Annotated in this window: 221 protein-coding genes, 5 tRNA genes and 1 pseudogene (1 of these 227 running past the window's edge); 106 read left to right on the top strand and 121 right to left on the bottom strand. The window is 64.9% G+C overall.

The genetic code is table 11. The annotated features are described in order from the left end of the window. From ABIC94_RS19705 to ABIC94_RS19660, 10 genes and pseudogenes are all read right to left on the bottom strand, one after another. A protein-coding gene (locus ABIC94_RS19705) for a two-partner secretion domain-containing protein (RefSeq protein ID WP_354374665.1) crosses the window boundary here: on the bottom strand, positions 1-9,400 show its 5' portion. The gene continues 410 nt to the left of window position 1, outside the view; 9,400 of the gene's 9,810 nt are visible here — the first part of the coding sequence; the start codon lies at positions 9,398-9,400; its stop codon lies off the left edge, out of view. A gap of 625 nt (positions 9,401-10,025) precedes the next feature. Next, entirely contained in the window at positions 10,026-10,703 is a 678-nt protein-coding gene (locus ABIC94_RS19700) for a tetratricopeptide repeat protein (RefSeq protein WP_354374664.1), read from the bottom strand. 15 nt (positions 10,704-10,718) lie between these two features. Further along, positions 10,719-13,040: an RHS repeat-associated core domain-containing protein gene (locus tag ABIC94_RS19695; RefSeq protein WP_354374663.1), complete on the bottom strand. Its 2,322-nt coding sequence runs from the start codon at positions 13,038-13,040 to the stop codon at positions 10,719-10,721. Positions 13,041-13,085: 45 nt separating this feature from the next. Next, positions 13,086-13,343 (bottom strand): annotated as a pseudogene (locus ABIC94_RS19690) (helix-turn-helix domain-containing protein); the annotation flags it as partial. Between the two features lie 303 nt (positions 13,344-13,646). Beyond that, positions 13,647-13,734 (bottom strand) — tRNA-Ser (locus ABIC94_RS19685). 32 nt (positions 13,735-13,766) lie between these two features. Then, positions 13,767-15,026, bottom strand: a complete 1,260-nt coding sequence (gene hemW, locus ABIC94_RS19680) for a radical SAM family heme chaperone HemW (protein WP_354374662.1) — start codon at positions 15,024-15,026, stop codon at positions 13,767-13,769. Between the two features lie 14 nt (positions 15,027-15,040). Beyond that, positions 15,041-15,640: an RdgB/HAM1 family non-canonical purine NTP pyrophosphatase gene (rdgB, locus tag ABIC94_RS19675; protein ID WP_354374661.1), complete on the bottom strand. Its 600-nt coding sequence runs from the start codon at positions 15,638-15,640 to the stop codon at positions 15,041-15,043. 12 nt (positions 15,641-15,652) lie between these two features. Beyond that, a complete protein-coding gene (gene rph / locus ABIC94_RS19670) occupies positions 15,653-16,384 on the bottom strand; it encodes a ribonuclease PH (protein WP_354374660.1) in 732 nt (243 codons plus the stop codon). A 61-nt stretch (positions 16,385-16,445) separates the two neighbouring features. After that, positions 16,446-17,351, bottom strand: a complete 906-nt coding sequence (locus ABIC94_RS19665) for a PP2C family protein-serine/threonine phosphatase (protein WP_354374659.1) — start codon at positions 17,349-17,351, stop codon at positions 16,446-16,448. Next, the gene (locus tag ABIC94_RS19660) at positions 17,348-18,355 is read right to left on the bottom strand and encodes a serine/threonine protein kinase (protein ID WP_354374658.1); all 1,008 of its coding nucleotides are present in this window, start codon (positions 18,353-18,355) and stop codon (positions 17,348-17,350) included. Before ABIC94_RS19660 ends, ABIC94_RS19665 begins: the two co-directional genes overlap by 4 nt. A gap of 91 nt (positions 18,356-18,446) precedes the next feature. Between ABIC94_RS19660 and ABIC94_RS19655 the strand changes: the two genes are divergently transcribed. The 4 genes from ABIC94_RS19655 to ABIC94_RS19640 all read left to right on the top strand — a co-directional run bounded on the left by ABIC94_RS19655 (position 18,447) and on the right by ABIC94_RS19640 (position 22,574). Next, positions 18,447-19,361 (top strand): YicC/YloC family endoribonuclease, encoded by a 915-nt coding sequence (locus ABIC94_RS19655; protein WP_354374657.1) that lies wholly within the window; start codon positions 18,447-18,449, stop codon positions 19,359-19,361. 8 nt (positions 19,362-19,369) lie between these two features. Then, entirely contained in the window at positions 19,370-19,990 is a 621-nt protein-coding gene (gmk, locus tag ABIC94_RS19650; RefSeq protein ID WP_309951665.1) for a guanylate kinase, read from the top strand. Positions 19,991-20,021: 31 nt separating this feature from the next. Then, positions 20,022-20,225 (top strand): DNA-directed RNA polymerase subunit omega, encoded by a 204-nt coding sequence (gene rpoZ, locus ABIC94_RS19645; RefSeq protein WP_021009011.1) that lies wholly within the window; start codon positions 20,022-20,024, stop codon positions 20,223-20,225. Positions 20,226-20,318: 93 nt separating this feature from the next. After that, complete coding sequence (locus ABIC94_RS19640) at positions 20,319-22,574, top strand: RelA/SpoT family protein (RefSeq protein ID WP_354374656.1); 2,256 nt, start codon at positions 20,319-20,321, stop codon at positions 22,572-22,574. Positions 22,575-22,607: 33 nt separating this feature from the next. Here ABIC94_RS19640 and greB read toward each other — a convergent pair whose 3' ends face one another. Both greB and ABIC94_RS19630 read right to left on the bottom strand, forming a co-directional pair. Then, positions 22,608-23,186 carry a transcription elongation factor GreB gene (gene greB, locus ABIC94_RS19635; protein WP_354374655.1) on the bottom strand — a complete coding sequence of 193 codons (579 nt, stop codon included), beginning with the start codon at positions 23,184-23,186 and terminating at the stop codon, positions 22,608-22,610. Positions 23,187-23,396: 210 nt separating this feature from the next. Further along, on the bottom strand, positions 23,397-23,843 hold the full coding sequence (locus ABIC94_RS19630) for a hypothetical protein (RefSeq protein ID WP_354374654.1): 447 nt from the start codon (positions 23,841-23,843) through the stop codon (positions 23,397-23,399). A gap of 225 nt (positions 23,844-24,068) precedes the next feature. Between ABIC94_RS19630 and ABIC94_RS19625 the strand changes: the two genes are divergently transcribed. Then, positions 24,069-24,341 carry a hypothetical protein gene (locus tag ABIC94_RS19625; protein ID WP_354374653.1) on the top strand — a complete coding sequence of 91 codons (273 nt, stop codon included), beginning with the start codon at positions 24,069-24,071 and terminating at the stop codon, positions 24,339-24,341. A 119-nt stretch (positions 24,342-24,460) separates the two neighbouring features. Here ABIC94_RS19625 and ABIC94_RS19620 read toward each other — a convergent pair. The 5 genes from ABIC94_RS19620 to ABIC94_RS19600 form a co-directional block, all read right to left on the bottom strand. Then, positions 24,461-24,537: transfer RNA gene (locus tag ABIC94_RS19620), tRNA-Arg, on the bottom strand. Positions 24,538-24,609: 72 nt separating this feature from the next. Continuing rightward, a tRNA-Ile gene (locus ABIC94_RS19615) sits at positions 24,610-24,686 on the bottom strand. Between the two features lie 36 nt (positions 24,687-24,722). Next, positions 24,723-25,730, bottom strand: coding sequence for a heat-inducible transcriptional repressor HrcA (gene hrcA, locus ABIC94_RS19610; RefSeq protein ID WP_354374652.1), 1,008 nt, complete (start codon positions 25,728-25,730; stop codon positions 24,723-24,725). Positions 25,731-25,769: 39 nt separating this feature from the next. Next, positions 25,770-26,819, bottom strand: a complete 1,050-nt coding sequence (locus ABIC94_RS19605) for a tetratricopeptide repeat protein (protein ID WP_354374651.1) — start codon at positions 26,817-26,819, stop codon at positions 25,770-25,772. A 65-nt stretch (positions 26,820-26,884) separates the two neighbouring features. Continuing rightward, positions 26,885-27,415 (bottom strand): recombinase family protein, encoded by a 531-nt coding sequence (locus tag ABIC94_RS19600; RefSeq protein WP_436318060.1) that lies wholly within the window; start codon positions 27,413-27,415, stop codon positions 26,885-26,887. A gap of 119 nt (positions 27,416-27,534) precedes the next feature. Between ABIC94_RS19600 and ABIC94_RS19595 the strand changes: the two genes are divergently transcribed. Further along, positions 27,535-27,762, top strand: a complete 228-nt coding sequence (locus ABIC94_RS19595; RefSeq protein WP_354374649.1) for a hypothetical protein — start codon at positions 27,535-27,537, stop codon at positions 27,760-27,762. 161 nt (positions 27,763-27,923) lie between these two features. Here the strand turns inward: ABIC94_RS19595 and ABIC94_RS19590 are convergent, their stop codons facing one another. The 10 genes from ABIC94_RS19590 to ABIC94_RS19545 all read right to left on the bottom strand — a co-directional run bounded on the left by ABIC94_RS19590 (position 27,924) and on the right by ABIC94_RS19545 (position 33,376). Further along, positions 27,924-28,814: a zonular occludens toxin domain-containing protein gene (locus ABIC94_RS19590; RefSeq protein ID WP_354374648.1), complete on the bottom strand. Its 891-nt coding sequence runs from the start codon at positions 28,812-28,814 to the stop codon at positions 27,924-27,926. Then, the gene (locus ABIC94_RS19585; RefSeq protein ID WP_354374647.1) at positions 28,811-29,164 is read right to left on the bottom strand and encodes a hypothetical protein; all 354 of its coding nucleotides are present in this window, start codon (positions 29,162-29,164) and stop codon (positions 28,811-28,813) included. Before ABIC94_RS19585 ends, ABIC94_RS19590 begins: the two co-directional genes overlap by 4 nt. Then, a complete protein-coding gene (locus ABIC94_RS19580; RefSeq protein WP_354374646.1) occupies positions 29,164-30,546 on the bottom strand; it encodes a hypothetical protein in 1,383 nt (460 codons plus the stop codon). Before ABIC94_RS19580 ends, ABIC94_RS19585 begins: the two co-directional genes overlap by 1 nt. Then, on the bottom strand, positions 30,540-30,677 hold the full coding sequence (locus tag ABIC94_RS19575; protein ID WP_354374645.1) for a hypothetical protein: 138 nt from the start codon (positions 30,675-30,677) through the stop codon (positions 30,540-30,542). The genes ABIC94_RS19580 and ABIC94_RS19575 overlap by 7 nt, the downstream gene beginning before the upstream one ends. Positions 30,678-30,739: 62 nt before the next feature. After that, the gene (locus tag ABIC94_RS19570; RefSeq protein WP_354374644.1) at positions 30,740-30,970 is read right to left on the bottom strand and encodes a hypothetical protein; all 231 of its coding nucleotides are present in this window, start codon (positions 30,968-30,970) and stop codon (positions 30,740-30,742) included. A 423-nt stretch (positions 30,971-31,393) separates the two neighbouring features. Beyond that, positions 31,394-32,311 carry a rolling circle replication-associated protein gene (locus ABIC94_RS19565; protein WP_354374643.1) on the bottom strand — a complete coding sequence of 306 codons (918 nt, stop codon included), beginning with the start codon at positions 32,309-32,311 and terminating at the stop codon, positions 31,394-31,396. Positions 32,312-32,438: 127 nt separating this feature from the next. Beyond that, positions 32,439-32,588 (bottom strand): hypothetical protein, encoded by a 150-nt coding sequence (locus ABIC94_RS19560; protein ID WP_354374642.1) that lies wholly within the window; start codon positions 32,586-32,588, stop codon positions 32,439-32,441. Positions 32,589-32,736: 148 nt separating this feature from the next. Continuing rightward, a complete protein-coding gene (locus tag ABIC94_RS19555) occupies positions 32,737-32,880 on the bottom strand; it encodes a hypothetical protein (RefSeq protein ID WP_354374641.1) in 144 nt (47 codons plus the stop codon). Continuing rightward, positions 32,877-33,071, bottom strand: a complete 195-nt coding sequence (locus ABIC94_RS19550; protein ID WP_354374640.1) for a hypothetical protein — start codon at positions 33,069-33,071, stop codon at positions 32,877-32,879. Before ABIC94_RS19550 ends, ABIC94_RS19555 begins: the two co-directional genes overlap by 4 nt. 11 nt (positions 33,072-33,082) lie before the next feature. Then, a complete protein-coding gene (locus ABIC94_RS19545) occupies positions 33,083-33,376 on the bottom strand; it encodes a single-stranded DNA-binding protein (protein ID WP_354374639.1) in 294 nt (97 codons plus the stop codon). Positions 33,377-33,509: 133 nt separating this feature from the next. On the opposite strand from ABIC94_RS19545, the gene ABIC94_RS19540 reads away from it, so the two are divergent. Genes ABIC94_RS19540 through rapZ form a run of 4 tightly spaced genes read left to right on the top strand, consistent with a single transcriptional unit; the run spans position 33,510 to position 37,248 of the window. Further along, positions 33,510-33,773, top strand: a complete 264-nt coding sequence (locus tag ABIC94_RS19540; protein ID WP_307595906.1) for a hypothetical protein — start codon at positions 33,510-33,512, stop codon at positions 33,771-33,773. Positions 33,774-33,780: 7 nt separating this feature from the next. Continuing rightward, a complete protein-coding gene (locus ABIC94_RS19535; protein ID WP_354374638.1) occupies positions 33,781-34,692 on the top strand; it encodes an NAD kinase in 912 nt (303 codons plus the stop codon). A 1-nt stretch (position 34,693) separates the two neighbouring features. Then, a complete protein-coding gene (recN, locus tag ABIC94_RS19530) occupies positions 34,694-36,373 on the top strand; it encodes a DNA repair protein RecN (protein WP_354374637.1) in 1,680 nt (559 codons plus the stop codon). After that, positions 36,373-37,248 carry an RNase adapter RapZ gene (rapZ, locus tag ABIC94_RS19525; RefSeq protein WP_354374636.1) on the top strand — a complete coding sequence of 292 codons (876 nt, stop codon included), beginning with the start codon at positions 36,373-36,375 and terminating at the stop codon, positions 37,246-37,248. Before recN ends, rapZ begins: the two co-directional genes overlap by 1 nt. 22 nt (positions 37,249-37,270) lie before the next feature. On the opposite strand, the gene mutY is transcribed toward rapZ, so the two are convergent. From mutY to mutM, 3 genes are all read right to left on the bottom strand, one after another. Beyond that, the gene (mutY, locus tag ABIC94_RS19520; RefSeq protein WP_354374635.1) at positions 37,271-38,332 is read right to left on the bottom strand and encodes an A/G-specific adenine glycosylase; all 1,062 of its coding nucleotides are present in this window, start codon (positions 38,330-38,332) and stop codon (positions 37,271-37,273) included. Positions 38,333-38,339: 7 nt separating this feature from the next. Further along, positions 38,340-40,301, bottom strand: coding sequence for a dynamin family protein (locus ABIC94_RS19515; protein WP_354374634.1), 1,962 nt, complete (start codon positions 40,299-40,301; stop codon positions 38,340-38,342). Between the two features lie 89 nt (positions 40,302-40,390). Next, a complete protein-coding gene (mutM, locus tag ABIC94_RS19510) occupies positions 40,391-41,203 on the bottom strand; it encodes a bifunctional DNA-formamidopyrimidine glycosylase/DNA-(apurinic or apyrimidinic site) lyase (RefSeq protein ID WP_354374706.1) in 813 nt (270 codons plus the stop codon). Between the two features lie 71 nt (positions 41,204-41,274). Between mutM and ABIC94_RS19505 the strand changes: the two genes are divergently transcribed. The 8 genes from ABIC94_RS19505 (at position 41,275) to ABIC94_RS19470 (ending at position 47,877) form a co-directional block, all read left to right on the top strand. Then, the gene (locus tag ABIC94_RS19505; protein ID WP_354374633.1) at positions 41,275-43,140 is read left to right on the top strand and encodes a tetratricopeptide repeat protein; all 1,866 of its coding nucleotides are present in this window, start codon (positions 41,275-41,277) and stop codon (positions 43,138-43,140) included. Beyond that, positions 43,137-43,661 (top strand): lipoprotein insertase outer membrane protein LolB, encoded by a 525-nt coding sequence (locus tag ABIC94_RS19500; RefSeq protein WP_354374632.1) that lies wholly within the window; start codon positions 43,137-43,139, stop codon positions 43,659-43,661. Before ABIC94_RS19505 ends, ABIC94_RS19500 begins: the two co-directional genes overlap by 4 nt. Next, a complete protein-coding gene (gene ispE / locus ABIC94_RS19495) occupies positions 43,658-44,548 on the top strand; it encodes a 4-(cytidine 5'-diphospho)-2-C-methyl-D-erythritol kinase (protein ID WP_354374631.1) in 891 nt (296 codons plus the stop codon). The genes ABIC94_RS19500 and ispE overlap by 4 nt, the downstream gene beginning before the upstream one ends. Positions 44,549-44,615: 67 nt before the next feature. After that, positions 44,616-44,692: transfer RNA gene (locus ABIC94_RS19490), tRNA-Gln, on the top strand. A gap of 170 nt (positions 44,693-44,862) precedes the next feature. Then, positions 44,863-45,834 (top strand): ribose-phosphate pyrophosphokinase, encoded by a 972-nt coding sequence (locus ABIC94_RS19485; protein ID WP_126747032.1) that lies wholly within the window; start codon positions 44,863-44,865, stop codon positions 45,832-45,834. Positions 45,835-45,931: 97 nt separating this feature from the next. Next, positions 45,932-46,600: a 50S ribosomal protein L25/general stress protein Ctc gene (locus ABIC94_RS19480; protein WP_354374630.1), complete on the top strand. Its 669-nt coding sequence runs from the start codon at positions 45,932-45,934 to the stop codon at positions 46,598-46,600. Between the two features lie 72 nt (positions 46,601-46,672). Continuing rightward, positions 46,673-47,305 carry an aminoacyl-tRNA hydrolase gene (gene pth / locus ABIC94_RS19475; RefSeq protein WP_126747034.1) on the top strand — a complete coding sequence of 211 codons (633 nt, stop codon included), beginning with the start codon at positions 46,673-46,675 and terminating at the stop codon, positions 47,303-47,305. A gap of 140 nt (positions 47,306-47,445) precedes the next feature. Further along, positions 47,446-47,877 carry a hypothetical protein gene (locus tag ABIC94_RS19470; protein ID WP_354374629.1) on the top strand — a complete coding sequence of 144 codons (432 nt, stop codon included), beginning with the start codon at positions 47,446-47,448 and terminating at the stop codon, positions 47,875-47,877. Here ABIC94_RS19470 and ABIC94_RS19465 read toward each other — a convergent pair. Continuing rightward, the gene (locus tag ABIC94_RS19465; protein WP_354374628.1) at positions 47,863-48,168 is read right to left on the bottom strand and encodes a YfhL family 4Fe-4S dicluster ferredoxin; all 306 of its coding nucleotides are present in this window, start codon (positions 48,166-48,168) and stop codon (positions 47,863-47,865) included. The two genes, ABIC94_RS19470 and ABIC94_RS19465, sit on opposite strands and share 15 nt — an antisense overlap. A 62-nt stretch (positions 48,169-48,230) precedes the next feature. Between ABIC94_RS19465 and ABIC94_RS19460 the strand changes: the two genes are divergently transcribed. From ABIC94_RS19460 to ABIC94_RS19435, 6 genes are all read left to right on the top strand, one after another. Next, the gene (locus tag ABIC94_RS19460; protein ID WP_354374627.1) at positions 48,231-49,181 is read left to right on the top strand and encodes an ABC transporter permease; all 951 of its coding nucleotides are present in this window, start codon (positions 48,231-48,233) and stop codon (positions 49,179-49,181) included. Further along, positions 49,178-50,053, top strand: a complete 876-nt coding sequence (locus tag ABIC94_RS19455; RefSeq protein ID WP_354374626.1) for an ABC transporter permease — start codon at positions 49,178-49,180, stop codon at positions 50,051-50,053. The genes ABIC94_RS19460 and ABIC94_RS19455 overlap by 4 nt, the downstream gene beginning before the upstream one ends. A gap of 3 nt (positions 50,054-50,056) precedes the next feature. Next, positions 50,057-51,046 carry an ABC transporter ATP-binding protein gene (locus ABIC94_RS19450; RefSeq protein ID WP_354374625.1) on the top strand — a complete coding sequence of 330 codons (990 nt, stop codon included), beginning with the start codon at positions 50,057-50,059 and terminating at the stop codon, positions 51,044-51,046. Further along, positions 51,043-51,873, top strand: coding sequence for an ATP-binding cassette domain-containing protein (locus ABIC94_RS19445; protein ID WP_354374624.1), 831 nt, complete (start codon positions 51,043-51,045; stop codon positions 51,871-51,873). Before ABIC94_RS19450 ends, ABIC94_RS19445 begins: the two co-directional genes overlap by 4 nt. Positions 51,874-52,134: 261 nt before the next feature. Continuing rightward, the gene (locus ABIC94_RS19440; protein WP_354374623.1) at positions 52,135-53,622 is read left to right on the top strand and encodes an ABC transporter substrate-binding protein; all 1,488 of its coding nucleotides are present in this window, start codon (positions 52,135-52,137) and stop codon (positions 53,620-53,622) included. Beyond that, the gene (locus tag ABIC94_RS19435; RefSeq protein ID WP_354374622.1) at positions 53,619-55,040 is read left to right on the top strand and encodes an amidase; all 1,422 of its coding nucleotides are present in this window, start codon (positions 53,619-53,621) and stop codon (positions 55,038-55,040) included. Before ABIC94_RS19440 ends, ABIC94_RS19435 begins: the two co-directional genes overlap by 4 nt. Positions 55,041-55,341: 301 nt before the next feature. Here ABIC94_RS19435 and ABIC94_RS19430 read toward each other — a convergent pair whose 3' ends face one another. Continuing rightward, positions 55,342-55,968 carry a YitT family protein gene (locus ABIC94_RS19430; protein ID WP_258502230.1) on the bottom strand — a complete coding sequence of 209 codons (627 nt, stop codon included), beginning with the start codon at positions 55,966-55,968 and terminating at the stop codon, positions 55,342-55,344. 43 nt (positions 55,969-56,011) lie between these two features. Next, a complete protein-coding gene (locus ABIC94_RS19425; RefSeq protein WP_354374621.1) occupies positions 56,012-56,881 on the bottom strand; it encodes a LysR family transcriptional regulator in 870 nt (289 codons plus the stop codon). A gap of 108 nt (positions 56,882-56,989) precedes the next feature. On the opposite strand from ABIC94_RS19425, the gene ABIC94_RS19420 reads away from it, so the two are divergent. Beyond that, positions 56,990-57,388, top strand: a complete 399-nt coding sequence (locus ABIC94_RS19420) for a tautomerase family protein (RefSeq protein ID WP_354374620.1) — start codon at positions 56,990-56,992, stop codon at positions 57,386-57,388. Positions 57,389-57,419: 31 nt separating this feature from the next. Then, positions 57,420-58,778 (top strand): tetratricopeptide repeat protein, encoded by a 1,359-nt coding sequence (locus tag ABIC94_RS19415; RefSeq protein WP_354374619.1) that lies wholly within the window; start codon positions 57,420-57,422, stop codon positions 58,776-58,778. Between the two features lie 53 nt (positions 58,779-58,831). On the opposite strand, the gene ABIC94_RS19410 is transcribed toward ABIC94_RS19415, so the two are convergent. After that, the gene (locus tag ABIC94_RS19410; RefSeq protein ID WP_354374618.1) at positions 58,832-59,524 is read right to left on the bottom strand and encodes a histidine phosphatase family protein; all 693 of its coding nucleotides are present in this window, start codon (positions 59,522-59,524) and stop codon (positions 58,832-58,834) included. Between the two features lie 32 nt (positions 59,525-59,556). After that, positions 59,557-60,198: a Yip1 family protein gene (locus tag ABIC94_RS19405; RefSeq protein ID WP_354374617.1), complete on the bottom strand. Its 642-nt coding sequence runs from the start codon at positions 60,196-60,198 to the stop codon at positions 59,557-59,559. Between the two features lie 143 nt (positions 60,199-60,341). On the opposite strand from ABIC94_RS19405, the gene ABIC94_RS19400 reads away from it, so the two are divergent. Next, a complete protein-coding gene (locus ABIC94_RS19400; RefSeq protein WP_436318056.1) occupies positions 60,342-61,043 on the top strand; it encodes an alpha/beta fold hydrolase in 702 nt (233 codons plus the stop codon). Here the strand turns inward: ABIC94_RS19400 and pcp are convergent. The 7 genes from pcp to ABIC94_RS19365 all read right to left on the bottom strand — a co-directional run bounded on the left by pcp (position 61,031) and on the right by ABIC94_RS19365 (position 66,048). After that, positions 61,031-61,684 (bottom strand): pyroglutamyl-peptidase I, encoded by a 654-nt coding sequence (gene pcp, locus ABIC94_RS19395; protein WP_354374705.1) that lies wholly within the window; start codon positions 61,682-61,684, stop codon positions 61,031-61,033. The genes ABIC94_RS19400 and pcp overlap by 13 nt on opposite strands. A gap of 22 nt (positions 61,685-61,706) precedes the next feature. Continuing rightward, a complete protein-coding gene (pxpA, locus tag ABIC94_RS19390; RefSeq protein WP_354374615.1) occupies positions 61,707-62,447 on the bottom strand; it encodes a 5-oxoprolinase subunit PxpA in 741 nt (246 codons plus the stop codon). Positions 62,448-62,516: 69 nt separating this feature from the next. Further along, entirely contained in the window at positions 62,517-63,515 is a 999-nt protein-coding gene (locus ABIC94_RS19385) for a biotin-dependent carboxyltransferase family protein (RefSeq protein WP_354374614.1), read from the bottom strand. After that, a complete protein-coding gene (pxpB, locus tag ABIC94_RS19380; protein ID WP_354374704.1) occupies positions 63,512-64,159 on the bottom strand; it encodes a 5-oxoprolinase subunit PxpB in 648 nt (215 codons plus the stop codon). Before pxpB ends, ABIC94_RS19385 begins: the two co-directional genes overlap by 4 nt. A 10-nt stretch (positions 64,160-64,169) precedes the next feature. Then, on the bottom strand, positions 64,170-64,673 hold the full coding sequence (coaD, locus tag ABIC94_RS19375) for a pantetheine-phosphate adenylyltransferase (RefSeq protein WP_354374613.1): 504 nt from the start codon (positions 64,671-64,673) through the stop codon (positions 64,170-64,172). A gap of 43 nt (positions 64,674-64,716) precedes the next feature. Next, positions 64,717-65,382, bottom strand: a complete 666-nt coding sequence (locus tag ABIC94_RS19370; protein ID WP_354374612.1) for an RsmD family RNA methyltransferase — start codon at positions 65,380-65,382, stop codon at positions 64,717-64,719. Between the two features lie 30 nt (positions 65,383-65,412). Further along, positions 65,413-66,048 (bottom strand): LysE/ArgO family amino acid transporter, encoded by a 636-nt coding sequence (locus ABIC94_RS19365; RefSeq protein WP_126747054.1) that lies wholly within the window; start codon positions 66,046-66,048, stop codon positions 65,413-65,415. 81 nt (positions 66,049-66,129) lie between these two features. Between ABIC94_RS19365 and ABIC94_RS19360 the strand changes: the two genes are divergently transcribed. Then, positions 66,130-67,047 (top strand): LysR family transcriptional regulator ArgP, encoded by a 918-nt coding sequence (locus ABIC94_RS19360; RefSeq protein ID WP_354374611.1) that lies wholly within the window; start codon positions 66,130-66,132, stop codon positions 67,045-67,047. A gap of 16 nt (positions 67,048-67,063) precedes the next feature. On the opposite strand, the gene ABIC94_RS19355 is transcribed toward ABIC94_RS19360, so the two are convergent. Both ABIC94_RS19355 and ABIC94_RS19350 read right to left on the bottom strand, forming a co-directional pair. Further along, positions 67,064-68,404, bottom strand: a complete 1,341-nt coding sequence (locus ABIC94_RS19355; protein WP_354374610.1) for a M16 family metallopeptidase — start codon at positions 68,402-68,404, stop codon at positions 67,064-67,066. Positions 68,405-68,419: 15 nt separating this feature from the next. Next, a complete protein-coding gene (locus ABIC94_RS19350; protein ID WP_436318055.1) occupies positions 68,420-69,886 on the bottom strand; it encodes a M16 family metallopeptidase in 1,467 nt (488 codons plus the stop codon). Positions 69,887-69,915: 29 nt separating this feature from the next. On the opposite strand from ABIC94_RS19350, the gene ftsY reads away from it, so the two are divergent. Beyond that, positions 69,916-71,181 (top strand): signal recognition particle-docking protein FtsY, encoded by a 1,266-nt coding sequence (gene ftsY, locus ABIC94_RS19345; protein WP_354374609.1) that lies wholly within the window; start codon positions 69,916-69,918, stop codon positions 71,179-71,181. Between the two features lie 49 nt (positions 71,182-71,230). Here the strand turns inward: ftsY and ABIC94_RS19340 are convergent, their stop codons facing one another. The 3 genes from ABIC94_RS19340 to ABIC94_RS19330 all read right to left on the bottom strand — a co-directional run bounded on the left by ABIC94_RS19340 (position 71,231) and on the right by ABIC94_RS19330 (position 74,818). Next, complete coding sequence (locus ABIC94_RS19340; RefSeq protein WP_354374608.1) at positions 71,231-72,253, bottom strand: hypothetical protein; 1,023 nt, start codon at positions 72,251-72,253, stop codon at positions 71,231-71,233. A gap of 79 nt (positions 72,254-72,332) precedes the next feature. Then, positions 72,333-74,096, bottom strand: a complete 1,764-nt coding sequence (locus ABIC94_RS19335; protein ID WP_354374607.1) for an ATP-binding response regulator — start codon at positions 74,094-74,096, stop codon at positions 72,333-72,335. Between the two features lie 11 nt (positions 74,097-74,107). After that, positions 74,108-74,818: a response regulator transcription factor gene (locus ABIC94_RS19330; RefSeq protein ID WP_354374606.1), complete on the bottom strand. Its 711-nt coding sequence runs from the start codon at positions 74,816-74,818 to the stop codon at positions 74,108-74,110. Positions 74,819-74,985: 167 nt separating this feature from the next. On the opposite strand from ABIC94_RS19330, the gene ABIC94_RS19325 reads away from it, so the two are divergent. Together ABIC94_RS19325 and rpoH are read left to right on the top strand one after the other, a co-directional pair. Continuing rightward, positions 74,986-75,450, top strand: coding sequence for a DUF962 domain-containing protein (locus ABIC94_RS19325; RefSeq protein ID WP_354374605.1), 465 nt, complete (start codon positions 74,986-74,988; stop codon positions 75,448-75,450). 147 nt (positions 75,451-75,597) lie between these two features. Further along, on the top strand, positions 75,598-76,539 hold the full coding sequence (rpoH, locus tag ABIC94_RS19320; RefSeq protein WP_354374604.1) for an RNA polymerase sigma factor RpoH: 942 nt from the start codon (positions 75,598-75,600) through the stop codon (positions 76,537-76,539). Between the two features lie 48 nt (positions 76,540-76,587). On the opposite strand, the gene ABIC94_RS19315 is transcribed toward rpoH, so the two are convergent. Genes ABIC94_RS19315 through ABIC94_RS19290 form a run of 6 tightly spaced genes read right to left on the bottom strand, consistent with a single transcriptional unit; the run spans position 76,588 to position 81,702 of the window. Next, on the bottom strand, positions 76,588-77,427 hold the full coding sequence (locus ABIC94_RS19315; protein WP_354374603.1) for a DNA alkylation repair protein: 840 nt from the start codon (positions 77,425-77,427) through the stop codon (positions 76,588-76,590). A 25-nt stretch (positions 77,428-77,452) separates the two neighbouring features. Next, complete coding sequence (locus ABIC94_RS19310; protein ID WP_354374602.1) at positions 77,453-78,070, bottom strand: SCO family protein; 618 nt, start codon at positions 78,068-78,070, stop codon at positions 77,453-77,455. A gap of 28 nt (positions 78,071-78,098) precedes the next feature. Then, entirely contained in the window at positions 78,099-79,004 is a 906-nt protein-coding gene (gene cyoE / locus ABIC94_RS19305) for a heme o synthase (RefSeq protein ID WP_354374601.1), read from the bottom strand. Next, a complete protein-coding gene (locus ABIC94_RS19300; protein WP_354374600.1) occupies positions 79,001-80,218 on the bottom strand; it encodes a COX15/CtaA family protein in 1,218 nt (405 codons plus the stop codon). Before ABIC94_RS19300 ends, cyoE begins: the two co-directional genes overlap by 4 nt. Before the next feature lie 10 nt (positions 80,219-80,228). Further along, the gene (locus tag ABIC94_RS19295) at positions 80,229-80,912 is read right to left on the bottom strand and encodes an SCO family protein (RefSeq protein ID WP_354374599.1); all 684 of its coding nucleotides are present in this window, start codon (positions 80,910-80,912) and stop codon (positions 80,229-80,231) included. After that, on the bottom strand, positions 80,896-81,702 hold the full coding sequence (locus ABIC94_RS19290) for an SURF1 family protein (protein ID WP_354374598.1): 807 nt from the start codon (positions 81,700-81,702) through the stop codon (positions 80,896-80,898). Before ABIC94_RS19290 ends, ABIC94_RS19295 begins: the two co-directional genes overlap by 17 nt. Positions 81,703-81,738: 36 nt before the next feature. On the opposite strand from ABIC94_RS19290, the gene ABIC94_RS19285 reads away from it, so the two are divergent. Next, the gene (locus tag ABIC94_RS19285; RefSeq protein ID WP_354374597.1) at positions 81,739-81,960 is read left to right on the top strand and encodes a twin transmembrane helix small protein; all 222 of its coding nucleotides are present in this window, start codon (positions 81,739-81,741) and stop codon (positions 81,958-81,960) included. Positions 81,961-82,034: 74 nt separating this feature from the next. Here the strand turns inward: ABIC94_RS19285 and ABIC94_RS19280 are convergent, their stop codons facing one another. The 8 genes from ABIC94_RS19280 to ABIC94_RS19245 all read right to left on the bottom strand — a co-directional run bounded on the left by ABIC94_RS19280 (position 82,035) and on the right by ABIC94_RS19245 (position 88,478). After that, on the bottom strand, positions 82,035-82,916 hold the full coding sequence (locus ABIC94_RS19280; RefSeq protein ID WP_354374596.1) for a cytochrome c oxidase subunit 3: 882 nt from the start codon (positions 82,914-82,916) through the stop codon (positions 82,035-82,037). 70 nt (positions 82,917-82,986) lie between these two features. After that, positions 82,987-83,196: a DUF2970 domain-containing protein gene (locus ABIC94_RS19275; RefSeq protein WP_354374595.1), complete on the bottom strand. Its 210-nt coding sequence runs from the start codon at positions 83,194-83,196 to the stop codon at positions 82,987-82,989. After that, positions 83,193-83,819, bottom strand: a complete 627-nt coding sequence (locus tag ABIC94_RS19270; protein ID WP_354374594.1) for a cytochrome c oxidase assembly protein — start codon at positions 83,817-83,819, stop codon at positions 83,193-83,195. The genes ABIC94_RS19275 and ABIC94_RS19270 overlap by 4 nt, the downstream gene beginning before the upstream one ends. Positions 83,820-83,844: 25 nt before the next feature. Continuing rightward, positions 83,845-83,970, bottom strand: a complete 126-nt coding sequence (locus ABIC94_RS19265) for a cytochrome oxidase small assembly protein (protein ID WP_436318054.1) — start codon at positions 83,968-83,970, stop codon at positions 83,845-83,847. A gap of 22 nt (positions 83,971-83,992) precedes the next feature. Then, positions 83,993-85,624 carry a cytochrome c oxidase subunit I gene (gene ctaD, locus ABIC94_RS19260; protein ID WP_354374593.1) on the bottom strand — a complete coding sequence of 544 codons (1,632 nt, stop codon included), beginning with the start codon at positions 85,622-85,624 and terminating at the stop codon, positions 83,993-83,995. A 55-nt stretch (positions 85,625-85,679) separates the two neighbouring features. Continuing rightward, entirely contained in the window at positions 85,680-86,858 is a 1,179-nt protein-coding gene (gene coxB, locus ABIC94_RS19255; protein WP_354374592.1) for a cytochrome c oxidase subunit II, read from the bottom strand. A gap of 59 nt (positions 86,859-86,917) precedes the next feature. Continuing rightward, positions 86,918-87,394 (bottom strand): DUF2244 domain-containing protein, encoded by a 477-nt coding sequence (locus ABIC94_RS19250; RefSeq protein ID WP_354374702.1) that lies wholly within the window; start codon positions 87,392-87,394, stop codon positions 86,918-86,920. 169 nt (positions 87,395-87,563) lie between these two features. Next, a complete protein-coding gene (locus tag ABIC94_RS19245) occupies positions 87,564-88,478 on the bottom strand; it encodes a class I SAM-dependent methyltransferase (RefSeq protein WP_354374591.1) in 915 nt (304 codons plus the stop codon). Positions 88,479-88,501: 23 nt separating this feature from the next. Between ABIC94_RS19245 and ABIC94_RS19240 the strand changes: the two genes are divergently transcribed. Then, positions 88,502-89,218: a ComF family protein gene (locus ABIC94_RS19240; RefSeq protein ID WP_354374590.1), complete on the top strand. Its 717-nt coding sequence runs from the start codon at positions 88,502-88,504 to the stop codon at positions 89,216-89,218. Between the two features lie 53 nt (positions 89,219-89,271). Next, positions 89,272-89,733, top strand: a complete 462-nt coding sequence (trmL, locus tag ABIC94_RS19235) for a tRNA (uridine(34)/cytosine(34)/5-carboxymethylaminomethyluridine(34)-2'-O)-methyltransferase TrmL (RefSeq protein ID WP_354374589.1) — start codon at positions 89,272-89,274, stop codon at positions 89,731-89,733. Positions 89,734-89,769: 36 nt separating this feature from the next. Here the strand turns inward: trmL and ABIC94_RS19230 are convergent, their stop codons facing one another. Both ABIC94_RS19230 and ABIC94_RS19225 read right to left on the bottom strand, forming a co-directional pair. Beyond that, positions 89,770-90,240, bottom strand: a complete 471-nt coding sequence (locus ABIC94_RS19230; RefSeq protein ID WP_354374588.1) for a MaoC family dehydratase — start codon at positions 90,238-90,240, stop codon at positions 89,770-89,772. Positions 90,241-90,291: 51 nt separating this feature from the next. Then, on the bottom strand, positions 90,292-90,912 hold the full coding sequence (locus ABIC94_RS19225) for a ParA family protein (protein ID WP_354374587.1): 621 nt from the start codon (positions 90,910-90,912) through the stop codon (positions 90,292-90,294). Positions 90,913-91,003: 91 nt separating this feature from the next. Here ABIC94_RS19225 and ABIC94_RS19220 point away from each other — a divergent pair, with 91 nt between their 5' ends. Both ABIC94_RS19220 and kefC read left to right on the top strand, forming a co-directional pair. Continuing rightward, a complete protein-coding gene (locus ABIC94_RS19220; protein ID WP_354374701.1) occupies positions 91,004-91,762 on the top strand; it encodes an NAD(P)H-dependent oxidoreductase in 759 nt (252 codons plus the stop codon). Between the two features lie 2 nt (positions 91,763-91,764). Further along, positions 91,765-93,615 carry a glutathione-regulated potassium-efflux system protein KefC gene (gene kefC / locus ABIC94_RS19215; protein ID WP_354374586.1) on the top strand — a complete coding sequence of 617 codons (1,851 nt, stop codon included), beginning with the start codon at positions 91,765-91,767 and terminating at the stop codon, positions 93,613-93,615. A gap of 16 nt (positions 93,616-93,631) precedes the next feature. Here kefC and ABIC94_RS19210 read toward each other — a convergent pair whose 3' ends face one another. Beyond that, positions 93,632-94,498, bottom strand: coding sequence for an amidohydrolase family protein (locus ABIC94_RS19210; protein ID WP_354374585.1), 867 nt, complete (start codon positions 94,496-94,498; stop codon positions 93,632-93,634). Positions 94,499-94,602: 104 nt separating this feature from the next. Here ABIC94_RS19210 and ABIC94_RS19205 point away from each other — a divergent pair, with 104 nt between their 5' ends. The 6 genes from ABIC94_RS19205 to ABIC94_RS19180 are packed head-to-tail and all read left to right on the top strand — an operon-like array spanning position 94,603 to position 101,335. Continuing rightward, positions 94,603-95,376, top strand: a complete 774-nt coding sequence (locus tag ABIC94_RS19205; RefSeq protein ID WP_354374584.1) for a crotonase/enoyl-CoA hydratase family protein — start codon at positions 94,603-94,605, stop codon at positions 95,374-95,376. Beyond that, a complete protein-coding gene (locus ABIC94_RS19200) occupies positions 95,373-97,226 on the top strand; it encodes a feruloyl-CoA synthase (RefSeq protein ID WP_354374583.1) in 1,854 nt (617 codons plus the stop codon). The genes ABIC94_RS19205 and ABIC94_RS19200 overlap by 4 nt, the downstream gene beginning before the upstream one ends. 22 nt (positions 97,227-97,248) lie before the next feature. After that, positions 97,249-98,013 (top strand): SDR family NAD(P)-dependent oxidoreductase, encoded by a 765-nt coding sequence (locus tag ABIC94_RS19195; RefSeq protein WP_354374582.1) that lies wholly within the window; start codon positions 97,249-97,251, stop codon positions 98,011-98,013. A gap of 35 nt (positions 98,014-98,048) precedes the next feature. After that, entirely contained in the window at positions 98,049-99,038 is a 990-nt protein-coding gene (locus ABIC94_RS19190; RefSeq protein ID WP_354374581.1) for a Bug family tripartite tricarboxylate transporter substrate binding protein, read from the top strand. Positions 99,039-99,045: 7 nt separating this feature from the next. Beyond that, positions 99,046-100,803, top strand: a complete 1,758-nt coding sequence (locus ABIC94_RS19185; protein ID WP_354374580.1) for an acyl-CoA dehydrogenase family protein — start codon at positions 99,046-99,048, stop codon at positions 100,801-100,803. Between the two features lie 40 nt (positions 100,804-100,843). After that, the gene (locus ABIC94_RS19180) at positions 100,844-101,335 is read left to right on the top strand and encodes a MarR family winged helix-turn-helix transcriptional regulator (protein ID WP_354374579.1); all 492 of its coding nucleotides are present in this window, start codon (positions 100,844-100,846) and stop codon (positions 101,333-101,335) included. Between the two features lie 24 nt (positions 101,336-101,359). Here ABIC94_RS19180 and ABIC94_RS19175 read toward each other — a convergent pair whose 3' ends face one another. Further along, a complete protein-coding gene (locus ABIC94_RS19175) occupies positions 101,360-102,022 on the bottom strand; it encodes a TetR/AcrR family transcriptional regulator (RefSeq protein WP_354374578.1) in 663 nt (220 codons plus the stop codon). 127 nt (positions 102,023-102,149) lie between these two features. Here ABIC94_RS19175 and ABIC94_RS19170 point away from each other — a divergent pair, with 127 nt between their 5' ends. From ABIC94_RS19170 to ABIC94_RS19150, 5 genes are all read left to right on the top strand, one after another. Then, entirely contained in the window at positions 102,150-102,584 is a 435-nt protein-coding gene (locus ABIC94_RS19170; protein ID WP_354374577.1) for a VOC family protein, read from the top strand. 45 nt (positions 102,585-102,629) lie between these two features. Beyond that, positions 102,630-103,157, top strand: coding sequence for an SRPBCC family protein (locus tag ABIC94_RS19165; protein WP_354374576.1), 528 nt, complete (start codon positions 102,630-102,632; stop codon positions 103,155-103,157). 18 nt (positions 103,158-103,175) lie between these two features. Then, positions 103,176-103,595 carry a VOC family protein gene (locus ABIC94_RS19160; RefSeq protein WP_093016673.1) on the top strand — a complete coding sequence of 140 codons (420 nt, stop codon included), beginning with the start codon at positions 103,176-103,178 and terminating at the stop codon, positions 103,593-103,595. Positions 103,596-103,632: 37 nt separating this feature from the next. Continuing rightward, positions 103,633-105,126 carry a DHA2 family efflux MFS transporter permease subunit gene (locus ABIC94_RS19155; RefSeq protein WP_354374575.1) on the top strand — a complete coding sequence of 498 codons (1,494 nt, stop codon included), beginning with the start codon at positions 103,633-103,635 and terminating at the stop codon, positions 105,124-105,126. A 64-nt stretch (positions 105,127-105,190) separates the two neighbouring features. Next, positions 105,191-105,550, top strand: coding sequence for a DUF1428 domain-containing protein (locus ABIC94_RS19150; protein WP_354374574.1), 360 nt, complete (start codon positions 105,191-105,193; stop codon positions 105,548-105,550). 15 nt (positions 105,551-105,565) lie between these two features. Here ABIC94_RS19150 and ABIC94_RS19145 read toward each other — a convergent pair whose 3' ends face one another. Further along, complete coding sequence (locus tag ABIC94_RS19145) at positions 105,566-106,324, bottom strand: sulfite exporter TauE/SafE family protein (protein WP_354374573.1); 759 nt, start codon at positions 106,322-106,324, stop codon at positions 105,566-105,568. 215 nt (positions 106,325-106,539) lie between these two features. Between ABIC94_RS19145 and ABIC94_RS19140 the strand changes: the two genes are divergently transcribed. After that, positions 106,540-107,013: a DoxX family protein gene (locus tag ABIC94_RS19140; RefSeq protein ID WP_354374572.1), complete on the top strand. Its 474-nt coding sequence runs from the start codon at positions 106,540-106,542 to the stop codon at positions 107,011-107,013. Positions 107,014-107,037: 24 nt separating this feature from the next. Here the strand turns inward: ABIC94_RS19140 and ABIC94_RS19135 are convergent, their stop codons facing one another. Continuing rightward, positions 107,038-107,763 (bottom strand): Crp/Fnr family transcriptional regulator, encoded by a 726-nt coding sequence (locus ABIC94_RS19135; protein WP_354374571.1) that lies wholly within the window; start codon positions 107,761-107,763, stop codon positions 107,038-107,040. 53 nt (positions 107,764-107,816) lie between these two features. On the opposite strand from ABIC94_RS19135, the gene ABIC94_RS19130 reads away from it, so the two are divergent. Then, positions 107,817-109,478, top strand: a complete 1,662-nt coding sequence (locus tag ABIC94_RS19130) for an adenylate/guanylate cyclase domain-containing protein (protein WP_354374570.1) — start codon at positions 107,817-107,819, stop codon at positions 109,476-109,478. Between the two features lie 134 nt (positions 109,479-109,612). Further along, on the top strand, positions 109,613-109,969 hold the full coding sequence (locus ABIC94_RS19125; protein WP_354374569.1) for an alpha/beta hydrolase: 357 nt from the start codon (positions 109,613-109,615) through the stop codon (positions 109,967-109,969). A gap of 9 nt (positions 109,970-109,978) precedes the next feature. Here the strand turns inward: ABIC94_RS19125 and rtcA are convergent, their stop codons facing one another. From rtcA to ABIC94_RS19090, 7 genes are all read right to left on the bottom strand, one after another. Then, positions 109,979-111,016, bottom strand: a complete 1,038-nt coding sequence (gene rtcA / locus ABIC94_RS19120) for an RNA 3'-terminal phosphate cyclase (protein WP_354374568.1) — start codon at positions 111,014-111,016, stop codon at positions 109,979-109,981. Continuing rightward, on the bottom strand, positions 111,013-111,867 hold the full coding sequence (locus tag ABIC94_RS19115; protein ID WP_354374567.1) for a nucleotidyltransferase domain-containing protein: 855 nt from the start codon (positions 111,865-111,867) through the stop codon (positions 111,013-111,015). Before ABIC94_RS19115 ends, rtcA begins: the two co-directional genes overlap by 4 nt. 32 nt (positions 111,868-111,899) lie before the next feature. Next, complete coding sequence (locus ABIC94_RS19110) at positions 111,900-112,868, bottom strand: ribonuclease Z (RefSeq protein WP_354374566.1); 969 nt, start codon at positions 112,866-112,868, stop codon at positions 111,900-111,902. Further along, positions 112,862-113,551 carry a zinc-ribbon domain containing protein gene (locus ABIC94_RS19105; protein WP_354374565.1) on the bottom strand — a complete coding sequence of 230 codons (690 nt, stop codon included), beginning with the start codon at positions 113,549-113,551 and terminating at the stop codon, positions 112,862-112,864. The genes ABIC94_RS19110 and ABIC94_RS19105 overlap by 7 nt, the downstream gene beginning before the upstream one ends. 35 nt (positions 113,552-113,586) lie before the next feature. Continuing rightward, the gene (locus ABIC94_RS19100; RefSeq protein WP_354374564.1) at positions 113,587-114,816 is read right to left on the bottom strand and encodes an RtcB family protein; all 1,230 of its coding nucleotides are present in this window, start codon (positions 114,814-114,816) and stop codon (positions 113,587-113,589) included. A gap of 9 nt (positions 114,817-114,825) precedes the next feature. Next, positions 114,826-115,827, bottom strand: coding sequence for a hypothetical protein (locus ABIC94_RS19095; protein ID WP_354374563.1), 1,002 nt, complete (start codon positions 115,825-115,827; stop codon positions 114,826-114,828). 276 nt (positions 115,828-116,103) lie between these two features. Further along, positions 116,104-117,255 carry a slipin family protein gene (locus ABIC94_RS19090; protein ID WP_354374562.1) on the bottom strand — a complete coding sequence of 384 codons (1,152 nt, stop codon included), beginning with the start codon at positions 117,253-117,255 and terminating at the stop codon, positions 116,104-116,106. Between the two features lie 711 nt (positions 117,256-117,966). Here ABIC94_RS19090 and rtcR point away from each other — a divergent pair. The 5 genes from rtcR to ABIC94_RS19065 all read left to right on the top strand — a co-directional run bounded on the left by rtcR (position 117,967) and on the right by ABIC94_RS19065 (position 122,199). Continuing rightward, positions 117,967-119,577 carry an RNA repair transcriptional activator RtcR gene (gene rtcR / locus ABIC94_RS19085; protein ID WP_354374561.1) on the top strand — a complete coding sequence of 537 codons (1,611 nt, stop codon included), beginning with the start codon at positions 117,967-117,969 and terminating at the stop codon, positions 119,575-119,577. Positions 119,578-119,629: 52 nt separating this feature from the next. Next, positions 119,630-119,968, top strand: coding sequence for a VOC family protein (locus ABIC94_RS19080; RefSeq protein ID WP_354374560.1), 339 nt, complete (start codon positions 119,630-119,632; stop codon positions 119,966-119,968). A gap of 54 nt (positions 119,969-120,022) precedes the next feature. Next, positions 120,023-120,856, top strand: coding sequence for an alpha/beta hydrolase (locus ABIC94_RS19075; protein ID WP_354374559.1), 834 nt, complete (start codon positions 120,023-120,025; stop codon positions 120,854-120,856). Continuing rightward, complete coding sequence (locus ABIC94_RS19070; protein ID WP_354374558.1) at positions 120,853-121,800, top strand: ornithine cyclodeaminase family protein; 948 nt, start codon at positions 120,853-120,855, stop codon at positions 121,798-121,800. Before ABIC94_RS19075 ends, ABIC94_RS19070 begins: the two co-directional genes overlap by 4 nt. Before the next feature lie 147 nt (positions 121,801-121,947). Further along, positions 121,948-122,199, top strand: a complete 252-nt coding sequence (locus tag ABIC94_RS19065) for a hypothetical protein (RefSeq protein ID WP_354374557.1) — start codon at positions 121,948-121,950, stop codon at positions 122,197-122,199. A 40-nt stretch (positions 122,200-122,239) separates the two neighbouring features. Here ABIC94_RS19065 and ABIC94_RS19060 read toward each other — a convergent pair whose 3' ends face one another. The 3 genes from ABIC94_RS19060 to ABIC94_RS19050 form a co-directional block, all read right to left on the bottom strand. Further along, positions 122,240-124,030 carry a cytochrome c biogenesis protein DipZ gene (locus tag ABIC94_RS19060; protein WP_354374556.1) on the bottom strand — a complete coding sequence of 597 codons (1,791 nt, stop codon included), beginning with the start codon at positions 124,028-124,030 and terminating at the stop codon, positions 122,240-122,242. 122 nt (positions 124,031-124,152) lie between these two features. Continuing rightward, complete coding sequence (locus ABIC94_RS19055) at positions 124,153-125,544, bottom strand: ATP-binding protein (protein WP_354374555.1); 1,392 nt, start codon at positions 125,542-125,544, stop codon at positions 124,153-124,155. Between the two features lie 29 nt (positions 125,545-125,573). After that, positions 125,574-125,993 (bottom strand): organic hydroperoxide resistance protein, encoded by a 420-nt coding sequence (locus ABIC94_RS19050; protein ID WP_354374554.1) that lies wholly within the window; start codon positions 125,991-125,993, stop codon positions 125,574-125,576. 220 nt (positions 125,994-126,213) lie between these two features. Between ABIC94_RS19050 and ABIC94_RS19045 the strand changes: the two genes are divergently transcribed. Beyond that, complete coding sequence (locus ABIC94_RS19045; protein WP_354374553.1) at positions 126,214-126,954, top strand: response regulator; 741 nt, start codon at positions 126,214-126,216, stop codon at positions 126,952-126,954. Between the two features lie 87 nt (positions 126,955-127,041). Here the strand turns inward: ABIC94_RS19045 and ABIC94_RS19040 are convergent, their stop codons facing one another. From ABIC94_RS19040 to ABIC94_RS19025, 4 genes are all read right to left on the bottom strand, one after another. Continuing rightward, complete coding sequence (locus ABIC94_RS19040; protein WP_354374552.1) at positions 127,042-127,629, bottom strand: thioredoxin family protein; 588 nt, start codon at positions 127,627-127,629, stop codon at positions 127,042-127,044. A gap of 202 nt (positions 127,630-127,831) precedes the next feature. After that, the gene (gene pcaF, locus ABIC94_RS19035) at positions 127,832-129,037 is read right to left on the bottom strand and encodes a 3-oxoadipyl-CoA thiolase (protein WP_354374551.1); all 1,206 of its coding nucleotides are present in this window, start codon (positions 129,035-129,037) and stop codon (positions 127,832-127,834) included. Between the two features lie 31 nt (positions 129,038-129,068). Continuing rightward, complete coding sequence (locus ABIC94_RS19030; RefSeq protein WP_354374550.1) at positions 129,069-129,716, bottom strand: 3-oxoacid CoA-transferase subunit B; 648 nt, start codon at positions 129,714-129,716, stop codon at positions 129,069-129,071. Then, positions 129,713-130,414 (bottom strand): 3-oxoacid CoA-transferase subunit A, encoded by a 702-nt coding sequence (locus tag ABIC94_RS19025; RefSeq protein ID WP_119552256.1) that lies wholly within the window; start codon positions 130,412-130,414, stop codon positions 129,713-129,715. Before ABIC94_RS19025 ends, ABIC94_RS19030 begins: the two co-directional genes overlap by 4 nt. 208 nt (positions 130,415-130,622) lie before the next feature. Between ABIC94_RS19025 and ABIC94_RS19015 the strand changes: the two genes are divergently transcribed. Continuing rightward, complete coding sequence (locus tag ABIC94_RS19015; protein ID WP_354374549.1) at positions 130,623-131,417, top strand: IclR family transcriptional regulator domain-containing protein; 795 nt, start codon at positions 130,623-130,625, stop codon at positions 131,415-131,417. A gap of 102 nt (positions 131,418-131,519) precedes the next feature. On the opposite strand, the gene ABIC94_RS19010 is transcribed toward ABIC94_RS19015, so the two are convergent. Then, positions 131,520-132,533: a Bug family tripartite tricarboxylate transporter substrate binding protein gene (locus ABIC94_RS19010; protein ID WP_354374548.1), complete on the bottom strand. Its 1,014-nt coding sequence runs from the start codon at positions 132,531-132,533 to the stop codon at positions 131,520-131,522. A 240-nt stretch (positions 132,534-132,773) separates the two neighbouring features. On the opposite strand from ABIC94_RS19010, the gene ABIC94_RS19005 reads away from it, so the two are divergent. The 16 genes from ABIC94_RS19005 (at position 132,774) to ABIC94_RS18930 (ending at position 149,312) form a co-directional block, all read left to right on the top strand. Then, the gene (locus tag ABIC94_RS19005; RefSeq protein WP_354374547.1) at positions 132,774-133,952 is read left to right on the top strand and encodes a tetratricopeptide repeat protein; all 1,179 of its coding nucleotides are present in this window, start codon (positions 132,774-132,776) and stop codon (positions 133,950-133,952) included. Further along, positions 133,919-135,355, top strand: a complete 1,437-nt coding sequence (locus ABIC94_RS19000; RefSeq protein ID WP_436318052.1) for a L,D-transpeptidase family protein — start codon at positions 133,919-133,921, stop codon at positions 135,353-135,355. The genes ABIC94_RS19005 and ABIC94_RS19000 overlap by 34 nt, the downstream gene beginning before the upstream one ends. A 421-nt stretch (positions 135,356-135,776) precedes the next feature. After that, positions 135,777-135,962: a Flp family type IVb pilin gene (locus tag ABIC94_RS18995; protein WP_354374545.1), complete on the top strand. Its 186-nt coding sequence runs from the start codon at positions 135,777-135,779 to the stop codon at positions 135,960-135,962. Positions 135,963-136,001: 39 nt separating this feature from the next. After that, entirely contained in the window at positions 136,002-136,478 is a 477-nt protein-coding gene (locus ABIC94_RS18990; RefSeq protein WP_354374544.1) for an A24 family peptidase, read from the top strand. Between the two features lie 65 nt (positions 136,479-136,543). Further along, positions 136,544-137,539 carry a Flp pilus assembly protein CpaB gene (gene cpaB / locus ABIC94_RS18985; protein ID WP_354374543.1) on the top strand — a complete coding sequence of 332 codons (996 nt, stop codon included), beginning with the start codon at positions 136,544-136,546 and terminating at the stop codon, positions 137,537-137,539. Between the two features lie 48 nt (positions 137,540-137,587). Next, positions 137,588-138,955, top strand: coding sequence for a type II and III secretion system protein family protein (locus ABIC94_RS18980; protein ID WP_354374542.1), 1,368 nt, complete (start codon positions 137,588-137,590; stop codon positions 138,953-138,955). A gap of 35 nt (positions 138,956-138,990) precedes the next feature. After that, on the top strand, positions 138,991-140,277 hold the full coding sequence (locus ABIC94_RS18975; protein WP_354374541.1) for an AAA family ATPase: 1,287 nt from the start codon (positions 138,991-138,993) through the stop codon (positions 140,275-140,277). A gap of 9 nt (positions 140,278-140,286) precedes the next feature. Beyond that, positions 140,287-141,606 carry a CpaF family protein gene (locus tag ABIC94_RS18970; protein WP_354374540.1) on the top strand — a complete coding sequence of 440 codons (1,320 nt, stop codon included), beginning with the start codon at positions 140,287-140,289 and terminating at the stop codon, positions 141,604-141,606. 1 nt (position 141,607) lies between these two features. Then, on the top strand, positions 141,608-142,597 hold the full coding sequence (locus ABIC94_RS18965) for a type II secretion system F family protein (RefSeq protein ID WP_354374700.1): 990 nt from the start codon (positions 141,608-141,610) through the stop codon (positions 142,595-142,597). Beyond that, entirely contained in the window at positions 142,594-143,562 is a 969-nt protein-coding gene (locus tag ABIC94_RS18960) for a type II secretion system F family protein (protein WP_354374539.1), read from the top strand. The genes ABIC94_RS18965 and ABIC94_RS18960 overlap by 4 nt, the downstream gene beginning before the upstream one ends. Then, positions 143,559-144,494, top strand: coding sequence for a hypothetical protein (locus ABIC94_RS18955; RefSeq protein WP_354374538.1), 936 nt, complete (start codon positions 143,559-143,561; stop codon positions 144,492-144,494). Before ABIC94_RS18960 ends, ABIC94_RS18955 begins: the two co-directional genes overlap by 4 nt. Then, positions 144,491-144,847 (top strand): DUF3613 domain-containing protein, encoded by a 357-nt coding sequence (locus tag ABIC94_RS18950; protein ID WP_354374537.1) that lies wholly within the window; start codon positions 144,491-144,493, stop codon positions 144,845-144,847. The genes ABIC94_RS18955 and ABIC94_RS18950 overlap by 4 nt, the downstream gene beginning before the upstream one ends. A gap of 37 nt (positions 144,848-144,884) precedes the next feature. Next, entirely contained in the window at positions 144,885-145,370 is a 486-nt protein-coding gene (locus tag ABIC94_RS18945) for a TadE/TadG family type IV pilus assembly protein (RefSeq protein ID WP_354374536.1), read from the top strand. Next, positions 145,367-145,861 carry a TadE/TadG family type IV pilus assembly protein gene (locus tag ABIC94_RS18940; protein ID WP_354374535.1) on the top strand — a complete coding sequence of 165 codons (495 nt, stop codon included), beginning with the start codon at positions 145,367-145,369 and terminating at the stop codon, positions 145,859-145,861. Before ABIC94_RS18945 ends, ABIC94_RS18940 begins: the two co-directional genes overlap by 4 nt. A gap of 13 nt (positions 145,862-145,874) precedes the next feature. Beyond that, on the top strand, positions 145,875-147,863 hold the full coding sequence (locus ABIC94_RS18935) for a TadG family pilus assembly protein (RefSeq protein WP_354374534.1): 1,989 nt from the start codon (positions 145,875-145,877) through the stop codon (positions 147,861-147,863). An 18-nt stretch (positions 147,864-147,881) separates the two neighbouring features. After that, positions 147,882-149,312 carry a sigma 54-interacting transcriptional regulator gene (locus tag ABIC94_RS18930; protein ID WP_354374533.1) on the top strand — a complete coding sequence of 477 codons (1,431 nt, stop codon included), beginning with the start codon at positions 147,882-147,884 and terminating at the stop codon, positions 149,310-149,312. Between the two features lie 12 nt (positions 149,313-149,324). Here the strand turns inward: ABIC94_RS18930 and ABIC94_RS18925 are convergent, their stop codons facing one another. The 7 genes from ABIC94_RS18925 to ABIC94_RS18895 form a co-directional block, all read right to left on the bottom strand. Further along, complete coding sequence (locus tag ABIC94_RS18925; protein ID WP_354374532.1) at positions 149,325-150,887, bottom strand: TolC family protein; 1,563 nt, start codon at positions 150,885-150,887, stop codon at positions 149,325-149,327. Beyond that, positions 150,884-152,200 carry an HlyD family type I secretion periplasmic adaptor subunit gene (locus ABIC94_RS18920; protein ID WP_354374531.1) on the bottom strand — a complete coding sequence of 439 codons (1,317 nt, stop codon included), beginning with the start codon at positions 152,198-152,200 and terminating at the stop codon, positions 150,884-150,886. The genes ABIC94_RS18925 and ABIC94_RS18920 overlap by 4 nt, the downstream gene beginning before the upstream one ends. Before the next feature lie 34 nt (positions 152,201-152,234). Then, a complete protein-coding gene (locus tag ABIC94_RS18915; protein ID WP_354374530.1) occupies positions 152,235-154,079 on the bottom strand; it encodes a peptidase domain-containing ABC transporter in 1,845 nt (614 codons plus the stop codon). 79 nt (positions 154,080-154,158) lie between these two features. Beyond that, positions 154,159-154,458 (bottom strand): hypothetical protein, encoded by a 300-nt coding sequence (locus ABIC94_RS18910; protein WP_354374529.1) that lies wholly within the window; start codon positions 154,456-154,458, stop codon positions 154,159-154,161. Next, positions 154,455-157,532, bottom strand: coding sequence for a glutamate ligase domain-containing protein (locus tag ABIC94_RS18905; RefSeq protein ID WP_354374528.1), 3,078 nt, complete (start codon positions 157,530-157,532; stop codon positions 154,455-154,457). The genes ABIC94_RS18910 and ABIC94_RS18905 overlap by 4 nt, the downstream gene beginning before the upstream one ends. Before the next feature lie 107 nt (positions 157,533-157,639). Next, positions 157,640-158,134 carry a peptidoglycan-associated lipoprotein Pal gene (pal, locus tag ABIC94_RS18900; RefSeq protein ID WP_354374527.1) on the bottom strand — a complete coding sequence of 165 codons (495 nt, stop codon included), beginning with the start codon at positions 158,132-158,134 and terminating at the stop codon, positions 157,640-157,642. An 81-nt stretch (positions 158,135-158,215) separates the two neighbouring features. Next, the gene (locus tag ABIC94_RS18895) at positions 158,216-161,236 is read right to left on the bottom strand and encodes a hypothetical protein (RefSeq protein ID WP_354374526.1); all 3,021 of its coding nucleotides are present in this window, start codon (positions 161,234-161,236) and stop codon (positions 158,216-158,218) included. Between the two features lie 287 nt (positions 161,237-161,523). On the opposite strand from ABIC94_RS18895, the gene ABIC94_RS18890 reads away from it, so the two are divergent. Further along, positions 161,524-161,958 (top strand): DUF1841 family protein, encoded by a 435-nt coding sequence (locus ABIC94_RS18890; protein ID WP_354374525.1) that lies wholly within the window; start codon positions 161,524-161,526, stop codon positions 161,956-161,958. Here the strand turns inward: ABIC94_RS18890 and ABIC94_RS18885 are convergent. Continuing rightward, positions 161,955-162,941, bottom strand: coding sequence for a LysR substrate-binding domain-containing protein (locus ABIC94_RS18885; protein WP_354374524.1), 987 nt, complete (start codon positions 162,939-162,941; stop codon positions 161,955-161,957). The genes ABIC94_RS18890 and ABIC94_RS18885 overlap by 4 nt on opposite strands. A 107-nt stretch (positions 162,942-163,048) precedes the next feature. Here ABIC94_RS18885 and pcaH point away from each other — a divergent pair, with 107 nt between their 5' ends. Next, positions 163,049-163,792 (top strand): protocatechuate 3,4-dioxygenase subunit beta, encoded by a 744-nt coding sequence (gene pcaH, locus ABIC94_RS18880; RefSeq protein ID WP_354374523.1) that lies wholly within the window; start codon positions 163,049-163,051, stop codon positions 163,790-163,792. A gap of 20 nt (positions 163,793-163,812) precedes the next feature. Beyond that, positions 163,813-164,421: a protocatechuate 3,4-dioxygenase subunit alpha gene (gene pcaG, locus ABIC94_RS18875; protein ID WP_354374522.1), complete on the top strand. Its 609-nt coding sequence runs from the start codon at positions 163,813-163,815 to the stop codon at positions 164,419-164,421. A gap of 67 nt (positions 164,422-164,488) precedes the next feature. On the opposite strand, the gene ABIC94_RS18870 is transcribed toward pcaG, so the two are convergent. After that, positions 164,489-165,181 carry a c-type cytochrome gene (locus ABIC94_RS18870; RefSeq protein WP_354374521.1) on the bottom strand — a complete coding sequence of 231 codons (693 nt, stop codon included), beginning with the start codon at positions 165,179-165,181 and terminating at the stop codon, positions 164,489-164,491. A 160-nt stretch (positions 165,182-165,341) separates the two neighbouring features. Between ABIC94_RS18870 and ABIC94_RS18865 the strand changes: the two genes are divergently transcribed. The 7 genes from ABIC94_RS18865 to ABIC94_RS18835 all read left to right on the top strand — a co-directional run bounded on the left by ABIC94_RS18865 (position 165,342) and on the right by ABIC94_RS18835 (position 174,789). Beyond that, positions 165,342-166,196, top strand: coding sequence for an AAA family ATPase (locus tag ABIC94_RS18865; RefSeq protein WP_354374520.1), 855 nt, complete (start codon positions 165,342-165,344; stop codon positions 166,194-166,196). Further along, on the top strand, positions 166,193-166,444 hold the full coding sequence (locus tag ABIC94_RS18860) for a hypothetical protein (RefSeq protein ID WP_337314044.1): 252 nt from the start codon (positions 166,193-166,195) through the stop codon (positions 166,442-166,444). Before ABIC94_RS18865 ends, ABIC94_RS18860 begins: the two co-directional genes overlap by 4 nt. Before the next feature lie 18 nt (positions 166,445-166,462). Further along, on the top strand, positions 166,463-167,059 hold the full coding sequence (locus ABIC94_RS18855; RefSeq protein ID WP_354374519.1) for a GNAT family N-acetyltransferase: 597 nt from the start codon (positions 166,463-166,465) through the stop codon (positions 167,057-167,059). 24 nt (positions 167,060-167,083) lie between these two features. Beyond that, the gene (locus tag ABIC94_RS18850) at positions 167,084-168,271 is read left to right on the top strand and encodes a vWA domain-containing protein (protein ID WP_354374518.1); all 1,188 of its coding nucleotides are present in this window, start codon (positions 167,084-167,086) and stop codon (positions 168,269-168,271) included. A 72-nt stretch (positions 168,272-168,343) separates the two neighbouring features. Next, positions 168,344-170,281 carry an autotransporter assembly complex protein TamA gene (locus ABIC94_RS18845; RefSeq protein WP_354374517.1) on the top strand — a complete coding sequence of 646 codons (1,938 nt, stop codon included), beginning with the start codon at positions 168,344-168,346 and terminating at the stop codon, positions 170,279-170,281. Positions 170,282-170,296: 15 nt separating this feature from the next. Continuing rightward, a complete protein-coding gene (locus ABIC94_RS18840; RefSeq protein WP_354374516.1) occupies positions 170,297-174,406 on the top strand; it encodes a translocation/assembly module TamB domain-containing protein in 4,110 nt (1,369 codons plus the stop codon). 161 nt (positions 174,407-174,567) lie between these two features. Next, entirely contained in the window at positions 174,568-174,789 is a 222-nt protein-coding gene (locus ABIC94_RS18835; RefSeq protein WP_354374515.1) for a hypothetical protein, read from the top strand. Here the strand turns inward: ABIC94_RS18835 and ABIC94_RS18830 are convergent. After that, positions 174,786-175,646: a LysR family transcriptional regulator gene (locus tag ABIC94_RS18830; protein ID WP_354374514.1), complete on the bottom strand. Its 861-nt coding sequence runs from the start codon at positions 175,644-175,646 to the stop codon at positions 174,786-174,788. The two genes, ABIC94_RS18835 and ABIC94_RS18830, sit on opposite strands and share 4 nt — an antisense overlap. 120 nt (positions 175,647-175,766) lie before the next feature. On the opposite strand from ABIC94_RS18830, the gene ABIC94_RS18825 reads away from it, so the two are divergent. Further along, positions 175,767-176,003, top strand: coding sequence for a hypothetical protein (locus ABIC94_RS18825; protein WP_354374513.1), 237 nt, complete (start codon positions 175,767-175,769; stop codon positions 176,001-176,003). Between the two features lie 18 nt (positions 176,004-176,021). On the opposite strand, the gene ABIC94_RS18820 is transcribed toward ABIC94_RS18825, so the two are convergent. The 11 genes from ABIC94_RS18820 to oxc all read right to left on the bottom strand — a co-directional run bounded on the left by ABIC94_RS18820 (position 176,022) and on the right by oxc (position 188,230). Continuing rightward, positions 176,022-176,969, bottom strand: coding sequence for a LysR family transcriptional regulator (locus ABIC94_RS18820; protein ID WP_354374512.1), 948 nt, complete (start codon positions 176,967-176,969; stop codon positions 176,022-176,024). A gap of 71 nt (positions 176,970-177,040) precedes the next feature. Further along, positions 177,041-178,456 carry a pyruvate kinase gene (pyk, locus tag ABIC94_RS18815; RefSeq protein ID WP_354374699.1) on the bottom strand — a complete coding sequence of 472 codons (1,416 nt, stop codon included), beginning with the start codon at positions 178,454-178,456 and terminating at the stop codon, positions 177,041-177,043. 64 nt (positions 178,457-178,520) lie between these two features. Further along, on the bottom strand, positions 178,521-179,534 hold the full coding sequence (locus tag ABIC94_RS18810) for a 2-dehydropantoate 2-reductase (protein WP_354374511.1): 1,014 nt from the start codon (positions 179,532-179,534) through the stop codon (positions 178,521-178,523). A gap of 39 nt (positions 179,535-179,573) precedes the next feature. Continuing rightward, positions 179,574-180,359 carry a fumarylacetoacetate hydrolase family protein gene (locus ABIC94_RS18805; protein WP_354374510.1) on the bottom strand — a complete coding sequence of 262 codons (786 nt, stop codon included), beginning with the start codon at positions 180,357-180,359 and terminating at the stop codon, positions 179,574-179,576. A 40-nt stretch (positions 180,360-180,399) separates the two neighbouring features. After that, positions 180,400-181,299 (bottom strand): succinate--CoA ligase subunit alpha, encoded by a 900-nt coding sequence (gene sucD, locus ABIC94_RS18800; protein WP_354374509.1) that lies wholly within the window; start codon positions 181,297-181,299, stop codon positions 180,400-180,402. Between the two features lie 331 nt (positions 181,300-181,630). Beyond that, positions 181,631-182,803 (bottom strand): ADP-forming succinate--CoA ligase subunit beta, encoded by a 1,173-nt coding sequence (gene sucC / locus ABIC94_RS18795; RefSeq protein WP_354374508.1) that lies wholly within the window; start codon positions 182,801-182,803, stop codon positions 181,631-181,633. Positions 182,804-182,810: 7 nt separating this feature from the next. Further along, entirely contained in the window at positions 182,811-183,194 is a 384-nt protein-coding gene (locus ABIC94_RS18790; RefSeq protein ID WP_354374507.1) for a hypothetical protein, read from the bottom strand. 150 nt (positions 183,195-183,344) lie between these two features. Continuing rightward, positions 183,345-184,592, bottom strand: coding sequence for a formyl-CoA transferase (frc, locus tag ABIC94_RS18785; RefSeq protein WP_354374506.1), 1,248 nt, complete (start codon positions 184,590-184,592; stop codon positions 183,345-183,347). Continuing rightward, positions 184,592-185,029, bottom strand: coding sequence for a PAS domain-containing protein (locus ABIC94_RS18780; protein WP_354374505.1), 438 nt, complete (start codon positions 185,027-185,029; stop codon positions 184,592-184,594). The genes frc (ABIC94_RS18785) and ABIC94_RS18780 overlap by 1 nt, the downstream gene beginning before the upstream one ends. Before the next feature lie 71 nt (positions 185,030-185,100). Next, on the bottom strand, positions 185,101-186,372 hold the full coding sequence (gene frc / locus ABIC94_RS18775; RefSeq protein WP_354374504.1) for a formyl-CoA transferase: 1,272 nt from the start codon (positions 186,370-186,372) through the stop codon (positions 185,101-185,103). Between the two features lie 37 nt (positions 186,373-186,409). Continuing rightward, positions 186,410-188,230 (bottom strand): oxalyl-CoA decarboxylase, encoded by a 1,821-nt coding sequence (oxc, locus tag ABIC94_RS18770; RefSeq protein ID WP_354374503.1) that lies wholly within the window; start codon positions 188,228-188,230, stop codon positions 186,410-186,412. A 156-nt stretch (positions 188,231-188,386) separates the two neighbouring features. Between oxc and ABIC94_RS18765 the strand changes: the two genes are divergently transcribed. Next, the gene (locus tag ABIC94_RS18765) at positions 188,387-188,995 is read left to right on the top strand and encodes a Crp/Fnr family transcriptional regulator (protein WP_354374502.1); all 609 of its coding nucleotides are present in this window, start codon (positions 188,387-188,389) and stop codon (positions 188,993-188,995) included. 31 nt (positions 188,996-189,026) lie between these two features. On the opposite strand, the gene ABIC94_RS18760 is transcribed toward ABIC94_RS18765, so the two are convergent. The 4 genes from ABIC94_RS18760 to ABIC94_RS18745 form a co-directional block, all read right to left on the bottom strand. Continuing rightward, on the bottom strand, positions 189,027-189,863 hold the full coding sequence (locus ABIC94_RS18760; RefSeq protein WP_354374501.1) for a cytidylate kinase family protein: 837 nt from the start codon (positions 189,861-189,863) through the stop codon (positions 189,027-189,029). A gap of 16 nt (positions 189,864-189,879) precedes the next feature. Beyond that, the gene (locus ABIC94_RS18755) at positions 189,880-191,409 is read right to left on the bottom strand and encodes a tripartite tricarboxylate transporter permease (protein WP_354374500.1); all 1,530 of its coding nucleotides are present in this window, start codon (positions 191,407-191,409) and stop codon (positions 189,880-189,882) included. A 21-nt stretch (positions 191,410-191,430) separates the two neighbouring features. Then, a complete protein-coding gene (locus tag ABIC94_RS18750; protein WP_354374698.1) occupies positions 191,431-191,952 on the bottom strand; it encodes a tripartite tricarboxylate transporter TctB family protein in 522 nt (173 codons plus the stop codon). A 116-nt stretch (positions 191,953-192,068) separates the two neighbouring features. Next, positions 192,069-193,091, bottom strand: a complete 1,023-nt coding sequence (locus tag ABIC94_RS18745; RefSeq protein ID WP_436318049.1) for a Bug family tripartite tricarboxylate transporter substrate binding protein — start codon at positions 193,089-193,091, stop codon at positions 192,069-192,071. Between the two features lie 318 nt (positions 193,092-193,409). On the opposite strand from ABIC94_RS18745, the gene ABIC94_RS18740 reads away from it, so the two are divergent. The 7 genes from ABIC94_RS18740 to ABIC94_RS18710 all read left to right on the top strand — a co-directional run bounded on the left by ABIC94_RS18740 (position 193,410) and on the right by ABIC94_RS18710 (position 198,907). Next, on the top strand, positions 193,410-193,649 hold the full coding sequence (locus ABIC94_RS18740; protein WP_354374498.1) for a hypothetical protein: 240 nt from the start codon (positions 193,410-193,412) through the stop codon (positions 193,647-193,649). A 66-nt stretch (positions 193,650-193,715) separates the two neighbouring features. Then, a tRNA-Arg gene (locus ABIC94_RS18735) sits at positions 193,716-193,790 on the top strand. Between the two features lie 186 nt (positions 193,791-193,976). Next, entirely contained in the window at positions 193,977-195,200 is a 1,224-nt protein-coding gene (locus ABIC94_RS18730) for a tyrosine-type recombinase/integrase (RefSeq protein ID WP_354374497.1), read from the top strand. Positions 195,201-195,468: 268 nt separating this feature from the next. Next, a complete protein-coding gene (locus ABIC94_RS18725) occupies positions 195,469-196,098 on the top strand; it encodes a hypothetical protein (RefSeq protein ID WP_354374496.1) in 630 nt (209 codons plus the stop codon). 173 nt (positions 196,099-196,271) lie between these two features. Beyond that, positions 196,272-196,460 (top strand): helix-turn-helix transcriptional regulator, encoded by a 189-nt coding sequence (locus tag ABIC94_RS18720; RefSeq protein ID WP_354337956.1) that lies wholly within the window; start codon positions 196,272-196,274, stop codon positions 196,458-196,460. Between the two features lie 27 nt (positions 196,461-196,487). Next, complete coding sequence (locus tag ABIC94_RS18715) at positions 196,488-197,324, top strand: hypothetical protein (RefSeq protein ID WP_354374495.1); 837 nt, start codon at positions 196,488-196,490, stop codon at positions 197,322-197,324. Then, positions 197,321-198,907 carry a YfjI family protein gene (locus ABIC94_RS18710; protein WP_354374494.1) on the top strand — a complete coding sequence of 529 codons (1,587 nt, stop codon included), beginning with the start codon at positions 197,321-197,323 and terminating at the stop codon, positions 198,905-198,907. The genes ABIC94_RS18715 and ABIC94_RS18710 overlap by 4 nt, the downstream gene beginning before the upstream one ends. A 347-nt stretch (positions 198,908-199,254) precedes the next feature. Here ABIC94_RS18710 and ABIC94_RS18705 read toward each other — a convergent pair whose 3' ends face one another. Beyond that, positions 199,255-199,746 (bottom strand): HNH endonuclease, encoded by a 492-nt coding sequence (locus ABIC94_RS18705; protein WP_354374493.1) that lies wholly within the window; start codon positions 199,744-199,746, stop codon positions 199,255-199,257. Positions 199,747-199,840: 94 nt separating this feature from the next. After that, complete coding sequence (locus tag ABIC94_RS18700; protein ID WP_337295338.1) at positions 199,841-200,299, bottom strand: SRPBCC family protein; 459 nt, start codon at positions 200,297-200,299, stop codon at positions 199,841-199,843. 63 nt (positions 200,300-200,362) lie between these two features. On the opposite strand from ABIC94_RS18700, the gene ABIC94_RS18695 reads away from it, so the two are divergent. Beyond that, positions 200,363-200,731 carry a MerR family transcriptional regulator gene (locus ABIC94_RS18695; RefSeq protein WP_337295337.1) on the top strand — a complete coding sequence of 123 codons (369 nt, stop codon included), beginning with the start codon at positions 200,363-200,365 and terminating at the stop codon, positions 200,729-200,731. 208 nt (positions 200,732-200,939) lie between these two features. On the opposite strand, the gene ABIC94_RS18690 is transcribed toward ABIC94_RS18695, so the two are convergent. The 5 genes from ABIC94_RS18690 to ABIC94_RS18670 form a co-directional block, all read right to left on the bottom strand. After that, entirely contained in the window at positions 200,940-201,239 is a 300-nt protein-coding gene (locus tag ABIC94_RS18690) for a hypothetical protein (RefSeq protein WP_354374492.1), read from the bottom strand. Between the two features lie 178 nt (positions 201,240-201,417). Next, on the bottom strand, positions 201,418-201,828 hold the full coding sequence (locus ABIC94_RS18685) for a DUF6678 family protein (protein ID WP_354374491.1): 411 nt from the start codon (positions 201,826-201,828) through the stop codon (positions 201,418-201,420). A 92-nt stretch (positions 201,829-201,920) separates the two neighbouring features. Continuing rightward, positions 201,921-202,172 carry a hypothetical protein gene (locus ABIC94_RS18680; protein WP_354374490.1) on the bottom strand — a complete coding sequence of 84 codons (252 nt, stop codon included), beginning with the start codon at positions 202,170-202,172 and terminating at the stop codon, positions 201,921-201,923. Between the two features lie 640 nt (positions 202,173-202,812). Next, positions 202,813-203,190 (bottom strand): hypothetical protein, encoded by a 378-nt coding sequence (locus ABIC94_RS18675; protein WP_354374489.1) that lies wholly within the window; start codon positions 203,188-203,190, stop codon positions 202,813-202,815. A 677-nt stretch (positions 203,191-203,867) separates the two neighbouring features. Next, on the bottom strand, positions 203,868-204,098 hold the full coding sequence (locus tag ABIC94_RS18670; RefSeq protein WP_354374488.1) for a hypothetical protein: 231 nt from the start codon (positions 204,096-204,098) through the stop codon (positions 203,868-203,870). Positions 204,099-204,190: 92 nt separating this feature from the next. On the opposite strand from ABIC94_RS18670, the gene ABIC94_RS18665 reads away from it, so the two are divergent. The 9 genes from ABIC94_RS18665 (at position 204,191) to ABIC94_RS18625 (ending at position 210,111) form a co-directional block, all read left to right on the top strand. Beyond that, positions 204,191-204,511, top strand: coding sequence for a DUF3658 domain-containing protein (locus ABIC94_RS18665; protein ID WP_354374697.1), 321 nt, complete (start codon positions 204,191-204,193; stop codon positions 204,509-204,511). A 396-nt stretch (positions 204,512-204,907) separates the two neighbouring features. Continuing rightward, entirely contained in the window at positions 204,908-205,159 is a 252-nt protein-coding gene (locus ABIC94_RS18660) for a hypothetical protein (protein ID WP_354374487.1), read from the top strand. Between the two features lie 100 nt (positions 205,160-205,259). Continuing rightward, positions 205,260-205,736, top strand: a complete 477-nt coding sequence (locus ABIC94_RS18655; protein WP_354374486.1) for a hypothetical protein — start codon at positions 205,260-205,262, stop codon at positions 205,734-205,736. A 77-nt stretch (positions 205,737-205,813) separates the two neighbouring features. Further along, a complete protein-coding gene (locus ABIC94_RS18650; RefSeq protein WP_354374485.1) occupies positions 205,814-206,227 on the top strand; it encodes a hypothetical protein in 414 nt (137 codons plus the stop codon). Positions 206,228-206,677: 450 nt separating this feature from the next. After that, a complete protein-coding gene (locus ABIC94_RS18645; RefSeq protein ID WP_354374484.1) occupies positions 206,678-207,160 on the top strand; it encodes a hypothetical protein in 483 nt (160 codons plus the stop codon). Between the two features lie 69 nt (positions 207,161-207,229). Next, the gene (locus tag ABIC94_RS18640; RefSeq protein ID WP_354374483.1) at positions 207,230-207,568 is read left to right on the top strand and encodes a hypothetical protein; all 339 of its coding nucleotides are present in this window, start codon (positions 207,230-207,232) and stop codon (positions 207,566-207,568) included. Positions 207,569-207,801: 233 nt separating this feature from the next. Beyond that, entirely contained in the window at positions 207,802-208,323 is a 522-nt protein-coding gene (locus ABIC94_RS18635) for a hypothetical protein (RefSeq protein WP_354374482.1), read from the top strand. Between the two features lie 959 nt (positions 208,324-209,282). Beyond that, positions 209,283-209,648: a hypothetical protein gene (locus tag ABIC94_RS18630; protein WP_354374481.1), complete on the top strand. Its 366-nt coding sequence runs from the start codon at positions 209,283-209,285 to the stop codon at positions 209,646-209,648. Positions 209,649-209,727: 79 nt separating this feature from the next. Further along, positions 209,728-210,111, top strand: coding sequence for a hypothetical protein (locus tag ABIC94_RS18625; protein ID WP_354374480.1), 384 nt, complete (start codon positions 209,728-209,730; stop codon positions 210,109-210,111). 136 nt (positions 210,112-210,247) lie between these two features. Here ABIC94_RS18625 and ABIC94_RS18620 read toward each other — a convergent pair whose 3' ends face one another. Then, the gene (locus ABIC94_RS18620; RefSeq protein ID WP_354374479.1) at positions 210,248-210,994 is read right to left on the bottom strand and encodes an SDR family NAD(P)-dependent oxidoreductase; all 747 of its coding nucleotides are present in this window, start codon (positions 210,992-210,994) and stop codon (positions 210,248-210,250) included. Between the two features lie 10 nt (positions 210,995-211,004). Beyond that, positions 211,005-211,415, bottom strand: coding sequence for a DoxX family protein (locus ABIC94_RS18615; protein ID WP_354374478.1), 411 nt, complete (start codon positions 211,413-211,415; stop codon positions 211,005-211,007). Between the two features lie 88 nt (positions 211,416-211,503). Between ABIC94_RS18615 and ABIC94_RS18610 the strand changes: the two genes are divergently transcribed. After that, positions 211,504-211,899: a winged helix-turn-helix transcriptional regulator gene (locus ABIC94_RS18610; protein WP_354374477.1), complete on the top strand. Its 396-nt coding sequence runs from the start codon at positions 211,504-211,506 to the stop codon at positions 211,897-211,899. 262 nt (positions 211,900-212,161) lie between these two features. Next, on the top strand, positions 212,162-212,305 hold the full coding sequence (locus ABIC94_RS18605; RefSeq protein ID WP_354374476.1) for a hypothetical protein: 144 nt from the start codon (positions 212,162-212,164) through the stop codon (positions 212,303-212,305). A gap of 27 nt (positions 212,306-212,332) precedes the next feature. On the opposite strand, the gene ABIC94_RS18600 is transcribed toward ABIC94_RS18605, so the two are convergent. From ABIC94_RS18600 to ABIC94_RS18580, 5 genes are all read right to left on the bottom strand, one after another. After that, positions 212,333-213,403, bottom strand: a complete 1,071-nt coding sequence (locus ABIC94_RS18600; protein WP_354374475.1) for a hypothetical protein — start codon at positions 213,401-213,403, stop codon at positions 212,333-212,335. 269 nt (positions 213,404-213,672) lie between these two features. Continuing rightward, complete coding sequence (locus tag ABIC94_RS18595; protein ID WP_354374474.1) at positions 213,673-214,122, bottom strand: hypothetical protein; 450 nt, start codon at positions 214,120-214,122, stop codon at positions 213,673-213,675. A gap of 840 nt (positions 214,123-214,962) precedes the next feature. Then, on the bottom strand, positions 214,963-215,523 hold the full coding sequence (locus ABIC94_RS18590; RefSeq protein WP_354374473.1) for a hypothetical protein: 561 nt from the start codon (positions 215,521-215,523) through the stop codon (positions 214,963-214,965). Positions 215,524-216,634: 1,111 nt separating this feature from the next. Further along, positions 216,635-217,021, bottom strand: a complete 387-nt coding sequence (locus ABIC94_RS18585; protein ID WP_354374472.1) for a hypothetical protein — start codon at positions 217,019-217,021, stop codon at positions 216,635-216,637. A 95-nt stretch (positions 217,022-217,116) separates the two neighbouring features. Beyond that, positions 217,117-218,406, bottom strand: coding sequence for a phospholipase D-like domain-containing protein (locus ABIC94_RS18580; protein WP_281148694.1), 1,290 nt, complete (start codon positions 218,404-218,406; stop codon positions 217,117-217,119). A gap of 698 nt (positions 218,407-219,104) precedes the next feature. Between ABIC94_RS18580 and ABIC94_RS18575 the strand changes: the two genes are divergently transcribed. Both ABIC94_RS18575 and ABIC94_RS18570 read left to right on the top strand, forming a co-directional pair. Beyond that, a complete protein-coding gene (locus tag ABIC94_RS18575; RefSeq protein ID WP_354374471.1) occupies positions 219,105-220,574 on the top strand; it encodes a sensor domain-containing diguanylate cyclase in 1,470 nt (489 codons plus the stop codon). A gap of 469 nt (positions 220,575-221,043) precedes the next feature. Further along, positions 221,044-222,923: type IV pilus secretin family protein (locus tag ABIC94_RS18570; RefSeq protein ID WP_354374470.1), on the top strand; the 1,880-nt coding region annotated here is incomplete at its 3' end.

Below are 222,923 nucleotides of genomic sequence, written 5' to 3'. Positions count from 1 at the left end.
GGGCGGACGCCTCAAGATTTTTGCCGGTTTCTCTGAAGTTCGAATCTCTGACGTACGCGTACTTCGTATCGGCAGCGTACGTAGGAATCAGATTTCCATCGAAATCCGCCACAGCTGCGACGGGCTGCAGCATCGGCCGCTGCACCAACCCCGTCCAGCCCATGGCCTTCAGCAGCGTGGTTGTACCGATCGCGCCCAACGCTCCGTCCAGCAGCAGCTGGGTTCGAATCTCTGTCGCCCGCGTGGTGTTGCCTCGCGCCTCGGCGGCATCCGCTTCGTTGAGCTTGGTCTGCACCGCGGCCGGCAGATCGGTGATCGTGACGGCGGTCTGAACAACCAGATTCTTCAATGCGTCCTGCGCCGCTTCGTCTCCCAATGCGGCGCTGGCCGCCAGACCGGACAACATGATGGGCGCCCCCATGAGCCCTTCAACGGTGTTGACGCCCGCAGTCAGTGCGCCGTAGGTCTTGGGATAGGCTTGCGCGAACGCGTACTCGCGCAAGTCGGCACGGATGCTCTCTCCCTCCGCTCTTACAGAGGTCGCCAGGGGCCAGATGTCCTTGTAGGTCGCCCCGGCCGCTTGCAGGTCCGCATACAGAACGCCGCACTGAGCTTGGGCTGCCGGATTTGTGCAGGCGTTCTTCAGCTGCCGGTCACGCCAACGATCGACGGTGTTGAGCGTGTCGATCTGAGACTGCTTTTCGTCTCTGCACGCCTGCGTCTGGCACGCGGTTTTTTCTTCCTTGAGGCGATCACGCTCCTGGGCCTCGGCGTGATTCAGATAATTGTTCGCAGCCGCATTGCTGCCCGCTTGGCTTCCAAGATTGATTTGCGCCGCATCTCCTCCAGTGATTGCCACGGCAAGCGCACTCATCATGGCGGCGAACTGCACGGTGTCAGCTTGCCGTCCATAGGCTTCCGCCGCAATCTCGCCGATGGCGGCACCCAGCGCCCCAGCACCGCACCCACTCGCGCTGTCCGCTCGTGCGGCACCAACCATGCACCCGGCAATCGCATGCGCGACCTTGTTGCTCAAGCCCTCGAAGTTGTCCCCAATCGCATTGGCGCCCTGCGCCGCGATGGTGTCCAGAATGGCATTCTTCAGCCCGTTCTTCAGGTTTTCTTCAAAACTGCCGCCGTTGATCGCGGTATCGATCAACGCACGGGCCGCGCCTGCCTGCAAGTTCTGCCCCAACTGGTTCAAGAACCGCTCGCTACCTCCCCCGGCCGTCGGCAACCCGGTTGGGTTCAGGTTCATCCCGCCGAGCACGCCACCGGTGATGACCGCCGTCAGCAGGTTCTTGACGCTCGCGCTGCTGCCCAGGTCATGCAACGCGCCCCCGATGTCGCCCTGGTTGTTGATCAGGGCAACGGCTGCTTGACTTGCAAGCGCAGTGAGGCCCGCTGTGACAGCCCCGCCCACCACGCCGGAAACGGTCATCCCTCCGGCCGCTATAAAACCGCCCTCGCCCAGGGCGGTGACGCCGCCGGTCACCGCCGTGCCTGCCGCCTCACCGGCAACAGCACCGATCTCGGAAGCCGCCCCTGCCGTGAAGTACGCCACCACGATCGTCACGATGGCCGCCCCCTCCGGCGTCAAGCCCTGCTGGTCGTGGTCCCACTTCTTGTGCGCCTCTTCGACCCGCTGCCAGTCGATCTTGCCGCTGAGCTTCGGATCGTTGGTGATCTGCTCCACCCAGCCCATGCCCGGCTGCTTGGCGAGCGCCTCGACGCTGTCGAGCGCCCCCAACCCAGCCTGCACCCGGTTCGCATTCACCGCGAGATTGCCCACATTGAACTGGTTGTAGTTCGTGGTCTGGTCGCTCTGCCCCTGGTCCTTGAACTTTTGATAGGCGAGGTCGCGGCCCTGGCTGGTGGTCTGCTCGCTGTGCTCGGTGGTCTGGGTGCCGAGGATGAGGTTGTCGGCGCTCAGGGTCAGGGTGCCGGGAGTGTTGACCGTGGTGGCGGCCATCGCCAGCGTCTCGACGGCTTCGATCGACACATTCGCCCCGTTGAGGGTGGTGCGCGTCAGCGTGCTGTCTTCGACCTTGGTCTCGGTGGTCTTGCGCGCGTTGATGCCCGTGCTCGGGTCGTGCCATAGGATCTGGCCCGGCTCGATGCCCTTGGTGCGGAAACCGGTCGATCCCGTGACCGAACTGCTGTTGGTCGCGGCCTGGATGACGACATTGCCGCCCTTGATCTTGATGTCCTTGGCCGCGTCGACTTGCACGCCCTGGAGGAAGACGCTGTTGCCTCCCTGCAGCAACACGCCGCCCTGGCTGCTGCTGATCTTGCTGGCCGAGGCCGTGTCCGAGTGGATCTCGGCGCCGATGGTGCTGCTCTTGCCGTAGGGCAGTATGGGCATGGGTGGGGTGCCGAACAGCGCCGTGCCGAATGCCACTCCGATGCCGCCAATGCCCCGCTTTTCTTTGTCGAACTCGGCGCTGGCGTTCGAGGTGTTGCGCCCCTCGACCACGATCAGGTCTCTGCCTGCGCTGATCGCAACCCCCTGGGTGCCGCTGACGCTCGAGCCCTCGATGAGGATGTCTCTCGCGGCGCCCATGAGCACGGTTCCTCCGGAGAAGCTGCTGCCCACGCTCGTGCTGCTGTCGAAGCTTCCCGAGAACTTGTTGTCGGTGCGGCTGAAGGTGCCCTTGTCGGTCCATTGCGCAGAGTAGTTGCCGGCCACGGTGGCCTGTCCCGACGCGATGTTGATGTCGCGGTTGGCTCGCACGCTGAGCAGGCCCTCGCCCGCATCCACGGTGGCTTGGCGCGCATTGACGTCGCGCCCCGCCGACAGCAGCGTGGTGCCGTTGGTGACAATCGTGCTGCCCAGCTCCCAGGAGCTTGCCGTCGCCAGGGACGTGGTCGTGCTGATGCCGATGGATCCCCGCCGCTCGGTGACGGTTCCGAGGTTGATGTCGTTCTTGGCCGAGATGGAGGTGTAGCCGCCCGCGCCTTGGTTGGAGATGATCCCGCCGATCAAGTTGACATCGCGCCCGGCGCTGGCCACCAGCGTGCCTCCGGGGTTCGTCACATAGAGACCCGCGACGCGATCTACGTTCGTGTTGAATCCGTTGGTCTGCGTGGTGGTGCGAATGTTGATGTCGCGCCCGGCATCGATCTTCAGGCTGTCGCGCGCGTCGATGGTCCCGCCGATGTTGTTCAGATCGGTCCTGGCATTCAGTGCGACGCTGCCGCCGCTGATGCGGCCACCCAGGTTGTTGATGTTGTCGGCATCGATCTTGACCAGGTTGCGTCCTGCGATGGTGCCGGTATTGACGAGATCGCCGCTGCCCTTGATGTTGAGCGTGTCGGCACTGAGCACGGCGCCGTTGCCGTTGATGTCTCCGGGGCGTACACGAACGTAGACCTGCGGCACCAGCACGCGCTGCGTCGAGCCGTCGGGCATCGTCACCGTCTGCTCCACCAGCCACACGATGTCGCTGGTGAGTTGCGCCATCTGCGCCGGCGTCAGGGCGATGCCGGGGCGCAGGCCGTATTCCTTCGCGAAGGTGGCGCCGGCGTTCATCAGCGCGGTGTACTGGTCTTCGTCGTTGTTGAACCCGTCGAGGTAGCGGTAGCCCGTGAGCTTTGCCACCTGTTCGCGGATGAGCTTCTGCTCGTAGAAACCGTCGCCCAGGCGCTTGAGGATGTTGTTCGGGTCCTGGCCGAGGCTGTTCAGCAGGCAGTCGCTGCTGAGCCACTGGCGATAATTCGCGAACCGTGGATCGGTCTCGATCAGGTAGCGGCCAGGGCCGGCATGAATGTTGAACAGGCTGGCATTGGGAATGCTCGTGTTCGGTACGCTGGTGCGAACGACCATGGGTACGGTCTGACTTCCGGCGCTGCCAGCCCCGTCGGCACCAGCCGCCGCACCCGCGCTCGACCCGCTGGTCTTGACGACGCCTCCCACATTGGAGGGAACCTCGACAATGGCTTCCTGGCGCCCGCCTCCAGCAACATTGCCTGTGCCGCCCGCTGCATTGCCGACGGTGGTACGCCCGGCAACGCCAGCGTTGTAGCCCTTGGTGGCATTCAGATGCTCTTGAGGTTCGTAATCCGTGAGCTTGTAGGTCTCGGTCGTCGTTGTCGGCGGGAAATAGAGCGGGGCCTCCGGCGCCTCTCCAGGGCGATTGGGGTTGTAACCGATCCATATGGCGCTCACGGTGGTGTCGCGCTTGCCTGGCGTGGCTTGGTTGTCGACGTCTGGCGCGTTCAACTCGCCGCCCGCCATGACCTGGCTGTCGCGGTTGTAGAGATGCCCGTCCAGGGTCATGTCGCCGCCAGAGACGATGCGCGACGGATCGTCCGTCCCGGGAACTACCGAGTCTTCGGTGACTGTGACAGTGGTGACAGCATTGGTCCAACCTTTGCCTATGACGCTGACGGTGCCGTCAGCGGCCTTGTGGTAGACCAACCGTGTACTGGGATCGCCCCACGTGATGAGATTGCCCTGGGCGTCGTAAGGAGCCCACGATTTTCCATCCATCGTGATGATGCTGGGAGTCAGCACCGTGCTGCTGTTGGTCGCAACCTTCAGGTGCGTGTCGACGTTGTTGATGTTGCCCATGGCGATGGACATAGCACCCAGTGATTCGATGCTGGCGCTCTCGTTGTTGAGCGTGCCGCCTTTGCCAGTGACAAATCGGTCGGCATCCAGCGCCCCACCGATGAGCATGTCGCCGGCGCTGAAGAGCAATGCGTGCTCGCGGTTATTGATGGTGCCGGCGCCGATGTCCAAGGTGTCGCGTGCGGCAATGGTGCCCGCCTTGGTGACACCATCGACAGTCTCGGTGTCGTTGTCCAGCGTCCCTGCAGCTATCGACACCGCATCACCATAGATGCGGCCGGTTCCGAGATTTTGGACAGTGCCGGTTCCGGTCGTGATGCCAGCCACGACAGTAGCACCCGCATTGATCTGTGTTTGTCCTTGACTGTCGATCAGGCCGCGGTTGGTCAGCACGCCGCTGGCGTTGACGATGGTGTTCGTCCCCGAGATCTCCGCGTTGGCCTTGTTGTCGACATTGGCGCCGCTGGCCGTGACCGTGCCGCCCGCAAGCAGCTTGCCGTTGTTGGTCAACTTCCCGGTGGTCGCGTAGGTCAGGTTGCCGCCCGCCTTCACTTCGACGTTGTTCGTCACGTCTTGCGCGAGTGCAATGCTCAGGTCGTTGACGCCGACGGTCGTGCCGTCGCCGCTGAAGCCCTTGGCGTCGATCTCGAGCTTGCCGAAAGCTGCGGTCTGGACCTTGCCGTCCGGCCCGAGCACCGCGGCCGTGCCAGCGACGAGCGTGCCGCCCGTGTTGACGACGTTCAATGTCTTGGCTGCGGGGTTCGCGTGGTTCGGGTCGACGATACGCAGCGTGTGGCCAGCAGAGATCAAGCCATTCTTGTTGGTCAGCGTGCCGCCACTGGTGATGGTGGCATTGACGGCGGCCCGGATGGCTCCCGAGGTGTTGTCCAGGCCACCGGTGCTCAAGGCGACGTTCCGGCCTTCGATGCCCTTGTCAGCGCCCAGCGTGCTGGCATTGAGGATGGTCGCGGCATTCAGTGCCGTGGTTTCGATCGAGCGAATGAGACCGCCGGTGTTGTCGATCTCGCCCGCGTTGATGCTGAGGTTGCCCACTGCCTGGGTCTGGCCGCCGGCGTTGTCGTATTTGGCGCCATGGGTGTCGAGCGTGACCGTGGACTGCCCGATCACCTGGCCTTTGCCCGTGTTGGAGAAGGCCTGCGTATTGGCCACCAGCGCATTCTTCGCGCCGATGAAGCCGGCCGCGTTGTCCACATCGCCCACGTTCTTCAGCGTCAGCGTGTCCGCGCTCGTGATGCCACCTGCCGCGTCTTCTGGCGTGGTGCGGTAGTCGTTGGCATCGGTATTGGTCAGCTTCTTGCCATCCGTATCGATGGTCATGGCGCCACCGGACTGGATCAGGCCCGCATCGTTGTTCAGCGCACCTGAGTTCACATCCACGGTGGTGGTCGCTGCCAACGTGCCCTTCGCGCTGTTGTCCAACGCATTGCCGCGCGTGTTCACGGACAGGCTGTTGCCGAAGACCTTGCCGCCGGCATTGTTCAGGCCGCTGTTCTGCAGCGTGGTCGTGGCGCCGGCCTGCAGAATGCCGCCGTTGTTTGTCGTCACGCCGGTGGTCGTGACGCTCAGTTTGCCATTGACAGCCGCCGTCGTGCCACCGCTGTTGTCCAGACTGGCGGCCGTCAGCGTCGTGTTGCCGTTCGCAGCCAGGGTGCCGCCCACATTGGTCGCCGCCCCGCCGATGGTGGCGGTCAGGTCGCCGACCGCGGTCACGCTGCCGGCGTTATTGTTCAGGCTGTCGGCCACGAGGATGGTGCTACCGCCTGCGCCGATCACGCCCTTGTTGCTGTTGTCGAGCAAGCCGCCCACGGTCAAGCCGAGGTCGGAGGTCTCGGCAGCCCGAATGGTGCCGCCCTGATTGGCCAGGCTGCCGGCCGCAATGTTCGTGTTGCCGTTGCTCGCGATGGTTCCAGAGGTGTTGTCGACCGCGCCGACCACCGTGATGCGCGTGGCATTGGCGCCGGTCTGGATGATCTGGCCACCGCGATTGCTCAGGGAACCGGCGTCGACTGTGATGTGCTCGGCACTGGTCTTGGCCTTCTGGCCGTCCTGGTTGAAGGCGCCCGACAAGGCAACCACCAGCGCACCGTTGGTGGTGATCTGACCGTCGGTGCCGTTGAAGCTGCCGCCAGTGATGTTCAGCGTGCCGGTGCCGGCATGTTCGATCTTGCCGGCGTTGCTGGTAATGGACGCGGCCTGCAGAGTCAGGTCCTGGCCATTGGTGGCGATGCGGCCGCCGTCGTTGTTCAGCGTGCCGGTGGTGGCGATGATCGTTGCGCCGGTGCCGGTCTGCACGATCTCGCCGCCGTTCGTGTTGGCAATGTTCGAGACGTTCAGGTCCAGCTGGCCGGCATTGAGCGTGCCCGCATCGTTGACCAGCGTCTGGCCGGGCTGCGCGTTGGCGGTGATGCGCAAGGTGCCCGGCGTCACGATCTTGGCCTGGTTGCCGGTGACCACATGGCCCTGCGTGGCCGTGACCGCGACGTCGGCCGCGCTGGTCTGGCTGCCCGAGAGGTCGATGCTTGTGCCTTGGAGCGTCGCACTGCCAGCGGCGATGTTGGTTCCGTGCGCCGTCAAAACGCCGGTGCTGGTCACATGCAAATCACCCGCGCTGCCGAGCGCACCGTCGCTTTGGACGCCGGCGCCGAGTACCCCGTTGCTGCCGCTCTGCACGCTTGCAGCCGTGATCGTGGTGTTGCGGCCTGCCGTGATGCTGCCGTCGTTTGAGAGCGCACCGCCGACCGCGACACTGACATTGTTCGCACCGCGCAACGTGCTGCCGTTCGTGAGCGCGCCTGCATTCAGGGCCAGGTCGGTGACCGCGTTGATGGAGCCGCCACTGCCGTTGACCAGTTGATTGGTCACTGCCACCTGCACGTCCGCCTGTGCCGACTGAACACTGCCCTTGGTGTTGTCCAGCGAGCTGGCGCTGAGCATCAGGCGCTGGTTCGAGGCGAGCGTGCCGCCGGTGTTGTTCGTGGCGCCCGTGATGCTGGCCGTCAGGGCGCCATTCGCGGAGATCGTCCCGCGCGTGTTGTCGGCCTGTCCGCCCACCGCCAGCGTGGCGTCGGTCGCACTGGTCAGCTTGCCGTCGACATTGACCAGGTCGCCGGTCGTGGTGATGTTCAGGCTGCCCGCATTCAGCGTGCCGCCGGTGTTGTCGAACCGCTCGACATTGGCGCTGAAGCCGTTGCTGACATTCAGCGTGCCGCCGTGGTTGTCGAAGGTCGGCTGGCTCACGGCCATGCTGGCGACGCTCAGCATGCCGCCGTTGTTGTTGATGTTCGCGCTTTGCAGGCTGATGGGCCCGCCGGCGTAGATCTTGCCGCCGTCGTTGCGGATCGTGCCGGTGGCGGTGATCGCACCCGGCGACGGTGGCACGTATGGGGCGGGCGTGATGGTGCCGCCGGAGCCGTTCTCCGCGCCGGTGCCCGCCGTGGGCGCGGTCGGACTGGTGGTGCCTCCCCTCCCTGTTCCGGTGCCGCCGCCCGTTCCGGTGTCGGGCGTAGACGGCGCAGGCGCCACAGGCTCCAGCCCGATGACACCACCGGTGGTGTTGCTCAAGGCCGGCGCGCTCAGCGCGAGGCCGGTGCTGCTGGTCTGGCGGATGGTGCCGCCGCGGTTGTCGAGGTCGCCCGTTGTGCTGCTCAACTCGATGCGCGCGCCTTCGAGCGTGCCGCCTTTACCGTTAAGAGAATTGGCCAGCGTGTCTTGCGAAACGACCTTCAGATTGCCGCCGCTGCTGATGCTGCCGCTGTTGGCGACACCCGTTGCCGCGAAGCTCGCGTCGGCCGTGCCCTGGATCGTTCCGATGTTCTCGAGACGTCCGGCGCTCGTGACCACAAGCTGACCTGGCCCCGCCAATGCGGTCGCGCCGGTTGCAGCTTGGATGGTGCCGGCGTTGCGCACGCCCAGGCCGGCCTCAGTGCCGATCAGGACAATTTTTCCGGCATACATACCGCCGAGCGCGGCCACGTCCAAAGCAAAGGTGGGGGCCGTCCCGGTGCCGCTGGTTGGCGTGATCTCGCTGTGGTCGGCGCTGACGGTGTTCGTACCTGTCACGACCTTCAGTTCGCTGGCCCAGATGCCGGCGTTGGCTTCCACGGCGCGGGCTAAAATTGCTGCGTAGTCTGTTTTGCTGGCATCGAGGCCCGCGCCGTTGATCGTGATGGTGCCGCCCCTCACGAGGAAGCTGTCCAGGCCGCCGAATGCATTCATCTGCGGCACGCCGGTCGTCAGTGTGGTCCGCGATGCGTTGATAAAGCCGGCGCCATCGACATGAATGCCGGCCGGGTTGGCGATGATCACCTCGGCCCGCTGCCCCGCCACCTCCATGTAGCCGCGAAGCTGGCTCGGATTGCCGCCGTTGACCTCGTTCAGGATGATGCGTGCGGGGCCGGTCGCGAGATAAGGATTGCCCTGTACGATTCCGCCGAGTTGGGTGGCTACATTGACACGGCTGTTGTTGAAGATGGCCCCATTCGGAGCCACGTTGAATTGGTTATAGACATTGCGAGAGACACCCGCGGCGCTCGGGGTTTGCACGTTGATCAGCGGCACGCCGTTGGGCGCGACCATCACAGTGGGCCGCAGGTTGCCGGGCACATTGGGGGCGCCGACGATCTGAGCCTCTCCAGGAACCGCGATCAGTGCGCCGAAGAGCGCGACAGCCGTCACCGCCGCACCCGCGCCACCGGACCCGCCCGTGGCCTTGGACTTGCCCTTCCCAGTGCTGCTGGCTGTTTCTTGCACCACCATCCGCATGCCTCTGGCGGCGTTGAAGATGATGCGATGCAAATGGCGATTCATGTTTTAGCGCTCCCTGATTGTTGTCTGCTTGCAACGTCTTTTGTGACAAGACGAACCAAGCGGGGGAGCGATTATGCGGAACGGGTGCGCGAGGACGCACGGTACTAATTCACAGATCCGAGCTGCTCACGAAACTGCGCGCCGAATGTAATTAGTACGGGCTACATTTCGTCGGAATCATGTGGGTCCAATGCGACGAAATGGCGATTCCAAGCCCCCTGCTGAAGGCTCGTGTTTGCACAGGCCAACTGTCGATGCGAGCCAAGCACTGCGGCTGAGTTAAAAGGTTGCGGTGATGCGTCAAGTGGCTTTGGCCGCTGCCCGTCTGAATTCGGATAGGCGGACATCTCGCCTCGGGGGCCGCCATCAAACTATCCGACGATGACCGCTTTCACGCACGACGAATGTCGCCTCGGGGCCGAGGCTGTGTGAAAACGTCGATCCGTCGCCTATACCCGTTTGAGCGAGGTGTAGAGTGAGCCCCTTACCTGGGTGAGATGATCTGATACGCTGGTTCGACCTTGGCTGCATCGCCGATGCATCCCATCAAATAGTCCCATTGTTTCCTCTGAGTTCATTTAACTCGACTCACCTCTTGCGTCAGAAGGCGAGCCGCGTTGGAAGGCTATAGGCACGCCTCTTCGAGGCGCTGAGCGATCGCATCATGCACGGCAACTTTTTCTGGATCTGCGGGATACCCATAGATCCCGTGGCGATAGAAATTCGCTAGATATCTGTGAGCCATCGGCAAGCCGCCCTCTGCAGCTGAAGCAATCCACCTCGCTCCAGAGAGTTGAACCTCTGGATCATCACTCAGCGTGAGCTGAGCGCCGATAAGACACTGACTGAGCGGATCACCAGTCTGTGCGGGCACCAAAAGCAGGTCGAACGCCGCATCCTCATCCTTTGGAAGGAATTCGGAGTGCCCACTCATCATGAGTACCCCGAGAGAAACCATTGCTGGAACATGCCCCGCTTCAACGAGTTCGCGAAGCAACGCTATTCCTCGTTGCGGCTGGTGCTCCACATACCTGCCGCTTATCAGGTGTGAAGCCAATGCGGATTTCGCGTCTTGTGAACCATTGTTGGCGGCGATTTCACACCACTCGAATGCCAACTTTTCGTCTCTTTGTCCCGTGAGTCCAACGGAAAAGAGGACCGACAAAACACACTGCGCAACAACGTCGCCTTCTTGCGCAAGGCGCAGACACCAAGCGTGCGCGTCAGCGGACTGTTCAGGCAGAGAAAACCCTTGCCCGCGTAGATACGAGGCAGCGTGCTTTCGCGACATCACATCTTTCACATCTATAGCCTTGAGTTAGGACGGACCCAGTGGCATTGGAATTACGGGATGGGCGGGACACCGTGCATTGTGGGCCTCCACCTTCTGATTGAATCCCGTTGCGAGTCGTCGATATTCACCCATGTTACCGAGTAACCCTTGACTCCACAGTCCGCTAATTAGAAGTCTGTTTCTCAGTAGTTGGTCCTGCTCTCGCTTGCATCCGTCGTCAGGCGGACAGCTTTGGGGCGGTAAAGGAATTACATTGTCATAGGTGGAGTCATTCACCGCAGGCGTTGAAGGCGCGTCCGGATTCGACGTATTGCCAGAAGTGTTCAAAATGGTCGCAAGAACAACTGCAGTGCCGATGGCCGCACCGGTCCCACACCCGATAGGACCCGCCCATGCCCCAAGAGCGCATCCTGTTGCTGGATTCAAACCGAAGGGGTCCGTCAAGCTAAGCGAATTTCCTTCTACATATCCAAACCGGTTCCACCCACCGTTCAGCCCAATCGGATCCGGCTGGCTGTACCGCCCCGTCCTACTGTCGTAGCTCCGGAAGTAGTTGTAGAAGAGGCCACTCTCCTCATCCGCGTACTGCCCCGGATACCGCAGGTTGAACTTCACCTCCGAGATGTTCGTGGTGCCCGGGTTCGGTGTCGTCTCCAGGTTCGCGAACCTGTTCTTTGCGATCGTCGGCTTGTCCTCCCCGAACGCGCTGTAGCTCCACTGCCAGACCGCCTGGCCATCGGCATTGCTGATCTTCCTGGGCGTATTCAAGTGATCGCTGTGCACCGCGTAGGTGGCGCCGTCGATCACGGCCGCAACCGGCACCGGCCCATTCGTCGTCGGCAGATAGATGTACTGGGCTTGCCCGGCGCTGTTCGCGCCGCCGCTGCCCACCTCCGCGATCAGGGTGCCGTTCTCGTCGTAGACATAGGCATACCCCAGGTGCTCAGCCTCGACGGTGGTCGGGCTCCACAGCTTCGTGAAGAACGCCACCAGGCTGCTCCAGAATCCGGGATCGTTCTCGTCTCCCTGGTTCGGCGGGTACAGCGGCTCGGTCTTGAACATCCGCTGGCCCAGCGCGTTGTGCGCGTAGCGCGTGGTCGGGCTCACGTCGGTGGCGCCGGTGGTGGCCGCGGCCAGGTGGCCTTCGGCGTCGTAGGTGTAGCTCCTGAGGCCATCGCTCACGAGGTCGCCATTGGCGTTGTAGCCGTAGGTGACGCTGGTGGTGGCGCCGCTCATGGTCTGGGTAAAGCCCGTGAGCCGGTTGCTCGTGGCGCCCACGGTGTAAGTGCGGCTGGTGCTCTGGCCGTTAAGCACCCGCGTGCTGCTCGAGCGGTTGCCGTTGGCGTCGTAGCCGAATCCGGCGGTGCTGCCGGTGGCGTTGAAGCTGGAGATGCGCCCGACTGAGTTGTAGCCGACGGCCCAAGTCTGGAGGGCCAGAGAGATGGTGTTGTGGGTGGGGTCGGTGTCGGCGGGGCCGTGGAGGTTCTGCGTCAGGCTGGTAATACGTCCGGCGGCGTTGTAGACGTAGCTGCTGAACTCGGTGACGGTCATCCGGCCTGCGGTGTCGTAGCTGCGGTTGGCGGTCAGGCTCGGGCTGGCGAAGGCCCAGGTCCACGCCGTGGGCTGGCCCAGCGGGTTCCAGGCGATGCCGGTGACCAGTGGGTTGCCGTTCAGGCTCAGGCCCGTGAGGCGGCCGGTGGCGTCGTAGCTGTGGGTGAGCAGCCCGCCATTGTTGGGATAGCCGATGCCGGCCAATGTGCCGTTCGGGTTGTAGCTGTAGCTGACCTGCTGCACGGTGCCGTTGGCCAGGGTCTGCTTCTTCAAGGTCACCCGGCCAAAGCCGTCGCGGGTGTACTCGGTGGTGCCGCTGCGGTCGACGATCTCCGAGAGGTAGCCCTTGCTGTTGGCCGAGAGGTCGTAGCGCAGGGTCGTGGTCTTGCCGTCGGCGAAGACCAGGCCGGTGGGACGGCCCAAGGCGTCGCGGGTGATGGTGGTGGCCTGGCCCAGGGCGTCGGTGATCTGGCTGGGCAGGCCGAGGCTGTCGTACTGGGTGCTGGCGACTCCCGTATCGGCACTGCTCTCCGCCGTCGCTTTCCCTTGGGCGTCGCGGGCGTAAGTGGTGGCCACACCCTTGAAGTCCTTGGCCTCGGTGACGGCGTCCAGGGCGTTGTAGGTCAGGGTGGCGGTAGCGTTCGCCTCATTGGTGATGGTTTTGACGCGCCGCAGGCCGTCGAGATCGAACCTGGCGACTCTCTCGTACGGACCGTTTGTTGAATTCCACCGATCTCTGACCCGAGATTTCCATCGAATACTGACCCACCCGCTTTGTGAGCCTGAAGGCTTCACGATGTGGATAAGTGCTTGATGTTCTCCTTTTTAGATTGAGGCTGTGTGGATCTGCCGCAGATTGCGCCGCTGTTTCCGCGATTTGGTGGCCTCGATCGCGAGCCAGGTCGCGAGCTTGTCGGCATAGGGATCGAGCTTGCTTGGGCTCGCCCGCTTGGCGTAGCGCGGCGCTTCTTCGCCCGCTCGCAGGTACTTCTTCACGGTGTTGCGAGACAGGCCTGTACGCCTGGCTATCTCGCGAATGGACATCTGCTCGCGCAGGGCCCAGCGTCTGATGACACTCAATGTCGCCACGTCTATCACTCCTAGGATCCCCTGCCTTAAAAATGAGCAGGGTAGAGTTTTACGTGGGTCAGTCTTAGACGGAAATTAGTGCGTTAGCCGGGTCAATTTTCGGTGGCAATCAACACCCCTCTGTTGGCCAATCGGCTCGGGATGGTGTCGGCCCCAGATGTGGACGCCATCCTAAGGATCATTCAGCGTACTGCTGTCGTCGACTCGCTATGGAGCGCCTTTTGTGCTTCATCTGACTACCCATTCGATTGGTAGAAGCGATGGTGTAAGTAATAAAAAAGCGCCCTGAAAGGCGCTTGTTTATTGATTTCTTGGCGGAGAGTGTGAGATTCGAACTCACGGACGCTTTCACGTCGGCAGTTTTCAAGACTGCTGGTTTAAACCACTCACCCAACTCTCCGGAACCGTCGATTTTATGCTGACGCTGGCCCGTCAATCCTCGGGCAGGAAAAGCGTCTGCAGGTCGCTCAAGAAATCCAGCCCGCGTTCGGTGGGCCACACGCGGTGCAGGTCGCGTGCGATGAGGCCCTTGCGCTCGGCTTCTTCCAGGCCTTTTTGAATGCTGGTCATGGCAAGCCCGGTGCGCTCGCTGAACTGGGGCAGCGTAAAACCTTCTTTCAGGCGCAGCGCGTTGAGCATGAACTCGAACGGCAGGTCGGCCAGCGCAACCTCGTCGCTTTGCGACACAGCCATGCCGGCACTGGCGTTTTGCATGTACAGGCGCGGCTCGCGGTAGCGCACCTGGCGCACGATGCGGTGCGCAAAGCTCAGCTTGCTGTGGGCGCCGGCGCCAATGCCAAGGTAGTCGCCAAACTGCCAGTAGTTGAGGTTGTGCGCGCAGGTGTGGCCGCTGCGCGCATAGGCAGAAACCTCGTAGCGCGACATGCCGCTGGCAGCGGTTCGCTCGGTAATGCGGTCGAGCATGGCGTAGGCCAAATCATCTTCAGGCAAGGCGGGCGGAAACTTGGCGAACCAGGTGTTGGGCTCTATGGTGAGGTGGTACACCGATATGTGCGGCGGCGCGAGCGCCAGCGCTTGCGACAGGTCGGCGTCCAGGCCCTCGATGGTCTGGCCCGGCAGGGCGTACATCAGGTCGAGGTTGAAGGTGTCGAACGCGCTGGCGGCCTCTTCCACTGCGGCAATGGCCTGGGCGCGGTCGTGCACGCGGCCAAGCGCTTTCAGGTGCTCGTCGTTGAAGCTTTGCACACCCACTGAAAGGCGTGTGACGCCGGCGCTGCGATAGGCGCGAAAGCGGTTGCGCTCGAAGGTGCCGGGGTTGGCTTCAAGCGTTATTTCGCATTCGGGCGCGAGCTTGAGGCGGGCGCGCACGTCGCCCAGCAGGCGGTCTATGGCCTGGGGTGAAAAGAGGCTGGGCGTTCCGCCGCCGATAAAAATGGTGTGAACGGTGCGGCCCCAGATGAGGGGCAACGCAGCATCCAGGTCGGCAATGAGCGCATCGAGATACGCCGCCTCGGGAATACCTTCAGCCTCGGCCTCACTGGTGGCGCGCCACTCGTGCGAGTTGAAGTCGCAGTAAGGGCACTTGCGCAGGCACCACGGCAAATGAATGTAGAGCGACAGGGGCGGCAGAGCGGCCAGTTGCAGGGGGCCGGGCCGCATCCAGTGCAGCACGTCGTTGGCCTGCGGGGCGCCCGCGGCCTGTGCCGGCTGAATGGGAAATACGGTGGCCATGGGTCAGTCAGTCATCAGAACCAGCGTTCGCGCATCAGCGCCAGCATGGCCTTTGCCGCCTGGCCCCTGTGGCTGTTCGCGTTTTTTACCTCGGGCGGCAGCTGGGCAAAGGTTTTGCCGAAGCTGGGCAGGTACATGACCGGGTCGAACCCGAAGCCGTTGTCGCCGATGGGCGCCTGGGTAATTTCGCCGGCCACGCGGCCGACGGCAATCAGCGGCTCGGGGTCGTCGTGCCCGCGCAGCGCAACCAGGGTGCTGACGAGCGCGGCGCGACGGTTGGCCACGCCGTCGAGCTGCTCGAGCAAGGCCTTGACGTTGTTGGCATCGCCCTTGGCATAGCCGAACTGGGTGGCATAGAAGGCTGTGTCGACGCCCGGCAGGCCGCCGAAGGCATCGACGCAAAGCCCTGCGTCGTCGGCAATGGCGGGCAAGCCCGTGGCGGCGCTGGCGTGGCGCGCCTTGGCCAAGGCGTTTTCTACAAAGGTGCGAAACGGCTCTTCGGCCTCGCCCACGCCGAGTGCCGATTGGGGCACGAGCGTGACCGACAACTCCGCAAACAGTTGCTGGAGCTCGGCAAGCTTGCCGGCGTTGTTGGAGGCCAAGACCAGTTGCATCGCCGCCATTGCTTATTGAGAGAGCAAAGCCTGCTGCTGCATCACGATGAGTTCGCCGATGCCCTTTTCGGCCAGGCCGAGCAGGATGTTCATTTCGTCGCGCGAGAAGGCGGCGCCTTCGGCGGTGCCCTGCACTTCGACGAAATGGCCGGCGCCGGTCATCACGACGTTCATGTCGGTGTCGCAGGCGGAGTCTTCGGTGTATTCCAGGTCGAGCAGCGGCGTGCCGCCGACGATGCCGACAGAAATGGCGGCCACGTGGCCCCGGATGGGCGTTGCGGGAATGGTGCCGGCGGCCAGCAGCTTGTTGACGGCGTCTTGCGCGGCAACAAAGGCACCGGTAATGGCGGCGGTGCGGGTGCCGCCGTCGGCCTGCAGCACGTCGCAGTCGAGGTGAATGGTGCGCTCGCCCAGGGCGGCCAGGTCGAACACGGCGCGCATCGAGCGGCCGATAAGGCGCTGGATTTCTTGCGTGCGGCCGGTCTGCTTGCCTTTGGCGGCTTCGCGGCTGCTGCGGGTGTGGGTGGCGCGCGGCAGCATGCCGTATTCGGCCGTTACCCAGCCTTCGCCGCTGCCCTTCTTGTGCGGGGGCACGCGCTCTTCAACCGAGGCCGTGCACAGCACGCGGGTCTGGCCGAATTCGATGAGCACCGAGCCTTCAGCGTGAATGGTGAAACCGCGGGTCATGCGAACGGGGCGCAGCTGGTCGGCGGCACGGCCGCCGCTTCGTGTGAAAGCAGTCATTTTTGTAGAGGTATGTGAAACAAAAGCGGAGGCAGCCCCGCAAGCCGAAGCAGCCCGGATATCAGATTTTCTTGGCAGCAGAACGGCGAATGGCTTCGTTGATTTCGGCAATGGAGCGCTCGATGGCGTCTTCGTCCATGTCGTCGAGCTCGCCGTCAGACGGCATGCCCGCCTGGATGGTGGAGGCAAACACGCCGTCGTCGATGGTTTCGGTGGAAACGCCGCGGTCTTCGCCCGTTGAATCGGGCGTTTCCCATTCGAGCGCGATGAGCGTTACGTTGTCGCTGTGGACGCCGCCCTTGCGAAGCGCCATTTCGGCCAGGTCGGGCGCGGCATCGGACACGGGCTTGTCGGAAGACAGGGTGTGCACGATGACGGCGTCGTCGAGCACGCCCCACACGCCGTCGGAGCACAGCATGATGCGGTCGCCGCGCTGCAGTTGCAGTGGGGCCGAAATATCGAACAGCGGCGTGGTCGGCGAACCCAGGCAGGTGAGCAGCAGGTTGCGGTTGACGGGCATGTCCGCGCCATGCGGACGCGGGCGCTCGGCATGCGAATGGTCGCGCGTGCGAGTGAGCAGGCGGCCGTCGCGCACCACGTAAAGGCGCGAGTCGCCGCAGTGCATCCAGGTGGCCGTGGTGCCCTGGAGCAGGGCCGCGACAACGGTGGTGCGCGGCGTGTCGAGCATGGCCTTGTGGCTTGCGTACCGCATGATCTGCTGGTGCGCCGCCATGGCCGATTCGGCCAGGAAGGCCTTGGCGTCCTTGACCGTGGGGCGGGCTTCGCGCTGGTAAAGGGCGGCAATGGTCTGCAAGGCCAGCTGGGCCGCAACCTCGCCTTCGGGGTGGCCGCCCATGCCGTCGGCCAGCACGAAAAGGCCGGATTCCCGCGTGTAGCAATAGCCCATGCGGTCTTCGTTCTTGAGACGGCCGCCTTTGCGGCTGACCTGGAATACCGAGAATTTCATGCCGGACGGGTGGTAGGTGCCGCCGCCCTGGGGAGGGCCTTCTTGTCGAAGGAGCGGATGTTGTCGAAAGAAAGCCTCACCTTTTCGCCGACGGTGAGCTTGGTGTAGCGCCGCTCGCCTTCGCGGCTCAGTTCTTTTTGGAGCGCAAAGACCGACTGCGGACGGGAGAGCGGGTCGAGCGACATGCACCACTCGACCACTTCGATCAGGTTGTCTGAGTACACGCCGCGCAGGCGCGACAGCGACAGGCTGAGCCGGTCTTTTTCGATGCGGCGCGGGGCGTCGTTGGGCGGATAGCCCTGCATGCAGGCGTAAATGCAGGCGCCAATGGCGTAAATATCGGTCCAGGGGCCCATCGACGAGTCGCGCCGGTACATCTCGGGGGCGGCAAAGCCGGGGGTGTACATCGGGCGGATGAAGTTGCCCTCTTTGCTCAGAACCTCGCGCGCGGCACCGAAGTCGATCAGCACCGCTCGGTCTTCGTCGGTCACGAAGATGTTGGCGGGCTTGATGTCCAGGTGCAGCATCTTGTACTGGTGCACGATGCGAAGGCCGCGCAGAATTTCATCGAAAAGCGACCGGATGGTCGATTCCCGGAACACTTTCGGCCGTTTCAGGTCGCGCGCGGTCACCACGAAATCCTGCAGGGTGGCTCCCTCCAGGTAGTTCATGACCATGTAGACGGTTTCGTTTTCCCGGAAGAAGTTGAGAACGCTGACCACCGAGACATGCGAAATCTGGGCCAGGGAGCGCCCTTCCTCGAAAAAGCTCTTCAAACCGAGCCGGTAGAGCGAGAGCTTTTCGGGCGCCACTTCGGGCGTGAGTTCGCCCGGCCCGCGCGTTGCCAGCGATGAAGGCAGGTATTCCTTGATGGCAACCTGCTGTCCGCTGGGGTCTATGGCGAGGTAGACAACGCCAAAACCGCCTGCAGAAAGCCGGCGAACGATGCGGTAACCGCCAATGACCGTATCGGGCGGCAGGGGCGAAGGCTTGACCTTTGACATAATCCGGGAGTTTCGCCCGAAGGCGATGGTGCGGCAAGCGAACGCCGTGCCGACGCCTCGGTGCATACAGCAAAAACCACAGTGAGGCGCAATGCCAGTTTACAGCATGACCGGCTATGCCAGTGGCCAGAACGGCCCCGTTGGCAGCCACTCCGAAGCCGAAGCACGGCCTACCGCCGCGGGACGACTCGGGGTCGAGATACGCTCGGTCAACAGCCGCTTCCTCGACCTCACCTTCAAATTGCCGGAGGAGCTGCGCCAGCATGAAACCGCGCTGCGCGAGCTGCTCACGGGCAAGCTCAAGCGCGGCAAGGTCGAAGTGCGCGCCGCCATCGAGAACACCGCGCAGGGCGGCATCGTCGAGCCCTCGGTCAAGCTGCTGCAGCGGCTGAACGGCGTGCAGGACGGCATCAAGGCCTGGCTGCCCGGCGCCCGCGAACTGAGCGTGGCCGACGTGCTGCGGTTGGCCGGCGGCGACGGCGCCACCCGCGGCGACTGGGGCAGCGACCTGCTCGAGGTCACCGGCAAGGCGCTGGACGCGCTGATGTCGGCCCGGCAGCGCGAGGGCGCACGGCTCGCCAAGATGCTGGAGGCCCATCTGGCCCAGCTGCGCACCCTGGTCGAACAGGCCGGCCCGCTGATTCCGCAACTGGTCGAGCAGCAGCGCGCACGCTTCCTGGAACGCTGGCAAGAGGCCATGGGCCTGACCGGCGGCACCCTGCCCGAAGCGGCACAAGACCGGGCGCTGAACGAAGCAACGGCTTTTGCGATTCGCATCGACGTGGCGGAAGAGCTCACGCGCCTCAATTCGCACCTCGACGAAATCGAGCGGCTGCTCAAGAAGGGCGGCGAAATCGGCAAGCGCCTGGATTTCCTGATACAGGAACTGCACCGCGAGGCCAATACACTGGGCTCCAAGTCGGCAGCCCTGGAGCTCACCCGCATCGGCGTGGACATGAAGGTGCTGATCGAGCAGATGCGCGAACAGGTACAGAACATCGAATGAGCGAGCGAATGGACTATCCGGGCAATATCTTTGTCGTCGCGGCACCGAGCGGTGCTGGCAAATCGAGCCTGGTCAAAGCGCTCATGGAGCTGGATACGGCCGTTCAGCCCTCGGTTTCCCACACCACCCGCCCGCCCCGCGGGCAGGAAAAGCATGGCCGGGAGTACTTTTTTACCTCGCCGTCCGAGTTCGACGCCATGATTGCCGGGGACGGCTTCGTGGAATGGGCCCATGTGCACGGCCACCGGTACGGCACCTCCAAGAAGGCGATCGAGGAACGGATTGCCCAGGGGGCGGATGTCATTCTGGAAATCGACTTCCAGGGCGCGATCCAGATCCGCAAGACTTTCGCCAACGCGGTCATGATTTTCATCCTGCCGCCCAGCTGGGAAGAATTGCGCTCCCGGCTGGAACGGCGCGGCGAGGACAGCGCGGCCGTCATCGAGCTGCGGCTCAAGAATGCCGCCGAAGAGATGGCCCGGGCGGGGGAATTCGACTTCGTTATAATCAACGAGTTATTTGAGCGCGCGCTTTTCGATCTCAAGGCGATCGTCCACGCTCAGCGGCTTCGGTACTCTGCACAACGCCGCGCACGTGCCGACACATTTGCCGCTCTGAACATCCCCTGATTTCCTGCTCACTGACCGAAAGATTCTCATCATGGCCCGCATCACCGTCGAAGATTGTCTGCTTCAGATCCCCAACCGCTTCCAGCTGGTTCTGGCCGCCACCTACCGTGCGCGCATGCTGAGCCAAGGCCACGCGCCCAAGATCGAGAGCAAGAACAAGCCCGCCGTGACCGCCCTGCGCGAGATCGCCGAAGGCAAGATCGGCATCGAAATGCTCAAGAAGGTACCGGGCTGATCTGACGCAGCTCTGCAACGAAAAGGCACCGCAAAACGGTGCTTTTTTTACGTCTGGACGCGCCCATACAGCGGTCACGCTAAAGTGGTAGCCATGAGTGCGGTTGCCAAACATCAGTCCCATGCCCCTTCGGGCACGCCGAAGCCGAGCCCGGCGGCGTTGAATGCGGCTGCCGCAAGCTTTGCCGCGCTGACGGCCAGGCTCGATTACCTGAGCCCCGAGGACACCGAGCTGGTCCGCCGCGCTTACCGCTTTGCCGACGAGGCCCATTTGGGCCAACTGCGCAACAGCGGCGAACCGTACATCACCCACCCGATTGCCGTGGCGGCGCAATGCGCCGAATGGAAGCTCGACGCGCAGGCGCTCATGGCCGCCCTGCTCCACGATGCCATCGAGGACTGCGGCGTGACCAAGCCGGAACTCATCGAGCGCTTCGGCGCCCCAGTTGCCGAGCTGGTCGACGGGCTCACCAAGCTCGACAAGCTGCAGTTCAATACCCGCGAAGAAAACCAGGCCGAATCGTTCCGGAAGATGCTGCTGGCCATGGCGCGCGACGTGCGCGTCATTCTGGTGAAGCTGGCCGACCGCACGCACAACATGCGCACGCTGGACGATGCGCCGCGCGAGAAATGGGCCCGGATTTCGCGCGAAACACTCGAAATCTATGCCCCTATCGCGCACCGGCTCGGCCTGAACCAGACGTACCGCGAGCTGCAAGAGCTGTCGTTCCGCCACATGAAGCCCTGGCGCTACGCCACCTTGTCCAAGGCCGTGGCCAAGGCGCGGGGCCGACGGCGCGACCTGATCCAGAAGGTGCAGAAAGAGGTCGAGTCCGCCTTCTCGGCCGCCGGCATGACGCTGCGGATTGCCGGCCGCGAAAAAACGCTGTATTCGATCTACCGCAAGATGGAAGAAAAGCACCTGAGCTTTGCCCAGGTGACCGACATCTACGGCTTTCGCCTGATCGTGCCGAACGTGATCGCCTGCTACACCGGGCTGGGCATCCTGCACCAGATGTACAAGCCGCTGCCGGGCAAGTTCAAGGACCACATCGCCATTGCCAAGCTCAACGGTTACCAGTCGCTGCACACCACCCTGGTGGGCCCGGCGGGTGTGAACGTGGAGTTTCAGCTGCGCACCGAGGCCATGCACGTGGTGGCCGAATCGGGCGTGGCGGCGCATTGGCTGTACAAGGCCGCGGAGCCGAATGCGGCAAGCAACGACCGGCTCGGCACCAAGTGGTTGCAGTCGCTGCTCGACATTCAGGACGAAACCCGCGACGCCGCCGAGTTCTGGGACCACGTCAAGGTCGACCTGTTCCCGGATGCGGTTTACGTGTTTACGCCGAAGAGCCAGATTCTGGCGCTGCCACGCGGCGCCACGGTGGTCGACTTTGCCTACGCCATTCACAGCAACATCGGCGACCACACGTCTGCTGCGCGCATCAACGGCGATCAGGTGCCGCTGCGCACAGAGCTGAAGAACGGCGACGTGGTCGAGGTGATTACCGCGCCCGTGTCGACGCCCAACCCCGCGTGGCTCGGCTTTGTTCGAACCGGGCGCGCGCGCTCCAAGATTCGCCACTACCTGAAGACGCTGGCGCACGCTGAATCCGAGGGCCTGGGCGAAAAGCTGCTGGCGCAGGCGTTGCGCGCCGAAGGCCTCAGCAAGCTGCCGGCCGACGACGCCGAGCACCAGGCGCTGTGGGAAAAGCTGCTGCGCTTCACCGGCAACCGCACTCGCGCCGAACTGCTGACCGACATCGGACTGGGCAAGCGAATTGCCAGCATCGTCGCCAAGCGGCTCGTGGCCATGCTCTCCGAACTGGGCGAGCGGCCGGATGCGCTGCTGCTGAGCCGCGAGCGCTTCATTTCGCACGAAACCATTTCCCAGGGCGCCGTCACGCTGGACGGCAGCGAGAACTCATCGGTCCGCTTTGCACTGTGCTGCCGCCCGATTCCGGGCGATGAAATCGTCGGCTACCTCGGGCACGGCGAAGGCCTGGTGGTGCACACCGAAAGCTGCGGCGTCGGCCAGCGCCTGCGGCACAAGGACAGCGAACGCTTTTTTGCGGTCGAATGGGCGGACGAGCCCACCCGCGCTTTCGAAACCGGCGTGGTGATTACCGTGCGCAACGACAAGGGTGTGCTGGCCCGCGTGGCCGCGACCCTGGCGGATGCCGAAGCGGACATCACGCATGTCGAAATGGCCGACGAAACACCGCAGGATTCGACCGACCTGCGCTTCGTGATCGCCGTGCGCGACCGGAGCCACCTCGACGCGGTATTGCGCTCCGCGCGGCGGACTGCCTCGGTGCTGACGGCTGCGCGGACGGTTCCTGCGCCCTGACCTGAAATGCCGCCCGTCCGGCAGCGGCGCCGCTTACGCCGCCGTGCCTGAACCCGGAGCGGGATAGCTCACGGACAGCAGTTCGATCTCGTGCGCGCCGCCCGGCGTGACGAGCTTCACCACATCACCTTCGCGTGACTTGAGCAGGGCCCGGGCAATCGGGGAGATCCAGCTGACCTGCGATTGGGCGCTGTCCGCTTCGTCGATGCCCAGAATCGTCACGCTGCGCTCGTCACCCGTTTCATCGACATAGCGCACCGTCGCGCCAAAGAAGACCTGGTCGCTGCCGTGATGCACCGAGGGATCGGTCACTTCGGCAATCTCGAGGCGCTTGGTAAGAAAACGGATGCGTCGATCGATCTCGCGCAAGCGCTTCTTGCCGTAGAGATAGTCGCCGTTCTCCGAGCGGTCGCCATTCTTTGCCGCCCAATGCACGGCTTCGACTACCTTCGGGCGTTCTTCATCCATCAATTGGAGTAATTCGTCCCGCAGCCGGGCATAGCCGGCGGGCGTGATGTAGTTCTTGCTGCCGCTCGGCAACGCGGGGGCGGCGCTGTCGCCGCCATCGTCGTCGCTGTCGGCGTCGGTTTCCTTGGTGAATGCTTTGCTCACGGCAAAACCTCCGAATTTAAAAAGGCCCGCAACTCTCGTTGCAGGCCTTCATGGTGAAGTGCGGCTGGCCGGAATTGAAGAGCTCAAGCCCTTGTGGCCATGGTTCCTGCCGGCGCTAAGTTGTTGAAATCATTGATCCTTGGGCCACCCGTTCGACATATTGTGCCCCGATTCATCACGCGGTATCCGAAGCGCGTGGACCCGGTTTTCTCACCCCATGTCCGAGCGTTTGCAGTCGAAGACCACGCTTTGCTCGACGGCTCGCAGCACAGGCACCTTGTTCACGAAAGTCACGCCAGCACTTATCAGGCGCCACTCCGTCGCCTTGAACAATTTGAAGAGGCTCGTGGTTTCGACGCCGACCGTCGGAATGGAATTGAAGACGTAGACGGGCTCCCCGGACTGGCTGTCTTCGATGCTCACCAGATCTGCTCTCAGTTTGCCCATGGTTTCCGTGTCCTTGGTCCTGGAGCGAACGACGTCCATGTTGACGGTGCGAGAGTGCTCGTCGATCGAAATCCTGCGAATCGAATTGAAAGGCGAGGCGGCTCCACTGCTCGCACCCGGAACGCATGTGATCTTTCCTGCCGATGCCGAGCCTGCCGCCAAAGACAGGACGAAGAGCGAAAACGCAAGCCGCTTTGCCTGAGTGCTCATGGTCGCCCTACGCCGTTTGTGCCTACATCGTTGAGCCACTCGCGAAGGCACTCCTCGCCAGGCAGCGGACCAGCTATGCCTTCTGCACTAATTGTTACCGCAACAGTAATCATTAACATTCCTGGATTCGCGTGAAAAAAGTCACGCTTTCAATTCCCGAGCGCCGCTGTTGATGAGTTGGGCGAGGGCGAAGCTCTGAGCTTCACTGACTCTGACGGGGAAGCAATGGTCAATCAGGTCATCCATAACGCGACTGTCACGCTGCAATTGCCCTTCGATACAAGCGCCAGCGCGGAAGTTGCAGCCCTTCGAGCCGCGGGCATTCCGGTTGACGGGCTGGGCAACGCCACGTCAGGCTATCTGTTTGTGCGGACCACGGGGCGCAGCGACAACCGAACCAACACCTTTCGGTGGTTTGCCACCAGTATCGGCAAGGAACCGATCGATGTCACTACTTCGAAGGGGCTCAGGGCCGAAGAACAACCATCGTTGTTCTGACATCGGCATCCCGTTGCCGACGGAGAAACTGGACGTCCGAATCTCGCGGATCGCGCGAAAAAGTTCGCGCAAAAAGAAAAAGGGTTAGGACACGTTAATGTCCTAACCCTTTAAGAGAGTGGTGCGGCTGGCAGGAATTGAACCCACGACCCCTTGGTTCGTAGCCAAGTACTCTATCCAACTGAGCTACAGCCGCACAGCTATCGATTATAGCATCCATTTTTGCCCTCGGCGGACCAAGCTCACAAATGAATGAATGCCAAGTGGTTGGTAGGCCGTGATGGGCTTGAACCATCGACCAACGGATTATGAGTCCGCTGCTCTAACCAACTGAGCTAACGGCCCACGAGAGAACTCGATTCTATTCGCGGCGCTGCCTACTTACTTACGGTGGCTCAGCGCGTTGCTGACCAGCCGCGAGGTGATGTCGACGATCTGGATCATGCGCTCGTAGGGCATGCGGGTCGGACCGATCACGCCCAGGGTGCCCACGACCTGCCCATCGACTTCGTAGTTGGCGCTGACGATGGAAAGCTCTTCGAACGGCACCACCTGGCTTTCGCCGCCGATGAAAATGCGCACGCCTTCGGCCTTGCTCGAGACATCGAGCAGCCGCATGAGTTGCGCCTTTTGCTCGAACAGTTCGAAAGCACGGCGCAGCTGCCCCATGTCGCTCGAAAAATCGGTCACGGAAAGCAGGTTGCGCTCGCCGGAGATCACGACGTCGTCTTCCTGTGCCTCGGTGAGCACCTCGGAACTGACTTTGACGGCCGCCTGCATCAACGCGGCAATTTCGCCGCGCAGTTTTTCGACTTCGGACTGAAGCCGGTCGCGCACCTGCTCGATGGTCAGGCCCGCATAGTGGGCATTGATGTAGTTCGATGCCTCCACCAACTGGGACTGCGAATAGTCGGCCTCCGGAAAGATCACGCGGTTTTGCACGTCGCCGTCGGGCGAGACGATGATCACCAGCAGCCGCCGGTCGGAAAGCTTCAGGAACTCGATCTGCTTGAACACCGAAGCACGCCGCGGCGCCATGACCACGCCGACGAACTGCGACAGGTTGGACAACAGGCTGGCTGCGTTGGCTATCACCTTCTGCGGCTGATCGGGCGCAAGGCTGGGCGTGCTCATCTGCTCGCGCTGGGCGGTGAGCATGGTGTCGACGAAAAGACGGTAGCCGCGGGCTGTGGGAATACGGCCGGCGGAGGTGTGCGGGCTGGCAATCAGGCCCAGCGTCTCCAGGTCCGACATGACGTTCCGGATGGTCGCCGGAGAGAGATCCAGCCCGGGCGCACGCGACAAAGTCCGCGACCCGACCGGCTGGCCTTCGGCGATATAACGCTCGACTAGCGTCTTGAGGAGCAACTTGGCACGGTCGTCCAGCATTGCAAGATTTTAGTGTTGTACGTTAAAAACCTTGGCCGTCTACTTCACAGTTGAGGGTTTGTCCGTGCCAGATGTCGGCGACTTTGAAAACACCGCTTTGAGCTTTGGATTGAGCTTGAACGCCTTCATCTTGTCTTCCTCCTCGCGACCGTTGTCGCCTTTTCGGCGCCACACTTCGGCACGGGCCAGATAGGGCATCGGATCGGTCGGATACAACCGGATTGCCTCACTACCGTCGGCGAGTGCTTTGTCGAAATTCCCCTTAGCCGTATATGAGCGCATCCGGCCATACAAGGCCTCCAAGAATCCCGGTGCTCCTCGCAGCGCAAGGTCAAAGTCAGCCAGCGCGCGATCGTAGTCACCTACTTGATTCCATGCGTTGCCACGATTCTTTAGTGCCATCGGGAAGCCCGGCGAAATCTTGATGGCAGCATTGAAGTCCGCCATGCCCTTGGGCCAGTTGTTTTGCTCCAACCAGAGGATCCCGCGATTGTTTAAGGCTTGTACGTTGCCGGGGGCAATCCGAATCGCCTCACTACTATCCGCGATGGCACGCTCGTAGTTCTTTAGACTCCCCCAGACGATCGCTCGACCTTGGTAGATATCCGAATTAGAAGGACCGAGTCGGACAGCTTCGTTGAAATCGGATAAGGCTTTGTTGTCATCGCCCAGCATGTTCCAACTCGTGCCCCGATTGCCGAAAAATATCGCAATTGTCGGATCGAGACGGATGGCTTTATCGAACTCCACCACGGCCTTGCGCGGCTCTCCGAGCTGGTTCCACACCGCGCCGCGACCGTTGTAGCCGTGAGGGTACTGGGGGTCGATGCGAAGAGCCTGGTCGTATTCGACCATGGCTTGCGCAGCGCCCCCGTGGTCTTTATAAGCATTGCCCCGTATCGCGTGGATACGCGCACGTGTCCGGACTGTGAGACTCTTCTCTTTGAGGGAGTCGGCGCAGATTGCGATAATCTGACCAAGGGGACCGCTGGCCTCATCGCAGCGCTTGTAAGCCAAATCGGCCGCGCTCTGCGCCATAGCCGCTGTTGGGATCGTGAAGGCCAAAATAAAAGGGGCCAATGCGCGCATCGATTGCCTGCTGAATGAAGTGATGACGCAGCACATTGTTGCACGCGGTCACAACAATTTGTCATTCAAAATCTCCGGCGCCTAGGCCGGAGCACCACACCAGCACGAAGCAAAGCAGAACGCGCAGCGTTGTAGGAAACGTCGATCATCGCCGCAACTTCATCGATGGTGAACCCAGCCCGATACAGCTTTGCAGCAGCCGCCGCATGCTCCCCAGTCACCAGTGGCTGACGTCCAAAGAGCACACCTCGCGCCCTCGCGGCCACTCTCCCGGCCTCGCATCGCTCACGAATAATTGAGCGCTCTAGCTGGGCAACAGCGCCCAAAATTTGGAGCACAAATTCGCCCATCGGCGTAGACGTGTCTATCGGCTCCGTCAACGATTTCACCGAGCAGCCAGCCAACCTCAAGTGCTCCAACAGGTGGAGCAAATCCTTGAGGCTACGCGCCAAGCGATCAAGCTTGTAAACCACCAATGTAGAGCCAGGTCGCAGCGCCGCAAGAGCCCGATGCAACTCTGGCCGAGGACCGATGCCGCTGGTCTTTTCTGCGTAGATTGTCCGTACACCGGCGCTTCGCAGCGCGTCTAACTGCATCTGGGTTTCTTGTTCATTCGTGGACACCCTTGCATAGCCAACAAGCATCAGCCCGCCTCACTTTGCGCTATTATTTTCATAGCATAGTACATTTAGAAATATCACGTTCGGGAGCGGAGATGGACAGACAGCTACAGCAACTTCAAGCCGCCGTATTGCAGGGCCTGATCTTTCAAGCCGCCATCGGTGCAGTGATCACGGCAGTGATGTTCTATGTCCTGTACCTCGTGGTGAAAGCCGCTGTACGCGACGGCGTGAGAGAAGGCATGACTTCGAGCCGAGCAGTCGAACGGAGAGGGCCAGGCAAAGCAACGACAGCGAACATCCCAGACATGCGGGCAGATTGATCACAGCGACGAAATGCCGGGTACAGGGTGCACGTGGGTCTTTCCCCCGCAAGCGGGTCCCCGAACTTCCGGCTTAGCAATGAAGGGGGCGATTTAAAGGTGTGCGGACGATGAACGCGACAGCGATCTACGCGCGAACCGTCCGCCCCGCTCACGCAGGGCTACCGGCCCGCGCTCGCCCTCGCAAAACGAGACATGACCCAGAGACGCTGTGGAGGCGGCAGCTCACGACATAGGCGAACGATCCGCAACCAGCGTTCATCGGGCACGGCCACCGGCAACCGAGGCTTCGGCAGCAATGCCCCAGGCTTGAAGCCAGCGATGAACTGGGCCAGCCACGACGGCTTCGGCTGGGGCAGGAAGCGGCCATAGAGGTGCCAAGGCGACAGCACCGAGTGAGTGCCATGGGGGTAATCGTGCATGAACACCTGTCGCGTGTCGTAGCACTTCTCAAGGTCTTTGCCGACGAACGTCGCGCGGTTCGCGACGAGGTCCTGCGGGTTAGTGCCCATGCGGAAGACGGCCATGTGAAAGCGGGGCAAGAACCCGGCTTTCTCGCCGAACAGCAGCGAAATCAAGCCGCCGACGAAAGGGATGCGCACCTTGTCAAATCGCGTGTGGCGCACGGTCTGTTCAATGAACGACTCACGCACCTGCTTATCGATCTGCAGGATGTTTTGCATGATGTACCACGTGTCCCACCCGTACTTTCGGCCATGAGCGAAGTAGTCGAGCACATCGGCGCGGCCCTTATCGGCAAAGGTACGGGTGTTGAGCCAAGTAGCGAGCTCATCGAGAAACAAACCGCCGTTGTTGTCTTCCTCGTAGCTGTCGGGATTGCCATGGCCCACAGCCAGCAAATCGAATGCTGAAGGCTTGTCAGGCACGCGCACATAGGTGCACCTCGACTGATCGCCGAACATAGCGCGCAGGTCGATATCGAGGTTGGTGGCGACCTTGCGTTTATGAGACAGGTAGCGGTCGCGAATCAGGCGCACCGCGTTCTTGCTCTTGCCGGTGCCCTTCTTGCCGGTCAGTGCGTAATCGGTCATTTCGAGAAGCTCTCAATGCCGACGCGCTGAATCCTCCAAATGCCGGTGCCGATCCAGACGGAGGCCACGCACGCGATGACAGCGCTTGCGTTCCCAGGGATGAACATGCCGAGGCCGACCCAGAATAGGTGAATCCAGTTGCCGCTACCACCGCCCGAACCGACCGCGCCAACCATCATCGAATAGAGCGACGCGCAACAGACGAAGACCGAGGCAAAGAACACCGTCGCGACCGTGATCCACGTGGCATAGGCCGCGATCTTGAGCGCCGTGGTGTAGGCCATCTGCGTGGCCAGGAGCGTGGCCAAGCCACTGGCCAATGAACCAATGAATGCAGCGAGTAAAGGCATCAGATGCTCCTTTTGACCATGCCGAGGCACAGGAACAGGCCACCAGCGGCCCAAATGAAGCCCATCAAGGCCCTACCCCCGTCGACAACACCGCATGCGTCTACTGTGAGGCCATTGAAGCGACCAGGAAGGCCCATCGGTTCGCAAGCTGCAATCGGCGGTGCCCAGAACATCGAGCGCACAGGTTCGAGAAAACCTTTATCGCCCTGACCAGCGGCCTTCGCAAGCTGCTCATCGTTCTTGGTCTTGGTTTCGTCGAGCTTGGTTTTTGCGGTTTCGTAGGTCGTTCCTGCGCTCTCGGGCGTACCCTTCTCGTTGACCTTCACATTGCACTCCGGCTGACCCGGTGCACCGCATGGATCGGGCTTTTCATCTTCGCCGGTTCCACTCGATCCGGTACCGGTAGCCGTGCCACCAGCAGAGCCACCCTTACCGCCTTGACCCGCAGCAGCAGGCCCACCGCCGTTGCCACCATTGCCTGTCGAAGGCGTGCGACCAGCGCTACCTGTGCCCGATCCCTCTCCAGTCGCTGGCTTCGCTCCCGCAGTCGGGTTGCCAGCAATAGGCGGCACTGGGGGCCTGTCCGATGGCGTCGTAGTCACCGGGTTCTGCGCGGTGCCATAGCAGCCCAACTTGCCATTAACTTCGCCCACGGCGCCAGGACATGCAGGCTCTACAGCTACAGGACTCAAAGGCGTATCCGCAGAACCGGCAGTGCACTCGGTGCCACTGTTCACAGCAGGCACGTCCAGCGATCCACGATACAGACCCTGCGCATTCGGGGACTGACTGCGCCAAGCAGCCCAACCGGGAGCGCCAGCATCGGGAACATTCATCTTGCAACCACCGGAACAAAACGAGCCGCTTGTCGGCAGCTTGTTCACCGGCCCAACTGCAGAGAAATCGTTGTCGTCGGGCGTGCGGAAAAAGCCAACGGTCCAGTTTGTGATCTGTACCTTACCGGCATTCGGTGTGCACTGGTTAACGTCCGGCACGCACTGCCCGCCGCTCTCTTTGTAGCCCGAATTGCACTGGCAACCACCAGTCACAGCAGTGCTGTTCGCGGGACAGTTGGCACCGCGACCAGTCAAAGCACGAGACTCAAACGCCGATCCGTTGAGGTTGGTTTGCATCGACCCCGTCGTCGCACTGTGCTCAGTACAGAACGCAATCGTCAGTTGCGACGCTGACCCCGGGTACTGCGTCTTGAGCGCTTGCAAGCGATGGTTGCAGGCCTCACCGCTGGTAGGCCAATACTGCGGCTGGCCGTTCACGGCGGGCGCACCGTTGTACGTCCACTCGCTGACTGTAGGCACGAGTGCATTTGCAGCGGACGCGCATAGCAACAAGAGCGCAGCCAGGAAGCGCAGGACGATCACCACACCTGACTCCCGCACGTGCCGATGACGGTGCCGCATGCACGAATGCGATCCTTGAAGGGATCGCCGGGGCGGTTGGTGGCAGCGCAGGCCGCGAGGGCCAACGCGATGAAAAGAAGCGCGATGCGATCCATGGTTGCTCCAGACGTTTACCAGTGCACACCCCGAGGGGTGCACACCAGAAAAAGCCCGAGGCTTAGGCAGCGCCGCGACCGCGCTTGATCCACTTCACGCCGATCAGAATGCCGACCGAGATAGCGGCCATGCCCCACATGCCAGGGCCGAAGCCGTTGTTGTTGGCAGCGGCGAGGCCGAAGGCTTCCTGCGCCGTGGTGGGATCGGCAGCGAGAGCGGCAGCGCTCGCGCCGAGGGTTGCGGCAGCAGCTGCGGCCTTCTTGACGAACTGGGTACGGAATTGCTTGTTCATGTGAACCTCCAAACAGTGCGGGATTGCACCCGTCAGGCCGCGGCGATCACAGCCTGACAGTTGAAATCTCAAGCGGCGTAGAGCGTGCTTTTGATCTGTCGCATCTGCCACCCGAGGACGAACCCAAGTGCCCAGACGGCGAACATGGCGGCGATGATTCCGGTCATTCCTCACACTCCGTTTTGCAGTGCGTCATGGCGGGCATTGACGCGGTAACAGCGGGGCCGGGATCGAAGGGGTTTTTGAGGGTGCGAACCCACGTATAGCCACCCCAACAGATACCAAGGAAAACGACCCAAGCAACGATGCGCGTTGTCATTGCAGATGCCCTCCCACGTAGCCAATGGCGAAGATGAGAACGGTGCCGACGCCGTAGATGGCCGAGAGCAGCGCGTCGAGTTGAATCTCTGTCATGGGTGCTCCTTAATGCAGCGTCACGGGCTCGGGAAGCCAGGAGAACGGTCCGGCCGCATCGATCTGGCGGGGGGTGGTTCGCACACGGATAAAGCTCTGAAAACCGCCGCCTGTTGGTGCGAATTCAGAAGCGAGAAACTCGCCGGTCTGAGCATTGAGGTAGCCGCCTCCCGTCGCAGGGCGGAAGCGGTCGTTGACCGAAGCGTTGCCCTGCACATAAGCAGGCCAAAGAACCCAACGCTTGAAAGCAGCGCCAGGAGCGTCCAAGCCTCCGATGCCATAGATGCGTGAGCCACGTGGAAAGCCTCCGATAGTTTTGCTCTCAACCTTGCTGGCGTACTTCATGAGGTACGCCACGGGTGCGGTGGCCTTGAGCGTGTTGGTCATCCCGTGGGGCCACCAGCCTTTGCGGTCGGCTTGAGGCATGCGGACCCCTGCGGGAAGGAAAAAGACGGCGTGGTAATGGATGACGCCACGCTGTTGAAGCTCGGCAACCCAGACATAGCGCAAGCGTTCACCGGGGCAACGGTCTTTGAACCACTCGCGGACCTTGCGGATGTAGTCGGACACGTGGCGCGGTTTCCAGTCGCTGTTGTCGCCCGCGTAGGTGAGGGTCACCATCACGTTGTTTTCGCAGGGACCCTCGCCGAGATTCAGAAGCGCTTTCGCACCGACGCCAACGCCCTTGCGGAGTCGCGTCACACGCGACTGGTGGCGGTCGATGGTTATGCATTGCTCTGCCCACCGCATAGCGGTAGGGAGAGCAGCAAAACCACTTGTTGATACTGAGACAAGCCCGCGCGCTGCGCGCGCTTCTGCGGCCTGCATATCGCGCGCGGTCTGGCGCTGCGAGAACGCGCGGAGCGCCTCCATGGAGGATGCGCGAGCGGCGTTGACCGAGGCTTGATGTGCGCCGAGGTAGCTCATTTCGTGACCTCGATCACAGAGGTCACGCCGAGCTGCTTCAGCCAACTCTGATACGCACGGGCCTCGGGCATGCACGAGCAAACGCGCGTGCCGAGGCCACGAAAGCGAGGGAACCAGACGGTGATCGTCACAGCGCGGCCTCGATCAGCCATGCAGCCTCGGAACGCAGGCGGTCGGCCATGCGCTGCTCATAGGGAGAGAGAGAACGATGCTCGGCACCGTCGAGGCCTTCAAGCCAGAAGCGAAGGCGGAGGAAGTTGCGGGCGAAGATGCTCATGCAAAGCACCTCGACGGCGAAAGCAGCATCGACCAGAAGCCATAAACCATGCCGCTCGCGATGGAGAGAACGAACGCTGTGCAACCGAGGCAAAGCACCCGATACCCAAGCTTGTCGAACCACGTTTCGTGGTGCGCGTCGTTCGGGCTCATAGCAACCTCTGGCACGCGGCCATGGAAGCTTCAACGACGCCAGGAAGCGTCAGATCGGTGTAGATGAAAACGCAAGCAGCAGCGCCCCAGAGGGCAGCAGCGACGCCGCGAACGACCTCGGTGATATCGATGGTGGTCATAGCGATTGACCACCCATCGGAACGCCGCGTTGCGTGTACGTGAGGTCAATGGCAGTCACGCCTTCGTCCACGGTGGCCTCGATGCTCAGACCGTCATAGCCGTCCTCGACTGCCGCTTTAAAGGCTGCCTCGACAGCAGCCGACAAGAGAGCGAGCCGGGCGGCGTGCAGCGCGTCAGGAGTGACGAGCATGGTGCACCCCTTCAGCCCTTGGCGAACGGAGCGAGGCGCGGAGCCACCGCGAGGCTCCCGGTCCGGTCCACATACAAGCTGGAGGGGTGCAGGAGGTACTCGCCAACGGCGTAGACCAGCGGCTGGCCCTGCTCGTTTCGGTCGAGGATGATTTCGAGCTTTTCGGGGAAAGGTGCGGCCTTGCCATCCTTACCGATGGTGTGCACGTAGACCGTCTGGAATTCGAGGTTGTACGGCTTCTGCGAGGTCTTGCCGACACCGGTCATGTTGCGGGTGACGACTGCGGGAATGCTGACTTTGATCATGGTGGCTCCTGTAAGATTGACTACAACATGTAGTCAGACAGGATTACGCCTATGCCTACACCTTGTAGTCAACTAGGGAAGTACCATAACTTCACCTTGTAGGCATGAATACAACATGTAGGCATCGACCAATATGCAAACGACCATCAATCTGCTAGATACCGCCCTCGCTCAGCAACCAGCACCCTTCTGGACCGAAAAGCTGAAGCTCTCGAGAGGTGCACTTCACACCGCAAAGGCACGCGGACACCTGAGCCCGGCAATTGCCGGAGCGCTGGCGGAGGAACTCGGCCAGGACGCGAAAGAGTGGATCGTGATCGCCGCGCTTGAGTCAGAAAGAGACAGCGCCTGCAAAACCCGCATGGTCAAGCGAATGGGGAAGGTTTTGATGTTGTAATTTGTAGATGACTTCCCGCTTCCGCAACGTCGCACTGATCGGCAAATACCAGGCTTCAGGCGCTCGGGCGCAAGCGGACGCGCGCGATGGCGTCATGGAAGATATTGGCGCCTTCCTGGAATCGCAAGGCTGCACGGTTTTCGTCGAAAAATCCGCCGTGGAGCAAGCCGATGCGGACGCCAGCGTCGGCGGCCGCTACGAGCCGCTGAGCGTCGAGGAAATCGGCCAGCGCTGCGACCTTGGCCTGGTGGTGGGGGGCGATGGCACCATGCTGGGCATCGGCCGGCAGCTGGCGTGCTACGGAATTCCGCTGATCGGCATCAACCGCGGCCGGCTCGGCTTCATCACCGACATTCCGCTCGACAACTACCAGGCCACGCTGATCCCGATGCTGGCCGGCGAGTACGAAGAAGACCATCGCAGCCTCATGCATGCGCATGTGATGCGCGACGGCGCGTCGGTTTTCGATGCGCTGGCAATGAACGACGTGGTCGTCAACCGCGGCGCCACGTCGGGCATGGTCGAGCTGCGCGTTTCGGTCGGCCGGCATTTCGTGGCCAACCAGCGCGCCGACGGCCTGATCATCGCGTCGCCGACGGGCTCGACGGCCTATGCGCTGTCGGCCGGCGGGCCGCTGCTGCATCCCGCGGTGCCGGGCTGGGTGCTGGTGCCCATTGCACCGCACACGCTGTCGAACCGCCCGGTGCTGTTGCCCGACGCGGATGAAATCGTGATCGAACTGGTGTCGGGGCGCGACGCCAGCGCCAATTTCGACATGCAGTCTCTGGCGTCGCTCGCCATCGGCGACCGGGTGGTGGTGCGCCGCTCCGACTTCCGGGTGCGCTTTCTGCATCCGCGCGGCTGGAGTTATTTCGACACGCTGCGCAAGAAACTTCATTGGAACGAAGGGGGCTCCTGAGATGGCGTTGCGACGCATCGCACTGCGCGACTTCGTGATCGTGCGATCACTCGAACTCGATCTGTCCACCGGCTTTACGGTATTGACCGGCGAAACCGGCGCGGGCAAATCCATATTGATCGACGCACTCCAACTGGCGCTCGGCAACCGTGCCGACGCGGGCGCGGTGCGCGAGGGCGCCGAACGGCTCGATGTCAGCGCCGAATTCGACGCCGATCCGGCCTTTGCAGCCTGGCTCGATGAAGGCGGATTCGAATCCGGCGACGCCCTGCTGCTGCGCCGCACGGTCGACCTGCAGGGCCGCAGCCGCGGCTGGATCAACGGCAGCCCGGCCACGGCCACGCAGCTGCGGGAGCTTGGCGACCGCCTGCTCGACATCCACGGCCAGCATGCATGGCAAAGCCTGACGCGGCCCGAGGCCGTGCGCGGCCTGCTCGATGCCTATGCGGGCGTACGCACCGATGCGCTGGACGCGGCCTGGCAAGGCTGGCGGCAGGCGCTCTCCGCGCTCGACCACGCGCGCTCGGCGCAAGATTCACTGCAACGCGAGCGCGAGCGGCTGCAATGGCAGATCGCCGAAGTGATGAAGCTGGCTCCCGCCGAAGGCGAGTGGGAAGAGCTTTCGACCAACCACGCACGCGTCTCCAATGCCCAGGCGCTGATCGATGCGGCGCAAGGCGCAAGCCAGGCGCTGGAAGACGACGACAACGGCGCGCTCGCGGCACTCTCGCGCGCCGTGACCCTGCTGCAGAACTGCGAGCACATCGAGCCCGAGTTCCGCACGCTCGGCGAAGTGCTGGCCTCCAGCGTGGCGCAGGCGTCCGACGCCGCCCATTCGCTGCACGGCTACCTGCGCGATGCCGAGGCCGATCCGCAGCGCCTTGCCGAACTGGACGAGCGCATGGGCTTGTGGATGTCGATGGCACGCCGCTACAAGCGCACGCCGAACGACCTGCCCGCGCTGCTGGCCGGGTGGCAAGCAGAGTTGAAGGCCCTGGACGCACAAAGCGATCTCGAAGGCCTGGAGCGCGCCGAACAAAGCGCGCAACAGGCCTACATGAAGGAAGCCAAGGCGCTTGCCAAAGCCCGCAAGCAAGCCGCACCACGCCTCGCCGAGGCTGTGACGCAGGCCATGCAGGGGCTGGGCATGCAGGGCGGCCGATTCGAAGTCGAGCTGCAGCCGCTGGCGCAGCCGGGCCGCGCCGGCCTCGAAGATGTTGCCTTTCTGGTGAGCGGCCACCCCGGCAGCACACCGCGCCCCATCGGCAAGGTGGCTTCGGGCGGCGAGCTCTCCCGCATTGCATTAGCCATTGCGGTCACGACCAGCCAGCTCGGCGCCGCGCAGACGCTGATCTTCGACGAGGTCGATGCCGGCGTCGGCGGAGCTGTGGCCGAGACCGTGGGCCGCCTCATGAAGCAGCTCGGACGCGACCGCCAGGTCCTGGCCGTGACCCATCTGCCGCAAGTGGCCGCCTGCGCCGATCACCACCTGGTGGTGGCCAAGCGCCAAACCACCGCGGCCGGCCAGGACGGCCCGCGCACCGAAAGCGGCGTTTCGCGGCTCGACGACGACAACCGCGCGCGCGAAATCGCCCGCATGCTCGGCGGCGAGAAGGTCTCGCAAACCTCGCTGGCGCATGCCCGCGAAATGCTGGGCCACAAGACTTCGGCGACGATGTGATGGACCTCGATCTGGTGCTCATCACCGGCATGTCGGGTTCGGGCAAGTCGGTGGCGCTGCATGCGCTGGAAGACGCGGGCTACTACTGCGTCGACAACCTGCCGCCCGAACTGCTGACGCCCTTCATCGCGCTGCAGCACGAACAGCAGGCGACGCGCGTCGCCATTGCCATGGACGTGCGCAGCGGCGTGTCGCTGCCGATTGTTCCGCAGCAGCTCGAGGCCTTGCGCAGCGATGGCGTTTCGCTGCGTTCGCTGTTCCTCGACGCCACCACCGATGCCCTGCTGCGCCGCTATTCGGAAACCCGCCGGCGCCACCCGCTGTCGCGCCAGGAAGGGCGCACCGATGCGCCCGAGCAGGAACGCGCACTGGTGCAGGCCATCGAACTGGAGCGCGAACTGCTGGCCGACCTGCGCGACGGCGCCGACGTGATCGACACCAGCCTGATACGGCCGGCCCAGTTGCAGAGCTACATCAAGGCGCTGATCTCGGCGCCGCAGAGCGCGCTGACGCTGGTGTTCGAATCGTTCGCCTTCAAGCGCGGCGTGCCGTTGGACGCCGACTACGTGTTCGACGTGCGCATGCTGCCCAACCCGCACTACGTGGCCGCCTTGCGGCCGCTCACGGGCCGCGATGCGCCCGTGATCGAATGGCTGCGCGGGCATGAAGACGTCGCGCGCATGTACGACGACATCGAGCAGTTCCTTTCGCGCTGGCTGGATGCGCTGGCGCGAGACCATCGCAGCTACGTGACGGTGGCCATCGGCTGCACGGGCGGCCAGCACCGTTCGGTGTTCCTGGTGGAGCAGTTGGCGCGCGCATTCGGCACCCGTTGGGGTGCCCTCAAGCGGCACCGCGAGCTCGACGCGGGCTGAGCCCGCCCTCGCAAACAGCTACTTAGTCCGCGCTGTTTTCGAGCAGCTTGCGCACGGGCGCCGGCAACCCCAGCCGGCTCCATTCTTGCGCGTCCACCCAGCGCGCGGTTTCGCCTTGCGGTTGGCCGCCGCGCAGTAGCACCGGGTGAAGGTGCAGGTCCTTGTGGGTCAACACATGCACGAAAGGCGGCAGGTCTTGCGTGTCGCGCTGCGCAGCTGACGGCAGCGCGGCGAGCAGGTCTTCGCGGCTGTCGAACACCGGCAGGCAATAAAGTCCGGCCCAGATGCCCTTGGCCGGTCGCTTCTCCAGCCAGACGCGGCCTTGCGCATCGCGCGCCAGCAGCGCCCAGAGCGACTGGGCACTGCGCTTCAGCTTGCGGGTCTTGACGGGATAGCGCTCGGGCTGCCCCTCCCGCAGCCCGACGCAGATCGTGTTCATCGGGCAGATCATGCAGCTCGGCTTGCGCGGCAGGCAGACCGTGGCACCCAGATCCATCACACCTTGCGTGTAGTTCGCGATGGCTTCTTTCTGCCCGGCCGGCGGAAGCAGCTGCGTGGCCTGGTCCCACAGCGCGCGCTCCTGCGCCGACGAAGACATGTCTCCGCCAAAGCCGAGCACGCGCGTCAGCACGCGCTTCACGTTGCCGTCGAGAATCGCAACGCGCTCGCCAAAGCAGAAGGCCGCAATCGCCGCTGCGGTGGAACGGCCGATGCCGGGCAAGGTCGTGAGCTCGGCGGCCGTGTGCGGAAACTCGCCGCCGAAACGCGCCACCACCTCCTGCGCACAGCGGTGCATGTTGCGCGCGCGACTGTAGTAGCCCAGGCCGCTCCAGAGGCCGAACACCTCGTCCTCCGTTCCGTCGGCCAGCGCCCGCACCGTCGGAAACCGTTCGAGAAAGCGCGCGAAGTACCCGAGCACCGTCGAAACCTGGGTCTGCTGGAGCATGACCTCCGACAGCCACACGCGATAGGGATCCCGCGTGTTCTGCCACGGCAACTCGCTGCGCCCATGGCTGCGCTGCCAGGCCACGACACGCTGCGCGAAATCGAGCGGTACGTGCAACTCCGTCGCGCCGACGGACACCGAACGCTCAGGCCGCACGCAGTTCGCCGATGGCGGCCGCTGCGGCCGGCCTCCCCTGCTGCGTGATCATCGAAGTGAATTCATGCAGCCGAAGATGCAGCTCGGCCAGGCTGCTCTCTTGCGTGGCGAGCTCGAGCAGGCGCTCATCGAGATTGCCCGCCGCATTCTGGATGCGCTCGATCGCCTCGATGCGCTTGCTGAAGGTGCGGCGGCGCTCCTTCAGCTGCGCGTCGATCTGCGCGCTTGCGCCCTTGCTCCAGCGCTCGACCTCGGTCATTGCAGCTTCGTTGACCAGCCGCAGCCGGCTCGCGAGCGCGCGCACCAGCTTGTCGCAAAAATCCGCTTGTGCCAGCCTCAGCAGATTGCCGACGCTCAGGTAATGAATGTGGCTGCGCTCGATCTGGCTCAGCTCCTGCTCGAAACTCGTCAGGTCGGGCTCGGCAGGCGCCTGCAAGGTGAAGCCTTGCTCCGCATTGAGCTGGCGAAAGGTGGCGTGCAGCATCGACTGGATCTCGGCCGTGGTCGCCTGCACCTCGCGCAGGTTGTTGCGCAGCGAATCGAAGGTTTCGCCGTACACCTTGCGCACGTTGAGCTTGATGCCCGGGCGCTTGAGCGCGGTCGAAAGCCGCACCATGTCCGCCTTGAGCGCGGTGCGGCCGAGCACGGCGTACACCTCGCGCAGCAGCTTGCCCTGCACCGACCGCAGGGCGAGGATGCGCGTGTTGCTGCCCTCGAACTCGGTCTGCTCCTGGTCGATGCGCGCACGCATGTGGCGGATCACGGAAACGTTCTTGCCGCGCAGCCCCTGCAGTTCGAGCGCCTGCTCCGACAGATCGCGCTGGCGCACTTTCAATATGCGCTCGGCCTCGGCCCGCAGCGCCACCATGCCGGCATCGACAGCGAGCCGCAGCATCGTTTCGCGCTTGCCGAGCACGCCTTCAGCGAGCAGCGTCTCGAGTGCCGGCAAACGGCTGGCATCGAGCAGCCGCGCATCGCGCTGAATTTTTGCCTGCAGGCCTTTTTGCGCCGAAACCGGCAGCACCTGCACGAGCGGAACCTCGAGAAACTTGGCCGCTACTTCACGCTGCCGCTCGATCTGCGCTTCGATCTGCGCGGGCGTGCTGAGCGTGTCCCACATGGTGTCGATCTTGTTGAGCACCACGAAGCGCGTATCGCTGCCTTCGCTTTCGGTGACCAGGTGCTCGCGCCAGATGGACAGGTCGGAACGCGTCACCCCGGTTTCGGCACCGAGGATGAAAACGACCGCGTGCGCCTGCGGAATCAGGCTGACCGTGAGTTCGGGCTCGGCGCCGATCGCGTTCAGGCCCGGGGTATCCAAAATGACCAGCCCCTGCTCCAGCAAGGGGTGCGGCATGTTCAGAATTGCATGGCGCCAGCGCGGAATTTCGACACGGCCCTCGGCGTCCTGTACCGGGTTGTCGTCGGGCGTTTCTTCGTTCCAGAAGCCCAGCGCGTTGGCCTCGTCCTTGCTGACCCAGCGTACTTCAGCCACCTTGCCCATGGCCTGGGCCAATTGCTCGGCGTTCTCCACGTCGATGGCAATTTCGGTCCAGCGCGTGGGCTTCTCGCGCCAATACGTGAGCGAATGCGGTTCCAGGCGGGTTTCGATCGGCAGCAGCCGCAGCTTGGGCAGCACTGCGGCGTCGTAGCCCAGCTCGGTCGGGCACATCGTCGTGCGCCCGGCGCTGGCGGGCATGATGCGCCGCCCGTAGCCGGAGAAGAAGATCGCATTGATCAGCTCCGACTTGCCGCGCGAGAACTCGGCCACGAACGCGACCATGACCTTGCTGTTGCGAATCTGCAGCTCGAGGCCGCGCAGGCGCTCGGCCACGGCTTGGTCGAGCAGCTCGTTCTCGGTCAGCCAGCGGGACAGCCACTGGAGGCGGTGAGCAAAATTGCTTCGCCAGGCGCCGTGCTGATCGAGTTGTTGGTTGAAAGAGCGGCTCAAAGGGAATATGTAAGAAACGACTTACAAATATAGCATCGCAAGCTGTGGGACAACCGTTTGCAGGATATTCGAACGTGGGCGCTGCAACACTATTTTTGACAATTTGGACAATAGTAAGTGGAACGCTGGCCTTGGCGTAGCTGCCGTATCGGCGTTGCGCAGACCCGACAGGGCTCGCCGGCCCGGCCGTAGACCGTGGCCTCGAGCTGGAAATAGCCGTTCTGCCCGTCCACATTGGAGAAGTCGCGCAGCGTGCTGCCGCCCTTCTCCACCGCCCTGGCCAGAATCTCCCGCACCGCCGCGTGAAGCTTCAACGCCCGCGGCCGGCTGATGCGTGCGGCAGACAACGTCGGTCGAATACCGGCCTGGAACAGCGCCTCGGACGCATAGATGTTGCCGACGCCCACCACCACATCGCCCGCGAGCAGCACCTGCTTCACCGCAGTCCGGCGCTTGCGAAGGCCGGCGTGGAACGCGTCGAAATCGAAGGCATCGCCCAGCGGCTCCATGCCGAGCCCGCCGAGCAGCTTGATGGCCCAGGGCGCCACTTCGTCCTCGGCATAGACCACGGCACCGAAGCGGCGCGGATCGTTGAGCCGCAGGGTACCTCGGTCGGTCACGAGATCGAAGTGATCGTGAACCCCGGGCGGAGGCAGCGCCGCATCGAAGCGCAGGCTGCCCGACATGCCCAGGTGCAGCAGCAGCAGGCCGCGATCCAGATCGATCAGCAGGTACTTGCCGCGCCGGCGCACTTGCAGCACCTGCCGGCCGACCAGCGCTTCGGGCGCGACCATCAGCGCCCAGCGCAAGGGCTTGCCGATGCGCACCGCATCGATGCGCGCACCGGCAATGCGTTCGGCAAAACCGCGCCGCGTCACTTCAACTTCGGGAAGCTCAGGCATAAGAATAAAAACTCCGGGCTGCATGAAGCCCCACGCGGTGCTCGCTCAAAAGCTTGGATTATTATGGTTCGATGATTCCATCGCCCCGCCGACACCGCCTTGCGGCGGCCGCGTCTCTCGTGCTGCTTGCTTGCGCGGTTCACGCGCAAACCTCCGATCCTGCCGCGCCCAACAGCCCGGCGCCCATCATCGAGCGGCCGCTTCCGTCCCGTCCGGGAACAAGGCCCGCCCCGGCACCCGCGGCCACGAAGCCCGCCGCAGCGAAGCCCGCCATCGAACCTGTCGCACAGCCCTCGGCGTTGACCGCCGAACTGTTCTACGAAATCCTGATGGGCGAAATGACCACCCGCTCGGGCGATCCCGGTTCGGGCTATGCGCTGGTGCTCGACGCGGCCCGCCGCCTGCGCGACGGCAAGCTGTTTCAGCGTGCGGTCGAAATCGCGCTGCAGTCGCGCTCCGGCGATGCAGCGCTTGCAGCCGCCCGCGCCTGGCAGGAAACGCTGCCCAATTCGCGCGATGCACGTCGCATCGAACTTCAGATCCTGATTGCGCTCAACCGCATCGGCGAAACGGTGGAACTGCTGCGCGCCGAAGTCGCGGCCACGTCGCAAGTCGAACGGCCCTTGCTGATGGCGGTGATCGTGCGCAACTACTCGCGCGCTACCGACAAGAAGCTGGCCGCCTCTGTGGTCGAACAGGCCCTGGTCGACGAACTCAAGAAACCGGCCACGGGCGGACTGGCCTGGGCCACGGTGGGCCGGATGCGCCTGAATGCCGGCGATACCTCCGGCGCGCTCGATGCAGCGTTCAAAGGCCAGGAGATCGACCCCGCTTCCGACGCGCCGGCTGCATTGGCGCTCGAAATGATCGACCCCAGCCAGCCGCTGGCCGAGCCGATCGTGACGCGCTACCTCGCCAACAATCCCAAGGCTTCGCCCGATCTGCGCGTCGCCTATGCACGCGTGCTGGTCGAAAACCGCCGCTTCGCGGATTCCACGGCGCAATTGCAGGCGCTCACCGCGGCGCGGCCTGAACTGGCCGAGCCCTGGCTGCTGCTCGGCAGCCTGCAGGCGCAGGCCCGCCAGGACGGGGCGGCCGAAACATCGCTCAAACGCTATGTCGAGCTGGCCGCCAATCAAAAAGACCAGAAAGACGCGGACGATCGCCAGCGCGGCACCACGCAGGCGTACCTGGTTCTCTCGCAACTGGCAGAGCGCCGCAAGGACTTCACAGGCGCGGAACGCTGGCTCGCACGCGTCGACAACACCGACGACCTGGTCGTCGCGCAGACGCGGCGCGCAGGCCTGCTGGCGCGCCAAGGCAAATTGCCCCAGGCCCGCGAAGTGCTGCGCGGCCTGCCCGAGCGCACCCCCGAGGACAAGAAGCAGAAATTCCTCGCCGAAGTGCAATTGCTGCGCGACGCCAAGCAATACCAGGCGGCTTACGACATGCTGGCCCAGGCTTCCGTCGCCGCACCGAACGACAGCGACCTTGTCTACGACCAGGCCATGGTGGCCGAAAAGCTGAACCGTCTCGACGAAATGGAGCGGTTGCTGCGCAGGCTGATCGAGCTCAAGCCCGACAACCAGAATGCCTACAACGCCCTCGGCTATTCCTTCGCGGATCGCAAGATCCGCCTCGACGAGGCACGCACGCTGATCCAGAAGGCGGTGCAGCTGGCCCCGCAAGATCCGTTCATTGCGGACAGCCTGGGCTGGGTGGAATTCCGGCTCGGGAACACCACCGAGGCCATTCGCATCCTCGAGGCGGCCTACAAGACCCGCCCCGATCCGGAAATCGGTGCGCATTTTGGTGAAGTGCTCTGGACGGTCGGTCAGAAAGACCGTGCCGTCACGATCTGGAAAGAGGCGTTGCTGAGCGACGCCGAAAACGAGACCCTGCAGGAGACGCTCAAGCGCTTGCGGGTCAAGCCGTGAACGTGCTCGCCCCCAGGCTCGCCGGCGGCAGCCGCCGCGCCCTTCTGGTTGCGGGCGGGGTTGCCCTTCTCTCGATGGCCGGCTGCGCCCAATTGACCGGCGGCTCCGCCGCGCCCAGGAGCTCGGACAGCTGGAGCGGCCGCATGTCGCTGCGCATCGACAGCCAGCCTGTGCAGACCTTCTCCGCGTTGTTCGAATTGCGCGGTTCTCCCGAAGCGGGCGAGTTGTCGCTCACGAGCCCGATCGGCAGCACCCTGGCTCAATTGCACTGGTCGCCCGGTGAGGCCCTGCTCAAGAATGGCAGCGAAGTCCGGCGCTTCGACTCGGTCGATGCGCTGATCGAAGCCGCCACCGGTGCCGCGATACCCGTCGGTGCGCTCTTCGGCTGGCTTGCGGGCCGCGACGACCGCGTGCCCGGCTGGCGCCCCGATCTGGCGCAGATCGCGAACGGCCGCCTGCAAGCCACGCGCGAAAACCCGGGGCCCACGGCAGACCTGCGCATCGTGTTCGAGCGGTCATGAAGGCGATCTACGACCTTCCCGCACCGGCCAAGCTCAATCTCTTCCTGCACATCACCGGCCGGCGCGAAGACGGCTACCACCTGCTCCAGTCCGTCTTCATGCTGATCGACTGGTGCGACACGCTCCATGTCGAATTGCGAAGCGACGGCCAGCTGAGCCGCGAAGACCTGACGACCGAGCTGCCGCCCGACGATCTGGTTCTGCGCGCGGCCCGGGCGCTCCAGGCGCATGCGGCGCCGGGCCAGGGCGCCCACATCGGCGTGGCCAAGCAAGTGCCCGCACAGGCCGGCATGGGCGGGGGTTCTTCGGACGCTGCCACCTGCCTGCTGGCGCTGAACCGCCTCTGGAACCTGAACCTGCCGCTGTCGCGCCTGGCCGAAATCGGCGTGAAACTGGGTGCCGATGTGCCGTTTTTCCTCCGCGGGCGCAATGCCTGGGTCGAAGGAATCGGCGAAAAAATCACGCCCGTGAATATCCCTGCGGCACGGTTCGTTGTGGCCAAGCCACCCGAGGGACTTGATACCCGCTTAATTTTTTCTGCGCCCGACCTTCAACGCGCCACTCCTGTTGCTATAATCTCGGGCTTTGCTGCAGATAGCGAATCGCTAGAAGCTCAAGACCCCGAAAGCAGTGCTTTCAAGGTTTTCGACTTCGGCCACAACGACCTGCAGCCGGTTGCCCAACGGCTTTGCCCCGCGGTCTCCGACGCCATCGAATGGCTCGGCGCCCAAGGACTGAAAGCCCGGATGACCGGCTCCGGAAGTTCGGTATTCGCGAAAATGCCGCAAAGGCCGCAAGAAGCGGAACTGGCCGAAGCCCCCACGGGCTGGCAGGTTCGTCAATGCAGCAACCTGGCCGTTCATCCACTTTGGGGATGGGCGACCTGAAGATAATCGGATCGTTGTGGTCCGATGCGACATATATCGGTTTGTGGTGAAAACCATCGACCCGTGTAGGGGAGTCGCCAAGCTGGTTAAGGCACTGGATTTTGATTCCAGCATGCAAAGGTTCGAATCCTTTCTCCCCTGCCAAATCTCTTCAGGCTGCGGTTTAACCGCCGCAGCGCTTTCAGACTGCGGCCCACCGGCCGCAGTACTTCTTTTGCAGCCTACCCGCTGCAATAATCGGCGGCCCCTGGGCCGCTGCGGCTCAAACTCTTTGGCGGCTTCCTAAAAGCCAATCGCACTGCCGGGACGCGCTCATGCAGGCTAATCACCCTGATTTCATGGTTTTCACCGGCAATGCCAATCCTGGCCTGGCCGCAGAAATCGCGCAGAACCTCGGTACCTCGCTGGGTGCCGCGCGCGTTGGACGCTTCTCCGACGGCGAAGTCACCGTCGAGATCAACCAGAACGTGCGGGCGCGCGATGTGTTCGTGGTGCAGTCGACCTGCGCACCGACCAACGAAAACCTGATGGAACTGCTGATCATGGTCGACGCGCTCAAGCGCGCCTCGGCCGAGCGGATCAGCGCGGTGATTCCCTACTACGGCTATGCCCGCCAGGACCGCCGCCCGCGCTCGAGCCGCGTGCCGATCTCGGCCAAGGTGGTAGCCAACCTGCTTGAAACCGTGGGTGTCGAGCGCGTGCTCACCATGGACCTTCACGCCGACCAGATCCAGGGCTTCTTCGACATTCCGGTCGACAACATCTATGCATCGCCGGTGCTGCTGGGCGATCTGCGCCAGAGGAACTACGAAGACCTGATCGTGGTGTCGCCCGACGTCGGCGGCGTGGTGCGCGCACGCGCCCTCGCCAAGCAACTGAACTGCGACCTCGCCATCATCGACAAGCGCCGCCCGAAGGCCAACGTCAGCGAGGTCATGAACGTGATCGGCGAAATCGACGGCCGCAACTGCGTGATCATGGACGACATGATCGACACGGCCGGCACGCTGGTCAAAGCGGCCGAGGTGCTCAAGGAGCGCGGTGCAAAAAGCGTCTACGCCTATTGCACGCACCCCATTTTCTCGGGCCCGGCCATCGAGCGCATCACCCACTCCGCACTCGACGAAGTGGTCGTGACCAACACCATTCCTCTTTCCGACGGCGCTTTGGCCTGCGGAAAGATCCGCCAACTCTCCGTGGCACCGCTGATCGCCGAAACGATCCAGCGCATTGCCAAGGGCGAGTCGGTCATGAGTTTGTTCTCGGACCAGGACAACCTGTTCTGATCCGTGCAAAAAGCGGGCGCCACTTTCCTTTTTCTGGAACGGCGCCCTTGTTGAACCGGAGTCGCACTGGTCGCGGTGGACTCTTACAGGAGTTTTTATGAAATTCGTCGCTTTTGAGCGCGCCAAGCAGGGCACGGGTGCGAGCCGCCGTCTCCGCGTCTCGGGCAAGACGCCCGGTATCGTCTACGGTGGTGAAGGCCAACCCCAGCTGATCGAGCTCGATCACAACGCGCTGTGGCACGCCCTCAAGAAGGAAGCCTTCCACGCCTCCATCCTCGAAATGGAACTCGGCGGCGCCACCAGCAAAGTGCTGCTGCGCGACGTGCAGTACCACCCGTTCCGCCAGCTGGTGCAACACATCGACTTCCAACGCGTCGATGCCAAGACCCGCCTGCACATGAAGGTGCCGCTTCACTTCAAGGGTGAAGAAGAGTCCGAAGCCGTCAAGATCGGCCACAACCTCGTGACCCACGTCGTGACCGAGCTCGAGATCAGCTGCCTGCCGTCCGACCTCCCCGAGTTCATCGAAGTGGACCTCTCGGGTCTGACGAAGAACGCCACGCTGCACGTCAACGACATCAAGCTGCCCAAGGGCGTGAAGTTCGTGAGCCACGGCAAGCTGAACCCCGTCATCGTGTCGGCCGTGCCGCCGCTGGTCGCCGAAGAGCCGGCACCCGCTGCTGAAGGCGCAGCACCTGCCGAAGGCGCCGCACCCGCTGCCGGCAAGCCTGCCGCCAAGACGGCAAAGCCCGCCGCGAAGAAGTAATTCTTCTCGCACCCTGCAAAAGGCCCGCTTCGTGCGGGCCTTTTGCTTTTGGGGCGGCGAGATAATTCCCTCATGATCAAGCTGTTTGTCGGCCTCGGTAATCCCGGGCCTGAATATGAAGCCACCCGGCACAACGCGGGCTTCTGGTGGATCGACGCCCTTGCACGCGACTGGAAGCTCAACCTCGTGCCCGAGCGCAGCTATCACGGCCTTGCGGCGCGCGCGAACATCGGCGGGCAGAGCGTGTGGCTGCTGGAGCCGCAAACCTTCATGAACCTGTCGGGCAAATCGGTGGGCGCACTCGCGCGCTTCTTCAAGATTGCGCCCGAAGAAATTCTCGTGGTGCACGACGAGCTCGACGTGGTGCCCGGCCAGGCCAAGCTCAAGTTCGGCGGCAGCCACGCGGGCCACAACGGCCTGCGCGACATCCATGCACAACTGGGCACCGGCGACTACTGGCGCCTGCGCCTGGGCATCGGACACCCCGGCGTGAAGTCGGAGGTGATCAACTGGGTGCTCAAGAAGCCGCTGAAGGAACAGCGCGAAGCCATCGAAGACGCCATCGTGCGCACGCTGCATGCGGCCCCCGCACTGGTGGCGGGCGAGATGGAAAAAGCCACCCTGATCATTCACACGAGCAAACCGCCCCGGCCCAAACCGCCGCGGCGAGAGCCCGGCGATGGAGGCACGCCCGCCGCCACCTAGTCAGCCGGCAACGAGAGCGCGGGGAGAGAAAAGGGAGAGAAATAAAAATGAGAAGAGAAATCAGCACCGGGAAAATCCGGGCCGGAAAAGCAGGCGTCGCTATATTTTTGATAGCTTCCGGCGCTTTCTGGAACCCCGCCGTGGCCCAAGGAAGGTCCGAAACCTACCGCTGCGGCAACACCTATACCGACCGGCCCTGTGACGGCGGAAAACCGGTGAAAGTCGACGACCTGCGCACCGATGCAGACCGCCGCGCCTCGGAGGCCGGAACGCACAGGGCCGAAGTGCGCGCCGACCAGTTGGAGCGCATTCGCCTGTCCCAGGAAAAAGAAGCGTACGAGCGCAGCCGAAGGTCGGCCCAGGAGGCCCGGCAAGCCGCCATCGCCGAACGCCGGCTCGCGTCTTCCGAGCAGCTGGCGCGGGCGCGGGCCCAGAAGCTCGCCTCCGAGCCGCACAAATCGAGCACGCGCTTCAGCGGTGCGTCCGACGGGAAACCGGCCCCTACGTCGGACGACGCGGGCGGCGGCCGCAAGAAAAAGCGAAAGCCGTCATCCGGCTCAAGCGCCGGCTGAGGGGGGCACTGCCGGCTGCGGCTCCACGGCCGCAGCCGCTGCCTTGGCCGCGGCGAGCCGCTCGAACTTCTGCCACAGCGTCTCGCGGCTTTCCACGTGCTCCGGATGGATCGGGATGCACGCCACCGGGCACACCTGCACGCACTGCGGTTCGTCGAAGTGGCCAACGCATTCGGTGCACTTGTGCGGGTCGATCTCGTAGAACTCCGCGCCCATGTAGATCGCATCGTTCGGGCACTCGGGCTCGCAGACATCGCAGTTGATGCATTCGTCGGTGATCATGAGGGCCATACCCGATTATCGCGAACAAGGCACGCTTGTTGCAGGAGTCGGGTTATGCTGCGCCCCGCCCCATGAGCCTGTTTATTCTCAAGCGCCTCGCCACGCTGATCGGTACGCTGATCGGCGCCTCGGTCATCGTTTTCCTCGTCCTCGAGATCCTGCCCGGCAATGCCGCGCAGATGCTCATGGGCCCCGACGCCGCGCCCGAGGCGGTTGCCGCCCTCGCCGCCAAGCTCGGCCTCGACCAGCCGGCCTGGACGCGCTACTGGCACTGGATTGCGGGCCTCCTGACCGGCAACCTGGGCGACAGCTACGCCTACAGCACCCCGGTTCTCGACCTTATCCTGGAGCGGCTCGCGCTCACCGTGCCCCTCGCCCTGCTCGCGATGGCCTTGACCACGGTGCTCGCACTGCTTGTGGGCGTTACCGCCGCCGCGCGCCACAACAAGCTCGGCGACATCGGCCTGATGGGTCTCACGCAGGTGGGCATCGCCATTCCCAATTTCTGGTTCGCGATCCTGCTGATTTTGGTGTTCTCGGTTCAGTTGCAGTGGTTTTCGGCCGGCGGCTTCGAGGGCTGGGGCGAGGGTGTCTTCGCGGGCATCAAGTCGCTGCTGCTGCCGGCCCTGTCGCTGGCGGTGGTGCAGGCCGCGATCCTTGCGCGCATCACGCGTTCGGCGGTGCTCGAGGTCATGCGCGAAGACTTCGTGCGCACCGCGCGCGCCAAGGGCGTTTCGCAGCGCGCGGTGCTCTGGACCCACGTGCTGCGCAACGCAATGATCCCGGTGGTCACGGTCATGGGCATGCAGTTTTCCGAACTGCTGGCCGGCACCATCGTGATCGAAAAAGTGTTCTACCTGCCCGGCCTGGGCCGGCTGATCTTCGAGGCCATCGGCAACCGCGACCTCATCGTCGTGCGCAACTGCGTGATGCTGCTCGCGGCCCTGGTGGTCATCGTGAATTTCGTGGTCGACGTGCTCTATGCCGTGATCGACCCGCGCATCAAGGCGAGCGATATATGAGCGCCACCACAGTTCCGAGCGCGGCGGCGCTCAAGGTTCCCGGTTTCTGGCGCCGGGCGCTGCGGCACCGCAGCTTCGTGCTCGGCGGCGTGCTGACGCTGCTCCTGCTGCTGGCCGCCTTCGTCTCGCTGGTGTGGACGCCATGGTCGCCCTACGAAATGGACATGCCCAACAAGCTGAAGCCGCCCTCGGGCGCGCACTGGCTGGGCACCGACACCTACGGGCGCGATGTGGCCTCGCTGCTGCTGGTGGGCGCGCGGGCTTCCATCTTGGTGGGCGTGATCGCCGTGGGCATCGGCCTTGTCGTCGGTACGGCGCTGGGCCTGCTGGCCGCGGCGCGGCGCGGCTGGGTCGAGGAAGCGATCATGCGGCTCACCGATTTCTCGCTCGCCTTCCCGGCCATTCTGTCGGCCATCATGATGACGGCCGTGTTCGGCGCCGGCATCGTCAACGCGATCATCGCGATCGGCATCTACAACATACCGACGTTCGCACGCATCACGCGCGCATCGGCCAACGCCATCTGGTCGCGCGAGTATGTGGCGGCTGCGCGCGCCTGCGGCAAGGGCTCGTTCGCCATCACGATGCAGCATGTGCTGCCCAACATCTCGGCCGTGCTGATCGTGCAGATCACCATTCGCTTCGCGATTGCCATCCTTGCCGAGGCTGCCCTCTCCTACCTCGGCCTGGGCACCCAGCCGCCGCAGCCCTCGTGGGGGCGCATGCTCAACGAGGCGCAGACCATGATGTTCCAGTCGCCGCTGCTCCCGGTGTTTCCCGGCATGGCCATTGCCATGGCGGTGCTTGGCCTCAACCTGCTCGGCGACGGGCTGCGCGACCTGCTCGACCCGCGCCTGGCGCGGGCCCGCTAAGCCATGCCTCTTCTCGAAGTCAAAGACCTGCACGTCGAGCTGCAAACGCAGCGCGGCCCCGCCGAGGCCGTGCGCGGCATCGGCTTTACGCTCGAGCGCGGCGAAACGCTGGGCATCGTCGGCGAATCGGGCTGCGGCAAGTCGATCACGGTGCAATCGCTCATGGGCCTGCTGCCGTCCACCGCCAAGGTTACCGGCAGCATCCGCTTCGACGATACCGAGCTCGTGGGCCTGGGCGAAAAAGCCATGTGCCAGATTCGCGGCAACCGCATCGGCATGATCTTCCAGGAGCCGATGACGGCGCTGAACCCGGTGCACACCATTGCACGCCAGGTCGGCGAGCCGCTGCGGCTGCACCGCGGGCTCACCGGCGCCGAAGCGCGCAAGGAAGTGCTGGCGCTGCTCGAGCGCGTGGGCATTCCCGACGCGGCTTCGCGGCTCGATGCCTATCCGCACCAGTTTTCGGGCGGGCAGCGCCAGCGCATCGGCATTGCGATGGCGCTGGCCTGCGGCCCCGACCTGCTGATTGCCGACGAGCCCACCACCGCGCTCGACGTCACCATCCAGAAGCAGATCCTCGAGCTCATTCAAAGTCTGGTCGCGGAGCGCGGCATGGCGCTGATCCTGATCTCGCACGACCTCGGCGTGATCGCCCAAAGCGTCTCGAAGATGCTGGTGATGTACGGCGGCAGCGTGGTCGAGAGCGGCCCGACCGAAGCCGTGTTCGCCGAGCGCGCGCACCCGTACACGCAGGGCCTGTTCGCGGCGCGGCCGGCGCTCGGTGCGCCGCGCGGCATTCGCCTGGCCACCATCCGGGGCAGCGTGCCCGAGCTGATCGACCTGCCGCAAGGCTGCCCTTTTGCGGGCCGGTGCAAGTACACCGTCGACGCTTGCCATGCGACCAAGCCTCCGCCCACGATGCTGCCGCACGACCACGCGGTGAGATGCATCCGGCTCGAAGAGATTGCCGCCGAAGGGGCCCTCGCATCATGAGTCAGTCGATCAGCACAGCGCCCCTGCTCGAGGTGACCGACCTCGTGCGCCACTACGCCCTGCCGCGCGAAAAGCTTTTCGGCCCGCCGCCGCTCGTCAAGGCGCTGAACGGCGTGAGCTTCAAGGTCGAGGCCGGCCGCAGCCTGGGCATCGTCGGCGAATCGGGCTCGGGCAAGTCGACCATCGCACGCCTGGTGATGGCGCTCGACACGCCCACCTCGGGCAGCGTGCGGATGCTGGGCCGCGACCTGCACCAGCTGCCCCGGAGCGAACTGCGCGTGGCGCGGCGCGACTTCCAGATGGTGTTCCAGGACCCCTACGGCTCGCTCGATCCGCGCCAGACCGTGGCGCGCATCGTGGCCGAGCCGCTCGAGGCGCTGGCCGAAACCAGCCGCGCCGTGCAGCGCGAGCGCGCCTCCGAGGCGCTGGCCGCCGTGGGCTTGCGCACCACCGACATGGACAAGTACCCGCACGAGTTCTCGGGCGGGCAACGCCAGCGCATCGCGATTGCGCGCGCGCTCATCACGCGCCCCAAGCTCATCGTGGCCGACGAGCCCGTGAGCGCGCTCGACGTGTCGGTGCAGGCCCAGGTGCTCAATCTCATGCAGGATCTGCAGCAGCAGTTCGGCATCAGCTACCTGCTCATCAGCCATGACCTGGCGGTGGTGAACCACCTGTGCGACGACGTCTGCGTGGTGTGGAAGGGCAAGATCGTCGAGCAAGACCCGCCCGGCGAGCTCTTTCGCAATGCGCAGCACCCGTACACGCGCACGCTGCTCGATGCGGTGCCGCGCACGCCCACCGGCGGCACGCTGCTGGCGGCCTGAGGGAAGGCACGCCGGTCGCCTTCAACGGCATCGCCGCCCTCTCCTGCGGTTGAATCGGCATCCGGGTACGTCCCGAGGAAAAAGCGCCTCCGCAGCCGAGCGGCAACACGCCCGCTGCGAGAGAATGACTTTGCTGCGCGCGTGGCATCTTTCGTGCTGCGTGTCTTTCCTTCGTGCCGGGGCGCCTCCATTCGGGGCGCCGCGCACATAGAAATTGAAGCAGTCGTTTCGCACTCACCGTTTTTCCGGAGATCACAACGTATGTTGAACCGTCGCACCCTCCTTACCACCGCCGGCGCCACTGTCGCTCTGGCCTCCCCCATTGCCGGCATGGCACAGGGGCGGAAGGACGCCATCGTGATCGGCATGGCGCTCGAGCCGCCGGGCCTCGACCCGACCGCCGGCGCGGCGGCCGCGATTGGGGAAGTGGTGCACTACAACGTCCTCGAAACGCTCACCAAGATCAACGTCGACGGCAACGTCACGCCCCTCCTGGCCGAAAGCTGGGAAGTCTCGCCCGACCTGAAGACCTACACCTTCAAGCTCAAGCGCGGCGTCAAGTACCAGAACGGCGAGCCGTTCAACGCCAACACCGTGAAGTTCGCCTTCGACCGCGCAGGCAGCGAGAAGAGCACCAACAAGGACAAGCGCACCTTCGCGAACCTGAGCACGCAGGTGGTCGACGACTACACCGTGGTCATCATCAACAAGGAAATCGATCCCGACCTGCCCTTCTTGCTGGGCCAGGCCACCGCCGTGATCGTGGAGCCCAAGAGCGCCGACACCAACGCCACCAAGCCGGTAGGCACCGGCCCCTACAAGCTCGACAGCTGGGCCAAGGGTTCGTCGATCACGCTGAGCAAGTGGGACGGCTTCCGCAGCCCCGGCACGGCGAAGATCAACAAGGTCACCTTCCGCTTCATTGCCGACGCCGCCGCGCAGGCCGCGTCGCTGCTGGCCGGCGACGTCGACGTGTTCACGCGCATCGGCACGCGCGTGGTGCCGCAGTTCAAGAACAACCCGCAGTTCCAGACCATCCTGGCCGGCTCGCGCGCCAAGACCATTCTGTCGATCAACAACAAGAAGAAGCCGCTGGACGACGTGCGCGTGCGCCGCGCCATCCTCGCGGCCGTCGACCGCAAGGCCGTGATCGAAGGCGCGGCCGACGGCTTCGGCGTGCCGATTGGCAGCCACTACGTGCCGGGCGCCGCGGGCTATGTCGACACCACCGCCGTCAATCCGTTCGACATCGAGAAAGCCAAGAAACTGCTCGCCGAAGCCGGAGTGAAGACGCCGCTCGAGCTCACCATGACGCTGCCGCCGCCGCCCTATGCGCGCCAGGGCGGCGAAGTGATCGTGGCCCAGCTGGCCAAGATCGGCATCACGGTGAAGGTGCAGAACGTGGAATGGGCCCAGTGGCTCAGCGGCACCTACGGCAACAAGGACTACGACCTGTCGATCGTTTCGCACGTCGAGCCCTTCGACCTCGGCAATTACGCGAAGGCAGACTACTACTGGGGCTACCAGTCGAAGGCATTCAACACGCTGTACGACAAGATCAAGGCCACGGGCAACGCCGCCGAGCGCAACAAGCTGCTTGGCGAGGCGCAGAAGATGCTGGCCGCCGATGCGGCCAATGGCTTCCTCTACCAGCCGCAGTTCCCGACCATCGCGAAGAAGAACGTGAAGGGCATTTGGAAGGAAAACCCGATCTTCGTGAACGACCTTTCGGCCCTGTCGTGGGGATGAGCACGAACGTGTCTTCTTCTCCCTCTGCACTGAACGAGCTGTCCGCCCAGGAACTCTCCGCCGCCTACCGTACCAAGCGCCTGTCGCCTGTCGAGGTCACGCAAGCCGTCATCGCGCACATCGAGCGTTGGGAACCACAGCTCCAAGCCACCTGGCTCTTCAGGCCCGAAGCCGCGCTCGAACAGGCGCGGGCTTCGGAAGCGCGTTGGCAGCGCGGCGAAGCGCTCGGCCCGCTCGACGGCGTGCCGGCCACCATCAAGGAAAACATCGCGACCCGCGGCGACCCGATGCCGGCCGGCACAGCCGCCGTCGACTTGAAGCCTGCCACCGCCGACGCACCGCCTGCCGCGCGCCTGAAGGAAGCCGGCGCGGTCATCGTGAGCAAGACCACGATGCCGGATTACGGCATGTTGTCTTCGGGGCTCTCGAGCTTTCACAAGCTGGCGCGCAATCCGTGGGATCTGAGCAGGACCCCGGGCGGCTCGAGCGCCGGTGCCGGCGCAGCGGCTGCCGCGGGCTATGGCCCGCTGCACATCGGCACCGACATCGGAGGCTCGCTGCGGCTGCCCGCAAGCTGGTGCGGCATCTTCACGCTCAAGCCGAGCCTGGGCCGCATTCCCATCGACCCACCGTACATGGGCCGCGCCGCAGGGCCGATGACGCGCAGCGTGGGCGATGCGGCGCTGATGATGCAGGTGCTCTCCAAGCCCGATGCGCGCGACAGCATGAGCCTGCCACCGCAGGGCATCGATTGGGCGAGCTTCGATGTAACGCCCGACCATTTGCGCGGGCTGCGCATCGGCCTGCTGCTCGATGCGGGCTGCGGCCTGGCGGTAGAGCCCGAGATCGAGGCGGCGGTCGAGCATGCGGCGCGCCTGTTCGAGAAGGCCGGAGCCATCGTTGAAACCATGCAGCCTTTCATGTCGCAGGCCATGCTCGACGGCATGGATCATTTGTGGCGCATGCGCTCGCTGGTGGACATGAAGGCCTTGCGCGCCGACCAGCGCGCCAAGGTGCTGCCCTACATCCGCGAGTGGGCCGAGAGCGCGGCCGAGTTCAGCGGCGAACATGTGTTCCGCGGCTTCAGCCAATTCCACGCAACGCGCGTGGCAGCGGTGCAGGCTTGCGCACGGTTCGACTACGTGATTTCGCCGGTGTCGCCGAACATGCCCGCAGCCGCGGAAGCGCCTTCGCCGACCAACGACCCGCTGCGGCCGCTGGAGCACATCGGGTTCACGGTGCCATTCAACATGTCGGAGCAGCCTGCGTCTTCGGTGAACTGCGGGTACTCGGCGAGCGGGCTACCAATTGGGCTGCAGATTGCCGGGAAACGCTTTGACGATCTCGGCGTGTTGCGCGTGTCGCGTGCGTTCGAGCAGATTCGGGAGCCGCAGCGGCCTTGGCCTGTAGCGCCTTAGTTTTTTGGCGCCGCTGTTCGGGGGCGCACCCGCCGACGGGGTACCTTGCTCCGCGAATGTCCCCCGGCCTCCGGCCTCCTCCTTTATTTCGCTGCGCAAGGCACCCCGCCAGCGGGAGCGTTATACGGAGCAGTCGTTGATCAGCGGTACACCACGAGCGTGCCCCAGTGCACAGGGCATCGGGTGCTCCCCGCAGCGAAATAAAGGAGGAGGCGAAGCCGGGGGACATTCGCGGAGGGGAGTACCCGGTGGCCTTTGCACGCGCCCTGAATAACAGCCCCCAAACAAGAAGCCCGACCACTCAAGTCGCAGCGTACCGCCCCGGCTTGTGGTTGATCCACAAGAAAAGCCCCATCACCACAGCCGCCAGCACCGACCAGCCCACACGCTGCGGCGGAATCACGAACAGCGCGAGCAACACCACCGTGCAATCGATACCGATCTGCACCTTGCCGGCAGGCCAGCCGCGCTTTTCCTGCAAATACAGCGTCAACACGGTCGCACCGCCCAGGCTCGCGCGATGGCGGGCGAGAAACAGGCATCCGGTGCCCAGCAGCAGACCGCCGAGCACGGCTGCGAAGGCCGGGTGCAGGGAATCGATCGAGATGTAGCGCGGCGCCCAGTCTGTCATGACCGAAAGCAATGCGATCGCCGAGAAAGTCTTGATCGTGAAGGCCCGCCCCATGTGGCGCCATGCGAACCAGTAGAACGGCAAGTTGACCAGGAAGAACAGTTTTCCAAAGCTCACGCCGGTGGCGTAGTGCAGGAGAAACGCAACGCCGGCGGTGCCGCCCGTAAGCAGGCCCGCTTGGCCGAACAGCATCATGGCGATGGCGACGAACAAGGTGCCTGAAAAGATGGCTTGCGCGTCGTCGAAGCGGGAGTGCCGCAAGAAATCCGCCGGGGTTCTGGGTTGTGGCGCGTTCATGTCATGCAGCTTGACGCAAGTCCCGCGCCACCCCCAGGTGGTGTCACACCAGATGGGTCGCCAGCATTTCCCGGGCCCGGGTCACAAACTCCGTCTCGCCCCGCCGGCCGGGCAGGAATTGAAATGCAACCCGGGGCAGCGCCGGCAATCCATGCGGCGCCGCCAGCCGCCCCACGCCCTCGCACACAGCGGATTCGTTCAGGCACGCCACGCCGAGCCCCGCGGCCAGTGCCGACTGCAACCCCGCCACCCCCGATGCCACATGCGCCAGCACATACGGCACCTTGCGCCGCCGAAGCAGCGCCACCGTGTACTGATGCAACGAGCAAGTTTCCGGCAAGGCCAGCAGCCGAAGCGGCTCGCCCCGCGCCAATCGCATGCCGGTTGCACCGAGCCACGCCAGCGATTCACGCCGGATGACCGAGGCCTTCACGCCTTGCTCCGGCGAAGACGATGCACCTGCGATATTCATCGCCAAGCCCACGTCGAATTCTCCATTTGCATAGGCAGCCCGCAGCGCATCGCTCTTCAGGATGCTCACGTTCAGCCGTACTTGCGGATAGCTCTCGCCAAGGCGACCCAGCAGCCGCGTGAGATCGCCAGGACGAAAGTAGTCGGTCACGGCGAGCCGCAACTCGCCCTGCAGGGCCTCGCCATGCAGATCACGAAAAGCCTCGTCACTGAGCGCGAGGATGCGGCGGGCATAGGCCAGGAGCCGCATGCCCGCTTCAGTCGGTGCCACACCGGCCTTGCTGCGTGTGAGCAATGATTGCCCCGCCCGCTCCTCGAGCTTGCGTATCTGCTCGCTGACGGACGACTGCGAGAGGAAGACGCGAGGCGCGGCGGCCGTGAGGCTGCCGGCATCGATCACCGCGGCAAGCGTGCGAAGCTGCTCCAGGTCGAATGTCTGCATGGTCTATCCATCCGATTTTCCGATGGGTTCCATCATATCTTCCCGCTTTTCCGATGGCTACGTAATTCCCACAATAGCCCCATCGTTCACTCATTCACGGAGTTCCAGATGCCCCATATCGTTGTTCACCTCTCAGGCGAGCCCGACTCCCAACTCACCCGCAAGACCGTCGACACGGTCGCCGAGCTGACCCAGAGCGTGCTCGGCAAGCAGTTGCCGGTGATCGCCATCACGGTGCAGTACATCGCCGCCGACACGTGGTTCATCGGCGGGCAGTCGCTGGCCTCCCTCGGCAAGTCGGCGTTTCACCTCGACATCAGCGTCACGGACGAAACCAACACCAAGGCGGAAAAGGCGCGCTACCTGCGCGAGGTGCATGCCGCGATGGCACGGCTGCGGCCCAACCTGCACGAGGTGTCGTACATCCACGTGATCGACGCTCGCGGCGCGGCCTACGGCTACGGCGGAAAGACGCAGGAGTACCGCCACCAGCAAGCGGGCGTTTGAAGCCCGCGGCGGGGCATGGCACCATTCGGTCATGCCCGCCGCAACCCTGCATGCCGACAGCTTCGGTAACCCGCTCACGCTCGACGATGCCGCCAGCCTGCCGCTCGTCGAAGACTTTGTCATGGGTTTTGTGGCGACGGAGGCGCGTGCGGTCAACCTGCTGGCCTTGGCCGACAGCGACTCGAGCCCCCTCGTCCAGGCCTATTGCGCAACGCTTCACCTCTTCGCCGAATCGCGCGATGCCGCGGCCAATGCGCGCCCCTACCTCGCCAGGGCCCGCGCCGCATCCGGGCGTGCCACCCCGCGCGAGCAACGCTACATCGCGGCCATCGAAGCCTGGGCCGACGGCAACATCGCCAAGGCCATCGCCCTGCATGCGGAGCAGGCGCGCGAATACCCGCGCGACCTGGTGTCGGTGAAGCTGGGGCAATACCACTGCTTCAATACCGGCGACTGTCCGGGCATGCTCCGGCTCGCGCTCGCCGCGCTGCCTGCCGCGTCCGATGTGCCCTATGTGCACGGCATGGCCGCCTTCGGCTACGAGCAGTGCCACCTGATGCGCGATGCCGAGGCCAGCGCCCGCCGCGCCATCGGCATGTGCCGCAAGGAGCCGTGGGCGCATCACGCACTGGCGCATGTGATGCTCACCGAAGGCCGGCTTTCCGAAGGGCTGGCGTTCATGCAAGGCGTGAGCGACACCTGGACCGAGCTCAATTCGTTCATGGTGACGCACAACTGGTGGCATGTGGCCCTGTTCCTGATCGAACTCGACCGCGATGCCGAAGCGCTCGCGGTGTACGACCGCGAGGTGTGGGGCGTCGTGAAGGACTACTCGCAGGACCAGATCGGTGCGGTCTCGCTGCTGGCACGCTTCGAACTCGCGGGCATCGATGTCGGCACGCGGTGGAGCGACGTGGGCCGCTATCTCGTGCAGCGCCAGGCCGACCATGTGCTGCCTTTTCTCGACCTGCAATACCTGTATGGCCTGGCGCGCGCGGGCCAGCCAGAGGCGGATGCGCTGCTGCGCAACATCGAGGCCTATGCGCCGCGCGCGCCCGCCTCGACCCGGGCGGCGTGGCAGCACGTGTGCGTGCCGGCTGCTCGCGGGCTCATTGCCCATGCGCGAGGCGACTTCGCTTCCACCATCGACGGACTCGGCACCGCCTTGCCGCGCCTGCTGGAAATCGGCGGCAGCCATGCGCAGCGCGACCTGTTCGAGCAGGTGTACCTCGATGCCCTCGTGCGTGCCGGCAGCGAAGCCGCGCTCACGGGCGCGCAAGGCATCCTGCAGCAGCAACTCAACGGCCAGCCCGAGTCGCTGCGGCTGCGGCGCCAGGCGGGCGATGTCTATGCGCGGCTCGGTCTCGGAGAACTGGTTTCCCGCCTCTGAGAAAGAAAAACCGGCAGCTGCACTTCGCTCGAAAAGGCGCGAGCTTTTGCTGCTCAGTTCTTCTCGAGATGCCGCCGCTGGTCGTACACCGGCTGCGGCGGCAAATCGGCAAGATGCCGCGTGTCGGCCCAGTCGACGATCTCTATCGCGTCCGGCATTGCGGGGTCGGCGATGCGGATACGGTTGAAGCCCGCGTTGGGAATGTCGCTCTGCCGCGGCCCGCTGAGGCTGAGCCCGCGCGCCGTGCGCCACACCATGTCGAGCACGCCCCCGTGAGTGACAACGACCAGGCGCTGCCCTCTGTGGGTGGCTGCCAGGGTTCCGAGGGCCGCGACGATGCGCGTGTGAAATTGGCGCGCCGACTCGCCCTCGGGCATGGCGTGGTCCTCACGGAACTCCAGCCATTCCTCCCAGGCCCTGGGGTGCAGGGCCTGGATTTCATCGGCCCGCATGCCTTCGACGACGCCGAAGTGCTGCTCGCGCAAACTCGCCGATGTGACCACCGGCAGCGACAACTGAAGCGATGCCGGCGCCGCGGTTTGCTGCGCGCGCATCAGATCGCTGCTGATGATGTGCTGCGCCGTTTCGCCCGCCATCCGCAAACCCAGCCGGCGCGCCTGCTCGTGCCCCATGTCGTTGAGCGGCACATCGGCGTGCCCCTGGAAACGCAGTTCGCGGTTCCAGGCGGTTTCGCCGTGGCGGATCAGGATGAGTTCGGTTGCGGAGTCGGGTGTGGGCGTTGGCATGGAACGCCCATTCTCCACCGCATGCGTGACGCTCAGAGCCTCGGCGGCACCATCTGTTGCATGGCCGCCACCTGCATTGCGAACGGTGCCGTGCTCACGCGCGTGGGCGAGGGTGTCAGAAGCGAGAGCACCCAGGCAATCACCACGCCGCCGATGATGGCGCAAACCACCACCACGGCCGTGTATGCCAGCGCCTTGTCGGGCGGGCACTTCATGAGCACCGGCAGGCCGATGTAGATCAGGTAGATGCCGTAGAGCGCCGCGAGCGCACCCAGAATCGACAGCGACGGAATCAGGCTGAACACCCCGCCCAGAAAGCTTGCCGTGCTGGCATATGCGGAGAGCTTGAGCGCGCCGATCTGGCTCTTTGTGCCTTCGAATGTGGGCGCCAGCGCATCGATGATCAACGCCAGCACGAACACCATGACGAGCGAGAGCACGTAGCCGACGACCATGTTCACGAGCCCCGTGACTACGGGCACACGAAAGTTGACACCGAAGGCACCGAAGCCGATGACCGACAGGCCGATGAAGCCCGCCACCGCCGGTATCAGCGCGAGGATCATCACGTAGTTCTTGTAGAGCGACGCGGTGTCCGCGGGCTCTGCATCGATGGCGGGCCAGGTGGCCTTGGGCTTGAGCAGGATGTCCTGCACGCGTTGAACCAGGTTCATTGTCTTGTCCTCGGTATGAAGCGGAAACGCGCGAACCGCAGATCGCGCAGCGTCTGAAAGTATGTCGATTCCGCCCGCGGATGGCTTCTGGCCAGGCAGCCTATGCCGTTACGCCGGAGGGCGCGATGACGCAAAATCCGCTCATGCCACACCTTGTCCTGCTGCCCGGCCTCGCCTGCGACGAGCGCCTCTGGGAAGCCCAGCTTCCCGTTCTTCCGGCCATGTTCGAAGCGCGCGTGAGCGACGCCCACATGCGCAACGACACCATCGAAACCATGGCCGCGGCCGTGCTGCGCGAGAACCCCGGCCCGCTCGTGCTCTGCGGTGCGTCGATGGGCGGCATGGTTGCGATGGAAGCCGCACGGCAGGCGCCCGGGCGCGTTGCGGGGCTCGCGCTGCTGGGCACCAATGCCCGCCCCGAGGCGCCCGACATGTACGAGCTGCGCGAAAGCGCGATCGAACTATTCGAGCGCGGCGAACTGCGCGACGTGATCGAGCCGAACGTCGTCTTCGCGTTTCACCCCGTGCAGGCGGCCGACCAGGCGCTGGTCGAGCGCTATGTCGAGATCGTGCTGGATGCCGGTACGCAGCAGCTCATCAGCCAGAACCGCGCCGTGATGCGCCGGCCCGATGCGCGCACCCACCTGCCTTCGCTGCGCGCGCCGGTGCTCCTGGTCTGCGGCGACACGGACCGGTTGACGCCGCCCGATTGCACGCGCGAAATCGCGGCGCTGGTGCCGCATGCGGAAGTGGTCTGGTTGCCGCAATGCGGCCACATGCTGACGATGGAGAAGCCCGCCTTGGTCAATGCAGCGCTGCTCTCCTGGCTGGCTCAGTGGAGCTGACCGCCGGTTTCGGCAATGTCTTTTTCAACGGCCAATGCGGTGGCCACCGCAATGCGCAGCGCCTCGACCATGGTGGGCAGCGACATGCTGGGTGAACCCGGAAAGCGTGCCGCCTGCTCGGGCAGGTAGGGAATGTGGATGAAGCCGCCGCGCTGCCCCGGCACCGGGTGCGTGGCCAAGCGGTGCATCAGGCCGTAGAAGATGTGGTTGCAGACGAAGGTGCCTGCGGTGTTCGACACGGACGCAGGCACACCGGCCGCGCGCAGGTCCCGAACCATGGCCTTGATCGGCAATGTCGAGAAATACGCCGCGGGGGCGCCGCGCACCACGGGGGTGTCGATCGGCTGCCGGCCTGCGTTGTCTGCAATGCGCCCGTCGTCGATGTTGATGGCCACGCGCTCGGGCGTGATCTCCGCGCGGCCGCCGGCCTGGCCGATGCACAGCACCAGCTGCGGCTGCAGTTCCTCCATGGCACCCGCAAGCGCCTCGATGGCGTCGCCAAATACGCAGGGCATCTGGCGCGCATGCACGGTGGCGCGGCCGCACTTCCAGCCCTCGAGCGCACGCACGGCCTCCCATGAGGGGTTGAGGGCTTCGCGGTCGAACGGGTCGAAACCGGTCAGCAGGACATTGGTTCGCAGCGCCACGGCTTGAACGGTGCGCTCAGGCCATCGCGCGAACCGCGATGCCCTCTTGCTGCAGGCGGTCGCGAATGCGGCGCGCAAATGCCAATGCATGGGCACCGTCGCCGTGCAGGCACACGGTCTGCGCGTTGAGCGGCACGGTGCTGCCGTCGATGGCCGTGACCTTGCGGTCGCGCACCATCGAGAGCGTCTGGGCGAGCGACTGCTCTTCGTCTTCGATGAGCGCGCCGGGCTGGCTGCGCGGCACCAGGCTGCCGTCGGGCATGTAGCCGCGGTCGGCAAACACTTCTTCCACGGGCGTGAGGCCGGCACGGCGTGCGGCGTCGATCATGCCGCTGCCCGCGAGGCCGAAAAACCTGAGCGACGGGTCGAAGCGCCGCACCGCTTCGCAGAGCGCGTCGGCGAGTTCGGGCTCCTTCACGGCCTGGTTGTAGAGCTGCCCGTGCGCCTTCACGTGCGAGAGCTTGCCGCCTTCGGCCTTGACGATCGCGGCGAGCGCGCCGACCTGGTAAAGCACGTTGGCCACGATCTCGTCGGGCGGCAGGTGCATGGTGCTGCGGCCGAAGTTTTCGCGGTCGGGAAAGCTGGGGTGGGCGCCTATCGCCACGCCGTGCTCGATGGCCCAGCGCACGCATTGCTGCATGGTCTTTGCATCGCCCGCGTGCCAGCCGCAGGCGATGTTGGCCGAGCTCACGAGGCCGAGCAGTGCTTCGTCGCTGCCGGCGCCTTCGCCGAGGTCGGCATTCAGGTCGATTTGCATGGGGTTTGTTCCTTCTTCAAGACGGGCCGGCGCATCGGAGCCAGACCGCGCACCTGCTGCTTGCACAGTCTATGCCGGTCCAGTCCAGCCTGCTGCCGCGAGCCCTTGCGCCACTTGCGCGAGATAGCGCTGCTGCTCGGCCCATGCCTCGAGCGCCGCCGCCATATCGACCTGCATCAGCCGCAGCCGGCCGTCGAGCGGCGCTTGCGCGAGCTTCCACAGGTCGGCGCGAATCACCACGCCGATGCGCGGATAGCCGCCGGTGGTCTGTGCGTCGCCCATCAGGATGATCGGCTGGCCCGAGGGCGGCACCTGGATGGTGCCGGGAATGACGCCCGACGAGAGCATGTCGACGCTGCGCTTGCGCTTGAGTTCGCCCCCTGCGAGCCGGCTTCCCATGCGGTTGCTCTGCGCGGTGATGCGCCAGCGCTCGCTCCAGAGCAGTGCCTGCGAAGCCGCGGTGAACTGATCGAACTCGGGGCCGGGCAGCACGCGCAGCGCAATGGCGGAGTCGCTTTCCTCGGGACCCCATTCCGGGCCGCGCAAGCCGAAGGGGCGCCGGGCGAGCTGGCCGACGTCGAGCGCCGTGGCGCCCAGCGCGAGCCGGTCGCCCTTGCGCAGTGCCCGCCCCTGGTGGCCGCCGAAGCCCGCCTTCAGATCGGTGCTGCGCGAACCGAGCACCGGCGGCACGTCGATCCCGCCCGCCACCGCGAGCCAGCTGCGCAGGCCGGCCTTCTTCGCGCCGGATGCATTGGCGCCCGCGAGCTTGAGCGTTTGCCCCGCTGCCACCGGCATGCTCCAGCAAGGCCAGATGGGTGTGCCGTCGAGCCGGGCGGCGAAATCGTCTCCGGCCAATGCGATGCGCGTGTCGGTTTCGAAGCGGATCTCGCAGCCGCCCATGGTGATTTCGAGGCCGGCCGCGCCATCGGCATTGCCGACCAGCCGGTTCGCCAGCGTGAGCGCCAGCACGTCGAGTGCGCCGCCGGGGCAGATGCCGACCTGGCGGTGCCCGTGCCGCCCCAGGTCTTGCACCGAGGCCAGCATGCCGGGTTTCTGGACCAGCATCATGTCTGCACGCTTTCGACGACGAAGCGCACGCGGTCGCCCGGCCGCAGCAGGGTGGGCGGCTCGGCCGCCGGGTCGAAAAGCGCCAGCGAAGTCCGGCCGATCAGTTGCCAGCCGCCCGGCGACACCAGCGGATAGACGCCGGTCTGCTCGCCGCCGATGCCGACGGAGCGCGCGGGCACCGCCGTGCGCGGTTCGGCCCGGCGCGGCGTGGCGAGTTCGGGCGGCAGCCCGCCCATGAATGCGAAGCCGGGCAGAAAGCCGAGCAGGTAGACCACGTATTCGCCGCCGCTGTGGCGCCGCACCACTTCGGCCGGCGTGAGCCCGGTGTGAGCCGCGACATCGGCAAGGTCCGGCCCGTGCTCGCCGCCATATACCACCGGAATTTCCACCAGCCGGCCTTCGACCGCGGTAGCCGAAAGCCGCGGCCAAGCCCCGTTGACGCGGGCCATCAGCGCTTCGATACCGATCGCGACCGGATCGAAAGTCAGCGTGAGATTGTTCATGCCAGGCAGCACCTCGCCCACGCCGGGCCACTGCTGAACCTCGATGCCCAGCGCCCAGATCTGCTGCTGCTGCGCGAGCGTGGCCGGCGGCGCCAGTTCGCAAAGCAACGCCGCATCGCCCAGCGGATGCAGGCGAGGCAACGGAAACCGGCTACTCACGACCGAGGCTGCGCACCTTGGCCGCCAGATGCGTTTCCACATCGGGCGAAACGAACTTGTGGACCTCGCCGCCGAGCATGGCAATTTCGCGCACGAAGGTGCTCGAGATGAACTGGTACTTGTCGCTGGGCGTCAAGAACACGGTTTCCACATCGGGCATCAGCGAGCGGTTCATGCCGGCCAGCTGAAACTCGTAGTCGAAGTCGGTCACGGCGCGCAGGCCGCGCACCATGGCCTTGCCGCCGCGCGCCACCACGAAGTCGCGCAGCAAGCCCGAAAAGCTCTCGACCGTGACCTGGTCGCTGTACGGCTTCACGGCCTCGCGCGCCATGTTCATGCGTTCCTGCAGGGTGAACAGCGCCTTCTTGTGGTGCCCCGCCGCCACCGCGACGATGACCTTGGAAAAAAGCTGGGTTGCGCGCCGCACCACGTCCTCGTGGCCGAGGGTGATGGGATCGAAAGTGCCGGGATAAACCGCGATCACGTTGCTGGCCATGGTTGCTTCTTCCTCATGCAGCCGGTGCGGCTTGTCCGGCGGATTATGCAGTCCCGTTTGCAACGTGCCGCAGCAGATGTGCATGCACGGCGCCTGCCTTTAAGTAACGAAAACCAACAAGACCGACGGCGGCAAGCTCCTCGTCGGTCCAATGTCGCGGCGCTTCCAGGTAGATGGTACCTCCGGCTTTGACGGCGCGTGCCGCGGCGCGCAGCGAAGGTTCATAGAGGGAGGTGCTGTCGAAAGGCGGGTCGAGAAATACGGCATCCAGGCTGCCCGCAGCGACGCGCTCGAGCGCGGTGAGCCCGTTGCCGCGCTCGATGCGAACGGCCTCGGCCGAAAGCTTGGTTTTCGCGGCCTGCAACTGCGCCACCAGAGCGGCGTCCTGCTCGCACAGCAGCACGCTCGCAGCGCCGCGCGAAGCGGCCTCCAGGCCCAGGGCACCGGTGCCCGCGAATGCGTCGACGCAATGCCAGCCCGGCAATTCGCCGCCGCCCGCCCCCGCGATGCTCGCAAGCCAGTTGAACAGCGTCTCCCGCACGCGGTCGGGCGTGGGACGCAGGCCCGGCTTGTCGGCCACGGAAAGGCGGGTGCGCTTCCACTGGCCTCCGATGATGCGCACCTCGCTCGGCCGCGATTTCGATCGGGAAGGCGACGGCGACGATGGGGAGGCGGGGCGCCTGGCGGCTGCGGCTTTCTTCTGGGGCATGCGGCAAGCTTAACGCCGCCGCATGCGGTGCTAGATGCCGAGAAAGGCTCGCCGCGCGAGCAGCGCGGCAAGCACGAGCATCGTGCCGCCGATCAGCGCGTCGAGCATCTGCCAGGCACGGGGACGCGCAAACACCGGCGCCAGCCACCGCGCACCAAAGCCCAGCGCCGAGAACCACAGCGCGCTTGCAAGCGCCGCCCCCGCGACGAACCAGACCTTGAGCACGCCGCCGTACTGGGCGCCGGTGCTGCCCACGAGCAGCACGGTGTCGAGGTAGACATGAGGGTTCAGCAACGTGAAGCCCGCCGCCTGCGCCAGCACGGCGGCGCGGGAGAGCGATGCGCCTTGGGCCGCCGCCTGCAGCGCACCCGGCTGACGCGAACGCCACAGCGCGCGCAACCCATAGACACCGAGGAACAGCGCGCCGAGCCCCGCGAGCGCCGTGGCCACGGCGGGCCGCCCTTGCAGCGCCTGCGCCATGCCGGCCACGCCGGCCGTGATGAGGATCGCGTCGCTCGCTGCGCAGAACAGCACCACGGCGCTCACATGCTCGCGCCGCAGGCCCTGGCGCAGCACATAAGCGTTCTGCGCGCCGATGGCGACGATGAGCACCAGGCTCATGAAGAGCCCGTTGGCGAATGCGGTGGTGATTTGTTCGGTGACCATGGCGCCAGCTTGCCGCCGCCCGCCGATTAATTCAAACTAAACTTCCTAAGCCATATTCAGTTTTTCTAATTCACACCGACCATGCTCGACTACGCCGCCCTGAATGCCCTGGCCGCCGTGGTACGCGAGGGCAGCTTCGAGCGCGCGGCCCGCGCTCTGAACGTCACGCCATCGGCGGTTTCGCAGCGCGTGAAGCTGCTCGAGGAACGCACGGGCGGTGCGCTGCTGGTGCGCGGCCAGCCTTGCGTGGCCACCGAAGCCGGCCAGCAGCTCTGCCGCCACTTCGAACGCGTGGGCATGCTGGAGCACGAATTGCGCGACGCGCTGCCCGCGCTCGGCATGGGCGGCAGGAGCGGCAACGAGCGCGAGCGGGTCACGGTGCGCGTGGCGGTGAACGCCGACAGCCTGGCCACCTGGTTCATGGCAGCCGCCGCGGCCTTTGCGAAGCAGGAAGAATCCGCTTTACTCGACCTGACCGTGGATGACCAGGACCATACCGCCGAGCGCCTGCGAAGCGGCGCCGTGCTCGCCGCCGTCACCGCACTGGCACAGCCGGTGGCCGGCTGCAACAGCGAGGCGCTGGGCACCATGCACTACGTGGCGGCCGCGAGCCCGGAGTTCGTGCAGCGTTATTTCGCCAAGGGCATGGGCGCGCGAACGCTCGCAAACGCACCCAGCCTGGTGTTCGACCGCAAGGACCGGCTGCAGGCGCGCTGGGTGCGGCGCATCTGCCATCGCAGCATCGAGACGCCACGCCATTGGCTGCCCTCGGCACATGGTTTCCTTGAAGCGGCGTGCGCCGGCATGGGCTGGGGCATGCTCCCCGTCAGCATGGCGGCCGATGCGATGCGGGCGGGCGCGCTGGTGGAGCTGGTGCCCGGCTCGGCGCTTCAGGTGCCGCTCTACTGGCAGCAGGCGCGCGCCGCGCCGCAACTCCTCGAACGCCTCCGGACGACGGTGCGCGCAGCCGCCGGCAGCGGCGCGCACGCCCTGCGCTGAAACGCTGTTTGTTTGCCTACTTGCCGCCGACCACGACCGTCACCATGCGTTCGGGCTGCAGCTTGCGCGCAAAGGCGGCGCGCACCTCGGCCGCGGTAACCGCGTTCATGCGCGCGGTCCAGGTGTCGAGGTAGTCGAGCGGCAGGTCGTGCCACGCGATGTTGGCCACGTTGCCGATGAGCTTGCGGTTGCTGTCCATCAGGAGCGGGAAGCCGCCGATCAGGTTGTCCTTGGCGGCCTTGAGCTCGGCGTCGGTCGGGCCTTCGGCCACGAACTTGGCAAGCACTTCGCGGGATATCTTCACCGCATCTTCGGCCTGGTCGGGCCGCGTCTGAAAGCCGACGCGGAATGCTCCGGCGTCCAGCCCCGGCGAAAACCCGCTGTAAACGCTGTAGGCCAGGCCGCGCTTCTCGCGCACTTCGTTGGTGAGCCGCGAGACGAAGCCGCCGCCGCCCAGCACGTAGTTGCCGAGCGTGAGTGCGAAGTGGTCCGGGTCCTTGCGCGGATAGCCGGGCTGGCCGATGAAGACGTGGGCCTGGGCCGAAGCGAACGGAATGCGCTCGTCCTTTGGCGCCTGGAGCGCAGCCACCGGTGCGATGGCAGGAAGCGGCGTGCAGGCTTCGGGGCCGGGCAGCCGCGAGAGCAGTGCGGTGGCCATGGCTTCCGCCTCGGCGCGGGTCACGGCGCCAACGATGCTGAGCTTGGCGCGGCACGGCACGATGAGCTGCTGGTAGCGTTGCCGCATGGCCGCGGTGTCGATCCGCGCCAGCGTGGCTTCGGTGACTTCCTGCCCGTACGGGTGGCCGCCGTACACGCCCTGCGCAAAGGCACGGCCCGCGATGGTCGCCGGCTTGGTGTTGGCCTCCTTGAGCGACGCATTGATGCGTTCGCGTTCGCGCTGCCACACATCGTCGGGAAAGGCCGGCTCGCCGAGCTCGCGTGAAGCGAGCGTGACGACCTTGGTCAGCAGCGCCGGGTCGGACAAGGTGCGCAGCGAATAGCTGGCGCGATCGGTACCGGCGCTGGCATTGAACTCGGCGCCCAGGTCGGCCCAGGCTTCGCCCAGCGCGTTCTCGTCGAGCGCCGGCTCGCCGTTCTTGCCGGCGCGCACGCCCTTCTCGACCATGGTCGCGGTCACGGCGGCCAGGCCGGCCTGCGCCGCCGGGTCGCGCCGGCTGCCGGCGTCGAAATCGATCTGCACGTCGACGATGGGCAACGCCTGGGTCGACACCAGGTAGATCCTGGCGCCGCTCGCGAGTGTCCAGTGTTCGATGGGCAGCGCGGCTTGCGCCGCGCCCGCCAAGGCGGCAACGACGGCGAACAGCGCAGGACGGAGAATTTTTTTCATTGTGGTCATGGAAATCCGGGCCCTTCAGCGCAACTCGCCTGCGGGCGCTGCAAAACCGCGGCCGCGGGGCTTGGCTTCCAACGGCAAGGGGCGCAAGGTGGCCACCGTGAGCTGGTCGTCTCCAAAATAGTTGGCAGCCACCGCCTGCACCTGGGCCGGTGTCACGGCCTGCAGCTTCGCGATGATGCGGGCGCTGGAGTCGAGCGGAAGCCCCTGCACCCAGTTGCTCCCGAGCTCGCGGGCTTGCGCCATCACGGAATCGCGCTTGTAGGTTTCGCTGGCCACCCATTGCGTCTTGACGCGCGCGAGTTCGGCCTCGCCCACGCCTTCCTTCGCGATGCGCGCCACCTGGGCCCGCAGCGCCGCTTCGACCGCTTCAGGGCTTTTGCCGTTCGCGGGCACACCCACGAGCGTGAACAGCTGCGGTCCCCGGCCGGCCAGGCCCGAGTAGGCGCTGGCGGAATCGGCAACGCGGTCGGGGCCCTGGGTCAGGGCGCGATCGAGCCGCGCGCCGGTGTAGCCGTCGAGCACGGCCGACAGTACTTCGAGCGCCCACACGTCGGTGGCCGCGTCATCGATTTTTTCCAGTTGCGGAATGCGGAACGCGAGCGACACATATGCCTGCTCTGCCGGCGCCTTGAACTCGATACGGCGGAGGCCGCGCTGCGCCGGCTCGATGCGCGGCTTGCGCGGGGGCACGGCACGCGCGGGAATGCTGCCGTAATATTTTTCGGCCAGCGCGCGCACCTTGGCCACGTCGACATCGCCGACCACCACCACGGCGGCGTTGGCGGGCACGTACCAGCGCCGGAAAAACTCGCGTGCGTCGTCGGGCGTCATCGCATCGAGGTCGCTCATCCAGCCGACCACGGGGCGATGGTAGGGCGAGGCCGTGAAGATCGCCGCGTTCTGCTGTTCGCCGAGCAAGGCGCGCGGCTGGTCTTCGGTGCGCATGCGGCGCTCTTCCTTGACCACTTCGATCTCGCGCTTGAACTCGTCGTCGGACCACTGGTTGTTGGCGAAGCGGTCCGATTCGAGCTTCATGATCTGCTCGAGGCTGGTCACCGGGATCTGCTGGTAGTAGCCGGTGAAGTCGCGCGAGGTGAATGCGTTTTCCTGGCCGCCCAGGGCCGCCACGCGCCGCGAGAACTCGCCCGGCTTGATGGTCCTGGTGCCCTTGAACATCATGTGCTCGAGCACGTGGGCCACGCCCGAGGTGCCGTCGACCTCGTCGACGGAGCCCACGCGAACCCAGACCATCTGCACCGCGGTGGGGGCGCGCCGGTCGGGCAGCACCAGCAGCGTCATGCCGTTGGCAAGGGTGAACTGCTGGGGAGCGGGTGCCGCCGCGGCATCGGCGGGCGAAACGGCGGTGGAAGGAGCGGGGGAAGCCGGTGTGGGCTGGGCCTGTGCAGGCGCGGCCCACAGCGCAGAAAGCGCCATTGCCAGCACCGCACCGGACGCAGCACGGCGTGGCGAGGGGTGTTTCATAGAATGGGTCGGATTGTAAAAAGCTCCTGATGTTCAGTTTCTTCAAGAAAAAACCACCCGCCGAATCCCCGGCCGCGCCGGCGCCCTCCCCGGCAGCCGAGCCGGCACCGGCACCCGAGCCTGCCCCCGCGCGCTCGGTGTTCTCGCCGTCCAGCTGGTTCGGCTCCAAGCCTGCCGTGGAGGAAACGGCGCCTCCACCGGCCGAGCCTGCGGTGCCGCCCTCTGTGGCGCCCGCTCCGCCCCCCCCGCCTCCGCCGCCTCTTTCGCCCCCTGTCGTAGCCCCGGCACCCGCTGCGCCCGTCTTCACACCGGTGGCCCCGGCACCTGCCCCCGCAGAGCCGGCCGTTGCTCCACCCGCCCCACCCGCTCCCGCCCTCATTGCCGATGTGGCGGCCGAACGCAAGGGCTGGCTCAACAAGCTCAAGACCGGCCTGCGCAAGACCGGCACCGGCATTCAGGCGGTATTCGTCAATGCGCAGATCGACGAGGCGCTGTACGAAGAGCTCGAATCGGCGCTGCTGATGGCCGACACCGGCGTGAAGGCCACCGAGTTCCTGCTCGACGACCTGCGCGGCCGCGTCAAGCGCCAGATGGCGACCGACGCCGCGCAGGTGAAGCGGCTGCTGGCCGACGCCATCACCGACCTGCTCCGGCCGCTCGAAAAGCCGCTGGTGATCGGCCAGTTCTCGCCGACGGTGATCATGGTGGCCGGCGTCAACGGCGCGGGCAAGACCACGTCCATCGGCAAGCTCACCAAGCACCTGGCCAACGAGGGCGCCTCGGTGCTGCTCGCGGCGGCCGACACCTTCAGGGCGGCGGCGCGCGAGCAGTTGCTGGTCTGGGCCGATCGCAACACGGTCGAGATCGTGAGCCAGGAAGGCGGCGACCCCTCGGCCGTGAGCTTCGACGCGGTCACCGCCGGCAAGGCGCGCGGCAAGGACGTGGTGCTGGTCGACACCGCGGGCCGGTTGCCCACGCAATTGCACCTGATGGACGAGCTCAAGAAGATCAAGCGCGTCGTCACCAAGGCCGACGCCACCGCGCCGCACGAGGTGCTGCTGGTGATCGACGGCAACACCGGGCAGAACGCCCTGGCGCAGGTCAGGGCTTTCGACGAGACACTGGGCCTCACCGGCCTGGTGGTGACCAAGCTCGACGGCACGGCCAAGGGCGGCGTGCTCTGCGCCATTGCGCGCGAGCGGCCGATTCCGGTCTACTTCATCGGCGTGGGCGAGAAGCTGGAAGACCTCGAGACCTTCAACGCGCGCGAGTTCGCGCAGGCGCTGCTGGGCTGAGGTGCCGCCAGCAGCGCCCGCCGCCGCTTAGAAGCCGCTCAGAAGCCGCTTAGAACCCAAACAGCGAGCGGGTATCGCAGAGAAAACCGCTGCAGTTGGCCGGCCGGACGAAGAGCGTCCTGATCTGGCCGCTCGGCAGCATGTAGTCGCCCACCAGGGCGTTGCCCTTGGCTCCCTCGGCATTCGCTTGGGCGATGTAGTCCGCGCTGTTGCCCGCGGGTTGCAGGTTCTGGTAGCTGAACGTGGCCGACTGCGACAGGTCTTTCTCGTAAAGGAGCTTGATGCCGTCCGAGAAGACGTAGCCGGTCTTGAACCGGAAGCCCCGGGCGCCCTGGGCCTCGAGCTGCGCCAGGAAATCGGCGTCGCTGCCGGGCTGGCCCAGAGCCTCGTAGCCATAGGTTGCGCTGCCTTGCGAGTCCTTCTGATACACCAGGACCGTGGTCCCGCCGACCATGTAGGCCCCGGCGACGCTGAAGTAGCCGTTGCCGCCCTGGGCGTTGACTTGCGCCAGGTAGCCGGCGCTGTCGGCTGGTGCCGTCAGCACGGCATAGGTGTAGGTCGACGAGGAGTTGTTGTCCTTGCGATAGAGCGTGCGCGTCTGGCCGCCGATCACGTAGGGCCCGCCCCACTTGAAGCCTCGGGCACCCTGAGCGTTGAGCTGGTCCTGCAAGTCGGCCGCGGAGCCCGCGACCGGCATCAACTCGAAGGCATAGGAGGTCTCGGCATCCTTCACATAAGCCTCGACAACCTCTGCGCTGTAGGGGCTCATCGAAATGGTGAAGGCGAAGCCGCCGAAAAAGCGAAACGACCTCGCGCCCTGTGCATTCAGCCGGGTGAGAAACGCCGATGGATCGGCGGCGGGGGCCAAGGCCTCGTACATGAAAGTACGCGTGGCGGGAACCGGGGCCGGCGCGGGCGGCGGTGGAGGGGGCGGCGGTGGGGCGGGAGGAGCGGGTGCGGGCGCCGGTACCACCGGCAAGCCAGCGAAGCCGCCGCCGCCACCACCACCGCCTCCTCCACCGCAGGCCGCCAGAGTTGCGGCGAGCGCCGTTATCAATAGTTTTGCTTGCATGAAATCTCTCCCTGAGAACATTGATGTGTGAGACCGCGCAAAGGTAAAGCGCGCCCCACTCACACACCAGTGCCAAAAGTCATGAGACGCCGGCAGGCGCGAGTTCGCTCAGGGTTCGGAGCAGCTTGCCGGCATCGACCGGCTTGAACAGCACGGCGACGCCGGACGCGCGAACGCGCTGCAGGCGTTCAGGCGCGGTTTCGCCGGTGACCAGTAACAGCGGCATGCGGGTGCCGAAGCGCTGTCGAAGACGCAGACCGGCGTCGAGCCCGTCGTTGCCCTCGGCCAGGCGGTAGTCGCACATCAGCAGATCGAAGGGCCGCGCCTCGCCTTCCGCCCGCGCGAGGGCTTTCTCTGCCTCCGCTTCGTCGGCCACGGCGTGCACCTCGATGGACCAGGAGCGCAGCAGTTCGCCCATGGCCTCCCGGATTTCCGCCTCGTCGTCGACCAGCAGCACGCGCCCGGGCAGCGTCCTCCGTGCCCCGGCGGCGCGCTGCCGATGCGCCTCGACGCCTTGCGGGTCAGCGCCCGCCAGCGGCGCGGCGGCGGGCAGCACCACGCGGAAATGGGTGCCCCGTCCCGGGCGCGAATGCACCTGCAACGGATGGTCCAGCAGAAGCGACAGACGCTGCACGATCGACAGGCCGATGCCCAGGCCCTGCGAGCGGTCCCGGCCGGGGTTGCCGACCTGGTAGAACTCTTCGAAGATGCGGCCGATCTGCTCGGGTGCGATGCCCACACCGGTGTCGCGCACCTCGATCCACACAGCATTGCCGCGCGCACGGGCCCTCACCGTCACGCCGCCGCTCACCGTGTACTTGAGCGCGTTGTCGATCAGGTTGGAGAGCATGCGGTGCAGCAGCTGCGGGTCGCTGCGCACCCACAATCCGCTCGCGCGCACGCGCAGCTGCAACTCCTTCTGTTCGGCCTGCGGCGAGAACATGTGGTTGAGCGGCAGGAACAAGGCGTCGAGTTGCACCGCCCGAAACTCGGGCGTGACCACGCCCGCATCGAGCCGCGAGACGTCGAGCATGGTGTCGAGCGACGTGCCCAGCGCGTTCACCGCGCGCATCAGGCGCTCCGCGTTGGCGCCTTCGGGGCGGCCGCGCAGTTCGTTTTCCAGCGCGGCGCCGAACAACGCAATGGCATGCAGCGGCTGCCGCAGGTCATGGCTGGCGCTGGCAAGGAAACGGGTCTTTTCCTCGCTGGCACGCTCGGTGGCGGCGATCTGTTCCTCCAGCCGGACGGCGAGGGCTTCCTTTTCGAAGCGCAGGACCAGCGAATCGGCCAGCAGCCTGTGCTCCTGCACGCCTACACGCAGCATCAGAACGAGGTAGATCGTCGCAAAGGCCGCGAGAAATAGATGAATGGCATCGCCCTGCCACGCCAGGGCGACGATCAGCCCGCCCATCATCGGCAGCGTGTGGCCGAACAACGCCGCCTTCAGGGGCCGCAGCGATTGCACGGCACGGGCGCAATTGCCCATCATCACCACCATCAGCGCGGCGGTGACCGGCAGGTTGCCCGCGGGCACGAAGATCCACGGCGCCAGCGCATCGGCGAACCCGAGCAGCGTCACGATGCGAGTGATCTTGCGGGCCCACCAGGCGCTTTCCGCCGGAGGCACCGCCGGGCTCCAGCGCGGCGTGAAATACATGCCCAAGTACAGCGCCAAATGCAGCACGACGAACGGCAGCACCATGGGATCGCCCAGTTGCAGGTACATGAACCCGCCGAATACCAGCACGAAAACGACGCGGGCCAGGAACGTCGCGTTGTAGTTGAAGTACACCGAAGCCACGTGCTCGCGCAGCACCCGCTGGCTCAGCGGCGTGTCGGTCATGCGCGGCGTGTTCAACGCAGCTTGCTGATCAATTGCGCGCGCGAGCGCACACCGAACAGCAGCAGGATGGTCGATACATGGTTCTTCACCGTGCCCTCGCTCAGGCTCGCAATCTGGGCAATTTCCTTGTTCGCCTTGCCTTCGAGCACCCACTGCAGCACCTGCGTCTGGCGCGGCGTGAGTTCCTGCCAGACGCTGGCATGGGCCGATTCAGCGTAGCCGCCGAGCGCCTTCGCAAGGGCCGGAGACGAAATCCGAGCCGCGTCCGCATCGAGCAGGCCGCAGGCGCGGATGAAGCCCACCACCTCCTTCAGGTCCGCCGATTTGGGAAGAAAAGCGCTGGCGCCCAAGGCCAGTGCCCCTTGGGCCAGCGAGGCGTTGCCCGTGCCCGAAAGCACCACGATACGGGCAGACGGATAGCGCAGCCGAAATTCCGTCAGGCCGCTCAAGCCATGCGAATCGGGCAGCGCCAGATCCAGCAGCACCAGGCCGATGGACTCCCGATGCCGTTCATAGAGCACCAGCGCATCGGCGACGTTGCCGGCTTCGAACACCTCGATGCTCGTGGCGGAAGAAGCGGCCTGCGCCTGCACCAGCGCGCGAACGCCGAGCCGCAGCAGATCGTGGTCGTCCACCACCAGGATTGCGGCCGGCTGGCGGGACGGGCCGGATTCCACGATCGAAGGCGACAGGTGGGATGGAGATTCGAGCGGAGGAGCCACGCGGTCGATCTTAGCGATGGCTGGAACGCGCAACAGTGCCCAAAGTCATACTCATACATGTCCCCGAAGGAAGGCTTTGCTACCAACTTCATAGCACTTGCCACCGGCGCCGGGCGGGGGCACCATGCGGTGACCCGCCGCACCGGACGGCGCTTTGGAGACGAACCATGATGCACACCGCCGACGCCCCGTTGGCAGCGGGCGACCGCAAGGTCGACCGGCTGCTGGCCCACTATGGCGAAAGCCACCGCCATCCGACCAACGAACTGATCCACTTCATCGCGATCCCGGCCATCATGCTGAGCATCGTCGGGCTGCTGTTTGCGCTGCATCCCTGGGTGGCATACGGCTTCGTGGCGGCGAGCCTGGTGTACTACGCCACCCTGCGCTCCCCGGCCTTCTTCGTCACCATGCTGGCCGGCACGGTGCTGGTGCTGGCGGCGGTTCACGCCATGGGGGGCCTTGTACTGCCGGTTTCCGCCGCTATCTTTGTCGTGGCATGGATCTTTCAGTTCATCGGCCACAAGATCGAGGGCAAGAAACCTTCCTTCTTCGAGGATATCCAATATCTTTGGGTGGGGCCGCTGTTCGTACTTTCCAGGCTGTTTTTACGCCTGGGTATCCGCTGGTAGGGCTGCCGGTCGGACGGCACCGCAGCCCGGATCGCCCTCCGGCTGACAGTTTTGCCTATCGGCGCGATAGAAACTTAGGGGGAACCCTTGGTTTAGCACTCCCTCTAATCGAGTGCTAATATGCCCAATACAAAGGAGTTTCCCCTGATGACTACGCTGTCTGGAGCCTCTGCCAACCAGCTTGCTGTTGCCAATCCATGGTCGATGGTGCCGCCGCTGGGCAATCTGGATGCTTATATTTCGGCCGCCAACCGCCTGCCGATGCTCACGCTCGAAGAAGAGCAGGGCTTTGCACGCCGTTTGCGCGACAACAACGACCTCGAAGCGGCCGGTGCGCTGATCCTCTCGCACCTGCGCCTCGTGGTTTCCATTTCCCGCCAGTACCTGGGTTACGGGCTGCCTCACGGCGACCTGATCCAGGAGGGCAATGTCGGTCTCATGAAGGCCGTGAAGCGTTTCGACCCTGACCAGGGCGTGCGGCTGGTGAGCTACGCCATGCACTGGATCAAGGCCGAGATTCACGAGTACATCCTGAAGAACTGGCGCATGGTCAAGGTCGCGACGACCAAGGCCCAGCGCAAGCTGTTCTTCAACCTGCGCTCGATGAAGCAGGGCTTCAAGGCCGACTCGGCCGCAGCGGACAACGGCACGCACCGCGAGACGCTGAGCCCCGACGAGGTGTCGCAAATGGCGACCCGGCTCAACGTCAAGCCCGAGGAAGTGCTCGAAATGGAAACCCGCCTGTCGGGCGGCGACGTGCTGCTCGACCCGGGTCCGTCGGACGACGGCGACGAAGCCTTCGGCCCGATCGCCTACCTTGCCGACGCCACGCAGGAACCGACCGCCCTGCTCGAATCGCAGCAGCGCGACCGGCTCTCGAGCGACGGCATTGCCACCGCACTCGAAGCGCTGGACGACCGCAGCCGCCGCATCGTTGAAGAGCGCTGGCTCAAGGTCAACGACGACGGTTCGGGCGGCATGACGCTGCACGACCTGGCGGCGGTGTACGGCGTGAGCGCCGAGCGCATTCGCCAGATCGAAGTCGCGGCCATGAAGAAGATGAAGAAGGCGCTGGCCGACTACGCGTAAGCGTCGTTAGCTCTTTGCTCAGAAAAAAGCCCGGCATGCCGGGCTTTTTCATGTCTGCTTCGACAGCGTTCGCAGGGCCCGCTTCGCGATGTACCGGGTTGCGGGCGTGTCCGACTCGTCGATCCAGCGAATGCAGAGCCGGTCGACCCATTCCGGCTGGGTCTTGCTCGCGTCGTTGAGCCAGTTCGCCACCGAGTTCTGCACATAGCGGCTGGTGTCGGCCCGCAGCGCTTCGATGAGCGGCAACGCACGCCAGGGCTCGGCCTTGAGCGCCTCGATCTGCGCGCACCACACGCCGCGCGGGCGCGTGAGCTCGCTGGCAAACCGGCGGATGTTCGGATCGGCATCGGCGGTCCACGGCTGCAGCAGGGCCAGCGATTCGTCGAGCGAGCCGATGACCGCGTCGCGCACCGCCATCCAGGCGATTTCGCGCACGCCGAAGTGCGGATCGGCGGCAAAGCGCCGCACTGCTTCGAGCCGCGCCGCCAGCGGCAAGCCTGAAAGCGCAACCCATTGCGCGGCCCAGCAGCGCGCGACGTCGCTGGCGTGCGTGGCCAGCCGGTGCGCAACGGCGTCGCGCTCGGCGTGCAGCGCCGCCAGGTCGTAGAGCGCGCGCGCAATGTGGCCGTGCCGCTGCATCGGCTTGAAGGCGCCGAGCATGGCGAGCGTGTCGGCCAGCCGTTCGCTGGCCGGATCCAGCCCGATATGGCCCGCAACGCTGCGCGCGAGTTGCGGTAGCTCCAGCGCCAGGAATTCGTTGAGGTTGACGGTTTCGAGCAACCCGCCGTTCAGCGCGTGCAGCACCTCGGGCGGAATGAGTGCGATGCGGAATGCCCCCTTGCGCGCCTTCAGGTGATCGACCGAGGCCAGGGCGACGAAAGCGTCCATGGTTCGTTCGTTCGAGGCGACCCGCTCAGGCCTTGAGCAACGCCTTCACGTCGGACACCATGGGCGCCACGCCGGCACCATAGCGTGCGTAAAGCCGAACCCGGCCGTCGGTGTCGTACACGAAGCTGGCGGCCGAATGGTCCATCGAGTAGCTGGTCGGGGTCTTGCCCTCGACCTTCTTGTAATAGACCTTGAAGTCCTTGGCGACCGCAGTGAGTTGCTCGGGCGTGGGAATCAGCGCGACGAAAGCCGGGTCGAACGCGCCCATGTAGGCCTTGAGCACCTCGGGCGTGTCGCGTGCCGGATCGACCGTGACGAACAGCACCTGCAGCTTGTCGCCGTCGCTGCCGAGCTGCTGCTTGACCTGCGCCATTTCGGTCATGGTGGTCGGGCACACGTCGGGGCATTGCGCGTAGCCGAAGAACAGCACCACCACCTTGCCCTTGAAGTCGGCCATGGTCCGGACTTTTCCGTCGGCGTCTTTCAGCGAGAAATCCTTGGCGTAGTCCGCGCCGGTGATGTCGACCGCATTGAAGCTCGGCCTGGGTTCGCTGCAGGCCGAAAGGCCCAGGCCGAGGGTGGCCGCAGCGCCTGCCCATCCCGCACCGCCGACGATCAACCTGAGAGCATTTCGCTTGTTCATGGACAGGGACATTCAATCAATCAATCAATCAGCGGAGATAGTGGTCGACAAGCAATGCCGCGAACAGCACGCTCAGGTGAATCAGCGAAAACCGGAAGGTCTTGCGCGCCAGCGTGTCGGAGTAGTTGCGCCAGAGCGCAAAGGCATAGCCGGTGAACCCGATGCTCACGCCGACCGCCACCGCCAGGTAGAGCCAGCCGCTCATGCCGTAGATGAACGGCATCAGGCAGGCCGCGAACAGAATGAAGGTGTACAGCAGCACCTGCAGCCGCGTGAACTCGTTGCCGTGCGTCACGGGCAGCATCGGCAGGCCGGCCTTGCGATAGTCCTCGACGCGGTACAGCGCCAGCGCCCAGAAATGCGGCGGCGTCCACAGGAAGATGATGAGGAACAGGATCAGCGCCTCTGGGCCCACGTCGCCCGTCATGGCGGCCCAGCCCAGCACCGGCGGCATGGCGCCCGAGGCGCCGCCGATCACGATGTTCTGCGGCGTCAGGGGCTTCAGGATGACGGTGTAGATCACCGCGTAGCCGACGAAGGTGGCAAACGTAAGCCACATGGTCAGCGGGTTGACCGTGAACCACAGCAGCGCCGAGCCGGCCAGGCACAGCAGGGCCGAGAACACCAGCGCCTGCATGTCGCTGAGCTGCCCGCGCGCCGTGGGGCGCCAAGCGGTGCGCTTCATCTTGGCGTCGATGCCCTTCTCGACCAGGCAGTTGAATGCCGCCGCCGCACCCGCGACCAGCCAGATGCCTGCGCAAGCCAGCAGTGCGCGCTGCACGTCGGGCCATGTCGGTGCGCCGGGGACGGCCAGCACCATGCCGATGAGGGCGCAGAAAACGATCAGCTGCACCACGCGCGGCTTGGTCAGCGCATAGAACTGGCGCAGCACGTTGGCGGTGCTGGTCTGCTCCACGGAAATCGGCGTGCTCACGCGGTGGCCTCCCTCTGGTTGTTATGTGGGGCGCCGGGCGCCTTGTCTTTGTCGTGTGCGGTTGCGACAGCCGTCCCGCGGCGGCTCTCGCAGAGGGCCCAGGTCAGCACCACGGCCAGCGCCGCGGCGCCGCCGGTGTGCAGCACGGCGGCAACGAGCGGCCAGCCTAGCAGCACATTGCCGAGGCCGGTGGCAAGCTGGAGCAAGGCCAAGCCCGCGAGCCATGCGGCTTGGGGCCGCAGCGGCGCGATGCGGCGCAGCTGCCACGCAAGCACGCCCAGCGCGGCGAACACGGCATAGGCCATCAGCCGATGCGCGTAGTGAATGGCGGTAAGCGCGGAAAAATCGAGCGGTGCGCCGCTGCCGGTCACGCCCAGGTGGCGCCAGATTTCGAAGCCCTGCGCAAAGTTCATCGGCGGCCACCAGCTGCCCTGGCAGGTCGGAAACTGGGTGCAGGCCAGCACGGCGTAGTTGGTGCTGACCCAGCCGCCGAGCGCGATCTGCAACAGGAGCAATGCCGAAGTGGCAAGCAGCCCGTTGCGCAGCGCGGGCGACACGGCCGTAGGCAGGCGGTCCGCGGCGGCCTGGCGGTAGCGCACCGCCTGGATGCACAGCAGCACCAGCAGCACCACGGCGCCCAGCAGGTGCAGCGTGACGATGGCGGGAAAGAGTTTCCAGGTGACCGTCAGAGCACCGAATGCACCCTGCAGGCAGACCCAGACCAGCGTCAGTGCGGGCCACCATGCGCTGAGCGTGGCGTGCTCGCCCTCCGCCGGCGCAGGCAGGCGGCGCTGGCGGCGCCGCACGACCCAGGTGGCGCCCGCAAGTGCGAGGATGAGCACACCGACGCCGGTGGCCAGGTAGCGGTGAACCATCTCGACCCAGGCCTTGCTGTGCGTGACCGGGCCGGTCGGCTGGGCCGACTGCGCCATCGCAATTTCGTGGCTTGCGCCGACCGGGCTCGCGTTGCCGTAGCAACCGGGCCAATCCGGGCAGCCCAGGCCCGAATCGGTGAGCCGGGTAAAGGCGCCGAAGAGCGTGAGGTCGAAAGTGAGGAACAGCGTGAGCACGGTGAGCGCATGCAGCCGGCGCGCCGGCCCGGCGCCCGCGTTGCGGCGCCACACCCACACCAGCGGGCCGAGTGCGATCAGCACGCCGGCCGCCATCAGCCAGGCGATCGGTGTGAGGTCGTAGAGCGAGCCGGTGTCCGTCATGGGGTGTCTGTCAGCGGCCGGGTTCGTCCCAGGATGCGGAGGCGCGCAGCAGGCGGTCGAGGTCGCGCTTGGCGCGGCTGGCGCCCTTGGCGTCCATCCCGGCCGGGAAACGCATCATCCAGTTGCCCATGGGGTCGACCACGTACAGGTGCTCGGCCAGCGAATGGCCCGAAACAGGCGCGAGCCACTTGGCGAGCTGCTCGGCTGGCACGCGCAGCACGGTCGCGCCGCGCAGGCCGTTGTCCAGGCGCTCCGGCACGGATGCCGCGTCGCTCACGAGCCAGACGCGGTCGAGCCGGTCTTTCTCGCGGCCCAGGCTTTCGCGCAGTTGCCGCTGCAGATAAAGCTGCTGTTCGCAGAGCGCATCGCAGGCAGCGCCGGCCACCGCAACCAGCAGCCATTGGCCCTTGAGCGTGGCGAAATCGACCGGCGCACCGTTGCGGTCGGTGGCGGTGAATGCCGGCAGCACGCGCTGGGGATCGATGAGTTCGCCGTAGACGCTGCGGCCTTCGGGCCGGATCACGTAGTAGGTGAAGTACGAGGCAATGACCGGGGCCGCGCACATCAGCATCACGGCGATCATCTTCCAGCGCCCGACGACCGTGCGGCGGCCCTCGGCGCCGTCGAGTGCCTGGTTGGGCGACGGCATCGAATGCACCGTTAGGCCCAGCGGTTCGTCAGAGGCTGCTTGCATCGTATGTACGGCGCCTTGAGCGGCGGAAGGGGGCAATGAATTGGAACCAGACATAGAGGATGACCACGAGGGCTGAAAGCCCGAACCACTGGAATGCATAGCCGTAGTGCTTCTCCAGACCCAGGGCGGGGGCCGGCCAGTCGCGCTGCACCCCTCCGGAAGCAGGGCCGATCTGCTGCAGCGACACATCGGTTCGCAGCGGCAGCTTGGTTTCGGCGCGGAACGCTTCCAGGTCGAGATTCTGCCGGATGGGCGAAGACCCCTCGCCTTCCGGTGCCGAGGCGGCCCCGGCCGGTTTGCCGAGCTCGAACAAATGACCGGGCGGCGGCTCGATCAGGCCGGTGACTTCGACGATGCCGACCGGCGTCTCGACCGTGCCCAACTGCGTGCGGTCATTGAAATTGCGCTGTATCCAGCCGCGCTGCACCATCACGGCCTGGTCGCTGCCTTCGAGGGCAAACGGGGTCAGCACATAGAAACCGGGCACGCCGTGCATCTGCCGGTTGTCCAGGTAAACCGTTTGCGGCGTCAGCCAGAGGCCGCGCAGCCGCACGGGCCGGTGCAGCGCGCCGGCGGGCGCCTCCAGCGCGAGAAACTCGGCCTGGTCGAGCGGCGGCTTCTGCTTCTGGGCTTCGATCTCGGCCTGCAGCGCTTCCTTCTGTGCCGCGCGCGAAAGCTGCCAGCGGCCGAGCGACACCGTGGCGGCCAAGGTCAGCACCGCGGCCAGCGTGACCAGCAGGAAACGGCCTCGCCTCGGCACCTTGGCGGAATGAAGGGGTTTCGGCGTCACTGGAAGGGACGAGGCGTGCGGCCGATAATCGGAGTCATGAAATATTTCGTCGCCCTGGCTTTCGTGGGCATCTTCGCGAGCCTTGCCTTCGCGCTCTTCTACATGCTGAAAGACGGGCGCAACGGGCGCACCAAAAGCGGCGGCATGGCGCGCGCGCTCACCTTTCGGATCGGCATCTCCGTGGTTTTGTTCCTCTGCATGCTGCTCGCCTGGAAATTCGGGTACATCCAGCCCACCGGGCTCCCGCTCGGCAAGTAGATGGTGCTCGTTCCACGAGAACCATGAAAAAGGCGCCTTTCGGCGCCTTTTTGTTTGTATGCCGCGGGGTTCGCTCAAAGCCAGTAAACCAGCACGTAAAGGCCGAGCCACACCACGTCGACGAAGTGCCAGTACCAGGCCGCACCTTCGAAGCCGAAATGGCGTTCCGCCGTGAAGTGGCCCTTCTGCAGGCGCAGCGTGATGAACAGCAGCATCAGCATGCCGATGAACACGTGCAGGCCGTGGAAACCGGTCAGCATGAAGAAGGTCGAGCCGTAGGCGCCGGAGCTGAGCTTGAGGTTCAGGTCGGTGTACAGGTGGAAGTATTCGTAGCCCTGAACACCCAGGAAGATCACGCCGAGCAGCACGGTGAGCCACATGAAACGGATGCACTGGGCGCGATGGTCGGCGCGCAGCGCGTGGTGCGCAATGGTGAGCGTGACGCCCGAACTCAGCAGGAGCGCGGTGTTGATCGTGGGCAGCCAGAACGGGCCGACAGTCTGGAAAGGCTCGACGATGTCGGCCGGAGAACCTGTGACGCCGGCGGCAATGCTCGGCCACACGGCCTTGAAGTCGGGCCAGAGCAGCGCGTTGTCGAGGCTTCCGAGCGCCGGCAGCGAGTGGGTGCGAGCCCACCACAGCGCGGTGAAGAAGGCGCCGAAGAACATCACTTCGGAGAAGATGAACCAGCTCATGCTCCAGCGGAACGAGAGATCGATCTTGTGGCCGTACTGGCCGCTTTCGCTCTCGCCGATGGCGGTGCGGAACCACACGAACAGGGTGGAGAGCCATACGACCATGCCGACCAGCAAGGACCATGCGCCCCACTGGTGGCCGTTGATCCACTGGCCGGCGCCAAGAATCACGAAGAACAGGCCGATCGAGGCCATGACCGGGTAGGCCGATGGCCCGGGCACAAAGTAGTAGGGCGTGGTGCCGTGGGTGGTTGAACTCATATCAGCTCCTGGCTTTCTTTCTTCTCTCGATTCGATGGGTTCTGGATGTCGTGGGCCATGTGGACCGTGTTCAGGGTGCAACCACGTGGCGCACCAGCAGCACCAGGCCGACGATAAAAACGATGACCGCGGCAAAGGCCACCGCGATGATGTGCAACGGGTTCAGCTTGGCCAGGTCGTCCTGGTAGGCGCTTTTCTTCCGCACCCCGAAGAACGACCAGCAGACGGCCTTCACCGTGTCCCACAGCGTGGCCTTGCGCGGCGTGTTCGGAGCGGTCACGAGCGGGGCTCATGGTCGGCATTGGAAACAGCGGCCACCGGGGCCGGAGGCGTCTTGCCGCCGACTTCGAAGAAGGTGTACGACAGCGTGATTGTCTTCACGTCTTTCGAGATCTTCGGGTCGATCACGAACGCGACCGGCCACTGCTTCTTCTCGCCGGGATCGAGCGTGTACTGGTTGAAGCAGAAGCACTCGAGCTTGTTGAAGTACGGCGCGGCCTGCTGCGGCGCGTAGCTGGGAATGGCCTGCGCCGCCATGCGGCGGTTCTGCACGTTCTGGAATTCGTACACCACCGTGTTGAGCTGGCCGGGGTGCACCTGCATCGTTCGTTCGGCGGGCTTGAAGTCCCAGAGGCCGCCGCGCACGTTGGAGTCGAACTCGACCGTGATGGTGCGCGTGGTATCGATCTGCGTGTTGTCGGGCACGCGCACGTTCTTGCCGCCGCTCGCACCGCCCGGCACCTCGAGCTCGTTGAGCGCGAGGATGTTGATGCCGGTCATTTCGCAGATGGCGCGATAGAGCGGCACCAGCGCATAGCCGAACGCGAACATGCCGCAGGCCACCACGGCCAGCTTGCCGACCATGCGGACATTGGCGCGCTTGATGCGTTGACCGAGGCTCATGCGTGCGGCTCCGTTCGCTGCCGGTTCAGCGTCCGCCGAACCAGATCATGCGGACCAGGAATCCGAGGAAGAACAGCACGGCGATGGAGGCCAGCGTGAGCCCCATACGTCGGTTGTTCTTTCTTTGTTCGGGCGTGGTCATTGTCGTCATGCGGGCCGGGGCCGTGAAGCGCTCAGCCGATCACCTTGGTGGCGGTCGCATCGAGCTTGGGCGGGTTTTCGAAGGTATGGAAAGGCGCCGGCGAAGGCACTTCCCACTCCAGGCCTTCAGCGGCTTCCCATGGCTTTTGCGGCGCCTTCTCACCCTTGCCGAGCATGTTCGGCAGCACGATGAAGAAGAAGAAATAGACCTGGGCAAGACCGAAGGCGAACGCGCCGACCGATGCCACCGCGTTGAAGTCGGCAAACTGCATCGGGTAGTCGGCATAGCGGCGCGGCATGCCGGCCAGGCCCAGGAAGTGCATCGGGAAGAAGGTGATGTTGAACGAGATCAGCGACCACCAGAAGTGGAGCTTGCCGCGCGCTTCGCTGTACATCACGCCCGTCCACTTGGGCGCCCAGTAGTAGTAGCCCGCGAACATCGCATACAGCGAGCCGGCCACCAGCACATAGTGGAAGTGGGCCACCACGTAGTAGGTGTCCTGCAGCTGGATGTCGATCGGGGCAATGGCCAGGATGAGACCGGTGAAGCCGCCCATCGTGAACACGAAGATGAAGCCCACGGCGAACAGCATCGGGGTCTCGAAGGTCATCGAGCCCTGCCACATGGTGGCGATCCAGTTGAAGATCTTCACGGCCGTGGGCACCGCGATCAGCATCGTCGCGTACATGAAGAACAGCTGGCCCGTGACCGGCATGCCGGTCGTGAACATGTGGTGCGCCCAGACGATGAACGACAGGATCGCGATCGACGAGGTGGCATACACCATCGAGGCGTAGCCGAACAGCCGCTTGCGCGAAAACGCCGGCACGATCTGGCTGATGATGCCGAAGGCCGGCAAGATCATGATGTAGACCTCGGGGTGGCCGAAGAACCAGAAGATGTGCTGGTACATCACCGGGTCGCCGCCGCCGGCGGGGTTGAAGAAGCTGGTGCCGAAGTGGCGGTCGGTCAGCGTCATGGTGATGGCGCCTGCGAGCACGGGCATCACGGCGATCAGCAGGTAGGCGGTGATGAGCCAGGTCCAGCAGAACATCGGCATCTTCATCAGGGTCATGCCGGGAGCGCGCATGTTCAGGATGGTGACGATGATGTTGATCGAGCCCATGATCGACGAGGCGCCCATGATGTGCATCGCGAAGATGCCGGCGTCCATCGAGGGGCCCATTTGCAGCGTGAGCGGCGCGTAGAGCGTCCAGCCGGCAGCGGGTGCGCCGCCGGGCATGAAGAACGACCCCACGAGCATCAGCGCCGCGGGAATCAGCAGCCAGAAGCTGAAGTTGTTCATGCGCGCAAAGGCCATGTCGGACGCGCCGATCTGCAGCGGGATCATCCAGTTCGCGAAGCCCACGAACGCCGGCATGATGGCGCCGAACACCATGATCAGGCCGTGCATGGTGGTGAACTGGTTGAACAGCTCGGGGTTCACCAGTTGCAGGCCGGGCTGGAACAGCTCGGCGCGGATCATCAGTGCAAGCACGCCGCCCACCATCAGCATGGTGAAGCTGAACAGCAGGTAGAGCGTGCCGATGTCCTTGTGGTTGGTGGCGAACACCCAGCGGCGCCAGCCGGTGGGCGCTGCGTGATGCTCGTCGTGTGCGTGGCCGTCGTGGACGTGACCGTGGGGGTCGAGGACTGCACTCATTTCGTTGTTCCTTGCAATTTCTTCGTCGCGGGGCGCTTGGGCTCGATCTTCGCGATCACTTGCCGCGCAGGGCCAGAACTTCGGCCGGCTGCACCAGCTGGCCCGTCTTGTTCGACCAGCTGTTCTTGGTATAGGTGGCAACTGCCGCGAGGTCGGTGTCGCTCAGTTGTTTCCAGGCCGGCATCGCGCCGTTGTTCTGGCCGTTGAGCAGCACCAGCAGCTGAACCTTGTGGTCGGCGTCGACCACCTTGGGGCTGGCATCCAGCGCCTTGATCGGGCCTGCGCCCTTGCCGTTGGCCTGGTGGCAAGCCGCGCAGTTGGCGGCATAGACCTTCTCGCCGCGGGCCAGCATGTCGGGCAGCGTCCAGACCTTGGTCGGGTCGTCGAGCTTGGCTGCGGCTTCCTTGCGCTTGCCGTCGACCCATGCCGTGTAGTCGGCGGCCGAAACCACCTTCACGTGGATGGGCATGTAGGCATGTTCCTTGCCGCAGAGCTCCTGGCACTGGCCGTAGTAGTCGCCCACGGTTTCGGCGCGGAACCAGGTGTCGCGCACGAAGCCGGGAATCGCGTCCTGCTTGATGCCGAGTTGGGGCACGGCGAACGCGTGGATCACGTCGTTGGCGGTGGTGATGATGCGGACCTTCTTCTGCACCGGCACGACCATCGGGTTGTCGACCTTGAAGAGGTAGTCGTCGGGCATGACGCCCTTGGCGCCGGCGTCGGACATGGCGCGCTGCGAGCTGTCGAGCGTGGAGATGAAGGCCAGGCCCTCGCCTTCGCCCGTCAGGTAGTCGTAGCCCCACTTCCACTGGTAGCCGGTGGTCTTGATGGTGAGGTCGGCGTTGGTGGTGTCCTTCTGGGCCACCAGCACCTTGGTGGCGGGCAGCGCCATCACGATCACGATGATGAAGGGCACGATGGTCCAGATGACCTCGACCACCACCGATTCATGGAAGTTGGCCGCCTTGTGGCCGACCGACTTGCGGTGCTTCCAGATCGAATAGAACATGACCGCGAACACGGCGACGAAGATGACCGTGCACAGGATCATCATCACCGTGTGCAGGAAATGCTGTTCCTGCGCAATCTTGGTGACGCCAAGCGGAAGATTCAGCTGGCGCACCGAGGGGCCGCCGGGCAGATCGTTGACTGCGTGCGCCGCGCCGCTGAAAGCCGCGCCGGCCGCCAGCAACAGATTCGCCGGCCTGTACTTGTTGCGCCAAATGCTCTTCATCGTGTTCACGTTTCTCAATTTTTTCAACAAACCCAACCGTGCAGTGCCGCGCGAGCCGTTCAGGCGCCACGCAACGCCATGCGAATCTCGCGCGCCAGTGCGGCTCGCAACTCCGGGCGTACATAGCGCCCCACCCTGACCGATCGACCCTGACCCGAGACCTCGATCAGCGAACGATCGCCGGCCTGCGGTTCGATCCGCACCTGGTGCGGCAGAAATTCCGTGCGCTCGTAGTCTCCACCGTTCTCGAGCTCCACCACAAGCCGTCCGCCCTGCAACGCGATCTTTTCTCCATCGGTCGCGTGCCGCGCGTACAGCATGAATACGTAACCCACTGCCGCCAGTTCGAGCCAGGCAAAGGGCAGCACCAGCGGCGCCCCGTGCAGCCAGAACACCGTTCCGATACCGAGCGATACCACGCACAGCGAGGCGTAGAGCCAGCCCAGCTGGCTCGGCGTCACCGAGCAATTGCGCTTCAGGAACCAGTGGATGTTCTGGCCTGAAACGGTGGCAAAACGAAACACGGAATTCGACACGGGCGAGTTCAGCAAATCGGTGCGTCGACGACCGGCCAACCCCTTGTCTCCACAGGATCGGACAGCCCTCGTTCGCGGAACAACACCCGCGAGTTTCACGCAACGGCGGATTGTAGCGGGTAGACACAGGCGCCCGTCCGCCGGATGCGCAGCTTGCGGGCCGCCCCGCTCAGGCGCCGGGCCGGCCGCGCTGCAGCATCGAGCGCATTTCGCGCAGCGACACCGCGCTCTCGGCCGACAGCGCCACGCGCGGCGCCGGCTTGAAGGCGTGGCCGTAGATGACCTCGAAGGTCAGCGCGATGCGCCCGCCGCCCTCTTCCGCTGGCGCCAATTCGGGCAGCGCGTGCTTCAGCGCCTGGTGCCACGCCTTGCCGCGCAGGGCCGGAAAGCGCGCCGGGTGCAGGTTGCGCCCGAGCGTGCGCAGCTCGGAAAGCGCGGCCTCCGGCGTGGCCCAGGTAAGCACGATGCGTTCCATGTCCATCACCGGCTCGGCAAAGCCGGCGTGCACCAGCATGTCGCCCCAGTCGTGCATGTCGGTGTACTCGTGGCCCGCGGCCGGCCAGCCAAGACGGGTGTGCAGCGCCCTCAGTTCGCGAACCGTGTCGGGGCCGAGGCATGAAAACATCAGGAAGCCGTCGGTCGCCACCAGCCGGTGCCAGTGCGCAATGAGGGCCTCGGGGTCGGCGGCCATGTGCAGCGACATGTTGGCCCAGAGCAAGTCGACGCCGTCTTCGGGCGTCGCATCGAAGCGCGCCTTGCCGCCCTGCCAGCGGCGCGCGCTCCACCAGGGCGCCGCCAGCGCATCGCCGGTTGCGGCGGCAAGAGCCGGTTCAGGTTCGATCACGAAGCAGGCGGCCTCGCGGTAGCGCCGGGCCACGAGTTCGTGCGCCTCGAGGCCGCCGCGCAGGGGGGCCCAGTCGGCCCAAGTGCGCGGCTGCGCCTTGATCCATTGCAGCCGGTCTTCCATGCGGCGGCCGATTTCCTCGTGCAGCCACGGCGAGCCGTCGGCAGGCGCGAGCCGCCTCCAGCGTGCGGCCGCCGTGGGATCGATGGTCGGCGGTCTTCTTGCGGGGTCGGTGGCCATGGGGCCGTGAGTATATTGAGCCCATGTTCAGCCGTTGGGCCCGTCGGCCTTTGACCTCTCTGCTTGCACGGCTGCCCAGCCAGTGCGAGGTGTGCCGCGCCTGGCCTTCCCGGCGCGTTTGCGATGCCTGCGTGGCCCGCTTCGCCCCGCCGACCGCGCGCTGCGGCGGCTGTGCCCTGCCGGTCCCCGAGGGCGTGGCGCGTTGCGGCGAATGCGTGCGCCACCCGCCGCCTCTGGACGCCTGCCTTGCGGCCTGCACCTATGCATGGCCGTGGCCCGAATGCATCGCCCAGTTCAAGTTTCGCGGCGAGGCCGGCTGGGCCGGGCCTTTCGCCACGCTGATGCGCAGCGTGCCGTGGGTGGAACCGGCGCTGGAACAATGCGACAGCGTGCTGCCCATGCCGATGGCGCCCGCCCGGCTGCGCGAGCGCGGCTTCAACCAGGCGCTCGAACTGGCGCGCCGGCTCGCGTCCGCCAAGACCGATGCGACGCTGCTCCTGCGCACCCGTGAAACGCCGGCGCAGAGCGGCCTCGCTCGCGCCGAGCGCCTTCGCAACCTGCGCGGCGCCTTCGCGGTGGAACCGCTGCGCGCCGGCCGGCTGCAGGGCCAGCGCGTGGTGCTGGTCGACGACGTGATGACCAGCGGCGCCTCGCTGTTCTCGGCGGCCGAAGTGCTGCGGCTGGCCGGCGCGGCCCATGTCACGGCCATCGTCTTCGCACGGACCGATCCGCCGCACTAGCGGCTTCGGCAGCTGGAGCGCAGAGCGGCGCGCGCCGCCGCGACAATCGGCACATGTTCCATATCGTTCTGGTCCACCCCGAAATACCGCCGAACACGGGCAACGTGATCCGTCTTGCGGCCAACACCAGCTGCACGCTGCACCTGGTCGAGCCCCTGGGCTTTTCGATGGACGACCGCCTGCTGCGCCGCGCCGGGCTCGACTATCACGAATACGCCGAGGTGAAGCGCCATGCCGGCTGGCAGGCGCTGCTCGACACGGAACGGCCGGCGCCGGAACGCATGTTCGCGCTCACCACGCGCGGCACGCGCGCCGTGCACGACGTGCGCTTTCAGCCCGGCGACTGGCTGGTGTTCGGCTCGGAGACCAGCGGCCTGCCGCCCGCGGTGCGCGAGAGCTTTGCCGAGCCCCAGCGCCTGCGGCTGCCGATGCGCGAAGGGCAGCGCAGCCTGAATCTTTCGAATGCGGTGGCCGTGACCGTTTTCGAGGCCTGGCGGCAAAACGGATTCGGCTGAGCAGCCGTGCTCCGGCGCCGCGCGCGGCGGCGAACTTCAGCGGTAGCGGCGCACCACCGACTCGGCCACGCAGGCCGGCTTGGCCACGCCTTCGAGTTCGATCGTGGTTTCCCAGGTCATCTGGAAACCGTCGTCCGCAATCGGCTCGGCGGTGAGCAGCTTCATGCGCGCCCGCAGCCGCTTGCCGACCGGCACCGGCGACATGAAGCGCACCCGGTTCAGCCCGTAGTTCACGCCCATGCGCGACTCGACCACATCGAGCGCCGTTTCGTAGAAGCGCGGCAGCAGAGACAGTGTCAGGAAGCCGTGGGCGATCGGCCCGCCGAAGGGGCCGGCCTTGGCACGCTCGACGTCGACATGAATCCACTGGTGGTCGCCCGTGGCTTCGGCGAACTGGTTCACCTGCTCTTGCGTGATGGTGATCCAGTCGCTCACGGCGACTTCCTGGCCCACGCAGGCGGCAAGATCCTGAAGCGTCTGGAATGTCTTTTTGGTCATGCGGCGCATTCTGGCGCGAAGGTCGGCAGCGCGGGTGTCGGCCCCGCGACAGCGGTAGCTTCAGCTTTCAAGCCATTCGCAGATCGGCTGCCACTGCTCCAGGTCGCGCTGCACGCGGCCGGGCGCGATGTCGAACAGCGTGAGCCCGCGCGCCGCGAGCTGCACGTAGTTCTGCGTGTCGCGCAGTTCGCCCAGCACCGGCACCCCGAGGCTTGCGATGAACTCGTTCAATCGGTCGGCGGCCAGGGTGCGGGCGTTCACGCGCATGCCCACGAGGCTGATCTTCGTTTTTTCGGCACGGCGCTGCTCCGTCAGCCGATCGAGAAAATCGCGCGTGGCGTAGATGTCGAAGATGCTCGGCTGCAAGGGCACGATCACCCGGTCGGCCAGCGCCAGCACCTCCTTGAAGCGCCACCCGTGCAGGCCGGCCGGCGTGTCGAGCACGGCGTGCGTGGTGCCGCGCGGTGGCCGCACCACGGCGCTGTCTCCGGTGGCTTCCCAGGTGGCGATGGACCGCGCCTGCGGCGGGCGCAGGCCGAGCCAGAGGCGCGACGACTGCTGGCGGTCCACGTCGCCGAGCATCACGGCATGGCCGCGGCTCGCAAAGTAGCCCGCGATGTTCGTCGCGATCGTCGATTTGCCTACCCCACCCTTGGGATTGGCGACCAGAACCACCGGCATGAGCATCTCCTCCAGAGCTGGAACACCCGCATCGTAGCGACACGAGGTGCGCGCAGCCTGCGGAGAGCCAATCTTGAGCTATGTTCGCGGCATGACGACAACAACATCAGCCGCCGACGCCATCGGCGCCGATACCAATTCCGGCGGCATCTACGTGCTCGCGGCTCATCCGCACTGGCGCGACTCCCGCGTCAACCGCAGGCTGCTGGCCGCCGCGCGTTCGGTGCCCGGCGTCGAGGTGAACGACCTTTACGGCAGCTACCCCGACTTCTCGATCGACATCGAAGCCGAGCAGGCGCGGCTTGCCAAGGCCCGCCTCGTGGTGCTGCTGCACCCGATCCAGTGGTACTCGATGCCGGCGCTGCAAAAACTCTGGCTCGACGACGTGCTCAGCTACGGATGGGCCTACGGACCCGGCGGCACCGCGCTGCAGGGCAAGGACTGCTGGCTGGTCGCCACCACGGGCAGCCCGGAGGCGAGCTACCACCCGCAGAACTACCACCGCTACTTCTTCGACGCCTTCCTGCCGCCCTACGAGCAGACTGCGGCGCTGTGCGGCATGCGCTTTCTGCCGCCGCTGGTCTTCCACGGCGCGCGCAGCGCCGACGAGGCCGAAGTGGCGGCACATGTCGAGGTGTTCGCCCAGCGGCTGGGCAGTTACCCGGAGTGGCCCGAACTCGAGGAGCTCGACGTGTGCGTGGCCTGCCCGGTGCCCGAAACCGACCGCCCGGCCGAGCCCGACGACATGGGCAAGGTGGCGTCCGCCGCATTCCACTCCGCGACGGTCCGGGGCCTCGCCTCCATGTCCGCGGCCAACGAAGAAAAGAACAACGAAGAAGGCAGGGCCTGAGCATGGAACACGCACCCGCCTGGCTGACCAGCAGCCTGATCTACCTGGGCGCCGCCGTGCTGGTGGTGCCGCTTTCGAAGGCCCTGGGCCTGGGTTCCATCATCGGCTACCTCGTGGCCGGCATCGCCATCGGTCCCTGGGGGCTGGGCCTCGTGTCCAGCGTGGAAGACGTGCTGCATTTCGCCGAATTCGGCGTGGTGCTGATGCTGTTTCTCGTGGGCTTGGAACTCGAACCCAAACGCCTGTGGAACCTGCGCCGGCCCATCTTCGGCTGGGGCGCTGCGCAGGTGCTGAGCTGCGCCGCGGTGTTGTTTGCCGCCGGCTGGGCCGCGGGGGCCGAATGGCGCGTGGCGCTGGTGGCGGCGCTCGGCCTGGCGTTGTCGTCCACGGCCATTGCGCTGCAGGTGTTCGGCGAACGCAATCTGCTGAAGACGCCCAGCGGCCAGGCGGGCTTTTCGATCCTGCTGTTCCAGGACGTGGCGGCCATTCCGATCTTGGCGCTGCTGCCATTGCTGGCGGGCGCCAGCGCGGCCGAACAGTCGCTCAGCGGGCTCGACCGCACGCTCGAGGGCCTGAAGATCGTCGGCGTGATCGCCGGCATCATCCTCGGCGGCCGGCTTGCCTTGCGGCCGCTGCTGCGCTGGATTGCGCGCAGCGACACGCCCGAGATCTTCACCGCCGCGTCGCTGCTGCTGGTGGTCGCCATCGCGGCGCTGATGCAGTTCGTGGGCCTCTCGATGGCGCTCGGCGCCTTCCTTGCCGGCGTGCTGCTGGCGGAAAGCGAATACCGGCGCGAACTCGAAACCGACATCGAGCCCTTCAAGGGCCTGCTGCTGGGCCTGTTCTTCATCGCCGTGGGCATGTCGATCAACTTCGGCGTGCTGATCGCGAGCCCCTGGCTGATGGCCGCGCTGGTGGTCGGCTTCATGGTCATCAAGCTGGCCGTGATCTACACGCTGGCCAAGGCCATGGGCCTCGCCTACCAGGAGCGGCCCGTGTTCACGCTGCTGCTGGCACAGGGCGGCGAGTTCGCGTTCGTGGTGTTCCAGGCCGCGGGGCCCGATGTGCTGCCGCCCGAGATCACCTCGCTCCTGATCGGCGCGGTGGCGCTGTCGATGCTGCTGTCGCCGCTCTTGCTGGTGCTGCTCGACAAGTTCGTGCTGCCGCGCTACAGCCGCAACACCGGTACGCAGCTTGAGGAAATTTCCGAGCAGCAGGATGCCAAGGTGTTGATCTGCGGCTTCGGACGCTACGGCCAGATCGTCGGCCGCATGCTGATGTCGCAGGGCCTGCGCGTGACGGTGCTCGACCACGACGCCGACACCGTCGAAGGCCTGCGCCAGTTCGGCTTTCGCGTGTTCTACGGCGACGCGACGCGGCTCGACCTGTTGCGCACCGCGGGTGCCGGCACGGCCAAGGCCATTGTGGTGGCGGTGGACGACATCGAGCAGTCCCTCGACATCGTCGACCTCGTGAAGGAGCACTTTCCGCAGGCGCGCATCATCGCGCGGGCCCGCAACGTGACCCACCTCTTCCAGCTGCGCGACCGCGGCGTGACGGATGTCGAGCGCGAGGTGTTCGAATCGTCGCTGCGAAGCGCCCGCACCACGCTCGAGGCGCTGGGCTGGCCGGCGCACGAGGCGCGCGAGTCGGCCATGCGGTTCCGCCGCCGGAACATCTTGCTCAGCGACGAAATCTACCCGCACTACAAGGACCGCGCCAAGCTCATTGCCGCCAACAAGGCAGGCCGCCAGCAGTTCGAGGAACAGATGGCGCGCGAGCGCGAAGAACGGCAGCGCCGCTCGGGCCGCGACTGGAACCTGCTCGACGAAAAAGAAGAGGCGGATTCGTAGCCCGCGCTCTTCCCGGTCAGCCTTCCAGCTTCAGCAGCCGCACCGCGTTGCCCTTCAAAATGCCCGGCATCACCTCGGGCTTGAAGCCGGCCGCCTCGAAGTCTTTCATCCAGCGGTCGGGCGTGATCAGCGGGTAGTCGCTGCCGAACAGGATGCGATCCTTCAGCAGCGTGTTGGCGTACTGCACCAGCTGCTTCGGAAAGTACTTGGGGCTCCAGCCCGACAGGTCGATCCACACGTTGGGCTTGTGCGTGGCCACGCTCAGCGCCTCGTCCTGCCAGGGGAAGCTAGGGTGCGCCATCACGATCTGCATGTCGGGAAAGTCGATGGCCACGTCGTCCAGGTGCATCGGGTTGCTGTACTCCAGCCGGAGGCCCCCGCCGCAGCGCATGCCTGAACCAATGCCGCTGTGGCCGGTGTGGAAGATGGCCGGCAGCTTGTGCTCGGCAATCACCTCGTAGAGCGGCCAGGCCATCTTGTCGTAGGGGTGAAAAGCCTGCACCGTCGGATGGAACTTGAAGCCCTTCACGCCGTGCTCCTCGATCAGCCGGCGCGCCTCGCGCGCGCCCATCTTTCCCTTGTGCGGATCGATGCTGGCGAAGGCGATCATCATGTCGCTGTTCTGCTTGGCGGCCTCGGCGATTTCCTCGTTCGGAATGCGCCGGCGGCCCATGTTCGATTCGGCGTCGACCATGAACATCACCAGGCCGATCTTGCGCTCGCGGTAATACGCCACGCTCTCGGCAATGGTCGGCCGGCCGCTGGAGCCGAAGTATTTGTCCGCGGCGCGGTCGTATTCCTCGCCGTAGTTGTCGAACGGGTTCCAGCAGCTCACTTCGGCGTGGGTGTGGATGTCGATCGCGATGAGGTTCTCGTGGTCCATCTCGTTGTCTCCAGTACGGGTAAGTCCCTAGGCTTTGGGGCGCTCAAGTGCCTTGAATTGATTATTTATCATAACCATAATCCAACTCACACACGAATGCAATCATGACCAATCCCGACCTCCAACTCGACATTCGCGACGAAGTCGCCATCGTTCGCCTGACGCGCGGCGCCAAACGCAATGCGCTTTCGGACGGCCTGATCCTCGCGTTGCGCAACACATTCGAGACCCTGCCCTCCACGGTGCGCGCCGCGGTGCTCGATGGCGAAGGCTCGCACTTCTGCGCCGGCCTCGACCTGAGCGAACTGAAAGAGCGCGACGCGGGCCAGGGCATGCAGCACTCGCGCCTGTGGCACGGCGCGCTCGATCTGATCCAGCACGGCCCGGTCCCGGTGGTTGCCGCGCTGCACGGCGCGGTGGTGGGCGGCGGCCTCGAACTGGCCAGCGCCTGCCACATCCGCGTGGCCGACCGCAGCACCTTCTACGCGCTGCCCGAAGGCTCGCGCGGCATCTTCGTGGGCGGCGGCGGTTCGGTGCGCATTCCCAAGCTGATCGGCGTGGCCCGCATGACCGACATGATGATGACCGGCCGCGTCTACAACGCGGAAGACGGCGAGCGCGCCAACTTCGCCCAGTACCTGGTCGACGAGGGCACGGCTTTCGACAAGGCCTTCGAACTCGCCAAGCGCATCGCCACCAACGCGCCGCTCACCAACTACGCGCTGATGCACGCGCTGCCGCGCATCGCCGAGCAATCGGCCGACCACGGCTTCTTCACCGAGGCACTCATCTCCGGCATCGTGCAGGCCGCGCCCGAAGCCAAGGAGCGCGTGCGCGATTTCCTCGAAGGCCGCGGCGCGAAGGTGAGCAAAGGATGACCCCGATCCGATACCGTCCGCTGGCGTTCGGCGTCACGCGCGCAGTGCTGCGCGATGGCGAGCCGGGCACCCAGTACCTGCGGGCCGAAACAGAGCTCGGCCCTTATCGCGACCGCATGACCGACCGCCTGGCGCACTGGGCCGAAGCCGCACCCGACCGCACCTTCATCGCCCGCCGCGAACGGCTGGCCGACGGCAGCACCGGCGACTGGCAGCGTGTGAGCTACGCCGAGGCGCTGCAGAAGGCCCGCAGCATCGGCCAAGCCCTGCTCGACCGCGGCCTGAACCCGGATCGCCCCGTCGCGATCCTCAGCGAGAACGGTATCGAACACGCCCTGATGGCGCTCGGCTGCCTCTATGCCGGCGTGCCGTATTGCCCCGTGTCGCCGCCCTACTCCCTGGTGAGCCAGGACTTCGAGAAGCTGCGCCACGTGCTGGACACGCTCACGCCGGGCCTCGTGTTCGCCGCCGACGCCGCGCGCTATGCCCGCGCCATCCAGGCTGCCGTGCCGGCGGGCACCGAAGTCGTCCTCGCCGAAGGGCAGCTCGAAGGCCGCGCCACCACCAGCCTGGACGCGCTGATCGCCACGCCCGCAACGCCGGCCATCGACGCCGCGATGCGCGCCACCGGTCCCGACACCATCACCAAGTTTCTATTCACCTCGGGCTCGACCAAGATGCCCAAGGCTGTGATCAACACGCACCGCATGTGGTGCGCCAACCAGCAGCAGCTGCGGCAATCGATTCCCGCACTGGGCGAAGAGCCGCCGGTGCTGGTCGACTGGCTGCCGTGGAACCACACCTTCGGCGGCAACCACAACGTGGGCATCGTGCTGGACAACGGCGGCACGCTCTACATCGACGACGGCAAGCCCACGCCCGGCGGCATGGCCGAGACGCTGCGCAACCTGCGCGAGATCGCACCCACCATCTACTTCAACGTGCCGACCGGCTTCGAGGCCATTGCGCACGCCATGGAAACCGATGCGGTGCTGCGCCGCAACCTGCTGTCGCGCGTGAAGATGTTCTTCTATTCGGGCGCCGCGCTGTCGCAACCCGTGTGGGACAGCCTGCACAAGACGCAGGAGGCCGAAGTCGGCGAACGCATCGTCATGGGCACCGGCCTGGGCATGACCGAGTCGGGCCCCTTCGCCCTCTACGTGACCGGGCCCGAGGTGAAGTCGGGCGACGTGGGCCTGCCCGCGGCCGGCATCGAACTCAAGCTGATCGAGGTCGACGGCAAGACCGAGGTGCGCTACCGCGGCCCCAACATCACGCCCGGCTACTGGCGCGCGCCCGAAGCCACGGCCGAAGCCTTCGACGAAGAGGGCTTCTTCTCCACCGGCGACGCGGTGAAGTGGATCGACGACCAAAACATCCACCGCGGCCTGCGCTTCGACGGCCGCATTGCCGAAGATTTCAAGCTGGCCACCGGCACCTTCGTGAGCGTGGGGCCGCTGCGCGCCAAGATCATCGCGGCCGGCGCGCCCTATGTGCAGGACGCGGTGCTGACCGGCATCAACCTGAAGGAAGTCGGCGCGCTGGTCTTTCCGACGCAGAAGGTGCGGCAGCTGGCCGGCCTGCCTGCGGACGCGACGATGCAGCAGGTGCTCGAGAGCGCGCCGGTGCAGGCGCACTTCCAGCAGGTGGCCAACGAACTGGCGGCCGTGGGCACCGGCAGCGCCAACCGCATCGCGCGGCTGCACCTGATGGCCGAGCCGCCCTCCATCGACAAGGGCGAAGTGACCGACAAGGGCTCCATCAACCAGCGTGCCGTGCTCAAGCACCGCGCCGAGATCGTCGAGGCGTTGCACGCCGACACCCTGCCCTTCACGCTGAAACCCCGCTGACCCCCTCCAGGAGACAAACACCATGAAGATCGAAGGACAAGCCGCACTCGTCACCGGCGGCGCATCGGGCCTCGGCGAAGCCACCGCACGCGAACTCGCGCGCCTGGGTGCCAAGGTGGCCGTGCTCGACCGCAATGCGGCGCTCGCCGAAAAGGTAGCCGCGGAGATCGGCGGCGTCGCTTGCGTCTGCGACATCACCGACACCGAGAGCGTCAATGCCGCGCTCGACAAGGCCGCTGCTGCCCACGGCCCCGCGCGCATTCTGATGAACGTGGCCGGCATCGGCAGCGCGAAGCGCATCGTCGGCAAGGACGGCAACCCCGCGCCGCTCGAAGACTTCGTGCGCGTGGTCAACATCAACCTGATCGGCGGCTACAACATGGCCCGCCTGTTCGCGGCGCGCTGCGCCAAGCTCGATGCCCTCGACAACGGCGAGAAGGGCGTGATGCTCTTCACCGCCTCGGTCGCCGCCTTCGACGGCCAGGTGGGCCAGCAGGCCTACAGCGCCTCCAAGGGCGGCCTGGTGGGCATGACGCTGCCGATGGCGCGCGACCTTGCGCAGCACGCCATTCGCGTGTGCACCGTGGCGCCGGGCCTCTTTGCCACGCCGCTTTTGATGGAACTGCCCGAAGCCGTGCAGCAATCGCTGGCCGCGTCCATTCCGTTCCCGCCGCGCCTGGGCAAGCCTTCGGAATTTGCCGAGCTGGCTTGCCACATCGTGACCAACGGGCATTTGAACGGCGAAGTGATTCGCCTCGACGGCGCCCTGCGCATGGCGCCGCGCTGATTCCAGCCCCTCGAAAAAATACAGGAGACAAGACCATGACCAATCGACGTCAGTTCGTGACAGCACTCAGCGGCGCAGCCGCATTCGGCGCCCTGCATCCGCTCGCCGCACTCGCCCAGGCCGTGCAGCAGGCAAAGATCTATTACGGCTTTCCGGCCGGCAGCGCGGGCGACAGCGTGGCGCGCCGCGTGGCCGAAAAACTCGGCGAAACGCCTTTCTCGAAGATCAATGCGGTGGTCGAGAACAAGCCCGGCGCGGGCGGACGCATTGCGCTCGACACGCTCAAGGCTTCGCCGGCCGACGGCTCAGTGCTGTGCCTCGCGCAGGCCTCGGCCCTGTCGACCTACCCGCACATCTATACCAAGCTGAGCTACGGCCTCGCCGATTTCGCGCCCATTTCCATCGGCGCCGTGATGACGCACGGCCTGGCGGTCGGCCCGATGGTGCCGGCCAGCGTGAAGACGCTGAAGGACTACATCGCCTGGGCCAAGGCCAACCCCGGCCAGGCCAGCTACGGCTCGCCGGGTGCGGGCTCGACGCCGCACTTCCTGGGTGCGCTGCTCGGCCTGAACAGCGGCACCGACCTGCGCCACATTCCCTACCGCGGCTCGCTGCCGGCCATCAACGACGTGGTGGGCGGGCAGATCGCATCGAGCATGACGCCGGTGGGCGACTACCTGCCCTTCGCCAAGGCCGGCAAGCTGCGCGTGCTCGCCACCTCGGGCGCACAGCGCGTGGCTTACCTGCCCGACGTGCCCACCTTCATCGAGCAGGGCTTCCCGGAAATCGTGGCCGACGAATGGTTCGGTTTCTTCGCGCCTGCGAAAACGCCCGCCAACGTGATCGCCGCCGCGAGCACGGCGATCCAGGCCGCGCTCAAGGACAAGACGGTGGCGGATGGCCTGCTCTCTGTCGGCCTGATCGCCCATGGCTCCTCGCCCGAAGACATGAAGAAATCGCTCCAGTCCGAATACGAACGCTGGGGCCCGCTGGTCAAGAAGATCGGCTTCACTGCCGAGTCCTGATACGTCAATGGATTACCTCCCCCGCCCCGAAGACAACCGATTCATCCTGAACGCAGTGCTCGGCGCGCCTTCGCGGCTGCGCGCGCTCGCCCCTTTCGCCGAGGTCGATGAGGCGCTGCAGGCCCAGGTGCTCGGTGAAGCGGCACGCTTCGTGGCCGAGGCGGTGGCGCCGACGAACCGCGGCGGAGACGAAATCGGCTGCCGCTTCGCCGACGGCGAAGTCACCACGCCGCCAGGCTTTCGCGAGGCCTACCAAGCCTTGGTCGACGGCGGCTGGCCCAGCCTGTCGGCAGCGCCGGAAGACGGCGGCCAGGGCTTGCCGACCGTGCTCGAAGCCATCCTCTACGAATGGCTGAGCGCGGCGAACCACGGCCTCACGATGGCGCCGGGCCTGCTGCACGGCGCCTACGCCTGCCTCAAGCACCATGGCAGCGACGAGCTGCGCGCACGCTACCTCTCGAAGATCGCAACCGGCGAGTGGCTCGCGACCATGTGCCTCACCGAAGCCCATGCGGGCAGCGACCTGGGCCAGGTGCGCACGCGCGCCGTGCCGCAGGCCGACGGCAGCTTTCGCGTGAGCGGCGGCAAGATCTTCATCTCGGGCGGCGAACACGACCTCACCCCGAACATCGTGCACCTGGTGCTGTGCCGATTGCCCGATGCGCCCGCCGGGCCCAAGGGCCTGTCGCTGGTGCTCGTACCCAAGGTGCTGCCGGACGGCACGCGCAACGCGGTGCATTGCGAGCGCATCGAGGAAAAAATGGGCCTGCACGGCAGCCCGACCTGCGTCATGCGCTTCGACGAAGCCGCGGGCTGGCTGGTCGGCGAACCGGGCCGCGGGCTGGCCGCGATGTTCGTCATGATGAATGCGGCGCGCCTGCATGTGGCGCTGCAGGGCATCGGCCTGCTCGATGCCGCCTGGCAGAAGGCCGACGCCTACGCCATGGAGCGCCGCCAGATGCGCGCGCCCGGCCCCGTGCCGGCAAGCCGCGGCAGCGAAGCCGCCGACCTGATTGCCGAACACCCCGCGGTCCGGCGCATTCTCGATACGCAGCGCGCCTGGATCGAAGGTGGGCGCACGCTCGCCTACCGCACTGCGCTGATGCTCGACGTGGCCGCGCACGACACCGACCCCAAGGCGCGCGACCGCGCGCAGCGCTGGTGTTCGATGGTCACCCCGGTTCTCAAGGCCGCCTGCACGCACCAGGCTTTTCACGGCGCGAGCGAATGCCTCCAGGTGTTCGGCGGCCATGGCTACGTGCGCGAATGGGGCATCGAGCAGATCGTGCGCGACGCGCGCGTGACCATGATCTACGAGGGCACCAACGAGATCCAGGCCATCGACCTCTTGGTGCGCAAGGTGCTGCCCGACGGCGGCGCCGCCATGTCGGCCGTGCTGATCGAACTGCGCGACACGCTCGATGCTTCGCGCGAGGCCGATGCCGACGTGCAGCGCCGGCTCGCGCAGCTGCGCTACCTGGGCACCACCATCGCCATGGCCGCGCATGCCAACCCCGTGCTGCCCTACGAAGTGGCCGACGACTACCTGCGCGTGGTGATGCTCACGCTGATGGCCTGGGCCTGGGCGCGCATCGACGCGGCCGAGGCGCCGGAGGCTGAGCGCGCTGCCAGGGCCGGCCCGGCAGCGGCCTTCCGGCGCTGGGTGCTGCCCGAGTTCGAGATGCGGCTGGGCATCGTCAAGCGTGCCTGCGAGGGCGTCGCCATGTCGCACGACGCCGCAAAAACTCCGGCATCCGCGAGCTAGCAGGCGCCCGGCGAGGCCGGCCGCGGGTTACGCTTGGGCCATGCCTCGTCCATCCAAAAACAGTCCCGCAAAAGCAGAGCCGGCCACGGCTGCCAACGGCAAGCCGGACCGGCTCGATGCCCGCATGCTCGAAGCCTTGGTTGGCTACAACGCACGCCGTGCCTGGCTGATCATCAGCGGCGTGTTCGCCGAACGCATGGCGCCGTACGGGCTCAAGCAGATCGACTTTTCAGTGCTTTCGCTGCTGGCGCACAACCCGGGCGCCACCTCGCGCCAGCTGTGCAACACGCTCGACATCCTGCCGCCCAACCTGGTGAGCCTGGTGGCGACGCTGGACAGCCGCGGGCTCATCGAACGCAAGCCGCATCCGCATGACGGCCGCGCGGTCGGGCTGCATCTCACCGAAGCGGGCGACAAGCTGATTCGCGAGGCCGAGCAGACGGTGACGCAGCTCGAGGCCGATGCCAGCGCACGGCTCACGGGGCGCGAGCGCGAAACGCTGATCCGGCTGCTGCAGAAGATCTACTTGTAGCCCCCGCCCCCAGAGGGGTTTCGGCTAGAGGCCGCGCTCCACCATGTCGATCAGGCGCTGCCCGAGCGCGTGGGCGGATTCGGCATCCATGCCTTTCAACGGCCCGTCGATGATCAGCAGTGCCAGCCCGTGCACGGCCGACCAGGCCAGGTATTCGGCATCCGGCCGGCGCGAAGCTTCGAGCGCGCCTGCCTCCACGAGCCGGTCGATCGCCGCGCCCAGCAGTTGGAAGGGCCCCATCCCGCTGGCGCCCACGCTCGCAGGGCCCACCTCGCCTTCGGCATCTTCCGACGACACCACGAACGCCGTGCGGAACAGCCCCGGCTCGGCCTGCGCGAAACGCAGATAGGCCGTACCGATGGCCCGCACCTGCGCCCGCGCGAAGTCCAGAGGCGGCTGCTCGCTGGGCAGCACCGCCAGTTCCTTTTCCATGGAGACGGCGGCCGCCGAGAGCGCGGCCGCCCGCACCGCCAGCAGCAGTTCCCGCCGGCTTGCAAAGTGCCTGTAGGCCGCGTTGGGCACCACGCCCGCACGCCGCGTCACCTCGCGCAGCGCCACCGCATCGGGGCCACCATCGCGGGCCAGCTCGATGCCCGCGTCGAGCAGCGCGCGGCGCAAGTCGCCGTGCCGGTAAGTGCTGCGGGCAGCTGGCGGAACGGGGCCTGGCGGAACGACGGGGGGGCTCATCGGAATCTCCATGTGGACAGTGTCCATTATGTCTGCTATTCTTTGTGGACGGCGTACACAAACTAGGTATTCCGTATTCGCGCAGGGCTTCTGCGCACCCTTTACTCCTCAGTCCAAAGGAACCGCCATGAAAGTCCAGTCTTATCTGTCGTTCGAAGGCCGCTGCGACGAAGCAATCGCGTTCTACAAGAAGGCGCTCGGCGCCGAAGTCGTGCAGCTCATGCGCTTCAGCGATGCGCCCGAAATGCCGGCGGGCGAAGCCGAAGCAGGCTGCGCCGGCGCCATGCCTGCTGCCGACAAGGTGATGCACGCCGTCGTGCGCATCGGCGAAACCGAGCTGATGGCTTCCGACGGACGGTGTTCCGGCCGAACGGAATTCAAGGGCATCATGCTCGCCCTCAGCGCCAGCACAGACGCCGAGGCGCGCCAATGGTTCGACGCACTGGCCGATGGCGGGCAGGTGATGCAGCCCCTGACGCCGACCTTCTTCAGCTCCAGCTTCGGCATGCTCACCGACCGCTTCGGCGTTGGCTGGATGCTGGTGGTGGACGCCGGCCAGTAACCAATTACCGCGACGATCCGCTCCGTCCCGCACCTGAAATACCTCATGCTCAAGAAAATCGTCCTCGTCATCCTCGCGCTGATCGCGATCGTGCTCATCTACGCTGCCACCCGGCCCAACACCTTTCGCGTCGAACGCACGGCGCGCATCGCCGCGCCGGCCGAGAAGATCTTTCCGCTGATCAACGACTTCCGCCGCTGGGGCGAATGGTCGCCCTATGAGAAGCTGGACCCGGGCATGAAGCGCACCTTCGGCGGCGCCCCCGCCGGCCAGGGCGCGACCTACGCATGGGAAGGCAACGACAAGGCGGGCGCGGGCCGCATGGAAATCGCCGAGTCGACGCCCTCTTCGAAGATCGCGATCAAGCTCGATTTCATCAAGCCCTTCGAAGCCCGCAACATGGCCGAGTTCACGCTCCAGCCGCAGGGCGGCGCGACACAAGTCACCTGGGCCATGCACGGCCCGAGCCCCTACGTCGCAAAGCTCATGGGCATCTTCTTCAACATGGACCAGATGATCGGCAAGGACTTCGAAACCGGCCTTGCCAACCTCAAGACAGCTTCCGAAAAGTAACCACCGAAAGGAAACACCATGTCTCCCATCCACGCTTACCTCACGTTCGACGGCAACGCAGCCGAAGCCATGCGCTTCTACGAGAAGACGCTCGGCGGCACCATGCAGATGATGATGACCATCGGCGAAGCGCCCGATACCGAGCAGATGCCGGCCGACGTCAAGAAGCGCATCATGCATGCGTCCCTTGCCTACGGCGACGGCATGCTCATGGCCTCCGACACCATGCCCGGCCAGACCTACGAAGGCATGAAGGGCTTCGGCGTTGCGCTGACCCTGGAGACCGTCGCCGAGGCGCGCCGCGTGTTCGACGCCTTCGCCGAGGGTGGCACCGTCTCCATGCCCTTCGAGAAAACCTTCTGGGTCGAGGGCTTCGGCATGGTGACCGACCGCTTCGGCACGCCGTGGCTCATCAACGGCGGCAAGCCGCTGGTCTGAATCCGCCTCAATGGCAGTCTGCAGGGAATCACTCTTCATGACCGACACACTCGACAACAACCGAAAGCGCTGGCTCGCATTGATGGTGCTGTGCCTCGGCGTGCTGATGATCGTGCTCGACACCACGATCGTGAACGTGGCGCTGCCTTCGATCCGCACCGACCTGGGCTTCACCGAGACCTCGCTGGTCTGGGTGGTGAACGCCTACATGCTGACCTTCGGCGGCTTCCTGCTGCTGGGCGGACGGCTCGGCGACCTGTACGGCCACCGCAGGCTCTTCCTCATCGGCCTTGTGCTCTTCACGCTCGCATCGCTCGCCTGCGGCATCGCCAACTCGCAAGGCGTGCTGATTGCGGCGCGCGCGGTGCAGGGGCTGGGCGGCGCGGTGGTCTCGGCCGTATCGCTCTCGCTGATCATGAATCTGTTCACCGAACCGGCCGACCGCGCAAAGGCGATGGGCGTGTACGGCTTCGTTTGCGCAGGCGGCGGCAGCATCGGCGTGCTGCTGGGCGGGCTGCTCACGAGCTCGCTGAGCTGGCACTGGATCTTCCTGGTGAACCTGCCGATCGGTGTGGCGGTGTATGCGCTGTGCGTGGCGCTGCTGCCCAACGCGCGCGGCCAAGCCCACGGCGAGAAGCTCGACGTGGCCGGCGCCGTCACCGTCACGCTGTCGCTCATGCTCGCGGTCTACGGCGTGGTCAACGGCAACGAAGCCGGCTGGGGCTCCACGCAAACGCTGGGCCTGCTCGGCGCCGCCGTGGTGCTGCTCGCGATCTTCATCACCATCGAGGCGCGCGTGCAGCATCCGCTGATGCCGCTGGGCCTCTTCCGCCTGCGCAGCGTGTCGGTCGCCAACGTGGTGGGCGTGCTGTGGGCGGCGGCGATGTTCGCGTGGTTCTTCATCTCCGCGCTCTACATGCAGTTGGTGCTGAACTACACGCCGATGCAGATCGGCCTCGCCTTCCTGCCGGCCAACATCATCATGGCGGTGTTCTCGCTCGGCCTCTCGGCCAGGCTGGTGATGCGCTTCGGCATCCGCAAACCGCTCGCGGCCGGACTCTGGCTCGCGGCCATCGGCCTCGCGCTCTTCGCGCGCGCGCCCGTCAATGGCAGCTTCATCGTCGACGTGCTGCCCGGGATGATGCTGCTCGGCCTGGGCGCGGGCATGGCGTTCAACCCGGTGCTGCTCGCGGCCATGAGCGAGGTCGACCCGGCCGACTCGGGCCTCGCCTCGGGCGTGGTCAACACCGCCTTCATGATGGGCGGCGCACTCGGCCTCGCCGTGCTGGCCAGTGCCGCCGCGGCGCGCACCAGCTCGATGCAGGCAGCCGGGGCGCAGTTGCCTCTTGCGCTCGCGGGCGGCTACAACCTTGCGTTTCTTGTCGGCGCCGTGTTCGCGGCGCTGGCGGGTTTGATCGGGGCCTTGCTGCTTCGCACTGCACCACCGGGGTCCACCCAGAACGACAACAACAGCAAAAACGAAGAGGCCGCGGCATCCGCAAGCACGGCAAACCGTGCGGCGGCGTCTTGAAGGCTCGCCCATTCGGCGGCCCGCTTTTCTTTTCTATTTCCCGTTTCTTTCAAGGAGACTTTCAATGGCTCGCTATGTTGATGGCTTTCTCGTTCCCGTTCCCTCGAACAACGTCGAGGCTTACCGCAAGCTGGCGCGCAAGGCCGGCAAGATCTGGATGGAATACGGCGCGCTCGAATACGTGGAGTGCATTGCCGACGATGTGAAGCCCGGCAAATACACCTCGTTTCCGCAAAGCGTGAAGCAGAAGGCGGACGAAACGGTGGCCTTCTCGTGGATCGTCTACAAGTCGCGCAAGCACCGCGACGCAGTCAACGCCAAGGTCATGGCCGACCCGCGCATTGCCGCGATGGACCCGAAGACCATGCCCTTCGATGCGAAGCGGATGATCTTCGGCGGGTTCAAGTCCATCGTCGAGTTCTGATCGGATGCTTCGCTCTCAGGCCAGGAATCCGTCGTAGACGAGTTTCAGGCCTGTGAGCAGCATGCCCAGGTACAGGAAGCGGTAGAACCACATTGCACTGATACGCCGCGCAATGCGAATGCCGACCCACACGCCGAGCGGCGCGAGCGGCATCAGCACCACCGAGGTGGCCAGTGTGCGCAGGTCGATCAGGCCGAGCCAGGCGTATGGAATCCATTTGCTCAGATTCACCACGAAGAAGAAATACGCCATGGTGGCGGTGAACACCACCGGCTTGAGCCGAAGCGGAATCACGTAGGCGTTGATCGGCGGCCCGCCGGCGTGCGCGATGAAGCTCGTGAAGCCCGACACCGCGGTGAGCGCCGCGCCGACCGCGCGCGAAGGCAGCGGATCGTCGGGCTTGGGCGGAAACACCAGCCGCTGTGCAAGGAACAGCAGCGTGAACACGCCGACGATGCCCGCCACGGTGTGGGCCGAAAGCGTTCGGAACAGCAGCGTACCTATCACCGTGCCGAGCAGTCCGAACGGAATCAGGAACTTGAGCAGCGCCCGGTCGAAGTCACGCCGGAAGGCGGCCACGCCAAGCACGTCCATCAACAGCAGCAGCGGCATCAGGATGGCCGCGGCCTGCGGCACCGTGACCGCGAGCGCCATCAGCGGAACCGCGAGCGACCCGAAGCCGGCGCCGAATCCGCTCTTGCTGATGCCCAGCAGCAGCACGGCGGGAATGGCCACCGCATAGAAATGCGGATCGGTGATGAGTGGAAAAACCATGGGAAGGCGGCGCAGAAAAAAGCCCGCCGTATTGGCGGGCCGTGCAAGCGTAGCAGGATGGCGGCGGGCTTGCAGGAGGCCACAGGCACCTTCTGAAAAGTGTGCGTAAACGCACAGCCTGATCGGCCGCGGCTCCGCACACTGGAACCGCAACCGTCGCAATCCGCGGCGCGTCCTCCTCCTCCTCTCCCCCTCTCCATTTCCAAGGATCTGCCATGAACACCCAGGCCGTAGCCGCCCACTCCGCACGTGCGCCGATCGCACCTTCGCAGGCTTCTCCCGCGCCCGCCACGCTCGACGACTCCGGCAAGCTGCTGCTGCGCGTGGCAATCGGCGTGCTCGTCCTGCTGCACGGCATTTTCAAGATCTCGGCGGGCGTGGGCTTCGTCAGTGCCATGCTGGTCAAGGCAGGCCTGCCGGGCGGGTTGGCCTACTTGGTGTACGTGGGCGAGATCGTGGCGCCGGTGCTCATGATCGGCGGCTTCTGGACCCGTGCCGCCGCCGGCGTGGTCGTCATCAACATGCTCGCGGCCTTCGGCCTGGTGCACATGGCCGACCTGTTCTCCATGACCAAGCAAGGCGGTTGGGCGCTCGAACTGCAGGGCCTGTACCTGTTCGGCGCGCTCGCCGTGGTGCTGCTGGGCGCAGGCCGCTTCAGCCTGGGCGGTCTGCGCGGCCGCTGGAACTGATGCGGTTCAGCCGATTCAGCGGGTTCAGCCGGCATCCCCGCGCACCTGCGCCACCATGCGCTCGAGCCGGGCGGCGTCGGCCACCACCAGGGCCTTGCCGTCCTTGCGCAGCACCCCGCTGCGCACCAGCACATTGAGTTCGCGGGTTACCTGCTCGCGGTTGGTGCTGATCTGGCTGGCCAGGGCCGCGTGCTTGGGCGCCGGGTCGAGCCTCGACTGGTTGTTCTCCAGGCCCGCGGTTCGCGCGAGCCGCAGCAGCTCGGCATGCAACCGGTTCTGGACGCCCAGCGTGCTCAGGTCGATCACGCGCTCCGACAACTGCCGCACCAATGAGGCGAGCCGCTGCATCACACGCTCGGCCACCAGCGACTCGTCGCGCAGCAGGGCCATGAACGCGATTCGGTCGAGGCTGGCGAGCACGCTGGGCTCGAGCGTGACCACATCGGCGGAGCGCGGCCCGCCGTCGATGGCGGCAATGTCGCCGAAGTGCTCGCCGGCTTCCGAATCCCTGAAGGTGACCTGCCGGCCGTTGGCCGAATAAGTGGTCACCCGCACCCGGCCCGAAACCAGCAGGAACACGTCGCCCTGCTGCTCGGCACGCAGCAGCAGCGGCTTGCCGGCCTCCACGCTGTGCCAAATGCACTGCTGCGCGAGCAGGTCCAGGCGCTGATCGGAAAGGCCCTCGAGCAGCGCGATGCGGCGCAGCGCAAGGCTGGAACGAAGAATGGTTGGAGGAGTAGTAAGGGCCATGCCGGTCGGAAGGGGCGCGCGCATTATGCTCGGGTGCCCCTTCGAACCCGTTCATGGACAGACGTTCCCCCCAAGCCCCCTTTTCGCTGAGACCGCCAACCCGGCGCAATCTCCGCTGGGCGAGCGGGCTGGTGCTGATGGCCTATGTGACGGCGCATTTGCTGAACCACTCGCTCGGCATCGTCTCCTTTGCCGCAGCCGAAACGGTGCTGCGCGGCGTGCAGCTCTTCTGGCACAGCCTGCCTGGCACGCTGCTGCTGTATGGCGCCGCCACAGTGCACCTGGCACTTGCCGTGGCCGCGCTGTGGGAGCGCTGCACGCTGCGCATGCCGCCGCTCGAGGGTCTTCGCATACTGCTGGGATTCGCGCTGCCGCTGCTGATGGCCGCGCACCTGACAGCCATGCGCGGCGCCTACCAGGCCTACGGGATCGAAGGCTCCTATGCACGCGTGGTCTGGGGGCTGTGGAGCCTGCCGGGCGCAAGTGCACAGCTCGCGATGATGTTCGCGGCCTGGACCCACGGCTGCATCGGCATGCACTTCGCGCTGCGGGCACGGCCGGGCTACCGCCGCTTCTCCCATCTGCTCCTGGCCTTTGCAGTCGTGCTGCCGCTCACCGCGGCGATGGGCTTCGTTTCGATGGGACGCGAGTTCCAGTGGACCGGCGTGCCGCCCGCGGTGCTGCCAACGCCGGCCCAGGGCCGGGCACTCGATGCCGCGGAAACCAGCATCAAGTTCTTCTATGCACTCGGCCTGGCCGCCCTGCTGGCAGCCTACGGAGCGCGCAACTGGTTCGCGCGCCGGCCGCGCGGGCCTTCGATTTCACTGCGCTACCCCGGCCGCACCGTGCAAGTGCCGCGCGGCTGGAGCGTGCTGGAGGCAAGTCGCTCGCAAGGCATTGCCCATCTTTCGGTGTGCGGCGGACGGGCGCGCTGCTCGACCTGCCGCGTGCGCGTACTCGGCCCCGCCGAACACATCGGCGAGCCAGGCCGCGACGAGCAGCGAACGCTCGACCGCGTGCGTGCGCCCAGCGACGTGCGGCTGGCCTGCCAGCTGCGCCCCCGCGGCGACATCGAGGTCACTCCGCTGTTCGCACCGCCGCCCAATGGCGGCCGCCCCGCGCCGGTCAGCAGCTTCGGCCGCGAGCGCGACGTGGCCATTCTGTTCGTGGACCTGCGGCGCTGGTCGGGGTTGTCGGAGCGGCAATGGCCGTTCGACCTCGCCTATGTGCTCGACCGCTACTTCGCCATCGTGGGTGCGGCCGTGCGCGAAAGCGGCGGCGTGCCGAACCAGTTCATCGGCGACAGCGTGATGGCGATCTTCGGCCTCGAGACCGACCTGCCCACCGCCTGCCGGCAGGCGCTGCGCGCGACCGAACTCATCGGCGAGCGCATGGACGCCTGGAGCGAAGGCTTCGAGGCGCAGTTCGGCCAGCGGCTGGACTTTGGCATGGGCCTGCACGCCGGCCGCGCGGCCGTGGGTGAGGTGGGCTACCTCGACACGACCACGTTCACCGCCATCGGCGAAGTGGTCAACACGGCGAGCCGTCTTCAGGATCACTCGAAGACGGCCGCATCGCGCCTGGTGGTCTCGCTGTTCGCGGCCCGGCAGGCCGGCTTCGCGCATGCCGCGGAACAGGTCGATACGCTGGTTGTGCGCGGCCGGTCCGAGCCGCTTGCGGTGATCTGTTCGCAGCCCCTGGCGACGACGTCGTAGCAAGGCGCGCTCGTAGTTGGCAAAAGCGGTGCGCAAACGCACAGCGCCAACCACGATGCAGTTTCACACTGCATCTTGTGGCAACGACGAATGTCCGCCGCCCACGCTACTTTCAGTCAAGGGGAATCCTCATCATGAACACGAAGCAACTCATCGCCGTTTCCGCCGCCGCACTCGCCATGCTGGGTGCCGCCGGCGCACACGCCGAAACCTACGAAGGCGTGCAGGCCGTCACGTCGTACGCCAACCGTGCGGACGTGCAGGCCGAAGCCGTGGCTGCCGCACGCGGGGGCAACACCTACTCGGACGCCAACGGTGAAGGCGTGGTGGCCATCGATTCGACGCTCGACCGGAACGCGGTGCGCGCCCAGGCCGTTGCCGCCGCGCACGATCCGCTGCAAAGCCTGGACCGCCGTGCCTTCTACCGCGACCAGGTGCCTTCGGCCTACAGCAAGCCGGCGGTGTCGTTCACCCGCCAGGCCGGCCTGTAAGACGGCCGCTCAGGCGCGTGCCACCTTCACCGTGGCCGCGCCTGCGGTTTCGTCGATGACGTAGCGCACCGGCAGAAAACGCTCGATCACCGCGCAATTGGTTCGTGTGTGCTCGGTCACCTCGCTGCAGGTGAAGGCGCCGGCGCTGCCGCTCTGCCACGCGGCCAGACCCAGCAGCAGCGCAAGCTGGTCGGCAAGGTGCGGGCCCACGGCCGCCTGGCTCTTCTGGAAGTCGCGCAGCTCCTTCACCAGCGCATGCGCCACCTGTTCCGCGCTCAGCGTCTTTTCGCCGAAGGCCGTGAAGACCTCGGTCACGTGCTCGTAGGCCAGCGTGGCGAGCAGCGCGTTGCCGGGTCCTTCGTTCTGCCGCGCCGTGCCCACCCGCAGTTGCTCATCCGACCAACCCATCGCCTTGCCCAGCGTTTCCAGCTCGCGCGTCGCGATGTGGCGTGCCAGCCCCGGCGCCAGGCACTCCGCATGGCCCGACAGCAGCACGCCGCGCGCCATGAGGTCGAAGGGCTGCAGCGCATCGGCCGTCGGCACGATGGTCGCTTCCACTTCGCCGCCGCCGGCCGGGTAGAAGCCGCAGCGGCGCAGCAGCAGTTGCAAGTCCGCGCCCAGGCGGCGCACCAGCGGCGCAAAGGCGCGCTCCAGAAAATGGAACGGCGGCGCCATCGGGTTGTGCGTGCCGCCGCGCAGATGCACGAGGCTCGGCGCACCGGCGAGCAGCAGCGGCGGCAGCACCGTTTGCAGCACCAGCATGCAGCTGCCCGCGCTGGCAATCGTGAAACTGTATTCGCCTGCGCGCACGGGGCCGGGCACGAAGCGAAGCGATTGCGAGCCGAGCTCGGCGCCTTCGACACGCGCACCGCTGATTTCGGCTGCGGCATTGACGCACGCGAGATGCTGGCGCATGAGGCCGGGCTTTGCACGGCCCGCACGAATTTTTTCGATGGCAACCGGCTGGCCCGTTGCCACCGACAGGGCGAGGCTGGTGCGCAGGATCTGGCCGCCGCCCTCGCCTTGCGAACCGTCGAGTTCGATCATGCGCGGCCTCCTTCCTTCACCGCGGATGCGGCCGCGTCGAAGCGCAGCACCGTCTCGGAGAGAAACGCGTCGAGCCCCGAGTCCTCGGCCTGCGGCAGCGGCGTGATCGGCTCGGCCGCGTTGGCCGCCAGTTCGGCTTCGATGAACGCATGAATGCCGGGCCAGCGCGGGCTGGTCGCGGCTTCGCCGGCGCGCATCTTCACTTCGAGCAGCGCGTTGATCTCGTCGATGAGCGCGGCGTCGCGCACGACGTCGAGCGTGTGCTGCGCCAGATCGGCAAAGCGCATCGGCGGCACGCCGGGCTGCGTGCGGATCCAGCGCGCGGCCAGCAGCGGGCGCAGCACGTAGAGGTATTTCTTGTAGCGCACCTCGTCGGCCTGCAGATGCTCGCGGAAGTTCTTCTTCGCCATCGACGTGTAGTGATGCCAGCCACGCGCGTTGGAGAACACCGCCTCCGAGAGCGCACGGAAACGCGGCATCGCGGCCGCATCCTCGCGGTACACGATGGGCGAGCGCAGCCATTCGAGCAGCGTGGGGTTCGACTCGCGCATCAGGCCCAGCGCCTTGCGCAGGTCCCAGCCGTTGATGTCGAGATCGCCGCTGATCGGCACTTCGATCACGTCGCGGCGCGGCGTGACCGTCAGGTACCACGGCAGGCGGTTCACGTAGATGAAGCGCACGTCGTAGTCGCTGTCGGGCGAGGCAAAGCCCCAGCCACGGCTGCCGGATTCGCAGGCGAACAGCACCGTCACGTCGTGCGTTGCTTCGATGTCGCGCAGGTTCTCCATGACCTGCACGCGCATGGCGGGATCGATGGGATGCGCCGAGCGCAAAAATTCTTGGTTGCTCATGAATAAAAGTCTTCTTCTCGCCGCCGGATTTTTCATTCATCCGATCGGGCACGGGTGACAGTCACCTTGCCGGTGCTGTCGAGTTCAAAAACGTCCAGGTCGTTGGCCAGGAATGCGTTGCCGCGGTAGTGGGACTGGGTCTCCGCCATCAAGGCTGCCAGGCCCTCTTCGTTCTGGTGGCGCGGGCTCAGGTGCGTAAGAACCAGGTTGGGCACTCCCACGGATTGCGCAAACTCGGCCAGCAGGCGCGCAGAGCTGTGCATGGGGCCGGGCCCGACCTTGTCGAGCGCTTCCTGCGTGTAGGTGGCTTCGTGCACCAGCAGCTGCGCGCCTTCGCAGGCCGTGCGCAGCAGCGCGGGCTCGGCGTTGTCGCCTCCCAGCACGGCGCTTGCCGTATCGATCTGCGTTTCTGCAAAGTCGGCACTGCGCAGCACCGTGCCGTTGAAAGGCACGTCTTCGCCGTTCTGCAGCGCGCGCCATGCGGGCCCGGGCGGCAGGCCGGCCGCACGCAAGGCGTCGGCCTTGAGCCGCACGCGCCGAGTTTGCACCTGCACGCGGTAGGCGTGGCTGGGCACCCGGTGCCGCAGCACATGGCGCTCGATGCGCAGGCCCGGGGCTTCGTAGACCAGAGTCTCGGCGTCGAGATCCACATGCTCGACCTCGTACGGCAGATGCAGGTCCGTCAACCGGCGCGTCGCTTCGAACCACTGCCACACCGGCAGCGGCGCGATCAGCTTCAGCGGCTTGGTGCGCTTGCCCATGCCGGCGCTCGCGAGCAGCCCCGGCAGGCCGTAGCAATGGTCGCCGTGCACATGCGTGATGCAGACAGCCGCCATGTCGTGCAGCGACAGCGGCGTTTGCTGCAGGCGGTGCTGCGTGCCTTCGCCGCAATCGACCAGGAACCAGTCGGCGCCGAGCACGGTCTGCACCGCAAGGCCGGAAACGTTGCGCTGGCGCGTCGGTGTGCCCGAGGACGTACCCAGAAAAGTGAGCTTCAACATTCCCGATCTTTCTCCGCCCTTCGTGCCAGGGCTTTTTCCGCGGCATTCGCTGCTTCGCGTTCCCACGTCCCGTAGCTGCTTGCGCGGTCTGCAGCAAATGCTTGCAGCCGCTCGATCTGCCTGGGACCGCCCCACTGGCCCATGACTTCGATCGCGACCACGCGCAGGCTGCGCCACTTGCTCTGCAAGGCAGCCTCCACCTGCGCCAGTGCGTCGGCCGTCGGCTTTTCCGTTGTTGCCAGCGCGCGCAACCGGGCGACCTCGTCACCCAGCAGGTTGGCGCCTTCGTTCCGGAGCGCCGCGTCCCGCAACGCGCGGCGCGCTTGCCGGCATGCACGGCATCGAACCGCGTGGCTGTACACCGAGCCCTGCGCGACTTCGTGCCACCACTTCTGCTGCTTGGCCGTCCACACCTCTTTTGCGCCGCAATCGCGGCAGGTGTAGGCTTGGTCGAGATAGAAATCAGGCACTTCGCCAAAGGTGGTGTTGTAGTGCGCGAGCCGCGACTTGTCGGCCATGGCCATGCCCGGCACGAGACCGCCCGCCGACAGCTGACGGGCGTCTTGCGTGCGCAGCTGCACCTTCAGCGCAGCGGCGCGTTCGAGGCGATGCGCCTTGATTTCGGCGCGGCGTTGCTTGTTGCTTTTCATTGTTTGTTTGTCTATTCGATTGCCGTTGCACACGCCCACGCCCTCCGTCCTCAGACCAGCGCGGGCTTCTAACCCTTCACGCAAACCACCTGCTTGAGCGTGTAAACCACCTCCACCAGGTCTTTCTGCGCTTCCATCACCGCGTCGATGTCCTTGTAGGCCATCGGAATCTCGTCGATCACATCGGCGTCCTTGCGGCATTCCACGCCTTCGGTCGCGGCGATCTGGTCGGCGATGGTGAAGAGCTTCTTCGCCTTGGTGCGGCTCATCTTTCGACCCGCGCCGTGGCTGCAGCTCATGAAGCTCTCGGGGTTGCCCTTTCCGCGCACGATGTAGCTCTTGGCTCCCATGCTGCCGGGAATGATCCCGAGTTCGCCGGCCTTGGCGCTCACGGCGCCCTTGCGCGTGACGAGCACGTCTTCGCCGAAGTGCGTTTCGCGGCTCACATAGTTGTGATGGCAGTTCACCGCTTCCACGTGCGCCTCGAACGGCTTGGTGATGACCTTGCGCGCGGCCGCGACCACGCGCTGCATCATCACTTCGCGGTTGGCACGTGCGAACTTCTGGGCCCAGCCCACCGCACGCACATAGTCGCCGAAGTACTTGGCGCCTTCCTCGAAGTACGCCAGGTCCTGGTCGGGCAGGTTGCGCTGGTGCAGCTCGGCATCTTTCTTCGCGAGCTCGATGAAGTGCGTACCGATGGCATTGCCCACGCCACGCGAACCCGAGTGCAGCATGAACCACACGGCGCCCGCTTCGTCCAGGCACACCTCGATGAAGTGGTTGCCCGTACCCAGCGTTCCCAGGTGCTTGTGGTTGTTGGTGTTCTTGATGCGCGGGTAGTCCTCGCAGATCAGGTCGAACTCATCCACCAGCTTGGCCCAGGCCGCATCGGTTTCATCGGGCGGCGTTTCCCACGAGCCCTTGTCGCGGCCCATGCGCTTGGGGTTCGATCCGTGCGGCACGGCCTTCTCGATCGCGGAACGCAGCGGGCCCAGGTTATCGGGCAGGTCGCGTGCGTTGAGCGTGGTCTTGCACGCCATCATTCCGCAGCCGATGTCCACGCCCACCGCGGCCGGGATGATGGCCTTGAAGGTCGGAATCACCGAGCCCACGGTGGCGCCGATGCCGTAGTGCACGTCGGGCATGGCCGCGATGTGCTTGAACACGATGGGCAGGCGGGCCGCGTTCTCGAGCTGCTTTTGCGCTTCGTCTTCCACGGGCACGCCGTTCGTCCACATTTTCACGGGGACGCCGTTGGCTACCTGGTGCAGTTTGTAGTTCTTCTTGATTTCCATAATCTTCTTTCAACTGTTGAGGCTGACATTCGCCAGTAGTTTTTCAATAGCCCACGACGGCACCATCAGATCGCAAACCTCTTCCATACCCGGCAACTTCGAGAGCGAAAAGGCAACCTTTGAAGTCTCGTCATACACAACAAGGCCTCTTTCTGTAGCGCAGAGGGAAAGAATCGGCGCACCCGCACCAATACCTTGCAACGTTTTCGCTACTTGACCATCTCCCTCGGATACGAACCGCGCCAGTTCGTCAACCGTCTCACGCAGTCGGTTCATGATCAAAGTCACCTTCGTCGGAGTGGACGCACTGGTTATTCCCATTCCGGGGGACGCGTACATCGAGTCACCGAGAACAATGAATGGACTGAGTCCTCCCTCTCTAAGGGAATGGATCTCCGATTGACTCAAACGACTACCCGGCAAGACTCCTTTCAGCTTGAACCTCTCCATGTACGCCGGCCAGTTCCGATGAACGGTTTCGAGCAGCGAAAAATCGCTGAACCCGTCTCCGTTGGGATGCCTCAGTACATCGACAAAGACAACAGACTCGGCATCGACAATGCAGAAAGCAAGATAGTCGGCCGGAAACGAAAAATATCGGTCTGAAGGAATCAGTGTTGCATCGAGATGGAAGTGGGTAATTCCCCAGTCGGCCCACAGCAAGTTAGTCCTGTTTCCGCGCAGTTCGCGACTCACATCATGTTTGAGAAGGCCACGTCCCTGATAGGGATTGATATCTCTACCCTCCTCCATCACGCGAATCAACTGACTGAGGCCCTCTTGTGCTTTTACGGGAAGTTGAGAAACGGGAAACTTGTCGGAAAAGACGGTCCGGCGCGGAGAAGGGTCGACGTAGCGAAGTCTGAACTCCAGCCATCGAAATAGTGGTGAGCTCAGACTCTCAATCTCTTGGCTAAATTTAAGAGCGTGCGAACGAATAAGATCAGTTGCGATTCCATCCACACTTTCCTGAAAAATGGAGGCGACTTCCTGTGCATTCAGCTTGTACATGGTCAATATCTACTTAACAAAATTGGTGGACACGGCGGGATTCGAACCCGCATCAATACGGCGACCACGGTGTTTGAATCCATTGGCCCAGTCGACGATTGGAAACGCGCGCCAGTGACAGACCCGTCATCGGAGCCAGCACCTGCATCCTCAACCTTGCTCGTCGACCGGCTTTCCCGCCGCATCCGGTGCTACCCGGACTGCCGGCAATAACAACATTTTTGGCAGTGGCGCTCCCTTCTGTGCCTGCGTGCCCGTGTCTCTTTGCTCTGTCGCTCAAGAGCCGTTCGGCCGAAGCGTCACGAGCCCGTTGAGCACCTGGTCCAGACCGCCGATCACGGAGATCTTGTCGATCCGTTCCGCCACGCGTTCCAGCGTTTCGAGTTCCTTCATCCGCAGCGCGACGGGGTTTCCCTCCATCACCTTGGCAGTGTTCAGCAGCGAGCGAGTGGCCGCGGTTTCCTCGCGGCGACGGATCACGTTGGCCTGGGCCGACTTCTCCGCCTCCACCACCTGGGCGAGGATGGTCTTCATCTCGCCAGGCAGGATGATGTCCTTCACGCCCACGCTTTCCAGCGCAACGCCCGAACCCTCCAGCCGCTCGCGCACTTGCGCCAGCACCGTCTGGTCGATGGCCGCCTTGTTCTCCAGCAGCGCGTCGAGCGTTTGCTCGCCGACTGCGGCGCGCAGGCCGAACTGCAGCTCGCGATAGACATGCTCGGCCGGCTTCGGCATCTGCGCCATCGCCTGCCGCACGTCGACGTAGCGCCACACAGCCGACAGGTTCAGTCGCAGGCCCACCTTGTCGCGGGTCAGGATTTCCTGGCCGCTCACCTCGGCGATCTGCGAACGCAGGTCCACGCAAGTCACCGCCACCTGGCGGTTGAAGCGCCAGAAACCGTGGTTCCCCGGCGGCAGCATCGCCTGCATCTGCCCCTCGAGCGTCAACACGCCGGCATGGAACTCGGGCACCTGCACCAGCAGCACGCCCTCGAGCCCCTGCACCGCACGCGGACGCAGGGCCACGCTCTGCAGCTTTGCCAGCAGTTCGGCCGGCAGGCGCGCATCGGCCGCCACGTCGATTACCTCGACGCGCTGCTCGCGCAGCCCGCGCCAGTACAGCTTGCGCGTGGCAGGCGGCAGGATCTGCACCAGCACGCCGTCTTCATGGCGGAGGCCAACCTGGGTCTCGCCGAGCGAAACGTGCACGAACTCGCGCTCCACCAACTCGGGCTCGCGCGCCAGGAAGTAGTCGGCCAGCTCGTGCTCGAACGACGGCTCGGCAAGCGAGAAGCGCTCCAGCTTGATGGTGTCAAAAGCAGAGAACACGCGGTGCTTCCCCGGGCCGAGCAGTTGCTCGAAGTCGCCGTTGCGCAGCAGCAGCGCGCGTTCGTTCTTCTTGATCGTGTATTGATTGAAACCCAGCATTTTTTTCTCCCACTCGTTATTTGGTTCGGTTATTCGGGTTATCCGGTTCGTTCGTTCATTCATTCAATCCAGGCCCGCTAAAGGGCAGGCGGCGGGCACTGCGGTGGGCCAGGGCTGACGTGCAGCGGTCGCGCGGTTCGGTGGGTGCCTCCCGGCGTCGCGTGTGCAACGCCGTCACTTCCCTCGCCGTCGATGACTGCACGCAGTTCCTTGCCGCACACGCGGTGCACAAGCCGCCTGCGCTTGGCACGGTGTCGCGCGCCGCAGGGCTTTGTCGGCCCTGCGCCATCGCTCCGGTGTGCCGGGGCGGGGGGCTTTCGCCCCAACAGATGGCAGTGCAAGCACTGCCAGGTTTTTCGCGGGAATCGAACCCGCAACGCCATGTGGTTAGCACGGTGCTCAACCATGAGCAGAACTGAATCAAGTTCAGTCGCCAGCCAGTTCAACAGCGGCATACCGCGAGCCCAAGACAGGTCTGGCCTGCGGCACCGGGCCGCTTTCATGCGGCACCTGCGAGCAGATGAACTGCATCCGGACGGTTCATCTATTGCAGCAGGCGTGCCAGCTTGCGAAAAACCGCTCGTCCAGTGAGGCGGATGCGACGCAAGTTGTTGATTTGCAATGGAAATTCCTTTCTCCGGCCCTTACATGGCGGCTCTCGCATCTGATAATATTTCCACCAAATTTATAAATTTAGCTAGATTCATATCCATGAAGCCAACAGTTGTCATCGGTTTCCTCGGCACCCAGCTCGACGCCGGCCAGGGCACCGGCCGCTGGGAGAAGTGGCGCCCCACCGTCTCGCTCGCCCAGCACGACGACATGGTTGTCTCGCGCATCGAGTTGCTCTACACGCCGAGGCACAAGGCGCTCAGCGAAGTGGTGAGGGCCGACATCGCCACCGTGTCGCCCGAGACCCAGGTCAACCTGATTCCCGTCGACCTGGAAGACCCGTGGGATTTCGGCGAGGTCTACACGCGCCTGTACGACTGGGCACGCGCCTACCCGTTCGACACCGAGCGCGAGCAGTACTGGGCGCACATCACCACCGGCACGCACGTGGCGCAGATCTGCATGTTCCTGCTGGCCGAATCGCGGGTGATTCCGGGCGTGCTTGCGCAGACCTCGCCGCCCAAGCGGCAGCGCGCAGGCCATCCCGGCGAAATTGCGCTGATCGATCTCGACCTGTCGCGCTACGACGCGATTGCGCGGCGCTTCGACGCCGAGCAGCGCGACGCGGTCGCGTTCCTGAAGAGCGGCATCGCCACGCGCAATGCGCGCTTCAACGCGCTCATCGACGAAATCGAACGCGTGGCGGTGCGCTCGCGCGCGCCGATATTGCTGGTGGGGCCGACCGGTGCGGGCAAGTCGTTCCTGGCGCGGCGCATGTTCGAGCTGAAGCAGGCGCGGCACCAGATGACAGGGCCGTTCGTGGAGGTGAACTGCGCCACGCTGCGCGGCGACGGTGCCGCATCCACGCTCTTCGGCCACAAGAAGGGCGCCTTCACCGGCGCCGCGGGCGAGCGCGCGGGCCTGCTGCGCACGGCGCACCAAGGCGCGCTTTTTCTGGACGAGATCGGCGAGCTCGGCCTGGACGAACAGGCCATGCTGCTCAAGGCCATCGAGGAAAAGCGGTTCTTTCCGGTCGGTGCCGACAAGGAAGTGGAGAGCGACTTCCAGCTCATCGCCGGCACCAATCGCGATTTGCGCAGCGACGTGGCGGGCGGGCGTTTTCGCGAAGACCTGTTCGCGCGCATCAACCTCTGGACCTACGATCTGCCGGGCCTCGCACAACGGCCTGAAGACATCGAGCCCAACATCGACCACCTGCTGGCCATTCACGCGAGCGAGAACCATCGCGTGGTGCGCTTCAATGCCGAGGCGCGCGCGGCCTACCTGCGGTTTGCGCAAAGCGCCGAGGCGCTGTGGTGCGGCAACTTCCGCGACCTGTCGGCCAGCGTGACGCGGCTGTCCACGCTGGCGGACGGCGGGCGCATTCCGGTGGCGCTGGTCGAGGCCGAGATCGCACGGCTGCGGTGGCTGTGGAACCGCGAAGGCCCGAGGAGCGGGCATGGCGGCACTGCGGATGTCGACCTCGACGCCCTGCTCGGCAACGACCGCGCGGCCACGCTCGACCTGTTCGACCGGCTGCAACTGGAGGCGGTGGTGCGCGTGTGCCGCGAGTCGCGCAGCCTGTCGGATGCGGGGCGGCAACTTTTCCAGGCATCGCGCGCGCAGCGCAGCGTGGTGAACGACGCCGACCGGCTGCGAAAGTACCTCGCAAAGCATGGGCTCGAATGGAGCCGCATCGCCGCGGGCTGAGCTATCCTCCGCCGGGGCGGCCGTCTTCAGCCGCACTCCAAGGAGGAAACTCATGTCGCTGACACTGCTCCTGCGCTGCCACGATCTGGCCCAGACCCAGCGCTTCTACGTCGATGTTCTCGGCTTCACGGCCGTGCATTCGGCCGACAACACCCTGACGGTCGAGAAGCAGGGCGGCAAGCTCATCTTCACGCAGCAGGATCTCTGGAAGAGCCCGCCCACGTGCTCCGGCACCGTCTATTTCGCCATGGCCGATGCGGCTGCCTATTACGCCGCCGTCAAGGACAAGGCATCCATTGCCTGGCCGCTGCAGCAGATGCCGTACGGCTCCAGCGAATTCGGCGTTGTGGACTGCAACGGCTATCACCTTGCGTTCCGGCAGCAGGCCTGATCGGCCGGTCCGGAAGGCGCCCCATGCGGCCGGGCCTCACGGAAAGCACTTCTCATGAACTGGAAACCGGCCTTGTTCGCGCTGCCCGTATTCCTCACCGGCTGCGTTCAGTCGATGTTCTATTACCCCGACCGCGTGCGCTACGAAACGCCCGATGCGCTCGGGCTGCGCTACGAGGCGGTCCAGTTCAAGAGCGCTGACGGCACGCGCCTCAGCGGCTGGTTCATTCCCGCGGTGAACCGGCAGAGCCCGAAGGAAGCCAAGGGCACCGTGGTGCATTTCCACGGCAATGCGCAGAACATGTCTACGCACTGGCGCTTCGTGGCATGGCTGCCGAAGCAGGACTTCAACGTGTTCGTGTTCGACTACTGCGGCTACGGCGAGTCCGACGGCAAGCCGGAGCCCAAGGGCGTGTTCGAGGATTCCAGCGCCGCGCTCAACCATGTGCGCTTGCGTGCCGATGTCGACGCCGAGCGCCTTTTCGTTTTCGGCCAGAGCCTGGGCGGCACCAATGCGGTGGCTGTGGTGGGCTCGGGCAACCGGGCCGGCGTGAAGGCGGCGGCCATCGAGTCGACCTTTTATTCATACTCGTCGATTGCCAGCGAGAAGCTCCCTGGCGCCGGCCTGCTGGTGAGCGACGAATACGCCGCATCGAAATACATCGCGGCCGTTTCGCCCATTCCGCTGCTGCTGATCCATGGCACGGCCGACCCGGTCATCCCACATTCCCATTCGCGCCGACTGCTTGAAGCCGCTCGCGAACCCAAGCGCCTGATCGAAGTGGCCGGCGCCGGCCATCTCGAGCCGATGACGGAGCGCTTTGGCACCACTTACCAGCGTGCGCTGGTCGAATTCTTCGACGCCTCGCTGCGTCCACGGCAACCATGAAGCACTTCGACGAAACCGCCACGCGAGAACCGCTGGCCTTTGCGCGGCTCGTGCCCGCCCTGCGCGCCGCCTTCGCGGCCGAGGCGCAGGTGCCGCCGCGCCATGTGCACAGCATCGAGACCGCCGGCGGCGACAAGGGCACCGTGCTCATCATGCCGGCGTGGAGCGATGCGGGCTTTCTGGGCATCAAGACCATCAACGTCTTTCCTGGCAACAGCGCGCGCGGCCTGCCCGGACTGCATGCGACCTATGTTCTGTACGACGCGCGCACCGGCGTTCCGCTGGCGATGATGGACGGCAACGAGCTCACCGCGCGCCGCACGGCGGCCGCGTCGGCGCTCGGCGCTTCGTTTCTGGCACGCGCCGATGCACACCGCCTGCTGGTGCTGGGCACCGGCCGCATCGCGCGGCTGCTGCCTGCCGCGCATGCGGGCGTGCGCCCCATCGACGAGGTGCAGGTGTGGAACCACCGTCCGGAAGGCGCCGAAGCCCTGGCCGGGCAATGGCGTGCCGAAGGTTTCAACGCCCGCGCCGTCACCGGGCTGGAAGCGGCCGTGCGCCAAGCCGACATCGTGAGTTGCGCCACGCTGGCCACCGAGCCGCTGGTGCGTGGCGAATGGCTCGCGCCGGGCTCGCACCTGGACCTGATCGGCAGCTTCACGCCCGCGATGCGCGAGGCGGACGCGCACTGCTTCGCGGGCGCGCGCACCTTCATCGACACCCCCGAGGCGCTGCAGAAAGCGGGCGAGCTGCTCGACGCCATTGCGGCCGGCACGCTGCGCGCCGATGAGGTGCAAGGCACGTTGGCCGCACTCTGCCGGGGCGAACGAACAGGCCGCACGGGCAGCGAGGAGCGAACCGTGTTCAAGGCCGTGGGCAGCGCGCTGGAAGACCTGACGGCCGCCACGCTGGTGTGGCAGCACGCCGAATCGATCGCAGCCTAAGGCTTAAGGCTTAGAAAACCGGGGCCACGGCCCGGATGGATAGCCATTTACTGACAGACACATACGTCATGCGGCTGATGGCACGCCTCTTGCGCCAAGGCTAATCTGATGCCCATATCCAAAGCCAAAGGTCCAGAGGCCAGCCGCATGCTCACCATTTTTCAGAAAGCCACCATCCTCAGCAAAGCTGGTTTCGAAGTGCCCGCCTGTCCGGGCGAAGACCCATCGGCCACCTCGACCAGCGTGGTTTCGCAAAAAATGCACGAATGGGGCAAGGCCATCGAAACGCTGTACGTTGCCTACGTGGCCGCCCGCGCGGCCAAGAGCCTGCGGGACGCCGAAGAATCGCGGCAGGCGGACATGCTGCGGCGGCTTTCATTGACCGCCTGGGCCGCCTGACACCCGTCCACCTGCCCGCCCCGGGCCGCGTCGTCGGTGCTCAGCCGAAGGTAAACGCGTAGGCCTGCGCGCCGGCATCGAGAAACTCGATTTCGAACAACCGGTCTTTCCCGTTCGCCGCCTGGCGCACCAATTGATAGAGTTTCTGCGCATCGATGACGCCATGGCCCTCTGCATCGGTGTCGGAGCCGTGATCCGCCAGCGGCGGCTTTCCATCCACCAGCACCCTGAAGCGCACCGGCTTGCCGTTGGCCGCGGGCCCAAGCACCAGATGCAGGTCGCGCGCCTGAAAGCGATAGGCGATGCGCCCGTTGGCGCTGTTCAGCACGGCCCGCTCCGCCTCCACCGTCCAGTCGCCGGCCAGCGCCCACTGGTTGGTGCGCAGCGAAGAAGCGGGCTGGTAGACCTTGGCACGATCCCGCGCGATGCCGCCGGACGAAGCAAAGCCGTGCGCACGCTCATGGCCCAGGTAAGTTTCCCCGGACAAGGTGGGCTCAGGGCTGGGCGGGGCCTGGGTACCCTGCCCCAGCGGCGCCACCAGGCCGGCGGCGGCGATGCGGGTCTGTCCCGCCTCCGCCAGCAGCTGCTGGATGACTTGTTCGGCCTTGTCGTACCGGCCCTCGCCGAACTGGTGATGACGGATGCGACCCTCTGCATCGATGAAGTAGAACGCGGGCCAGGCCTGGTTGCCGAAGGCACGCCAGATCGCGTAATCGTTGTCCATGGCCACCGGAAAGCCGATGCCCAGATCTTTGGTTGCCCTGCGCACGTTGGCCGCGCGCTTCTCGAACGCGAACTCGGGCGTGTGGACGCCGAGGACGACAAGCCCCGCGTCCTTGTACTTCTCGGCCCATGCGTTGAGATAGGGCAGCGTGCGCAGGCAGTTGATGCACGAGTAGGTCCAGAAATCGACGAGCACCACCTTGCCGCGCAGCGCTTCCGGCGTGAGCGGCGGGGAGTTGATCCATTCGGTTGCGCCGGCAAGCGAAGGAAAGTGCCCTTCCACCCTGAGGTTGAGAGCGGGCGGCGCCACGCGGCTTGCCGACACGCGCGCAAAGCCCGTGCCCTCGCGCACGATGGCCGCTTCCGCCTGCGGTGCCTGCGGCTTGCGTTCCTGGATGCGATCGACCAGCGCCTGCTCCAGGTCCGATGTCGTGCCCACTGAAAGACGCGCGAGCAAGCCGGTGTCCAGCCCCAGCGCGATGGCGCCCACGCCCACCAGCACGGCCGCACCGGCGGCGCGCCGCACCCATTCGCCGGTGTGCAGCGACCGCTTCATGGCCGAGAACAGCCGGCCGCCGAACAACAGCGCAGCCGCGAGCGACGTGCACGCCCCGGCGGCATAGGCGAGCAGCAGCAGCGAGGTGCCGGCACTCGCGCCGTTGAGCGCCGCACCGGTCAGGATCAAACCCAGGATCGGGCCCGCGCATGGCGCCCAGAGCAGGCCCGTGCCCACGCCCAGCAACAGCGGCGAGAACACCGACGGCGCATCCCGGCCGCCGCGCGGCTCGGAAATGCGCAGGCCCAGCGCCACCAGCGGCCGGCTCATGCGGTCGGCAACGCTTGGGAACAGCAGCGTCACCCCGAACAGCGCGAGCATTGCAATGGCGGCATGGCGCCCGTATTCGTTGAGCGTGACGATCCAGCCGCCACCTACCGCCGCCAGCGTGGCAACGGCGGCAAAGGCCAGTGCCATGCCCAGCAGCATCGGCAGGCCGTGCGTGCGGAACGGACGGTCGGCGCGTGCAAACACGAAAGGCAGCACCGGCAGGATGCAGGGGCTCAGGATGGTGAGCACCCCGCCCAGGTAGGCAATGAGGAGGATGAGCATGATGTCTTCGCGATCGGCAATGGGTTGATGCAACCTTCGAGGGGCGTGCGAGGTCTGCGCGGTCTCGCTGCACGAGCCGCTGCTTCAGAGGTCGGTGGAATACGAGCCGCCGCGGGAGCGGCTCAGTTCTGAGGTGGAGGTGCGGTGGTCATCGTGAGCCGGGCTTCGAGCCCGCCTTCGGCGCGGTTGTGCAGCTGGAGTTCGGCGCCCATGGCCATGGCGAGCTGGTGCGCAATGGCCAGGCCCAGGCCGGTGCCGCCAGTGCCGCGGTTGCGCGAACTCTCGACGCGGTAGAAGGGTTTGAGCACCGCTTCGAGCTCGCCGGGCGGAATGCCCGGCCCGTTGTCGAGCACGCTCACCACCAGCCTGCCGTCCTCGGCGTGCACGTGCAGACGCACGTCGCTGCCGAACTTCAGTGCGTTGTCGATCAGGTTCATCAAGATCCTGCGCAGCGCATTGGGGCGGCTCACGATCGGCGCACCGGCCTTGCCTGCGAGCCGCACCTGCTGGCCCACGTCTTCATAGTCGGCCACCATGCTCTCGAGCAGCGCATCGGCATCGATGCGCAATGGCGGCTCCGCGGCGCCGTGGAGCGTGCGCGCATAAGTGACGCCTTCGCGCACCAGCGAGTGCATGGCGTCGAGGTCTTGCCGGAACTTCTCGCGGTCGTGCTCGTTGTCCATCAGGTCGGTACGAAGCCGCATCCGCGTAATGGGCGTCTGCAGGTCGTGCGAGATGGCCGCGAGAATTTCGACGCGTTCGGCCATGTAGCCGGCAATGCGCTGCTGCATGGCATTGAAGGCGCGCGCCGCATGCGCCACTTCGGTCGGCCCTTCTTCCGCAAGCGCCTGGCCCTTCAGGTCGGGGCCGAGGTGGTCGGCCGCGTCGGAAAGCTGCGCGAGCGGCCGCGTGACCAGCCTCACCGCATACCAGGCGCACACGGCCAGCACCAGCAGCTGAACGGCAAGCAGCCACATCACCCAGCCCGACACCGGCATGCCCACGCGCATGGCGTGAACCACCACGGAAGACCCGTCGCCGAGCCGCACCTGGATCTGCAGGCCCTCGGGCGGCCACGCCACCTCGCCGACCTTGACGATCTCGAAGGGGCGCATCGCATCGACGATGGCCGCGGCAAACTGCCGCGATGCCGGTGAGCCGGGGTCGGTGCCCTCCGCGCGGCCGCCCAGCACGAAGCGGTAGTTGCGCCGCGCCAACCGGTCGAGCCAGCCGGCGCGTTCCGCCGCCGGCAGGCGATCGAGAATGGCGACCGAGCTGGCGATGTCGCGCTCGATGCCGATCATCATCAGCTCGCGAAGCGCCATGTTCCGCTCGTAGCGAATCGCGGCAAAGGTGAGCAACTGCGCGACGGCCAGGCCCACCACGATGATCAGCGTCACCCGGTAGAACAGCGAACCGGGAAGCAGCCGGCGCCACCCTCTGGCGCCACTTGCCGCACTTGCCGCATTCGGGGCACCGGCCGGGTTCGCAGAAAGATTCGCGGGAGGGGGCATGGGCACTTTCTATATGCAGCGGGGATGGCTCACACCAGATTGATGGCAACGTCGATGTTGCCTCGGGTGGCCTTGGAGTATGGGCAGGTCTGGTGCGCGGCGTCCGTCAGTGCTTTTGCCACTTCCCTGTCGAGGCCCGGCAGGCTCACGTTGAGGCGCGCCTGCAGAAAATACTCGCTGCCGGCCACGCCCAGGTCGACTTCGGCGTCCACCGCCAGGTCGGGCGGCAGCGTGACTTTCATCTTGCCGGCCGCCTTGCCCATGGCGCCGATGAAGCAGGCCGACCAGCCCGCGGCAAACAGCTGCTCGGGGTTGGTGCCGGTGCCCGCGCTGCCGGGCGACGAGAGCTTGATCTCGAGCCGGCCATCGGAGCTGCGCGCTTCGCCGTCGCGGCCTCCCGAAGAGGTGTGGGTCTTGCCGGTGTAGAGAACTTTTTCGATACGGGACATGGCGATTCCTTGGTGAGCGTTGATGCGGGTAGATGTGGGTTGGTTCGGGAACGAACGGATTGTTGGGCCGCCTCCGCCCTGCCGACACACATTGCGTATTCCTATGTATCCGCGCGAGAAATCCACACACTACGTTTCACTGCCTGCGCCCTTTGCGCGGCCGGAGCGCTACATTGCGGCTGCGGGCGCTCCCCCGCACCACATCCTCCCTCCCACTGCCATGACGCCAAAGACTTCCGACCACATCCTCATCGTCGACGACGACCGGGAGATTCGCGAGCTGCTCACGACCTACCTGGTGAAGAACGGCCTGCGCGTGGTCGCGGTGCCCACCGGCCGGCACATGCGCGCGGCGCTGGAAGAGTCGGGCCCGTTCGACCTGATCATTCTCGACCTGATGTTGCCCGGCGAAGACGGGCTCACGCTCTGCCGCGACCTGCGCACCGGCAAGTACAAGGCCACGCCCATCCTCATGCTGACCGCGCGCAGCGAGGAGGCCGACCGCATCCTCGGCCTTGAAATGGGCGCTGACGACTACCTGGCCAAGCCTTTTTCCGCGCGCGAACTGCTCGCGCGCCTGCGCGCCGTGATGCGCCGCACGCGCATGCTGCCGCCGAACATGGGCGCCGTCGAGGCGGCACAGAAGCTGGGGTTTGGCGAATGGCAGGTCGACACCGTGGCGCGCCACCTGATCGACGACAGCGGCGTGATGGTGGCACTGAGCGGCGCCGAGTACCGGCTGCTGCGCGTGTTTCTGGACCACCCGCAAAAGGTGCTGAGCCGCGACCAGCTGCTGAGCCTGACCCAGGGCCGCGAAGCCGAGCTCTTCGAGCGCTCCATCGACCTGCTCGTGAGCCGGCTGCGCCAGCGCCTGCGCGACGATGCGCGCGAGCCCCGCTACATCAAGACCGTGCGCAGCGAAGGCTATGTCCTCGCTTCGGCTGTCGAAGCGATAGGCTGACCGACGCGATGCACTGGCAACTGGTCGGGTTGCGCACCTCGTGCGCCACGCCGCCCGCCAGGAACAGCAGCGCGAACCAGAGCTTCTTCATTTCAGGCTGCCGGTCGGCGCGGTAGCGGCACCAGGGGCAGCGGCGGAAGGCTCTGCAAGAAGCGCCTGGATCTTCTTCTCGGTGGCACCGTAGCTGCCCTCGCCAAAGTGTGAGTAGGCAATGCGCCCCTCCTTGTCGATCAGGTACACCGCCGGCCAGTACTGGTTGTTGAAAGCCTTCCAGGTGCCGTAGCTGTTGTCTTGCGCCACCGCGTGTTGTATCTGCAGGCGCTGAATGGCGTCTTTCACGTTCTTTGTCGACTTTTCGAACGCGAACTCCGGCGTGTGCACCCCCACCACGGTGAGGCCCTTGTCCTTGTACTTCTCGTGCCACTCCTTCACGTGCGGCAGGTGGTTGAGACAGTTGATGCAGGTGTAGGTCCAGAAATCGACCAGCACCACCTGGCCGCGCAGCGCTTCGAGCTTCAGCGGCGGCGAGTTGAGCCAAGTGTCTATGTTCTGGAACTCCGGCGCAGTCCGCACCACGCCCGCGGGCGTATTGCCGCCGAGCTGCGGCGCGGCAAACGTCAAGGCGCCCACCGACGCGGCAATGGCCGCGCCGATGGCAATGCGGGAGAGCTTCATGGTGATTTCCTTTGGCCCATGCGCAATGGGCGCGGGTTGATGACGGGCGGATTGTTTTCCGCCCATCGAGCCCCTGGCGCACATTGCGTATGCCTCAGTGTCGAGGCTGGAAATCAACACACTACGTTTCACAAGGCGGGTGTGCGCGCCCCGTCTCGATCGAGTCAACCAGCCGGACGGCAAGCTGCGTCCGGCGCGGTTCTCAGACCCGTTCCAGGATCACCGCAATGCCCTGCCCCACGCCGATGCACATCGTGCACAGCGCGTAGCGGCCGCCGCCCTTGTGCAGCTGGTTCACCGCGGTGGTGGCAAGGCGCGCGCCGCTGGCACCCAGCGGATGGCCGAGCGCAATGGCGCCGCCGTTGATGTTGACGCGCGCGTCGTCGTCCTTCAGGCCCAGCAGGCGCAGCACGGCGAGGCCTTGCGCGGCGAAGGCCTCGTTGAGTTCGATGACGTCGATCTGGTCGATGGTGAGGCCGGTGAGCGCCAGCACCTTCTGCGTGGCGGGCGCGGGGCCGATGCCCATCACGCGCGGCGCAACGCCGGCGGTGGCCATGCCGACCACGCGGGCGCGTGGCGTCAAGCCGTGCTTCGCGGCGCTGGCTTCGTCGGCCAGCAGCAGCGCGCAGGCGCCGTCGTTCACGCCGCTGGCATTGCCGGCGGTCACGGTGCCATCGGGGCGCACCACGCCCTTGAGCTTGGCGAGCGACTCCAGGCTGGTTTCGCGCGGATGCTCGTCCTTGTTGACGATGAGCGCGTCGCCCTTCTTCTGCGGCACGGTCACGGGCACGATCTCGGCATCGAAGAAGCCGGACTTCTGCGAGGCCACGGCGCGCAGCTGCGAGTTGAGCGCCATCAGGTCTTGCGCTTCGCGCTCGATCTTGTAGTCGGTGGCCACGTTCTCGGCCGTCTCGGGCATGGAGTCGACGCCGTACTGCGCCTTCATGAGCTTGTTGACGAAGCGCCAGCCGATGGTGGTGTCGTACACCGCGTTGTTGCGGCTGAAGGCGCTTTCGGCCTTGGGCATGACGAAGGGTGCGCGGCTCATGCTTTCCACGCCGCCGGCGATCATGAGGCCGGCTTCACCGGCGCGGATGGCACGGGCTGCGGTGCCCACCGCATCGAGGCCCGAACCGCACAGGCGGTTGATGGTGGCGCCGCCGAGTTCGAGCGGCAGGCCCGCGAGCAGCGCCGACATGCGCGCGACGTTGCGGTTGTCTTCGCCGGCCTGGTTGGCGCAGCCGTAGAGCACGTCGCTCACGGCCTGCCAGTCGACGTTCTTGTTGCGTTCCATCAGCGCCCTGAGAGGCACGGCGCCGAGGTCGTCGGTGCGCACGCTGCTGAGCGAACCGCCGTAGCGGCCGAAGGGGGTGCGAACGGCGTCGCAGATGAAGGCTTGGTTGGTCATGTCTTTTGTCTCAACGGTGAATGAATCCGCTTCATGCGGCGATGGGAAGGCCCACGAGCTTCTCGAGTTCTTCGCGGGTCAGGCCGTCGACCAGATCGACGAGCTTCAGGCCCTCGGGCGTGCATTCGAGCGTAGCAAGGTCGGAGTACACGCGCTTCACGCAGCCGATGCCGGTGAGCGGATAGGTGCATTCCTGCACCAGCTTGCTCGCGCCCTGCTTGGTGAGCAGGTCCATCATCACCCAGGTCTGCTTCGCGCCGATGGCCAGGTCCATGGCGCCGCCGACGGCGGGAATGGCGTCTTTCTCGCCCGTGTGCCAGTTGGCGAGGTCGCCGGTGGCCGAAACCTGGAAGGCACCGAGCACGCAAATGTCGAGATGGCCGCCGCGCATCATCGCGAAGCTGTCGGCATGGTGAAAGAAAGAGCCGCCCGGCAGCAGCGTGACGGGCTGCTTGCCGGCATTGATGAGGTCGTAGTCTTCTTCGCCGGCCGCGGGCGCGGGGCCCATGCCGAGAATGCCGTTCTCGCTCTGCAGAATGACCTCGCGGCCCTTCGGCAGGTGGTTGGCCACCAGCGTGGGCTGGCCGATGCCGAGGTTGACGACGGCGCCGTCGAAGATGTCCTGCGCCACGCGGGCGGCGAGCTGGTCCTTGGTGCGGCGTGTGTATGCCATGTTCATGCTGCTTTCTTGAAACCGCCGGCTTGCGTGGCCACGCGTTCGATGCGCACCACCTGGTGCACGAAGATGCCCGGGGTCACGATGGTCTCGGGGTCAAGCGTGCCGAGTTCGGCAATGTCGTGCACGGTGGCAATGGTCTTCTTCGAGGCCATGGCCATCACGGGGCCGAAGTTGCGCGCGGCCTTGCGGTAGACCAGGTTGCCCCAGCGGTCGCCGCGCTCGGCCTTGATGAGTGCCACGTCGCCATGGATGGGGTACTCCAGCACGTACTGCTTGCCGTCGATCTCGCGGGTTTCGCGGTTGCCCGCGAGCTGCGTGCCGTAGCCCGTCGGGCAGAAGAAGGCGCCGATGCCGGCGCCCGCCGCGCGAATGCGCTCGGCCAGGTTGCCCTGGGGCACCAGTTCGAGTTCGAGCTTGCCGCTGCGGTAGAGCCCGTCGAACACCTGGCTGTCGGCCTGGCGCGGAAAGCTGCAGATGATCTTGCGCACGCGGCCGGCCTTGAGCAGCGCGGCCAGGCCGGTTTCGCCGTTGCCGGCATTGTTGTTGACGACGGTGAGGTCCTTGGCGCCCTGCTCGACGAGGCCGTCGATGAGTTCGCCGGGAATGCCGGCGGTGCCGAAGCCGCCGATGAGAACCGTGGCGCCGTCCTGGATGCCTGCGAGGGCATCGGCGACCGAGCGCGCGATCTTGTTGATCATGAAGCCTTGTCTCCGGGAGTGAAGAAAGAAACCGGATCGCCTGCGAGCCGCAGGCGATCCGCTTGAACGACCGTACGAACCAACGAACCAACGAACCAACCAACCAACCAACCAACCAACCAACGAATCGATCGATTCTGCGAACCGTCAGTTTGTTCGTCTAAAGAACATTTGTTCGTATAATGAATTCTAAAGAGGATCACCCCGCATGGCAACCCACGTCCAGAAACCCAATGCTCCAGAGGTACCCGCCCCCGGCGACAGCTACGTGCAGTCGTTCGCGCGCGGGCTGCAGGTGATTCGCTCGTTCAGCGAAAGCGCACCGCGCCAGACATTGAGCGAGGTGGCGGCCTCGAGCGGGCTCACGCGGGCCGGGGCGCGGCGCATTCTGCTCACGCTGCAGACGCTGGGCTACGTGGTGACCGACGGCAAGCTCTTCACGCTTACGCCGCGCATCCTCGACCTGGGCTTTGCATATCTCTCTTCCATGCCGATATGGAACCGCGCCGAGCCGGTGATGGAAGCGCTGGTGCAAGAGGTACAGGAGTCTTGCTCGGCCGCCGTGCTGGACGCAACCGACATCGTCTACGTGATGCGCGTGCCCACGCAGAAGATCATGCGCATCAGCCTGGGCGTGGGTTCGCGGCTGCCCGCTTACTGCACGTCGCTCGGCCGGCTGCTGCTGGCCGACCTGGACGACGACGAGGTGCGCACGCGGCTCGAGGCTTCCGAGCGCGAGGCGCTCACCAAGCACACGGTGACCGATGTCGATGCGCTCATGGCCAAGGTGGCACAGGCGCGCAGGCAGCAGTGGTGCCTGGTGAACCAGGAGCTTGAAGAAGGCCTGATTTCGGTGGCCGCGCCCATCGTCAACCGCCAGGGCCGCATGGTCGCGGCGCTGAACATCAGCGGGCAGGCCAACCGCACCAGCGCCAAGGTGATGCAGGAGACGATGCTGCCGGCGCTGGTCGATGCCGCAAAGAAGGTCTCCCAACTGCTGTAAAGAGAAAGGGCCCATTCCAGCGCACCCGCGGAACCGGCTTTGCCGGGCCGCCGGGTGCGCCCCCCAGTGGGGGGAGGCGCCGAAGGCGCTTCGGGGGGCGTCCTAAGTCTCTGAGTGGATGCCCTTCATGATGATCACGCCGCCAAGGCGCGCCGTGTCGGCGCGCATGCGCTTGGCCAGCGCATCGGGCGTGCCCGGTTGCGCCTGCCAGCCGGTCTTCAACAGGGCCTGGCTCACGTCGGGCGAGCTGGTCACCTCGACCAGCGCGGCATTCAGCTTGGCAATGGCCGCCGGCTTCATGCCCGCGGGCGCGGCCAGCGCGGTCCAGATCTCCAGATCGGCGCCGCGCACGTCGGCGTCGCGAATGGTGGGCAGCTCGTTGGCCAGCGGGCTGCGCTCGGGCGACGTCACGCCGATGGCCTTGATCTTTCCAGACTTCACATGCGGCATGGCCAGGCCGGGCGGCAGGAGCGCCAGCTGGATCTCGCCCGCCAGCAGGCCGGCGATGACTTGCGGGTTGCCGGTGTAGGGCTTGTGCTGGGCGGTGATGGCGGCGCGGCTCTTGATGAGCTCCATGCCCAGATGGCCCACGGTGCCCACGCCCGGCGTGCCGTACTTGCCGCTGCTGCTGAGATTGCGCGTCCACAGCAGCAGGTCGGCCGCCGTCTTGCCGGTCGCGTTGCCCGACACCACGAGCACGAGCGGCGCCGTGCCGATCATGCCGACCGGCAGGAAGTCTTTCTCGGGATCGAAGCTGAGCTTGGGATTGAGCAGCTTGGCAATGGTGAGGTTGCCGTTGATCAATGCGCCGAAGGTGTGATCGTCGGTGGCCTTGGCCACCTGGTCGGCCACCAGGTTGCCGCTGGCGCCGGGCTTGTTCTCTACGGTGACGGGCTGGCGCAGGATTTTCGACAGCGGCTCCGCGATGGCGCGGGCTGCAAGGTCGGGCGATGCGCCGGCGGGAAAGCCCACCAGGATACGAACAGGCTTGGTGGGCCACGCGTCGCTGCCGGCCGCGCCGGTTGCGCTGCGCTGTGCCAAGGAACCCGGCGCAAAAAGCGATGCGGCAAATGCTGCTGCGCCGCTTTCGAGCAAGCGGCGTTTGGTGATCTTCAAGATGACTCCAGAGAGTGAAGGGACTGGGCGATTGTTGACAATCTGCTTACACAACGTTACATGATCGTTCGGCGTTGCGCAAGTCGATGCGTATTCATCGATGTGGCTATGCAATGAGCTGTTGACAGCCGCAGCCGCTCGAATGCGCGGACTGGCAGCGCAACTGTTGCGTCCAAAGGTTAACGGCCCACTTACAATCCCTGCCGCTTCCCCTTCTCTCCTTACGAGGTCTTGTCCGCAATGCCCAAGAGCCCCCTGCCGCACGGCCGTTTCAGCTTTTCCCCTGCCGTGCGCGCCCTGCTCCTGGCAACCGCCTGCGGCATGGCAGTGCCCGCGCTGGCCGCGGTGGAGCACGATGAAGTCGACCGGCTCATGCAGGCCGGCAAGCTCGATGAGGCCATGACCCGCGCCGACGCCTTCCTGAAGGACAAGCCGAAGGACCCGCAGATGCGCTTCCTGAAGGGCGTGATTCAGCTCGACACCGGCAAGCGCGCCGAAGCCATTGCCGCCTTCACGCAGCTCACGCAAGACGCGCCGGAACTGCCCGAGCCGTACAACAACCTTGCGGTGATCTACGCAAGCCAGAACCAGTTCGACAAGGCCCGCAGCGCGCTCGAAAGCGCGATTCGCACCAACCCGAGCTATGCCACGGCACAAGAGAACCTCGGCGACGTATACGCGCGGCTGGCCAGCCAGGCCTACAGCAAGGCCTTGCAACTCGACCAGAACAACACCGCGGTGCAGCCCAAACTGGCGGTGATTCGCACCCTGTTCACCCCCGCGCCGGCTGGCGCCAAATCCGCGGCCGTGGTGGCAGCGGCTGCGCCGGAGGCAAGCCGCCCTGCGCCTGCCGCGAAGGCAGTTGCACCCGCCGCGGCGCCCGCACCGGTCGCAAAGGCACCCGCAGCTCCAGCACCTGCACCTGCACCCATTGCTGCGCCAGCGCCCGTCGCCAAGGCAGTGGCTCCCGCGCCGGTACCCGCGGCACCGCCGCCCGCAGTGGTCGCCAAGGCACCCGAGGCTTCATCAGCGCCATCCGCACCCGCGGCTGCATCGGCCGCTGCCGCAGTTCCCGCTTCGTCGACGGCCGAGGTGGAATCTGCCGTGCGCGGATGGGCTGCCGCATGGGCGGGCCAGGACATGGACCGTTATCTCGCCGCTTACGGGCCCGAGTTCAATCCTGGCGGCGGGCAAAGCCGCAAGAGCTGGGAAGACGAGCGCCGCGCGCGCATCGTCGGCAAGTCGAGCATCAGCGTGAACATCGAGAACCTGGTGATCAACATCAACGGGCAGGCCGCAACCGCCAAGTTCCGTCAGATCTACCGCGCCGACACCCTCAACATCTCGAGCCGCAAGACGCTGGAACTGCAGCGCTCCGGCAACCAATGGCACATCCGCAAGGAAAGCGTCGGCGGGTAGTGGCAGGCATCGTCCGGCGCGGCCGGCCACAGAACCCTCCGCTGCAGCGCGGCGGAAACATGCTTGCCGCATTGGTTGCGGCATCGGCCCTGCTGCTGGCGGCGCCCGGCGTGGCCAGCGCATCGACCCAGCCCGGCAGCACGAAGACCAGCAGCGCCAAGGCCAAGGCTGGCGCCTACAGGGAAGCAAAAGCCAGGACGAAGAACGCCTCTGCAACGGCGGCAACCAGAACCGCGGCCAGGTCCGCACCGCGCAAGGCGGCCGCATCTTCATCCGGCGCCATCCAGGAAGCCGGCGGCGCCGAAGCCCGCCTGATTGCCGTCTACGAGCTGTTCGGCCGCGGCCAGACCCGGCCCGCGTTGGCCAAGGCGCGCGATCTGGTGCGGGACTATCCCAACTTCCAGCTCGCCCAACTCGTCTACGCCGACCTGCTCGCAACGCAGGTGCCTCTGGCGCATGCCTTCTCGGACGCCTCCGGCATCGCCCGGCTGCGCGGCGATCCGGCCATGGCCGACCTGCGCGAGGAATCGCGCCGGCGCCTGCAGGCCCTGCGCGAAAGACCGCCGGCCGGCACCGTGCCCTCCCAGTTCCTGGCGCTGTCGACGCGCAGCCGCTATGCCATTGCGGTCGACGCCTCGCGTTCGCGGCTCTACCTGCTCGAGAACTCCGGCAAGGGACTGCAGCTCGTGGCCGACTACTACATCTCGGTCGGCAAATCGGGCATCGACAAGGCCACAGAGGGCGATGCGCGCACGCCGCTGGGGGTGTACTACATCACCAGCAGCCTCGATCCCAAGTCGCTGCGCGACTTCTACGGCGCCGGCGCGCTTCCCATCAACTACCCCAACCCCTATGACGTGCGGCGCGGCAAGACCGGCGGCGGCATCTGGCTGCACGGCACCCCTTCGCAACAGTTTGCGCGGGCGCCTCTGGCCAGCGACGGCTGCGTCGTCATGGCCAACCCCGACCTGAAGCAACTGCTGCGCAAGGTGCAGATCGGCGCCACGCCGGTGATCACGGCGCGCAGCCTGCAATGGATCTCGCCGCCACAGGCCGAAAAAGAAGCCCAGGCATTTGCAAGCACCATCGCGGCCTGGAAAGAGGCCAGAGCCAATGGCAATGAAGCGCAATTGAAGAAATTCTATTTTCCGGATTTCCAGCGCAACAACAATAAAAAATCCACCGACGGATTTTCAGTTCTCCACGATGAAGTGGAATACGCCCAAGGCAAGCGCGTCCAATTCAAGGATGTGTCCTATCTGCATTGGCGCGACGGCGACGACACCATGGTCGCCACCTTCGGCGAGGTGTTCGAAGGTGAAAAAAGCGGGCGCACACGCCGCCAATACTGGCTGCGCCAAGGCGGCGATTGGAAGCTTTTTTACGAAGAAGTACTCGGCTGAGTACCCTCTTAGGCCCTTCTGCCGACGGGGTTGAGCCCGAAAAATGTGATTTTTTCCTCAGATGTAGCACCAGACTTGGGCGTTACATATGGATTCACACCGTCCGCGTTACGTAACACGTAACCCATTTGCTCCCGTAACAAGAATCTTTCGCACGTTCCGCGGGGCCGTAACGCGCGTCCCACATTCATGGGATATGGCCGCTCTGCCACAGAGGGAAAAATGCCTTCCCAAGACGCCTGCTCCCCTCTGAAGCAGGAACTTCCATGAGTGCGGCAGAGGTTGGCCGCCATCGTGCTTACGTCTTCTTGCTAGCACAGGAAAGGCAGTGCCTCACGGGTTCACCTTCTTGATACACGGAGTTACGCCGTATAACATTCACTTTGCCAGTCGTTGTTAACAACTTTTAAAGGGGTAAACCATGCTCAATTCAATTACTCGTTTTTTGCGCGACGAAGAAGGTGCCACCGCAATTGAATATGGAATTATTGCAGGGCTGATTTCGGTGGTGATGATTACAGCCATTACTGGTACGGGCGGGATCGGCGCCAGCCTGACGACAATTTGGACGGATATCAAAACCGCCATTGCAACTGCTGCCGCTTGAGGTATGTGAAAAGCAATGACGTCAGCCTATTTGATCTGGTTGCTCTTCATTGCCATCTATGACTTCAGGCAGCGCCGCGTTCCCAACTGGCTTGTGCTCGCAGGCGCCTTCCTGGCTCTTGCGGCACTGGCAACGGGAATGGCTCCCATCGAGCAAGACTGGACTGCCGCCCTGCTCGGCGCAGGCGTCGGCTTCGGCTTTCTGCTGCTTTTCTACGCACTCCGGGTCATGGGAGCGGGCGACGTGAAATTCGCCGGAGCTCTCGGACTCTGGGTGGGCCTTTCTGCGCTGCCGCCCATATGGCTCATCGGCAGCCTCCTCGCCGGTCTTCACGCCGCGCTTTGGCTCGCTCTTCAGCGCTGGCCCGTTTTCCCGCGGCTTTCGCTGGTGCTCTTCGGGCCATCGTCTTCGCCGGAAGGCCAGGCGGCGCCACCCCGGGTTCGATTTATTCCTTATGGGGCCTACCTCGCGCTGGCCGCCGCGGTGTGGATGGTTTGGGGTCGACAGGGTAGCTAGTCGCTCCGTCACCACGAGTTGTTCATCGATGACTCTCGAATTGCTCCTTCCTTGACCCGCCGCCCATGATCAATCTCACCAAAATCATTGCCGCCATCCTCGTGCTCCTGGCCCTCGCGCTCGGCGGCTATGCATGGCTGCTCAGCCGGCAGCCGCCACCGCCGGTTGCGGTCGCCCCTTCGGCCGCCGCCCCGGCCAAGGCGGCCCAGGCGCAAACCTTCCGGGTGGTCGTGGCGTCCAAGCCGCTGCCGGCAGGCCGGGCGATCCCGGCCGACGCGCTTCGCGTCGAACGCCTGACCATCAATCCCGCAGGCGCTTTCCAGGAGACGGCGCAGCTTGCGGGCCGGGTGCCCGTCATCGACCTGGGCGAGGGCACGCCGCTCGCCGAAGCGCAACTGGTTTCCGGCCTGGCCCTGCGCGTCAACGAAGGCGAACGCGCGGTCGCCATCAAGGCCGACGAGGCCATGGGCGTGGGCAACAGGGTCCGGCCCGGCGATTTCGTCGATGTCTTCCTGATGCTCAAGTCCGACAGCAAGGACATCGACCGCAGCCAGGCGCGCCTGCTCCTGTCGCGCAAGCGTGTGCTGGCCTACGGCGGCGCTTCCATCGATGGCATGCCTTCCGGAATGGACAAGAACGGCGCAGCCCAACAGCAAGCCCAGCGCGCCGAAGCGGCGCGGACTGCCGTGCTTGCAGTGCCCGTGGACGACATCAACCGGCTGACACTCGCAGAAAGCAGCGGCCGCTTGCTTCTGGCGCTGCGCAATCCCACCGACATGTCGGAACCCGACCCGAAGCTTTTTGCCGAACTGCCCACGGCCCTGCAGCCGGTGCCGCCAAAAGCCGGCGAAGCCCGCAGGGCCCCGCTCGAAGGCCTGGACCGCGCCCAGGCCGGCATGACCGCCGTCGACTTCGTGACAGGCGGCAAGCCGGGCAACTCGCGAGTGCCAACCGTCGCCACCGCAGCCCCCGCGAATCCCCCGGCCCGCACGGGCGGCTCCCGCGGCGGACTGCAGGTCGAGATCATCCGCGGCGACCGCAGCGAAACCATCAACTACTGATCAGCAACCAGTGGCACGCACATGCAAGCCACCCAGGAAACGAACACCATGACGATCGCCCCTCGTGCGAAAACAACCGGCACGGCGCGCTCCATGCGCCCGACCCTCGCGGTGCTGTGCCTGCTGGCCTCGGGCGTCTGGCCGGTGGCATCCGCAACGGCGGCGGATGCAGAGGCGGCGCCTGCGCGCGCTGCGCTTCAACTGCGGATCGACGCGGGCACGCAAAAGGAACTGCTGATCGGCAAGGGCATCGAGCGCATGGCCATTGCCGACGAAACCGTGGCGGGCGTTGCGCTCACCCGCCAATCGCCCAACTCGCCGGCGGCGCGCCTCATCGTCACCGGCAAGGCGGCCGGCCGCACCACGCTCATGATCTGGGAAAAGGGCCAGGCCAACGCCATCGTCTATGCGCTCGAAGTCCGGCGCCGCGCCTCCACGCTCAATGGCTCGCTCAACAGCATGGAGGCGCACCAGGAGGCGCGCGATGCGGCCATGTCGGCCGGCGGAGAAAAGTCGGCGCTGATCGATCGCTCCGTGGTCAATGTGCGCAGCAACACCGTGCAGGTCGAGGTCAAGATCGTCGAGTTCAACCGCAGCGTGCTCAAGCAGGCCGGGCTCAACATCTTCAGTACGCGTGCCAATTCGAACGGCTTCAGCTTCGGCGTATTCACGCCGTCGTCGCTGCGTTCAGCCTCGTTCGCTCCTGGCGGTGCGATCAGCGGCGAATACAACAACCCGCTCGCGCAGGCATTCAGCCTCTTGTTCAATTTCGGCAAGGCCGGCATCGGCCTGAACGTGGGTTTTCTCGAGGGCAACGGCATGGCCCGCGTGCTCGCCGAACCCACGCTGGTGGCGCTGTCGGGCCAGAGCGCGAGCTTTCTGGCGGGCGGTGAACTGCCCGTGCCGGCACCCCAAGGCCTGGGCACCACGAGCATCGAATACAAGCCTTTCGGCATCGGCCTCACCGTCACGCCCACGGTGCTTTCGAACGACCGCATCGTGCTCAAGGTGGCACCGGAGGCCAGCGACCTGGACTACACCAACTCGCTCAGCATCGGCGGCGTGGCCGTACCCGCCATCAGCACCCGACGCGCCGACACCACGGTGGAACTCGGCGACGGCGAAAGCTTCATCATCGGCGGCCTCGTGAGCCGCACCACCACCTCGAATGCCGACAAGGTTCCGCTGCTCGGCGACATCCCGGTGCTCGGAGCCTTCTTCAAGCAGAACAAGTACCAGATGAGCGAGAAGGAGCTGGTGATTCTCGTCACGCCGCATCTGGTGAAGCCCATTGCGCGCGGCACCGATCTCGGCCCGTACCTCCCCGGCGGCGCCGAGCAGCGCGACGGACCGGTGTGGCGCGCCCACCTTCTGGGGCCCGCTTCGGGCACCACTGTTCCGGGCTTCTCACGTTGACTGAAACAAACCCCACAGATCCGGTGGCAGACGCCATGAACGCTCCCCGCGACAGCCTTCCAGACATCGGTGCGGAGACCTACCTCTTCGCATCGCCCAACAGCGGCCACATCAACTGGCTGACCGATGCACTCGCCCGGCTGGGCACGGTGGTGAACCTTCCCGCCGAGGCCAAGTCGCTGGACGAGCGCATGGCCATGCTCGGCCCCGCCGCGGTGTTTCTCGATTTTTCGGGTGACCATGCCGCGGCGGCAAGCGAGCTTCACCAGCGCCTCAAGCGCGAATGGCCGACGCTGCCGGTGCTGGCCACCGGCGTTTCGGCGGAGCCCGCTTCCATGCTGGCCGCATTGCGCGCAGGCGTGGACGATTTCGTGGACATGGCCGCGCCACCGGCGGATGCGGTCAACACGCTGCGCAAGCTGCTCGATCGCCAGAGCAGCCTGCCGGGCCGCACGCGCGGACGCACGCTGGCGCTGCTCGGCGCCCGCGCCGGCATCGGCGTGACAACGCTCGCGGCCAGCCTGTCGCTCGTGCTCAAGGACCAGCTGTGCCAGGCCGGCGCCCTGCCCCAGGCCGGCCGCAACACGCGCGGCGGTGTCGCGCTGCTCGACCTCGGCCTTCCGGCCCGCGACGGGCTGCTTTATCTGGACACGCAAAGCGGCTTCAGCTTTGTCGACGGCGTGCGCAACCTGCGCCGCCTCGACCAGACCCTGCTGCACACGGCGCTGGCCCACCACGCGAGCGGTGTGGCCGTGCTCCCGCTCCCTGCGAGCCTTGCGCAGGTGCGCGAGATCTCACATGCGGATTCGGTGGCGCTGATCAAGCGGCTCGGTGATTTTTTCGATTTCCAGATTGCCGACCTCGGCGGCTTTTCGACCCTCGACTTCGTCGCCCAGACGGTGAAGGCGGCGCCGCGCAGCTGGGTCGTGTGCGACCAGAGCATCGGCGCCATCGTTTCCACGGCGACCATGCTCAAGGAGCTGCGCACGCGCGGCGTGGAGACCGAGCGGCTGTCGCTCGTGGTCAACAAGTTCGACAGCCACGTGGACCTGTCTGCCAAGGACGTCGCCGAGCGGCTCGAACTGCCGCTGCACCACGTTGTGCCGGCGCGCAGCACGCAACTGCTGGCGGCGGCAAGCCGCGGCGAAATGCTGGTGCGCACAGCGCGCAATGACGCCTATTCGCAAGCCGTGGCCGAACTGGCGCGCGGCCTGCACCAGGAATTCGTGTCCGGCACAGGCCAGCCACCGGCCAAGGAATCCCGCTGGGCCGCGCGCATCCCGCGAATTGCCGGTCTCTGGAAAAGCTCTAGCGAAGGTTGAACCGCCCTTATGTCCAACGATCTCGAATTCGCCGACGACGACCAGGCGTTCATCAACTCCCAGCAGTTCCAGGACATCAAGAGCTGGACACACGACCATCTGCTGAGCCGCATCGAAGAGCTCGGCGCGGAGTTCGGCCGCTGGTCGCGCGCCTCGATCCAGCAGTTTGTCGAACTGGAAGTCGACAGCTTCGTGCGGCTGCGCCGGGTGCCGATCAACGACCGCGAGATGCAGCTCATCTCCGACGCGCTGACCAAGGAGCTTGCGGGTTTCGGCCCGCTGGAAGACCTGCTCAACGATTCGGCCGTCGAAGACATCCTGATCAACGGCTACCAGAACGTGTACGTCTCGCGCCACGGCATGCTGGAGCGCGAGACGGTGCGCTTTGCCGATGCGGAGCACGTGATGCGCATCGTGCGCCGCATTCTCGCGCCGCTCGGCCGGCGGCTGGACGAATCCAACCCCATGGTCGATGCGCGCCTGCCGGACGGCGGCCGCATCAACGTGATCATCGAGCCGCTGGCGATCGACGGGCTCTCGGTTTCGATTCGAAAGTTCCGCAAGGAGCCGCTCACGCCGGCCGACATGGTGAAGCTCGGCACCTTCGACGCGGGCATGGCGCAGTTGCTGGAGATTGCCGTTCGCGCACGCTGCAACATTCTTGTGAGCGGCGGCACCAGCTCGGGCAAGACCTCGCTGCTCAATGCGCTGGCCACCTTCATTCCGCCGCGCGAGCGCGTCATCACCATCGAAGACACGGCGGAGCTTTCGCTCGGCACCAGCCACGTGGTGCGGCTCGAAAGCCGCCCCGGCGGATTCGACGGCACCGGCGTGGTGTCCATCCGCGACCTGCTGCGCAACAGCCTGCGCATGCGGCCCGACCGCATCATCGTGGGCGAGGTGCGCGGCGCCGAAGTGATCGAGATGATGCAGGCGATGAACACGGGCCACGAAGGCTCGATGGGCACCATCCACGCCAGTTCGCCGCGCGAGTGCCTGTACCGCCTTGAAATGCTCGCGGGCTTTGCGGGCTACCAGGGAAGCGAAGTGAGCCTGCGCCGGCAGATTGCCAATGCCATCGATTTCATCGTGCAGATCGGGCGCCTTTCGAACGGCCAGCGCCGCATCCTCTCGCTGAGCGAAGTCACGGGCGTCAACGACAACGTGGTGGCCATGCAGGAGCTCTACCGCTACGAACCGATCACGTCACCCGACGGCGAGGAGCGCGACCGCTGGGTGTCGCTGGGCATTGCGCCGCATTCACCCAAGATCACGCGCTTCAGGCAGTCGCTGACACGCACGCAGCAGGGGGACAACAACCGTGCGTGAAATGCTGCTCGCGGTGGCCTGCCTCGCTCTGCTGCTCGCAGCCGCGGGGCTGCTGCTGTGGCAATGGGCCAAGGGCCGCCAGGCACGCCAGGCGGCCGCGCGGCACCTGAACCAGCAGATCCAGGCAAGCACGGCCGCGGGCGTACCGGTGCCGATGCCCATACCCTTGCGGGACCCGGCCAACGACAACCTCATGGCGGGCGTGACCTCGGACCCATGGCTCAACGCCGACGCGGGCACCGCGGCCGCCGCATCCGCCGGGTTGCTCGAAAAGGCCCTGCCCGAATGGCTGATAGGCGTGATCGCTCCGCGCACGGCCGCACTGGGGCTGGCCGTCATCGTGGCGGCGGCCGCACTCGCCGGCCTTCTTGCCGGCTGGGTGTCGGGCCTGAGTGCGCTCGCGCTGCTGGCTGTTCTTTCAGCCTTCGCGGTCTGGCTGCGGCTGCAGAAGTTCCGCCGCAAGCTCGTGAGCCAACTGCCCGGGTACATCGACGCGATGGTGCGGCTGATCACCATCGGCAACTCCACGCAGGCGGCGTTCCAGCTTGCGATTGCCACCACCGAGGCGCCGCTGCGCGGCCAGCTGGAGCGCTCTGCAGCGCTGGTGCGCGCGGGCATGGACCTGGATCGCGCCCTGCACCAGACGGCCAGCAATGTGCGCATCGAGGAAATGTTCCTGCTGGCGTCCATCCTCGGCCTGGGCGTGCGCTACGGCGGGCGCTCCGACCTGCTGCTGGAGCGCGTGGGCAACTTCATGCGCGATCGCGAGCAAGCCGAGCACGAGTTGCTCGCCCTGTCGTCCGAAACCCGGCTTTCCGCCTGGATTCTCGGGTTGCTGCCGGTGAGCGTGGGCGCCTTCTTCATCCTCACCAATCCCGGCTACTTCATGGGAATGTGGGACGACGGGACCGGCCGCGTCATGGTCCTTTCCGCCGCAGGCTTTCAGCTGTTCGGCGCGGCACTTCTCTACCGGCTGGCGAAACTCACATGACCTTCAGCACCAATCAACTGGCGATCATCAGCCTGGCGCTGCTGGCCCTGGGCCTGATGGCCGGTGCCGGTGCGCTGATTGCGGCGGAGTTGCGCCGCGCGCGCAGCGGCAAGGTCATCGGCCGCGCCATCCAGCAGAGCACCACAGCGCCGGGCGGATCCGCGGCGTCCGTCGATGCGGCCGACGGGTTCAACGCCTCGGCAAAGCCGGACATCGAGTTGCCGTTTCACTGGCTCGATTCACGGATCGGCCGTGCACTCGTGGCCAACGAGGACCGGAACCTCATCGATCAATGCGGCTTTTCCTCGAAGCGGGCCCAACTGGTCTTTCTGGTGACCCGCATCCTCTTCACCTTCCTTCTTCCCTTTACCGTCTACGTGCTGTGGAGCGCGGGCCGTCCGCAGCGCACCGTCACAATCGTCCTGGCGGCCGCGTTCGTCATCGGCTTCATGGCACCCAAATGGGTGCTGGGCCGCATTGCCGCCAAGCGCCGCGAGCGGGTGAACCAGGAGCTGCCGCTGTTCATCGACCTGCTCCGCCTTCTGCAAGGCGTGGGGCTGAGCCTGGACCAGAGCCTGCAGATCATGGCCAGCGACTTCTCGCACGTGTTGCGCGTGCTCGGCTACGAGCTGACCTTTGCCAACAACCAGTACAGCCGCGGCCGCAGCCGCGAGCATTCGTTGCAGCGCCTCGCAACCTTGCACAAGAACGAGAACCTCCGCGGGCTCGTGTCCTTGCTGGTGCAGGTCGACAAGCACGGCGGCGCCGTGCAGGAGCCGCTGCGCGTCTTCAGCGACCGGCTGCGCGAACACCGGCGTTCCGAAATGAAGGAACGCATCGGAAAGATCACCGTGAAGATGACCGCGGTGATGGTGACCACGCTGCTGCCGGCGCTGGTCATCGTCACGGCGGGGCCGGCCTTTCTTGCCATCTTCCGCTCACTTGGAGCCGCCGCCGCAAAATGAAAACCGTCCACCTTCGCACCAGCCCGCTCCCTGCTTGCCGCTTGCTGGCTTTGGCCTGCGCGGCGGCCGCGGCGCTCGCCCTCACAGGCTGTGCCGGCCCCAAGGACCAGTACGCCGCCAGCGCCGATGCGCAGCAGCGCATGGCCGCCGAAGCCGCGGCGGACACGAAGGCCGGTGCGGCCGTGGACACGCAGGCCACCTATCTCAAGCTCGTCGAGCAGATGCAGAAGGAAGACCTGTGGTTTGCATCGCTCGCGCACATCGACGCTCTGGAGCAGCGGTGGGGCGTGTCGCCCGAATCCACACGCACGCGCGCCGAAGCGCTGCGCCAGACCGGGCAGGCTGCGCCCGCCGAAGCCGCCTACAAGCGCCTGCTGGCCACGCCGCTGGCGAGTGCGGGCTACCGTGGGCTGGGTCTCCTGGCGGGCATGCGCGGCAACTATGCCGAGGCGGTCCAGCTGCTTGCGCAAGCGCAGCGCCGCACCCCGACCGATGCGCTGCTGCTGAGCGACCTCGGCTACGCGCACCTGGGCGCCGGCCAGATCGAAGAAGCGCGGCTGCCGCTCATGCAGGCCTTGCAGCTGCGCCCCGACAGCGCCCAGGCGCAAGCCAACCTCGCGCTCTATCTCGAAGTGACCAACCAACCCGACCGGGCGGCAGCGCTGATGGATGTCCACCGCATGCCCCAGCCGACACGCGCGGCCGTGCGCGAAGCGGCATTGCAGATGCGCGCATCGGGCAGGCTGCCCGCACCCGTGGTTGCCGCCGCAGCGGCGGGAACGCGCGTCGACCCTGTTGTGCCGCCCCTTGCGCTCAAACCGTCCCGATGGAGCGGCGCCGGCGGCATGAGAACCGCGAGCCAGACGAACCCTTCGGCCTCCGCACCTGAAGCGCCGCTTTCACTGAACTCGACATCGCGAGGTACACCATGAACCATCAGCTTGCCGAGCGGATCGCGTTGACGGCCGCACTCTTCTTGATGGCCACCACCGCCTTGGCGCAAGCCGTGCCGCCGGCGCCGCAACCTACGGAAGCGCAGGAGGCCGAGGCTGAAGAGTTCGACTCGCCGCCACCGCTGCTCATGGGCGATGCAACGCAGAGCCTGCTCGCCTGGCAACGCAGCGGAGAAATCGCTTCGCGCACGCCCCGGCCCATTGCCGGCAGCGTGGCCAGCCGCAGCTATGAGCGCTACATCAAGAGCTTCGAGCATCCGATCCCGGAGCAGCTGGGCTCCACGGTGACGAAGTCGAAGGGCGGCGGCGGCGCCTCTTCCGGAGGACGGTAGTCGAAGAGCCGACTCCCGCCGCGCAAAGAAAACCACGATGGAAACACGCAACCACGCAAAGCCCGGACACGCCCAACACGGCGTGTACGCGATCGAGTTTGCGTTCGTGTTCCTGATCGCCTTTGCGTTGCTGTACGCGGTGATCTGCTACGGCTTCTTGCTGACGATGCGCATGAGCCTGCAGAACGCGGCGGAAGACGGTGCCCGTGCAGGACTGCGTTATCAGAGCAGCCTGGAAGCCAGAAAAACCAAGGCCAACGACATTGCCGTAGCGCGCAGCGACTGGTTGCCCGCGGGCCTGAAAGCGAACCGGAATGTCGAGGCAAGAATTTGCCTGGCGGGAACGGACGACTGCTCGCAGGCGGCCCCCCCTTGCGGCCCGGAATGGAACAACCGGTGCCAGGTGGTCGTGACCGTCGCTGTCAGCGGGATCGATGCGTTGTTTCCCGCGTTCCCGAGTTTTGCGGTCCCCGACCGGATTGCGGGCCAGGCCAGCATGCTGCTCGACGGGAGGTCGTTGTGAAGTCCAGCCGGCTGAAACTCGAACGGGCCGTGGGTCGCCGCCAGCGAGGCGTTGCTGCCATCGAGTTTGCGCTCGTCTTCGGTGTTCTGTTTCTCGGCATCTATGGCCTCGTGACGTTTTGCGGCGTTCTGTACGTCCAGCAGGTCATCTCTCGCGCGGCCGAGGATGGCGCGAGAGCCGCTCAGTCTTTTCGCAGCGACACGCCGGCCGCAGACCTGCAAACGAATGTTCGAACGGCGGTGTACCGTTCGCTGGCACTCTCGATGATCACCCCAGCGTCGGTGGGCGCCGCCCCTTCGTCAAAAGAAGACTGGCTCCGGGAAAAGATGGCGGGCATCCCCCCTGAGGTGACTGTTTCGCTTGGAGAAGTTGCGGTGAAAGTGACTTACCCCTACCGCGCCAATCCGCTGCTGCCGCCCGTTCCGCTCACCGGAAGCTGGATGCCCGAGCAGCTGCTTGGCAAGGCCACGGCGGCCAGGTCCTCTTCATAGACAGATGCGAACGATGCGCGCATTCAATCGAAGAACAGCACGGCGGCAAGGCGGGTCGGTGGTCATCACCGCGATCATCGCGTTGAGCCTTCTGGTCATCGTGCTTGTCGGTGTTGAACTGGGTTACATGTTCTTTCTGAAACGCGAGCTTCAGAAGACAGCCGATCTTGCTGCGCTGGCGGGTGCGCAGGCGCTCGAAGACGAGAGTTGCACAACCGCGACGGCGGCTGCGATTGCCAATGCGGCACGGAACCTTCCACCTGCCATGGCGGCCGTCGGCGCAGACAGCGTGGTGTGCGGCCACTGGGATCCTTCGTCAAGGCCGAGTGCCCCCCACTTCGGGCCGCCAGAGAGCGGCCAGCGTTTCAACGCAGTGCGGGTCACCATCAGCAGAACCCCGGCGCTGCTGCTTGCAGGTATTCCCGGCAACGAGCCAAGGCCTATTGGCGTCGATGCGCTGGCGGCTCGAAAGCACCCGCTCGCGGCATTGAACATTCGCAGCACGCTGGTCAGCGTGGACAGCACGCAGTCCCCGTTGCTCAATGCGGTGTTCGGCGGCCTTCTGGGCGGAAGCCTCAACCTCGACGCCGTGGGCTGGAACGGTTTGATCAACACCGAGCTCAACTTGCTGAGCTTTCTCGACGAGTTGGCCCTTCAACTGGGTGTTGGCGCAGGAAAGTACGACCAAGTCCTCGCCACCGATGTTTCGGTGGGCACGTTGGCGCAGGCCATGATCAATGCGCTCCAGCGCAGTGGGGGCGCCGCCCAGGTGGCGATAGACGCGCTCAACCTGGTAAAGATTGCAGCCAACGCCGCCCCCGCCCAGCCGCCGCTGAAACTCGGGGATCTGCTTGGGCTACAAGCCGGCACGGATGCAGCGGGGCTGGACACCAGCATTCAGCTTTTTCAGTTGCTGCAGGGCGTGGTTCAGGCTGCCAATGGCAAGAACGGCCTCGCCGCCGACGTGAATCTTGCAGGGCTCACTGCCAGCATCAAGGTCATCGAGCCACCGCAAGTGTCCGCCATCGGCGATCCGACACTTGCCAAGCTCAACCCCACCGGACCGGACCAGATATTCGTGCAAACCGCCCAGGTACGGACATTCGTTTCGATCGGCATGCCCGCACTGGACGCGGTGACCAATGTAGTCAACGCGGTCCTCGCAGTGGTTTCCCCCGTCACCGATCTTTTGAAAAATCTCCTCGGTCTGAATCTCGTAACAGGGCTCACGAACATTCTCAATTGCGTTCTTGGATGCACGCGAGATGTGACCGACATCAAGATACTTCCACCGCCGTTGAGACTCGATATCAGCCTGGACGCGGGCAGTGGCGCATCGCGAGTGACGGACTTCAACTGCGCAGTCGGCGAAAAATCGCTCACGGCTCAAACCACGACTTCGATCGCAAACCTGCGTGTCGGAAGCCTGGGTGCGACAGCCGCAATTGCAAAGGCCAATGCCTTTTCGTCGACGACGCCGCCCGTTGTCAGCGCAGTGCCGATCATCGACATCGGCTCACAGACTTGCCTGCTTGCGCCACTCGGGCTGGCGGTGATCAGCTGCAATACGGCGAGCCGCAAGGCCTTCCAGGGTGGGGGACTCGCTTTGAAGGCAGATCCTCCTCCCATTGGAGCATCAACTCAGTCGCAGCTCTTTCAAAACCCTCCCGAGCTGGAAGCACCACCTGCATACCTGGAAATTTCGACGCAGAACATCGTCGACAGCCTGAGCAACACCCTTTCGGGGGTGAGCAATCTGTTGACGGTTATCCCACCCAATCCCCCCGTATCGGCCGCAATTCTTCCGACCTTTCTTACAGCGTTGAACAACACATTGGGCGGAGTGATCGCCGCTGTTCAAGACGTGGTGTCCGATGCACTGAGTCCGCTCCTGGATCCGCTGCTGACCACTTTGTTGGGCGACGTGCTCGGCGCCAGTCTCGCCCGTACAGAAGTCGGCGCCCGCTTGAGCTGCTCCAAAGGTGCCGAGCTTGTCTATTGATATACGTATTCCCCTGTCATGAGCGCTCCCCCCAACTTCGACGAACTCGACCTCTTTGTCTGGGAAGGCAAGGCCGACATCCTCGACCGTATCGCGCGGTGCATGGCGAGCTTCGATGTGGAGGTGATCCGGGCCGACGGCATGCCGCCTCCGCAGCAGGAACGCGGCACCGCGCTGCGGCCGTCAGTTGCCATCCTCAGTGTCACGGTCATCGACACGGGCGGCCTGGCGCACGCGACCGAGTTGCTGCAGGGCATGCCGGTGATCTGGGTGGCGGCCGGCTCGCGGGAGCGCGACTCGCGCACTTACCCGCCCGAGTACCTGCACGTTCTGCCCTACGACTTCACCTGCGCCGAGCTGCGCACGATGGTGGCCAAGCTGGTGCGGCAATTGCGCGCACGCGACGTGGCACCGCAGGCGCCCGACGTGCTGGTGGCTCACTCGGATGCGATGAAGTCGCTGCTTGCCGAAGTGACCGCTTTTGCCGATTGCAACCACAGCGTGCTGGTGCGCGGCGAAACGGGCGTGGGCAAGGAACGCATTGCGCAGCAGCTCCACCTGGGGCACCAGCACTACAGCAAGGGCGCGTTCGTGGCGGTGAACTGCGGCGCCATTCCCGATGGCCTGTTCGAGTCGCTTTTCTTCGGCCATACCAAGGGCTCGTTCACGGGCGCGGTGCATGCGCATCGCGGCTATTTCGAACAGGCGACGGGCGGCACGCTGTTTCTCGACGAGATCGGCGACTTGCCTAAGTACCAGCAGGTCAAGCTGCTGCGGGTGCTGGAGGACAACGCAGTGACGAGGCTCGGTGCCACGGCACCGGTTCGGGTCGACTTTCGGCTGGTGGCCGCCACCAACCGCAACCTGCGCGAGATGGTGGCCAGCGGCGAGTTCCGCGCCGACCTGTTCTACCGGCTCGCGGTCATCGAGCTTCATGTGCCCAGCCTCGAAGAGCGCGGCGAGATCGACAAGATCGCGATCTTCAAGGCCCTGCTGGGCAATGTGCTGGGCGACGAACTCGAAGCGTTGGGTGAAACGCCGCACTGGCTGAGCGATGCGGTCGCGGAAACTTACTTTCCCGGCAACGTGCGGCAGCTGCGCAACCTCGCCGAGCGGGTGGGCGTGATTGCGCGGCAGCTGCACGCATGGGACCAGCACCTGATTCAACGGGCCATTGCACTCACGCGCGGCACGCCGACGCCCACGCCGGGCTCGGCCGAAAGACACGGACACAACGGTAGCGCCAACGGCGTGGCGCTCGACGGCAACGGCGATCGCAAGGGGTGGAACGGCAGCGAGCGCAACCGCATCATCGCGGCGCTGGAGATCAACGACTGGAAGCGCCAGGACACCGCGCAGCATCTGGGCATCAGCCGCAAGGTGCTGTGGGAAAAGATGCGCAAGTATCAAATCCTGGACGGAGAGCCAGGCATCCCCGAGGACGCCTGAGCCCTTCGCCGCTCAGCGCTCTGCCAGGCGGGCGGTGCGGCGCAGCGGCGGGTTCGCCGCAGCCGCGGCAGCGCCGCGATCGACAACAGGTTCGCTGGCGCAGCTTGCATTGCTCGAGATGCACAGCGCGGTGAGCAGGCCGTCCTCGCTCAGGGCCGGCCGGCTCGGCGGGCCGAAGATGCGGTCGACCCAGGCGTTGCTGGCTTCGGGGTCGATGCGCAGCTCGCCAGTGGTGCGCGCCAGGCGCAGCTCTGAAATGCGCAGATCGAACACGGCGTCGACATAGTCGAACAGCAGGTTGTAGTAGTCGAGCTGTGCGTCGAGCACGGCGGGCAAGGTCTCGCGGCCGAACTCCATCAGGCGGCGCCGGCCGCGGAAAGCCTGGCCCGAGGTGCTGACGGCTTCCATCAACTGGCGCTCGCGCTCGCGTCCGGAAACCGTACGAGCCCACGAGGCTGATGTGAGCTCCAGCAGATTGAGCTTCACGCCTTCGAGCTTGGCTTCCTGGTTGCCGACTTCGGCCAACGCGGACTTCAGGCGCAACTGGCGGTCGAAGCCGTTGCCGAAGTTCCAGTTCAATTCAAAAGCCGCGCGCGTCGGATCTTGCGGCGACACGCCGCGCGGGTCCTTGCTCTTGACGAACACCGCGTCCACCGTGGGGTAGATGCTGGCCTCCTGCTGATCGACCAGGGCCTGTGCCCGCGCAACGCGGCCCTTGGCTTCGGCGATTTCGGTGCTGCGCTCTTCGGCGCGCCGCAAGGCTTCTTCCTGCGAAGCGATGCGCCAGAGCGTGGGCGCCGCGAGCACGGGCAGCGAATCGGTGTTGGGCGTGAACTTGAAGTAGGTGTTGAACTTGGCCACCGCCTCATCGCGCTGCGCCTGAAAGTCGGATTCGCGTGCGGCCACGCTGGCGCGACGCGCAGCCGCCATGTTCAGGTCGTTTTCGCCCGCGGCGCCGAGCGCGACGCGCCGGGCCTCGGCCTTCGACAACTCGGCCACCACTTCGGTGGACTTGCGCGCAATCTGCTTCTTCAGGTCGAAGCGCTGCACCTGCAGGTAGGCGGTCAGCGCATCGAGCACCACCTTCTGCGAGGTGGTGACGACCGCCTCGTCGTCGGCCTGGTTGCCGGCCTCGGCCGCTCGCACCGCGGCACTCATGGCGCCGCCGTCGATCAGGCTCACGCGCGCCTCGGCGGTCAGCACGGTGTAGTTCTCGGTCTTGGCGTTGGCCGCGCCGCTGTTGTAGTTGCCGGACGCGGTGCCCATCTTGAAGCGCGGAAAGCGCGCCTTCTTGGCTGCGTCCACGCTGTAGCTGCTGGTGTTGGCGGCCGCCTGCGCGGTCTGCACCTCGGGGTATTCCTGCGAGAGCGCGACCAGTGCCTGCTTCACGCGCTGGGCATAGCTGGCGGCGCCGACCGACGGCGTGGAAAGGCGGCGCGCCGGCACGAGTTGCGCCGGCGGCGCCTCCTGCGCCACGGCGGCGCCCGGTGGAACCGCGAAGCCCGCGCACAGAGCTGCATAAAAAAGAACGCCGGTGCCCGTGCGCCGCCGGCCTATCGAGTTACGGCCCCTCATGGTTCGCGGAAGGCTTCGCGCCGCAGCTTGAGCACAGGACGAAGGAGGTACCAGATGAACGGATCGGTTCCCACCTTCAGGTCCACCTCCGACTCCATGCCGGCGGTAACGCGGTTGTCCTGGTGTCCCACATAGGATTGCCCGGTGCCGATCAGGATGCGGTAGTACGGCGCCGCGTTGGCAATGGCCGGATCGCGGTCGGCATCGGCGGCCACCAACGTGACCTTGCCGTCGATGGCGCCGTAGCGCAGGTAGTCGTAGGCGGTGATCTTCACGCGCGCCGCCTGCCCGACTTCGACAAAGCCGCGGTCGTTCGGATTCAGCCGCGCTTCGATCATGACCTCGTCCTTGTCGGGCACCACTTCCATGATGGCCTCACCGGGCTTGATGACCCAACCCGGACTGGCGCTGCGCAGCCCCTTGACGATGCCGTCGGCGGGCGCCTTCACGATCGTGCGCGAGCGCTGGGTACGCGCGCGCGCCAGGTCTTCGCTCAGGCTCGCGAACTGGCGCTCCACGGTGGCCAGCTCGTCCGACGCGCGGCGCCGGAAGCGGCCTTCGGCCTCGGCCATCTTGGCCTGTGCCTCGGCAATGGCGGCGCTGGCAGAAATGGCGCCCTGGCGTGCCACGGCCAACTCGCTTCGCACACCCTCTACCAGCCTGCGCTTTTCGAGCACCTCGACCTGCCCGACCAGTTTTTCGCTGAGCAGCTGCTCCGAAATTTCGAGCTCCTTTTGCATCAGCGCCAGGCGGTCATTCAGGCCCTTGACCTTGGCCTGCTGTTCGAGCTCTTTGCTGCGCGCCTGTTCGAGCCCCGACACCGCGCCGGCCATCACGCCGCGCTGCTCGAGCGCGCGTGCTTCATAGGCACCGGTTTCGCCGTCGAGCACGCTCTCGTCGATCTCGGCGGCAAAACTCTCGCGCTTGAGCGGCTTGCCGCGGCTTTCGGCGATGAGCCGGATGCGGGTGGCTTGCGTGGCTGCATGGCGCGCGGTGAGTTCCTCGAAGTTGAGGCCGCTGCCGCCAAGGTCGATCTCGACCAGCGACTGGCCCTGCCTGACCCTGTCGCCTTCCTTCACCAGCACGTTGCTGACGATGCCGCCTTCCAGATGCTGGATCGACTTGACGCGGTCCGACGGAATCACGCGGCCGGGCGCCACCACCACCGTTTCCATCGGAAAGCCCAGGCCGATGACGGCCAGCACGGCCACCACGCCGCCGATGATCCACTGTCGGCGCCTGCCTTCGGGCGATGCATGCGCCGCGCGCTTGTGCTCTTCATCCTGAAGTATCTGCGGCAGGTCTGATTTCAAATCGCGGCTCCCAATTATTCTTCGATCGCGCGGCTCAAGCCATCGAGCGGTTTGCGACGACGGTGCCCTGCGAATGCGCTCCGGCATCGTCGTCTGCCGCCGTGGAATCGGTCAGGGCCACCAGCGCTTTCTTGACCCCGAAAAGCTTCGGCACCATCACGGCGGCCGTTCCCTGTTCGACATTGCCCTGCCCCGTGACGTGGTAGACCACCGTGGCCGCCGAGACGATGCGCAGCGAATGCGTCACCACCACCACGGTGCGCACCTTGGCCACCGCGAGCAATGTGGCGAGCAGCGTGCGTTCGCTCTGGAAGTCGAGGTCGTTGCTCGGCTCGTCGAGCACCAGCACCGAGGGCTTGCGCAGGAAGCTCATGGCCAGCGCGAGCTTGCGCCGCTCGCCCACCGAAAAGCCGGTGCCGCCTTCGCCGACCACGGTGCGGTAGCCGTCGGGCAGCTTCGAGATGAAGTCGTGCGCGCCCGAGAGCTTGCAGGCCGCCACCACCTGCTCGTCGCTCTGCCCCGGGGCCGTGCGGCGCATGGTGTCGATGAGCGGACCGCCGAACCAGTACACCTCTTGCGAGAGATAGCTGATCCAGCGCGAGAGCTCTTCGCGGCCGAACTGCGAAAGGTCGTACTCGCCGATGCTGATGACGCCGCGCGTGGGCGTGTACAGGCCCGAAAGCAGCTTGACCAGCGTCGACTTGCCGGCGCCGTTGCGCCCGACGATCACATGCAGGCCGCCCGGCCCGATGTCGAGATCGACGTTTTCGAGCACCGGCTTCTGCGCGTCTTGCGTGAAGCTGAAGCTCACGTCCTTGAGCGTCACGCGGCCCAGCGGCTGCGGCAGCGTCATGCCGCTCGGCGGCTTTTCGACCGGCTCGGCGAGCACTTTCTCGAGCCGCTTTGCGGCCTCTTTGGCGGCGGCCAGCGAACGCCAGCTCGATACCAGGCCGGCGACCGGCTGCAGCGCCTTGAGGGCCAGCATGTTCGATGCGACCAGGCCGCCGATCGTCATCCACTGCTCCATGACCGATACCGCGCCCACCGTCACCACGATGACCGAGAAGACCGTCAACAACACGGTGGTGCCGTCGCGCGCGGACTCGATCTGGCCGTTCTTGCTGAAGCTCTCGCTCAGCCAGGCGTTGTAGGTCTGGCGCCACATCTCGACGGTGGGGCCGTCATTCGACTGCGTCTTGAGCGTTTCGCGCGCATTGCAGATTTCCGAGGTCATGCGGTCGAGCCCGCGGCCGCGCTGCACTTCCTCGACCCGGCCGGTACGCACCTCGTCGGCCCACCACCAGGCCAGGAAGGCCATGACGCCGAGGAACAGAACCACCACAGGCAACACCGGCAAGGCGACGATGCCGATCACCACCAGCGCGAAGATCGCCATCGGCAAGTCGAAGATCGATTGCGCCAGCCCGCCTGTGACGGTGCCGCGCACCGACGCCACGTCGCGAAAGAACTGGTGCCAGATCGAGGCCGGGCGCGCTTCGAGTGCGCGCAGCGGCCGGTTCAGCATCGAATCGAGCAGTGCACCCGACACCCCGTGGTCGATGATGGCGCCCGCATTGCGCAGCAGGCGCGAACGCCGCGTACGCATCCAGAACTCGATGCACAGGAAAAAGAGGATGCCGCTCACCAGCGCAGCCAGCGTCGAAATGCCGCTGCGCGACAGCACGCGGTCATACACCTGAAGCAGGAAGATCGACGGCAGCAAGCCGAAGAGGCTGATGGGCAGCGAGCGCCAGGCCGCGCTCTTGACCAGCGGGTATGCGTCGCGAAAGGCCTTGCTCAGCGCACCTGCATACGGACTCGCGCCCGGCTCTTCGGGCACATCGGCAACCAGCTGGCTGGGCAAGAGAAACTTGATCATGGGAAATGGCCGATCCGTCGGGCAGTGACGCCTCGATGATTATCAACTGTTACCCCGCTGTTACAAGCAAAATCTACCCTTACACACCGCTGCATCGCGACGCTGGCGCGGACTCTTGGAGTGTCGTTCCGTCGCGGGCTGCGACAGGCTTCAGGATGCCTTCGGCGACCACACAGCGCGTGGGTTTTCTGGCCCCCGAACGAGCGTCATCCGTGGGCAACCCCTCGGCCAGCACCAGCGCGATGTTTGCGCACAGCAACATGCAAAGAAGCCACGCGCCGAGCAGCTGCAGCCAGCCAAGCCACCAGCGGCGGGCGGGCGCCGCCGCCTTTGCTGGATAGCGTTGAAGGGGCAAGGACAGGTACGCGTTGAATTTCATGGCAGCGCTTTCAAAACCCGGGCCAGCCGGGACAGGCCGACGCCTGCGGAACTCTTGGCCAACACCCAGTCGCCCGGCTGCAGCAGGCCGCCGAGCGCAGTCGACAAATCGGACACATCGACGAACCAGTGCGACCTGACCTTGGTGCGGATGCGTGCATGCAGCGCCCGCATGAGCGGGCCGCACAGCAGCACGCGGTCGGGCTGCGATGCGAGCAGCTCGGGCTCCAGGTCGAGGTGATGCCGCTGCGCGGCGGGGCCGAGCTCCTGCATGTCGCCGAGGATCGCCACGCGCCGGGCCGGCTCGCAGGGCGCCTGCGACAGCAGTTCGAGCGCGGCGCGCATCGAACTCGGGTTGGCGTCGTAGGTTTCGTCGATCAGCTTGAAGCTGCCGCCGCCGATGTGAATGGTGTGCAGCGCACCGCGTCCGCCCGGCGGCTCGAAGTGCGCGAAGGGCTCCACCGCGGCGGCCAGCTTCAGGCGCATGGCCTGCAATGCCGCGAGCGCGGCCACGGCGCTCGCGCCCATGTGGCGGCCCGGTGCGTTGAGCCGAAGCTGAAACGGTTCGCCGAGTACCAATGCCTGCACTTCGCCGTGATCGAACGCGAGCAACCGCACATCGGCGTCCTTGTGCTCGCCATAGGTCACGATCTGGAGCTGGTGCGCCATGGCGGCTTCGGCGAAGGTCGCGAACTCGGAAATATCGCGGTTCAGCACAGCGCTGTCGCCGGGCGCCATGCCTTCGAAGACTCGGCTGTCCAGGCGCGCGGCCGCTTCGGACGGGCCGCGGTGTTTCTGCGAAGCGGCCGAAAGCCCCGTCACCACGGCCAGCATCGGCCGCACCAACTGCGCCGAAGCCAGCATGTGCGGCGAGCCCATTTCCAGCACCCAGTAGGCCGCCTGCCGCGGCATGCAGGTCAGGTTCCACGCAATGCCGGAAGGCAGGCTGACGTTGCCTTCGGGCCGGCCCACCTCACCCCAGACGGCCAATGCATCGGCGAGCATCGCGGCCACGGTGCTGCTGCCGGTGCCGCTGCCCAGCACGCCGCACACACGCCCGCCGAACTCGGTGCGCGCATGCATGCCCAGTTCCAGCACCGCCTGCAGCACATTCGGCACCTGAAGCACGGGCACGCGCTTGTCGAGGTGCGGTGCGGGGTCGGTGCACAGCACGGCGGCCGCCGGCTGCAAAACGCCTTTGAGCGCAACGGCGGCCAGCGCTGTCTTCGAAGGGCGTGCCTGGTGCTCGAACACCACGCGGCCCTTGCGCAGAAAGGAGCGCTGCGTCACGCCGGTGGCGCGCCAGCCGTCTTCCGGCCTCACGACCCATTCGCCGCCGGTCACGCGGGCCATGTCGCTCGCGGTCCAGGGGGCGCCGTCGTCCCTCATATGGCTGCTGCCGGCACCGGGCACGGCCCTGCGCTCCAGCAGGTAGCGGTGATAGGCCACAAAGCCCGACACGTACTGCGCCACGTCGTCGACGCGCACGCGGAATGCGTGATGCCGGATGAAGAAAGAACCGGCGACGGAGGACGGCCGCCGGAAGTACATCGCCATCTCGGGCCAGAAGAAGCCATTGAGCAGGTAGTGGGCGCGGTACTCGAGCGCGCGGTAGAACTTTTCGGTGTCGAGCTCGTCGAGCAGGTGCCGCATCGCGGGCATGCCTTCGAGCCGCTGGAGCATTTGCTGCGCGGCAAGCATGAGCTCGAGCAGCGTCGGAAACGTGGTCTTGCGGTCGAGCACGAAGTCCAGGTAGCCGGCCACGTTCTGCAGCCCGAAGCGAAAGTACTTTTCCTGCGGGTTCCAGCGCGTGAGCTCGTTGACGCAGCAGCTCAACCCATGGTCGTGCGCCTGCCAGTGCTGGCTTGCAATGAAATGCTCGAAGGCCTTCTCGACCGCGGCGAGCCATCGCGCATCTCGCGTGAGGCCATACAGGCGCATGAGTCCGAAGACCGCTTCGCCGTCGTAGTAAATGGCGCGCGAGACCTGCTTCACACACAGGTCGGCGGCATGCAGCACGTGGTTGAAACGGCCCGTGGCGACGTCCTGCATCGACACGATGCCCAGCGCCAGCTTTTCGAGCAGCGGCAGCCATTCGCGTGTATCCGTTGCTTCGCAGTACTTCACCAGTGCGAGCACGCAGGCCGCATTGCCGCTCAGCTTGATCTCTTCGTCGGCATCGACAAGGAAGGCGACTTCGCTGCCGTCGGCGAGCCTGCAGTCCCGTATGAAGACGTTTGCAAGATGGTCGAGCGCGCGATCGATGGCCGAACGCAGCGTGTCGCCCGGCGTGAGCTCCCATGCCTCGATCATGGCGTGGAGCACGCTCGCGTGGCGGGTCGAATCGTAGGTCGGAATGCGGCGGTCGAAGCACGGAAAGTGGCCGTAGGCGAACAGCCCGTCGCCCTGAACCTGGCGCGCGAGATAAGACGAGCCGCTGCGCACGAGGTCGAGCACGGACTGCGGATTGAGCGCGGGCGCCTGGCGCCGCCCGGCGTCGAGCCCCGTTCCCACGAGCTTGTGCACGACACAGTCGGGCTGGCAGAAAACGCCCACCGTCGCGAGCAGATAAACCGGCCGGTCGGACGGCAGCTCGAACGTGAGCGCGCGGGCGAAGCGCGCCTGGCCGTAGATCTCGAAGTTGCGTGTATTCACCACCGCATGCGCAACGGTCGAATCGCCATACAGCATCGCGTTGGCGTTGAGCTCCTGCTCGGTGAATGCGGTCTCGAAGTCCTTGTCGAAGGCCAGGCCGAGACGGAAGTAGTTGCGCTTGACGGCGGCGAGCTGGGCCTTGAACTGCGCCCAGTCGATGGGGCTCGCGCCCTCGACCCAATCGATGCGCAGCCAGGGCGAGACGATGCCGTGTTCGTGCACCCGGCGCGCCACGATTTCGGCGCCTTCGCGCCACGCGGCTTCGAATTCGGCCGCGCGCGTATGCACCACGTGTGCGCGCTGCGATCCGTCGCTGACCGAGAAGAAAAGCGTAAACGCCGGATAAGGCGCCGGCAGCGCCGCGCACACCGAGACCAGGCGCTCGTGGCAGGCGTGGAGCTGGTCGGAGAAGGACATCATTCGGCCCCGATCGAATACGGGAGACCGATCGCGCCCGTCATGTGCTCTCGCTTTTTTGACGCAGCGGACCGGGGTCTCCCCTCGAAGGCATCGCGGTTCTCCGGATTTCAGCGGTCGCTGAATTCGGCTCTGCGATTGAGCTGATAGCCCTCCTCGGTGGTTTCAGGGGATGCCGGTTTTTCCATGCCCCAGCTGACGGCCTCGATGCGCTCGGCCGGCACGCCGAGCTGCATGAGCGCGCGTTGCACGGATTCGGCGCGGCGCTGGGCCAGCGCAAGGTTGTATTCGCGGCCGCCGCGCGAGTCGGTGTGGCCCTCGATCATCACTTTGCTGGAGGGGCTGTTCCTGAGAAAGCCCGCATGCGCTTCCACGACGTTGCGGTACTGCGGCTTGACGTCGTACTTGTCGAAATCGAAGTACACGATCTTCGTCGCGACCGGGCTGCTCTGCACCGGCGGAGGCGGCTCCACCTTGGCCACCGGGGTGGCCTTGTTCGAGTAGTAGTACGTCGCGTCTTCGCGTCCGCTCTTGGGTCCTGTTCCGCAGGCGGCAAGGCTTGCCCCCAGTGCGACGACGGCCAGTATCCGGGAAGTGTTTTTCATGTTGAGTCCTTTCGCGCGGGGCAGGCCGGCGAGGCCTGCCCCTTGCTTTTGTTTTTCTTCTCCTGCTGCTGCCCTTGTTCGTTAGCCCAGCAAGCCGTGCAGGATGTTCGTGACCGGAGTCAGAACGCTGCCGGCGCCGGCTGTTTGATCGACCAGGCTGGTGATCGGGGTCACCACGTCGGTCACGATCGGAGCGGATTGCTCCACGGTGTCCACCAGGCCGGCCACCGTTTCGACCACCGGCGCGAGCGTCGGGGCCGTACCGGCCAGGATGTCGGTCACGGGTTCAGCCACTTCGGACACTGCGGCGACCACGGGCTCCAGCGTTTCGCCGGCGGTGCTTGCCGTGTCGAGCACCGGGTCGAGGATGTTCGCGACCGGGCTGCTGTCGCCCAGCACGCCGCCAAGCAGACCGCTGTTGCCGAGCAGGCTGCCGACAAGCCCGTCGTCACCGACCACGCCGCCGAGAAGATCACCGCCCAAGAGGTCGCCACCCAGCAGATCGCCACCAAGGAGGTCGCCACCGAGCAGGTTCCCGACCAGGCCGTCTTCGCCCAGCACGCCGCCCAGCAGGTCACCGCCGAGAAGGTCGCCGCCAAGGAGGTCGCCACCGAGCAGGTTGCCGACCAGGCCGTCTTCACCCAGCACGCCGCCCAACAGGTCACCGCCGAGAAGATCGCCGCCAAGGAGGTCACCACCGAGCAGGTTCCCGACCAAGCCGTCTTCACCCAGCACGCCACCCAGCAGGTCACCGCCGAGAAGATCGCCGCCAAGGAGGTCGCCACCGAGCAGGTCCCCTCCAAGCAGGCCACCCACGACACCGTCGTCACTCAGAAGGCCGCCCACGATGCCTTCTTCGCCCAACAAGCCGCCAAGCAGGCCGTCTCCGCCGAGCACGCCGCCCAGCAGGCCATCGTCACCCAGCAGGCCGCCGACGACGCCTTCGTCACCGAGCACGCCGCCCAGAAGTCCGTCGTCAGCCAGGATGCTGCCCAGCGGGCCGGTACCACCCAACAGGCCGTCGTCGCCGAGCAGGCCGCCCACCAAGCCTTCGTTGCCAAGAACACCGCCCAACAGGCCGTCATCGCCCAACAAGCCATCGGTCAAACCACCGAGCAGGCCGTCTTCGCCACCCAGCAGCCCGCCGAGCGGACCGTCTTCGATCAGGCCGCCGACCACGCCGTTCGCGCCGAGCAGGTTGTCGACCACACCTTCCTGACCCAGCAAGCCTCCGGTCAGACCTTCGCTGCCCAGCAGGCCGGCCAAGGTGCCCTCTCCGCCGAGCAAGCCACCCACCAGGCCGTCTCCCAGCAGGCCGCCCACCAGGCCGTCGCCGCCGAGCACACCACCCAGCAGGCCGTCATCGCCCAGCGGTCCGCCGAGCACGCCGCCCAGCAAGCCGTCATCGCCGAGCAGGCCGCCTGCAAGGCCGTCTTCGCTCAGCACGTTGTTCAACAGGCCGCCGACGGCGCTGTCTTCTCCGATGAGGTTGCCCAGAGCACCGTCTTCCGCGAGAAGGCCGCCTACCAGGCCGTCTTCGCTCATCAGCGTAGTGACCAGGCTGCCGTCGCCAAGCACGCCTTCGACCACATTGCCGAGCGCGCCGCCGTCGCCGACCAGGTCTTCAAGAACGCCGTCCAGGCCCACGGCCGAGGTTGCACCGCTGAGGATGCCGTTTTCGCCCACGAGGTTGTCGAGCCCATTCTGGAGTGCGTCTGTGAGGTGGTCGACCTGCCCGACCAGCGCACCGGTGGCGCCTTCACCCAAAAGAGCGTCGACGACGGGACTTGCCACGCCACCCACGCCGTCGACAACGGTTTCTGCGAAATCATCGACCGGGTCCAACTGGTTCGGATCGTTGCGCGTGAAGTTTTCGCCGAGGACCGGGGATACCAGGTCATCGACCAGATCAGTGGTGCTGTCGATCACACCCGGTACTGGCGTGAGTGAGCCACCGAGGCCCAGGTTGTCGTCCGTCGAGCCGACTACGCCTCCGAGGAGGTTGTCGCCCGGGTTGAGGAGGCCATTGCCGTCGGCATCGGAGTCGGCGTCGGCATCCGCATCCGCGTCGGCGTCGGCGTCGGCGTCGGCGTCGGCATCCGCGTCAGCGTCGGCGTCGGCGTCGGCGTCGGCATCCGCGTCAGCGTCGGCGTCGGCGTCGGCGTCGGCATCCGCGTCAGCGTCAGCGTCAGCGTCAGCGTCAGCATCGGCATCTGCATCTGCATCGGCATCTGCATCTGCATCTGCGTCTGCGTCTGCGTCGGCATCTGCGTCAGCGTCAGCATCGGCATCGGCATCGGCATCGGCATCGGCATCGGCATCGGCATCGGCATCGGCATCCGCGTCGGCGTCGGCGTCGGCGTCGGCATCTGCATCTGCATCTGCATCTGCATCGGCATCGGCGTCGGCGTCGGCATCTGCATCGGCATCACCGTCAGCATCGGCATCCGCGTCGGCGTCGGCGTCGGCGTCGGCATCCGCATCTGTCTCACCGCCGCCGCCGACGAGGAACGGAACCGTTCCACCGTCGCCGCCGCCGCCACCGCCCAGCGCGGCACCCAGCCCGGCGGCACCCAGTGCGCCGAGCGCGAATTCGCCGAGTCCGAGGCCGCCGCCGGCAGCGACCTTCTTGGTCACGGCAAGCGCGGCCGCATCGGCATCGCTGTCGGGGGGAGTTACTTGCAGGTCGCCCGAGGCGACGTCGACATTCACTTGTTCGAGGCCGCCGGGCAGCTTGGTCGAGCCGATCGTGGCGTCGGTACCGCCGGTGAAGACGCCGGCCAGCGGCGCCTTGTTGGTGGCCGAGCCGGGAAACAGGACGTTGGCCTGGCCGCCTTCGGGAACGATCACGCGGTCGCCCGCCATCAATGTCTGGTTGCCTTCGACCGGAATGCGGACGCCCTCGCGCATCACCGCGACACCCGGCGTAGCATTGGACAATGTGCCAATGCCGGCAGGTGCCGCGGTAGCGGCGGGCGCCATCGAGCTGGCCGCGGCGGGGGCGCCGAGCGGCATGCTGGTGGCTTGGGCGATGACCACGGGAGCCACGCTACTGGCGGCGAGTCCTTCGGTCGAATTGGTCGATGCGGGTGTTGCGTTCATGGCGGGCCTCTGTGACAAAAGATGCATGTACAGGGGCAACAGGCGTGCCAAATCGTTAACAGTTGTTGGCCGCCGCATTACAAATGATGCAAGTCTTTGATTTACATGGGTATTTTTTTAATTTCCGGGTCAAGGCGTCCGATCGAAACAGCCTTCGCGAGGGTCTTTTGGCCATTCGTTACGTAACGATGTAACGTCGTGCTACCGGAACATCGGACGCGTCCAGAGCCCGTCCAACGCGGATTTCTCCCTCTTCCTTCTTCTCTTTTTCGGTCCCTCATACAGATATGTTCAACCCCTCCCAGGAAGACGTGCGCCGCTTCTTCTGCGACGTGTATGCGAAGCACCGGCAAGGCTTGCCGATGGAAGCACTCGAGACGATTGCGGCGGGATGGATCGACGCGCACCCCGAATATCACGAGGACCTGGCCGATGCCGATGCGGCCGTCGCGCGCGTGTACGACGGATCGAACGGCCGCGAGAATCCGTTCCTGCATCTGTCGATGCATCTTTCGATCAGCGAGCAATGTTCGATCGACCAGCCGCGCGGAATCCGCCAGGCCGTGGAGCTGCTGGCCGCGCGACGCGGCTCGCTGCTCGATGCGCATCACGACGCCATGGAGTGCCTCGGGCAAATGATGTGGGAGAGCCAGCGCGCCGGCCGGCCACCGGATGGCGACGGCTACGTGGCCTGCGTGCAGCGCCGTGCAACCAAGGATTAGCCGGCCTTTCGGGCTGGAAGCGCCCCCTGCTGCTTCGCCGCCTCGCGCAGCAGCGCGGCCATGGCGCCGCGCACGGCCGAAGGCTCGGCCTCGCTGCGCAGCAACAGGCCCACAGGCTCGTCGGTGCCGGCGGTTTCGATGCGCAGCCTGACGAGGCGCTCGTCGGCCAGCTCACCGCGCGCGGCACCCAGCGGCGTGATCCACACCGCGTCGGAAACCGCCAGCAGGCCGCGCGCCACCGCCACGTCGAGCGTCTGCAGCGCATTGGCGGGCAGCGCCAGGCCGCGCGCCGACAAGAAGCTTTCGGTGTTGTGGCGCGGGATCGTGCCCTCGCCGTACACCACGAGCGGATAGTCCAGCACCGCCTGCACCGACACCGCGCGGGCGGACCGAACCGCGAGCGGATGGCCCGTGCGAACGGCAAATACCAGCGGCTCGGTGTAAAGAAGCTCGAAGCTGAGCCCGCCCATCAGCCGCGGGTCGCTCATGCGGCCGACCACCAGGTCGAGTTCGCCGGCGCGCAGTTCGTCGAGCAGCACCGGGTTGGCCGCGCTCTTGACGACGATCTGCACCGCCGGCCAGCGCTCGCGAAAACGCGCGAGCGCCACCGGCAGCAGGGCCGGCGCCACGCTCGGCAGCGCGCCGATGCGCAGCCGCTCGACGCGCTCGCCAGAAACCGGCGCCACGGCCTGCGCGCTGGCGTCGAGCGCCTCGAGCACGCGCAGGGCATGGGCCAGCAATTGCTCGCCGGCCGGTGCGAGCCCCTGCACGCCGCGGCGGCCGGCCTTGCTGCGCTCGACCAGGCGCGCCCCGACGATGGCTTCGAGTTCGGAGAGCGTCTTGGAGACCGCCGGCTGGCTCAGCGAAAGCCGCTCGGCGGCGCGCGCAAGATGACGCTCCTGCGCCACCGCAACGAGGCAGCGCAGGTGGCGCAACTGCACGTTGCGCACGAAATCCTGGCGGAGGTCAGTGGTGGTTTTCAATTACCGCTGGTTATTCAAAACGAATCAATCTTCAATTTACATCATTGGACGGGACTTCTAAAGTGCGGGTTCCGGATTCGATTCGTCCCACGACAGGAGACAACGACATGTTGACCAACACCAACACCAACACCAAACCCAAGGCGCCCTCCGCCATCCTCACGCCGCGCGACTGGGAAGCCCATCCCTCGTACGTCTACCCCGGCTACAAGTCCACGGTGAAGCGCGGCCCGCAAAAGCCCCTGGTTCCGCTGAAGGCCTCGCTGGGCGAGCTGCAGCAGCCGGTCTACGGCCACGACAGCATCGGCGCGCTCGACCACGACCTGACCCGCAACGCGCGCAAGAACGGCGAGCCGCTGGGCGAACGCATGATCCTGACCGGCCAGGTACTGGACGAGCGCCGCCGCCCGGTGGCCAACACGCTGGTGGAACTCTGGCAGGCCAATGCCGCGGGCCGCTACGTGCACAAGGTCGACCAGCACGACGCACCGCTCGACCCCAACTTTCTGGGCGCGGGCCGCTGCCTGACCGACAGCGAGGGCCGCTATCGCTTTCTCACCATCAAGCCCGGCGCCTACCCGTGGGGCAACCACCCGAACGCCTGGCGTCCGCAGCACATCCACCTGTCGCTGTTCGGCCAGAGCTTTGCGAGCCGCCTGGTCACGCAGATGTATTTCCCCGGCGATCCGCTGATGCAGTACGACCCCATGATCACCGGCACGCCCGAGCGCTACCGCAACCGGCTGATCGCCGATTTCAGCCTCGACATCACCGAGGAAGGCTACGCACTGGGCTACCAGTTCGACATCGTGCTGCGCGGCGCCGACGAAACGCCGTTCGAGAACCGTTGAGCAAGAAGGACACACACACCATGTTGATGAGCGCACAGGAAGCCGACTTCGGCCAGACCCCCTCCCAGACGGTGGGCCCCTACTTCGCCTACGGCCTTACGGCCACGCAATACGGCTACGACTTCAACCAGCCTTTCGACGCGGTCGTGGCGCTGGACAACGCCGCGGGCGAGCGCATCCGGCTCGAGGGCCGCGTGATCGACGGCGACGGCAATCCCATCGGCGACGCGCTGGTCGAAATCAGCCAGGCCGACGGCGAAGGCCGCTATCCGCAAACCCCGGCCGAGGCGCGCGAAATCGGCTTTCGCGCCTTCGGACGCACCGGCACGGGCACCGATTCGCAGAACCGCTTCGTCTTCCACACCGTGAAGCCGGGCGCGGAAACGCCGGGCGAAGCCCCGCATATCAATGTGATCGTGCTGATGCGCGGCCTGCTGCTGCATGCGTTCACGCGCGTGTACTTCAGCGACGAGGCCGAGGCGAACGCGAAAGACACCGTGCTGGCCAGCGTGCCGGCCGACCGGCGCCACACGCTGATTGCAGAGCGCACGGAGCAAGGCGGTGCGGTGAGCTACCGCATCGACATCCGCATGCAGGGCGCCCAGGAGACGGTGTTCTTCGACGTCTGAACACAACCGGCCCCGCAAACAAGAAAGCCCGCTCGATGCGGGCTTTCTTCATGGGGCAGGGCGGCGCTTACTGCGGCGCGCGGTGGATGCGCGATTCAGGCACCGTCTTAAGTTCGCCGGGCAGCGAGCTGATGTAGCTGGAGAGCGTCTTGAGCTCGGCGTTGGTGAACTTCTTGGGCTCGACCTGCTGGGCCATCACCGCGTTCGACCGGCCCAGGTGCGCGTTGTTCTTGACGCGGTACGACTTGAGGGCCACGAAGAGGTAGTCGGCATGCTGGCCGGCCAGCTTGGGCACCGTGCCGTCGTTCGGCGTGTTGAAGTTGGCGCCGTGGCACTTGGTGCAGCTGTTGTCCTTGTCGCGGGACACCAGGGCCAGCACGTTCTCCGGCATGGGCTTGGCCAGTGCGGCCGGCGGTGCGTCGCCTTCCTTCAGGCCCAGCTGGCTGTAGTAGGCGGCCAGGTCGGCGATGTCCTGCTCTTTCAGGCTATCGGCAATGGCGCGCATGGTGGGGTGCTTGCGGTCGCCGCCCTTGTAGGCGGTGAGGGCGGCGGCGATGTAGCTGGCGCTCTGGCCGGCAATCATCGGCACCTTGTGGATCTCCGGAAAGCTGGCCTGGTAGCCGATGATGCCGTGGCAGCCCACGCACATGGCGACCTTCTTGGCGCCCTCCTGGGCATTGCCCGTGACTTGCTGGGCTTGCGCCGAGACCGTCACGCAAGCGACAGCGAAGGCAAACATCGTGGTCAACAACTTGTTCATTTTGCGCGCACAATCTCGTGGAGATACAGTTTTTCGAATCAACATTCGATTATATGCAAGGGTCCTCCGGGAACCCCTGCCGGCCTCCCAAAGGCTGCGCAAAGCGAATCGAGTGTGTTCTTTTCTCCACCCGCCTTCTCCACCTGCTTGCGTTCCACTCATGAAATTCAAGGGCTCAGACAACTACGTCGCCACTCAGGACCTGATGCTGGCAGTCAATGCCGCCATCACGCTCAAGCGCCCGCTGCTCGTCAAGGGCGAACCCGGCACGGGCAAGACCATGCTGGCGGAGGAAGTGGCCGAGGCGCTCGGCCTGCCGCTCTTGCAGTGGCACATCAAGTCGACCACCAAGGCGCAGCAGGGCCTGTATGAATACGACGCCGTGAGCCGCCTGCGCGACTCGCAGCTCAAAGACGTGGACGGCGGCGAGCGCGTCAAGGACATCCAGAACTACATCGTCAAGGGCGTGCTCTGGCAGGCCTTCACGGCCGACCAGCCGGTGGCATTGCTCATCGACGAGATCGACAAGGCCGACATCGAATTCCCGAACGACCTGCTGCGCGAAATCGACCGCATGGAGTTCTACTGCTACGAGACGCGCGAGCTCATCCGCGCCAAGCACCGGCCGGTGGTGTTCATCACCTCCAACAACGAGAAGGAGCTGCCCGACGCCTTCCTGCGCCGCTGCTTTTTCCACTACATCAAGTTCCCCGACGCCGAGACGATGAAGCACATCGTGGCCGTGCACTTCCCGGGCCTGAAGCAAGAGCTGCTCACGGCCGCCATGAAGACCTTCTACGACGTGCGCAACCTGCCGGGCCTGAAGAAGAAGCCGTCCACCTCGGAACTGCTCGACTGGCTCAAGCTGCTGGTGGCCGAAGACATTCCGCTCGAAGCCCTGCAGAGCAAGGACGACAAGGTTGCCGTGCCGCCGCTGGTGGGTGCGCTGCTCAAGAACGAACAGGACGTGACGCTGTTCGAAAAGCTCGTCTTCATGCAGCGCAACAACCGATGAGCGAATCGCCACGGCCGCATCCCACGGGCCAGCTGCTCAAGCTGGGCGTGGCCCAGGCGGTGCTGTTCGTCATCGGTGCGCTGCTCGGCCGGTGGGTCGGGCTGCTGCTGGGCCTCGATGCCTTCGGCCCCGGCGGCTACGGCAACAAGGAGATCTTCGGCATCCTGCTGATCGGCCTGGGCGGCGGCGGCGGGGTGCAGATCGCACGCGCCTGGTATGTGCGCAAATACGGCAATCCGAGAAGCTGAAACTCAGGGGTGTGTGAGATGGCGTTTGTCGAACCTGTCACGCTGAAGGCCCGCGACATCGCGCTGGTGCCACTGTCGCTCGACCACGAAGAAGGCCTGCGCGCCGCGGCCGCCGACGGCGAGCTCTGGAAGCTGCGCGTCACCTCCGTGCCCGAACCGCACGAAACCCGCGCCTACATCGAAACCGCATTGCAGGGGCGCGAAGCCGGCCACCGCTTTGCGTTTGCCGTGACCGAAGCCGAAACCGGCACGGTGCTCGGCAGCACCAGCTTTCACGACATCCTTCCGGGCGTGAAGCGCGTGGAAATCGGCTACACCTGGTACGCCAGGCGCTGCCAGCGCACGCACGTCAACACTACCTGCAAGCTGCTCATGCTGACGCATGCCTTCGATACCCTCGGCTGCAACGTGGTGGGCTGGCGCACCGACAATTTCAACTTCGCTTCGCAGCAGGCCATCGAGCGGCTCGGCGCCAAGAAAGACGGCGTGATTCGCGGCCATGCCATGCGCCGCGACGGCACCATTCGTGACACGGTGATGTACAGCCTGCGCTCGGGCGAGTGGCCCGAAGTGAAGGCGCAGTTGCTCTACCTGCTCGACAAGCCGCGAAGCTGAACGAAGTTCAAGGAAAAGCCCGCCATGCTGATCGATTTCTTCTACACGCTGCGCTCGGCCAAGCTGCCGGTGTCGGTCAAGGAATACCTCACGCTGCTCGAGGCGCTGCAGGCCGACGTGGTGGGGCCCAACTCCGACGGCGCCTTTGGCCTGGACGACTTCTACTACCTTTCGCGCACCACGCTGGTCAAGGACGAGAAGCACTACGACAAGTTCGACCGCGCCTTTGCCGCCTATTTCAAGGGCGTGGAAATGCTGGCCGACTTCACCAAGGAAGTGCCGCTCGACTGGCTGCGCAAGACGCTGGAGCGCGAGTTCACCGCCGAAGAAAAAGCCAAGATCGAGAAGATGGGCTGGGACGAGCTCATGGAAACGCTCAAGAAGCGCTTCGAAGAGCAGAAGGAACGCCACGAGGGCGGCAGCAAGTGGATCGGCACCGGCGGCACTTCGCCCTTCGGCCACGGCGGCTACAACCCGCAGGGCGTTCGCATCGGCGGCGCGGGCAAGAACAAGAGCGCCGTGAAGGTGTGGGACCAGCGCGCCTACAAGGACTACGACGACAGCCAGGAACTCGGCACGCGCAACATCAAGGTGGCGCTGCGGCGCCTGCGCAAGTTTGCGCGCGAAGGCCACGACGAAGAGCTGGACCTGGACGACACCATCCACTCGACCGCGGCCAATGCCGGCTACCTCGACATCAAGATGCGGCCCGAGCGCCACAACAACGTGAAGGTGCTGCTGCTGATGGACGTGGGCGGCACCATGGACGAGCACATCCAGCGCGTGGAAGAGCTGTTCTCGGCGGTGAAGACCGAGTTCAAGCACCTGGAGTTCTACTACTTCCACAACTGCGTGTACGACTTCATGTGGAAGAACAACAAGCGCCGTTTCTCCGAGAAGTTCGCGACCTGGGACATCCTGCGCAAGTACAACAAGGACTACAAGCTCATCTTCGTCGGCGACGCGACCATGAGCCCGTATGAAATCCTCCAGCCCGGCGGCAGCGTCGAATACAACAACGAGGAAGCCGGCGCAGAGTGGATCCAGCGCCTGACGCACACCTTCCCCAAGTTCGCCTGGATCAACCCCGAGCCGCAGGGCGTGTGGCAATACCGCCAGAGCATCGCGGTGATGCAGCAGCTCATGTCCAACCGCATGTACCCGCTCACGCTGCGGGGCCTCGAAGAAGCGATGCGAATGCTTTCGAAGTAAACCGGCGTGGGTCGGGCAGACCTGTTTCCGGATGCTTCCGGAGCCGCCGCGCCTTGCTGTCAAAATCCGCCCATGTTCAGGGTGGTTCCAGTCTTTGCGCCGGCATGGTTGCCGGCTTTGCTTTTTTGCGGCGTCCTGCTTTTGCAGGGATGCAGCCTGCTGCCCAAAAAAGAAGCAGCCAAGGACACACCCTCCCCGGTGCTGGTGCGCAGCGGCGAGACCGCAGGTGCGGCCGCTGACGAAAGCGCCAAGGAAGGCGAAAAGCGCGACCGGCGCGATGCCTTCACCGTCGATGTCCGCGGGCCCGACGCCGTGCGCGAATATCTCGCGCTGCATCTGGACATCCAGCGCTACCGCACGCTCGACGACCTGGGCGCCACAGAGATCTCGCGGCTCATGGTGGCGGCCGAAAGCAATGCCCGCGAATTGCTCGGCACCCTGGGCTATTTCACGCCCACGCTGACGCTCGAGCTCAACGAAACGCCGGCCAGCACCAAAGCCCCGCGCGAGATCGTCATTACCGTGGCGCCCGGCGAACTCACCCGCGTGAGCACCGTGCAGATCAGCTACGGCGGCCAGATTGCCAGCGACCCCACCGCCGAAGCCCAGCGTGACTCGATCCGCACCGCCTGGGCGCTGCGGGCGGGCCAGCCCTTCACGCAGCAGGGCTGGGACAACGCCAAGAACACCGCCTTGCGCAGCCTCACCGCCAAGCGCTTTCCCACCGGCAGCATCGAGGTGAGCCGCGCCGAGGTCGATGCCGACCGGCAGGAGGTGCGGCTCAGCGCCACTTACCAATCGGGCCCGGCCTACCGCTTCGGCCCGCTCGTGCTGCGCGGCGTCGAGCGCTACGACGCCGACGGCGCACGCCGCATTGCGCAGCTTCCCACCGGCACCGACTACGACCAGCAGAAGCTGCTCGACGCCCAGCAGCGCCTGGCCAGCAGCGGCTACTACGACTCGGTGTTCCTCACGCTCGACACCGAAAGCGGCACGCCGCTGGCGGCCCCCGTGATCGCGCAGTTGCGCGAAGCCCCCATGCAGAAGGTGGTGCTGGGCGCCGGCTTCACCACCGACAACGGCCCGCGCCTGTCGGTCGACCACATCCACAACCGGCTGCCGCTGCTCGGCTGGCGCGCCGTGTCTCGCCTGTCGGTCGACCGCGATATCAAGTCGCTCGGGACCGAGTGGAACGCCATTCCCGACGACACCGGATGGCGATGGTTCGCGGGCGCCGGGCTCAAGAGCGAAACCTCCGGCAGCTATGTGGTCGACAGCGGCCGCCTGCGCAGCGGACGCAACAAGTCGAGCGGCCACATCGACCGCAGCTACTTCCTGCAGTACGACTACGCCCAGAACCGCGGCACCAACGCCCCGCCCTCGGCCTCCGCCGTGACCGCCAACTGGGGCTGGACCGGCCGCTACTTCGACGACAACGCCGCGCCCACGCGCGGCTACGGCCTGGCGCTCGAGCTCGCCGCGGGCTACACGCTGACCGGCGAACAAGTGCCTTTCACGCGCACCTATGCGCGCTGGCTGGGCGTGCTGCCGCTGGGCTTCGCGAACGGCCGCGACGCCGCCACGCTGGCGCGCCGCAGCCGGCTCCAGCTGCGCGCCGAAGCCGGCGCAGTGTCCGCCAAGGAAAGCGCGCAGATCCCGTCCACGCTGATGTTCCTGACCGGCGGCGACACCACGGTGCGCGGCTACAGCTACCGCCAGATCGGCACCGTGCGCAGCGATGGGCAAATCGTGGCGGGCCGCTACCTCGGCGTGATGAGCCTCGAATGGCAGCGGCCCTTCGTCTACAACGACAAGCTCACGGAGTGGGAAAGCACCGTCTTCGTCGATGCCGGTGCCGTGGCCGACAAGCCCGGCGAACTCAAGCCGAAGGTCGGCGTGGGCGTGGGCGCGCGCTGGCGCAGTCCGGTGGGGCCGGTGCAGGCCGACCTTGCCTACGGCGTGGACACGAAGAAGTTCCGCCTTCATTTCCGCCTCGGCTTCACCTTCTGACAGCGCTTCCCATCGATGCAGACAGACGCCGAACCCCAGTCCAATAGCGCAGCGCGTGTGAAACGCTCGCGCACGCGCCGTGCGCTGCGTGCGCTGGGCTGGACTGCCGCGGGCCTGCTCGCGCTGGTGCTCGTGCTGGGTGCGGGCGCGTGGTGGTGGCTCGGCTCCAACCAGTCGCTCGCGTTCGCGCTGGCCAAGGCCGCGCGCTACCTGCCCGCCGGCCAGACGCTCGAAAGCCGCGAGGTCACGGGCTCGCTGCGCACGGGCGGGCGCATCGGCTGGCTGCGCTGGCAGAGCGAGAAACTGGCGGTCGAGGTGCACAACGCCGACATCGGCTGGCAGCTCGCGCCGCTGTTCCAGCGCAAGCTGCAACTCGGCGAAGTGCATGCGGCGCAGTTGCTCATCGAACGGCGCGGCCCGCCGAGCGACACGCCCACCGAACCGCTCGAACAGCTCGCGCTGCCCATCGAGATCGACTTGCCGTTCCGCATCGACGAGTTGCGCTGGACCGGCCCGCCCCCGCTGCAAGCCAACCAGCTCACGGGCAGCTACCGCTACACCGGCGCGGAGCACCAACTGGAGGTCAAGGGCGTCGACATCGCCGAAGGCCACTACAGCGCACGCGTGAAGCTGCAAGGGCCCGCGCCCATGGCGCTCGATGCCACGCTGAACGGCCGCGTGAAGGCACCGCTGGCCGAAGGCCGCAGCATCGACGTGCTGGCCGAAGCCTCCATCAAGGGCAACCTCGCCGGCACCGATGCGCGGCTGCAGGTGGCCGCTGAACTGAAGCCGGCCGAGCCCGCCGCCGAAGACCCGATGGAAGCGAAGCTGCAAGCCCGCATCGCGCCCTGGCTGCCGCAGCCGGTGATCGACGCCAAGGCCGATCTTCGCAACGTCGATGCCGCCAGCCTCTGGCCCGGCGCACCACGCACCCGCCTGACCGGCACGGTCGAGCTGCAGCCCGATGCGGCCACAGGCCCGGCCGCATGGCAGGCTTCGGCCAACATCCGCAACGCGGTGCCCGGGCCCTGGGACAAGGACGCGCTGCCGCTCGAACAGGTCGAGGCGCGCGTGGGCTTCGACGGCACGAACTGGACGATTCCCGAGGCCGTGCTGCGCGCGGGCGGCGGCCGCATCGAAGCGGAGGGCCGCTGGAGCCCCGCGCCTGCGCCATGGCAGGTGCGCGCCACGGTGCGCAGCGTGCGGGCCGGCTTGCTGCACAGCGAGCTTTCCGGCGCACCCATCAGCGGCACGGCCACGGCGCAGCAGCGCGAAGACACCATCGGCTTCGAGCTCGCGCTGCGGGCCGAAGGCGGGGCCGGCAGCAAGGCCATGCCCGGCTTCGGCCTGGACCGCGTGCTCGCGCAGGGCCAGTGGAAGAACCAGGTGCTGGACCTGCGCACGCTGCGCCTGGATGCCGAGGGCGCCAGCATCGAAGGCAAGCTGCAGGTGCGCGTGGCCGAGCAGGCCGCGAGCGGCAAGCTCGGCCTGACGCTGCCCGGCGGCAGCGCGCAACTCGAAGGCCGCATCGCACCGGCCCAAGGCGGCGGCGACATCAACGCGCGCATCGACGATGCCGACGCCGTGCAGCGCTGGATCGAAGCCCTGCCCGAGCTGTCGAACGTGTTCGCGGGCAAGACGGCCAAGGGTTCTGCGCGGCTCGATGCCAGCTGGCAGGGCGGCTGGCAGACCATCCAGCGCCGGCTCGAGAATCCCGGTGCGCCGGCCCAGCGCGGCGTGGCGGAACCGAGCCTCAAGGCCACGCTGGGCGTGCCGCGCCTCGACCTGCGCATGCCGGCGGCCAATGCCAATGCCAATGCAGCAGCCACCACGGTTCAATTGAAGGACGTGCGCGCAAATCTCGATGGCAGCCTGGCTCAAGCCACGCTCGCGCTGCAGGGCGAAGCCACCACCGGCACGCAAAAGCTCACGCTCGACGCCCGCGCGAGCGGCGGCCTTGCAGGCCCGAACCATTGGCGTGCCGCCCTCGCCAGCCTGCGGCTGCAGGCTCAGGACAGCGCGCGGGTCAACACCGCGGGCGCGGGCGCTGCCGCTGCCCCATGGACCCTGGAGCTCGGCCGCGAAGTCACCGCCACCATCAAGACCAGCGGAAGCGGCAACACCAGCCGCCTCGACCTCGAAGCCTCCGCGGCCACCGCCACCTTGCGCGGACCGGCGCCCGGCACCGTTCGCATCGAATGGCAGCCGCTGCGCTTCACGCGCAGCGGCGCGGCACCCAGCCAGGCTTTTCGCGTGCAGTCGAAGGGCAAGCTGCAAGGTCTGCCGATGGCATGGGCCGAAGCTTTCGGTGCCAGCGCCACCTTCAATGAACTGGGCGTGAGCGGCGACCTGATGTTCGACGGCGACTGGGACATCGATGCCGGCGACACGCTGCGCGCCAATGCGCGGCTCGCGCGCCAGAGCGGCGATATCCGCGTGCAGGCCGGCGAAGCGGCCTTGGTCACGCGCATCACGAGCCGCGGCACCGGCACTGCGAGCGAGCGCACGATGAACTCCGCCACCGCAGGCGCGGAGGCACCCAGCACGCCCGCCGGCCTGCGCCAGGCCGAGCTGCGGCTCGATGCGCAGGGCGAAGCCGTGCGCGCCACATTGGCCTGGGACAGCGAGCGTGCCGGCAAGATCAACGCCGAGCTCAACACACGCATGCAGCAGCGCGCGAACGGCTGGCAATGGGCACCCGATGCGCCGCTGGCCGGCAACATCAAGGCCACGCTGCCGAACCTCGGCGTGTGGTCGATGCTCGCGCCGCCCGGCTGGCGCGTGGCCGGCACGCTGGACGCGGACGCCGTCCTGGCGGGCAACCGCACGGCGCCGCGTTGGAACGGCACGCTCGGCGCCGACAAGCTCGCGCTGCGCGCGCCCGTCGAAGGGCTGGACCTGCGCGACGGCCGCCTGCGCGCCACGCTCACGGGCGAGCGCATCGAGATCACCGAATTCACGCTCAAGGGCGGGGCCGGCAGCACCGCGCGCATCGCGGGCCAGAGCGGCAACCGCAGCACCGCGGCCAGCGAAGCCGGCACCGACGGCGGCTCGCTCACGGCACGCGGCGACATCGGCTGGGGTGCGGCCAGTGCATCAGGCACGTCAGGCACAGGCATCCGCATGGCGTTGCAGGCCGATTTGCGCGCGCTGCGCGTGCTGGTGCGCACCGACCGGCAGGTCACGCTCTCGGGCAACCTGCAGGCGCGGCTCGACGGCGGCCAGTTCAACGTGCGCGGCAAGCTCAAGACCGACCGCGCCGTGATCATCCTGCCCGACGAAACCGCGCCAAGCCTCGGTTCGGATGTGGTCGTGCGCTCCGCCGCCAAGGACCGCGAAGCGGCCGAGCAGGCCCAGCGCGACGCCGCGCGCAACGAGGCACAAGCGGCCAAGCCGCAGACCGCGAAGCCACCCGACATCGTGGTGAACTTCGACCTGGGCGACGACTTCGCGGTGCAGGGCCGCGGCATCACCACGCGGCTCGAGGGCGACCTGGAGATTCGAAGCAACCGGCTCAACGCGCCGCCACGCATCACCGGCGAAGTGAAGACCGTAAGGGGCCAGTACCGCGCCTACGGCCAGCAGCTCGACGTGGAAACCGGGCTCGCACGCTTCAACGGGCCTTTCGACAATCCGTCTCTGGACATCCTCGCGATTCGGCCCAACATCTCCCAGCGCGCGGGCGTGCAGATCACGGGCACCGCGCAGTCGCCGCGCGTCAAGCTCTATTCCGAGCCCGCACTGTCGGATGCGGAAACCCTTTCGTGGGTGGTGCTGGGCCGCGCCTCGGCCACCAGCGGCGGCGAATCGGCGCTGCTGCAGCAAGCGGCTCTCGCGTTGATCGGCCATGTCAGCAAAAGCGGGAGCGGCGGCAGCCTGGCGAGCCGCTTCGGGCTCGATGAACTCGGCTTCAAGGGCCCCGGCAACGGCGGCGACCTGCGCGAATCGGCCGTCACCCTCGGCAAGCGGCTGTCGAAGGATTTCTACCTCACCTACGAGCGCAGCATGGGTGGCACCTTCGGCACGATCTTCATCTTCTACGACCTGACGCAGCGGCTCACATTGCGCGGCCAGGCCGGCCAGACGAGCGGCCTCGACCTGATCTACACGATGAAGTACGACTGAGGTCCGGGTCTGCCGCCTTGACCGCGGCAATAGCCAGGGATAAGAATGGTCTGCGCCCTCCAATACAAGGAACGACGATGCACGATGATGGAGACAAGGGCGGGTGTTCCCGGCTGGACCGTCAGAAGTACGACCCCCCTGGGTACTCGCGAACCACGTTCTTGCGCAACGCACTCCGCTGCGTGATTGCAGCCATTGCCGCAGGCGCCGCGGTGGCGTCCATTCCCTATTGGGGCGGCGATGACTTTCCGCTGATGGGCCTGATCGTCTACGTGGCCGGCATGGTGTTCATCGCAATGCCGCTGTGCCTTTACTACGAGTCCCTGCTCCAGTCGCACGAAGAGCGCGTGGCGCACGCAAGGCACACGCTGACCCCCACCTAGTCTGCATTGGCGGGTTTGGCCTTCACCACCTGCCTGAGGCCCGCCAAGGCGGGATCGACGATGGCCGCATCCGCACCCACCGCATACACCGCATAGGCCGGATAAAGAAACTCCGGCGTGTTGGGCACCCGGCGCAGCCGGCCCGATTCGAGGTGGCTGCGCACCACGTCGCGCCTGAAGTAGCCCGTGCCGCCCGCGGCCAGCAAATACTCGCGGCCAAGCGGCCCCAGCCCTGCCATCACCGCGGCATTGGAGAGCTCCGGAAACGCAAGGCCGTGCTGCGCCGCGAACTCCGGGCCCCAGTCCACGTAAACGTAGTCCGCAGGCTTGGGCACGCGCGGGCGCTGCGCGGTGGTGACCATGACGAGCTTCTCTTCGATAAGCAACTCCACGCGCAGGCCGGGCCGTTGCTGCGGTGCGTAGGCAATGGCGATGTCGAGCACGCCCGAGGCCACCTTGTCGAGCAGGTCGTGCGGAAAACCGACCTCGGTGCGAATGGCCAGGTGCGGCGCGGCGGTGCGCATCCAGAGCAGCCATTGCAGCAGCAGCGGGTCCCACAGGCTGATCTCGCATCCGATGGCGAGCACGGCGCGGCTGCCGCTCGGCACCGCCACCTGATGACGCGCGCGCTCCCACACCTGCACCAGCGTGGTGGCGTGCGGCAAGAACTGCTCGCCTGCCGTGGTGAGCACCGCACCCGCCTTGTTGCGCACGAAGAGCGGCCGGCCCAGCAATTCTTCGAGCGTGCGCACGCGCGCGCTCACCGAAGTCTGCGTCACGTGCAGCCGCTCGGCCGCGCGCTGGAAGCTGCGGGTGTCCACGATCGCGAGAAAGGTCCGGGCCAGGTTGATGTCCATCTTGGCGCCTCCAGTTTGAATGCATTATTTTTGCATTCAAATGACAATTAATATCGTTTTACTTGATGAGAACGCAGCCGGAAGATCGAGGCATCCAAAAAGCAACCAAGGAGCTTCCAAATGCCGACCCTTCGCCAACCGTTCCATCCCGCCTCTTCCGAGAGCTTCGTCGATGCGTTCAAGGCGCTTGTCGACGAAGCCCTGATGCTCGCCGAGGCCCTGTTGAGCCCGAACAAGATCATCAGCGAGGTGGAGCAGATGCGTTCGCTGCAGGTTGCGGCGGACAACATCGAAGCCACCGATCCGGCGCAAGCCGAGGTGCTGCGTTCGCGCGCTTCGCGTATCGGCCTGCGCTGACCGCCGCCGCCCGCGGTGTCAAGGCAGCCGCGTGTCCTGGGAGGCCGACTCGAACGGCACGATCTGCGAAATGAGCGTCGGCCCATCCGCGAGCAGAAAGTCCTTGAAGGCTTGCGCCACCGGTGGAAGGCGCTTGCTGCGCCGGTGCACCACGTACCAGTTGAGCATCAGTGGAAAGCCCTGCACATCGAGCACGCACAAGCTGCCTGCGCGGGTCTCCTGGCTGATGGTGTGAGCCGACACAAAGCTCACGCCCATGCCCGCGATGACGGCCTGCTTGATCGTTTCGGTGCTGCGGATCTCCATCGCGATGTTGATGCCGCTCAGGTCGCCGCCGAAGCCCTCTTCCATCGAATGCCAGGTGTCCGAGGCCTTTTCGCGCACCACGAAAGGCTCGCGCATGAGCCGGTTCAGCGGGATTCGCGGCACGCCCACCAGCGGATGGTTGGGCGCCGCGACGATCACATAAGGGTGCGGCGCGAAGGGCTGGTTGACCGTGTCCAGATCGGTCGGGGGCCGCACCATGATCGCCAGGTCGGTGAGGTTCTCCGCGATGTGGGTCATGAGCCCCTCGCGGTTGTGCACCGTGAAATTCAGCGTCACGCCGCGATGCCGGCTCGCGAACTCCACCAGGAGGCGCGGAAAGAAATAGTCGCCCGCGCTGATCACGCCCACGTTGAGCTTGCCGCCCGACACGCCGTTGAACTGCAGCATTGCGTTCTCGGCCGCCTCGAACTGCTGGATGATCGCGCGGCTGATCTGCAGCAGCTCGGTGCCCGCGGGGGTCAGGTAGATCTTCTTGCCGAACTGCTCGAAGAGCGCATTGCCCGCATGTTCCTCGAGCTTGCGCACCTGTGTGGAAACGGCCGGCTGCGTGAGGTGAAGCTCCTCCGCCGCGCGCGAGAAGCTCAGCAACCGCGCCACCGCTTCGAAGACTTTCAACTGGCGCAGGGTCGCGTGCTTCATTCGGAAAAAGATGGCTGCTGCCGCAATCGGCCAGGCATCGTACTGCGCACCAGGCCGCTATCGAGAAGGGCTCAGGGAATCCGCGCGACGTGCAGCAGGTTCGTCGTTCCCGAAAGCCCGAACGGAAGACCGGCCACCACCACCACGTCGCTGCCGGTGTTCGCGAAGCCTTCGGTGCACGCCACGCGGCAGGCGCACTCGATCATCTCGGCCACGTCGTGCACGTCGTCGACCAGCACCGCATGCACGCCCCACACCATCGCCATGCGCCGGGCCGTGGCAATGTCGGGCGTCAGGCTCAGAATGGAAACGGCCGGCCGCTCGCGCGCGGCGCGCAGGCTGGTAAAGCCCGAGGACGTGTAGGTGACGGTGGCAGCGGGCGCAAGCAGCGCGGCCACCTGGCGCATCGAAGCGCACACCGCATCGGCCGTGGTCGAGAGCGACGCCTCATGCGTGGCGTCGATGCCGATGCGGTAGGACGGATCGGCTTCCACGCGCGAGATGATGCGGTCCATCATGGCCACGGCCTCGAGCGGGTATTTGCCCGAGGCGGATTCGGCCGACAGCATGACCGCGTCCACGCCGTCGTAGATGGCGGTTGCAACGTCGGACACCTCGGCGCGCGTGGGCACCGGTGCGGCAATCATCGACTCGAGCATTTGCGTGGCCACCACCACCGGCTTGCCGCGCTTGCGGCAGGCGCGCACGATGAGCCGCTGCAGCTCGGGCACGCGCTCGGGCGGCAGCTCCACGCCCAGGTCGCCGCGCGCCACCATGACGCCATCGCACAGGTCCACGATGGCGTCCAGGTGGTCGATGGCCGCGGGCTTCTCGAGCTTGGCCATGATCCACGCGCGGTTGCCGATGATGGCGCGCGCCTCTTCGATGTCTTCAGGCCGCTGCACGAAAGAAAGCGCCACCCAGTCCACGCCCATTGCAAGGCCGCAGGCCAGGTCGTCCAGGTCCTTGGGCGTGAGCGGCGAGATCGGCAGCAGCACGCTCGGCACGTTGACGCCTTTGCGGTCAGAGATGGGTCCGCCGACGAGCACCGTGGTTTCGGCAAAGTCGGCGCCGTAGCTGTCGACCCGCAGCCGCAGCTTGCCGTCGTCGAGCAGCAGCTCCGTGCCGACCTGCAGCGCCGCGAAAATTTCCGGATGCAGCAGCGGCGCGCGACTCGCATTGCCACTCGTTCGGTCCATGTCCAGGCGGAACCGCGACCCGGCATCGAGCTGCGCGCGTCCGCCTTCGAAGGTGCCCAGCCGCAGCTTCGGCCCTTGCAGGTCGAGCAGCACGCCGATGGGTCGGCCGAACTCTTTTTCGAGACGCCGGATCGTGTCGAGGCGGCGTGCATGGTCATGCTGCGTGCCGTGGCTGAAGTTGAGCCGGAACACGTCCACGCCGCGTTCGAACAGGGCACGGATGGCCGGTTCGTCGGTGGTCGCAGGGCCCAGCGTGGCAACAATCTTCGCGCTGCGTGTACGTCGCATCATCCGTTCCATTTCATTGATCACAGCGCACACATGCTGCGCAAAATTGCCCAGCCCAGTGGTGCTAGCCGGCCATCTCTTGAAGACAAACCCGGCCACGCTGCTCTTCCATGGTACGCGCCAGCAATTTGACGAGCGCATACACGGTGTCGATGTGCGGCGTGGGGGTGTCGGTGAGCCGGGCCAACTCGACCACGGCGCCCACCAGCGCGTCGATCTCCGGCGCGCGTCCGGCTTCGACGTCCTGCAGCATCGAGGTCTTGTGCTTGCCCACCTTCTCGGCGCCGGCAATGCGCTTGTCGAGCGTCACGCGGAACTCGATGCCCAGCTTGTGCGCCACCGCCTGCGCCTCTCCCATCATCGCGGCGGCCAGTTCGCGCGAGGGCGGGTACTGGCAGATGTCGACGAGTGTCGAATGCGAGAGGCTGCTGATCGGGTTGAAGGTCAGGTTGCCCCAGAGCTTGAGCCAGATTTCAGCGCGGATGTTGTCGAGCACCGGTGCCTTGAAGCCGGCCGCGGTGAAGCAGGCCGAGACGCGGTTCACGCGTTCGCTCGATGCGCCGTCGAGCTCGCCGACCGGAAAACGGTCGCCTTCGATGTGCTTCACCACGCCCGGCGCTATCAGCTCCGAGGCCGGGTACACCACGCAGCCGATAACGCGCTCGGCCGGGATCTTTGCAGCAACAAGGCCGGTAGGGTCGACACTGCGAACGGGCGTGCCCGCCAGGGCGCCGCCATGGTTGTGGAAGTACCAGAACGGGATGCCGTTCTGCATCGTGACCACGACGGTCTCGGGCCCGAACAGCTTGGGAACGTCGTTCGCCACGGCCTCGACCTGGTGCGCCTTCATCGCCAGGATGACGATGTCCTGCGGGCCTGCCTGGTCATAGCGGTCAGTCGCTTTTGCGTTGAGCGCCACCTGCTCCGTTCCGTCGGCTCCGATGAGCTTGAAGCCGTTGGTGGCAATGGCGTCCAGATTCTTTCCGCGCACGATGAACGTCACGTCCTCGCCGGCCAGGGCGAGCTTTGCGCCCACCAGGCCGCCGATGGCGCCCGCTCCGATGACTGCTATCTTCATGTCGATCCCCAAGTTGTTGATTCTTTGCGCGCGGGCAGGTCAGCCAAAGCGGTTGCCGAGCCTGCCGATGCCGCCGATCTCTACCTCGACAAGGCTGCCGGGCTTCATCGAACCGACGCCGATGGAAGTGCCGCACAGGATCACGTCGCCGGGGTACAGCGTCATGTCGAGGGAGATCAGGCTCACGAGTTGCTGGACCGAAAAGCGCATGTCGCTGATCGGGTAGTTCTGGCGCACCTCGCCGTTGAGCAGCGTGGTCACGGTCAGCGTTGCGGGGTCGAGGCCGGTGGCCACCACCGGGCCCATGGGGCAGAAGGTGTCGAAGCCCTTGGCCCGCACCCACTGGGTGAACGAAGCGTCGCGGTTCAGTATGTCGGCCACCGTCACATCGTTGGCGCAGGTGTAGCCGAACACGTGGCCGAGCGCTTCCGCCTCTGGCACGGCGGTGCAGGTCTTGCCGATGACGATGCCGAGCTCGCCCTCGAACACCACCTTGCCGTCGCATAGGGGCTTGCGGATGTCCGCGCCGGGTGCGAGGTAGGAGTTGGGCGACTTCAGCAGGTAGAGCGGCTCCGCCGGCACCGGCAGGTTCAGCTTCTCGCCGAGTGCGTGAAAGTTGTTCCACAGCGCGATGACCTTGGTCGGCTCGGTGGGCGTGAGCAGCCGCACGCCGGAGAGCACGAACACGCGGCCGGTCGGCTCGGGGTGGTCGAACATGTTGCCGCGGTGCTCGTGCACGGTGTCTCCTTCGAGCGTGCCGAAGCCGGTTTCGCCGCCGTGCTCGAAACGGACCCATCGCTGCTGTTGCTGTGCTTGTTGCTGCATGTCGTGCCTTCCTTGGTTTCTGTTGGAGTGGTTTTCCGGCTCAGTCGAAAGGCAGGTAGTCGGGGACCACGAGCGATGCGAGCAGCTTGCCCATCTCGGCGGGGTTGTCGGTCACGTGAATGCCGCACTCCTTCATGACCGCGAGCTTTTCCTGCGCGGTTCCCTTGCCGCCGGAGACGATGGCGCCCGCATGGCCCATGCGTTTGCCGGGCGGTGCGCTGGCGCCGGCAATGAAGCCGACCACGGGCTTTTGCATGTGGTCCTTGATCCAGCGCGCGCAAATCTCTTCGTCGTTGCCGCCGATTTCACCGACCATGATCACGGCGTCGGTGCGAGGATCGTCGTTGAACATCTTGAGCACGTCGACGTGCCGCAGCCCGCCGACGGGGTCGCCGCCGATGCCGACGACGGTCGACTGCCCGATGCCAAAGCTCGCAAGCTGGCTCGCGGCCTCGTAGGTGAGCGTGCCCGAGCGCGACACCACGCCGATGCGGCCCTTCTGGTGGATGTGGCCGGGCATGATCCCGATCTTGATTTCGTCGGGCGTGATGAGGCCTGGGCAATTGGGGCCGAGCAGCAGGGTCTTGCTGCCTTCCATGCGATGCCGTGTGCGGATCATGTCGCGCACCGGAATGCCTTCGGTAATGCACACGACCAGGTCGAGGCCGGCGTCGACGGCCTCGTCGATGGCAGCAGCGGCGAAGGGCGGCGGCACGTAGATGACGGAGACGGTGGCGCCGGTTTCGGCCTTGGCTTCTTTCACGGTGCCAAAGACCGGGATGCCGTCGAATGACTTGCCCGCCTTGTTGGGGTTCACGCCGGCGACGAAACACTTCTGCCCGTTGCCGTAGTCGCGGCACATGGCGGTGTGGAACTGTCCTGTCTTGCCGGTGATGCCCTGGGTGATCACGCGGGTGTGCTTGTTGACGAGGATCGACATCTTCAGCTCTCCACCTTGCGTTGCTTGTGTTCTTGGCGCTGCTGTTCAGGGCGCGTGCAAAGGCCACCGGGTACTCCCCTCCGCGAATGTCCCCCGCCTTCGGCTCCTCCTTTATTTCGCTGCGGGGAGCACCCGATGCCCTGTGCACTGGGGCGCGTTCGTGGTGCATCGCTGATCAACGACCGCTCTGTGCAACGCTCACGTCGATGGGGTGCCTTGCGCAGCGAAATAAAGGAGGAGGCCGCAGGCCGGGGGACATTCGCGGAGCAAGGTACCCCGTCGGCGGGTGCGCGCCCTGAACGCACAACGCGACGAATCGAAGAGCAAGTTTTCATCGAGCCCCCCGCCGAGCCGCAGCCACGACTGTCTGAGCCGCGTCCGCCATGTCGCTCGCGGAGATGATCGGAAGCCCCGATTGCCCGAGGACGGTCCGCCCCAGGGTTTCGTTGGTGCCCTTCATGCGCACAACGAGCGGCACAGACAGTTCGACCTCGCGCGCCGCGGCGATGATGCCGCGAGCAATCACGTCGCACTTCATGATGCCGCCGAAGATGTTGACCAGAATGGCGCGCAGGTTCGGATTGCGCAGCATGAGCTTGAAGGCTTCCGTCACCTTCTCGGCCGTGGCGCCGCCGCCCACGTCGAGAAAATTGGCGGGCGATCCGCCGTAGAGCTTGATCGCGTCCATCGTCGCCATTGCCAGGCCCGCACCGTTCACCAGGCAGCCGATGTCGCCGTCGAGTGGAATGTAGGAAAGATCGAACTTCGACGCCTCCACCTCAGCCGGGTCTTCCTCGTCGAAGTCGCGCATCGCCGCGATCTCCGGCTGGCGAAAAAGCGCGTTCGGATCGAAGTTGAACTTGGCGTCCAGCGCCATCACGCGGCCGTCGCGTGTCAGCACCAGCGGGTTGATCTCGGCCAGCGATGCGTCGCAGGCGTCGAAGGCCTGGTACAGGTTCTGCACCAGCGTGCGCACCTGCAGCATCGACTTTCCCGAAAAGCCGATGTCGCGCGCAATGCCATCCGCCTCGGCCGCCTTCACGCCTGTGGTGGGGTCGATGAACAGCTTGCGGATTTTTTCCGGCGTGCGTGCCGCAACCTCTTCGATGTCCATGCCGCCTTCGCTCGACGCCATCAGCGCAACGCGGCGCGAGTCGCGGTCGACCACCATGCCGAGATAGAACTCCTTCTCTATCTCGACGCTCTCCTCGACCAGCAGCCGCTTCACCAAGCGGCCTTCGGGGCCGGTCTGGTGCGTTTTCAAGGTCATGCCCAGCAACTCGTCGGCGTGGCGCCGTACTTCGGCGGGCGACCACGCGAGCCGGACACCACCTCCCTTGCCGCGGCCGCCGGCATGAATCTGCGCCTTCACCACCCATGCCCTGCCGCCGAGCCGCGTGGCGGCATCGGCCGCCTCGTCCGGAGAAAAGCAGGCATATCCACGCGGCGTGGGCACGCCGTATTTGCGCAATACGTCTTTGCCTTGGTATTCGTGGATATTCATGGCAATTTCAGGCGCCGAGTTCGGCGCCGCGGCTTTCGGCCCAATTGAAATAGCGCTTTTTCATGCCGCCGGCATCGAGCTCGCGCTTTTGATGCTCTTCCTTCTTTTGCTCGATGACTTCGGCCAGGAATTTGGCGTCGTAGGCGCGCAGAAGATGCGGCTGGTGAGTGTTCAGATACTGGCAGAGCCGCTCGATTCCGTCCTGGCTCTGGCGCAGCAGCTGGCAGTAGATTTCCCGGTCCCAATGCCACCGGAATCCCAATTCATAGAACGCCGCGTTGTAGGCATTGCGCTCCGTTTCGCTGCTCCAGTATTGAATCGGCAAATCATCGATCATGAAATTTCTCCTAAAAATTGAACGCCGGGCGGCAAATTCTTTGCGGGTCGGCATGATCAAAATGTAGATTCGATGATCGATAAATAATAGTTAAACTATTTTATTGAATGCATTCACGATAAGTTATACATAAATGGCCGTGAATTACCACTGCGGATGCATTTGCCACCCGCGGTTCCTTAAGCCCTCAGGCAACGCTTCAGCTCAGATCACACCCTCGGCCCGCAGCGCCTCGACATCGCTCGCGGTGTAGCCCAGCTGCATCAGCACTTCTTCGGTGTGCTCGCCGAGCAGCGGCGAGCGCGTCACTTCGGTCGGGCTGTCAGACATCTTGATCGGGTTGCCCACCGTCAGGTATTTGCCCCGGGTCGGGTGGTCCACCTCGACGATGGTGCCGGTCTCGCGCAGCGACTCGTCGGCGGCAATTTCCTTCATCGAAAGAATCGGCCCGCACGGAATGTCGTACTGGTTGAGGATGTCCATGGCCTCGAACTTCGTCTTGGTCATGGTCCATTGCTCGATGCGCGCGAAGATCGGCTTCAGGTGCAGCAGGCGCGCCGCGGGCGTGGCGTAGGCCTCGTCGTTGATCCAGCCTTCCTCGCCGATGACCTTGCACACCGCGGGCCACACGGCCCCCTGCGTGATGAAGTAGATGTAGGCATTGGGATCGGTCTCCCAGCCCTTGCACTTGAGAATGGAGCCAGGCTGGCCGCCGCCCGAGGCATTGCCCGCGCGCGGCACCGCGTCGCCGAACTTGCCGTCGGGGTACTGCGGGTACTCGTGCATGGTGCCGGTGCGCTCCAGGCGCTGCTGGTCGCGCATCTTCACGCGGCAGAGGTTCAGCACCGCATCCTGCATGGGCGCGAGCACCTGCTGGCCGCGGCCCGTGTTGTTGCGCTGGTAGAGCGCCGCCACGATGCCCAGCGCCAGGTGCAGGCCGGTGCCGCTGTCGCCGATCTGCGCGCCCGTGACGACCGGCGGGCCGTCTTCGAAGCCGGTGGTCGACGCCGCGCCGCCTGCGCACTGGGCGACGTTCTCGTACACCTTGCAGTGTTCGTACTTGCCGGGGCCGAAGCCCTTGACCGACGCCACGATCATGCGCGGGTTCAGCTCCTGGATGTGGGCCCAGGTAATGCCCATGCGGTCGAGCGCGCCGGGCGCGAAGTTCTCCACCAGCACGTCGCAAGTCTTGATCAGCGTGTCGAGTACCTTCTTGCCCTTGGGCTTCTTGGTGTCGAGCGTGATCGAGCGCTTGTTGTGGTTCAGCATCGTGAAGTAGAGGCTGTCCACGCCGGGAATGTCGCGCAGCTGGCCGCGCGTTGCGTCTCCTTCGCCGGCACGCTCCACCTTGATCACGTCAGCGCCGAACCACGCCAGCAACTGCGTGCACGTGGGGCCGGACTGCACATGGGTGAAATCGAGAATACGAACGCCCGCTAGTGCCTTGCTCATCAGCTGTCTCCTTTGATCGTGGTCTCTGCTTCTTGCAGACGAGCGCGCAATTTACGCTCTTCGGCAAAGCGGGCGGTTTCATCTCGCACGAAGGCGACGATGCCCGTGACTTCACGAGTCTCCGAGAACAGCATCGACACCGTGAAGGCGATCGACAGCGTGTGCCCGTCCTTGTGCAGCGCCGGTACGCGCAGCAGATCGGCACCGTACTTGGTGATGCCGGTTTCCATGGTCTTGTTGTAACCGTCCCAGTGGCGCTGACGCTGCCGCTGGGGAATGATCATGTCGAGCGACTGGCCCAGTGCCTCGGCTTCGGTGAAACCGAAGATGCGCTCGGCGGCACGGTTCCAGAGCGTGATCGCCCCTTTCGCATCACACACCATGATCGCGTCGCCGGCGCCTTCGACGAGCTGCTTGAAATCAACGTTCGCTTGCATGTTTACCTCTGGCGCTTCATGTCAGTTCCCGGCTCGCCTGCCGTCAAGCGGGCGAGCCGGGGTGGGGTCCGCTACACAGCCTTGGCTTCTTTCAGGTTGTCGATCTGTTGCTTGGTGTAGCCCAGTTCCGCCAGCACCTCGTCAGTGTGCTCGCCCAGCAGCGGCGAGGCGGTGACCTCGGGCTTGAGGTCCGAGAACTTGATCGGGCTGCCGATGGTCCAGTAGCTGCCGCGCTCCTTGTGCGGAACTTCGACGATGGAGCCGCTCTTGCGCAGCGACTCGTCGTGCAGCAGTTCCTTCATCGACAGCACCGGGGCGCAAGGAATGTCGTGCTTGCGGAAGATGTCCACGGCCTCGAACTTGGTCTTGTCCTTGATGAAGTCCTCGATGGTCGCGAAGATCTGGTCGATGTGCGGCTGGCGGGCCTTGGGGGTCATGTAGTCCGGATCGGTCTTCCACTCGGGCTTGCCGAGCGCGTCGCAGATCGGGTCCCAGGCGTGGCCCTGCACCGTGAAGTAGATGTAGGCGTTGGGGTCGGTCTGCCAGCCCTTGCACTTCAGGATCCAGCCCGGCTGGCCACCACCGCCGGCGTTGCCGCCGCGCGGCACGACTTTGTCGGCGAACGCCTCCATTTCGTGCGGGTACTGGGGGTATTCCTCCAGGTAGCCCACGCTGTCCAGGCGCTGCTGGTCGCGCATCTTCACGCGGCACAGGTTGAGCACGGCGTCCTGCATCGAGCAGGCCACCTTCTGGCCCTTGCCGGTCTGCTGGCGGCCGATGATGGCCGTCAGGATGCCGATGGCCAGGTGCATGCCGGTGTTGGAGTCGCCCAGCGCGGCCGCCGAGATCGTCGGGGCGGAGTTTTCGCCCTTCCACCAGCCGGTGGTGGAGGCGGCGCCGCCGGCGCACTGCGCCACGTTCTCGTACACCTTCAGGTCCTCGTAGTGGTGGCCGTCGCTGAAGCCCTTGACCGAGGCGACGATCATCTTGGGGTTCAGTTCCTGGATGCGCGTCCAAGTGAAGCCCATGCGGTCCAGCGCGCCGGGGCCGAAGTTCTCGACCAGCACGTCGGATTCGCGGATCAGCTTCTCCAGCACCGCCTTGCCCTCGGGCTTCTTGGTGTCCAGCGTGATCGAGCGCTTGTTGCTGTTCAGCATGGTGAAGTACAGCGCGTCGACGTTCGGGATGTCGCGCAACTGGCTGCGCGTGACGTCGCCGGCGCCCGGGCGCTCGACCTTGATGACGTCGGCACCGAACCAGGCCAGCATCTGGGTACAGGCCGGGCCGGCTTGCACGTGCGTGAAGTCGATGATCTTGATGCCGTTGAGGGGTTTGTTGCTCATGTGGAAATCTCCTGGGTTGCCTTGAATAACGGGTGCTTCACTTCTTCTTCGCCGTGCTCGGATTGAGGCTGGTGATCCGGCCGCTCTCCGTTCCAGCGGTCTCGTCGATCACGGCGTTGATCAGGGTCGGACGGCGCGAGGCCACGGCTTCGGCCAGCGCCTTCTGCAATTCATCCGCGGTGGTGGCGTTGACGCCTACGCCGCCGAAGGCCTCCATCAGCTTGTCGTAGCGCGCGTTCTTCACGAACACGGTGGGCGCCACGTCCGGTGTGCCGCTCGCGTTCACGTCAGTGCCGCGGTAGACGCCGTTGTTGTTGAACACGATGATGCAGATCGGCAGGTTGTAGCGGCAGATGGTCTCCACCTCCATGCCGCTGAAGCCGAAGGCGCTGTCGCCCTCGATGGCGATCACCGGCTTGTCGGTGACCACCGCGGCCGCGACGGCAAAGCCCATGCCGATGCCCATGATTCCCCAGGTGCCCACGTCGAGGCGCTTGCGCGGCTCGTACATGTCGACGATGCTGCGCGCGAAGTCGAGCGTGTTGGCGCCCTCGTTCACCACGATGGCGTCGGGCCGCGCCTTTACCTGGTCGCGAATCACGCTCAGCGCGCTGTGGAAGTTCATCGGCGAAGGCCGCGCGGCCAGCGTGGCGGCCATCTTCGACAGGTTCTTGTCCTTGCGCTCGGCAATGGCACCGGTCCATTCGACCGGCGGCTTGGCCCACTTGGCATCGACGCCCGCGAGCAGCGCCGCCACGCAGGAGCCGATGTCGCCGATCACCGGTGCGGCAATGGCCACGTTGCTGTCGATTTCGGTCGGCGCAATCTCGATCTGGATGAACTGCTTGGCGCCCTTCTCCTGGCCCCAGGTCTTGCCCTTGCCATGCGAGAGCAGCCAGTTGAGGCGCGCACCGACCAGCATCACCACATCGGCCTCCTGCAGCACATAGGAGCGCGCGGCCGCGGCCGACTGCTCGTGCGTGTCGGGCAGCAGGCCCTTGGCCATCGACATCGGCAGGTAGGGAATGCCGGTCTTTTCGATCAATGCGCGGATGTCGGCATCGGCCTGTGCGTAGGCTGCGCCCTTGCCCAGCAGGATCAACGGCTTCTTCGCACCCTTGAGCAGGTCGAGCGCGCGCTTCACTGCGTCAGGCGCCGGAATCTGGCGCGGTGCCGGGTCGACCACCTTGATGAGCGACCTGCGGCCGGCCTCGGCGTCCATGGTCTGCGCGAACAGCTTGGCCGGCAGGTCGAGGTACACGCCGCCCGGGCGGCCCGACAGGGCCGAGCGGATGGCCCGCGCAATGCCCACGCCGATGTCTTCGGCATGCAGCACGCGGAAGGCGGCCTTGCACAGCGGCTTGGCGATGGCGAGCTGGTCCATCTCCTCGTAGTCGCCCTGCTGCAGGTCGACGATCTCGCGCTCGCTCGAGCCGCTGATGAGAATCATCGGGAAGCAGTTGGTGGTGGCGTTCGCCAGCGCCGTCAGGCCGTTCAGGAAGCCGGGCGCCGACACCGTCAGGCAGATGCCCGGTTTCTGGGTGAGAAAACCGGCGGCGGCGGCAGCGTTGCCCGCATGCTGCTCGTGGCGGAACGAGATGACGCGCAGGCCTTCTGCCTGTGCCATGCGGGTCAGGTCGGTGATCGGGATGCCCGGGAGGCCGAAGATGGTGTCGATGTCGTTCAGCTTCAGCGCATCGATGACCAGGTGGAAGCCGTCGATCGTGGTGTCGTGCGCCTCCTCCGTGGGTTGCTTGAGTGCGAGCACGACCGCGTCGCCTTCGGCAGCCTTGTTCTTTGGCTTGAGGGCGTCGTCGAGGGTCGTGGATGCCTCTTTATCCGTTCTTACTGAAGACATGTCTCTCCTTCTTGCTTGGGTGAATGGCCGAGGCCCGAGCCGGGACTATGATTCGGGGGCATGCTTTCAGGCGTTGACCTCGGTCAACTTTCCGGAAAACGGCACCGGCCAGATGAACCAGATGTTGTTGTTGCGAATTCGAGCAAGACGGGACCCATGACGTTGTTGGAAAACCACCCGGAGAAAAACATCATTCGCGCGCAGCTCCGGCAGAACATCCTTCTCAAGGACCTGAGCGAGAGCGACCGCGCCGAGCTGGAAACCCATCTCGTCATCGTGGACGGCAACAAAGGCGACTTTCTGTTGCACCAGGGCGTGCGCGAGATGGAGCAGTACTTCATCCTCGACGGCATCCTCAAGCGGGTGGTGAGCAACCCGGAGGGCAAGGAAATGATCCTTCGCTTTGCCGATGCGCACGACATGGAAACCAGCTATGCGGCACTGCGGCTGGGCACGCCCACGCCCTACGGCATCGTGTGCGTCACCAAGGCCCGGGTGGCCAGCCTGCCGCTGAAGGAGTGGATCGCGTTCCTCGACCGCCACCCCGAGACCAAGGAGCTGTTCGAGTACTGCGTGATGCGCGGCATGAGCGAAATCATGGCGCACACCATCACGCTGCATTTGCTCGACGCGCCCGGCCGCGTGCACCGGTTCACGCGCAAGCACCCCGAGCTGGAAGACCGCATTCCGAGCAAGGAGCTTGCGTCGTACCTCAATCTCTCCGCAGAAACCCTGAGCAGGCTGCGAAAGCGCGGAAAGATCTAGGCAGGCGCACAGGCACAGGCGCGCGCGGTGCTCAGGTCTGCTTCGCCGACGCGAAGCGGCGCGGAACGGTCATCAGGCGCAGCGCGTTGTCGACGCCGCTCACGCCGTCGACCTTGGAGGCCACGCCCTCCGTGAGGGTGCGCTCCTGTGCATTGAGCACGATGCCGCTCAGCGTGACCTTGCCCTGGTCGGCCTCGACGGTCACGCGGATGTCACCGGTCGCCTCGTTGTCCTTCAGCGCCGACTTCACGCGCGCCGCAAGCGCCATGTTGGCCAGCAGTGCCCGCGAAGCCGGGGTCTCGGCGAACTCCGGGCGTTCCACCAGCGCGCGGATCTGCGCCACGCAGCTGTCCACCGAAAGGCGATCGGTGTTGAGCACCAGGTCGTAGAGCACCGGGTCGCCCCATGTCACACCAAATTGCGCATGCATGCGCGCCGCGTGCGCGTCGTCGCTGCGCCGGATCTCGGCTTCGGCGAACTCGGCGTCGTCGGTCTCCAGGTGTGCCATCAGCCACTCGACCCGCTTCTTCATGGAGCGCGTGATGCGCACGCACACCACGTGCGGCACCGGCCGCAGCAGGCAGGTGGCGCCCCAGCCGCGCAGCACCACGTTGCCGCGGTCTGCCAATGCAAAGAGTTCCTCGGCCGTATACAGCGCGAGGCTGCGCTTGTCGGCGGTGAGCCGTTCGACAAAACCGGCCTTGCCGTCGCGCAGGCGGCCGATGAAGCTGGTCGGCACCTGCATGCGGTCGGCCACGCGCTCGATCGTTTCGTGGCGCATGATCTCGAGGCCGAGCTGCTCGGCGAGGCGCTGCGACACGTCCTTGGCGAGGGAACCCATTTCCTGGGTGAGTGCAATCACTGGCATATCGTTGCTCCCTTGCTCAGTCCACCGGCCGTTCGACGGCGAATTCGTCGTGCTTCTTCGGCTTGACGAATGCCAGCGCCCTGGAGATCAGCGGCCAGAACAGCAGCAACAGCGCCAGCGTGGTGATGCCGCCGACCAGCGGGTTCGAGAACATGATCATCACGTCGCCTTGCGAGACCAGCATGGCCTGGCGGAACGAGTCTTCCGCCTTGTCGCCGAGCACCAGCGCCAGCACCAGCGGCGCCAGCGGGAAGTCGAGCTTCTTGAACAGATACCCCACCACGCCGAAGCCCAGCATGAACCAGATGTCGAGCATCGCGTTGTGCACCGTGTAGGCGCCGATGGCGCAGATCACGATGATCACCGGCGCAATGATCGAGAACGGAATGCGCAGGATCGAAGCGAACAGCGGCACGGTGCTCAGCACCACGATAAGGCCGACGATGTTGCCCAGGTACATGCTGGCGATCAGGCCCCAGACGAAGTCCTTCTGCTCGACGAACAGCAGCGGTCCGGGCTGCAGGCCCCAGATCAAGAGGCCGCCCAGCAGCACCGCGGCCGTGGGCGAACCCGGAATGCCGAGCGCCAGCATCGGCAGCAGCGCGCTGGTGCCTGCGGCGTGCGCCGCGGTCTCGGGCGCCACGACGCCTTCCATCTGGCCGGTGCCGAACTTGGAACCGCGCTTCGACATCTTCTTGGCCAGGCCGTAGGCCATGAACGAAGCCGGTGTGGCGCCGCCGGGCGTAATGCCCATCCAGATGCCGATGAGCGAGCTGCGCAGCGACGTCACCCAGTACTGCGGCAGTTGCTTCCAGGTCTGCAGCACCACCTTCGGATCGATCTTCGCGCTCTTGCCGGAGAACTTGAGGCCCTCTTCCATCGACAGCAGGATTTCGCCGATGCCGAACAGGCCGATGACCGCAATCAGGAAGTCGAAACCGCGCATCAGCTCGGGCTGGCCGAACGTGAGCCGCAGTTGGCCCGTGACCGTGTCCATGCCCACGCTCGCCAACGCGAAGCCGAGCGCCATCGACGCCAGGATCTTGAACGGCGACCCCTTGCCCATGCCCACGAAGCTGCAGAAGGTGAGCAGGTACACCGCAAAGAATTCGGGCGAACCGAATTTCAGCGCGAACTTGGCCACCAGCGGCGCCAGGAAAGTGATCATGATCACCGCCAGCAGCGCGCCGACGAACGACGAGGTAAACGCCGTGGTCAGCGCCGCGCCCGCATTGCCCTGCTGCGCCATGGGGTAGCCGTCGAAGGTGGTGGCCACCGACCACGGTTCACCGGGGATGTTGAACAGGATGGAGGTAATGGCTCCGCCGAACAACGCGCCCCAGTAGATGCACGACAGCATGATGATCGCCGAGGTAGGCGACATCGTGAAAGTGAGGGGCAGCAGAATGGCCACCCCGTTGGCACCGCCCAAACCGGGGAGCACGCCAATCAGCACCCCCAGGATGATGCCCACGAACATCAGGCCGATGTTCATGGGTGTGAGGATCACCGAGAAGCCCTGCATCAGGGCACTGATTTCATCCATTTCGCATTTGCTCCGTGAGATTCAGTAGCCGAGAAAACGAAGGGGGTCGAGTGCGCCTTTGAACAGCGGCACCTTGAACCACACCTCGAACATGCAGAAGAACACCGTGTTGACCGCCAGCGCCGCAATGACGCTCTTCACCCACGAGTACTTGCCCAGGAACACCATGAACAGCGCGATGTAGATCGCCGATGCCACGTACAGGCCGAGCAATGAAATCGCCCCGACGTAGACCGTGGCCGGCAGCAGCACCGACAGCACGCGCTTGAGCTGCACCGAATCGACGAAGACCTCGGTCTTCTTGGCTTTGCCGAGCAGTGCCTGGTACAGGATGCCGGCGCCGGAAATCGCGATGATCACGCCGATGTAGAACGGGAAATATCCCGCGCCGGGACCGTCGCTGGTCCAGCCGGAGCCCAGCCTCTGGCTCTCGTAGATCACCACCAGCCCTATGACCAGCAGGACTACCGCAACCACCGCTTCGACCACGTTGGTCGCTACGCCCGTGCGTACCGCGCCGTCGGAATTCTCGTCGTGCTCCATGGAGTCCCCATCGTTCATTTGTATGTGCCGTGAAAAAAACGAGAGTGCAGCGCTCCGCCCGCCGCCCAGCCGGCGGCAGTCTCGTCAGGCGCGACGCGCTGCAGGGCGCTCGGTTGCTATTTGCTGCTCGCCAGGAAACCGGCTTCGCTCATCAACGTGCGGTGGGTAGCCTCCGCTTCGGTGAGCCACTTGGCGAAGGGCTCGCCCGTCATGAACGTCGGGTTGAATGCGCCCTTCTCCATGTATTCCTTCCAGTCCGGCGTGGCCGCGATCTTGGTCAGCAGATCGACGTAGAACGCGCGCTGCTCGGGCGTGACGCCGGCGGGCATGAAGATGCCGCGCAGCATGGTGTACTTGGTCGGAACGCCGGCTTCCTTGCAGGTGGGAACGTCGTTCCACGACTGCGTTTCGGTCACCTTGGCCTTGAACGGCATGCGCTCCTCGTCGAACACGCACAGCGCGCGCAGCTTGCCCGCGCGCCACTGGGCCACGGCCTCGATCGGGTTGTTCACGGTGGAGTTCACATGGCCGCCCACCAGTTGCACCGCCACTTCGCCGCCGCCCTTGAACGGCACGTAGATGAACTTGGTGCCGGTGGCCTTCTCGAGCGCCACCGTGATGATCTGGTCTTCCTGCTTGGAGCCGGTGCCGGCCATCTTGAACTTGTTCGGGCCCGCCGCCTTTGCCGCCGCGATGTACTCCGAGGCGTTCTTGTACGGCTGATCGGCATTGGTCCACAGCACGAACTGGTCGAGCGCCAGCATCGCTACGGGCGTCATGTCCTTCCAGTTGAAGGGCACGCCGGTGGCCATGGGCGTGGTGAACAGGTTGGAGAGCGAGATGATGATCTTGTGCGGATCGCCCTTGGCTTCCTTCACCGCCAGAAAGCCCTCGGCGCCTGCGCCGCCCGACTTGTTGACGACGATGAGCGGCTCCTTCATCAGCTTGTACTTGATGACGATGCCCTGCAGCAATCGGCCCATCTGGTCGGCGCCTCCGCCGGTCCCTGCGGGAATGACGAACTCCACCGGCTTGGTGGGTTCCCATGCAGCGGCCGGTGTGGCGGCTGCGAGTGCCAGCATGGCGACGGTGAGGACTTTTGCCCGACAAGCGTGGGCACGCGAAAAGAAGTTCTTCATCATGTTGTCTCCTGTGTAAGGGTGCGCTCTATTTTTTAAAGAATCTGAGCCGAGATGCGAACAGGGCAGATGGTGCGCGCAGCACGAACGTCGCTTGCTTGACCATGGTCAACTTTTCAAAGATTTTGTCTTGGGGTTAGCCCGCGCCGGGCCATGCACAGGCGAGGCTACCCATGGGTAGACCACGGCGCTCCGCGCCGCCGATGAACGCATCGCAGACACCCGGAGCGGGCACTCCGATCCTCATGTCTGGGGGAATATCCGGGTAAACCCTAGAATAGAGGGTCATCCCACTCACGAAATCCAGGAGTCCCCCTTATGTCTACCCTTGACCAGTCGTCCAGCGCGAGCGCACTCGGTGGTGGCTTGGCTGGCGCGCTCAAGGCGCTTGCGGCAGAAGCAAGCGTGCTCGTTCAGGCTTTGCTGAGCCCAAACAAGATCATCAGTGAGGTCGAAGAAATGCGCGCCCTGCAAACGCGCGCGAACCGCATCGAAGCGTCCGATCCGGAGCGCGCCGCCGTACTGCGCTGGCACGCCTCGCGCATCGGTCTGCGCTGAGCACGACCTACGCCTCACTGGGCGGTTCGAGACGCGACTGAACTGGTAAAGTGCGGGCCGTCTACCGTCTTCGTAGTTCAATGGATAGAACGGGGTCCTCCTAAGACTCAGATACAGGTTCGATTCCTGTCGAAGGCACCAAGAGATCACATCAAGTCGTCTCACATCATCCCAAAACCCGCTGCTTCCCTAGGAGCAGCGGGTTTTTCTTTGTCTGGTGTCGTCTCGCGTTGTAGCATTTCATCTCGGTACTTTGTCGGTACTTCTGTCGGTACCGACCGAGCTCCGGAATTGAAGTACCGACACACAAGAAAGCGCATAACGACAATGGCACTCGTAGACACCTTCGTCAGACAAGTCAAACACAAGGGAGCCGAAATCGGCGAGCGCTACGCCGATGGCGGCGGGATGTACCTGCGCGTGAAGGCGGCGGGCAAGTACTGGCGCATGGACTATCGCTTCGAGGGCAAGGCCAAGACCCTGGCCCTCGGCGTCTACCCCGAGGTCACGCTGGCCGAGGCCCGCCAGCGCCGCGACAAGGCCCGAAAGATCCTGGCGCACGGCATCGATCCCAGCGTGGTCAAGCGTGAGGAGAAGACAGCCAAGGCCGAGGCGGCCGCCAACACCTTCGAGGCTATCTCTCGCGACTGGCTCAAGAACACGGCCAACAAACGCGCAGAGGTGACGCAAGCCAAGATTACCAACTGGCTCGAAAAGGATGTGCTCCCCTACATCGGCAAGTGGCCCATCGCGACCATCAAGGCCAAGGACATCCTCGACAAGGTGATTCGGCGCATGGAGGCGCGCGGCATCCACGAAAGCGCCCATCGCATCGTGCAGATTTGCTCCCAGGTCTTTCGCTACGCCGTCGCCACCGGCGTGGTGGAGCGCGACGTGACGGCCGACCTTCGCGGCGCGTTGGTAGCCGTCGAGAAAACCAATTACGCGGCCATCACCGATCCACTGCAGACTGGCGCCTTGCTGCGCGCCATCCATGCCTATGGCGGCCATCGGTACACGCTCGCCGCCCTGAAGCTTTCCCCTCTTGTGTTCGTGCGTCCCGGCGAGCTGCGCACGGCTGAGTGGTCCGAAATCGACCTCGATTCCGCTGAGTGGCGAATCCCTGGTGCGAAGATGAAGATGGGCGTCGATCACATCGTGCCCCTGTCGGTGCAGGCTGTCTCCATCTTGCGCGACCAGCACGCGGCCACTGGCCACGGGCGGTACGTGTTTCCCAGCATCCGCACCGGCGAACGCCCCATGAGCGAAAACACCGTGAACGCCGCGCTGCGCGGTATGGGCTATGCCAAGGAAGTGATGACCGCGCACGGCTTTCGCGCGATGGCTCGCACGATCATGGACGAGGTGCTCGGCGAGCGCGTGGACTTCATCGAGCACCAGCTCGCGCACATGGTCAAGGACCCCAACGGCCGGGCGTACAACCGAACGGCGCACCTGCCCGCGCGACGCGAGATGATGCAGCGCTGGTCGGACTACCTCGACAAGTTGCGCATCGGTGCAGACGTGATCCCGCTGCGGGCGGCCGCCTGAGAGATCGGCGCGTCGTGCCGGGGTGGGCCGACGAACCACCCCCCGGCGCCTTGATTTGCTAATTGGCGAGCTGCGTGGATGTGCTTGAAGAGGGTTGGCTGCGCTGCCTCAACAGCGGCCTCCATGGGCAAGCGATGCCTTTTGCGTCTCAACCCGTCGCGGATAATTTCGCTCCCTCAATTTTCTGAGGGTGAGATCAATGATGTGCCTCGTTCCTAGGCTGACTGGCTTGGGATGGAACGTGGTGCTCTAAAAACATGAAGGCGCGATGTCATTACCCGAGATAGAAACATACTGGACGAGCGCTGAGGCGCGCATCGACAACGAACTGCTTCCCCTGGCGATCAAAGTCAAGTGCTTTCCAAAAGGCGCGACCGCAAGTGATCTCGGCAAGCACTTCCTTGCGCGGACGAGGGACGGGGATGGCCGGTTGACTGGCCCCAAGCGCAAGATAGCCGATGGGTTGCGAGCGCTATCTTTGCTATGCAAGACAGGCCAGTACTACTTGCTTTACCAGGTAACAGCGTATGCCGAATTGGAGAACGTCCCGATACCCGACCATCGCGCAGCAGATATGCGCATGATCGAAGAATCGTTCTTGCGCAGCCATTCGGAGCTCTACGCGCTGTTTGAGCAATACTCCATGCTAATTGAGGGCTACCTCGTAGCGATGAACGATATTTCGCAGCAGAACGTCGACCGTGGAGCGGCAGGACGACGGGAGCTCGGCGAGCAGACGATGAACAAAGTGAAGGAAGCAGCCCAAAAATTTATGCACCTTCCGAAGGATGCCGCCGCCTCGTTGATCAGCGAGGAAATCGGCAAGTCAGCGAGCACAGTGCGCAGGTTGCTTTCCGAGCAGTTCCCTGGTGCTGCGTGGCGGCGTCAAATCCGCTGATCCGACACATGACATCCGCCGACACGGTGGGTGACGCCCGCCGATGCGGCGCATGACATCCACTGATGCCTCATGCCGTTTCCATCGAAGCGGCGTAGCGCAATTGCTCCCATGAATTGACAGTCACTCCATACCGCACGCATGACGCAACGCGGGTTCAATTGGAGCGACGAATGGCATCACCTGCCCAGTCTTACCGCCCGAAGCAAGCGGCCGAATTGCTCGGCATCGGGACGGCCACCCTCTGGCGCTGGGTCAAGACCCGGCCCGACTTTCCACGGCCGATCCGCCTGTCGGCGCGCTGCACCGTCATTCCCGGCGACAAGCTGATTGCCTGGCGCGACGCCCAGGTCTCCAAGTGAGGGCTCGCCGAGCAAATGATGAGCAGCATGCTTGACGCCATGTGCGCAGCCGGCCTGGCGCCTGCAAAGGATTTGGACCTGGGCGCCGATGGCCGGTTGGTGCGCTACCGCGTAGAAGGTGACAAGCCGGGCAGTCGCAATGGCTGGGCCGTGCTGCACGACGGCCCGATGCGTGCAGGCGCCTTCGGCAGCTGGAAGACTGGGGAGACGCACACCTGGTGTGCGACCCCATCGCCCGGTGCCAAGCCTCCGACGCCGGCCGAGCGAGCCGCACTGCAGCGCGCGATGAAGGCCGCCCAACAAGCCCGCCTCGCCGAGCAACGGGCTGTGCATGCGTCTGCACGCGAGCGTGCGCAGAAACTATGGGCGCGAGCGCGGCCGGCGCAGGATGACCATCCCTATCTGCGGCGCAAGGGTGTGCCGGTCATCCCGGCCATCGGTATGCGGCAATTGCGCGATGCCTTGCTGATTCCCGCGCGAGATGCGGACGGCATCTTGCACACCCTGCAGTTCATCGGCCCAGACGGCGCCAAACGTTTCCTGACCGGTGGGCGCATCAAGGGGTGCTACTTCGCCATCGGAAAGGGACGGCCAGAGCGATGTCTGCTGCTCGCCGAAGGTCTGGCGACCGGCAGCACCCTCTATCAAGCCACCGGGCATGCGGTGGCCGTCGCCTTCAACTGCGCCAATTTGGAGCCCGTGGCGCGTGCGCTGCGCGCCAAGTTTCCCGCGCTGCGGCTGGTGGTCTGCGCCGACAACGACCGGCACACGCCAGGCAATCCCGGCGTCACGCACGCCCAGGCCGCCGCGCGCGCTGTGGGCGGCTGCGTCGCCATCCCCCGGTTCACAAGGAATGTCGCGTGATTGCCGCAACAGATTTCAACGACCTGGCCCAGTTGGCCAGCCTCGACGAGGTGCGTCACCAAGTTCACCAGGCTGCGGCGACGTTCCAACTCGTCGAAGCGATTGAAGCGGTTGAAGTGACCGAACCCCCGTCCTGGCCGGAGCCGATCCTGCCCGGCACCCTGCGCACCCCGACGATCCCCTGCGACGTGCTGCCCACCTGGATGGGGGCCATGGCGCAAGCCGTTTCCGAGAGCACACAGACCCCGCCAGCGTTGGCTGTCATGTCCTGCCTGGCTGTGCTCGCCACGGTGCTGCATCGGCGCTTCGAGGTCGCGCCCTTCGGCGATGACTACACCGAACCACTGGCACTGTGGACTTTGAGCGCCACACCCAGCGGCACACGCAAGTCCGCTGTCCTCAACGCCATGCTGGGGCCGTTGGTGCATTGGGAGGAAACGCTGCGGGACCGCATGCGCAGCACCATTGTCCGCATTGCCGCCACCCGCGCGGTGGCGAAGAAGCGCATCGAGCGGCTGCTGCAGGATGCGGCGAAGGCCAAGGACGAGAGCGAGCGCGAAGGCATTCGCAACGAGATCGCGCGCGAGGAAACCGACATGCCCGACGAAGCCCGGGCGCCTCGGCTGTTCACGGGTGACACCACGGCCGAGCGACTGCAGGCCTTGCTCGTGGAGCACGGCGAACGCATGGCGGTGCACTCGGATGAGTCGGGCATCTTCCTCATCATGGCCGGCATCTACAACGGTGGCGCGGCCAACATCGACGTGTTCCTGCAAGGCCATGCCGGCACGCCCATGCGCGTGGACCGGGCAGGCCGCGCGGCGCACGTCGACAAGCCCGCGCTGTCGTTTGGCCTGCTGCTGCAACCGGACGTGTTGGCGGATGTCGCCAGCTCGCGCCGCTTTCGTGCGTCGGGCCTGCTGGCGCGCTTCCTGTACGCCATGCCGGCCAGCAACGTCGGCAGGCGCGATGTGCGCAAACACACGCCCATCCCTGCCGATGTGCGCGATGACTACAAGCGGCACCTGTTCGGCCTGCTGGAGGGCGTGCCCGGCCCCTTGGCGGCGCCCAAGGTGCTGCCGCTGTCGGATGCAGCGCGCGGCGTTTGGCTCGATCTGGCCGAGGAGATCGAGCGCCAGCAGGGAGATGGCGGTCGGTATGAATCGATCAGCGATTGGACCGGCAAGCTGCCCGGCGCGGTGGCGCGCATCGCCGCGCTGCTGGAGCTGGCCGAGATGGGCCTCGCCAGCCAAGAGGTCAGTCAGGTGGCGATGGAGCGGGCGCTGCGTTTGGGCCGGCTGCTGATCCCGCATGCGCAGGCGGCGTTCGGGCTGCTGGGCACCGATGCCATCGATGGTGATGCGGCAGCGATCCTGAAATGGGCGCGCGCGGGCGGGTTGGCCGAGTTCACCCGGCGCGAATGCCAGAAGGCGCAGGAGGGGCGCTTCAGGAGCGTGGAGCGGCTGCAGAAGGCGCTGGACCGGCTGGAGCATCAGGACGTGGTGCGTGAGTTCAAGCGGCCCAACAGGGGCGCACCGGCGACCACTGCGTATCGCGTCAATCCGAGGGCTCTGTCGACATAACCGAGTGTGTCGCCATAACCCAAAAATAGACTTTTTCTTTCTATATCAATCACTTGCAGGGTTTGATGCCTACCCCTATCGACAATGTCGACAAACTCGACAAACGCCCCCTCGATCTGGGTCTGTCGAGTTTGTCGACATTGTCGATAGGGGGTAGGAGCCGATATCGCCGCGAGGGGGTGCCCACCCCGGTCGCGGGTCCTTCCTGGAAGTGCGCTGCACGGGTAATTCGAACCGCGAGTGCGGACTGTTTGACGCGGCCTCCTAAGGGGGTTAAGTGAAGACCAGATGGAGCAACCATGAGCAGTGGCGCCAGGCGCATCCGGACATAGATACCAAAGACTAGGCTATGCAACGGCGCCAAATTTTTTTGTTAACGCCCCCGAATCCGGATGGTCGTCCTTCAGAGCAGGGAAGCGAATCTTCTTGCCCCCGTACTTCTCATACGCCGATCCGAAGAGTGTGTCAGCGATGTGGATGCGGCCGGTCACATCGATCTTGAGCACTCCAAGATCAAACAGCGTGTGGACATCGGCTCGCAGCAGAAGCCTGTTGACCACATGGTTGGTGTCGCCGTCCATATAGGGAATGATGTGGGCGGCCTCAAGCACTGCTTCGATCTCGCAGCCAGTGACCGCACACTTTCCGCCATACGCCCTTATCAGGTCCTTCCTGAATTTCGGCTGGCCGCGACGGCGGACAATCTCCGCCATGACCTTCTGGCGCCCGTCGACCAAGTTGTCCGAGTCAAAATCCACCGGGTCGACTGTGGCTTCCGCTGTGGCCAGATCTTGCTCGTAGGCTGGTGGAGGGACAACGGTTGAAAAGATCTTCTCCACGAAGTCTTCCAGGTTGCCGTACGTGCCGCGAATTTTTGCAAGACGCTCGTCCCCGATCCTTGCGAACCCGCGGTCAAGATGGGTCGCCGCGCGCTTACGCCTGTCCGGATTCCAAGATCTTCTTTAGACGACGCATTGCCGCATCGGCGCGCTTCTGCATCAACTGTCGAGCGAGGGGCAAAACCGTCCAGCGCGCCATGGGCGCGCTGTTTCTGCTTAGCATGCGCCATTGCACCTTGCACGCATTCAACCCGGCATCCTGGAACTGAATCTCCATGCGCGGCCTCAACAGCGCAAGGGCGCCCTCCGTGACGATTCTCCAAGGCGGGTCGACTTCAATCACTCGAATGCCAACAGAGCGCCGGCCACGCAGCGGCATGAGAAATATCTCGTCGTACTGCTTTCCAACGGTGGCCGGTGCAACGTTGTCGCGTGACGTGACTTCCACTACCGCCGGGAACCATTGGGCGAAGTTTGTGAGATTCGTCACGTAGTCGAAGACCCTCACTCTAGGGAGTTCGATGACGACGCTTGTGCTGCCGAGCAAATACATAGGCATCTCCTTGAATTGAAGGTGATGCTAAAGTGTGAACCCCAGTTCACAGTCAAGAACTTTATGGAGATCGCGGAACTCGAAGCGCAAACTGGTCTTGGCCGTGACGCCATCCGGTACTACGAGCGGCGCGGCTTGCTGGGCAAAATCCCCCGCAGCGCGAACAACTATCGCGACTATCCTTCGTCGCTAATAAAAGAAATCAAGCTACTGCGCAGCATGCAGGCGCTCGGCTTTTCTTTAGACGAGATTCACGAGGTGCTGAAGGGATTGCGCTCGGGCGGGATCCATTGCATGGCGGGTGCCCGCCTGCTGGCTGAGAAGCGGCAAAGTGTCGAACAGCAGATTCACAGATTGCGGGAAGTCAGCAGTCTGTTGGCGCACGAGCAGTCGCGCTTGGAGGAACGGGCTCGCCGTCATGACCGGCGATAGCATCAAGCCTGGCCCATCGGGGCTAATGCCCGCTATTGGCCGACTGTAGCCGGTCGCGCAACCATCCAACTTCCCCCTCAATCTGTTTGCCAAGTTGCTCGGCGGGAGTGGCGCGATTTTCTGTCGAGCTCGGAACGTTCGCCGACGATGCCTATGCCGTCGGCGAAGGCGGTCTTAGTTCGGGGATGGGGTCAGCGGCGCGACGCGGTCATCGCTCACGAACCAATTGGGAGTATTGCCAGACTCCCCAGATCGCTCCCACGGTGATGCCGATCCCGACGCTTAGGCCGACCGACAACCCAAACCCGAAGGCCAGGAGCAGCATCAACCCGGCACAGACCAGCCCGATGAAAATCAACGTGACGAAATTAAAGCGCGCGACCTCGAACGTGTCTTTGGCAACACTGCGGGGACTGCGACCGTGCTTGCTGCGCTGACGCCTGAACACCAAGACATCCATAACAAGTTCGAAGAAGCCAATGCACAGATCGGCCAAGATGCTCCACATTGGGTCGCTCCATTCGGGTGAACACCCTAGGTTGTCGCTATTCTCGGATTTGGTCCGACCAGGGTGGTGTGTCGGATGACGGCGGAATGTTACTGTGCTTCCGACAAGGCATGCTGTCGCAACTAGCTATCTCGCACGCGGGGTTGACCGTGCTCGGGCAACGTCCGGTGTTGGCCGCTTACTGCCATTCTGGTTGTGGACCGGGCCGCGTGTACCCCCAAACCCGCACAATGCCAGCTTCAAGCGAGTACGGGATGCTGAGACGCTGGAGCGTGTCGCGTAGCCAGGTCGAAGACGCAGCTTGCAGTTCCATCCACTCCAATTCTGCAACGGGATGGACGTGATAGTAAAACTCGCCGTCCCACGCAGTGCAGAAGTCGGGCGGCGCGAACACGCTGCGAGCCCGGAACTGGGGCTGCAGCTCGGAAGGCGCCGCGAGCAGCTCGGTCCGAAGCTCCGCCCACTTTGTGTGATTGAGCACTGGATGCAGTTCACCGCGCTTAACCATGCCTGCTAGACGCTTCATGTCCGCCTCACTCGGCCGGGGCATCGTCTTGGGGCCCCATTCAAATTTATGTTCGACGGTCACGCGGTCCCTCCGAGTCCAACATTCTTCCTGATCGAATTCTGCAGCGCCTCTGAAGGGCCGCTCCTGTCTGCATTCTGTCCTTGCTGGCGAGGTCAGGAAAAGACTAATGTCAGAAGCGCGAACATGGCCAAGATGAATATGAAAGCCAGCCCGTCGAAAAACATGACGCTACGGGCGACAAGGCGAGGCAAGCGCGCGGCGAACGCTCGCAATCGGTCTGCGGACGGATGGCCGCGAGGATACATTGCCGCAGCGACCAAGCAGCCAATAATGACCAGGGCGCCGAGCAACAGCGCCACGGCCGCGAAGGCCAGCAGAAACCCAAACGCAGGAAAGTTGTTCATCAGTTGGTGCGCCCTGAGGTGCTTGCGAAGGTCCGGTCTAGGCCGAATGTTGTCACACCATGCGAAGATCGCACCTTACTGGTCGGTCTTGTCTCTGCAGGCTGGCGATAACCGAACGACAGAGGCTCCACCGGTCGTGCCAGATGGGGACTCGGACAAATGAAACTCATGAAAATGCAGCGTCCCATGTGGATTCGGATTGCGGTCGTACTCTCTGGAATATGGACTGCCCTGATTTTTGGGCTCGTTACGAATGCTATCTGGAGAGCTCCGACATTCGAGGCCGCTGCAAACATGCCGTGCAGCCAGTTCTTACTGCCAATTGCTCGACCGGTCGAGCAAGCGCTCCAAAGAATGGACTCGCGTCTGTTTTTCCCCTTCGTTCGATGGCAAGACACGCGCTCCGGTGAGACGATCACCCCGTTTCGCAGGGACGAGCAGGGGCTTCACTGCGACACCATCGAGGCAAGGGCCAAGTTGTTCCTAAAGGCGGCTCGCACGGGTTCGATACTTCCACGAGTTTCTGTGCACCGACGCAGTTTGGCTGCGCTTGTTGGCTTACCTTGCTGTATGTTCATCATGAGCTGTTATCTGCTGTTTGGCAGAAGGTCCTCTGTTGAGATGAATCCAAGGTCGCCTGCTATTTGATTTTCTCGAATTGAAGAGGTACAGCGGAAGAGAACTGGTATGTCGCATAGCCGTTCTCAAGATCTTGAAAACCAACTTCGATGCGCTTTTTTGCGGAGGCCGCTTTCAAGAAGCCGGCGGAGTCTTGTAATACGACCCTTCCAGGCCAGTTCTTTACGGGAAGGGCATGGAAGTCGATTGCCGGGTCGTTGTCGAATCGGATCTTCACTATGCAGCCTTCGGGTTTGCAGTCGAGAGCCCCGGCCTTCGGTGGCCTTTGCTCAATGCCCAATGCGACAACGACCGGCTTCGCCGCCCGTCTTTCAACCGTCAGATATCCAAAATTCGTCTGCTTCGTGGAGGCTGGCAGGGGCAGCGTGTTGTGACTCATCAGGTTTGCTTCAGGATGAGGCTGTCCTGACATTAGGTCCGCCCCTTGCCCATAAGTCCACGTCTGCTGCGTGGGGAAACTTGGCTCCGCAAAAGTATGTGCAGCCCATGCACTGGCGCCAACCGCGATCCAAGAGGCAATTCGAGGTCGACGGGTACACGTCTTTGATCTTGAAATTTGCATGTCACGAACTCCACGTTGGATTGCGCGAATGTGCAGATACGGCGAACGTCCGGTTTTGGCCGAAGTCTGCCTGTCATCGCGCTCCGTCTGCCCACGCCTCAGCAATCAGTTCCAGGACGGAGCAGTAGGGTCGAAGCGCGGCGACCACCTCGTTCGCGAGAGCGTTTTGAACTGCGAGGTCGGGCTCGCGCTGCGGAAATACGGATAGGCTGTACTTTAAGTACGGCCACGACCTCTCGCCGTTCCCAAGCTTGCTCCTGTCACGGAGCGGGTTCTCGGAAAACTTTAGGACGTTACCTTGTACAAGTAGGTAACCGCCTTGTCGGGTCCCATGGAGTGAGAGTTGCAAGGCGTCAAGGAGCTCCGCTTCAGTGCGCTCGGACTCGACGAGGACTTCAAAAGTAGGGTCCATCGGGCAGCTTTCATGGAACGACAGTTGGCTTCTGGACAGATTCTGCCTCGGCGGCGAGCGTCTGGTTTTGGCCGCATCTTGTCTAACCGTACAAGATTACTGCGCCCACAAAGTAAGCCGCGATCAGCGTTGCTGCAAGAATCTTTGCGATATGCAGGAGCCTTTCAGGTGACAGCCTGCTCTTCATCGGATGTTCCTCAGGCAACAGCTTCTTCAGCACCCAAGCCCCGAAGATCAACAGAAGGAGCAGTGTCACGCAGGCGAGCAAGAAGAAGCCCTGGATGATGCTCTTGCCGCTCAATTCCATACTCAAGTAACTTTCCGCATTGAAGCTCGAATGTCTGGTGTTGGCCGATTCCTGAAGTCTAGCCTTGGAGCGGGTGAGCGGCTACCCACCAAGATGGGATCGCTAGCCGCTTACCGACAAACAACGATGACATCGACGACACCGAGCTCTCGCTCGCAGAGGATGCGCGGGTTGCAAAGCTGTCTCAAGCCGAACTGGCGCTCATCGATGCGGCACTTCTTTCGCAGGTCTCCGACGATTGGAGGAAGGTCGCACGCGTGGTTGGGATGGCGATGCTGTCGATGCAAGACCGCCCAAGCGGAGTTCCCGACGTCTTCTTCGCGAAGCGGGTCGGACTGCTTGTCGAATCCGGCCAACTTGAGTCGCAGGGCGACCTGCGGCGGATGCGTTTTACCGAAGTGCGGCGTAGGTCTGTTTGACGGCAGAATTCGGCCAGAACCGGTCATTCAGGGAGGCCGCAAAATGCGCTGTGTTTGTCCCGCCCAATCAGACCATGGATCGTCGGACCTTGCTTCCCGCTCTTGAATCGCCGCTCTCCGAGTTCGTGCCGGAAGTTGCCTCGGCTCGGGAGGTCGTGATGTCAGGCTTAGACTGGCCGACTCCATATTGGCCTGAGTTGGCCGTGACTTGGCTCGAAGATGGCCTGCCGATGGACGACGAGATTGCCAGGATGCTCTCGAGGATTGCGGGTACCAAGACCTTCCCGCAGAAACTCAGGCATCGCAGCGCGGCCTTGGTGAGACAGTGGACTCGTCGTTAGCCACCAATCGGCCAATAGCCGCCGTTCAGCCACTGGTCGAAGTCATGGAAGCCACATGCGATTGTCCGATGTTCAAGCGCTAGAGCACCTCGCGGCGCGAATCACCTCCGGAGAATTGGTTGGCGAGGACGCCTTGGCAGCGCTACGGCCGTATTCAGAAGCAGAGGCTGCAGCCGTCAATGTCATTCACCTTCTTTATCACTTCGTCTCTGATGCAGACATACGAGCGATTGAACCTGAGTACGAGCGTAAGCAGACGCAGCGCCTGAAAGCGATTCTGGCCTCTTTGCAGCATGACGCCACGTGAGCCAGTCGTGCTCCGGTGCATAGTCCCTAAGGGCAAAATGCGGCCATTTGCCGACCTTCGCCGAGCCCCTCCAATTGCCCTCACCAGCCATCGGACACGAATGACTTCATCACCACTGCACGACGCCTTGCTCGAGGCAGGCTTCGCTGAACGCTACTACCAGTTGTGTGCAAAACACGAGAACCGAAAGGCCGAGCGTTGCCAGTGCCCTCACTCTGAGATAGTTGCGACGTTGAGCGACCTCGGGGAACTTGCGAAAGAGCGCGGGCCAGGTCGGACGTACACAATTCGTGCACCTGGCCTGCCCGTGAGCGTGGAGTTCGGCTTTTCCATCAAGGGCGAGGGCGTCTACATCGAGCCGTACTTGAATTTGCAAGAAGACTCGGTTCGTTCAGGAAGCAACTACGCGGTCCTTGCTTTTGGATCAATCACACTTGCTGGCAAGCAACCGCCGAAGCTGCCATACCCACGGCCCTTTTTCTTCAGTGTTTCCGAGCTGCGGGAGGTTGTTGCCGGCTGTCTCGAAATTGCTCGGCAAGTCAGCGCCCGCGTTGAAGCAAAGGGTGGCTCGGCTTGAGCTCAGTGGGCCGCGTCGCGCGACGTGCAGGATGCGGCCACAACCGGACCTTCCCACACTCAGCCTCCAGTAGAACCATGCAACGACACACTCTGTATGCGTACGTAGACGGCTCAGACCTAGATGACGTCGTCGCGCCCATCGAGGAAGCGCTCGTGGCGCTTGCCGCAGCGCCAGGCTGGGTCGCATCGAGGCCGACCGTGGTGAACCAGAAGAGAACCGTGATCGGCGGCTACCCTGACGATTTGCCTGACTGGGAGCTTGGCATCAACTTGGTCCTGCCCGACCAGGGCGACGAGCCCGAAGGTTGGTTCGGCGACGTTGCGCGCATCACCGAGCATCTCGCAAAACTGCACTCTGCTTTGGGCCGCGAGTTCGTCATCGGCATTACCGATAACGTCACGGGCGTGGCAGAGGACCTCTTCTTTGTCGAATCGGACGCGCCTGACCTAGTTGGGCTGCGTAGCGTCGTCGGCGTTCGCGGCGACTAGCATCAGCGGCTTGCGGCCAGAACCAGCCACTCGGCTAAGCGGTAGAGTTCGCAGGCAAAGGGACTTGTATTCATGAAAATTACTTGCCACTGCGGCTCAACCATCTACGACGCGACCGATAACATTCCGAACAAAGCTCGCTTTACGCCTGACCAAGGTTGGTGTGCGAAGTGGGATGACCTCGACGAGCATGTCATCGGTGCCGCATCCGCGGGTCAACTGACACCCGATGCTGCTTCTATGAGGGCGCGAGAGATTTTTTGGGGGGACGGTTTGCGCTCGATGTGGCAGTGCGAAACTTGCGGAAGGTTGTATCTGGATGGGCGGAACGGAAAATTGCAGTGCTTCGTACCATCGACGCCGGAGACAGACAGGACGCTGCTTCGCAAGACGCTCGTCGGCTAACGGCCAATAGCAGACCTCCATCGCGCAGCCGCGCTATACAGAAAAATGATTAGCAGAATCACTCAAGCCGCTTTGCTTCTCGTCTGCTCGGGGTTCCTGCAGCAGGTGGCGGCACAAGATTTTCGCAGTCTGTTCGCAACAGAGGCAGCCTTGTCGTTGGCAATGCTGTCCCGTTCGAACCTCTGTACTGAAATGGGGCGTATCGCGGACTCCTCCAATGACAAGAGATATTCGGGCACGAGCTTGGAGGAGCTCCTGTCGGGACTCGACAAGGTGACGGCGAATCCGGAGGTTCCGGACTTTTCCAGGCAGTTGGTAAAGCTGGTTGCGGTGGACGTGTTCAACCGCCCTCGGCCGCCAGGAGCGGCTGTTGGAGACGAAGTGACATTGGCATGCAAAGCTCAACTCATCGAGCAGATCACTATCAAGTCTGCTGCACCCATGCCGGACGCGGATAGGGAGGCACTGAAGATGGTTATGAGCAAGGACTACGTTCCTTTGGGCATGTCAAATGTAAGCCGCAAATAGGGACCCTAGCTCGTTGGATAGACCAGGCTGCAATCGGCCAGAACCAGACCTCCGCCCAGAAAGTTGAGCATGAAGCCTGACCCGCGTGACGACGAATGGCAAACGCTGTATCGCTCCCTAGGCGCGACGCTATCGCGGTTTGGCGAAGAGGATGCCTACGGCAAAGGTGATTACTGGATCGTCGACGACGACTATGGCGATACATCCCACAAGGTTTGTGTGTCGCGGCTCGCGTTCATTACGCCAGAGCTTGTTGCAGCGGTTCAGCGCTCGCTCTCTGACGTGCCGCACTGGAGGGTGCTGCTGCAGGTTGACGAGGAGGTCAACGGCTTGCCTGCCTCGTCGACTGGACTGACAGTGTGCTTTGACAGCGTTGAGCCGCATCCGAGTTCTCGAACTCGCCCGTAGTTCGGAATCCGGCCAAAAGCGGAACTACGTCACGACCCCTCCAGTTTTCCTGAGCCCGATGCCGTCATGGTCTGGTGTCCCTCAGCTCGCTTGAGCAATACGATTCGGCTTGGACCGCCAGAGGTCGGGCCCTTTCTTTACGGCCATCCGCCGGTCGAAGGTCTGGGCAGCGAAGTCGGCGACTACGGCTTCGATTGGTCCGTTCGCTCTACCATCTTTTTCTTATCCGTGCCATGCGTTTCTTGCTTTTAGTGTTTTTGTTCCTGGCTTCGTTCTCTTCTTGGTCGGCGGAGCTATCAACTGACGAGGAGCTCACTCTCGTTGAGTTGGTGAAAAGCGTTGTGAACGCATACGGAAGTGGCGATGCTGACAAGATCGTCGAATCGACTTTTGATCCCATCGTCACCGCTGCCGGTGGCTCAGAGTCCCTCAAGTTGAAGACAAGGCAGGCTATCGAGCAGCAGCGCCAGGCTGGTGTCGTCATAGAGAGCACGACGATCGGCAAACCGACCGCGCTCGTCGCCGCCGGCGAGTACCAGCTTTGCTTCGTTACAAGGGAAACTGTCATGCAGATGCCCGGCAAGCGTGGTCGAACCACGAGCTTTATGGTCGCGGTGCGTAAACCCGGAGCTACGGAGTGGCAGCTTATCGACGGCGCTGGCTTGCGTCAGCGTCCCCAGATTCTCTGGCTCCTCTTCCCGGAACTGCCGGAGTATTTGGCACTTCCCGTAAACAAGCTGGAGCTTCTACCATAAGCTGATATTCCGGCGTCGGTCAGAATCGGAACAAAAAATGACTGCAAGCTGCGTTCTGATGCTCTTCCTCGGCGCGACCTCGCTGTTCCCGAACTCAGGGAAGATGAAGTTTAGCGAGCAAGGGCAGAATGCGGCCAGAACCAGCCGTTCGCTGCGTCGGGAAGATACGAATAAAAGCGAGCATCGCACAAAGACAAGGAACCTACATGCCAACGTTCTCGATTTATGCGCACGAGGTCTTGGTTGGGTACTCCAGCTTAGAGTCGGGCGACCCTCCTATGGGCGTAGCGTTTGGCATATTTCAGCCGGCCCCGGGGTACTCAAATATCCGTGCCGAGTGCATTTCAAATCACGCTGATCAGACCCACCTTACGCTGACAGTGCGAACAGAAGACCAAACGGTCCTCACCTGTACTGGCGTGGGCATCATGGACTGCGACGACGGCCCCGATAGCATCGAGGTGAACGTCTTGGGCATTTCCTACCCGGCCTATGAGACGTTGTTTCCCGAGCACGTCGCAGCCTATGAGCGACAGTGGAACTGATCACGTCGGCTGTTCGCTGCGAGCCAGGTCACGACGACGGCGCGACTGGCTACAGTCGGCCAGAAGCGGAAACTGAAAATCACATGTCCAGTCAGCGAGGGTTCCCAGTTCACATCCTGCTGTGCGTCGCTCCATGGCTCGTGCCGCTCTGCCTTTGGGTCATTCCCCATCCCCTTGCCGGCCACATTGAGCCAGACGACCTTCGCAGGATCAAATTGGCGGCGATATGGTCGCTGTGTGTTGTATTTCCTGGCCTCGCGTGGTCCCTGATCGACTGGGCAACGACTCGGCGTTTAATCTCCGCTGCGGCGGCCGCTGTCGCGACAGGCTACCTTGTCTGGTATCCCTGGGACGGTCTCGCGTTCGTTCTGGAGCTGTAGGTTTTGGATTTCCGGCGGCTCGAGGCGGACGTGTATGAACAGCCGCTTCGGGCCGTTTCGCGACGGCAACGCGACCGGCTACAGTCGGCCAGAAGCAGCCATTGGCATCGCACGCTTAAAGAACATGAACCCAACCGCTCCTTTGGCGCTTTCGGCGCTCCCAGACCCGACGGACCGACAGGCGGTGTTCGCGTTCGCAATGACGTTCAACGGGTATGAGCACTTCGGGTCGAGCGAAGCGGCGTTCGCCGCGGCCCGTGAGCGCCGGCGGTCTTCGTTGGTTGATGTTCGCAATGAGCTCTTCCTCGCCGCCCGAGCCTCGCGACATGGAGACAACGACGACTACCTTGAGCGCTATCGGGAACTGTTGCCTGTCTTCCAGCGCCTACTCGCTGCGTAGCGGGTGAGGCCCGCACACAGTGGAAAGCTGAATACGGCCATTTCCGGACGTTCCACAAATCTGCTTAACAACACCAAGCATGAGCGCACAAAGCAATGAAATCGTGGTTGCATTGGCACGCAACTTCATGGCACTTCTTCAGACCGGTATGCCCGGATGGAATCGCGCATTCTTCCGTTTTGACGCAGACGACCTCAAGTACGGATCGATTGCTTCGTACGAACGCGATGGAAAGGTCAACCTGATTGACCCGTTTGAAACCAGCGATTTCTATTCGACGATGAACGAGATGGCCGTTGACCTACGAGAGGCGATGAGCCGTTCTGAGCCGAGATTTTGCGTGCTCTTACTCACGGTGGACTCGAGCTTTGACTACGAAATCAGATTCGAGAACGCCGACCCCTCGCGATGGCGGATTGCCAAGATGGACGGTGGCTCCGGCATTCCTATTGGTCTGACCTGACATCGATGTTGAGGCGGGGATTGCCTGTCAGCGAATGTCGGCTACCGAGCAATTCGTACCGCCGCTTCGGGCCCCAAGCGGCTGTACGCTTCTCTCCAAACCGGTCCTTCGGTAAGGCACCTGTCGCCGCGGGAAGTTAGCGGGCGGCGTCGATGATTTGGCCGCCGTCAGGGGAGAAGCTGTACCCCGTCAGGAATTGAGCATCCTTGCTGGCGAGGAACAATACGACGGGTGCGATGTCTTGCTCTGGTGAGCCATGCCGCGCAAGCGCGTTTGCCGGTGGAGGCACGTCGGCCGCTGCAGCGCCCCAAGTATCGGCAACAGGCATGACGTTGTTGACCGTGATGTTGTCCTTGCCCCACTCGTGTGCCGCTGTCCGTGTCAGCGCACGTACCGCCTCCTTGGCCATGTTGTAAGGGCCGTAGGGCGTGAGTCCGGTGACGCCGGCCAACGATGCGAAGTTGATAACTCGACCTTCGCCGCTCGCTTTCAGATGGGGATAGCAGGCCTGCATCGTTCGCAGGTATGCGATCGGGCCCATGTCAAAGTTGCGCTGCAACTGTGCGGAAGACAATTCGAGGACCGAGGCTTGAACCACCAAGGGATCAAATGCCACGTTCACCAAGATGTCGATGCCACCATAAGCCGCGACTACTTTTTTCGCCGCGAAGGAGATCTGTTCAGCGCTGCTCACATCGCAACGTACGCCCAAAGCCGTGCCGCCCGCGGCCTCGATGTCGCTAACGACTGCATCGATATTCGCCTGTGTGAGGGAGACAACAGCCACCTTTGCGCCTTCTGCCGCGAGCAGCTTGGCGGTGGCGCGCCCGATTCCGCGACCTGCGCCGATGACCATGGCTACTTTTCCATTGAGTCGTGTCATGCCTGTTCCTTTAAATGAGAGGTGCTTGGATCACCGCCACGGACGGTGCATGGGGCGATGGGCGTTCGCGAACGGCGTTTTGTGTCACGAAGGAAGCAACCAGGAGGATGAGTCCCACGGCCGCCGGAATCGCGCCTTTGGACTTGCGAACACCGAGGTGTGCCAAGGCAGACAGGATCAGGTGATAGAGGATGCCGGCGTAAGCCAGCTCACTGAGCGCGACGTTGAAGCGCAACAGGATCGCGAGAGGTCCGAGTACCTTGACCACGATCATGAAGGGCACCAGGTGGGGCGCCGAATAACCAAGGTCTGCTTGCGCATTCCGAACGAAATCGCCTTTGGCGATGTACATGGAGGCGGATGCGAAGTAGAGCAGCGAGAGCAGCGCGGTGCTGAGCCAGTAGATGTATGTAGCGGCCATGACCTGATCAGTTCCTTGAGTTCGACATGTAGCGAGGATGTCGACTAAGATGAATTCTGACAAGTAGGATGAATAAATAGTGCTTAGTATGAAAAACCAGACTAAAGGCGAGGCCGGGCTCAACATGCATGAGGAAATGCGCAGAGCATTTGCCTTGCTATCGGGCAAGTGGAAGCTTGAAATCATGTGGCTGGTCAACCAGCGCGTGTACCGCTTCGGAGAGCTGCGCAAGGCAATTCCCGGCATCACTCAGCACATGCTGACGGCTCAGCTTCGTGAGTTGGAGGCGGACGGCTTGGTGTTGCGCACAGTGTTCGCGGAAGTCCCCCCGCGAGTCGAATACGCAATCACGGAAAAGGCTCGCGGTCTTGGTCCGACGATGGAAGCGCTTGCGGCGTGGTGGACCGAGTACGGAGGAAGCTTGCCGGTCAAGACGCCTGCGCGTGGCCGTCCTGCAAAGGCAGCGAAACTAAATTCAAGGTAGTGTCCGACGGCTGCGACGGGCAAAGAGCCGACGGTCTTCACCGAGACGAATCTGCACCGGACCGCCGCTGACCCACGAGCATCGACACCAATGGCTGAGGGACCGAAGCAGCGAAGTTTCGGTTCTATTTCTTCACCGCACTTGGGCAATCGGTAGCAGGCATGGAGACGGTCACGCCAGCCTCATCTTCGATCTACGCGCGCCAAGTGCCGCGACCCCACGAGGATTTGACTTCGTTCGACCAGGAAGCGCTTCGAATCTCATGAAAGTCGATGCGAAGGACCGCTACTGGCCGTTAAGTGCCCGTGACGTCGTCGTATCGACGCCCTTCACCGGCTTGCATACCAAGCTGCAGGTGTTCCGCAGTGAGGAGCCCCACGACAACCGTTTGCATTGCACCGCTTGAGATGCGGGTCTTCGCCTCAGTGGCAGCTCAAACGGTGTTACTGGGTCTGGTGCCGAACATCGCTTGGACGTTTTCAGCCTGCAGGCCTCGGTAGGTGACGTTCAGGAAGTAAGGCGTCATGTTGTGCTGAACGCACCGCTGAACGAGCAACTCGAAGCGTCGTTCGACGTCGGCCTCGCCAGCCCAGTAGGCGAGAACGAGGTTTGCCTGGTACGGCTTGATGGCGATGGACTGCCGCGGCTCGCCCAGGTCGTAGGCCAGAAACCCCGGCACGGTCCGGCATTGTTCCAGCACCGGCAAAACCTCGCCTTCCAGCCAGTCGGTGGTGGCCGCCAAGAACTCCTCCAGTTGGCTGGGCTTTGAAATCTCGACCGGATTGATGTCGTAAGGGCCCGAGCGCAAGGGGCTGACGAAACGGTGCAGCGGCCCAGCGTTGAGAATATGCAGGTCGATTATGTGCTGAGGGTCGCACAGCGGCGCCAGTTCGACCGGCAGCACGGGCCGCATCCCTGCTGAGGTGCGAGCCTCGTAAAACGCACCATCCATCAGACTCTTCCATCCTAGCGAAATCCGCTGCTCGCCCAGTGGCGTATCTCGAAGCCAACGGGTTTGCATCGTGACAAGCGACGATCTCTCGATTTCCTGCCGAAATCCGTGCGCCGCCAGCCGCGGATGGACCAGCGCTCGCACCCGGTCTTCGATATCGGGCAACTTTGCTGGCACTGGCGCCGGGATGTGCCATGCCAAACGCTCGCGCCCCTCTGGCGACAGTCGGGAGGGACCGGGCACAAAGCATTCACCCGTGCTGTCGTCGTAGACGCTGAGCCCAAGCTCGACTGCAGCATCCACGAGCCGGGGATAGAAAACCGTCATGTCGTGGATGCCCACGGCTAACACGGCGTCGTTGGGCAAGTCCTTCGGTGAGCCAAAGTCCCAGTCATCACCATACTCCGGGAATGCGGCTTTCATGCGTTGGGCCAGCTTGACGAACTTTGGGTTCAGCGCAGCCCGTTGGTCCCACAAACGCTCAAACACCGCCTGCGCTTCGGCCAAACTCGTCGGGGTGGGCTGGTCCCAGATATGGATGACGTAACTCAATATCGACTCCTAAAGCGCTGCATATCCGTTCTGACCGAAGTCAGACTTGGCCGCACGTGAACGTTCTAGTGGCTGACTTTTTTTTTCTTCGCCAGGAATGCTGCCACCAGCGCGTTAGCGTAGGCGTTCGACGTTCGAATCGTACTTCCGCTCTTGGCCGACTGTAGCCTGCCGCTATGTCTGTGCAAAGGGCTCAAGGCCGCTCTAGTAACACCTCGGAAGCGGCCACATGGTGTTCGCGTCGCACGACCTGCAGCCCGTGCTCTGATTCAATCGCATCGAACGACGCCGAACTTCATGAACGGATCGTTGTTGCTGTAAGCGTAGCGGTACTCCACAACACCGCCAATCCGAAAGAACCGGTAGGTTTCGGAGCTTGGTTGGCACAAGCTTGGTTTAACTGATTGCGAGTAGCGATCTTGGAACTGCTCAAGAGTGACGCCGCTCTGCTTGAAATGTTTATTCGCTGTTTCAGCATCAAATGCAAACCTTCCCGACACCACGACGACGTGCTTCTCGGCGACCGCCGTTTCAATAGAGACCTGAGGGCTCGGCTTCATGGGCAGTTGCTGCTGGATCGCAGCGGCAAGCTTTTGAGCGGTACGACAAGCTTCCTGCAGAGCGGAAGCACACGGACCTTCTTGAGCCATTCCCAAGATCGGGACGAAGAGACCGATGAGGGCCAGACGATACCAAGGAGGATTGTTCTTTTGATTCACGATGCATCTCTTTTTCTACTAGATTCACTTCGGTCAGCACGTCGCCTACTCCAGGCCCATAGCCACCAAAGAATCCACCAGAGAATCAGGCCGCCGATGAGATCGCCAATTAAGTTGCTGGGCTCGATTCCAGTCGACGAGTAAATTCCCATCAACACGCCGGTGATCGCCCCAAACAAAAGAAACTTCCATCGATGCCTCGTGTATCGATCGTTCATTTCACTACCTCCTCAGTGCGTCGCAATCTTGAAGGGTGCCGCCAAGCTAACCCCGTCGACCTCTCTGGCTGCAAGACAGTTTGGCTCGGTATTCAAGGCCGCCTTTGCGTTCCTAAAGCTATGCAAGGAACGTCTGGTTCTGGCGGCATTCTGCCCGTCGGCCGGCGCCGCACTCATGAGGAAAACCGGCCAACAAGGCGCGCACATGCAGCGCGAACCTGCTGCCGGTGAAGAACCTCGAGCTCGCGCGCCTCGCGATCGCACTGCTCTAGCCAGGCCGACGCACACTGACTGCGGAGCTCGTGCGGCGGCAGGTGGTCCGATTCACTCGCAATAGCGACGAACAACGTGAAGTCCGGGTCATGGTCAAGCCGTGACACCTCAAATCTCAGGGCTGCCAACTGCCTGACACCCTCAACAAATGGGACCGTGCCATCCGCGAGGCCCCGAGCGGTGTCCACAACTGCCTTGTGCGCCGCGCGGAGATGGCCTTCGTCAAGCATGCTCACGTCGCTCCTCCACACATGTTCACTATCATTCGGCCTTGCCCTTCGAAGGTCAGCTATTGGCCGACTGTTGTCGCCCGTCTTGAGTAAAGACTAGTTCCGGTGGTCAAGTGCGTTCAGCGTACGTATGGACTGCACGCCGCGCTCTCCTTGAAGACATTGGCGACAGGCTCCTTGTGAATCGAATCATTGATTGACACGAGCCGACTGACAATGGAGAAGCAGCGGCCAGACTCGTACGAGTAGTCAATTTGATATTGTTCACTGGCGCGCGGAGTGAAGGTAACGGGCAGTTTGCAGCTTCGAGCAACTAATGCATCGTGAGGGCCCATCTGCGAGTACAGAACAGTGAATGGGTTGTTCGCATGCGCTCGTACTTCGATGGTTTCAGGCTTTGGCGTTCCGCTACTGCCAAGCATTGCCGGAATAACCCGCTCCGAATCCCCGGCCGCGTTGACGAACCTTGCCCCACCGATGAGTCCGATCGCCCGCGGGCCTTCGCACGCTTCTTTCTCGTATGTGTGAACCATCGCAAAGAGTCTGGCATCAGTGAGGTGCAGGCGGACAAGAGCGCCTCCCTCTTCCGGCTGAATGTATTTGGGTGTGCATGCGGCCAAGGCGAGGCCAGACAGCAACATCGCCGAGGTGGCAGCTGATCGGGAATGGGCAACGTTCATCAAAGTTCTCTTGGTCATTGCAGAAGTGGAGTTCAACTGAGGAAATTCTGGCCCCTCATCCCATCGCAGCGACCACAGCCGGGAAATCGGAAGGGCATGTCGAACTTCTGCTTTTGGCCGCATTGTGCCGATGGATATGGACCATGACTTCACTTCAGCAAGCCGTCGTCTACGAAGCCAACACCACAAGCGCGGCAGTAAAACCCGTGCGCAAACTGCTCTAGCGGGGTCTTCTGCAGTTCTTCCGGTTTGCACTCGTCGGTGGCTACTTGGTCGCGCCGCCGGTAGCCCGCTCGCTCCTCACCGGGAAACAGAACGCTTGGGCTTGCCTTCCCAATGAGAAGAATCTTTGCCCCGACATGTGCGTCACTATGGCACCGAGGGCAAGCTATCCCGGATTGCTGCGAAGCAGACATAGAACTCCTCTATTGACTGATGACGGTGAGGGACCGCTTCTGGCCGACTGTAGCCGGTCGCGCTGGCGTCGCGGAGGGGGCCCTGAGCAGTCTTACGATCCGCTTGAAAGCGGACGTTCTCCCAAATGGGTAACCACGCCCGCAGCAGCTAAGGGCAACGCAGAACTACTGACGCGCCAATAGCTTGGAGGGCCTCAGCGATCGGCCTGAGCTCCAGGTCTACCGGCCACCCTGCTTTGATCCTGAAATTGCCAGCTTCCAGCAATGCCTTAACTTCATTCGGGCTGTGGCCTGTAACTCGACGAATAATGCTGAACACCTTTGCTCGACTTGGGCCAACCGATGTCAGCCATAGTTCCGGATCTGGACAAGGAACATAGGAAAGAGGTGGCTCGAAGTCACCGAATTCCTGCTTCAAGCAATTCATAGCTTCGCTCAACGGCTTGGATGCCAAAGCTCGTGCTGCTGGTAGGTGGACAGGGCAAAACCATTCCATGGATCGAGGGTGCCCAACTGCGCCTTCACTAAGAGGCAAGAAGTCCGAGAAGCTGACGTATCCACCCCCGGTTTGGAAATGCCATGACTCGCAGCGGCAATCCTTGTGGCAAAGGTGACAGTAGGGAGGCTTCATATGGGCTTCTTCTGCAGATGACTGGATTCTGCCGGAGCCGCGAAGGACTGGTCTTGGCCAGTCGTCAGATGCGTCGCTCGTCCAGGGCACTCAAGGCGATTCGCGATGACGTCACGACGGCCTCGCTCGACCTTGGGAGCAAGTCATAAATCCGGTCTGAGTCCATCAGCTGCCGGACCGCATCATAAAGTTCCATGAGCTTCTGGCGCTGCTTCTCAGGTGTCGACAGGCCTCGGCGCATAGCTTCGACAACGGCCTCCGATTTGACCGCCGAAATGTCTTCGAACTGCTTTGACGAAAGATAGTCATAGCCGCGCAGCATGTCGGCCAACTCTTCTGCAGCGGCTTGCTCCTTCGCAGTCGAGAGAACCTTGCCGCTCTTCAACAAGTCGAGGTCTGATGCTTTTGCCAATGCCAAGACTACGTGAATCAGCTTCCGCGAGGGCAACATTCGAGTTCCTTGAAGATTTCAGAGGCGGCACGGAAGGTCCGGTTTTGGCCGTCAACCGCCTGTCGGCCCGGAAATCGTGATCGCGCGGCTTCCTGTCATAGCAGCTCGTTGAACGCGTAGAACACGTTGTCCTTGCAGCGATGCCACAGGCCGCGGTGCGCCCACGCGTCGGCCTGCAGCTCGATGCAGTCGCGCGTGTCGCGCTCGAAGATGGCGTCCAGTTGCGCGGCCAGCGCGTCGTCGCGCAGGCCGAGCGTGATTTCGTCGTTGGTTTCGAAAGAGCGGTCGTCGAAATTGCTCGAACCGATGGCGCACCACGCGCCGTCCACCGTCATCACCTTCTGGTGCAGCAGGCACTTCTGGTACTCGAAGATGCGCACGCCGCCGGCGAGCAGCAGGTGGAAGTTGCGGTGCGCGGCGTGCTGCACCATGGGCATGTCGGAAGCTTCGGCCGACGGCACCATCACGCGCACGTCGACGCCGCGCTTCGCCGCCTTGCACAGCGCATCAATCGCCTCGCTGTCGGGCAGAAAGTATGGGTTCTGGATGCGGATGCGCTGGCGTGCGATGCACACCACCAAGTGGTGCAAGATCTTCACCGCCGGCGGCGAACCTTCCGGCTTGATGCTCGCGACGTGCACGGCCACGTCGCCCATGCGGTTGAGCGGCGGGAACACCGCGTCGCCGACAAATAGCTCGCCAGTGTCTTCCACCCAGTTCTCGCTGAAGGCGGCCTGCACCGCATGCACGATCGGCCCCCGCAGGCGCACGCCGAGGTCGCGCACGTTGTCGCATTCCCGCCCTTCACCGAGCCAGCCGTCGACGATGCAGTGGCCGCCGACCAGGGCGACTTTGCCGTCGACCACCACCAGTTTGCGGTGGTCGCGGTCGTTGAAGACACCGATGTTGCGCACGTGGCGCGGGTGATGCATCTCGAGCAGGCAGCCGGCCTCCCGCAGTCGGCGCGACGCGGCCTCGCCCATCTTCTTGCCGCCGTCGGCGTCGACCAGCACGCGCACCGGCACGCCGGCGCGCCGGCGTTCCACGAGCGCATCGACCAGGTGCGTGCCGAGCACGCCGTCCTTCCACAGAAAGGTCTCGAAGTGCACCGAGCAGGCGGCCGCACGGATCTCCTCGAACATGGCATCGAAGAAGGCGCCGTTCTCAAGCAGCTCGACGGCGTTGCCTTCGTAGATGGTGCCCTGCGTCAGGCCCGAGAGCGAGGGCAGCAGCTCGGTGATCGGCGCTTCGCAGTCGATGACGAGCCGCGGGTCGCGATGGCGGCGGATCGACCAGATGACGAGGCCCAGCACGACGATCAGCAGCGCGAACACGAAGGCAAGCGCCGAAGGCCAGGACAGTGTTGCAAGGAAACCATCGCTCATGACGGTCGATTCTCTGTCATGTGCCCAACGCCCATCTGTGCCCGATTGACCATAGCCGCCGGTTTGTGTGCGCGCGCTTCAGGTCAAGCCACCTCGACTCCGAACGGAATCGTTGTGCGCGGCCTCGAACGGCTGCTAAGCCGCGAATTCTGCGGAGTGGCCGACCGGCCGCTTTTGGCCGTACTCAGTCAAACGCAATGCAGGATCGCTCACAGTACCCCTCTTGCCTGAACGAGCTGTTCAACGTCAGCGCCAACCACGGCATCGACGGCCACATGTTCGGCGATCGGGGTGCGAGGCCAATCGACCAAGCTGAGCGCCGACTTCTTCGTCGGCGCCCCCAATCTCGAAACCCGAGGGCTATAGGACCGCCAAGGTGACACTCATGTCCCTAAAACGCGACACGCCACGACGGAATGAATTTTGTCGGTATTTTTGTCGGTATTTGAAGAAGGGGAAATCCAGAAACCCAGCATCCATGCGGCTTCTGTCATGATTTTTCGTTCCTGTCGAAGCACCACGGCATCGCATCACGGCGTGTCGCCAGGCATCAGAAACCCGCACGCTCCAAAGCGTGGCGGGTTTTTCTTTGCCTCAGGCCGTCGCACGGCATAGCGATGTCATCGCAGAGAAATGTGGCTACGCATCAATGCAGCGTGCATGATTGCGAGCGCGCCCAGCGCGCGAAGGAGCAATCCATGCCGTCTTCCAGCGACTACGAATCGATGTTCGAGTTCGCGCCGATGTCGCTCTGGCTCGAGGACTACAGCGGGCTGCGCCAGCTGTTCGATTCATGGCGCAGCGCCGGTGTCATGGATCTGGTGGCCCACCTGACTGCCGAGCCGGAACATGTGGGCGAATGCATGGCGCAGCTGCGGGTGCTGAGCGTCAACCAAAGCACACTCACGCTCTTCGGTGCCCAGAGCCAGGCCGAGCTGCTGTCGCGGCTCGACAGTGTCTTTCGTGACGACATGACCGCACCCGTGATCTACGAGCTGGACCAGCTTTGGCGCGGAAATCTCTGCTTCGACAACCAGACGGTCAACTATGCATTGGACGGCCGCAGGCTCGACGTGCACGTGCGGGTGCAGGTGCTGCCCGGACACGAGGCGACATGGGACCGCGTGCTGGTGTCGCTGGACGACATCACCGAGCGCGTGCGGGCCGAGCAGCTGCGCCTGGAAAGCGAGCGCTATGCGCGCGAGCTGTTCGAGCGTTCGCCGGTGTCGTTGTGGGTGGAAGACTTCAGCGGGGTCAAGACCCTGCTCGACGACATACGCAAGCGGGGCATCAGCGACTTCACGACCTTCATCAAGGTGCATCCGGAGTTCGTCACGCGCTGCATGCGCGAAATCCGCGTGATCGACGTCAACCGGGAGACGCTGCGCATGTTCGGTGCGGCCGACAAGAGCGAGCTGCTGGACAACCTCTCCGGCATCTTTCGCGACGAGATGCACGACTCCTTCGCCGAACAGCTGCAGGACCTGTGGAACGGCAAGATGCTGCAGCAGCGGGAGGTCGTCAACTACGCGCTGACGGGCGACCCGCTGAACATCCACATGCAGTTTGCCGTGCTCGAAGACCGGCTCGCCACCTGGGATCTCGTGCTGGTGTCGCTGATCGACATCACGGCCCGGAAGAAGGCCGAGGCCTATCTCGAATACCTGGGCAAGCACGACGTGCTGACGCAGCTGCGCAACCGCGCCTTCTTCTCGGAAGAACTGAACCGGCTGTCGCGCAAGGGCCCGTGGCCGGTGTCGGTGCTGGTGATCGACATGAACGGCCTGAAGCCCGTCAACGACGAGGAAGGACACGCCGCCGGCGATGCGCTGCTGCGGCGCGTGGGCGAGGTGCTGAGCAAGGCAGTCGACGAGCCCGGCTGGCCCGCGCGCATCGGCGGCGACGAGTTTGCCGTGGTGCTGCCGAAGACGGACGAGCGCGGGGCCGAGGCCATGCGCGACCGCATCGCTTCCATGCTCGTGCTGAACAACCAGTTCTATGCGGGCCAGAGCGGGCGCGCGCTGAGCCTTGCGGTCGGGGTGGCGACCTGCGAGGCCGGCGACCTGCTGGACGCGGCGCTGCAGCGCGCAGACCGTGCGATGTACGCCGAAAAGGCCCGCCACTACAGCGACAGCGCGGCCGAACGACGTCGCGAAAAAGCTTCTTGAGTTTCTCGAACTCGCTCCAGTACTAGCTCGGAAATCGCGCGCATTCGACCGTGCCGCGGACTCTGCTTGTTGCGATTCCTGTCGAAGCACCATGTCAGGCACTCAAACACAAGGGTGCCGAAATCGGCGAGCGCCTGGCGATTAGCTCGAAAAATGAGCGTCTGAATTCCATTTTTCATGGCTAATGGAAACTACACGTTTCAGTAAACAATCAGGGCGCAAGGTTCCCGAATGACACATGGGGTCCGCATCGCTTGCAAGAGCCGAATCTCTTGCGAGCGATGCCGGGCGATGGATGCGAACGCGACCCCCGAGGGTCGGCGAAACAGCAACGGCGTGTGATTGATATCGAAATTCAAACCGCCGTTGGCGTCGTACCCCTCATGTTCCCTTTTCCCCTGCGGCTGCTGCGTGCCGCAATGATTCCCCTTGATGCTCGGCCATTCGATCTGAGACGAACCGCCCGCCAGTGAAAGACCTCGGCGCACGGGGCGCGCTCCGGTTCAGGTTCCTCCTTCGGGCCTTGTGCCTGGGCCTGCTTGCGGCCGGCGCGGTCGGCACCGCCTGTGCGCAAAACGCGATCAAGGCGGTCGCAAGCGCCATGCAACAGGGTGTGGAGGTGATCCAGATCGATCTGGCACGACCGCTCGCCGCCGTGCCCAGCAGTTTTTCGGTCGCGAGCCCCGCGCGCATCGCACTGGACTTCCTTGGCGCCACCAACGATGTCGGGCGCGCAGCCATCGAAGTGAATCAGCCCAACCTGCGCTCGATCAACGTGGTGCAGGCCGGCGAGCGCAGCCGCGTGGTGTTGAACCTCCGGCAGCCGGTGCCTTACACGGCAGAGCTGCAAGGCAATTCGGTGCGGGTCACGCTTCAGGCGGTTGCCGTTGCCGAGACACGGACCGTGGAAACGCCCGCGCCGGCCGAAGCCACGGCGGCGCCCGTTGTTCGCAGCAGCCCGATCACGCTCAATTTCTCCAACGCCGACATCGAGGCCGTGGCACGCACCATGGCGGTGGTCACCGGGCGCAATGTGGTGGTCGATCCGCGCGTGAAGGGCACGATGGACCTCGTGACCGACCGCCCCGTGCAGCCGGCCGCTGCCTTCAACCAGTTCGCCGCGGCGCTGCGTTTGCGGGGTTTTGCGGTGGTGGAGGCCGACGGCCTCTACAAGGTGGTGCTCGAAGCCAACGCCAAGCTGCAGAGCGTTGCCGTGAACACCTCCATCGGCGCTGTGCCTTCGTCGGGCAGCAACCAGGTCGTCACCCAGATCTTCAGGCTCAACCACGAGTCGCCCAACGCCCTGCTGCCGGTGCTGCGCCCGCTCATTCCGCCCAACAACACAATCAACGTGAACCCGGGCAACAACTCGCTCGTGATCACCGACTACGCCGACAACATGCGCCGGCTCGCGCGCATCGTCGCGGCGCTCGATGTGCCGAACGCATCCGATGTCGAGGTCATCCAGCTGAAGCACTCGATCGCCACCGACCTGATTCCGCTGGTGCAGCGGCTCATCGATGGCGGAGCGTCGGGTGCACCGAGCGTCAGCGAAGCACCGGGTGGCGCCGACGCGTCGTTCCGCACCACGCTCTTGGCCGACCCGCGCAGCAATGCGCTGATCCTGCGCGCCGCCAATCCGGCGCGTGCGCAACTCGTGCGCACGCTGGTCGAGAAGCTCGACCGCGCGCCGGCCGAAAGCAGCAACGGCGCGGCCGGCAACATCTACGTGGTCTACTTGAAGAACGCCGATGCCGTGCGCCTTGCGGCCACGCTGCGCGCCGCCATGGCCGCGAACCAGTTGCCCGGCACGCCGGGCTCCCCCGGCGCCGCGGGCGGCGGCCAGGCGCAGCCGCAAGCCAACATTCCGCAGGCCATGCAACAGACGAGCCTCAGCGGCCAAGGCGGCTCGGCGGCCGCCAACGCGCCGCTGAACAATGCCAACCAGCCTTCGACCGGCGGGCAGATCCAGGCCGACCCGTCGACCAACTCGCTGATCATCACGGCGCCCGAGCCGCAATACCGGCAGATGCGCGCGGTGATCGACAAGCTCGACGGCCGGCGCGCGCAAGTCATGATCGAGGCGCTGATCGTCGAGGTCAGCGCCAAGAAGGCGGCCAACTTCGGCGTCCAGTGGCAGAGCGCGCTGGGCAACAACGCGGTCATCGGCACCAATTCGAGCCTTGCGAGCGCCAACATCCTGGCGCTGACGCAGGCCCTGGCCACGCGCGACGTGGCCAACGTGCGGCCGTCATCGGGGCTGAACCTCGCCATCGCCGGCAAGATCGGCGGGCAGTACATCCTCGGCGCGATTGCGAACTTCTTCACCAGCGACGGCGACGCCAATGT

It is taken from the genome of Variovorax paradoxus, from assembly GCF_040544635.1.
In the GTDB taxonomy this organism is placed as follows: Bacteria; Pseudomonadota; Gammaproteobacteria; order Burkholderiales; family Burkholderiaceae_C; genus Variovorax; species Variovorax paradoxus_R.
The sequence above is the reverse complement of the archived record's forward strand: the minus strand, read 5'-3'. Positions and strand labels throughout refer to the sequence as shown.

Bases quoted from the DNA above. Each gene is read 5' to 3' on its own strand.
- ABIC94_RS18730 (WP_354374497.1), top strand. From the start codon at position 193,977: ATGGCACTCGTAGACACCTTCGTCAGACAAGTCAAACACAAGGGAGCC.
- ABIC94_RS19045 (WP_354374553.1), top strand. From the start codon at position 126,214: ATGACGCCAAAGACTTCCGACCACATCCTCATCGTCGACGACGACCGG.
- rpoZ (WP_021009011.1), top strand. From the start codon at position 20,022: ATGGCCCGCATCACCGTCGAAGATTGTCTGCTTCAGATCCCCAACCGC.
- pcaG (WP_354374522.1), top strand. From the start codon at position 163,813: ATGTTGATGAGCGCACAGGAAGCCGACTTCGGCCAGACCCCCTCCCAG.
- ABIC94_RS19335 (WP_354374607.1), bottom strand. From the start codon at position 74,096: ATGACCGACACGCCGCTGAGCCAGCGGGTGCTGCGCGAGCACGTGGCT.
- ABIC94_RS19445 (WP_354374624.1), top strand. From the start codon at position 51,043: ATGAGTCAGTCGATCAGCACAGCGCCCCTGCTCGAGGTGACCGACCTC.
- ABIC94_RS19350 (WP_436318055.1), bottom strand. From the start codon at position 69,886: ATGAAACACCCCTCGCCACGCCGTGCTGCGTCCGGTGCGGTGCTGGCA.
- ABIC94_RS19590 (WP_354374648.1), bottom strand. From the start codon at position 28,814: ATGACCGATTACGCACTGACCGGCAAGAAGGGCACCGGCAAGAGCAAG.
- ABIC94_RS19625 (WP_354374653.1), top strand. From the start codon at position 24,069: ATGGTCAATCAGGTCATCCATAACGCGACTGTCACGCTGCAATTGCCC.
- ABIC94_RS18605 (WP_354374476.1), top strand. From the start codon at position 212,162: ATGAAAGTCGATGCGAAGGACCGCTACTGGCCGTTAAGTGCCCGTGAC.
- ABIC94_RS19460 (WP_354374627.1), top strand. From the start codon at position 48,231: ATGAGCCTGTTTATTCTCAAGCGCCTCGCCACGCTGATCGGTACGCTG.
- ABIC94_RS19355 (WP_354374610.1), bottom strand. From the start codon at position 68,404: ATGACCACAATGAAAAAAATTCTCCGTCCTGCGCTGTTCGCCGTCGTT.
- ABIC94_RS18610 (WP_354374477.1), top strand. From the start codon at position 211,504: ATGAAAAACCAGACTAAAGGCGAGGCCGGGCTCAACATGCATGAGGAA.
- ABIC94_RS19505 (WP_354374633.1), top strand. From the start codon at position 41,275: ATGATTCCATCGCCCCGCCGACACCGCCTTGCGGCGGCCGCGTCTCTC.
- ABIC94_RS18865 (WP_354374520.1), top strand. From the start codon at position 165,342: ATGAAATTCAAGGGCTCAGACAACTACGTCGCCACTCAGGACCTGATG.
- ABIC94_RS18760 (WP_354374501.1), bottom strand. From the start codon at position 189,863: ATGCCAGTGATTGCACTCACCCAGGAAATGGGTTCCCTCGCCAAGGAC.
- ABIC94_RS19575 (WP_354374645.1), bottom strand. From the start codon at position 30,677: ATGGATCGCATCGCGCTTCTTTTCATCGCGTTGGCCCTCGCGGCCTGC.
- ABIC94_RS19285 (WP_354374597.1), top strand. From the start codon at position 81,739: ATGAAATATTTCGTCGCCCTGGCTTTCGTGGGCATCTTCGCGAGCCTT.
- ABIC94_RS19660 (WP_354374658.1), bottom strand. From the start codon at position 18,355: ATGTCAAAGGTCAAGCCTTCGCCCCTGCCGCCCGATACGGTCATTGGC.
- ABIC94_RS19315 (WP_354374603.1), bottom strand. From the start codon at position 77,427: ATGGACGCTTTCGTCGCCCTGGCCTCGGTCGATCACCTGAAGGCGCGC.
- ABIC94_RS18745 (WP_436318049.1), bottom strand. From the start codon at position 193,091: ATGAAGAACTTCTTTTCGCGTGCCCACGCTTGTCGGGCAAAAGTCCTC.
- ABIC94_RS19400 (WP_436318056.1), top strand. From the start codon at position 60,342: ATGCCACACCTTGTCCTGCTGCCCGGCCTCGCCTGCGACGAGCGCCTC.
- ABIC94_RS19195 (WP_354374582.1), top strand. From the start codon at position 97,249: ATGAAGATCGAAGGACAAGCCGCACTCGTCACCGGCGGCGCATCGGGC.
- ABIC94_RS18620 (WP_354374479.1), bottom strand. From the start codon at position 210,994: ATGACACGACTCAATGGAAAAGTAGCCATGGTCATCGGCGCAGGTCGC.
- ABIC94_RS19065 (WP_354374557.1), top strand. From the start codon at position 121,948: ATGCTCACCATTTTTCAGAAAGCCACCATCCTCAGCAAAGCTGGTTTC.
- ABIC94_RS18755 (WP_354374500.1), bottom strand. From the start codon at position 191,409: ATGGATGAAATCAGTGCCCTGATGCAGGGCTTCTCGGTGATCCTCACA.
- ABIC94_RS19040 (WP_354374552.1), bottom strand. From the start codon at position 127,629: ATGAAGCTCTCCCGCATTGCCATCGGCGCGGCCATTGCCGCGTCGGTG.
- ABIC94_RS19060 (WP_354374556.1), bottom strand. From the start codon at position 124,030: ATGCTCATCCTCCTCATTGCCTACCTGGGCGGGGTGCTCACCATCCTG.
- ABIC94_RS19245 (WP_354374591.1), bottom strand. From the start codon at position 88,478: ATGGCCACCGACCCCGCAAGAAGACCGCCGACCATCGATCCCACGGCG.
- ABIC94_RS19075 (WP_354374559.1), top strand. From the start codon at position 120,023: ATGAACTGGAAACCGGCCTTGTTCGCGCTGCCCGTATTCCTCACCGGC.
- ABIC94_RS18910 (WP_354374529.1), bottom strand. From the start codon at position 154,458: ATGAAATTCAACGCGTACCTGTCCTTGCCCCTTCAACGCTATCCAGCA.
- ABIC94_RS19340 (WP_354374608.1), bottom strand. From the start codon at position 72,253: ATGCAAGCAAAACTATTGATAACGGCGCTCGCCGCAACTCTGGCGGCC.
- ABIC94_RS19090 (WP_354374562.1), bottom strand. From the start codon at position 117,255: ATGCTGGGTTTCAATCAATACACGATCAAGAAGAACGAACGCGCGCTG.
- ABIC94_RS18725 (WP_354374496.1), top strand. From the start codon at position 195,469: ATGTCATTACCCGAGATAGAAACATACTGGACGAGCGCTGAGGCGCGC.
- ABIC94_RS19175 (WP_354374578.1), bottom strand. From the start codon at position 102,022: ATGAGCCCCCCCGTCGTTCCGCCAGGCCCCGTTCCGCCAGCTGCCCGC.
- ABIC94_RS19165 (WP_354374576.1), top strand. From the start codon at position 102,630: ATGCTCAAGAAAATCGTCCTCGTCATCCTCGCGCTGATCGCGATCGTG.
- ABIC94_RS19450 (WP_354374625.1), top strand. From the start codon at position 50,057: ATGCCTCTTCTCGAAGTCAAAGACCTGCACGTCGAGCTGCAAACGCAG.
- ABIC94_RS18860 (WP_337314044.1), top strand. From the start codon at position 166,193: ATGAGCGAATCGCCACGGCCGCATCCCACGGGCCAGCTGCTCAAGCTG.
- ABIC94_RS19225 (WP_354374587.1), bottom strand. From the start codon at position 90,912: ATGCCGGTGGTTCTGGTCGCCAATCCCAAGGGTGGGGTAGGCAAATCG.
- hemW (WP_354374662.1), bottom strand. From the start codon at position 15,026: ATGGCCACCGTATTTCCCATTCAGCCGGCACAGGCCGCGGGCGCCCCG.
- ABIC94_RS19540 (WP_307595906.1), top strand. From the start codon at position 33,510: ATGCAAACGACCATCAATCTGCTAGATACCGCCCTCGCTCAGCAACCA.
- kefC (WP_354374586.1), top strand. From the start codon at position 91,765: ATGGAACACGCACCCGCCTGGCTGACCAGCAGCCTGATCTACCTGGGC.
- ABIC94_RS19405 (WP_354374617.1), bottom strand. From the start codon at position 60,198: ATGAACCTGGTTCAACGCGTGCAGGACATCCTGCTCAAGCCCAAGGCC.
- ABIC94_RS18645 (WP_354374484.1), top strand. From the start codon at position 206,678: ATGATTAGCAGAATCACTCAAGCCGCTTTGCTTCTCGTCTGCTCGGGG.
- ABIC94_RS19535 (WP_354374638.1), top strand. From the start codon at position 33,781: ATGACTTCCCGCTTCCGCAACGTCGCACTGATCGGCAAATACCAGGCT.
- ABIC94_RS18905 (WP_354374528.1), bottom strand. From the start codon at position 157,532: ATGATGTCCTTCTCCGACCAGCTCCACGCCTGCCACGAGCGCCTGGTC.
- ABIC94_RS19140 (WP_354374572.1), top strand. From the start codon at position 106,540: ATGAACACCCAGGCCGTAGCCGCCCACTCCGCACGTGCGCCGATCGCA.
- hrcA (WP_354374652.1), bottom strand. From the start codon at position 25,730: ATGCTGGACGACCGTGCCAAGTTGCTCCTCAAGACGCTAGTCGAGCGT.
- rdgB (WP_354374661.1), bottom strand. From the start codon at position 15,640: ATGCAACTGGTCTTGGCCTCCAACAACGCCGGCAAGCTTGCCGAGCTC.
- ABIC94_RS18845 (WP_354374517.1), top strand. From the start codon at position 168,344: ATGTTCAGGGTGGTTCCAGTCTTTGCGCCGGCATGGTTGCCGGCTTTG.
- ABIC94_RS19605 (WP_354374651.1), bottom strand. From the start codon at position 26,819: ATGCGCGCATTGGCCCCTTTTATTTTGGCCTTCACGATCCCAACAGCG.
- ABIC94_RS19220 (WP_354374701.1), top strand. From the start codon at position 91,004: ATGACGACAACAACATCAGCCGCCGACGCCATCGGCGCCGATACCAAT.
- ABIC94_RS19595 (WP_354374649.1), top strand. From the start codon at position 27,535: ATGGACAGACAGCTACAGCAACTTCAAGCCGCCGTATTGCAGGGCCTG.
- ABIC94_RS18890 (WP_354374525.1), top strand. From the start codon at position 161,524: ATGTTCAACCCCTCCCAGGAAGACGTGCGCCGCTTCTTCTGCGACGTG.
- ABIC94_RS19115 (WP_354374567.1), bottom strand. From the start codon at position 111,867: ATGAGCAACCAAGAATTTTTGCGCTCGGCGCATCCCATCGATCCCGCC.
- ABIC94_RS19025 (WP_119552256.1), bottom strand. From the start codon at position 130,414: ATGATCAACAAGATCGCGCGCTCGGTCGCCGATGCCCTCGCAGGCATC.
- ABIC94_RS19550 (WP_354374640.1), bottom strand. From the start codon at position 33,071: ATGCTCGTCACTCCTGACGCGCTGCACGCCGCCCGGCTCGCTCTCTTG.
- ABIC94_RS19210 (WP_354374585.1), bottom strand. From the start codon at position 94,498: ATGGACCACGAGAACCTCATCGCGATCGACATCCACACCCACGCCGAA.
- ABIC94_RS18625 (WP_354374480.1), top strand. From the start codon at position 209,728: ATGAGCGCACAAAGCAATGAAATCGTGGTTGCATTGGCACGCAACTTC.
- ABIC94_RS19430 (WP_258502230.1), bottom strand. From the start codon at position 55,968: ATGAACGCGCCACAACCCAGAACCCCGGCGGATTTCTTGCGGCACTCC.
- rph (WP_354374660.1), bottom strand. From the start codon at position 16,384: ATGACTGCTTTCACACGAAGCGGCGGCCGTGCCGCCGACCAGCTGCGC.
- ABIC94_RS19205 (WP_354374584.1), top strand. From the start codon at position 94,603: ATGACCAATCCCGACCTCCAACTCGACATTCGCGACGAAGTCGCCATC.
- ispE (WP_354374631.1), top strand. From the start codon at position 43,658: ATGAAGGCGATCTACGACCTTCCCGCACCGGCCAAGCTCAATCTCTTC.
- ABIC94_RS19310 (WP_354374602.1), bottom strand. From the start codon at position 78,070: ATGAACAAGCGAAATGCTCTCAGGTTGATCGTCGGCGGTGCGGGATGG.
- ABIC94_RS18590 (WP_354374473.1), bottom strand. From the start codon at position 215,523: ATGAACGTTGCCCATTCCCGATCAGCTGCCACCTCGGCGATGTTGCTG.
- oxc (WP_354374503.1), bottom strand. From the start codon at position 188,230: ATGTCTTCAGTAAGAACGGATAAAGAGGCATCCACGACCCTCGACGAC.
- rpoH (WP_354374604.1), top strand. From the start codon at position 75,598: ATGACTACGCTGTCTGGAGCCTCTGCCAACCAGCTTGCTGTTGCCAAT.
- ABIC94_RS19180 (WP_354374579.1), top strand. From the start codon at position 100,844: ATGCCTCGTCCATCCAAAAACAGTCCCGCAAAAGCAGAGCCGGCCACG.
- sucC (WP_354374508.1), bottom strand. From the start codon at position 182,803: ATGAATATCCACGAATACCAAGGCAAAGACGTATTGCGCAAATACGGC.
- ABIC94_RS18960 (WP_354374539.1), top strand. From the start codon at position 142,594: ATGACCTTCAGCACCAATCAACTGGCGATCATCAGCCTGGCGCTGCTG.
- ABIC94_RS18695 (WP_337295337.1), top strand. From the start codon at position 200,363: ATGGAGATCGCGGAACTCGAAGCGCAAACTGGTCTTGGCCGTGACGCC.
- coaD (WP_354374613.1), bottom strand. From the start codon at position 64,673: ATGGCCAGCAACGTGATCGCGGTTTATCCCGGCACTTTCGATCCCATC.
- ABIC94_RS19665 (WP_354374659.1), bottom strand. From the start codon at position 17,351: ATGAAATTCTCGGTATTCCAGGTCAGCCGCAAAGGCGGCCGTCTCAAG.
- ABIC94_RS18950 (WP_354374537.1), top strand. From the start codon at position 144,491: ATGAACCATCAGCTTGCCGAGCGGATCGCGTTGACGGCCGCACTCTTC.
- ABIC94_RS18930 (WP_354374533.1), top strand. From the start codon at position 147,882: ATGAGCGCTCCCCCCAACTTCGACGAACTCGACCTCTTTGTCTGGGAA.
- ABIC94_RS18660 (WP_354374487.1), top strand. From the start codon at position 204,908: ATGCGATTGTCCGATGTTCAAGCGCTAGAGCACCTCGCGGCGCGAATC.
- ABIC94_RS18630 (WP_354374481.1), top strand. From the start codon at position 209,283: ATGAACAGCCGCTTCGGGCCGTTTCGCGACGGCAACGCGACCGGCTAC.
- ABIC94_RS19265 (WP_436318054.1), bottom strand. From the start codon at position 83,970: ATGACGACAATGACCACGCCCGAACAAAGAAAGAACAACCGACGTATG.
- ABIC94_RS18575 (WP_354374471.1), top strand. From the start codon at position 219,105: ATGCCGTCTTCCAGCGACTACGAATCGATGTTCGAGTTCGCGCCGATG.
- ftsY (WP_354374609.1), top strand. From the start codon at position 69,916: ATGTTCAGTTTCTTCAAGAAAAAACCACCCGCCGAATCCCCGGCCGCG.
- ABIC94_RS19420 (WP_354374620.1), top strand. From the start codon at position 56,990: ATGCCCCATATCGTTGTTCACCTCTCAGGCGAGCCCGACTCCCAACTC.
- cpaB (WP_354374543.1), top strand. From the start codon at position 136,544: ATGATCAATCTCACCAAAATCATTGCCGCCATCCTCGTGCTCCTGGCC.
- trmL (WP_354374589.1), top strand. From the start codon at position 89,272: ATGTTCCATATCGTTCTGGTCCACCCCGAAATACCGCCGAACACGGGC.
- ABIC94_RS18615 (WP_354374478.1), bottom strand. From the start codon at position 211,415: ATGGCCGCTACATACATCTACTGGCTCAGCACCGCGCTGCTCTCGCTG.
- ABIC94_RS18650 (WP_354374485.1), top strand. From the start codon at position 205,814: ATGCAACGACACACTCTGTATGCGTACGTAGACGGCTCAGACCTAGAT.
- ABIC94_RS19295 (WP_354374599.1), bottom strand. From the start codon at position 80,912: ATGCAAGCAGCCTCTGACGAACCGCTGGGCCTAACGGTGCATTCGATG.
- ABIC94_RS18715 (WP_354374495.1), top strand. From the start codon at position 196,488: ATGCTTGACGCCATGTGCGCAGCCGGCCTGGCGCCTGCAAAGGATTTG.
- mutM (WP_354374706.1), bottom strand. From the start codon at position 41,203: ATGCCTGAGCTTCCCGAAGTTGAAGTGACGCGGCGCGGTTTTGCCGAA.
- pcaF (WP_354374551.1), bottom strand. From the start codon at position 129,037: ATGACCAACCAAGCCTTCATCTGCGACGCCGTTCGCACCCCCTTCGGC.
- ABIC94_RS19280 (WP_354374596.1), bottom strand. From the start codon at position 82,916: ATGAGTTCAACCACCCACGGCACCACGCCCTACTACTTTGTGCCCGGG.
- ABIC94_RS18640 (WP_354374483.1), top strand. From the start codon at position 207,230: ATGAAGCCTGACCCGCGTGACGACGAATGGCAAACGCTGTATCGCTCC.
- ABIC94_RS18945 (WP_354374536.1), top strand. From the start codon at position 144,885: ATGGAAACACGCAACCACGCAAAGCCCGGACACGCCCAACACGGCGTG.
- ABIC94_RS18980 (WP_354374542.1), top strand. From the start codon at position 137,588: ATGACGATCGCCCCTCGTGCGAAAACAACCGGCACGGCGCGCTCCATG.
- ABIC94_RS18635 (WP_354374482.1), top strand. From the start codon at position 207,802: ATGCGTTTCTTGCTTTTAGTGTTTTTGTTCCTGGCTTCGTTCTCTTCT.
- ABIC94_RS18700 (WP_337295338.1), bottom strand. From the start codon at position 200,299: ATGTATTTGCTCGGCAGCACAAGCGTCGTCATCGAACTCCCTAGAGTG.
- pcaH (WP_354374523.1), top strand. From the start codon at position 163,049: ATGTTGACCAACACCAACACCAACACCAAACCCAAGGCGCCCTCCGCC.
- ABIC94_RS19130 (WP_354374570.1), top strand. From the start codon at position 107,817: ATGGACAGACGTTCCCCCCAAGCCCCCTTTTCGCTGAGACCGCCAACC.
- ABIC94_RS19435 (WP_354374622.1), top strand. From the start codon at position 53,619: ATGAGCACGAACGTGTCTTCTTCTCCCTCTGCACTGAACGAGCTGTCC.
- ABIC94_RS18790 (WP_354374507.1), bottom strand. From the start codon at position 183,194: ATGCCGACCCGCAAAGAATTTGCCGCCCGGCGTTCAATTTTTAGGAGA.
- ABIC94_RS19655 (WP_354374657.1), top strand. From the start codon at position 18,447: ATGCCAGTTTACAGCATGACCGGCTATGCCAGTGGCCAGAACGGCCCC.
- ABIC94_RS19150 (WP_354374574.1), top strand. From the start codon at position 105,191: ATGGCTCGCTATGTTGATGGCTTTCTCGTTCCCGTTCCCTCGAACAAC.
- ABIC94_RS19370 (WP_354374612.1), bottom strand. From the start codon at position 65,382: ATGCCCCAGAAGAAAGCCGCAGCCGCCAGGCGCCCCGCCTCCCCATCG.
- pxpA (WP_354374615.1), bottom strand. From the start codon at position 62,447: ATGCAAATCGACCTGAATGCCGACCTCGGCGAAGGCGCCGGCAGCGAC.
- ABIC94_RS19055 (WP_354374555.1), bottom strand. From the start codon at position 125,544: ATGCCCCCTCCCGCGAATCTTTCTGCGAACCCGGCCGGTGCCCCGAAT.
- ABIC94_RS19185 (WP_354374580.1), top strand. From the start codon at position 99,046: ATGGATTACCTCCCCCGCCCCGAAGACAACCGATTCATCCTGAACGCA.
- ABIC94_RS18955 (WP_354374538.1), top strand. From the start codon at position 143,559: ATGAAAACCGTCCACCTTCGCACCAGCCCGCTCCCTGCTTGCCGCTTG.
- rtcA (WP_354374568.1), bottom strand. From the start codon at position 111,016: ATGATCGAACTCGACGGTTCGCAAGGCGAGGGCGGCGGCCAGATCCTG.
- ABIC94_RS19455 (WP_354374626.1), top strand. From the start codon at position 49,178: ATGAGCGCCACCACAGTTCCGAGCGCGGCGGCGCTCAAGGTTCCCGGT.
- ABIC94_RS19110 (WP_354374566.1), bottom strand. From the start codon at position 112,868: ATGTTGAAGCTCACTTTTCTGGGTACGTCCTCGGGCACACCGACGCGC.
- ABIC94_RS18780 (WP_354374505.1), bottom strand. From the start codon at position 185,029: ATGCAAGCGAACGTTGATTTCAAGCAGCTCGTCGAAGGCGCCGGCGAC.
- ABIC94_RS19425 (WP_354374621.1), bottom strand. From the start codon at position 56,881: ATGCAGACATTCGACCTGGAGCAGCTTCGCACGCTTGCCGCGGTGATC.
- ABIC94_RS19005 (WP_354374547.1), top strand. From the start codon at position 132,774: ATGCCCAAGAGCCCCCTGCCGCACGGCCGTTTCAGCTTTTCCCCTGCC.
- ABIC94_RS19200 (WP_354374583.1), top strand. From the start codon at position 95,373: ATGACCCCGATCCGATACCGTCCGCTGGCGTTCGGCGTCACGCGCGCA.
- ABIC94_RS19230 (WP_354374588.1), bottom strand. From the start codon at position 90,240: ATGCGCCGCATGACCAAAAAGACATTCCAGACGCTTCAGGATCTTGCC.
- ABIC94_RS19190 (WP_354374581.1), top strand. From the start codon at position 98,049: ATGACCAATCGACGTCAGTTCGTGACAGCACTCAGCGGCGCAGCCGCA.
- rtcR (WP_354374561.1), top strand. From the start codon at position 117,967: ATGAAGCCAACAGTTGTCATCGGTTTCCTCGGCACCCAGCTCGACGCC.
- ABIC94_RS19050 (WP_354374554.1), bottom strand. From the start codon at position 125,993: ATGTCCCGTATCGAAAAAGTTCTCTACACCGGCAAGACCCACACCTCT.
- ABIC94_RS19000 (WP_436318052.1), top strand. From the start codon at position 133,919: ATGGCACATCCGCAAGGAAAGCGTCGGCGGGTAGTGGCAGGCATCGTC.
- ABIC94_RS19585 (WP_354374647.1), bottom strand. From the start codon at position 29,164: ATGCCTTTACTCGCTGCATTCATTGGTTCATTGGCCAGTGGCTTGGCC.
- ABIC94_RS19325 (WP_354374605.1), top strand. From the start codon at position 74,986: ATGATGCACACCGCCGACGCCCCGTTGGCAGCGGGCGACCGCAAGGTC.
- ABIC94_RS18840 (WP_354374516.1), top strand. From the start codon at position 170,297: ATGCAGACAGACGCCGAACCCCAGTCCAATAGCGCAGCGCGTGTGAAA.
- ABIC94_RS19555 (WP_354374641.1), bottom strand. From the start codon at position 32,880: ATGACCACCATCGATATCACCGAGGTCGTTCGCGGCGTCGCTGCTGCC.
- ABIC94_RS19410 (WP_354374618.1), bottom strand. From the start codon at position 59,524: ATGCCAACGCCCACACCCGACTCCGCAACCGAACTCATCCTGATCCGC.
- sucD (WP_354374509.1), bottom strand. From the start codon at position 181,299: ATGTCGATCCTCGTCAACAAGCACACCCGCGTGATCACCCAGGGCATC.
- ABIC94_RS19170 (WP_354374577.1), top strand. From the start codon at position 102,150: ATGAAAGTCCAGTCTTATCTGTCGTTCGAAGGCCGCTGCGACGAAGCA.
- ABIC94_RS19415 (WP_354374619.1), top strand. From the start codon at position 57,420: ATGCCCGCCGCAACCCTGCATGCCGACAGCTTCGGTAACCCGCTCACG.
- frc (WP_354374506.1), bottom strand. From the start codon at position 184,592: ATGAGCAAGGCACTAGCGGGCGTTCGTATTCTCGATTTCACCCATGTG.
- ABIC94_RS18975 (WP_354374541.1), top strand. From the start codon at position 138,991: ATGAACGCTCCCCGCGACAGCCTTCCAGACATCGGTGCGGAGACCTAC.
- ABIC94_RS18805 (WP_354374510.1), bottom strand. From the start codon at position 180,359: ATGCAGCAACAAGCACAGCAACAGCAGCGATGGGTCCGTTTCGAGCAC.
- ABIC94_RS19365 (WP_126747054.1), bottom strand. From the start codon at position 66,048: ATGGTCACCGAACAAATCACCACCGCATTCGCCAACGGGCTCTTCATG.
- ABIC94_RS18765 (WP_354374502.1), top strand. From the start codon at position 188,387: ATGACGTTGTTGGAAAACCACCCGGAGAAAAACATCATTCGCGCGCAG.
- ABIC94_RS18820 (WP_354374512.1), bottom strand. From the start codon at position 176,969: ATGAAGCACGCGACCCTGCGCCAGTTGAAAGTCTTCGAAGCGGTGGCG.
- ABIC94_RS18855 (WP_354374519.1), top strand. From the start codon at position 166,463: ATGGCGTTTGTCGAACCTGTCACGCTGAAGGCCCGCGACATCGCGCTG.
- ABIC94_RS18895 (WP_354374526.1), bottom strand. From the start codon at position 161,236: ATGAACGCAACACCCGCATCGACCAATTCGACCGAAGGACTCGCCGCC.
- ABIC94_RS18935 (WP_354374534.1), top strand. From the start codon at position 145,875: ATGCGCGCATTCAATCGAAGAACAGCACGGCGGCAAGGCGGGTCGGTG.
- ABIC94_RS19270 (WP_354374594.1), bottom strand. From the start codon at position 83,819: ATGAGCCTCGGTCAACGCATCAAGCGCGCCAATGTCCGCATGGTCGGC.
- ABIC94_RS19095 (WP_354374563.1), bottom strand. From the start codon at position 115,827: ATGTACAAGCTGAATGCACAGGAAGTCGCCTCCATTTTTCAGGAAAGT.
- pal (WP_354374527.1), bottom strand. From the start codon at position 158,134: ATGAAAAACACTTCCCGGATACTGGCCGTCGTCGCACTGGGGGCAAGC.
- ABIC94_RS19125 (WP_354374569.1), top strand. From the start codon at position 109,613: ATGAACACGAAGCAACTCATCGCCGTTTCCGCCGCCGCACTCGCCATG.
- ABIC94_RS18655 (WP_354374486.1), top strand. From the start codon at position 205,260: ATGACTTCATCACCACTGCACGACGCCTTGCTCGAGGCAGGCTTCGCT.
- ABIC94_RS18675 (WP_354374489.1), bottom strand. From the start codon at position 203,190: ATGAGTCACAACACGCTGCCCCTGCCAGCCTCCACGAAGCAGACGAAT.
- ABIC94_RS19135 (WP_354374571.1), bottom strand. From the start codon at position 107,763: ATGGCCCTTACTACTCCTCCAACCATTCTTCGTTCCAGCCTTGCGCTG.
- recN (WP_354374637.1), top strand. From the start codon at position 34,694: ATGGCGTTGCGACGCATCGCACTGCGCGACTTCGTGATCGTGCGATCA.
- ABIC94_RS18925 (WP_354374532.1), bottom strand. From the start codon at position 150,887: ATGAGGGGCCGTAACTCGATAGGCCGGCGGCGCACGGGCACCGGCGTT.
- ABIC94_RS19630 (WP_354374654.1), bottom strand. From the start codon at position 23,843: ATGAGCACTCAGGCAAAGCGGCTTGCGTTTTCGCTCTTCGTCCTGTCT.
- ABIC94_RS18690 (WP_354374492.1), bottom strand. From the start codon at position 201,239: ATGTGGAGCATCTTGGCCGATCTGTGCATTGGCTTCTTCGAACTTGTT.
- ABIC94_RS19155 (WP_354374575.1), top strand. From the start codon at position 103,633: ATGACCGACACACTCGACAACAACCGAAAGCGCTGGCTCGCATTGATG.
- ABIC94_RS18915 (WP_354374530.1), bottom strand. From the start codon at position 154,079: ATGATCAAGTTTCTCTTGCCCAGCCAGCTGGTTGCCGATGTGCCCGAA.
- ABIC94_RS19385 (WP_354374614.1), bottom strand. From the start codon at position 63,515: ATGATGCTGGTCCAGAAACCCGGCATGCTGGCCTCGGTGCAAGACCTG.
- ctaD (WP_354374593.1), bottom strand. From the start codon at position 85,624: ATGAGTGCAGTCCTCGACCCCCACGGTCACGTCCACGACGGCCACGCA.
- ABIC94_RS19640 (WP_354374656.1), top strand. From the start codon at position 20,319: ATGAGTGCGGTTGCCAAACATCAGTCCCATGCCCCTTCGGGCACGCCG.
- ABIC94_RS19570 (WP_354374644.1), bottom strand. From the start codon at position 30,970: ATGAACAAGCAATTCCGTACCCAGTTCGTCAAGAAGGCCGCAGCTGCT.
- ABIC94_RS18965 (WP_354374700.1), top strand. From the start codon at position 141,608: ATGCTGCTCGCGGTGGCCTGCCTCGCTCTGCTGCTCGCAGCCGCGGGG.
- ABIC94_RS18720 (WP_354337956.1), top strand. From the start codon at position 196,272: ATGGCATCACCTGCCCAGTCTTACCGCCCGAAGCAAGCGGCCGAATTG.
- ABIC94_RS18850 (WP_354374518.1), top strand. From the start codon at position 167,084: ATGCTGATCGATTTCTTCTACACGCTGCGCTCGGCCAAGCTGCCGGTG.
- ABIC94_RS19360 (WP_354374611.1), top strand. From the start codon at position 66,130: ATGCTCGACTACGCCGCCCTGAATGCCCTGGCCGCCGTGGTACGCGAG.
- ABIC94_RS18825 (WP_354374513.1), top strand. From the start codon at position 175,767: ATGCCGACCCTTCGCCAACCGTTCCATCCCGCCTCTTCCGAGAGCTTC.
- ABIC94_RS19565 (WP_354374643.1), bottom strand. From the start codon at position 32,311: ATGAGCTACCTCGGCGCACATCAAGCCTCGGTCAACGCCGCTCGCGCA.
- ABIC94_RS19600 (WP_436318060.1), bottom strand. From the start codon at position 27,415: ATGCAGTTAGACGCGCTGCGAAGCGCCGGTGTACGGACAATCTACGCA.
- ABIC94_RS18870 (WP_354374521.1), bottom strand. From the start codon at position 165,181: ATGAACAAGTTGTTGACCACGATGTTTGCCTTCGCTGTCGCTTGCGTG.
- ABIC94_RS18740 (WP_354374498.1), top strand. From the start codon at position 193,410: ATGTCTACCCTTGACCAGTCGTCCAGCGCGAGCGCACTCGGTGGTGGC.
- gmk (WP_309951665.1), top strand. From the start codon at position 19,370: ATGGACTATCCGGGCAATATCTTTGTCGTCGCGGCACCGAGCGGTGCT.
- ABIC94_RS19300 (WP_354374600.1), bottom strand. From the start codon at position 80,218: ATGACGGACACCGGCTCGCTCTACGACCTCACACCGATCGCCTGGCTG.
- ABIC94_RS19545 (WP_354374639.1), bottom strand. From the start codon at position 33,376: ATGATCAAAGTCAGCATTCCCGCAGTCGTCACCCGCAACATGACCGGT.
- ABIC94_RS18580 (WP_281148694.1), bottom strand. From the start codon at position 218,406: ATGAGCGATGGTTTCCTTGCAACACTGTCCTGGCCTTCGGCGCTTGCC.
- ABIC94_RS19080 (WP_354374560.1), top strand. From the start codon at position 119,630: ATGTCGCTGACACTGCTCCTGCGCTGCCACGATCTGGCCCAGACCCAG.
- ABIC94_RS19480 (WP_354374630.1), top strand. From the start codon at position 45,932: ATGAAATTCGTCGCTTTTGAGCGCGCCAAGCAGGGCACGGGTGCGAGC.
- ABIC94_RS19465 (WP_354374628.1), bottom strand. From the start codon at position 48,168: ATGGCCCTCATGATCACCGACGAATGCATCAACTGCGATGTCTGCGAG.
- ABIC94_RS19100 (WP_354374564.1), bottom strand. From the start codon at position 114,816: ATGGAAATCAAGAAGAACTACAAACTGCACCAGGTAGCCAACGGCGTC.
- ABIC94_RS18750 (WP_354374698.1), bottom strand. From the start codon at position 191,952: ATGGAGCACGACGAGAATTCCGACGGCGCGGTACGCACGGGCGTAGCG.
- ABIC94_RS19560 (WP_354374642.1), bottom strand. From the start codon at position 32,588: ATGAGCATCTTCGCCCGCAACTTCCTCCGCCTTCGCTTCTGGCTTGAA.
- frc (WP_354374504.1), bottom strand. From the start codon at position 186,372: ATGAGCAACAAACCCCTCAACGGCATCAAGATCATCGACTTCACGCAC.
- pyk (WP_354374699.1), bottom strand. From the start codon at position 178,456: ATGCGACGTACACGCAGCGCGAAGATTGTTGCCACGCTGGGCCCTGCG.
- rapZ (WP_354374636.1), top strand. From the start codon at position 36,373: ATGGACCTCGATCTGGTGCTCATCACCGGCATGTCGGGTTCGGGCAAG.
- ABIC94_RS18810 (WP_354374511.1), bottom strand. From the start codon at position 179,534: ATGAAGATAGCAGTCATCGGAGCGGGCGCCATCGGCGGCCTGGTGGGC.
- ABIC94_RS18995 (WP_354374545.1), top strand. From the start codon at position 135,777: ATGCTCAATTCAATTACTCGTTTTTTGCGCGACGAAGAAGGTGCCACC.
- ABIC94_RS18680 (WP_354374490.1), bottom strand. From the start codon at position 202,172: ATGAACAACTTTCCTGCGTTTGGGTTTCTGCTGGCCTTCGCGGCCGTG.
- ABIC94_RS19440 (WP_354374623.1), top strand. From the start codon at position 52,135: ATGTTGAACCGTCGCACCCTCCTTACCACCGCCGGCGCCACTGTCGCT.
- ABIC94_RS19145 (WP_354374573.1), bottom strand. From the start codon at position 106,324: ATGGTTTTTCCACTCATCACCGATCCGCATTTCTATGCGGTGGCCATT.
- ABIC94_RS19485 (WP_126747032.1), top strand. From the start codon at position 44,863: ATGCAGGCTAATCACCCTGATTTCATGGTTTTCACCGGCAATGCCAAT.
- ABIC94_RS19070 (WP_354374558.1), top strand. From the start codon at position 120,853: ATGAAGCACTTCGACGAAACCGCCACGCGAGAACCGCTGGCCTTTGCG.
- ABIC94_RS18585 (WP_354374472.1), bottom strand. From the start codon at position 217,021: ATGTTGCCCTCGCGGAAGCTGATTCACGTAGTCTTGGCATTGGCAAAA.
- pth (WP_126747034.1), top strand. From the start codon at position 46,673: ATGATCAAGCTGTTTGTCGGCCTCGGTAATCCCGGGCCTGAATATGAA.
- ABIC94_RS19160 (WP_093016673.1), top strand. From the start codon at position 103,176: ATGTCTCCCATCCACGCTTACCTCACGTTCGACGGCAACGCAGCCGAA.
- ABIC94_RS18970 (WP_354374540.1), top strand. From the start codon at position 140,287: ATGTCCAACGATCTCGAATTCGCCGACGACGACCAGGCGTTCATCAAC.
- ABIC94_RS19030 (WP_354374550.1), bottom strand. From the start codon at position 129,716: ATGAACATGGCATACACACGCCGCACCAAGGACCAGCTCGCCGCCCGC.
- ABIC94_RS19015 (WP_354374549.1), top strand. From the start codon at position 130,623: ATGGCAACCCACGTCCAGAAACCCAATGCTCCAGAGGTACCCGCCCCC.
- coxB (WP_354374592.1), bottom strand. From the start codon at position 86,858: ATGAAGAGCATTTGGCGCAACAAGTACAGGCCGGCGAATCTGTTGCTG.
- ABIC94_RS19240 (WP_354374590.1), top strand. From the start codon at position 88,502: ATGTTCAGCCGTTGGGCCCGTCGGCCTTTGACCTCTCTGCTTGCACGG.
- ABIC94_RS18830 (WP_354374514.1), bottom strand. From the start codon at position 175,646: ATGGACATCAACCTGGCCCGGACCTTTCTCGCGATCGTGGACACCCGC.